The sequence below is a fragment of the Leptospira yasudae genome (assembly GCF_003545925.1).
GTDB classification, from domain to species: domain Bacteria; phylum Spirochaetota; class Leptospiria; order Leptospirales; family Leptospiraceae; genus Leptospira; species Leptospira yasudae.
Genome location: NZ_QHCU01000005.1, coordinates 160001 through 390686, shown reverse-complemented (window position 1 = coordinate 390686; position 230686 = coordinate 160001). Strand labels below are relative to the sequence as shown.

The 230686-nt window shown below is 46.3% G+C and carries 201 protein-coding genes, 3 tRNA genes and 3 pseudogenes (2 of these 207 cut by a window edge); 97 read left to right on the top strand and 110 right to left on the bottom strand.

Translation table 11 applies throughout. The features are described 5' to 3' along the window. The 5 genes from lptC to rfaE1 form a co-directional block, all read right to left on the bottom strand. A protein-coding gene (gene lptC, locus DLM76_RS16000) for an LPS export ABC transporter periplasmic protein LptC (RefSeq protein ID WP_118956561.1) crosses the window boundary here: on the bottom strand, positions 1-8 show its beginning. Its footprint begins 577 nt before the window's first position; the window shows 8 of its 585 coding nt (coding positions 1-8); it begins with the start codon at positions 6-8; its stop codon lies off the left edge, out of view. Positions 9-20: 12 nt separating this feature from the next. Next, positions 21-884: a 3-deoxy-8-phosphooctulonate synthase gene (kdsA, locus tag DLM76_RS15995; RefSeq protein WP_118965805.1), complete on the bottom strand. Its 864-nt coding sequence runs from the start codon at positions 882-884 to the stop codon at positions 21-23. Then, positions 881-2503 (bottom strand): CTP synthase, encoded by a 1623-nt coding sequence (gene pyrG, locus DLM76_RS15990; protein ID WP_118956563.1) that lies wholly within the window; start codon positions 2501-2503, stop codon positions 881-883. The genes kdsA and pyrG overlap by 4 nt, the downstream gene beginning before the upstream one ends. A 100-nt stretch (positions 2504-2603) precedes the next feature. Then, a complete protein-coding gene (gene rfaE2, locus DLM76_RS15985; RefSeq protein WP_118956564.1) occupies positions 2604-3080 on the bottom strand; it encodes a D-glycero-beta-D-manno-heptose 1-phosphate adenylyltransferase in 477 nt (158 codons plus the stop codon). 2 nt (positions 3081-3082) lie between these two features. After that, on the bottom strand, positions 3083-4096 hold the full coding sequence (gene rfaE1, locus DLM76_RS15980; RefSeq protein ID WP_118965804.1) for a D-glycero-beta-D-manno-heptose-7-phosphate kinase: 1014 nt from the start codon (positions 4094-4096) through the stop codon (positions 3083-3085). Positions 4097-4150: 54 nt separating this feature from the next. On the opposite strand from rfaE1, the gene DLM76_RS15975 reads away from it, so the two are divergent. Further along, the gene (locus DLM76_RS15975; protein WP_118965855.1) at positions 4151-4774 is read left to right on the top strand and encodes an LON peptidase substrate-binding domain-containing protein; all 624 of its coding nucleotides are present in this window, start codon (positions 4151-4153) and stop codon (positions 4772-4774) included. 57 nt (positions 4775-4831) lie between these two features. Beyond that, positions 4832-5374, top strand: a complete 543-nt coding sequence (locus DLM76_RS15970; protein WP_118965803.1) for a DUF1564 domain-containing protein — start codon at positions 4832-4834, stop codon at positions 5372-5374. A gap of 128 nt (positions 5375-5502) precedes the next feature. Here DLM76_RS15970 and DLM76_RS15965 read toward each other — a convergent pair whose 3' ends face one another. The 4 genes and pseudogenes from DLM76_RS15965 to DLM76_RS21910 form a co-directional block, all read right to left on the bottom strand. Next, positions 5503-6777, bottom strand: a complete 1275-nt coding sequence (locus DLM76_RS15965; protein WP_118965802.1) for a C40 family peptidase — start codon at positions 6775-6777, stop codon at positions 5503-5505. A gap of 50 nt (positions 6778-6827) precedes the next feature. Beyond that, entirely contained in the window at positions 6828-8132 is a 1305-nt protein-coding gene (locus tag DLM76_RS15960) for a peptide MFS transporter (RefSeq protein WP_118965801.1), read from the bottom strand. Next, entirely contained in the window at positions 8108-8659 is a 552-nt protein-coding gene (locus tag DLM76_RS15955; protein ID WP_118965800.1) for a cob(I)yrinic acid a,c-diamide adenosyltransferase, read from the bottom strand. The genes DLM76_RS15960 and DLM76_RS15955 overlap by 25 nt, the downstream gene beginning before the upstream one ends. Continuing rightward, positions 8643-8964, bottom strand: a pseudogene (locus DLM76_RS21910) (hypothetical protein). The gene DLM76_RS15955 and the pseudogene DLM76_RS21910 overlap by 17 nt, the downstream one beginning before the upstream one ends. A 30-nt stretch (positions 8965-8994) precedes the next feature. Between DLM76_RS21910 and DLM76_RS15950 the strand changes: the two are divergent. Further along, complete coding sequence (locus DLM76_RS15950; RefSeq protein ID WP_000586161.1) at positions 8995-9846, top strand: flagellin N-terminal helical domain-containing protein; 852 nt, start codon at positions 8995-8997, stop codon at positions 9844-9846. Between the two features lie 120 nt (positions 9847-9966). Here the strand turns inward: DLM76_RS15950 and DLM76_RS15945 are convergent, their stop codons facing one another. The 5 genes from DLM76_RS15945 to DLM76_RS15925 form a co-directional block, all read right to left on the bottom strand. After that, the gene (locus DLM76_RS15945; protein WP_118965799.1) at positions 9967-13290 is read right to left on the bottom strand and encodes an efflux RND transporter permease subunit; all 3324 of its coding nucleotides are present in this window, start codon (positions 13288-13290) and stop codon (positions 9967-9969) included. 7 nt (positions 13291-13297) lie between these two features. Then, positions 13298-14464 (bottom strand): heavy metal-binding domain-containing protein, encoded by a 1167-nt coding sequence (locus DLM76_RS15940; RefSeq protein ID WP_118965798.1) that lies wholly within the window; start codon positions 14462-14464, stop codon positions 13298-13300. Further along, entirely contained in the window at positions 14461-15843 is a 1383-nt protein-coding gene (locus tag DLM76_RS15935; RefSeq protein WP_118965797.1) for a TolC family protein, read from the bottom strand. Before DLM76_RS15935 ends, DLM76_RS15940 begins: the two co-directional genes overlap by 4 nt. Before the next feature lie 40 nt (positions 15844-15883). Next, positions 15884-16261, bottom strand: coding sequence for a hypothetical protein (locus DLM76_RS15930; RefSeq protein ID WP_241548264.1), 378 nt, complete (start codon positions 16259-16261; stop codon positions 15884-15886). A 226-nt stretch (positions 16262-16487) separates the two neighbouring features. Then, complete coding sequence (locus DLM76_RS15925; protein WP_118956865.1) at positions 16488-17336, bottom strand: flagellin N-terminal helical domain-containing protein; 849 nt, start codon at positions 17334-17336, stop codon at positions 16488-16490. Between the two features lie 355 nt (positions 17337-17691). Between DLM76_RS15925 and ispH the strand changes: the two genes are divergently transcribed. The 11 genes and pseudogenes from ispH (at position 17692) to DLM76_RS15870 (ending at position 29906) form a co-directional block, all read left to right on the top strand. After that, on the top strand, positions 17692-18630 hold the full coding sequence (gene ispH, locus DLM76_RS15915) for a 4-hydroxy-3-methylbut-2-enyl diphosphate reductase (RefSeq protein ID WP_118956573.1): 939 nt from the start codon (positions 17692-17694) through the stop codon (positions 18628-18630). A 249-nt stretch (positions 18631-18879) separates the two neighbouring features. Next, a pseudogene (locus DLM76_RS15910) lies at positions 18880-20569 on the top strand (PAS domain-containing sensor histidine kinase); the annotation flags it as partial. 80 nt (positions 20570-20649) lie between these two features. Further along, positions 20650-21096, top strand: a pseudogene (locus DLM76_RS22175) (PAS domain-containing sensor histidine kinase); the annotation flags it as partial. Beyond that, positions 21059-22318, top strand: coding sequence for a hybrid sensor histidine kinase/response regulator (locus tag DLM76_RS15905; protein WP_118965794.1), 1260 nt, complete (start codon positions 21059-21061; stop codon positions 22316-22318). The pseudogene DLM76_RS22175 and the gene DLM76_RS15905, both read left to right, overlap by 38 nt. A gap of 14 nt (positions 22319-22332) precedes the next feature. Beyond that, complete coding sequence (locus tag DLM76_RS15900; protein ID WP_118956576.1) at positions 22333-22695, top strand: response regulator; 363 nt, start codon at positions 22333-22335, stop codon at positions 22693-22695. 6 nt (positions 22696-22701) lie between these two features. After that, on the top strand, positions 22702-23094 hold the full coding sequence (locus tag DLM76_RS15895; protein ID WP_118965793.1) for an STAS domain-containing protein: 393 nt from the start codon (positions 22702-22704) through the stop codon (positions 23092-23094). A gap of 2 nt (positions 23095-23096) precedes the next feature. Continuing rightward, the gene (locus DLM76_RS15890; RefSeq protein ID WP_118965792.1) at positions 23097-25259 is read left to right on the top strand and encodes a chemotaxis protein CheA; all 2163 of its coding nucleotides are present in this window, start codon (positions 23097-23099) and stop codon (positions 25257-25259) included. Positions 25260-25303: 44 nt separating this feature from the next. After that, positions 25304-27832, top strand: a complete 2529-nt coding sequence (locus DLM76_RS15885; protein ID WP_118965791.1) for a methyl-accepting chemotaxis protein — start codon at positions 25304-25306, stop codon at positions 27830-27832. A gap of 12 nt (positions 27833-27844) precedes the next feature. After that, positions 27845-28360: a chemotaxis protein CheW gene (locus tag DLM76_RS15880; protein ID WP_118965790.1), complete on the top strand. Its 516-nt coding sequence runs from the start codon at positions 27845-27847 to the stop codon at positions 28358-28360. Continuing rightward, a complete protein-coding gene (locus tag DLM76_RS15875) occupies positions 28357-28860 on the top strand; it encodes a chemotaxis protein CheD (protein WP_118956581.1) in 504 nt (167 codons plus the stop codon). The genes DLM76_RS15880 and DLM76_RS15875 overlap by 4 nt, the downstream gene beginning before the upstream one ends. Continuing rightward, on the top strand, positions 28857-29906 hold the full coding sequence (locus DLM76_RS15870) for a protein-glutamate methylesterase/protein-glutamine glutaminase (protein ID WP_118956582.1): 1050 nt from the start codon (positions 28857-28859) through the stop codon (positions 29904-29906). Before DLM76_RS15875 ends, DLM76_RS15870 begins: the two co-directional genes overlap by 4 nt. 158 nt (positions 29907-30064) lie before the next feature. Here the strand turns inward: DLM76_RS15870 and DLM76_RS15865 are convergent, their stop codons facing one another. The 5 genes from DLM76_RS15865 to DLM76_RS15845 form a co-directional block, all read right to left on the bottom strand. Continuing rightward, entirely contained in the window at positions 30065-32812 is a 2748-nt protein-coding gene (locus DLM76_RS15865; RefSeq protein WP_118965789.1) for an ATP-binding protein, read from the bottom strand. A gap of 5 nt (positions 32813-32817) precedes the next feature. Beyond that, positions 32818-34470: an acyl-CoA carboxylase subunit beta gene (locus DLM76_RS15860; RefSeq protein WP_118956584.1), complete on the bottom strand. Its 1653-nt coding sequence runs from the start codon at positions 34468-34470 to the stop codon at positions 32818-32820. 91 nt (positions 34471-34561) lie between these two features. Continuing rightward, positions 34562-34891 (bottom strand): STAS domain-containing protein, encoded by a 330-nt coding sequence (locus DLM76_RS15855; protein ID WP_118956585.1) that lies wholly within the window; start codon positions 34889-34891, stop codon positions 34562-34564. Continuing rightward, positions 34875-37691, bottom strand: coding sequence for a SpoIIE family protein phosphatase (locus DLM76_RS15850; RefSeq protein WP_118965788.1), 2817 nt, complete (start codon positions 37689-37691; stop codon positions 34875-34877). The genes DLM76_RS15855 and DLM76_RS15850 overlap by 17 nt, the downstream gene beginning before the upstream one ends. A gap of 9 nt (positions 37692-37700) precedes the next feature. Further along, on the bottom strand, positions 37701-38009 hold the full coding sequence (locus tag DLM76_RS15845) for a hypothetical protein (RefSeq protein ID WP_010574813.1): 309 nt from the start codon (positions 38007-38009) through the stop codon (positions 37701-37703). Between the two features lie 60 nt (positions 38010-38069). Between DLM76_RS15845 and DLM76_RS15840 the strand changes: the two genes are divergently transcribed. From DLM76_RS15840 to DLM76_RS15820, 5 genes are all read left to right on the top strand, one after another. Beyond that, a tRNA-Ala gene (locus DLM76_RS15840) sits at positions 38070-38142 on the top strand. 241 nt (positions 38143-38383) lie between these two features. After that, positions 38384-39091, top strand: coding sequence for a hypothetical protein (locus DLM76_RS15835; RefSeq protein WP_118965787.1), 708 nt, complete (start codon positions 38384-38386; stop codon positions 39089-39091). Between the two features lie 2 nt (positions 39092-39093). Then, positions 39094-39630, top strand: a complete 537-nt coding sequence (def, locus tag DLM76_RS15830) for a peptide deformylase (RefSeq protein ID WP_118956588.1) — start codon at positions 39094-39096, stop codon at positions 39628-39630. Between the two features lie 13 nt (positions 39631-39643). Then, the gene (locus DLM76_RS15825; protein ID WP_118956589.1) at positions 39644-42886 is read left to right on the top strand and encodes an efflux RND transporter permease subunit; all 3243 of its coding nucleotides are present in this window, start codon (positions 39644-39646) and stop codon (positions 42884-42886) included. A 219-nt stretch (positions 42887-43105) separates the two neighbouring features. Further along, positions 43106-43591: a hypothetical protein gene (locus DLM76_RS15820; RefSeq protein WP_118956590.1), complete on the top strand. Its 486-nt coding sequence runs from the start codon at positions 43106-43108 to the stop codon at positions 43589-43591. Between the two features lie 238 nt (positions 43592-43829). Here the strand turns inward: DLM76_RS15820 and DLM76_RS15815 are convergent, their stop codons facing one another. Further along, positions 43830-45026 (bottom strand): polysaccharide deacetylase family protein, encoded by a 1197-nt coding sequence (locus DLM76_RS15815; protein WP_118965786.1) that lies wholly within the window; start codon positions 45024-45026, stop codon positions 43830-43832. Positions 45027-45071: 45 nt separating this feature from the next. Beyond that, positions 45072-46289 carry a tyrosine--tRNA ligase gene (tyrS, locus tag DLM76_RS15810; protein WP_118956592.1) on the bottom strand — a complete coding sequence of 406 codons (1218 nt, stop codon included), beginning with the start codon at positions 46287-46289 and terminating at the stop codon, positions 45072-45074. 33 nt (positions 46290-46322) lie between these two features. Between tyrS and DLM76_RS15805 the strand changes: the two genes are divergently transcribed. Beyond that, on the top strand, positions 46323-47975 hold the full coding sequence (locus DLM76_RS15805) for a glycerol-3-phosphate dehydrogenase/oxidase (protein WP_118965785.1): 1653 nt from the start codon (positions 46323-46325) through the stop codon (positions 47973-47975). A gap of 270 nt (positions 47976-48245) precedes the next feature. Here the strand turns inward: DLM76_RS15805 and rpoD are convergent, their stop codons facing one another. The 6 genes from rpoD to DLM76_RS15775 all read right to left on the bottom strand — a co-directional run bounded on the left by rpoD (position 48246) and on the right by DLM76_RS15775 (position 53547). After that, positions 48246-50003 carry an RNA polymerase sigma factor RpoD gene (gene rpoD / locus DLM76_RS15800; RefSeq protein WP_100763847.1) on the bottom strand — a complete coding sequence of 586 codons (1758 nt, stop codon included), beginning with the start codon at positions 50001-50003 and terminating at the stop codon, positions 48246-48248. 18 nt (positions 50004-50021) lie between these two features. After that, positions 50022-51818, bottom strand: coding sequence for a DNA primase (dnaG, locus tag DLM76_RS15795; RefSeq protein WP_118965784.1), 1797 nt, complete (start codon positions 51816-51818; stop codon positions 50022-50024). 19 nt (positions 51819-51837) lie between these two features. Next, the gene (locus tag DLM76_RS15790; protein WP_118956595.1) at positions 51838-52284 is read right to left on the bottom strand and encodes a GatB/YqeY domain-containing protein; all 447 of its coding nucleotides are present in this window, start codon (positions 52282-52284) and stop codon (positions 51838-51840) included. A 59-nt stretch (positions 52285-52343) separates the two neighbouring features. After that, entirely contained in the window at positions 52344-52553 is a 210-nt protein-coding gene (gene rpsU / locus DLM76_RS15785; RefSeq protein ID WP_000232823.1) for a 30S ribosomal protein S21, read from the bottom strand. A gap of 219 nt (positions 52554-52772) precedes the next feature. Next, positions 52773-52985, bottom strand: coding sequence for a hypothetical protein (locus DLM76_RS15780; protein ID WP_118965783.1), 213 nt, complete (start codon positions 52983-52985; stop codon positions 52773-52775). 118 nt (positions 52986-53103) lie between these two features. Further along, positions 53104-53547, bottom strand: a complete 444-nt coding sequence (locus DLM76_RS15775) for a hypothetical protein (protein WP_118956596.1) — start codon at positions 53545-53547, stop codon at positions 53104-53106. 177 nt (positions 53548-53724) lie between these two features. Here DLM76_RS15775 and fbp point away from each other — a divergent pair, with 177 nt between their 5' ends. Then, complete coding sequence (fbp, locus tag DLM76_RS15770) at positions 53725-54753, top strand: class 1 fructose-bisphosphatase (protein WP_118956597.1); 1029 nt, start codon at positions 53725-53727, stop codon at positions 54751-54753. A 69-nt stretch (positions 54754-54822) separates the two neighbouring features. On the opposite strand, the gene lvrB is transcribed toward fbp, so the two are convergent. The 5 genes from lvrB to mgtE all read right to left on the bottom strand — a co-directional run bounded on the left by lvrB (position 54823) and on the right by mgtE (position 62101). Continuing rightward, on the bottom strand, positions 54823-55974 hold the full coding sequence (gene lvrB, locus DLM76_RS15765; RefSeq protein WP_118965782.1) for a hybrid histidine kinase/response regulator LvrB: 1152 nt from the start codon (positions 55972-55974) through the stop codon (positions 54823-54825). Positions 55975-56012: 38 nt separating this feature from the next. Next, a complete protein-coding gene (gene lvrA / locus DLM76_RS15760; protein ID WP_118965781.1) occupies positions 56013-58508 on the bottom strand; it encodes a hybrid histidine kinase/response regulator LvrA in 2496 nt (831 codons plus the stop codon). Positions 58509-59404: 896 nt separating this feature from the next. Beyond that, on the bottom strand, positions 59405-59809 hold the full coding sequence (locus DLM76_RS15755; protein ID WP_118965780.1) for a DoxX family protein: 405 nt from the start codon (positions 59807-59809) through the stop codon (positions 59405-59407). A 158-nt stretch (positions 59810-59967) separates the two neighbouring features. Then, the gene (locus DLM76_RS15750; RefSeq protein WP_118956601.1) at positions 59968-60624 is read right to left on the bottom strand and encodes an LA_2219 family laminin/E-cadherin/plasminogen-binding protein; all 657 of its coding nucleotides are present in this window, start codon (positions 60622-60624) and stop codon (positions 59968-59970) included. 85 nt (positions 60625-60709) lie between these two features. Beyond that, positions 60710-62101: a magnesium transporter gene (gene mgtE, locus DLM76_RS15745; protein WP_118956602.1), complete on the bottom strand. Its 1392-nt coding sequence runs from the start codon at positions 62099-62101 to the stop codon at positions 60710-60712. Between the two features lie 146 nt (positions 62102-62247). Between mgtE and DLM76_RS15735 the strand changes: the two genes are divergently transcribed. Next, positions 62248-63270: an OmpA family protein gene (locus DLM76_RS15735; protein WP_118956866.1), complete on the top strand. Its 1023-nt coding sequence runs from the start codon at positions 62248-62250 to the stop codon at positions 63268-63270. After that, on the top strand, positions 63270-64238 hold the full coding sequence (locus DLM76_RS15730; protein WP_118965779.1) for a cation diffusion facilitator family transporter: 969 nt from the start codon (positions 63270-63272) through the stop codon (positions 64236-64238). The genes DLM76_RS15735 and DLM76_RS15730 overlap by 1 nt, the downstream gene beginning before the upstream one ends. Positions 64239-64286: 48 nt before the next feature. Here DLM76_RS15730 and DLM76_RS15725 read toward each other — a convergent pair whose 3' ends face one another. Together DLM76_RS15725 and uvrA are read right to left on the bottom strand one after the other, a co-directional pair. After that, positions 64287-65339, bottom strand: a complete 1053-nt coding sequence (locus DLM76_RS15725) for an acyl-CoA dehydrogenase family protein (protein ID WP_118965778.1) — start codon at positions 65337-65339, stop codon at positions 64287-64289. 15 nt (positions 65340-65354) lie between these two features. Beyond that, the gene (uvrA, locus tag DLM76_RS15720) at positions 65355-68270 is read right to left on the bottom strand and encodes an excinuclease ABC subunit UvrA (protein ID WP_118965777.1); all 2916 of its coding nucleotides are present in this window, start codon (positions 68268-68270) and stop codon (positions 65355-65357) included. Between the two features lie 109 nt (positions 68271-68379). On the opposite strand from uvrA, the gene sppA (DLM76_RS15715) reads away from it, so the two are divergent. Next, entirely contained in the window at positions 68380-70137 is a 1758-nt protein-coding gene (sppA, locus tag DLM76_RS15715) for a signal peptide peptidase SppA (protein ID WP_118965776.1), read from the top strand. Positions 70138-70174: 37 nt separating this feature from the next. Here the strand turns inward: sppA (DLM76_RS15715) and DLM76_RS15710 are convergent, their stop codons facing one another. Together DLM76_RS15710 and DLM76_RS15705 are read right to left on the bottom strand one after the other, a co-directional pair. Continuing rightward, positions 70175-71125 (bottom strand): L-threonylcarbamoyladenylate synthase, encoded by a 951-nt coding sequence (locus tag DLM76_RS15710; protein ID WP_118965775.1) that lies wholly within the window; start codon positions 71123-71125, stop codon positions 70175-70177. Beyond that, positions 71106-72743 carry a glycosyl hydrolase family 18 protein gene (locus tag DLM76_RS15705; protein WP_118965774.1) on the bottom strand — a complete coding sequence of 546 codons (1638 nt, stop codon included), beginning with the start codon at positions 72741-72743 and terminating at the stop codon, positions 71106-71108. The genes DLM76_RS15710 and DLM76_RS15705 overlap by 20 nt, the downstream gene beginning before the upstream one ends. A gap of 163 nt (positions 72744-72906) precedes the next feature. Here DLM76_RS15705 and DLM76_RS15700 point away from each other — a divergent pair, with 163 nt between their 5' ends. The 3 genes from DLM76_RS15700 to DLM76_RS15690 all read left to right on the top strand — a co-directional run bounded on the left by DLM76_RS15700 (position 72907) and on the right by DLM76_RS15690 (position 76448). Continuing rightward, positions 72907-73614: a queuosine precursor transporter gene (locus DLM76_RS15700; RefSeq protein WP_118956609.1), complete on the top strand. Its 708-nt coding sequence runs from the start codon at positions 72907-72909 to the stop codon at positions 73612-73614. A gap of 216 nt (positions 73615-73830) precedes the next feature. After that, positions 73831-74322, top strand: coding sequence for a hypothetical protein (locus DLM76_RS15695; RefSeq protein WP_225913602.1), 492 nt, complete (start codon positions 73831-73833; stop codon positions 74320-74322). A gap of 326 nt (positions 74323-74648) precedes the next feature. Then, the gene (locus DLM76_RS15690; RefSeq protein ID WP_158586393.1) at positions 74649-76448 is read left to right on the top strand and encodes a VanW family protein; all 1800 of its coding nucleotides are present in this window, start codon (positions 74649-74651) and stop codon (positions 76446-76448) included. Here the strand turns inward: DLM76_RS15690 and DLM76_RS15685 are convergent. Then, on the bottom strand, positions 76436-76765 hold the full coding sequence (locus DLM76_RS15685) for a hypothetical protein (protein ID WP_118956611.1): 330 nt from the start codon (positions 76763-76765) through the stop codon (positions 76436-76438). The two genes, DLM76_RS15690 and DLM76_RS15685, sit on opposite strands and share 13 nt — an antisense overlap. Positions 76766-76805: 40 nt before the next feature. Between DLM76_RS15685 and DLM76_RS15680 the strand changes: the two genes are divergently transcribed. The 9 genes from DLM76_RS15680 (at position 76806) to DLM76_RS15640 (ending at position 88547) form a co-directional block, all read left to right on the top strand. Then, positions 76806-78392, top strand: coding sequence for a 2-isopropylmalate synthase (locus DLM76_RS15680; protein ID WP_118965853.1), 1587 nt, complete (start codon positions 76806-76808; stop codon positions 78390-78392). A gap of 438 nt (positions 78393-78830) precedes the next feature. Beyond that, positions 78831-80846, top strand: a complete 2016-nt coding sequence (locus DLM76_RS15675; RefSeq protein WP_118965772.1) for an oxidoreductase — start codon at positions 78831-78833, stop codon at positions 80844-80846. 86 nt (positions 80847-80932) lie between these two features. Further along, positions 80933-83335, top strand: a complete 2403-nt coding sequence (locus DLM76_RS15670; RefSeq protein WP_118965771.1) for a SpoIIE family protein phosphatase — start codon at positions 80933-80935, stop codon at positions 83333-83335. A gap of 251 nt (positions 83336-83586) precedes the next feature. Then, positions 83587-83934, top strand: a complete 348-nt coding sequence (locus DLM76_RS15665) for an LIC14007 family protein (RefSeq protein WP_118956614.1) — start codon at positions 83587-83589, stop codon at positions 83932-83934. Positions 83935-84053: 119 nt separating this feature from the next. Further along, on the top strand, positions 84054-84524 hold the full coding sequence (locus tag DLM76_RS15660) for an FKBP-type peptidyl-prolyl cis-trans isomerase (RefSeq protein WP_118956615.1): 471 nt from the start codon (positions 84054-84056) through the stop codon (positions 84522-84524). A 20-nt stretch (positions 84525-84544) separates the two neighbouring features. Beyond that, the gene (locus tag DLM76_RS15655; protein WP_118965770.1) at positions 84545-86542 is read left to right on the top strand and encodes an ATP-dependent helicase; all 1998 of its coding nucleotides are present in this window, start codon (positions 84545-84547) and stop codon (positions 86540-86542) included. 2 nt (positions 86543-86544) lie between these two features. Continuing rightward, entirely contained in the window at positions 86545-87297 is a 753-nt protein-coding gene (locus DLM76_RS15650) for a SprT-like domain-containing protein (protein WP_118965769.1), read from the top strand. Between the two features lie 51 nt (positions 87298-87348). Further along, a complete protein-coding gene (locus DLM76_RS15645) occupies positions 87349-87546 on the top strand; it encodes a hypothetical protein (protein WP_010574850.1) in 198 nt (65 codons plus the stop codon). Between the two features lie 83 nt (positions 87547-87629). After that, positions 87630-88547, top strand: a complete 918-nt coding sequence (locus DLM76_RS15640; protein ID WP_118956618.1) for a ketopantoate reductase family protein — start codon at positions 87630-87632, stop codon at positions 88545-88547. 3 nt (positions 88548-88550) lie between these two features. On the opposite strand, the gene DLM76_RS15635 is transcribed toward DLM76_RS15640, so the two are convergent. The 8 genes from DLM76_RS15635 to DLM76_RS15600 all read right to left on the bottom strand — a co-directional run bounded on the left by DLM76_RS15635 (position 88551) and on the right by DLM76_RS15600 (position 102599). Beyond that, the gene (locus DLM76_RS15635) at positions 88551-89744 is read right to left on the bottom strand and encodes a VWA containing CoxE family protein (RefSeq protein WP_118956619.1); all 1194 of its coding nucleotides are present in this window, start codon (positions 89742-89744) and stop codon (positions 88551-88553) included. Position 89745: 1 nt separating this feature from the next. Further along, on the bottom strand, positions 89746-90543 hold the full coding sequence (locus DLM76_RS15630; RefSeq protein ID WP_118965768.1) for an AAA family ATPase: 798 nt from the start codon (positions 90541-90543) through the stop codon (positions 89746-89748). Positions 90544-90603: 60 nt separating this feature from the next. Continuing rightward, complete coding sequence (pbpC, locus tag DLM76_RS15625; RefSeq protein WP_429946429.1) at positions 90604-92667, bottom strand: penicillin-binding protein 1C; 2064 nt, start codon at positions 92665-92667, stop codon at positions 90604-90606. A gap of 495 nt (positions 92668-93162) precedes the next feature. After that, positions 93163-98820 (bottom strand): alpha-2-macroglobulin family protein, encoded by a 5658-nt coding sequence (locus tag DLM76_RS15620; protein ID WP_429946428.1) that lies wholly within the window; start codon positions 98818-98820, stop codon positions 93163-93165. Between the two features lie 211 nt (positions 98821-99031). Continuing rightward, positions 99032-100366, bottom strand: coding sequence for a TldD/PmbA family protein (locus DLM76_RS15615; RefSeq protein ID WP_118965766.1), 1335 nt, complete (start codon positions 100364-100366; stop codon positions 99032-99034). Continuing rightward, positions 100363-101748: a TldD/PmbA family protein gene (locus DLM76_RS15610; protein WP_118965765.1), complete on the bottom strand. Its 1386-nt coding sequence runs from the start codon at positions 101746-101748 to the stop codon at positions 100363-100365. Before DLM76_RS15610 ends, DLM76_RS15615 begins: the two co-directional genes overlap by 4 nt. Before the next feature lie 46 nt (positions 101749-101794). Further along, positions 101795-102172: an LIC11742 family lipoprotein gene (locus tag DLM76_RS15605; RefSeq protein WP_118965764.1), complete on the bottom strand. Its 378-nt coding sequence runs from the start codon at positions 102170-102172 to the stop codon at positions 101795-101797. Positions 102173-102209: 37 nt separating this feature from the next. Further along, positions 102210-102599, bottom strand: a complete 390-nt coding sequence (locus DLM76_RS15600; RefSeq protein WP_118965763.1) for an HIT family protein — start codon at positions 102597-102599, stop codon at positions 102210-102212. Positions 102600-102790: 191 nt separating this feature from the next. Between DLM76_RS15600 and DLM76_RS15595 the strand changes: the two genes are divergently transcribed. From DLM76_RS15595 to DLM76_RS15575, 5 genes are all read left to right on the top strand, one after another. Further along, entirely contained in the window at positions 102791-103615 is an 825-nt protein-coding gene (locus DLM76_RS15595) for a hypothetical protein (protein WP_118965762.1), read from the top strand. Positions 103616-103834: 219 nt separating this feature from the next. Beyond that, positions 103835-104935 carry a recombinase RecA gene (gene recA / locus DLM76_RS15590; protein ID WP_118956871.1) on the top strand — a complete coding sequence of 367 codons (1101 nt, stop codon included), beginning with the start codon at positions 103835-103837 and terminating at the stop codon, positions 104933-104935. 114 nt (positions 104936-105049) lie between these two features. After that, positions 105050-106066 carry an N-acetyl-gamma-glutamyl-phosphate reductase gene (gene argC, locus DLM76_RS15585; protein WP_118956626.1) on the top strand — a complete coding sequence of 339 codons (1017 nt, stop codon included), beginning with the start codon at positions 105050-105052 and terminating at the stop codon, positions 106064-106066. Positions 106067-106070: 4 nt separating this feature from the next. Continuing rightward, positions 106071-108008, top strand: a complete 1938-nt coding sequence (locus DLM76_RS15580) for a long-chain fatty acid--CoA ligase (RefSeq protein ID WP_118965761.1) — start codon at positions 106071-106073, stop codon at positions 108006-108008. Next, the gene (locus tag DLM76_RS15575) at positions 107998-108636 is read left to right on the top strand and encodes a nucleoside phosphorylase-I family protein (protein WP_118965760.1); all 639 of its coding nucleotides are present in this window, start codon (positions 107998-108000) and stop codon (positions 108634-108636) included. The genes DLM76_RS15580 and DLM76_RS15575 overlap by 11 nt, the downstream gene beginning before the upstream one ends. On the opposite strand, the gene DLM76_RS15570 is transcribed toward DLM76_RS15575, so the two are convergent. Beyond that, complete coding sequence (locus DLM76_RS15570; protein ID WP_118956629.1) at positions 108619-110391, bottom strand: patatin-like phospholipase family protein; 1773 nt, start codon at positions 110389-110391, stop codon at positions 108619-108621. The two genes, DLM76_RS15575 and DLM76_RS15570, sit on opposite strands and share 18 nt — an antisense overlap. Positions 110392-110519: 128 nt before the next feature. On the opposite strand from DLM76_RS15570, the gene DLM76_RS15565 reads away from it, so the two are divergent. After that, positions 110520-111122, top strand: coding sequence for a DUF4254 domain-containing protein (locus tag DLM76_RS15565; protein ID WP_118965759.1), 603 nt, complete (start codon positions 110520-110522; stop codon positions 111120-111122). Further along, a complete protein-coding gene (locus DLM76_RS15560) occupies positions 111119-112180 on the top strand; it encodes a glycosyltransferase family 9 protein (protein WP_118965758.1) in 1062 nt (353 codons plus the stop codon). Before DLM76_RS15565 ends, DLM76_RS15560 begins: the two co-directional genes overlap by 4 nt. 141 nt (positions 112181-112321) lie before the next feature. Here the strand turns inward: DLM76_RS15560 and DLM76_RS15555 are convergent, their stop codons facing one another. After that, a complete protein-coding gene (locus tag DLM76_RS15555) occupies positions 112322-113632 on the bottom strand; it encodes a glycosyltransferase (protein WP_118965757.1) in 1311 nt (436 codons plus the stop codon). Positions 113633-113749: 117 nt separating this feature from the next. On the opposite strand from DLM76_RS15555, the gene DLM76_RS15550 reads away from it, so the two are divergent. Then, a complete protein-coding gene (locus DLM76_RS15550; RefSeq protein ID WP_118965756.1) occupies positions 113750-115072 on the top strand; it encodes an O-antigen ligase family protein in 1323 nt (440 codons plus the stop codon). Here the strand turns inward: DLM76_RS15550 and DLM76_RS15545 are convergent. From DLM76_RS15545 to rpmB, 8 genes are read right to left on the bottom strand one after another with little or no spacing between them, the layout of a single operon-like run. Continuing rightward, positions 115069-116889 carry a phospholipase D-like domain-containing protein gene (locus DLM76_RS15545; RefSeq protein WP_241548262.1) on the bottom strand — a complete coding sequence of 607 codons (1821 nt, stop codon included), beginning with the start codon at positions 116887-116889 and terminating at the stop codon, positions 115069-115071. The genes DLM76_RS15550 and DLM76_RS15545 overlap by 4 nt on opposite strands. Then, positions 116886-118385, bottom strand: a complete 1500-nt coding sequence (locus tag DLM76_RS15540; RefSeq protein ID WP_118965755.1) for an LA_2168 family protein — start codon at positions 118383-118385, stop codon at positions 116886-116888. Before DLM76_RS15540 ends, DLM76_RS15545 begins: the two co-directional genes overlap by 4 nt. Beyond that, positions 118382-121414, bottom strand: coding sequence for an LIC11755 family lipoprotein (locus tag DLM76_RS15535; protein WP_118965754.1), 3033 nt, complete (start codon positions 121412-121414; stop codon positions 118382-118384). Before DLM76_RS15535 ends, DLM76_RS15540 begins: the two co-directional genes overlap by 4 nt. Before the next feature lie 60 nt (positions 121415-121474). Beyond that, on the bottom strand, positions 121475-123304 hold the full coding sequence (uvrC, locus tag DLM76_RS15530; protein WP_118965753.1) for an excinuclease ABC subunit UvrC: 1830 nt from the start codon (positions 123302-123304) through the stop codon (positions 121475-121477). 41 nt (positions 123305-123345) lie between these two features. Continuing rightward, positions 123346-123807 (bottom strand): peptide chain release factor family protein, encoded by a 462-nt coding sequence (locus DLM76_RS15525; RefSeq protein WP_118956637.1) that lies wholly within the window; start codon positions 123805-123807, stop codon positions 123346-123348. Positions 123808-123814: 7 nt separating this feature from the next. Then, a complete protein-coding gene (locus DLM76_RS15520; protein WP_118956638.1) occupies positions 123815-124237 on the bottom strand; it encodes an acyl-CoA thioesterase in 423 nt (140 codons plus the stop codon). Positions 124238-124243: 6 nt separating this feature from the next. Next, positions 124244-124942: an endonuclease III gene (gene nth / locus DLM76_RS15515; protein WP_118965752.1), complete on the bottom strand. Its 699-nt coding sequence runs from the start codon at positions 124940-124942 to the stop codon at positions 124244-124246. Continuing rightward, positions 124890-125174: a 50S ribosomal protein L28 gene (rpmB, locus tag DLM76_RS15510; protein ID WP_118956640.1), complete on the bottom strand. Its 285-nt coding sequence runs from the start codon at positions 125172-125174 to the stop codon at positions 124890-124892. Before rpmB ends, nth begins: the two co-directional genes overlap by 53 nt. Before the next feature lie 143 nt (positions 125175-125317). Between rpmB and DLM76_RS15505 the strand changes: the two genes are divergently transcribed. After that, positions 125318-126361: a hypothetical protein gene (locus DLM76_RS15505; protein WP_118965850.1), complete on the top strand. Its 1044-nt coding sequence runs from the start codon at positions 125318-125320 to the stop codon at positions 126359-126361. A gap of 183 nt (positions 126362-126544) precedes the next feature. On the opposite strand, the gene DLM76_RS15500 is transcribed toward DLM76_RS15505, so the two are convergent. Together DLM76_RS15500 and DLM76_RS15495 are read right to left on the bottom strand one after the other, a co-directional pair. Then, entirely contained in the window at positions 126545-127660 is a 1116-nt protein-coding gene (locus tag DLM76_RS15500) for a pyridoxal phosphate-dependent aminotransferase (RefSeq protein ID WP_118965751.1), read from the bottom strand. After that, positions 127660-128025, bottom strand: coding sequence for a hypothetical protein (locus DLM76_RS15495; RefSeq protein WP_118965750.1), 366 nt, complete (start codon positions 128023-128025; stop codon positions 127660-127662). The genes DLM76_RS15500 and DLM76_RS15495 overlap by 1 nt, the downstream gene beginning before the upstream one ends. Positions 128026-128122: 97 nt before the next feature. Here DLM76_RS15495 and DLM76_RS15490 point away from each other — a divergent pair, with 97 nt between their 5' ends. From DLM76_RS15490 to DLM76_RS15475, 4 genes are read left to right on the top strand one after another with little or no spacing between them, the layout of a single operon-like run. Further along, positions 128123-129886, top strand: a complete 1764-nt coding sequence (locus tag DLM76_RS15490; RefSeq protein WP_118965749.1) for a phospho-sugar mutase — start codon at positions 128123-128125, stop codon at positions 129884-129886. Next, positions 129883-131103, top strand: a complete 1221-nt coding sequence (locus DLM76_RS15485; RefSeq protein WP_118956643.1) for an aspartate aminotransferase family protein — start codon at positions 129883-129885, stop codon at positions 131101-131103. The genes DLM76_RS15490 and DLM76_RS15485 overlap by 4 nt, the downstream gene beginning before the upstream one ends. Positions 131104-131121: 18 nt before the next feature. After that, positions 131122-132198, top strand: coding sequence for a 3-isopropylmalate dehydrogenase (gene leuB / locus DLM76_RS15480; protein WP_118956644.1), 1077 nt, complete (start codon positions 131122-131124; stop codon positions 132196-132198). A gap of 13 nt (positions 132199-132211) precedes the next feature. Further along, a complete protein-coding gene (locus tag DLM76_RS15475) occupies positions 132212-132619 on the top strand; it encodes a response regulator (protein ID WP_118956645.1) in 408 nt (135 codons plus the stop codon). Here the strand turns inward: DLM76_RS15475 and DLM76_RS15470 are convergent. Next, positions 132616-133317 (bottom strand): purine nucleoside phosphorylase YfiH/LACC1 family protein, encoded by a 702-nt coding sequence (locus DLM76_RS15470; protein ID WP_118965748.1) that lies wholly within the window; start codon positions 133315-133317, stop codon positions 132616-132618. The genes DLM76_RS15475 and DLM76_RS15470 overlap by 4 nt on opposite strands. Positions 133318-133410: 93 nt before the next feature. Here DLM76_RS15470 and DLM76_RS15465 point away from each other — a divergent pair, with 93 nt between their 5' ends. Together DLM76_RS15465 and mutS are read left to right on the top strand one after the other, a co-directional pair. Continuing rightward, on the top strand, positions 133411-134064 hold the full coding sequence (locus tag DLM76_RS15465) for a phosphoribosylanthranilate isomerase (protein WP_118956875.1): 654 nt from the start codon (positions 133411-133413) through the stop codon (positions 134062-134064). Further along, positions 134061-136607, top strand: coding sequence for a DNA mismatch repair protein MutS (gene mutS, locus DLM76_RS15460; RefSeq protein ID WP_118965747.1), 2547 nt, complete (start codon positions 134061-134063; stop codon positions 136605-136607). Before DLM76_RS15465 ends, mutS begins: the two co-directional genes overlap by 4 nt. Here mutS and serB read toward each other — a convergent pair. From serB to DLM76_RS15420, 9 genes are all read right to left on the bottom strand, one after another. Then, complete coding sequence (gene serB, locus DLM76_RS15455) at positions 136590-137471, bottom strand: phosphoserine phosphatase SerB (RefSeq protein WP_118965746.1); 882 nt, start codon at positions 137469-137471, stop codon at positions 136590-136592. The genes mutS and serB overlap by 18 nt on opposite strands. 34 nt (positions 137472-137505) lie before the next feature. Further along, the gene (locus DLM76_RS15450; protein ID WP_118956649.1) at positions 137506-138249 is read right to left on the bottom strand and encodes a GDSL-type esterase/lipase family protein; all 744 of its coding nucleotides are present in this window, start codon (positions 138247-138249) and stop codon (positions 137506-137508) included. 7 nt (positions 138250-138256) lie between these two features. Beyond that, positions 138257-138433: a hypothetical protein gene (locus DLM76_RS21735; protein ID WP_000875511.1), complete on the bottom strand. Its 177-nt coding sequence runs from the start codon at positions 138431-138433 to the stop codon at positions 138257-138259. Between the two features lie 380 nt (positions 138434-138813). Next, positions 138814-139878 carry a biotin synthase BioB gene (bioB, locus tag DLM76_RS15445; protein ID WP_118956650.1) on the bottom strand — a complete coding sequence of 355 codons (1065 nt, stop codon included), beginning with the start codon at positions 139876-139878 and terminating at the stop codon, positions 138814-138816. Positions 139879-139918: 40 nt separating this feature from the next. Further along, positions 139919-141220, bottom strand: coding sequence for an adenosylmethionine--8-amino-7-oxononanoate transaminase (gene bioA / locus DLM76_RS15440; RefSeq protein ID WP_118965745.1), 1302 nt, complete (start codon positions 141218-141220; stop codon positions 139919-139921). Beyond that, a complete protein-coding gene (gene bioD / locus DLM76_RS15435) occupies positions 141217-141882 on the bottom strand; it encodes a dethiobiotin synthase (protein WP_118956652.1) in 666 nt (221 codons plus the stop codon). The genes bioA and bioD overlap by 4 nt, the downstream gene beginning before the upstream one ends. Next, on the bottom strand, positions 141882-143012 hold the full coding sequence (locus tag DLM76_RS15430; protein ID WP_118965744.1) for an aminotransferase class I/II-fold pyridoxal phosphate-dependent enzyme: 1131 nt from the start codon (positions 143010-143012) through the stop codon (positions 141882-141884). The genes bioD and DLM76_RS15430 overlap by 1 nt, the downstream gene beginning before the upstream one ends. 18 nt (positions 143013-143030) lie before the next feature. Further along, positions 143031-144011 (bottom strand): malate dehydrogenase, encoded by a 981-nt coding sequence (locus tag DLM76_RS15425; protein ID WP_118956654.1) that lies wholly within the window; start codon positions 144009-144011, stop codon positions 143031-143033. Positions 144012-144037: 26 nt separating this feature from the next. Then, on the bottom strand, positions 144038-145081 hold the full coding sequence (locus DLM76_RS15420; RefSeq protein ID WP_118956655.1) for a DsbA family protein: 1044 nt from the start codon (positions 145079-145081) through the stop codon (positions 144038-144040). A 284-nt stretch (positions 145082-145365) separates the two neighbouring features. Between DLM76_RS15420 and DLM76_RS15410 the strand changes: the two genes are divergently transcribed. Further along, positions 145366-145713 carry a hypothetical protein gene (locus DLM76_RS15410; protein ID WP_118956656.1) on the top strand — a complete coding sequence of 116 codons (348 nt, stop codon included), beginning with the start codon at positions 145366-145368 and terminating at the stop codon, positions 145711-145713. 18 nt (positions 145714-145731) lie between these two features. Continuing rightward, on the top strand, positions 145732-146379 hold the full coding sequence (locus tag DLM76_RS15405) for a hypothetical protein (RefSeq protein WP_118956876.1): 648 nt from the start codon (positions 145732-145734) through the stop codon (positions 146377-146379). A gap of 87 nt (positions 146380-146466) precedes the next feature. On the opposite strand, the gene thrB is transcribed toward DLM76_RS15405, so the two are convergent. Next, on the bottom strand, positions 146467-147432 hold the full coding sequence (thrB, locus tag DLM76_RS15400; protein ID WP_118965743.1) for a homoserine kinase: 966 nt from the start codon (positions 147430-147432) through the stop codon (positions 146467-146469). Positions 147433-147638: 206 nt separating this feature from the next. On the opposite strand from thrB, the gene DLM76_RS15395 reads away from it, so the two are divergent. Continuing rightward, positions 147639-149114 carry a sodium:solute symporter family transporter gene (locus tag DLM76_RS15395; protein WP_118965742.1) on the top strand — a complete coding sequence of 492 codons (1476 nt, stop codon included), beginning with the start codon at positions 147639-147641 and terminating at the stop codon, positions 149112-149114. Here DLM76_RS15395 and DLM76_RS15390 read toward each other — a convergent pair. The 5 genes from DLM76_RS15390 to DLM76_RS15370 all read right to left on the bottom strand — a co-directional run bounded on the left by DLM76_RS15390 (position 149071) and on the right by DLM76_RS15370 (position 154898). Beyond that, a complete protein-coding gene (locus DLM76_RS15390) occupies positions 149071-149901 on the bottom strand; it encodes an alpha/beta fold hydrolase (RefSeq protein WP_118965741.1) in 831 nt (276 codons plus the stop codon). The two genes, DLM76_RS15395 and DLM76_RS15390, sit on opposite strands and share 44 nt — an antisense overlap. Beyond that, positions 149889-150842: a hypothetical protein gene (locus DLM76_RS15385; protein WP_118965740.1), complete on the bottom strand. Its 954-nt coding sequence runs from the start codon at positions 150840-150842 to the stop codon at positions 149889-149891. The genes DLM76_RS15390 and DLM76_RS15385 overlap by 13 nt, the downstream gene beginning before the upstream one ends. Before the next feature lie 3 nt (positions 150843-150845). Continuing rightward, positions 150846-152063: a pyridoxal phosphate-dependent aminotransferase gene (locus DLM76_RS15380; RefSeq protein ID WP_118965739.1), complete on the bottom strand. Its 1218-nt coding sequence runs from the start codon at positions 152061-152063 to the stop codon at positions 150846-150848. Between the two features lie 68 nt (positions 152064-152131). Beyond that, the gene (locus tag DLM76_RS15375; RefSeq protein ID WP_118956662.1) at positions 152132-153841 is read right to left on the bottom strand and encodes a DNA repair helicase XPB; all 1710 of its coding nucleotides are present in this window, start codon (positions 153839-153841) and stop codon (positions 152132-152134) included. A gap of 151 nt (positions 153842-153992) precedes the next feature. After that, entirely contained in the window at positions 153993-154898 is a 906-nt protein-coding gene (locus DLM76_RS15370; protein WP_118965738.1) for an aldose 1-epimerase, read from the bottom strand. A gap of 132 nt (positions 154899-155030) precedes the next feature. On the opposite strand from DLM76_RS15370, the gene sppA (DLM76_RS15365) reads away from it, so the two are divergent. From sppA (DLM76_RS15365) to DLM76_RS15340, 6 genes are read left to right on the top strand one after another with little or no spacing between them, the layout of a single operon-like run. Continuing rightward, positions 155031-156020, top strand: coding sequence for a signal peptide peptidase SppA (gene sppA, locus DLM76_RS15365; RefSeq protein ID WP_118965737.1), 990 nt, complete (start codon positions 155031-155033; stop codon positions 156018-156020). Positions 156021-156059: 39 nt separating this feature from the next. Beyond that, the gene (locus DLM76_RS15360) at positions 156060-157484 is read left to right on the top strand and encodes an MBOAT family O-acyltransferase (RefSeq protein ID WP_118965736.1); all 1425 of its coding nucleotides are present in this window, start codon (positions 156060-156062) and stop codon (positions 157482-157484) included. A 48-nt stretch (positions 157485-157532) separates the two neighbouring features. Then, positions 157533-158165, top strand: coding sequence for a hypothetical protein (locus DLM76_RS15355; protein ID WP_118956666.1), 633 nt, complete (start codon positions 157533-157535; stop codon positions 158163-158165). Continuing rightward, entirely contained in the window at positions 158162-159142 is a 981-nt protein-coding gene (locus tag DLM76_RS15350) for a PP2C family protein-serine/threonine phosphatase (RefSeq protein ID WP_118965735.1), read from the top strand. The genes DLM76_RS15355 and DLM76_RS15350 overlap by 4 nt, the downstream gene beginning before the upstream one ends. Before the next feature lies 1 nt (position 159143). After that, positions 159144-159437: a hypothetical protein gene (locus DLM76_RS15345; protein WP_118956668.1), complete on the top strand. Its 294-nt coding sequence runs from the start codon at positions 159144-159146 to the stop codon at positions 159435-159437. A gap of 4 nt (positions 159438-159441) precedes the next feature. Beyond that, positions 159442-160737, top strand: a complete 1296-nt coding sequence (locus DLM76_RS15340) for a hypothetical protein (RefSeq protein ID WP_118965734.1) — start codon at positions 159442-159444, stop codon at positions 160735-160737. On the opposite strand, the gene glpK is transcribed toward DLM76_RS15340, so the two are convergent. Beyond that, positions 160731-162221: a glycerol kinase GlpK gene (gene glpK, locus DLM76_RS15335; protein WP_118965733.1), complete on the bottom strand. Its 1491-nt coding sequence runs from the start codon at positions 162219-162221 to the stop codon at positions 160731-160733. The genes DLM76_RS15340 and glpK overlap by 7 nt on opposite strands. 67 nt (positions 162222-162288) lie before the next feature. Beyond that, entirely contained in the window at positions 162289-163245 is a 957-nt protein-coding gene (locus tag DLM76_RS15330) for an MBL fold metallo-hydrolase (RefSeq protein WP_118956671.1), read from the bottom strand. A 199-nt stretch (positions 163246-163444) separates the two neighbouring features. Between DLM76_RS15330 and DLM76_RS15325 the strand changes: the two genes are divergently transcribed. From DLM76_RS15325 to DLM76_RS15285, 9 genes are all read left to right on the top strand, one after another. Further along, positions 163445-163759, top strand: a complete 315-nt coding sequence (locus DLM76_RS15325) for an STAS domain-containing protein (protein ID WP_010574904.1) — start codon at positions 163445-163447, stop codon at positions 163757-163759. 161 nt (positions 163760-163920) lie between these two features. Beyond that, entirely contained in the window at positions 163921-164574 is a 654-nt protein-coding gene (locus DLM76_RS15320) for a hydroxyacylglutathione hydrolase C-terminal domain-containing protein (protein ID WP_241548271.1), read from the top strand. Positions 164575-164640: 66 nt separating this feature from the next. Further along, positions 164641-166017, top strand: a complete 1377-nt coding sequence (locus DLM76_RS15315; protein WP_118965731.1) for a dihydrolipoyl dehydrogenase — start codon at positions 164641-164643, stop codon at positions 166015-166017. 24 nt (positions 166018-166041) lie between these two features. Then, positions 166042-166959 (top strand): ABC transporter ATP-binding protein, encoded by a 918-nt coding sequence (locus DLM76_RS15310; protein ID WP_118956674.1) that lies wholly within the window; start codon positions 166042-166044, stop codon positions 166957-166959. Continuing rightward, positions 166956-167729, top strand: coding sequence for an ABC transporter permease (locus DLM76_RS15305; RefSeq protein WP_118956675.1), 774 nt, complete (start codon positions 166956-166958; stop codon positions 167727-167729). Before DLM76_RS15310 ends, DLM76_RS15305 begins: the two co-directional genes overlap by 4 nt. A gap of 13 nt (positions 167730-167742) precedes the next feature. Further along, positions 167743-168012 (top strand): BolA family protein, encoded by a 270-nt coding sequence (locus tag DLM76_RS15300; RefSeq protein ID WP_118965849.1) that lies wholly within the window; start codon positions 167743-167745, stop codon positions 168010-168012. A 93-nt stretch (positions 168013-168105) separates the two neighbouring features. Then, the gene (locus DLM76_RS15295; RefSeq protein WP_118965730.1) at positions 168106-168333 is read left to right on the top strand and encodes a BolA/IbaG family iron-sulfur metabolism protein; all 228 of its coding nucleotides are present in this window, start codon (positions 168106-168108) and stop codon (positions 168331-168333) included. Further along, the gene (gene grxD / locus DLM76_RS15290; RefSeq protein ID WP_118956676.1) at positions 168330-168650 is read left to right on the top strand and encodes a Grx4 family monothiol glutaredoxin; all 321 of its coding nucleotides are present in this window, start codon (positions 168330-168332) and stop codon (positions 168648-168650) included. Before DLM76_RS15295 ends, grxD begins: the two co-directional genes overlap by 4 nt. Next, on the top strand, positions 168650-168892 hold the full coding sequence (locus tag DLM76_RS15285) for a glutathione S-transferase N-terminal domain-containing protein (protein ID WP_118965729.1): 243 nt from the start codon (positions 168650-168652) through the stop codon (positions 168890-168892). The genes grxD and DLM76_RS15285 overlap by 1 nt, the downstream gene beginning before the upstream one ends. Here the strand turns inward: DLM76_RS15285 and gshAB are convergent. Genes gshAB through DLM76_RS15250 form a run of 7 tightly spaced genes read right to left on the bottom strand, consistent with a single transcriptional unit; the run spans position 168889 to position 177599 of the window. Next, positions 168889-169920, bottom strand: a complete 1032-nt coding sequence (gene gshAB / locus DLM76_RS15280) for a bifunctional glutamate--cysteine ligase GshA/glutathione synthetase GshB (RefSeq protein ID WP_118965728.1) — start codon at positions 169918-169920, stop codon at positions 168889-168891. The genes DLM76_RS15285 and gshAB overlap by 4 nt on opposite strands. Next, a complete protein-coding gene (gshA, locus tag DLM76_RS15275) occupies positions 169908-171470 on the bottom strand; it encodes a glutamate--cysteine ligase (protein WP_118965727.1) in 1563 nt (520 codons plus the stop codon). Before gshA ends, gshAB begins: the two co-directional genes overlap by 13 nt. Further along, a complete protein-coding gene (ggt, locus tag DLM76_RS15270) occupies positions 171467-173200 on the bottom strand; it encodes a gamma-glutamyltransferase (protein WP_118956680.1) in 1734 nt (577 codons plus the stop codon). The genes gshA and ggt overlap by 4 nt, the downstream gene beginning before the upstream one ends. 26 nt (positions 173201-173226) lie before the next feature. Then, positions 173227-175464, bottom strand: a complete 2238-nt coding sequence (gene clpA / locus DLM76_RS15265; protein WP_118965726.1) for an ATP-dependent Clp protease ATP-binding subunit ClpA — start codon at positions 175462-175464, stop codon at positions 173227-173229. Next, a complete protein-coding gene (gene clpS, locus DLM76_RS15260; RefSeq protein WP_118956682.1) occupies positions 175461-175796 on the bottom strand; it encodes an ATP-dependent Clp protease adapter ClpS in 336 nt (111 codons plus the stop codon). Before clpS ends, clpA begins: the two co-directional genes overlap by 4 nt. After that, entirely contained in the window at positions 175793-177007 is a 1215-nt protein-coding gene (locus tag DLM76_RS15255; protein ID WP_118965725.1) for a GNAT family N-acetyltransferase, read from the bottom strand. The genes clpS and DLM76_RS15255 overlap by 4 nt, the downstream gene beginning before the upstream one ends. A gap of 34 nt (positions 177008-177041) precedes the next feature. Then, entirely contained in the window at positions 177042-177599 is a 558-nt protein-coding gene (locus tag DLM76_RS15250; RefSeq protein ID WP_118956684.1) for an RNA polymerase sigma factor, read from the bottom strand. 163 nt (positions 177600-177762) lie between these two features. Here DLM76_RS15250 and DLM76_RS15245 point away from each other — a divergent pair, with 163 nt between their 5' ends. Then, on the top strand, positions 177763-178395 hold the full coding sequence (locus DLM76_RS15245; RefSeq protein WP_118956685.1) for an NrsF family protein: 633 nt from the start codon (positions 177763-177765) through the stop codon (positions 178393-178395). 295 nt (positions 178396-178690) lie between these two features. On the opposite strand, the gene DLM76_RS15240 is transcribed toward DLM76_RS15245, so the two are convergent. The 9 genes from DLM76_RS15240 to DLM76_RS15195 all read right to left on the bottom strand — a co-directional run bounded on the left by DLM76_RS15240 (position 178691) and on the right by DLM76_RS15195 (position 188301). Then, entirely contained in the window at positions 178691-180604 is a 1914-nt protein-coding gene (locus DLM76_RS15240; protein WP_118965724.1) for an AAA domain-containing protein, read from the bottom strand. Next, positions 180601-181602, bottom strand: a complete 1002-nt coding sequence (locus DLM76_RS15235; protein WP_118965723.1) for a PLP-dependent cysteine synthase family protein — start codon at positions 181600-181602, stop codon at positions 180601-180603. Before DLM76_RS15235 ends, DLM76_RS15240 begins: the two co-directional genes overlap by 4 nt. Positions 181603-181617: 15 nt before the next feature. After that, complete coding sequence (gene leuD, locus DLM76_RS15230) at positions 181618-182238, bottom strand: 3-isopropylmalate dehydratase small subunit (RefSeq protein WP_118956688.1); 621 nt, start codon at positions 182236-182238, stop codon at positions 181618-181620. Positions 182239-182260: 22 nt separating this feature from the next. Further along, complete coding sequence (leuC, locus tag DLM76_RS15225; RefSeq protein ID WP_118956689.1) at positions 182261-183658, bottom strand: 3-isopropylmalate dehydratase large subunit; 1398 nt, start codon at positions 183656-183658, stop codon at positions 182261-182263. 169 nt (positions 183659-183827) lie between these two features. Then, complete coding sequence (locus DLM76_RS15215) at positions 183828-185276, bottom strand: FHA domain-containing protein (protein ID WP_118956691.1); 1449 nt, start codon at positions 185274-185276, stop codon at positions 183828-183830. Between the two features lie 24 nt (positions 185277-185300). Continuing rightward, on the bottom strand, positions 185301-186068 hold the full coding sequence (locus DLM76_RS15210; protein WP_118965722.1) for an ATP-binding cassette domain-containing protein: 768 nt from the start codon (positions 186066-186068) through the stop codon (positions 185301-185303). Between the two features lie 9 nt (positions 186069-186077). Next, complete coding sequence (gene gmhA, locus DLM76_RS15205) at positions 186078-186665, bottom strand: D-sedoheptulose 7-phosphate isomerase (RefSeq protein WP_118956693.1); 588 nt, start codon at positions 186663-186665, stop codon at positions 186078-186080. Further along, complete coding sequence (locus DLM76_RS15200) at positions 186666-187442, bottom strand: LBBP_01157 family protein (protein WP_118965721.1); 777 nt, start codon at positions 187440-187442, stop codon at positions 186666-186668. Next, positions 187432-188301 (bottom strand): glycosyltransferase family 2 protein, encoded by an 870-nt coding sequence (locus DLM76_RS15195; protein ID WP_118965848.1) that lies wholly within the window; start codon positions 188299-188301, stop codon positions 187432-187434. The genes DLM76_RS15200 and DLM76_RS15195 overlap by 11 nt, the downstream gene beginning before the upstream one ends. Before the next feature lie 109 nt (positions 188302-188410). Between DLM76_RS15195 and DLM76_RS15190 the strand changes: the two genes are divergently transcribed. Further along, positions 188411-190591: an O-antigen ligase family protein gene (locus DLM76_RS15190; protein ID WP_118965847.1), complete on the top strand. Its 2181-nt coding sequence runs from the start codon at positions 188411-188413 to the stop codon at positions 190589-190591. Positions 190592-190607: 16 nt separating this feature from the next. Here DLM76_RS15190 and DLM76_RS15185 read toward each other — a convergent pair. Then, a tRNA-Leu gene (locus tag DLM76_RS15185) sits at positions 190608-190693 on the bottom strand. 15 nt (positions 190694-190708) lie between these two features. Further along, positions 190709-190779 (bottom strand) — tRNA-Cys (locus tag DLM76_RS15180). Between the two features lie 51 nt (positions 190780-190830). Here DLM76_RS15180 and DLM76_RS15175 point away from each other — a divergent pair. The 4 genes from DLM76_RS15175 to DLM76_RS15160 all read left to right on the top strand — a co-directional run bounded on the left by DLM76_RS15175 (position 190831) and on the right by DLM76_RS15160 (position 194159). Further along, positions 190831-191277, top strand: coding sequence for a DUF4505 family protein (locus DLM76_RS15175; protein WP_118956695.1), 447 nt, complete (start codon positions 190831-190833; stop codon positions 191275-191277). A gap of 743 nt (positions 191278-192020) precedes the next feature. Beyond that, positions 192021-192485 (top strand): hypothetical protein, encoded by a 465-nt coding sequence (locus DLM76_RS15170; protein ID WP_118956696.1) that lies wholly within the window; start codon positions 192021-192023, stop codon positions 192483-192485. Then, complete coding sequence (locus DLM76_RS15165; RefSeq protein WP_118956697.1) at positions 192482-192886, top strand: pyridoxamine 5'-phosphate oxidase family protein; 405 nt, start codon at positions 192482-192484, stop codon at positions 192884-192886. The genes DLM76_RS15170 and DLM76_RS15165 overlap by 4 nt, the downstream gene beginning before the upstream one ends. A 1-nt stretch (position 192887) precedes the next feature. Beyond that, positions 192888-194159 (top strand): adenylate/guanylate cyclase domain-containing protein, encoded by a 1272-nt coding sequence (locus DLM76_RS15160; protein WP_118965720.1) that lies wholly within the window; start codon positions 192888-192890, stop codon positions 194157-194159. Between the two features lie 5 nt (positions 194160-194164). On the opposite strand, the gene guaA is transcribed toward DLM76_RS15160, so the two are convergent. Further along, positions 194165-195982 (bottom strand): glutamine-hydrolyzing GMP synthase, encoded by a 1818-nt coding sequence (guaA, locus tag DLM76_RS15155; protein ID WP_118956699.1) that lies wholly within the window; start codon positions 195980-195982, stop codon positions 194165-194167. Here guaA and queF point away from each other — a divergent pair. Together queF and DLM76_RS15145 are read left to right on the top strand one after the other, a co-directional pair. Beyond that, the gene (gene queF, locus DLM76_RS15150) at positions 195971-196480 is read left to right on the top strand and encodes a preQ(1) synthase (protein WP_241548270.1); all 510 of its coding nucleotides are present in this window, start codon (positions 195971-195973) and stop codon (positions 196478-196480) included. The genes guaA and queF overlap by 12 nt on opposite strands. An 18-nt stretch (positions 196481-196498) precedes the next feature. Beyond that, positions 196499-196765 (top strand): SemiSWEET transporter, encoded by a 267-nt coding sequence (locus tag DLM76_RS15145; protein ID WP_118956700.1) that lies wholly within the window; start codon positions 196499-196501, stop codon positions 196763-196765. A gap of 259 nt (positions 196766-197024) precedes the next feature. On the opposite strand, the gene lsa33 is transcribed toward DLM76_RS15145, so the two are convergent. Next, entirely contained in the window at positions 197025-197954 is a 930-nt protein-coding gene (gene lsa33, locus DLM76_RS15140; protein WP_118965846.1) for a surface adhesin Lsa33, read from the bottom strand. A gap of 244 nt (positions 197955-198198) precedes the next feature. Between lsa33 and DLM76_RS15130 the strand changes: the two genes are divergently transcribed. Continuing rightward, positions 198199-198420: a ferredoxin gene (locus tag DLM76_RS15130; protein WP_004460119.1), complete on the top strand. Its 222-nt coding sequence runs from the start codon at positions 198199-198201 to the stop codon at positions 198418-198420. A 93-nt stretch (positions 198421-198513) separates the two neighbouring features. Here the strand turns inward: DLM76_RS15130 and fliM are convergent, their stop codons facing one another. The 6 genes from fliM to DLM76_RS15100 are packed head-to-tail and all read right to left on the bottom strand — an operon-like array spanning position 198514 to position 203942. Then, positions 198514-199539: a flagellar motor switch protein FliM gene (fliM, locus tag DLM76_RS15125; RefSeq protein WP_118956701.1), complete on the bottom strand. Its 1026-nt coding sequence runs from the start codon at positions 199537-199539 to the stop codon at positions 198514-198516. Further along, a complete protein-coding gene (locus DLM76_RS15120) occupies positions 199536-200516 on the bottom strand; it encodes a hypothetical protein (protein ID WP_118965718.1) in 981 nt (326 codons plus the stop codon). Before DLM76_RS15120 ends, fliM begins: the two co-directional genes overlap by 4 nt. Positions 200517-200568: 52 nt before the next feature. Next, the gene (locus tag DLM76_RS15115) at positions 200569-201198 is read right to left on the bottom strand and encodes a hypothetical protein (protein ID WP_118956703.1); all 630 of its coding nucleotides are present in this window, start codon (positions 201196-201198) and stop codon (positions 200569-200571) included. Then, entirely contained in the window at positions 201195-202070 is an 876-nt protein-coding gene (locus DLM76_RS15110) for a peptidylprolyl isomerase (protein ID WP_118956704.1), read from the bottom strand. Before DLM76_RS15110 ends, DLM76_RS15115 begins: the two co-directional genes overlap by 4 nt. Continuing rightward, positions 202067-203479, bottom strand: a complete 1413-nt coding sequence (gene argH, locus DLM76_RS15105) for an argininosuccinate lyase (RefSeq protein WP_118965717.1) — start codon at positions 203477-203479, stop codon at positions 202067-202069. The genes DLM76_RS15110 and argH overlap by 4 nt, the downstream gene beginning before the upstream one ends. A gap of 22 nt (positions 203480-203501) precedes the next feature. Next, complete coding sequence (locus DLM76_RS15100) at positions 203502-203942, bottom strand: heme-binding domain-containing protein (RefSeq protein ID WP_118965716.1); 441 nt, start codon at positions 203940-203942, stop codon at positions 203502-203504. A 110-nt stretch (positions 203943-204052) separates the two neighbouring features. Between DLM76_RS15100 and DLM76_RS15095 the strand changes: the two genes are divergently transcribed. Genes DLM76_RS15095 through DLM76_RS15085 form a run of 3 tightly spaced genes read left to right on the top strand, consistent with a single transcriptional unit; the run spans position 204053 to position 206433 of the window. Further along, a complete protein-coding gene (locus tag DLM76_RS15095) occupies positions 204053-204517 on the top strand; it encodes an NfeD family protein (RefSeq protein WP_118965715.1) in 465 nt (154 codons plus the stop codon). Positions 204518-204551: 34 nt separating this feature from the next. Next, positions 204552-205499 carry an SPFH domain-containing protein gene (locus DLM76_RS15090; RefSeq protein WP_118956708.1) on the top strand — a complete coding sequence of 316 codons (948 nt, stop codon included), beginning with the start codon at positions 204552-204554 and terminating at the stop codon, positions 205497-205499. A 1-nt stretch (position 205500) separates the two neighbouring features. Continuing rightward, on the top strand, positions 205501-206433 hold the full coding sequence (locus DLM76_RS15085) for an SPFH domain-containing protein (protein ID WP_118956709.1): 933 nt from the start codon (positions 205501-205503) through the stop codon (positions 206431-206433). A gap of 301 nt (positions 206434-206734) precedes the next feature. Here DLM76_RS15085 and fliN read toward each other — a convergent pair whose 3' ends face one another. Beyond that, positions 206735-207253: a flagellar motor switch protein FliN gene (gene fliN, locus DLM76_RS15080; RefSeq protein WP_118956711.1), complete on the bottom strand. Its 519-nt coding sequence runs from the start codon at positions 207251-207253 to the stop codon at positions 206735-206737. 96 nt (positions 207254-207349) lie between these two features. Between fliN and DLM76_RS15075 the strand changes: the two genes are divergently transcribed. The 4 genes from DLM76_RS15075 to DLM76_RS15060 all read left to right on the top strand — a co-directional run bounded on the left by DLM76_RS15075 (position 207350) and on the right by DLM76_RS15060 (position 210897). Beyond that, positions 207350-208645 carry an AAA family ATPase gene (locus DLM76_RS15075; RefSeq protein WP_118956712.1) on the top strand — a complete coding sequence of 432 codons (1296 nt, stop codon included), beginning with the start codon at positions 207350-207352 and terminating at the stop codon, positions 208643-208645. Positions 208646-208782: 137 nt separating this feature from the next. Beyond that, the gene (fcpB, locus tag DLM76_RS15070) at positions 208783-209610 is read left to right on the top strand and encodes a flagellar-coiling protein FcpB (RefSeq protein ID WP_118956713.1); all 828 of its coding nucleotides are present in this window, start codon (positions 208783-208785) and stop codon (positions 209608-209610) included. Between the two features lie 60 nt (positions 209611-209670). Further along, positions 209671-210102, top strand: a complete 432-nt coding sequence (locus DLM76_RS15065) for a hypothetical protein (protein ID WP_118965714.1) — start codon at positions 209671-209673, stop codon at positions 210100-210102. Positions 210103-210117: 15 nt separating this feature from the next. Next, positions 210118-210897: an RsmE family RNA methyltransferase gene (locus tag DLM76_RS15060; protein ID WP_118965713.1), complete on the top strand. Its 780-nt coding sequence runs from the start codon at positions 210118-210120 to the stop codon at positions 210895-210897. On the opposite strand, the gene impL63 is transcribed toward DLM76_RS15060, so the two are convergent. Continuing rightward, the gene (gene impL63 / locus DLM76_RS15055; RefSeq protein ID WP_118965712.1) at positions 210886-212529 is read right to left on the bottom strand and encodes a cytoplasmic membrane protein ImpL63; all 1644 of its coding nucleotides are present in this window, start codon (positions 212527-212529) and stop codon (positions 210886-210888) included. The genes DLM76_RS15060 and impL63 overlap by 12 nt on opposite strands. 291 nt (positions 212530-212820) lie before the next feature. Here impL63 and DLM76_RS15050 point away from each other — a divergent pair, with 291 nt between their 5' ends. From DLM76_RS15050 to metW, 3 genes are all read left to right on the top strand, one after another. Further along, positions 212821-214125, top strand: a complete 1305-nt coding sequence (locus DLM76_RS15050) for an O-acetylhomoserine aminocarboxypropyltransferase/cysteine synthase family protein (RefSeq protein ID WP_118965711.1) — start codon at positions 212821-212823, stop codon at positions 214123-214125. Positions 214126-214238: 113 nt separating this feature from the next. Next, entirely contained in the window at positions 214239-215339 is a 1101-nt protein-coding gene (metX, locus tag DLM76_RS15045) for a homoserine O-acetyltransferase MetX (RefSeq protein WP_118956718.1), read from the top strand. 18 nt (positions 215340-215357) lie between these two features. Next, complete coding sequence (gene metW / locus DLM76_RS15040) at positions 215358-215975, top strand: methionine biosynthesis protein MetW (protein WP_118965710.1); 618 nt, start codon at positions 215358-215360, stop codon at positions 215973-215975. A gap of 321 nt (positions 215976-216296) precedes the next feature. Here metW and DLM76_RS15035 read toward each other — a convergent pair whose 3' ends face one another. Next, a complete protein-coding gene (locus tag DLM76_RS15035) occupies positions 216297-217352 on the bottom strand; it encodes a D-alanine--D-alanine ligase (protein WP_118956721.1) in 1056 nt (351 codons plus the stop codon). Here DLM76_RS15035 and DLM76_RS15030 point away from each other — a divergent pair. The 5 genes from DLM76_RS15030 to DLM76_RS15010 all read left to right on the top strand — a co-directional run bounded on the left by DLM76_RS15030 (position 217308) and on the right by DLM76_RS15010 (position 222108). After that, the gene (locus tag DLM76_RS15030) at positions 217308-218792 is read left to right on the top strand and encodes a hypothetical protein (protein WP_167450778.1); all 1485 of its coding nucleotides are present in this window, start codon (positions 217308-217310) and stop codon (positions 218790-218792) included. The genes DLM76_RS15035 and DLM76_RS15030 overlap by 45 nt on opposite strands. Continuing rightward, positions 218789-219568, top strand: coding sequence for an MlaE family ABC transporter permease (locus DLM76_RS15025; protein ID WP_118956722.1), 780 nt, complete (start codon positions 218789-218791; stop codon positions 219566-219568). The genes DLM76_RS15030 and DLM76_RS15025 overlap by 4 nt, the downstream gene beginning before the upstream one ends. Positions 219569-219573: 5 nt before the next feature. Then, on the top strand, positions 219574-220338 hold the full coding sequence (locus DLM76_RS15020; protein WP_118956883.1) for an ABC transporter ATP-binding protein: 765 nt from the start codon (positions 219574-219576) through the stop codon (positions 220336-220338). A 31-nt stretch (positions 220339-220369) separates the two neighbouring features. Beyond that, entirely contained in the window at positions 220370-221119 is a 750-nt protein-coding gene (gene mce, locus DLM76_RS15015) for a mammalian cell entry protein Mce (RefSeq protein ID WP_118956723.1), read from the top strand. 101 nt (positions 221120-221220) lie between these two features. Then, a complete protein-coding gene (locus DLM76_RS15010) occupies positions 221221-222108 on the top strand; it encodes an NAD(P)-dependent oxidoreductase (RefSeq protein ID WP_118965709.1) in 888 nt (295 codons plus the stop codon). Here DLM76_RS15010 and DLM76_RS15005 read toward each other — a convergent pair. From DLM76_RS15005 to DLM76_RS14980, 6 genes are all read right to left on the bottom strand, one after another. Next, positions 222068-222622 carry a GDYXXLXY domain-containing protein gene (locus DLM76_RS15005; RefSeq protein WP_118956725.1) on the bottom strand — a complete coding sequence of 185 codons (555 nt, stop codon included), beginning with the start codon at positions 222620-222622 and terminating at the stop codon, positions 222068-222070. The genes DLM76_RS15010 and DLM76_RS15005 overlap by 41 nt on opposite strands. Next, the gene (locus DLM76_RS15000; RefSeq protein ID WP_118956726.1) at positions 222619-223803 is read right to left on the bottom strand and encodes a DUF2157 domain-containing protein; all 1185 of its coding nucleotides are present in this window, start codon (positions 223801-223803) and stop codon (positions 222619-222621) included. Before DLM76_RS15000 ends, DLM76_RS15005 begins: the two co-directional genes overlap by 4 nt. Before the next feature lie 121 nt (positions 223804-223924). After that, on the bottom strand, positions 223925-224773 hold the full coding sequence (locus DLM76_RS14995; protein ID WP_118956727.1) for a M48 family metalloprotease: 849 nt from the start codon (positions 224771-224773) through the stop codon (positions 223925-223927). Between the two features lie 251 nt (positions 224774-225024). Beyond that, entirely contained in the window at positions 225025-225876 is an 852-nt protein-coding gene (locus tag DLM76_RS14990; RefSeq protein WP_118965708.1) for a DUF2797 domain-containing protein, read from the bottom strand. Next, positions 225873-226544 carry an LIC_11883 family protein gene (locus tag DLM76_RS14985; protein WP_118965707.1) on the bottom strand — a complete coding sequence of 224 codons (672 nt, stop codon included), beginning with the start codon at positions 226542-226544 and terminating at the stop codon, positions 225873-225875. Before DLM76_RS14985 ends, DLM76_RS14990 begins: the two co-directional genes overlap by 4 nt. After that, the gene (locus DLM76_RS14980) at positions 226513-227775 is read right to left on the bottom strand and encodes an exo-beta-N-acetylmuramidase NamZ family protein (protein WP_118965706.1); all 1263 of its coding nucleotides are present in this window, start codon (positions 227773-227775) and stop codon (positions 226513-226515) included. Before DLM76_RS14980 ends, DLM76_RS14985 begins: the two co-directional genes overlap by 32 nt. 65 nt (positions 227776-227840) lie before the next feature. Between DLM76_RS14980 and DLM76_RS14975 the strand changes: the two genes are divergently transcribed. The 4 genes from DLM76_RS14975 to DLM76_RS14960 all read left to right on the top strand — a co-directional run. Continuing rightward, positions 227841-229079: a lipoprotein LipL46 gene (locus tag DLM76_RS14975; RefSeq protein WP_118956884.1), complete on the top strand. Its 1239-nt coding sequence runs from the start codon at positions 227841-227843 to the stop codon at positions 229077-229079. Positions 229080-229220: 141 nt separating this feature from the next. Beyond that, a complete protein-coding gene (locus tag DLM76_RS14970) occupies positions 229221-229565 on the top strand; it encodes a hypothetical protein (protein WP_118956731.1) in 345 nt (114 codons plus the stop codon). Between the two features lie 304 nt (positions 229566-229869). Continuing rightward, positions 229870-230421, top strand: coding sequence for a c-type cytochrome (locus DLM76_RS14965; RefSeq protein ID WP_118956732.1), 552 nt, complete (start codon positions 229870-229872; stop codon positions 230419-230421). Between the two features lie 159 nt (positions 230422-230580). Beyond that, positions 230581-230686 carry the beginning of an HPP family protein gene (locus DLM76_RS14960; protein WP_118965705.1) on the top strand. It continues 404 nt past the right edge of the window, so 106 of the gene's 510 nt are visible here — the first part of the coding sequence; the start codon lies at positions 230581-230583; the stop codon falls past the right edge of the window.

Below are 230686 nucleotides of genomic sequence, written 5' to 3'. Positions count from 1 at the left end.
CGTTTCATAGAAAGAACCGATTACGATTGAGGTCTGGAAACGAGGATCTCTTTTTTGATATAACGATCCAATCCGATCATTTCTTTGAGAAGAGATTTGATCTGTGAAAGCGGATATTGAGTCGTCGCATCCGAAAGCGCTTTTTCAGGATCGGGATGGACTTCCATAAAGATTCCTTCGATTCCGAGAGAAACCGCGGAACGAAGGACGCTCGGAATGAATTCTCTTTGCCCGCCGGTACTGTTACCCGCCGCTCCCGGAAGCTGAGCCGAATGAGTCGCGTCGAATACGACCGGAATGTCGAATCCGTGAATGATCGGAACCGCTCTTCCGTCAAAGATGAGATTTCCGTAACCGAAGCTCGTTCCCCGTTCGGTCACGAGACATTTGTCGTTTCCGGATTCTTTCATCTTCACAGCGATGTGACGCGTGTCTGCAGGCGCTAAGAACTGACCCTTCTTCACATTCACCCATTTTCCCGTTTTTGCGGATTCGGCGATGAGATCGGTTTGTCTGCAAAGAAACGCGGGGATCTGATACACGTCGATTACGTCCTTGAGAGGTCCGATCTGATGGGTTTCGTGAATGTCGGTGAGAACCGGAACGTTGTATTTGTTTTTGATATATTCTAAATTTTTAATACCTTCCGCAAGCCCGGGGCCTCTGTATGAATTCACGGAGGAACGATTCGCTTTATCGAAACTGCTTTTGAAGATATAAGGAATTTTGAGTTCGGCGCAGATTTCGATCATCTCGGCGCAGACACGATCCAGCAGATCGCGATTCTCCATAACGCAGGGACCGGAGATCAAAAAGAAAGGTTCGTCTCCCCCGATCTTACTTCCGTTTAGAAAATCTCTCTTGGTGCAGGTATTGTCTCTCATGATATTCCTTTCTTTGAGTATTTCACGGCCGCGCGGATAAATCCAGCGAATAAAGGATGCGGAGCCGTCGGTTTGGATTGAAATTCCGGATGGAACTGAACCCCTATAAACCAATTGTGTTTCGGGATTTCCACGATTTCAACGAGGTTGTCGTCCGGAGAAGTTCCCGCGATGACCATTCCGTTTTCCTCATATTGTTGTTTGTAACGGTTGGTGAACTCGAATCTATGTCTGTGTCGTTCGTGGATCAGTTCCGATTTGTATTCGTTGTATGTAAGCGTGTCTTTTTTGATCTTGCAAGGATACGAACCGAGTCTCATCGTTCCGCCCATCTGTTCGATGTCGTTTTGTTCTTCGAGAAGGGAGATCACTGGATGTTCGGTGTCCGGTCTGATTTCGGTGGAGTTTGCGTCTTTCAAACCGAGAACGTTTCTTCCGTATTCCACAACCGCGCATTGCATTCCGAGACAGATTCCGAAAAAAGGAATTCCTTTGGTTCTTGCGTATTGGATCGCGAGAATCTTTCCTTCGATACCTCGATCTCCGAAACCTCCGGGAACCAAAATCCCCTGAACGTTTTTCAGAGAAGCTTCCACGTTGTCCTTGTCCAGATTTTCGGGATCGATCTTGACGAATTCGACTTTCGTATCGTGCGCGATTCCTCCGTGCGATAGACTTTCATAGATGGAACGATACGCGTCTTGCAGTGAAATATATTTTCCGACAACGGCGACTTGAACGGTTTGTTTCGTGGTAAGAAGACCTTTGACCATCGAATCCCATTCGTTGAAGTTGGAAGTTCTGAGTTCCATTCCCATCGTTTTGAGAACGACCTCGTCGAGTTTTTCTTCCTTATACATTTTTGGAATTTCGTAGATGGACGTGGAGATGTCGCTCGCGGAAATCACGTTCTCCTCTTTCACGTTGCAAAAGAGGGAAAGTTTATTCTTCATTTCCTTGGTCATCGGTTGGGAAACGCGGCAAACGAGTATGTCCGGTTGGATTCCGAGTCCGAGAAGTTCTTTGACGGAGTGTTGCGTCGGTTTGGTTTTGGCTTCTCCCGCGGCGGTGATCGTCGGAACCAGTGTTAGGTGAACGAACAAAACGTTGGAACTTCCGTGTTCGTAACGCATCTGACGGATCGCTTCTAAGAAGGGAATGGATTCGATGTCTCCGACGGTTCCTCCGATTTCCACGATGATGAAGTCCGGGTTTTCTTCCCGAGCGACGATGTACATCCGGTTTCGGATTTCGTTCGTGATATGAGGAACGACCTGCACCGTGCGACCGAGGTAATCTCCCTTTCTTTCTCTTTGAATGACGGTATTATAAATCTGGCCGGTAGATACGGAATTCTTCCGCGTCAATTTGGAATGAGTAAAACGTTCGTAGTAACCGAGATCCAAGTCGGTTTCGGCTCCGTCGGCGGTTACGTAAACCTCTCCGTGTTGATAAGGACTCATCGTTCCTGGATCGATATTGATATAAGGGTCCATTTTTTGAAGGGAAACCGTATATCCTCTGCTTTCCAACAAACAACCCAGAGCCGCGACCGTGACCCCTTTTCCCAGTGAGGAACTCACCCCTCCCGTTACGAAGATAAACTTAGTTCTCGACAACTTGCATTCCCGCCTTTCAGAACAGAGTTTTGAGTGTTTCCAGAAATTCAAACAGGAATTTCTGAGAATTCTGTCTCCAAAAAAAGTTCGGGACTTCGTTTTAGAGTTTCAGGATTTTCTCGATGAGGAGCGAGGTGGATTTTCCGGGCACGAACGGCAAGATTTTGACTTCTCCCCCGAATTGACGAACGACCGGAGTTTCGGGGAGATCTTCCACCTTATAATCCCCGCCTTTGACGTGAACCGCGGGTTTGACGAGTCGGATCAGATCCAGCGGAGTGTCTTGCGGAAAAATCGTGACCGCGTCCACAAATCTCAGGTTGGAAAGAAGAAGCGCTCGATCGTCCTCTCCGACAACCGGTCTTTGTTCCCCTTTCAATCGCTTTACGGAAGAATCCGCATTGACTCCAACCCAGAGAAAATCTCCGAGTTCCCGAGCCTGGGAAAGATATGTGATATGACCTTTGTGAACCAAGTCGAAACAGCCGTTGGTAAAAACGATTTTTCGATCTTTGCGGATTTGATCCGCAAAACTTGCAGCTTGATCCCAGGGAATGATATGAGTCTTTAAGTCCATTCTTACTTTTGAAAACTTCCCATAGATTGAAGGGACGCTTCGAGTTCGGCGGGCGTAACAGTTTCCGCTCCGAGTTTTCCGACTACGACTCCTGCCGCCGCGTTCGAAACGACGCTCGCATCCAGTTCACTGAGTCCCGCCGCGTGATAAGCGGTGTAAGCGCTGATGACCGTGTCCCCCGCTCCGGTTACGTCGAATACTTCCCGCGCCACCGTGGGAATATGAAAGATTTCCTTTTTTGCGGCCAAATACAAACTCATTCCTTTTTCCCCTCTCGTAATCATAAGAGAAGGACAGGAAAGTTTTTCGGAAATTTCTTCGGCGGCTTTTAAAACCTCGGAATCGTTCTCCAATTTTCTTCCGATCGCCTTACCCGCTTCGTGATGATTCGGCGTCAGAATGCTCACACCCTGGTAAAGAAAAAAATGACTGACCTGTGGATCGACCGTTACGATCTTTTTTTTCTCCACGCAGATTCTCGAAACTTCTTGGATGATTCTCGGAGTTAAGGTTCCTTTATCGTAGTCGGAAAGAACGACCGCGTTTGCCGAATCGATTCTTTCCAAGAACGCTTGCAGAAGTTCGTCCTCTTCTTTTTTCGTGATCGGTTTTAATTCTTCCTTATCGATTCTGCAAACCTGTTGATGACCGGCGATCACTCTCGTTTTGAGAATGGTCGGAACGTCTTCGGATCGGATGAAGAAGTTTCGACCGATGTCCGTGTTTTCTTTTTCAAGAAGTCCGATTAAACTTTTGGCTTTTTCGTCTTTTCCCGCTCTTCCTAAAACGATGGATTGAACGCCGAGACTCGATAGATTCTTCACGACGTTTCCGGCTCCTCCTAAGGTAATCTTTTCCTTACGAACCCAGACGACGGGCACGGGAGCTTCGGGAGAAATTCGATTCACTTCTCCGATGAGATATTCATCCAAGATAAAATCTCCGATGACGATGATTTTCAGATTCTTAAGGTTTGCCGTGGAAGATTGAAAACGATTTCGATCCAGATAATACAAATTCTACCGATCCTTGGGATTTTGATTTACGGTTTCTCTCTAAGCAGTTATAGTATCCTTCCCGTGTCAACCACTACTGTCCCCATCTTTCCGTTGCCGGAAATCATTCTATTCCCAGGGACGTATTTACCTCTTCACATCTTCGAACCGAGATACAGATTGATGCTCGATTATTGTATGGAATCGGGAGAAGAATTGGCCGTCGCTCCGATTCTTCCCGCAAAGTCGAGGGCGCCTTCCAAACATCCGGAGATTGAAACCGTTTTCGGTTGGGGAAAAATCATTCGAAGAGATCCCCTGCCCGACGGAAGATCCAATATTCTTCTGGAAGGAAGGGGAATCGCCAAACTCATCGACTACGAAACCGTGGAACCGTTTCGAGTGGCCCGCATCGAAAAGATCGAACCGAACTTCGAATACTTAAAGGATGAGGATTTTCAAAAAGTCTTCGAACGGCTTTTGTTCTTAACGAAACGAATCCTTCTTTCCGAAGGTGCGGGAGAAGATCTGATCCTTCGAATGAACGAACTCATGACGCATCCGTTTCCCATAGACTTTATCGCATCCATTCTCAATTTCGAATTCTCCAAAAAACAGGAAATCTTGGTCGATCCGAATCCGATGGAAAAGACCAAAATCCTGATGCAGATCGTGGAAGAACTCAATCTGAAAGAATAATCCTTAATTTCACGCAGAGCTGTGCCGGATTGATGAGTTGGGGAACCGTTCTCTTGTATGGGTGTATTGCTTTTAAATTCGAACCGTGAACTTCGGTCCAAACTTCAAGAGAGAAGATCGGAGGTCGTTACCCTTCTGATTCCGAAACCGACTTGGATGTGTTATCCCGAAAGGAAACGAAGAAGCCTTACGAAGAGGATCCCGATCCTTTTGGAACGATACGGCAAGTATCTAACTACCGTGAACCGTTTGGGGAAGAATGCAAGAAAGACTTTGTATCAGCCCTCGTCTGGGAAAGATACTATGTTACGAATGAATGTTCGGGTGAGCACGGGAAGCTGGGCTTTTCTCGGTGCATTGGCGCAGATACACGGAGTTTCGCGTTGTTATCTTTTTAATTATTTGTTATGGCTAGATGAGGCTGGAGTCGGGGATTCTATCGTGAACATGATGAATGAAGGAGGTCCCACATTCCATCGGTCTTACAGCTATATCCTCCACCTCGATCTACTTCAAAATACGATTGCGCGTCGATTGGAAACGGAACCGATCGATTTATTTTACATGCTAGACTACCGCGATTGGTTCGATTTTGGATAGAAAGCTCAAAAACGGTTATAAATCCTGTTGATTCCCGGCCAACGCGACAGCACAAAGCCGGAAAATCAGTCCGAATAAGTCGATCGTTCAACGAAGGAAATTACATGGGAGTGGAAACCGTCCGTCCGTCAAGATTCCACTTTTTTAAACACTCTTCGCGACGTTACATAACGGTCGATCCACCACTTCATCGAAATCTTATCGATGACCACTCCTCTCGTGGAAGAAGCGTGTGCGAATTCCTTGTCGCTGATGACAAGACCCACGTGCGTGATCTTGCTTTGATTCGGAGAAGCGGAAAAGAAGATCAGATCCCCCGCTCTTAAATTGTTATGCGAAACGCTACTTCCCGATTTGGCCTGATCTCTTCCGAGACGAGGAACGATTTTTGCGGGGACTCCCACTCGTTTGTCGGTTAGAGAACTGAACGTAAATCCGGAACAGTCCACTCCTTTTTTGGAAGTTCCTCCCCAGTAATAAGGAGTTCCTACCCATTCCTTAACGACGGAAAGTAGATAAGAAGAACGTAATGTTTCCCAGTCGGATTTCCCCGGTGAAACGGGAGCGTCCGGTTCGACTTCGGGGACCAAGGGAGGTTCCGGGATATTCTCCTCGAATCCGAACTTCGGTCTGTCTCCGATGACCAATTCTCCGGCGGAATCGAGGCCGCTGTCCAAGGTTCTTGCCGTTGCGATCGTCGCCGTCCAAGAATCCAAGGATCTGCTTTTGGTTCCTTCGTGTAAGGATTTCAATTGGGATAAAAGATCGGAGGCGAGCGTATAACGGTCGTTTGTCGGATTGAAAAAGATCGCTTGGCGAAAAGCCGAGTCCGTTTTTTCAAAGGGAGAACTCGCTCCCTTGCTCGGAAGCAGACTCAACACACGGGAAGCCAGTCTGTTCTCGGGAATGCCCGCGTATTTTCCCGCAATGAGTGCGCGTCCTCCGGCCAAAATCGAAAAGCCGTCCCAACGGGATTTGAGAGCGGTCGATAAGAAAACGTTTCGGATTTCTTCCCGAATTCCGGCCTTGTCCGTTTCCTTTACGAACAAGGAAACCAAAACGAAATCCTTATCGGAAAGTTTTTGTTTGGAAAGAATCGGGATCGCGTCTTCCGCTTCGGTAAAACGCATTCCGGAAAGGGAAACATAGTATTGGTTTACGATCAGATCCGCGATCGTATCTGGTGCGAGTCCTTCCATGATCGCCCAGGGAATCGTGTTTTTCGTGATTTCGATCACTTTCGGATCTTTGGATTTACCGCCTAATTTTTGAAAGACGGAGTTGCGGATGAGCAAGGTCTGACCCGCTTCGAAGTCCTCTTTGAGCAGATCGGAAAACGGATCGGCGAACAAGGAAACGGGAATCCAGAAAAGAATCAAAAGAATCTTGGAAATTCGAAACATCAGCATCTCCTAATATACAAATCTTAGAATATAAAAACTTCCTGTTTGCGTCAGCGGTCTCCGCCGTGCATCCATACCTGGAATTTTTTTCGAGCAAGAAACAGAACGATTCCTCCCGAAAAAGCCAGGCAAGCGAACATACCGAAGAATTTCGGGAAACTGTCCGTTCTCATCAAACCCGCGAGTTCTCCCGCGAGAATGTTTCCGAAAAAGCTGGAAAGAAACCAAACCCCCATCATAAAACCGCCGAGGTGATTCGGTGCGAGTTTCGTCACAAGGGACAACCCTCCTGGAGAAGTGAACAATTCCCCCGCGGTGATACAAACAACCATCAAAAAGAGCCAAATCGCGGAAATCTTATGACCCAAACGGAAGTCCAAGGTGACTAACGTTAAAATCAGAAACCCGAGTCCGAGTATAAAAAATCCGTATGCGAATCGGGTGGAAGTGTCCGGTTTCCAATTTCGTTTTCCCAGAGCGGTCCAGAACGAGGCGATGATCGGGGCTAAAACCAAAATCAACAAAGGATTTAAGGATTGAAAGAACGGCGTGGGGATGTCGTATCCGAACCAGTTGCGGTCCACATGGCGATCGATAAAAAGATTCATCGAAGAACCGATCTGTTCGAACACTGCCCAGAAGATAATGGCGAACGCGGTAAAGATGAGAATGACCGCGATTCTTTGTTTCTCTTCCACGGTAAGAGGAGCGCGTCTATGGCTTTCGTTAAGATGATTTTTTTTACCGGCTTCGAAAACCTTTTCGTCGAATCTCTTTCTGCCGAATAAGAAAATCAGAATTCCGAAGAATACTCCGAAAGCGGCGACTCCGAATCCGTATCCCCAGCCGAAGGATTCGCTGAAATAACCGCAGAACAAAGGTCCTAAAAATCCTCCGAGATTGATTCCCATATAAAAGATGGTGAATCCGGAATCCTTCATGTGATTCTTGTTTTCGGCTTCGTAGATTCTACCCACCACCGTAGAAATAGTCGGTTTAAAAAAACCGACTCCGATGATCAGAAGCGCCAATCCCAAAAAGAAAAACGGTTTCGTTTCGAACGCAAGACTGAGATGTCCGAACATCATCAACGTGGTTCCGAGAAAGATGGATTTTTTAAAACCGAGATAACGATCCGCAAGATAACCGCCGATCAACGGCGTAAGATACACGAGTCCCGTATAAATTCCGTAGATTCGATTCGCGTTCGGATCGGAAAAATGGAATACTTTCGTGAGAAACAACACGAGTAAGGCGCGCATTCCGTAAAAGCTGAATCGTTCCCAAGTTTCCGTGGAAAACAAAACCCAGAGACCTTTCGGATGTCGGTTTATCCCTTTGCTCTCGACGTCCATATCGGTTCCTGAATTTTTTCTTCCAAGTTCGCAAAACGCGCGGCCACAAAAAAATAATCCGAAAGCCGGTTCATAAAAATCAAGGGCGGGGAAAGAATTTCAAGACCTTCTTCCTTAAAGCGGACCATTTCCCGTTCCAATCTTCTTGCAACCGTTCTCGAGATATGTAAAAAAGAAGAAGCCTTGGTTCCACCGGGAAGAATGAATTTTTTCAGAGGTTCCAGTTTTTCCTGCATCCGATCGATTGCAGTTTCCAAAAACGTAATATCGGTTTCTAAGATGCAGGATTCTTCCTTGGGTCGAAACCCAGCTAGTTCCGAGCCGAGTTCAAAAAGTAGGTTCTGGATCGTTTCCAGCGGAGAATGGAGTTCGGAACCGGAAGGCAAAAAGGATTTTACGACCCCGATCGTTGAATTGAGTTCATCTGCGGTTCCGTAGAGTTCGACTCTTCGATCGGATTTGGGAACCTTGGCTCCGGTGGCAAGGGAGGTTTGACCGAAATCTCCCTTTTTAGTATAGATTTTCATAATTCTTAAGCTCGCAATGTTCTTCCCTCTGATAGGAAGAGACAAAATACGATCAAAACAATGGGAACGTGCGGCGGAAAGAAAAGGACTTTTTTTATAACGTGAAGGAAAAGAGTTGCTTTCAAAAACCGATTTAGGTAATATTTTGACAAAAGTTTCCTAAACTGAATGTCGGCTCCCTCCGTACAAGACTTTAGGAAAAAAATATAAAAACTTTCACCTCCGTTCCCGGAACCAGAGTGGAAGTTCGCAGTGGAAAAAACGAAGGCGGATTCTTTCGCCCCAAAACATCGGCCCGGACGGATCCGGGCAACATTGACAGGGAGGTTGTGACAATGATTATCAATCACAACATTAGCGCGCTCAGGACGAACAACGTACTGAAGAGTGTGAACAAGGAATTGGACAAGACCATGGAAAAACTTTCCACGGGTCTGCGGATCAATCGCGCCGGGGACGACGCGCTCGGGTTCGCGATGTCCGAAAAGATGCGGACCCAGATCCGCGGTCTTGCTCAAGCGGAGCGTAACGTGATGGATGGAGTTTCCTTCATCCAGGTTACGGAAGGAACGCTCGAGCAGGTGAACAATATCCTCCAAAGGCTCAGAGAACTTTCGATTCAGACTTCGAACGGAATCTATTCGAACGAAGATCGCAAGTTGGTTCAGCTCGAAGTGGATCAGCTCATTGAGGAAGTGGATCGAATCGGTAAATCCGCCGAGTTCAACCATATCAAGCCTCTTTCCGGCGATCATTCTAAACAATCCAACAAACCGATTCAACTCCAAGTGGGTCCGAATCAGAACGAGAAGCTCGATATCTTCATCGATTCCATGAACGCGACCGGTCTTCAGTTGGTTGCCAACGGAAAAAAACAAGCCCTCTCCTCCCCCGCAAGCGCGAACGCGATGATCGGGATTTTGGATACGGCGATTTCCAAGGTGAATCAGCAAAGAGCCGATCTCGGAGCGTATTACAATCGTCTGGAAATCACTTCTCAGGGATTGCAATCCAGCTACGTGAATATGGTCGCCGCCGAAAGCCGTGTGAGGGACGCGGATATGGCGGAACAGATCGTGGATTACACCAGAAATCAGATTCTCACAAAGAGCGGTTCCGCGATGCTCGCACAGGCGAACATGAGACCCGATCAAGTGGTGAAATTGTTAAGCGACCGATTCGGCTGATCCTTTTTTAAGCGTAGAATCCGATTCGATTTCGAAAACGAAGCCGCCTCGAAGAAATTCGAAGCGGCTTTTTTCGTTTTGCAATACGCTCGTTTTCAGTTTACCGATCGTTTGGGTTTATCATTTTTTTCCCCGTTTATGCTGCGGTGGCGGAGCGGTAAAAATTGATTCTTCTTTTTGAATATTCCGGAAGGCGAATAAATTCCTCAGATTCAAGTTCCCCTGTTTCCAAAGCAGGTATACGGGCGGATACACGAGAAGTTCCAAAATAAAACTCGTGGCAAGCCCTCCCACCATCGGAGCGGCGATCCGTTTCATCACGTCGGAACCGGTGCTGTTCGACCAAAGAATCGGCAGCAATCCCATCATGGCCGCAAGTACGGTCATGATTTTCGGACGGACACGATGAACCGCTCCGTGAAAAACCGCTTCGATCCATTCTTCCTGATTGCGGAGACGGCCTTTCTTTTCGGCGTCGGCATAGGATAAGTCGAGATACAAAAGCATAAAGACCCCGGTTTCCGCGTCGAGTCCCATGAGCGCGATCATTCCCACCCAAACCGCAACGGAAACGTGATAGTCCAAAATGGAGAGAAGTCCCACCGCTCCCACGAGAGAAAATGGAACCGCGAGCAATACGATCCAAGTCTTCGCGTAGGACTTGGTGTTTGCATATAACAGTAAGAAGATGATTAGGATCGTGATCGGCAGAACATACTTCATTCTTTCCCGAACCCGGATCATGTTCTCGTATTGGCCGCTCCATTCGATGGAATACCCGCTCGGGATTTTAATCTTTTCCTGTAAAAGTTTTTTGGCGTGATCGACGTACCCTCCGATGTCGCTCGTCGCCGGGTCGACGTAAACATAACCCGCTAAAAATCCGTTTTCATCCCGGATCATGGAAGGTCCCGTTTTGAGTCGAACGTCCGCTATTTCCGCAAGAGGAATATGTCCGAAAGTGGCGGTCGGAACGAGAATGGAACGGATCGTGTCCGCGGAATCGCGAAGTTCCCGCGGATAACGAAGGTTCACCGAAAAACGTTCCCGTCCTTCGATCGTCTGCGTGATCGATTCTCCTCCGATGGCGGAGACTACGATTTGCTGCGCGGAATCCACGGAAATATTATATCTCGCTAAATTAGGTCTTTTTAATTCTATGTCGAGATAGTATCCCCCCGCGGTTCTTTCCGCAAAGGCGCTCCTTGTGTCTGGAAGCGTTTTTAAAAGACTTTCGATTTCCACTCCGATCCGTTCGATTTCCTCCAAGGACGAACCGAGAATCTTGATTCCCACCGGCGTTCTCATTCCCGTGCTGAGCATGTCGATTCGAGCTTTGATCGGCATGGTCCAGGCGTTCGTCACGCCGGGATATTGCATTTCCCGGTTGAGAATTTGGATCAATTCTTCCTTGGTGATTCTTTCTTGACTGAACGGTAAAAACGGAAGTTGAAAGATTCTCGGCCAACGGGAATAGAATCGATCCGCCTTTCTCCATTCTTCTTTGGGTTTTAAAAGAATGACCGTTTCCATCATAGAGAACGGCGCAGAATCCGTTGCCGTTTCCGATCTGCCGGATTTTCCGAATACGCGTTTGACCTCGGGAATCGATTTCAATTTCTGATCCATGGAAACCATCAATTTTTCCGCTTCGGCCACTCCGATTCCGGGTAACGTGGTAGGCATATACAAAAGGCTTTCTTCGTCGAGCGGGGGCATAAACTCGCTGCCCAAACTCCAATACACGGGGATCGTTAAGATCACGAGAACAATCGCGGAGGATATCGTTTGTTTGGGATGATGCAAGACCCAGCGACACGCAGGTCCGTAGAGTCGAAACAAAATCTTACTGACCGGATGTTTTTCTTCGGGGTAATACTTTCCTACGAAAAGGTTTGTCGCAATCTTAGAAAGAAATGCGCTTTTGAAAGTGAACGGATCCATTCTCGTGAACAACATCCGAAACGCCGGGTCGAGCGTGATCGCAAGAAGCGCGGCCACGGCCATGGCGATGTTTTTGGAATAGGCCAAAGGTTTGAACAATCTTCCTTCCTGATCGACTAAGGCGAATACGGGAAAGAATGCGACCGCGATGACGAGCAGCGAAAAGAATACGGAAGGTCCGACTTCCAGAAGGGCGTCCAATCGAACTTGATGGTAATCCCCTTTTCTTCCTCCCGCTTCCCACTCCTCCAGTTTTTTATACGCGTTCTCCACCTCAACGATGGCTCCATCTACGAGAACTCCGATCGAGATCGCCATTCCCGACAAGGACATGAGGTTCGCGTTGATATCCAAAAGAAACATCGGGATAAAAGTAAGGAGAACGCTGATGGGGATCGTCAAAATCGGAATGATCGCCGACGGGAAATGCCATAAAAACAAAAGGATCACGGCGGAGACGATGAGCATCTCTTCGATCAATTTCCATTTGAGCGTCGATATTGCGTTCTGGATCAACTCCGATCGATCGTACGTCGGGATGAGTTCGGCTCCATCGGGTAGATTCTTTCGGATCGTTTCAAGTTTCGTCTTGAGACGATCGATCACGTTGAGCGCGTTTTCCCCATGTCGCATAACAATCGTTCCGGCGACCACGTCCCCTTCCCCGTTTAGATCGGCGATTCCCCTCCGTATGTCCGGGCCGAATTGGACGGTCGCGACGTTCTTCAAAAGGATCGGTGTTCCGTTTAAGTCGGTTCCGAGAGAGATATTTTCGAGGTCTTCCAAAGAAGAAAGATATCCTCTTCCCCGAACCATGTATTCCGCCCCCGATATTTCGAGAAGCCTTCCACCGGTCTCCTGATTGCTCGCGCGAATCCTCTGGACCAACGTATCGAAATCTATATTATAGGATCTTAATGCGTTCGGTTGGATGGTGATCTGATACTGCTTTCTAAAACCGCCTAACGAAGCCACTTCGGAAACGCCGGGGACGGCGTTCAAAAGATATTTGAGTTTAAAATCCTGATACGTTCTCAGATCGGCAAGGGAAGAATTTCCGCTCGTATCGGTCAAAGCGTATTGGTAAACCCAGCCCACCGAACTCGCGTCCGGACCCAGCTCGGTTTTTACTCCTGCGGGAAGATTGGATTGAATTCGGGAAAGATATTCGAGAACTCTCGAACGAGCCCAGTATATATCGGTCCCGTCCTGAAAGATGACGTACACGTACGAGAATCCGAAATCCGAAAAGCCGCGAACCGCTTTGATCTTAGGCGCGCCCAACAAAGAAGTAATGATCGGATACGTAACCTGATCCTCCAGGATGTCGGGGCTTCGATCCCATCTGGAATACACGATCACTTGCGTATCCGAAAGATCGGGTATCGCGTCCAAAGGAATGTTCCGCAGGGACACGATCGACGCGGCGATCGCTCCTAAGGTCAAAAGAATGATTAAAAATTTATTATATACGGAAAAGCGAATGATATTCTGGATCATAAAAACCTCAGTGTTTGTGGGAGGAGGACCCGAAACGGATCCTTGCTTCGGAATCGATCAAAAAGGCGGATTCCACGACCACCCTCTGTCCTTCCTCTAAGCCTTCTTTGATCTCCACCCAAGGCCCCGCGCTGATTCCTGTCTTGACGAGAACTCCCATGAATCGATCCGGACCGGTTTGGACATAAACCATCTTGTGGATTCCCGCATCCAAAATCGCGGAGGAAGGAATGCTCAGAATCTTTTTGAGAGGAAGAACGATTTCCAGATCTCCGAACATCTGCGGTTTCAGAATTTGTTCGCGGTCGTTCACTTCGCTTCGTAAACGAAGGGTTCGATTGTTCTTATCGAGAATCGTATCGATGCTTGCAATTTTTCCCGGAAAGGTTTTGTTCGGAAAAACCTTCGTTTGGAAGGTAATTTTTAAACCGACATGGACCGCCGATAAATCGGATTCGTAGATCTGAGAATAGATATGCGCCCTTCCCGCTTTTCCGCCCAGAATCAATTCGGAAGGATCGCGTTTTCCCGAGGTCCAAAGCCGAATTTGCTCGGGGGATAAACCGAGTTGTCTCAAACGGATCTGCGGGTTTTGGTCGCCAAAGGAAGAATCGGGTAGCAACTCACGGGAACGAAGCAGTTCTTTATATTCGGTCAAGGCCGTATATAAATCGGGATCGTACGCGACGGTGGAATACGCTTGAATCGATTTCGTTAAATCCCTTCTCTGTACCGATTCTGTTTTGATTCCGATCGATTGTTGTTTTTCCAAGGAAAGTTTTAGTTCTTGCGGACTCGAACTTGGGTTCGCTCCCGACGAGATATTCTTATCCGTAGAACCCATGTGAGAAGAGTGGTCTTCGTTCGTTGCGTTTTGATTTTGAGCAGACGAAGAATCCATAGATTCCCCGTTCGCTGCGGAATCATCGTTAGCCGTCATCGGATTTTTGTCCGACGTTAAATCGCCGTTCGGGGTAGAACTGCCGGAATGGTTTTCGTGATCATCGTGCCCTTTTTTAACCAAATCCATATTACAAATCGGGCATGTTCCGGGACGATCCGACGTGTAAGTCGGATGCATCGGACAATAATAGACTTCCTTTTTGGAAGCACAGGCCGTTAAAACGACCGAAAGAACGATCCAAACGATCGCTTTGGTGTAAAATGATTTCATAATGTTTCTCCCGAATGATTCGAATGCGGACCGATTTCTTTTTCAGGTTGGAGCCTACTCAACAAACGGAGAATGTTGAGGATCGATTCGTTTTTTCTTTCCAATAGATCTTCCCGGCGGATCTTTGCGTTGACCACTTCCACCTGCGCGGTCAAGACATCCTGCAATTTCGTTTTTCCCGGAATGTAGAGATGCGTATTGGCCCGCACCGTTTTCTCCAATTCGGGGATGAGCTGGTTTTGGAGGACATCGATTTGTTTTTGCAAACCGTAGATGAGTTCCAAATTTCTCTTGAGTTCGGAAGCGATCTGCTTTCTCGCTTTTACGGCGGATTCTTTTCCCGCTTCCGCTTGTTTTTCATACTGGCCCGTGATGCTTTCCCATTTGAACGCGGACCAAAAAGGAATCTTCATCGTAACCCCGAAACTGAAAAGGTCCCCTCGGTATTCCGTCGAATCCTGTAGTTTGTAATCGAGCGGTCCGCGGTCTAAAACGAAAGTTTTCGATCTTCGATTCATGTAAGAAAAGAAAACTTCTGTTTGAGGAAGACGTGTTAGCTTTTCTAATTTTGCGGTTTCCTTAAAACGTTTCTCTTCGGTGACAAACGCCTTGTAATCGGGATTTTCCCCGCTCAAAGATTCGATGGAGGAATGGATGGCTAAGATTCTGGATTCGTTTTCTCTAAAGTAGGAATCCACATCCAAGGATGAGAGATCGTTTTTGGAAAGTTTATCCTCGATCAGGAAGTATTCCAGTTGAGAGTTTAAGTCTTTTATATTTGTGGAATATTCCGTTTCCCTTTCCAACGCCTCCGTTTTTGCGATCGTAGGCTTGAACGCGTCCGCCAAGGAAACGCTTCCGGAGGAATAATACCCTTGAACCACGTTTTTTTGAGCCGAAAGCAATTCGAGAACTCTGCGGTTCAACTCCATCTTATTCTTGGATCGTTGATATCGATTGAGTTTGGAAAGAAGATCGCTTAAAAGACGGTTGATTCCGGAAAGATACGTATAACCCGCCTCCTTCTCCATAAACTTGGAAATTCTTTGCTCGCTTCCTAGTTTACCCGGAAACGGAAGCTCCTGTGAAACGGAAAACTCCACCCCGGTCATCGTAGGCGTATCCAAGGGGCGGTCGTTTAACGCGTATCCGTTGCGGGTAGGATAGTTACGATAGGCAATCCCGATTTTCGGATCGGGTAAAATTCCGGAAGCATCGGTATGAGATTTGTGCGAATGCGTAAGATGTCCGAGCGATTTCGCTTCGGGATGTTCTTCCGCGATCAAAGTCAGAATTTCTTCCACGCTCTTTTCTTCCGCAAAGACGGCTGAAACGGTAAATAAGTATATGAAAATTGTATAAAGTAATCGAGAACCCATGGTTCCTCCTTAAAATCGAAAGAAGAAAGTCGGGTTCGGTTTAGATGAGAAAAACTTGAAGTAGAGAAAGAGGATTTTGAAAGTCGGAATACGGGCTGCTCGAACCGCGATCGAGTTTTTCAAATACGGTCGTTTTTGGAGCTGCTAATACGAAATCAAGAGGAAGGATAAAAAGAACCGAAAGAATCTGGAACTTCCACAAATTCTGAAGTTCAAATCGAAACTCGGGTTGCGCGCTCGAACTGGTAACTTCGGAGGAACAACAATCGGAAGAGGATTTCTCTTCCGAATCGCCATTCTCACCATGACAAGGAGCGGCGGAGGAATCTTGCGCGGAAGACGAGGAAACCATCGGACAAGTTCCGGTAACGCCCATAAAAGACGCACAGATTAAATTCAGCGCGATCGCGCCGATCAAAATCAGTCCACTCCCCTTTTTCCAACGAAACATCTTGTCCATTGGACGAAAGTCAAAGCGGAATTGGAAGAAAAAAAAGCCCGAAGATTCTTTCAAAGAATACTCGGGCTTCAGAGTCGTACGGCGATTTATAACGGGAATTATAAATCCATTTTAGATATCGTCGTTTCCGGCTTTTGCTTAACTCTTCCGGCTGAAATTAAAGTCTTTCAGCCGGAAGAAACGGTTACTTCAGTAACTGGAGAACCGTTTGCGGTTTCATATTGGCCTGAGCCAGCATCGCGGTCGCAGCCTGAGTCAGGATCTGGTAACGCGTAAAGCTGGTCATTTGCTCGGCCATATCGGTATCGCGGATTCTGGATTCAGCCGCTTGGATGTTCTCATAAGCGTTCATGAGACCTTTCGCAGCGTGTTCCAGACGGTTATAATACGCACCCAAATCCGCTCTCTGTTTAGAGATGGAACGGAGCGCATCGTCAGCCAATCCGATTACCGAGTTCGCCTTGCCGGCAGTAGAAAGAGAGATAAACGTTAAAACGGTCGGGTTTCTGAGACCCAATGCCGCCGTATTCATCGTTTCAATGTAAACTCTTTCTCTTTGGTGCATGTTTGCACCCATGTGAAACCACATACTCGCAGTTGGATTCAATCTCGCGAAAGCTCCGGTAAGGAGTTTCATTTTGTTGAATTCAGCTTGAGAAGCGATTCGGTCGATCTCATCGACCAACTGGGAAACTTCCACTTGGATCTGTTGTCTGTCTTCCTCGGTATAGATACCGTTGGCAGCCTGAACAGCGAGAACCCGGATTCTCTGAACAATTTCATGAGTTTCCTGGAGATATCCTTCAGTAGTCTGTATCAGAGACATACCATCTTCAGTGTTCATTTCCGCTCTTCTGAGACCCAGAATCTGAGTTCTCATTTTTTCGGACACTGCAAGACCGGAAGCATCATCGCCTGCGCGGTTGATTCTCATTCCGGAGGACAACTTCTCGATGTCCTTTCCCATGTTTTCGCTATTGAACTTCAATGTTCTGTGCGCGAAAATGGCACTGACGTTATGGTTGATAATCATTCGGTTCCTCCTTGAATCCGATTCCCTTAAAAAGGGGGTAATGATTTTTCAAAGGTCTTCCTTGACCTTTTCAAAGAATCCATCGACGCGTCCGTAAAATCCGATAATGCACTTTTTTTCGCGATTCCATGATAAAAAATCTCTTCCTTTCGGATTCCGCTATGTCCCCTGAAACGCGATCCATAGGGAGCGTTTCGCTGAGTTAACGCGATCCATAGGGAGCGTTTCGCTGAGTTCAGAAAGCGGAGACTGCGTCGGTGATTTTTTTTTGCGGCATAAAAACGAACCCTCAAAGGAGTTTTTTTGATTCTTTACCGGAATCCGTTTCGAAAAATGGTACTCGGACGGAGTTTTCATGTTAGAAAAGATCTATTTAGCCAATCCGAGAGGATTTTGCGCCGGTGTGAAGTATGCTATTACGTATGTGGAACAGGTTCAGGCGAATTCCGCGGAACAGATTTACGTCCGTAAAGAAATCGTCCACAACCGCCGAGTTGTGGAAGACATGAAAAAAAGAGGAATCCGTTTTATCAACGACCTAGACGAAGCCCCTGACGGAGCGACGGTCGTTTTTTCGGCCCACGGAGTGGCTCCTTCCGTCGTTGATGCCGCTAAAAAAAGAGGAATGAAAATCGGAGACGCTACCTGTCCTCTGGTTACACGCGTTCATAGAAAAGCCCGTAAGATCAAAGATACGCACCAAATCATCTACATCGGACACGAGGGACACGACGAAGCGATCGGAACGATGGGAGAAGCGGAGATGTTTCTCGTAGAATCCGCCGAAGACGTAATCGCTCTTAAGGAAAAAATCGATCCAGATAAACCCCTCACTTATCTGATGCAGACCACACTTTCCGTCGCGGACACGAAGAATGTCGTGGATCAAATCGCAAACACGTTTCCTTTCGTCGAGCATCCCGCGAAAGACGATATTTGTTATGCGACTACGGAAAGACAGGAAGCCGTTTCTTTGATGATGGATGCGATCGACGCGATGCTCGTAATCGGTGCGGACAACAGTTCCAATTCCCTTCGTCTTTTGCAGCTCGCTCAAAAATCGAAACCGCATTCCTTCAAAGTGACGGGAGCGGACGATCTTTCCAAAGAGTATATTCAAAATAATAAAATTAGAATTTTAGGATTAACCGCCGGCGCTTCCACTCCTCAGGTTCTCGTGGATGAAATCATTTCCAAATTGAAGGCGTTTTATCCGAACGCGGAAGTGGAATTGTTTCCCGGTTCGAGAGAGGATTCGATGAATTTTAAACTTCCCGGAAACCTTCTCAGCTGATCCGAAATCGTGTCGAAAGCGACATAGAAATGCGCGTATACTTAAATTCATTCCTTAAGGAATGAAGAAATTAGGAAATTTCTTTTTTCTAAAATTTCATCGATTTTCTTTCAAAATCGCAGGAAATCGAATCTCACCTTTATTCCACTTTTTGCATTTTAGAATTTTGTATTATTTGAATATGCAATTCGACCTTTCGTAGAATAAAATCATTGATCTTTTTATAAAATTTGAGGATTTTGTCGGGCCGTGGAACGAGACCTGACAAGCTTCAAGCATTCGCAGGAACTTTATGAAATTCTGGTGAATCAGATTTCGGATTCCCTATTGGTTACGGACGCCGAGCTGGAACCTCCCGGTCCGAAGATCATATTCGCAAACCCCGCTTTTTACCGAATGACCGGCTATCAGCCTGAGGATCTAATCGGGCAAACGCCCCGGATTCTCCAGGGGCCGCTTACGAACCGCAAAATGATGATCGATCTAAAACGATCTCTTTCCCAAGGAAGGGATTTTTCCGGAGAAGCGGTCAATTATAAAAAAGACGGGAGTCCATACAACGTGGAATGGCGCATCTCCGCGATTCGCGATTCGTCAGGAAAAATTTTATACTTCATATCGATTCAAAGGGACATTACGGAAAAAGTACGAAAGGGAGAATCCGCCACAAGACGTCTTCGTTTGGAAATGGGGATCACTTCGGCCACGCAGATTCTTTTGTCCACTTCGGTGGAATTGAAAATTCTAAAATACGCGATGGAACAATTCTTGGTCTTTGTCGATTCGGAGAGATTGTATCTGTTTAAGAATTCGGAGAATGCGGATTCCGCAGAACTGTATCTCGAGGTAGTCGATCCTTCTCTCGACGCATCCAAATTTCCGATGATCAAAATCATATCCTATAACAACGATTATATGCGTTGGAAAAAAGTGTTTTCCTCGGGCGGATATTTACAAGGGAATGTTGCCGAGTTTCCGCAGAATGAAAAACTTTTTTTCGACGAAAGGGAAACACGTTCCGTAACTTTGATACCGCTGTTCGTTTCCAACGAATGGTTCGGTTTTGCCGGTTTCGAGAATTTTAAAACGACAAAGACGCTGAAGGAGGAGATATTCACGATTAGAACCTTTGTGGATCTGATCAGCGTCTTTTTGGAGCGGAAAAACGTATTAGAGGAATTGAAAGTTCATCGGGAGTCCTTGGAGGTTCTTGTGGAACAAAGGACCGAAGAGTTGAACCGGCAAAAAGAAATGGCCGAAAAGGCGAACAAGGCGAAATCCGAATTTCTCGCGAACATGAGCCACGAACTGAGAACGCCTCTGAATTCCATCATCGGCTTTTCCAGGTTGATGCAGCTCCCGGAGGAGATGGAACGGGAGAATAAATACAAGGACCTGATCTTTCATTCCGGAGTTCACCTTCTCAATATCATCAACGATATTCTGGACGTTTCTCGAATCGAGGCCGGAAAGTTTGTGTTGAACGAATCCGATTTCGATCTCAAAGAACTGACCTCCACATCCGTCGAAATGATTCTCGGCCAGGCGATCACCAAAAAGATCGGAATGAGATTCCAGTGGTTACCCGAGGATGCGGATTTTGAAATCAAGGCCGATCCGAAACGGGTTCGACAAGTAGTGTTGAATCTTCTCGGAAACGCGATCAAGTTTACCGATGCGGGTGGAGAAGTCTTAGTTCGTTTAATCAAAACGGAAAAAGGATACGAGATTTCCGTTCAGGATTCCGGCATCGGAATTCCCCCGGACGATATTTCGAGAATTTTTGAAACATTCTATCAGGTTCAAAGCGAGAATCACACTGCGGAAGGAAGCGGACTCGGTCTGCCGATCGTAAAACGGATCGTGGACGCACATCACGGTTCGATCGAAGTCGAAAGCGAACTTGGAAGCGGAAGTAAGTTTACCGTATGTCTGCCTTTCTCCCCCGGATTGCGCTCCGCGTTTTCGAGCGGGATCGAACAAAACGGATTGTATTCCGAAGAAGTTACCTCCTCCGCCGAAGCTGCGTATCCGGATGAACTCAAGGGTCTGAGCGTGATTCTCTCCATACAGGACAGAATCTATGCTCGCGCAATCGAAAGATATTTCATACATAACGATCAAGAATTTATTTCGCTCAGAACGGTGAAAGATTTTTCCAAAATTACACAAAAAAGCCTCGATTCCCATAGAATCTTGATATATGATACACGTCTTCTACTGGAGGAAACGGAAGTAGTTCGATCATTGAGAAATCTTTTACTCGGAGAATCCAAGTTCAAACATCTCGTTCTTCTTGAAACCGCGGATATCCCTCTTCCGTTTCAGGAAGATCTTCTTCCTTTTTTTCCGGACTATACGATTCAGAACCCGTTTTCCCTAGACAAGTTGAAATCGATTTTGATTGAAATTCAGAAGGAGATATATCTTGGAGATCGAACTGAAAAAGAAGAATATTCTTCATAGGATTCCGAACGATCCGATTTTGATCGTAGAAGATAAAAAAGAAAATAGCATTCTTTTGGAAAGTCTCTGCGACGAACTCGGCGTTAAACACCATGTCGCGTCCAATGGAGCGGATGCCTTACAGATGATTCAAGATCGAAAATATTCGCTTTTTATTTTGGACTTGATGATGCCTGTCATGGATGGAGGTTCTTTTCTCTTAAAACTTAAGGAAGTAAATCCCAACGCAGTCGTATTGGTGCAAACCGCGAACGACAGCAACGAGAAGATCATAGAGATCATGAAGTTGGGAGTATTCGATTATATTATCAAGCCTATCTATCCTGAAATCTTTCTCAAAGTCCTTCAAAAAGCGTTGAACTACTGTTACTTAAAGAACATGGAAGAGAACCTCGCGGAAATTGAAGGACAAAAACTTCGGAGTCAACTCGAATGGCTCACTTATAAAGAAACAATTCGAAAATCGGACGGCGAATCGTTTGAAAAAAACTCAATTTATAGTCTTAAAACTTCACTTTCTCAAGGAAGCGGAATTGGAGCGATGACCAGCCTATTGGATATGATTGATTCGGTAAAGATCGCCGAAGGCGGATATTACAAGGTAGACAAAGAGATTTTGGATTTGCTTTTCGCCAACAACCAGATAACGAAAAATATGCTTTCCGGTTTGGAAAAACTTCTAAACTTGATCGATGATAATTTCGTGTCGCAGACGATTTCAACGAAGGACGTCATCGATAAGATTGCGGAAATTCCGGAACCACTCAGCGCCTTCCTTCTCGCGAAAAGAAATTCCGTCAATCTACCGGTATTTAAAAGAGAATATAAGGTAAATGTAAATCTTCCTTTGCTCCACTTGGCGATGGAGGAATTGTTTCTCAACGCGTATAAATATTCCTCGGCGAACTCCCCTATCGAAATCTTTACGAACATCAATCAAAGCTATTTTTGTATTACTTTCAAGAATCGCGTGGATGCAAAACCTTACGGAGGAATTCCGGAAAAATTCGAGCAGCTAGTTATTCAGCCGTTTTTTCGAATTTATCCACCCGTAGAAAGCGTGGGTCACCTCGAAAAATTCGGACTCGGTCTCGGACTTACCGCCGTGGATCATATAGTCCGCAAACATCACGGCTTATTTTTTATTCACAATGCGAACGACCATACTTCGGAAGAAGTGAGTTTATGCGTTCTTGCCGAAATCTTTTTACCGTTGGTTTAATTAAGGAGAAACAAATGAAACGCATTCTTATCGTGGACGACTCGGCGGTTTTCAGGAAGATACTCAATCTTCATCTGAGCGGCTCCGATTTCGATATCCTGGAAGCGGTGGACGGACAGGACGGTTTGAATAAATTACAAAACGATAAAGTCGATTTGATCGTAAGCGATATGAACATGCCGAACATGGACGGAATCACTTTCGTAAAAGAAATCAAGAAAGATCCGAAGAATAAATTTACCCCCATTATAATGCTGACTACGGAATCGCAGGAAGACGTCAAAAGCCAAGGGCTTGCTGCGGGTGCACGCGCCTGGCTTACGAAACCGTTTTCACCGGAAGAATTGGTGCAAACCATTCATAAGCTTCTCCCTTAAAAATATATGCCGTTTTCATTATTTACAAACCGGGCTGAAGAGGAATTCGAGGGGTCGATCGCGGTAGGATTCAGGTTGAATCTGGAAGGAGAACTTACTATCTATGAAGCCTCCGAGTTGAAGGACAAACTCGACGTTATTCGAAAGGGTTTGTACTCTTTTTTGGAAATCGATCTGAGTAAGGTAACGAAGATGGATACGGCCTGCCTACAGGTCCTTTTGGTTTTGAAAAAGGAAGCCAAAAGGAATGAAACTAACGTGCGTTTGGTGAATCACAGTCATAGCGTTTTGCGTCTGATCGATCTCTACGGTCTTACCGGTTTTTTGAGAGATAAGATCAGACTTTCCAAAGATGAACTCAAGGAGTTTTCGTTCCGTTACGGTACGAGTAAAGACTGAGTATGGATCTTTCCGAAGTAAGGGATACGTTCATATCGGAATCGGAGGAACTGCTTTCTTCGATGGAATCGAGTCTTCTAATATTAGAAAAGGATTCGAAAAACAGCGAAGAGATTCATTCCGTATTCCGAGCAATTCACACGATTAAGGGAACTTCCGGAATGTTCGGATACGAACCGATCGAAAAATTCACCCACGAGGTGGAAACGATTTTGGACCGGATTCGTTCCGGAAAACAAATTCTTACCAAGGAAAGAATCGAATTCTTATTTTTGGCGTGTGATCACATCAGAAGTCTTGTCGAGTCCGTGGGAGACACTTTGGTTTTAGATTCGAAGATGTCCCGAAGACAAGTCGAACTTATGCTACTCGCAAAAAAGTTTCTTTCGGATACTGTTGAAAGCGGAATCCAATCCACTCATTCAAGCACAGCAACTTCTTCCGATCCCGCCGTTGAAAAACAAACGATCGGATCGAGTTCCCAATATTGGCAAATTACGCTAATACCGAATCTTCATCTATTCGAATCCGGGATGGATCCTTATACTTTCATAAAATATCTATCTCAATCCGGTAAGATCAAACACGTCTTCGTTTATCCGGAGTCGATTCCCGACTGGAAGGATTTTAATCCGGAACATTTATATCTAGGTTTCGAAATCTCATACGAAACCTCTTCCCAAGGCGAAGAGATCGAATCGACACTTCAATTTTTAAGGGAAGGCGGTTATATAAAAATCCTACCTCCCGGATGTGGGCTGGATCGATTCGAGGAAAATTGCAATGATTTTCCTTTCGGAAAGAACGTGTATCTGAACGCGCTTGAGATTCAGAAGGTTTTAAGCGCGGAAGAGATCGAAACCTTGATTCAATCCGCAGGAAATACGAAAAAGCCCTCTTCTCCCGATCATAAGTCCGTATCGAACGAAACAGCAACTTCCACTTCAGAGAATGGAAAAGAATCGGAAGCCTTAAAGATGCAAACGAAGACTCTGCGGGTCGATTCTGCTAAGATAGACACCCTGATAAGTCTTGTCGGTGAATTGATCACTCAAGAGGCGAATCTCAGTAGAAAGGTCGTCGATACGGGAGATGTACAGTTAATCGAAGGCTCCGAATCCTTATATCGACTCGTAAGTGAAATCCGCGAGTTCGCATTGAGTCTGCGTATGGTTCCGATCGCGGATTTATTCGAGAAATACAAACGTGTCGTGCGCGATCTTTCGAAAGAATTGAATAAGCGAGTCGAACTGGAGATTTTCGGAGGTGAGACCGAACTGGATCGATCCGTTATAGAGAAGATCGCAGATCCGATCGTTCATATTCTTAGAAACGCGCTTGATCACGGACTTGAAACTTCCGAAGAGCGGATTCGAAAAGGCAAGCCCGAAATCGGTAAGCTTAGAATTCAGGCCAGCCACGGGACCGGAAGCATCTTGATTGAGATCAGCGATGACGGAAAAGGACTTGATAGCGAACGGATTTTGGAAAAGGCGATTTCCAAAGGATTGATCGCAAAGGATCAAATCCTATCCGAGTCGGAAATATATTCTTTAATCTTTCAACCCGGTTTTTCGACGGCAGAACAAGTAACCAATCTCTCCGGAAGAGGCGTAGGTATGGACGTGGTTCTTAGGAACATCGAATCTTTGCGCGGAACCGTTCAGATTCAAAGCGTAAAAGACGGCGGAAGCTCTTTTTTAATCCGACTTCCTCTGACTCTCGCGATCATAGACGGATTTTTAATCAAGGCTTCGGGAACCTACTTCATCGTTCCGATGCAAATGGTTCGTGAAACGGTCGAGTCCAAAGTCGTTTTAAACGGCTCATCCTCGGGAACAATGAATCTTAGGGGAGAACTTCTTCCGGTTTTGAATCTTTCCGGATTTCTTTCTTTGGAAAGAGAGGAATCAGAAAAAGAGAATATATTGGTTTTAGAATATGAAGATAAATCTTTCGGTATCGTAGTCAACGGACTTCACGGAGAAGTTCAATCGGTGATACGACCTATGGCCGAAATATTCAAGAATATTAAAGTATTTAGCGGCACTTCCATTTTGGGAAGCGGAGAAATCGCGTTTATATTGGACGTTCCGGGCTTATACAACACGATTCGGGATCAGGAACAGAATAAAAACCGGGAGCTTGCGACGCGGGCGGTTTGATTTATTTGGATTCATTTTAAGTATTTTGAATATGGAGAAATTTTATGTTTCGAAAAAATTTGGGAATTTGGATCGGATTGGCTATCACACTGAACGGATTCGTTTTTTTATCCGTACAGAATTTTCGAAATGCGATTCCTGAAAGCGGTTTCCACTCCGAGTCTGCAAAAAACTTAGAATCGGCGAAGCGTTCCGCGGAGGTTTTACTGAAAGCGGAGGAATCGTTCGGTAAATTCTCCCTAGATATCTCGATAGGAAAGGAAAAGGAACGTCTTCTTTCCGATTTGGATGAAATCCGAAAGAATTTGGACGCATTGCATTCTCTTCTTTCCGAAACGTATTCCAAAGGAGACGTTTCGCTTCAACGTCTGGAAAAAAAGATCCATTCCCTCTCCAATGCAACGGAACAAGTAAAGAATAAAATTTCAGCTTCGAAGGATTTAAAAAAAGATCTTCCTTCGTTTTTGAGCGCAGATTTTTCAGAGGATCTTTCCTCGTTTCGGGAAGTGAAATCGGAAATTTTGAGTCACTTTCTAAAATACAGCGAAACCACATCGGCGATTCCAGCTGCAACGGAGAATTCTTTCTGGATTACGATTGTTGAATATACCGTAATTTCAATCCTTCTGGTCGCCCTGCTTTGGTGGTTCAACCGCAGCAGTCAACGAATGATCCTAAATTTGGAACGCGAGTTTTTAAGGATGCGGACCGCCCTAGATAACGTAACTACGAATATCATGATGGCCGATAAAAGTTTGAACATCGTTTATATGAACAAGTCGATCCGCGCCATGTTTCAGACGGCGGAAGCGGATATCAAAAAGCAATTCGGCAACTTCGATCCTTCCAAGTTGATAGGAATGAATATCGACGGTTTTCATAAGAATCCGGCTCATCAAAGGGGAATTCTCGAAAAATTTACGGATACGTTCCGTTCTTCGATCAATATCGGAGGAAGAGCTTTTGACCTGATCGCAAATCCCATCATCGACGAAAAAGGGAACCGCTTAGGATCCGTAGTCGAATGGAGCGACGTTACCGAACAAAACAAAATCGCCGAACAAAGGAGCATCGAAAACGAAGAGTTGGTTCGGGTCAAAGTCGCCTTGGACAACACTTCCACGAACGTGATGATCGCCGACAACGAATTCAATATCCGTTATATGAACAAGGCGGTCATACAGATGTTTCAGTTCGGGGAAGCGGATATCAAAAAACAATTCGCCCACTTCGATCTCAAAGCGTTGATCGGATCGAGCATCGATCAATTCCATAAAAATCCGACGCATCAAAGAGGTTTGCTGAATAGTTTCACCACGGTTCATAAGGCCACCATCAAGATCGGCGTAAGAACTTTTGATTTGATCGCGAATCCGATTTTGGACGCGAGCGGTAAACGACTCGGCTCCGTAGTGGAATGGGCGGATGTTACGAACCAACTCGCAGTACAAGAGGAAGTGGAAGAGATCGTAAATGCCGCGGCTAAGGGGAATTTCAGCACCCGAATTTCCTTGGAAACGAAAAGCGGATTCTTTTTGAATTTGAGTCAATCGCTCAATCAGCTTTTGGAAGTAAGCAATCGAGGTTTGAACGAGGTTGTGGACGCATTGGAACGAATTTCCGCCGGAAATTTAACCGAAAAAATCACGAACGAATATCACGGAACTTTCGGAAAGTTGAAGGAATACTCCAACACAACGATGGATAAACTGAACGAAATCATCGGCGACATCATCGTTCGTTCTTCGAGTCTCGTGACTTCCGCGAGCGAAGTTTCTTCCACCGCCAATTCTTTGAGTCAGGGCGCTTCGGAACAGGCCGCGAGTGTAGAAGAAACGACTTCTTCCTTGGAGGAGATGACCGCGTCCATCGATCAAAACGCGCAGAATTCTCGTCAAACGGAACAGATCTCTTCCAAGTCTTCGAAAGACGCGGAAGAAGGCGGGGCATCGGTGATTGAAACCGTAAAAGCGATGAAACAGATCGCGGAAAAGATCAGTATCATCGAGGATATCGCCTATCAAACCAACTTACTCGCGTTAAACGCAGCGATCGAAGCCGCTAGAGCCGGAGATCACGGAAAAGGATTCGCGGTTGTAGCTTCCGAAGTTCGTAAATTGGCGGAAAGAAGTCAAAAATCCGCGAACGAAATCAGCAGTTTAGCAGGAAGTAGCGTTGCGATTGCGGAACGGGCCGGAGAACTCATATCTCAAATTGTTCCGTCGATTCGTAAAACGGCGGATCTCGTCCAAGAGATTACCGCCGCTAGCGACGAACAAGCCTCGGGCGTTTCCGAAATCAACAAGGCGATGGGACAATTGGATCAAGTATCGCAGCAGAATGCATCCGCTTCGGAAGAATTGGCCGCCATTTCAGAGGAGATGAACGCACAAGCGGAACAGCTGAGAGAGTCCGTCTTGTTCTTTAAGATATTGGAAACGGACGGAAAACGAATGACCAACGGAGGAGGAATCTTAAAGAGTTCTTCGGCAAGTTTAAAACGGGAAACTGCGAAACCGAAAGCGGACGCTACGCGAGTATCCACTCTTGCGGATAAGTTCGAAAAATATTGAAGAGGAAGACGAATGAACTCCATGGAAGAAAATCAGTTTCTGACGTTTTGTCTTGGCGATGAATATTATGGAATCGGAATATTGCATATCAAGGAAATTATCGAATATTCCGGTTTGACTACGGTTCCGCTGATGCCCGAGTTCATACCGGGCGTGATCAATCTGCGAGGCAATGTGGTTCCTGTCGTCGATTTAAAGCATAAATTCTTTAAGAGTAAGATCGAACCTGATCGGAAAACCTGCGTGATTATAGTCGAACTTCATTCGGGACTAGACGGAGATAGAAAGGAGAAAACGGATTTAGGAATCCTTGTCGAATCCGTAAACGAAGTCGTTTCGATTTCGGGAAACGATATAGAGCCCGCCCCTACGTTCGGTTCCAAGATCAAAGTGGATTTCATATTGGGGATGGCCCGTCAGGAGAACGGATTTATCATCATCCTCAACACGGATAAAATTCTAAATCTGGAAGAATTGACTTCTCTGGAAGAAAACCAATCTGCGGAGGCGTTGGCAGAGAAAGCATGACGGAACCGGATATAGTTCGGGATTTGTTTTTACAACCCGGAGGCTTTTTTTGGGGGAGAAGAAATATTCGGATTCGAACCCTGCTCGGGTCTTGCGTTTCAATTTGTTTTTGGAATCCGTCGCTTTTGTACGGGGGAATGGCGCACGTTATGCTCCCTTCTCGTCCCGTATCGGATACGGATAATACTTTAAACGCGAAATATGCGGACGACGCGATCCGGTTGTTTTTCGAAAAGATCGAACAAACCGGAGGACGAAACGGGCAATACCAAATCAAACTTTTCGGAGGCGCTTCGATGTTTTCCAGCGACGAGGAGAAACTTCTGGAGATCAAATCGGTCCGAGATATAGGAATGAAGAACATACACTCCATTAAGGATTTATTAAATGCGAATCACCTCCCGATCACCTCCGAAGATCTGGGGGGATTTTCCCATCGGCGAATTTATTTTACTCTTTGGGACGGTGAGATTTATGTGGAAAGGCCGGAGTCGCCGTGATTCAGGTTTTTATCATAGACGATTCCGCGGTTGTTCGTCAGGTTCTCGCTCAAATTTTGAGTAAAGATTCCGAAATCGAAATTATAGGCTCGGCCTCCGATCCGATTTTTGCGGCTGAAAAACTCTCCGCAGTTTGGCCGGACGTTTTTATCCTCGACGTTGAAATGCCTCGCATGGACGGGATTTCCTTTTTGAAAAAGGTTATGTCCGAAAAGCCGACCCCCGTGATTATCTGTTCTTCCTTGGCGGAAAAAGAATCAGAAACCGCCGTTCTGGCAATGAAACTCGGAGCCATCGACATCATCGAAAAACCGAAGGTCGGATTAAAAAATTTTCTGGAAGAATCCGAAATTCTTTTCACCGATTCCGTGAAAGCCGCACACGCTTCCGGCTCGCGAATCAAACTTCATGCTTCTCAAAACGGGGATTCCAAATTTTTTGAAACTCACAAACAGACCAAAGCGGATTTTTCCAAGATCAGTACGACGGATAAGTTGATTGCGATCGGGACTTCAACCGGAGGAACGCAGGCGCTTGAATACATTCTTACGCGATTGGACGTTCATTGTCCCGGAATCGTGATCGTTCAACACATGCCTGAAAAATTCACCGAAGCCTTTGCGAATCGTCTGAATCAAATCAGCAAGATTCAAGTCAAGGAAGCGAAGGACGGAGATCGAATACAGCTCGGTTCCGCATACATCGCCCCCGGAAACAAACACATGGAGGTTTATCTAAGCGGCGCGCAGTTTCATATCCGTATTTTGGACGGACCTCTCGTCAATCGTCATCGGCCTTCGGTGGATATCCTATTCAACTCCGTGGCAAAGGTCGCGGGTAAGAATGCGAAAGGAATCATTATGACCGGAATGGGAAACGACGGTGCGAACGGACTTTTAAAGATCAAACAAACCGGCGCCGCTACGATTGCACAGGACGAAGCAAGCTGTGTCGTTTTCGGAATGCCGAAGGAAGCGATCTTGAAAGGTGCAGTAGATACGATTCTTCCTTTATCGAAGATAGTAAAGGAAGTTCAGAATTTTTGACTGCTCGCATGAAAAGGCAACACAAAATCGATCGGCGCACCTAACGTGCAAGTGCGCTCATCGTGTTATACCGTTTCGATCCCTTCGCTCTCCAACATAAAAAAGGCGAACCCGATTCGAGTTCGCCTTCGTTTTCTGCGATCCGCGAGAAAGAATTTTTAAACCAAACTGAGCGTAGTTTTCTTTTTTCGATCCGCGATTTCCGCTTCGGTCTCGATATGAATGACTTCATCCGGAACGATTTTGAAAATCGTCTGACCTTTGGAAATGATCTTTCCGTCGCTGTCGTTTAACAAAATCTCTTTCACGGTTCCGCTGAAAGGAGCCGAGATCTTGTTGAACATCTTCATGACTTCGACGATGAACAGAGGTTGTCCCGCTTTGAAATGATCCCCCACTTTGACCATCGGAGGAAGATCCGGAGCTTCTTTGGAATAGAACATTCCTCCCATCGGAGCCACGATTTCATCGGAACTCGCTTTCGGTGCCGGAGCAAGAAACTTGATGAATGCGTCTCTCGTTTCCGCCTTTTTGAATTCATCCGGAATGATCGCTTCCAATTTTTCATCCACTTCCAGATTGTAAAAACCTGAATTCAGTCCTATGTTTGGAAGAAGTTTTAGAAGTTCGAGTCCCGCTTGAAAGCCGTTATGCGAATGCAGAACGGAAGGAAGAGTTCCCGCATCCACGCCGGAAATGGATTTGCCTGTATTCAAAGTTGCAACCAATTCGATGGAGTCCGCGGCGATTCCGCTTCTCTTGGAAAGCTCCTGATAGAAAGAAAGAGCCTTTTGGAGAATTTCGTTATCGTGATCCCAAATCTGCTCCGAAGGAGGAAGGTTTGGATCCGCTTCCATATTCAAATAGTGATAAAGGTCCGCAAGAATGTGAATCGGGTTACGGAGCCATTCCACTTTTGAACCTGAAATTTTCCAGGATCGGTTTAAATGATAACCTAGGAATCCGGCTACGAGATGCGCGTCTTTGAGGATTTCTCCGATCGGCCTTGTAATCAAAGTAAGCTTTCTACTGAGAACCTTTTTGACTTCGGGAGAAGACGCTTCTGAAATCATCTTTTTCCAAGCGATTTCAAGATCCACGTCCTTCACGATTTTTTCCACCGCTCCCACTCCCGCAAGGTAGGAAATCATAAACGCTGTGGAAGGTTTGAACATCGCGTCTTTTCCGAGAATCCAGTTGATTAAACCGTAATGGACCAAAAGATTCGTGGACAGATCGAAACCTCTGAGTTCCGTTTTTCTCAGGATGTTTCCCAGTCGGATTAAATTGTCCTTACGGTTTTCTCCGTGAGTGATCAAAAGCGCAATGTTGGAATCGTAAGCTCCGGCAACTTTATAATGTACGAATAAATTCGTATCCGGGTTGCGGATGCTGATTCCTTGGTCGTCGCGAATTTCATCGGATAAAGGTTTGGACCAGTTCATAATGACCCCGCCAGCATGAGGTTGGATCGCTTTGTTGGTCGCGTTGATACGAACTTCGGAGCCCGAAGGATAACGGAGAATTCTTTCCGGTTTCTGAAGACGTTTTCCGTGAAGGGAAAGCAGCGCCATCGCTTCGATCAAACTGTCCACAACGAAAAACTCGTTGGCGTTTTCCGGATTTTTGAACTTCAAAGAATACACCATCTCGGTGACTCTGTGTTCCACCTGAATCCGAGTGTTCACTTCCATAAAGAAGTGATTGGTTCCTTCCACGATGGATTCGAAAGTCGAAACGCTGTTGAGTTTTACGGCGGCTCCGAACCGTTCGGATTGTTCTTCCATTTCGCGAAGAACTTTCAAATCTCCTTTGAGAACTTCCGCTTTTTTCGGTTGAGTTGCCGAACAAGCCGAGATTTCTCTTTCTAACAATTCCTGCGTAAGAGAGATTTCGAGAAGCTTTTGTTCGTGCATCTGCACCGAACAATCCCGCCCACCGAGTGCGAGACACCATTCTCCGTTTCCGATAAGCTGGATCTCGTTGTGTCTTGTGTTTTCGATGTTTAATTCGATGAGGAAGTTTTTGTTCGTTCCCGGAGCGGTCACTTTCGACTCGGAAAGAATTTCTTGAACCGCGCCTTTCACTTCTTCGATTTTGGAAACGACCCGTTGTCCTTTACCGCCGCCCCCGCCGATGTATTTAAAACGAATTCGATTCTTAGGATATTTCTCCCAGATTTTTTTCGTTTCCTTTTCCGCTTCCGCCTGAAGATCGGCGATCGTTACGAGTTCTACAATTTTAGAATATCCTAATTCTAGCAAGTTCTCCGCGTTCACTTCCAAGGGAAGAGAAGAATCGAACGTAAAATCGATTCCCTTCTCTTTTGCGAATTTTTCGAGAGCCTTTGCATCGGGTGCTTTCGCAAGTAACGCGAGGGAAGAAATGTTGTCCACACCCGGAGTGACGGAGACGTTGAGTTGTCTCGCGATTCTCTTTGCCGCGTCTTTAGAACCGGCCTGGTCCGCGACGTAGGAAGCCGGTCCCATAAAAACGATTCCGCTTTTTTCGATGGCGGAAATGAACTCGGAATCCTCCGCCATAAAACCGTAACCGGCGAAGATATGAGTATATTTATTGTCTTTGGCGATGGAGATGATCTGTTCGATTCTCTGAACTTTTTCTTCCTTACCGGCTCCCATGTAATCGGGAACCCTGTGGATATTGTTCGGAAAACGGAATCCTCTGAGCTCCGGAGCGAGCGCCATCGGATAAACGACCGAATCCTTTTCGGAAAGTAAAATTCCGTATTCCCGAATTCCGATCGAGTCGAAAATTTCCATTGCTTCTTTTCGGACCGGTCCCCGGCATACGATCAGACATTTGATCGATTCCAAGGAGAAGGAACGGATCCAAGCGGAATTGGATTGGTGAAATTGAATGCGATTGTTGTGAAAGTCGATCATGTCGATTACTCAAACTCCCTTTGAGGTCCGGACAACGGAGCCGGTTTGTAATGTCGGATTAAATAATCCAGGTTCTGGAAGAGAATGCTTCTGGTCGTTCCGGGAAGAACGATTCTGGAAACGGAACCGAGAGAAAGGGCTTCCTTCGGATTCATCAGTTCGCGTTCGTATTGTGTGGAAAGAAGCTGAAGTTTTTTGTCGCGGACTACGATCGCTTCTTTTTCGGACATTCCCTTCTTTACGTTTTCCTGATATTCTCTGTGGATCGCGGAAACCTCGTCCTTGTAGACGTAGTCTTTTCCGGCCGGTCCCATCACGGCGATTCTCGCCGTAGGAAGCGCAAACACCATGTCAGCTCCCACGTGATAGGAGTTGAAACATGCGTAAGCGCCGCCGAACGCATTTCGAATAATCAATGTTAAACGAGGTGTGCGGATGTCGATGATCGAATCGAGGAGTTTTCTTCCCTCGAGAACGATCCCGTTTTGTTCCTGTTCTTTTCCGGGTAAGAATCCGGTCGTGTCTTCGAGGAACACGATCGGGATGTTGTAGAGATTACAGAAACGGATAAAGCGCGTTCCCTTTCTCGCGGCGTTGATGTCGATCTGACCGGAGGAAACCGCCGAGTTGTTCGCGACGAACGCGACCACGTGTCCTCCGATTCTTCCGAAAGCGGTTACGAGGTTTCTGGATCTCTGAGGCTGGATTTCGAAATACTGACCGTGATCGCAGATGTTCTGCAGATACAACGTGATATCGAACGGAGTATTCATCCCCGTCGGAGAGTTGAACGTCTTTTTAAAAAGAATCTCTTCTTCGTAGATGAATCGATCCGTAGGGTCCGAGGTCGGATGGAACGGAGCGAAGGAATGATTGTTATCGGGAAGATACGAAAGAAGTCGAAGCGCGGTTCTAAGAGATCCCAATTCGTCTCCGGTTATGAGATCGACAACCCCGCTTTGTCCGTGAACCTTAGGTCCGCCTAAGTCGTCTGCGGAGATATCTTCTCCTAAGACGGACTTAACGACGCCCGGTCCTGTTAAACCGAAGAATGTGTTCTCGCATTGAATCATGAACGATCCCTGACGAGGGAGATACGCACCGCCCCCCGCGTTGAATCCGAACATGAGCATCAAACTCGGAACGACGCCGCTGATTTTTCTCAGAGCGGTAAACGCCTCGCTGTATCCGTCGAGTCCGCCCACTCCCGCCGGAACGTAAGCTCCCGCGGAGTCGTTCATTCCGATCAGAGGAATTCCGTGTTCTCCCGCCATGTAGATGAGTCTCGCGAGTTTGCTTCCGTTGGTCGCATCCATGGAACCCGCGCGGAGCGTGAAGTCGTGACCGTAGATCGCAACGTCTCTTCCGTTGATGTTTAAAATTCCGGTAACGAGAGAAGCTCCGTCGAGACTTTTGCCCCAGTTTTGATAGAGAATATTCGGTTCTTGTTCCGTAAGAACTTTGATTCGTTCCCAAACGGTCATTCGATCTTTCGAATGTTGAACGAGGATCCGGTCGACCCCTCCTCCCGCGAGCGGTTTGCTCAGGAGCTCTTTACCTAACTCGTTGGCCTCTTCGTAAAGACCGCGGGGTTTCGGAGCGTCAGGTTCGGACGTGGATTGGAATGGATTTTCCAGTGAGTATTTTGCTTCGGACATGCGAGAACCTTTAAATGGAATGAAATATATCCAGTTTTTAAAGAAAGGATTCTCGGGAAAGTTAAATTCGCATATGTTCCGAAGCGGAAAACTATTTTATGGCGGATTCTAGAGTTTCAAAGATGCTGAACATGGAATTCATATCGATGATTTCGAATACTTTTTTTACGGCGGGTTTGATTCCCGCGAGACGAAGTTCCACGTCTCGTTCCTTGCAGATTCGAAGAGCAGCTACGATGATTCTAAGTCCAGCGGAAGAAATGAATTCGACGGAAGAAAGATCCAAAACCAGTACGGGAGAATTTCCGGTCTTGATCTGATCCATAAAAACGGATTCGATTCTATGTGTGTTGTGAACGTCGAGGTTTCCGATCAAGTGGATGATTTTGGAGCGATTCTTAATTTCAGATGTGATTTCCATTCGAAGCCTTGTGTTGAAAATTCTTCTTGAGAACTAAAACGTTCTTCCCGCCTTCGCTGGAATAATCGACTGAATCCATCAGCTTTTCGATCAGATAGACTCCGAATCCACCCTTTCGTTTGCCGCTTAGATTGTCCTCGATGGAAGGTTCTTGAACTTCCTTTCTCTGAAAGACTTTCCCGGAATCAATTAATACAATGGTGATCCAGTCCCCTGTAAAGCGTATTTTACATTCGAACTTTGGATTTTTCAGTTCCGTATTTTCGTAACCGTGCATTACGATATTCGTACCCGCTTCGTCGCACGCCAAAAGAATATCGTCTCTCAGAGATTCTTCCAAGTTTCTTACTTTGATCGTTTCGTAGACGAATTCCCGGAACAACGGAATCGAAGAAGTGTTCGCTTCGAAAACTCGGGAGAACTGATAGTCGTCGTTGAACTTCAGGATCATCACGGTAAAGTCGTCGAAGAGTTCGGGCGTTCCCGAAAATTCTCTGACCAAGCCGAAAAGTTCGTCGATGATCTGATTCGAGGGAAGATGTTTTCTCGCGATGATTTCGCGGATCATCCGTTCCAAACCGAATTCTTCGTCGTTCGCGTTTTTCTCTTCGATCGCTCCGTCCGTATAAAGAATGACCATGTCTCCCGGTTCCACGATCAGACTTCCCCCCTTGTAACTCGCGGAAGGAATCACTCCCAAAGGCGGACCGGAACCTTTGATGAGTTCCCAGGTTCCGTCTTTGCGGATCAACACCTGATCGTTGTGACCGGCGGACGCATAATCCAAAGTGAATATAGCGGGATTGTAATGGATGAAGAAGGTCGTTACGAACATTCCGTTGTGTGAATCTTCGTAGATGAGAGCGTTCCCTTGTCCCAGAATATCCTCCGGATCCAAATCGTGGTTTCTCGCGAGCGTTCGGATGATGGAGGAACTCATCGCCATAAAGATCGCCGCAGGCAAACTCTTACCCGAAACGTCCGAAACCAAAAAGGAATACTGTCCGTCCTGATATTGGTAGTAATCGTAAAAGTCTCCGGAGACTTCCTTTGCAGGAACGGACCTCACCCCTAAGTCGAAGTTGGAACGAAACGCTTTCGATTCGGGAAGAATGTTCTTTTGGATTTCCCGAGTGATCTCGATCTCCCGTTCGAGGGAGCGCTGCATCGCCTTTCTAGAGATCATTTCGTTTTGCAGTTTGAGGGTTTCATGTCCTCTCGCGATCAAAGACGCAAAGGTCTGTAACAATCTCAGATGGGAATAGTTGTACGAAAGTTTGTCGATCCGATCCGAAACCGTGATCGCTCCGAACGCGCTTCTTCCCTGATGGGTTAAGGGGAGAATGATATAGGATCCCTTGAGGTATTCCAGATCGAGTTCGTGAGTAAATGCAAAATTTTGAATGTCTTCTTTGACGGTCGTTTTTTCCTCTTCGATGGAACGATGGATGAAACTTCCCTGATAGTCCGTCGTTCTGAAAATCTCCACGGTCTTTTCCGACGTGTAAGAAATCGAAGTGAGAATTCCCATCTTGCGGTTGATGAGAAAAATTCCCGTTTTACTCGCGTCCATCTCGCTGTGAATCACGGGGATGGATTGTTTCATAAGATCTGCTTGATTCTTAGCCGAAGAAACCACTTGCGAAAGTTCGAATAAACTTTCCAGCTCGGAAACTTTCTTTCTCAGATCCTTGTTGGCCGCTTCCAAGTTCTGGAGAAGTCCGGTCTTTTGGATCGCAAGCGCCGACGTTCCCGAAAAGCTCAGGAAGAGTTCTAGGTCATTCTCCGTAAAAAACGTTCGATCGATCGTGTTGATCGCTTCGATGACTCCGATCACCTGACCTTCCACGAGAAGCGGAGCCGCCATGATGTTTCTCGTCACGAAGTGAGAGGCCTTGTCCACTTCCCGATACACACGAGGATCGTTCATCGCATCGTTGATGATCATCGGTTGTTTGTCTTGAACGACCATTCCCGCGACGCCCTTGCCGACGGGGACGCGCACCTTTGTGACCTCGTCCTTCTTTTCTCCCAAGACAGTATGAAAGTAGAGATATTCTTTCGTATCGTCTAGAAGAAGAACGCTGCACGCTTCGGTTCGAAACACGGACTTGGAAGAAAGCATGATCGCTTCCAAAAGCTGAGAAAGATCCAGGGACTTATTGATTAATCCCGATACGCGGATGATTTCGGTTAACAAAAAGTCGAAACGATCGGTTTGTTTTCGGATCTGCACCGATTCAAGAGCGACCCGAGACGTAGTCATCAAAGAAAGAACTACGAGAGAGGATTCTCCCGAAACGAAGGATTCCTCCAAAAGATCGGAGATGATTCTGGTCGTGGCGCGCAGATGTTCGAAGTCGGATTCTCTGAATTCTCCTCCTCCGTCGTTTAGTCTTCCGAGAAAGATCGTGCCGAAGATCTTCTTTTGATTTTCGAAGGAAGAGGGTCCGAGTTCGCCAACGTGTAACACGCAGCAGACGGTGTTCTGTTGCAAGGGAGGGATCAGCTTGCTCGGAGTTTCCCCTTTTTTCAGATTGATGTCTTGACCGGTCTTAAAACAGAATTCGGAGACGAGACTCGCCTCGTCGATCGCTTTCGGCGGGGGATTTCCTAAAATGGATTTCAGGCTTCCGTCTTCCTGACGAAAACTGAAAATACCGAATTGAGCGGAAGTAAGTTGTATGATTTCCGTGAGGAGGGATTCGAAAACGATCGTCAAACCCGGATTGTCTTCCAGGTAAAGGTTTCCATCAGAACTCTGTCTGAGGAGAGAATCCTGTTTTTTGCTCGAGATCAAAGCAGAGGTTCAGCCGGCCTGAAACTTTAAGGATTCTTCCCGAAGTTTCTTATTCGCATTTTCTAATTCTCTAATGCGAGTCAACGCTCCCATCAGTTCTTCCCGGGAAAGATTGGTGACTACGTTGGTCGCGTCGAACGCTTCTTTTGCGTCCTTCAACTCTCTTCCGGAATATTGAATGATGCCTTCATACATACGGATGATTTCGTCCGCGTTCTCCAATTCCTGCTCGTTGAGTCTTAAAACCTTCTCATATCCTTTGATAATATCGTTTTGGATTTTTAATTTTTTTTGTAAATCCTCGATCGACTCACTCATCCTTACCACTCCTGTATTTGTATTGACTTCAAAGAATTCGGTAAAAACCTGATTCCCAGCGGGGACGTAGCTCAGTTGGGAGAGCGTTTGAATGGCATTCAAAAGGTCGGGGGTTCGATTCCCCTCGTCTCCAGACCCTGCACTTTCCGCCACTTGAGTTTTTAAACTTTCAGCCCTCTGTCAAACTCTTTTACGCTCGCTTCCTTCTCCGTTTCTCCGCTTCTATAACTCCAAAGAAATCCGTTCGGAACCTGTATTGTATGATTTCTCAGGCCATTCTCAATCCGGAAAGAAGCTGCCCGTTTCTTTTTTTATCGCTATTTCCCGTAGAATGACAAAGCTCGGTAAGAAATTCAAACCCGTTGCGTGTCCGTATGCAAAGCCCGATCCAAATCCGTCGCAGGAACGAGGAGAATCTCGATCCTCTCCTTTTAATCCCTGATTTTTCCTTTCCGGGCAGAACGTTATACGCGGAGCCCTTCGAGTCTTCGTATTCCGTGCGAATCGTAGAATTGCCGACCGACAAGGTCCAAGTCGATTTTCCCGACTATCAAACGTGGATTGAAACGATTTCCCGCGAAATTGTCGCTTCCAAACGAAAGGTGAAACTCATCGGAGAAGGCCTGTTTTCCGGAATGGTTTTCGACCTTTTGCAGAGACATTCTTCCAAAATCGAAGCAGCCTCCGTTCTAAACCCTCCGTTTTTTAAACCGGATGATGGTTTTCCTTGGCTTCCGAAAAACGTGGATTGGATTCTGGAACGTTTTCCCTGGAACCCGTGGTTTTTGTTGTCGCGCGAGCTGCATTCCTTTTACGATTCGATGGAAAGAAGTTTCCATGTCGGTTTAACCGATTCCGGATTTTTACCATCGATCGTTTTTACGAAAAAATCCGAACCGATTACGAAACAGATTCGAAACTTCGGAGAAACTCTCGGTAAGTTTTCGGTCTTTCGGATCGAAGCGTCGGATTCCAAATCGGTTCAACCGATCTTGAAGGATTTGTTTATGAAAATTCTTGCGGATGTGCCGATTTCTTCTGTCCAAAAAAAGTCAAAATTTAAGATAGAACCTGGTTTTTAAGTATGTCAGTAAGAAAAATTTTAAGAATGGGAGATCCGATTCTCCGCCAAGTTTCGGAACCCGTTACAGAAGACGAGATCCAAACCAAAGAATTCAAAAAGCTTCTCCGCGATATGTTCGATACGATGCGTCACGCGGAAGGAGTCGGTCTTGCCGCGCCTCAGATCGGAATTCTCAAGCAGATCGTAGTCGTTGGCTCGGAGGATAACGAGCGTTATCCGGGAACGCCGGACGTTCCCGAACGAGTCATCTTAAATCCGACGATCACGCCTCTTACCAAGGATAGTTCCGGTTTTTGGGAAGGATGTCTTTCCGTTCCGGGAATGAGGGGTTACGTGGAAAGACCCAATAAGATCCGCATGCAGTGGATGGACGAAAAAGGAAACCGTTTCGACGAGGTCATCGACGGTTACAAAGCGGTCGTCTATCAACACGAATGCGATCATTTATTAGGAGTTCTCTACGTGGATCGATTGAAGGATACGAAACTGTTCGGCTTCAACGACACTCTCGACTCGAACGCAAACATTCTAGATTAAAAAAACAAAAACTATGAAATCACTGGTCGAATACTTTCTTTCTAAGAGTATCTTCGTAAATCTTCTCACCTTTTTGATCATTCTCATCGGAGGTTTTACCGCGGTGAAAATGAATCGGGAAGCCTTCCCGAACATCAACTTCGATATCGTAAGCGTGGTAACGGTGTTTCCCGGGGCTTCTCCCTCCGAGATCGAAAAGCTGGTTACAAAACCTCTGGAAGAAGCGATCAAGGAAGTGGATGGAATCAAAGAATTCCGTTCCGCATCGATTGAGAATCGTTCCGGGATCGTAATCACATTGGACCCGGATTCCAAGGATACGCAGAAAGTCGTCGACGACATTAAGTCCGCGATCGATCGAGTGGAAGATCTCCCGGAAGAAGCGGAAGATCCTCTCGTTACGGAAATCACAACGTCGAGACAACCCGTCATCGAAATCGACATCAGCCTCGCTTCCAACGATATGAGTTTGGAAGCCGAAAAACGTCTCAAGGCCCAGGCGAAGATCGTGGAACAGGCTCTGGAGGATATTCCAGGAGTCGCTCGAATTTCCAAACGGGGCTGGAGAGAAACCGAGATGCAGGTGGATATCAATCCAGCTGCGATGTTTTCGCATTATCTCACGAGTCAGGACGTCATCTTTGCATTAAAAAATCGTAATATTAACTTTCCCGGCGGAAACATCGCGGGAAATCAAAAAGAAGTCATATTAAGAACCATCGGAGAATTCGATTCTCCCCGGGAAATCGGAGGGGTTCATATTCGTTCGAACGAGATCGGAAATTCGATCCGAATCGACAACGTGGCGACCGTGACCGAAGGTTTAAAGGAAGCGGAATATCTCGATAAGGTCAACGGAAGAAAAACGATCGCGTTGACCGTCATCAAACGGGAAAAAGCGGACGCGATTCTCGTCGTGGACGAAGCCAAAAAGGTAATCGACGAATTTAAAAAGAATTCTCAGGGAGAATTCGAATATGCGTTCGTAAACGACCTTTCCAAATACATTCGAAGAAGGCTCGGCGTTCTTTTGTCCAACGCGGTGGGCGGTTTGATTTTAGTGACTGCTTCCCTGTTTTTATTCTTAGGTTGGAGAGTCGCATTGATGACTGCGCTGGGAATTCCGGTTTCCTTCGGTGCGACCTTCGTCATCATGAATTATCTCGGATTGACCTTGAACCTGATCTCGATGTTCGGTTTGATCATCGTCGTGGGGATCTTGGTCGACGACGCGATCATTATCTGTGAGAACGTATATCGTTACATGGAAGAAGGAATGCCCGCCTACGAGGCCGCCTTGAAAGGAACCTCGGAAGTCATCGATCCCGTAACGGCTACCGTGACGACGACCGTTGCCGCTTTCGCGCCGATGCTATTTATGACCGGGATCTTCGGAAAGTTCATCTACAGCATTCCGTTGGTCGTCATCATCGCGTTACTCGCCTCTTTATCGGAAGCGTTCTTCATTCTCCCTTCCCACTTATACGATATCAACAAACATAAGTTTCATTCGGGGGAAATCAAAGAGGAAAGCGGATGGTTCTACAAACTCAAGGTGAACTATTATCTTCCTTTGTTGAAGTTCGCGCTGCGGCACAGACTTCAGATTTTTATCTATCTCTTCGCAATGTTGATCGGAAGTTTTGCTTTGTTTGCGGTCGCGGGAAGATTCAAACTCTTTCCGGGTTCCGTGGATGTCTTTCAGATCAAATTGACCGGACAAACCGGAATGTCTCTGCAGGAAACGGAACGATTTACGCACGTTCTCGAAAACGAACTCGCAAAAGTTTCGAAAGAAGAAGTGGAGAATTACGTGACTCGGGTCGGAATCATTCAAAAAGATCCGAACGATCCGTTTACCAAACGCGGAAAACATTACGCTCAGGTTCTCGTTTATTTAACGCCGGAAGAAAATAGAAAGAGGGCCACCGACGAAATCATATCCGAAGTTCGAGAAAAGACGATCTGGCTTTTGAACGAAAAGTCCGTAAAGATTCTCGAAGAAACCCGCAAAAAGGAAGCGGAAAAGAAAAAGGAAGAATACAAACCCTTCAATTTGTCCGCTTTCCCAGCGGAATTCTCGCGGTTTAAAGGACAACTGCTCGCTCTGGATTTTGAAAAGATTTCCGGCGGACCTCCCGTTGGAAAACCGGTCGCGATCGAGATTCGCGGAGACGAGTATGATACTTTGATCCGGATCGGTGAAGAATATAAGTCCGTGATGGCAAAGGTTCCCGGTGTTACCGATATCGGAGACGACTTTAACGAAGGAAAGGACGAGATTCGAATTAAGGTCAGTGAATCCCTTGCGTCGACCGCAGGAGTTTCCGTTTTCAAAGTCGCACAGGCGATCAACACAGCGTTTCAAGGAACCGTCGCAACCAAGATCAAACGTTCGGACGAGGAAGTAGAAGTAAAGGTTCGTTTTCCAGAAGACGTAAGAAAGTCCATCGGATCGTTGAACAATATCTTTGTAGCCAACCAACTCGGGAAACTGATTCCCGTGTCGAGATTGATAACCTACGTTCGCGAACCCGGATTTGCGAACATCAATCACTTGGATGGAAAACGACTTCTTACCGTGACCGCGAACTTGGATGAAACCAAAACAGACACGAGAAGAGCCAACGCGGAAATTGCGAAACTTTCCAAGGGAATTATGGATAAATATCCGGGTTATCGGATGCGTTTCGGCGGAGAAAATAAAGACACGGAAGAATCCCTTGCGAGTTTGGGAAGGGCCTTTCTCGTGGCGTTCATCATCATCTTTATGATTCTCGCTTCCCTCTTCCGCTCTTTGATCCAGCCCGTCATTGTGGTAAGTTCGATTCCATTCTCATTGATCGGTGTGATTCTCGCTTTCGTTTTACATGGAGAATACTTCGGTTTTCTTGCATTCTTAGGAATCGTAGGTCTTGCGGGAGTCGTGGTGAACGATTCCATCGTTCTCGTGGACTTTGCGAACCAACTCAAACTCGAAAAACCGAACGAAGACATCGATTCGATTTTGATCGAAACAGGACTATTACGACTCAGACCGGTCGTACTGACGACGGTTACGACGGTGTTGGGTCTTTTGCCGACCGCGTATGGAATCGGCGGACGAGATCCTTTCTTGGTTCCTATGGCGCTTGCGTTCGGTTGGGGACTTGCGTTTTCATCGTTTCTCACGTTAGTCGCCGTTCCCGTTTTATACAAGACGGTGCATAACGTTCAGGCGAGATTCCAACGTTTGTTGTGGAGTAGAACTAAGTAAGAATCCTCTTGCAATTTAGAAAAGAGATTTGGGGACCAAATGGTTGCTGATTCTCTTTTCTAAATTTGTCGAAATTTTCATTCTTCATTCATTTGATTTTATTTCTTCTTTTCATTTCTTTGTTCTCCGTGTTCCAAAATGTCTCTTTCTAATTCTTTTTCTTGACTCTTATCACTTTGTTTTCTCCTTAGTAATTGATTTTTATTTTAGGAGTTTCACTTGAAAAGAATTGTATTCTTATTCACTTCGTTGGTGTTGTTTGCAAACTGTGTAACGGCAACTAAGATCGACGAAAATCTTTATAACCAAAACTTAACGAAGTCTTTCCCTTATTCAAAAGAGAAAACTTTCAAAGCAACCCTTGCCGCTTTGAATGAGTTGAAGATTCCTGTTGAAAAGGTGGAAAAGGATAAGGGAATCATCGTTACCGAAAAAGTTCCTTTCTTCAATATGACCTTAATCAGTGGAACTCAGTATGGAAACCAGTATAGCAGCAATTTATCCGCCACTGGCCATGACATTCAAGCCTCGCATAAATATTACTTTCAGATTACGGGTGATAAGACGAATACGACCGTAAAAACAATAAAATACAGACTCTGGCAGAATCAGGTAGAGCAAACGGAACTGAACGCTCAGTGGTGTAAGGAAAACGTTTGGGATCCTTTCTTTAAAGAGATTCAAGTGAAGTTGGACGGATTCTGATTGATCCGAGGTTATTGTAAGAGTTCCCACAAAGACATACCAGTTGGTCAAAAGCTAAAGTGGAGTCTTTGACTTCGTCGTAAGTCCCCACAATATATTCGAAAAGGCCCCCGCCCTCATTGGGTGGTGGAGGTGGGCTTTGCGGGAAGAATTTGAGATTTTTTCTTTAACAGAAAACCTAGATCTTGTCAGCTTATCTTTTCGATCCTTGTCGGAACTCTAACAAAATTTTGATCGATTAATCCTGCTGCGTGTTGATGATCTCCGGGATGGTCACAAAGCTGTAGCCTTTAGAAAGCATTTCCTGAATAAAATCAGGAAGAATGTAGATCAGCTTTTCCGATTGTCTCGGAGATCCCAAATGCATCAAAATAATCGCCCCGTTCATCCCGTTTTTGTCCGCCTCTTCCCAACGATACAAAAAGTCCAAAGCTTCCGCTCTGGTTTTGTAGTTCGGATTCGGCATAATTCTCGTTTTTCCGGTCTGGGGATCTTTCTTATAAATGAATTTCTTATACACGAAATCCGGAATATCCAGGGAGCCCACCGAGTTGTTGCTCCAAAAGATATGGTGGGAATATCCCAATTTTCCGAAGGTCCGAATCACCAGAGGATCGAAACCGCCATACGGCAATCTATAATATTTCGTAAGTTGTTTTCCGGTTACGGATTCGAACTTCTCCTCTACCATTCTCATTTCCTGCTGCAGAAAATTCGTGTCCGGGATTTCGTCCGAAACGTAACTCAAGAGCGCTCGTTTTCGTAAAGAAGGTTCATATAAACTTCTGGGAATATTATAATGACTCCAGGTATGATTTCCGAACACGACCCGATTTCCGAGTTCCGAAAGTTTCTTGAGATAATAGAGATTCGTATTGCTGAAAAAAGAACCGTTTTTTAACGCCGGGTTCTCGTTGGAAACGAAGAGAGTGATCTTGATCGGAAAACGGGAAAGATATTCGTAGATGAGTTTGAGATCTTCTCCGGTTCCTAAATCGAATGTAAGTGCGATTTCCTTAAACCGAGTGTCTCCCCGGTTGATATTTTTACCGATATCCGAACCGGGAAGCGCTTCGAGCGAAGCCTTGTTCTCGGAAACTTGATCAGATAAATCTCCGTCCGGAACCGCGTCGTAGAGATCGGATTTGAATTTGAGCAATTCTTCCTCTTGCTGTTGTTCTTCGAGCCGGAGAGAAGTCAGGGTTTCTTCGAGATTCGTGATATGAACCGTTTGTTTTTCAACGGTCGCTTCCAATCGGAAGATTCGATGCGTTAGGGTAAGAATCGAGACTGCACCGAGGAACGTAAAAAATCCCAAGGAGAAAAGAATCCGCAACGTACGAAATTTTCGTTCGATGACTTCGGATTCGATTCCGCTTTTTTTGATCTCGGAAATCGTCCGTGAAAGTTCTGAAGATTCTTCCTCGCTTAACATAAAGGTTCGATTGAAATCGGGAAATTCGAATCCTTCAAATCATTTTTACGAAAGAATTTTTAAAAATTTGCCCTTTTTCCCCTGTCTAACCAGGTATTCCTTTCCTTTCTGGATGGAAATTTTTTCGTCCGTGATTTTATCTTCCGCGAGATACAATCCGCCGGCCTTGATGAGTCTTCTTCCTTCCGAAACGGATGGAACGAAGGCAAGTTTGCTCAACACCCAAACGAGCAAGGGCTCGGGGGTTTCCGCAAAGAATTCTTCGCCTAACGTTACTTCTTTGATGTCATCCGGGACCGCTCTGGATTTAGGATTGTGAATCTTCTTCCATTCTTCGATTGCCGCTTCGTTTTCCGAAGGAGAAGAGAACTGATCCATGATGAGTTTTGCAAGTTCGGTCTTCACTTCTTTCGGATGAAGTTCCTTCTTTGCCATTCCGTTTTTGCGGGATGAAATTTCGGACATCGGGAGATCGGTCAAAAGTTCGAAGTAGTTCCACATAAGATCGTCGCTGATCGACATGAGTTTTCCGAACATATCGATCGGAGCTTCCGTAATTCCCACGTAGTTTCCGAGCGACTTGGACATCTTTTTATTTCCGTCCAATCCCACAAGTAACGGAAGTGTCAGAACGCACTGCGCTTCTTTTCCGTATTCTCTTTGTAAATCGCGTCCGACAAGAAGATTGAACTTTTGATCGGTTCCGCCGAGTTCCACATCGCATTCCATAGCGACGGAATCGTATCCTTGCACCAAAGGATACAAAAACTCGATCATCGAGATCGGTTGGCCTGCCTTATAACGTTTGCTGAAGTCGTCCCGTTCCAACATTCTTGCGACGTTGTATTTGGAACTCAGGACCAACACGTCCTCGAAATTCATCCCGGAACACCAACTGGAATTATATACGATCTTCGTTTTAACGGGATCCAGGACCTTGAAAACCTGACTTTGATACGTTTTGGAGTTCTCCAAAACCTCTTCCCGGGAAAGCCTTTTTCGGGTTTCTGACTTTCCGGTCGGATCTCCGATCATCGCGGTGAAATCTCCGAGAAGAAATGAAACCTCGTGACCCAAATCTTGGAAATGTTTTAATTTTTTGAGCTGAACAAAGTGACCGAGGTGAAGATCGGGCGCAGTCGGATCAAAGCCTGCCTTGATTTTCAGCGTTTTCTTTTTTTGAAGTTTGGATTTTAATTCTTCTTCGCTGATCAGATCAACGCAGCCGCGACGGATGATTTCGATTTGTTTTTGAATGTCCATGAAAGAAAAATCCGGATTGGATTGTGAAACTTAATGCAAATTTGTAGGGGGAAAGAAACCTGTAAAGCAGGAAGAATTCTCAAAATGGAAAAACAGAACCGAACTCAACAAATTTCGAAACTGCAAAAGGAATCCTTTGACATACTCGTAATCGGAGGCGGATCGACCGGAACCGGTGCGGCCCTCGACGCGGCCAAACGAGGTTATAAAACCGCATTGATCGAAAAGAAGGATTTTTCTTCCGGAACCTCTTCCCGTTCCACCAAACTCATTCACGGCGGGGTTCGTTATCTCGCTCAGTTTCATTTTAAACTCATTCATGAAGCGTTGACGGAAAGACAAAGACTTCTGGAGAATGCTCCGCATCTAGTAAAACCGCTGAAGTTCGTTCTTCCCGCATATCGCTTTTACGAGCGTCCGTATTACGGAATCGGTCTGACCTTATACGATATTCTTGCGTCCCGAGGCAAACTTCCTTCTCACAAAACTGTATCCAAATCGGAAGCGATCTCCGAATTCGGTGCGATCAAACGAGACGGACTTTTCGGCGGAATTACCTATTACGACGCTCAGTTCAACGACGCTCGTTTGAACGTGCTTCTTGCCAGATCCGCTGAAAAAGAAGGAGCCGTGGTCGCAAACCGTGTCGAGCTCGTTTCTTTCATTAAGGAGAATGGTAAACTTACCGGGGCGAATCTCAAGGATTTGGAAACCGGGAAAACCTTTCCTGTTCATGCGAAGGTGATCGCGAACACGACCGGAGTCTGGGTGGATCACGTCCGTAAACTAGACGATCCGAGAACGTTCAATGTTCTTTCTCCGAGCCAAGGAATTCACCTCGTCTTCTCCAAAGAAAAGATCCCTTGCGAATCCGCGATGATCATTCCGAAAACCAAAGACGGAAGAGTCGTATTTATCATCCCTTGGGAAGATCACGTTATATTAGGAACGACCGATACTCCGGTTGAAAATCCGGGAGACGAACCTCTTCCGATCGGCAACGAGGTCTCCTTTTTACTCGAAACCGGGAACGAATATCTGGAGAATCCCGTTTCTGAGAAAGACATCTTATCCGTCTTCGTGGGAATTCGTCCTTTGATTTCTCCCGAAGGAAACCAAGATACGAAAAATATATCCAGGGAAGAAGTGATCCTCGTTTCGAATTCGGGACTTGTTACGATGGGCGGCGGGAAATGGTCCACCTATAGAAAGATGGCGGAAGATCTCGTGGATAAGTTGATCCAAGTCGGAAATCTCGAAGAAGGTGAAGAATGTTCTACGAAGTTTTATTCCTATCCGGGAGCCGCCGGTTATTCGGAAACTCTCTACCAAGAGATTGAAACTACCTATAAAGTTGATACCACATTCGCCAAACGTCTCCAGAATTACTACGGAACCGAAGTTTTCGAGATTTTGGGTAAAAAGCCGAAACTTTTAGGAAAAGGAATTCCGTATTTCGAAGAAGAGGTTTTGTTCGCCGTGAAAGAAGAGTTCGCGTTAGGCGTCACGGACGTTCTTGCAAGAAGACTTAGAATTCTTTTCGTAGATCTGGAAATGGCGCGTAAAATGGTGGTTCCGGTTTCCGCGATTTTGTCAAAGCTGCTTAAGTGGAAGGACAAAACGAAAAAGGCGGAGGAAACCGCTGCGATCGAGCTGATTGAAAGTTTAAGAAAGTCGTATCGTTGAACTTAGGAAGGTTTGTCGGAAGAACAGCGCTCTTCCGACAAACTCAAATGGCCCCACCCTGTGTCGCGATCCATAGAGAGTGACACACTGGGTTATACGATGGATGTGAGCATTCACTATTTGCGATGTTCTACCGAGAAAACAACGGTAAAGCATTACCTTTCGAATGTATCCGATATCTTTGCTTTGCAAAGAGCCAACGCTTTCCCCGCTCTGCGGGCTTTTGGCTATATAGCTCTCTATGGATCGCTCTATATGTCGGAACTTTAATCAACCGTCGATATAATCTTTCAGTTTTTTCGAACGAGACGGGTGTCTGAGTCTTCGGAGCGCCTTGGCTTCGATCTGACGAATCCTTTCTCTCGTTACCTTGAACTGATACCCGACCTCTTCCAAAGTCTGCGGATAACCATCGTCCAAACCGAAACGCATACGGATTACCTTTTGTTCCCGTGCAGGCAGAGTATGCAGCACTTGACGAATCTGTTCGGCAAGAATGCTCGAAGCCGCCGCGTTCACGGGCGTTTCCACTTCGGTGTCCGGGATAAAATCTCCGAGTTCGGAATCTTCTTCCGAGCCGACCGGGATTTCCAAAGAGATCGGTTCTCTCGCTACGTTCTTGACCATCTTGACCTTTTGTACAGGCCAGCCGAGTCGTTCCGCAATTTCCTCGTTGCTCGGGTCGCGACCGAATTCCTGTACGAACAATCTGGTTTCGCGGATTACCTTGTTGACCTGTTCGATCATGTGAACCGGAACGCGGATCGTTCTCGCTTGATCGGAGATCGCGCGTGTGATCGCCTGACGAATCCACCAAGTCGCGTATGTGGAGAATTTATAACCTTTCTTATATTCGAACTTATCGACCGCTTTGATGAGACCGATGTTTCCTTCTTGGATCAAATCGAAAAAGTGCATTCCCCGATTCGCATAACGTTTCGCGATCGAAACCACGAGACGAAGGTTTGCCTTAACCAGTTCTTTCTTGGCTTGAGAGATTTCTCTCTCCCCTTTGATGATCTTTTCGCCCCAATCCTTGATCTCTTGAACGGTTGAACCGGCTTCCTGTTCCATGCGACGGAGTTTTCTTTCGTTGTTGCGGATGTCCTTGATGACTTCGCGCACTTCGTCGATGTTCACGCCCATCTTGACTTCGATGTCGTCTAACTTCTCGTTCTTTTCGATAAAGCGGTTGAACGCCTTGATATCGCGGACGTCTTGACCGTATTGCGCCTTGATCTTTAGGAAGTGACGATCGATTTCCTTGATCCGAAAGACCATGGACTTGATCTTTTGGGAAATTTTTTGAATCTCTTTTTGAGAAACCCCGAGTTCGCGGATCGCATTGTGAATGATTTCTGTGGAAGCGTCGATCTTCTCTTTGAATTCCTTAAACTTTTTGGAAGTTTCGGAATACTTTCTGATTTTGGAAACCGCTTCCTGAAGAACCTTTTCCTGTTCCTGGATCACGAGAATATTCTTAAAGAATAATTCTTCGAGTTTATGCGCCTCTTCCGCGTTGAGGGCATACATCTTATCCACGCGGATGAGATCGTAGACTTTGATCTTTTTGCTTCTGATCTTCGGTAAAAGTTTAATGTAGTTCGCTCTGAGAATGGAAGAACTCAGGATCGTCTCTTCGATGATCTTTTCCCCCTTCTCGATTCTTTTCGCGAGGAAGACTTCCGTTTCTCCGGAAATCAAACTTACCTTTCCGATTTCTCTTAAATAAAGTTTGATCGGGTCTTCCGAACCGCTTGCGGAAGAAGAGGATTCTTTTTTCTTACGAGCCGGTTTGGAATCGTCTTTAGGAACGAGAGTGGAAGCCGGTTCCAGAGTGTTTCTGGTATATTCTTCCACGATCTCGATTCCCATCTCGTGCAGGAGGGTGAAAAAATCGTCTATCTTTTCCGAGTTCAGAATCTTGTCGGGAAGGATCTCGTTGATATCATCGTAGGATACTTCTCCGTTTGCCTTGCCCAGAGATATGATCTTCTGAACCTCAGGCATGCTTTGTAGATTTTCCATCATTCCATTCCCTCTAAATTATGTGGTAGCCGATTGACTCCGGATATGTTCCAGAATCTTTTCTTTTTCCTTACGGTAAAAACTGAGTTCCGTAAAGATCTCGGGCGTAAAAAAACGTTCTCTTCTTTGATCGAGTTCCCGAATTCTTTCCTCGATTCGAAACTTCTTCTGCTGCAGAAGAAGAATTCTAAAAACCTTATGAAGTTCCCCCGGCTCGACTTTTTCGGAATCTTCTTCCATCAAGTAAGGAGCCAGAGCGCGCTTCAAATCCTCGGGAAGCTCCGAGGATAAAATCTGCACGGGAGAAATTTCCCCTTCTCCCGTATAAATCGTGTATAAATAATCCCAAAGAAAGGAACTCGCCGTATCCATGAATTCCATCGAAGAAATCTCTTCCGAATAGGAAAAAAGCCCCGTATGTTTGACCAGCATCGAGATGATTTTTCTCTCACAGTCGAGCGCGGGACCTGCGATCTCTTGAACTTCCTTTAAGTTAGATCTAGTATCGGCATTTGCAGGTCCATTCTTTGGCGTTCCGCCTTTAAAATCCCGAAGAACGGCGTCCATGCTGATCCCGAGCTTGTTTGCGCCCAGTCCCAAAAAGAACTGCTTGTCGGTTTCCCGATTCAAATTCTGAATAAAAGAATACAAGTTTTGCAGAGCCTTTCGTTTCTTTTCGGGAAGCGCGCGAGAGTCCGCGTTTTCCAAAAGCTCTTCCACTACGAACTCTGAACCCTGAATTTGTTCCGACAAAAGTTCGCCCAGTTCCGGTCTGCTCATGGATTTTGCAAGATCAAAAGGATCTTTTCCCTCCGGAAGAAGGACGATCGAACATTCCATTCCTTCTTTTAGACAGATTTCGGCCGCACGCAAAGCGCCCTTCTTTCCTGCGATATCCCCGTCCAAAACGAAGGTCACCTTTTCGGCGAATTTCTTCATCGTTCGAATGTGATTCTCCGTGATCGCGGTTCCCATGGATGCGACCACGTTTTCATAACCTCTTCTCACGAGACCGATCACGTCCAAATATCCTTCGACGAGCATCGCTTCTCCTGTCTTGCGTACGCCCTCTCTGGCTCTGAAAAAGTTGTAAAAGGTTCGGCTCTTATCGAAAATAACGGATGCGGGACTGTTGATGTATTTCGCTTCTTTACCCGGGCCTAAAATTCTTCCCGAGAATGCGATCGTTCTTCCGGATAAATCCAAGACTGGAAACATGATCCGATCCCGAAAGAAATCGTAAGGGCGGTTGTTTCCGGCTTCTTTTTCCCGTAAAAGTCCGAGCTGAATCGCACCCGCAATTTCGTCCTTGGTCTTTAATACTTCTTTGGCGAGAGTTTCAAATCCTTCGGGAGCATATCCCAATCCGAAAAGACGGATTTCAGAATCCTCGATTTCTCTCGATTTGAGATAATCGAGCGCATTCTTCCCGACCGGCGTATGGAGCAAATGCTGATAATATTCGGAAACTCTTTGATTGATCTTATACAAAAAGTCGGAGATTTCCGCGACCTTTGCGTTTTTCTCTTCCAGAGGAATTCCGGAATACTCGGAAAGAATTTCGAGGGAACGGGAAAAATCCACTCTCTCGTAATCCATTACAAAACGGATCAAATCTCCCGACGCCTTACATCCGAAGCAGTAGTAAAATTGTTTCTCCGCGGAAACGTTAAACGAAGGAGATTTTTCCTGATGAAACGGACAAAGTCCTAAGAAATTTTTACCGCGCTTTTTAAGCGGTACGAAGCGAGAGATGTAAGATTCGATGGGGACTTCCCGGTGAACTCGATCGATGAAATCCTTTTTGTTAGACAAAGGGGGCTCACTTTAAGACTCAGGAAAGTCTGGATTTGACAATTGCCGAAACTTTAGTACCGTCGATGCTTTTTCCTTTGAAAGCGGCCATGACTCGACCCATGACCTTTCCCATATCCTTTGCGGTCGGTTGCATTTCCGCAAAGATTTTGTCGATTGTTGCAATGATTTCCGATTCGGGAAGTTCAGGCGGAAGATATTCTTTCAGAACGGAAGCTTCGCCTTCTTCTTGCGCTAAGAGATCGTTTCTCCCTGCTTTTTGATACATCTCGATCGCATCCAAACGTTTCGCATACGCCTTCTTGATGACGGATATGACTTGATCATCCCCGAGTTCTTTCGCTCCGGTTTTGGTCAGTTCGTATTGGATGTCGGACTTTAAAAGACGAAGCGTGGAAAGATGAGGCTCTTTCTTCGCTTTCATCGCCTCTTTCAGATCTTCATTGATTTTTATCTGCAGGGACATAGTTGTTATAGATTCAAATGCGTGGAATCAAACGATTCCGGGTTGGACAAAGCCCTGACTCAAGCTTTGTCTTTTTTAGAGAAAAGGCGTTTTTTCTTTTCTGCTTTTCTTTTTGCGGATTCGATCGCTTTTTTCTTTTTGATACTCGGTTTTTCGAAGTATTCTCTGCGTTTGATTTCGCTCATAATACCTGCGTTAGCGCAGTCGCGTTTGAAACGTTTCAGAGCAGATTCGATCGACTCTCCGTCTTTTACAATGATTCCTACCATTCGATTTTTAAATCCTTCGTTTTAATAGCCGCTCCGAACAACGAAACTTCGGAGACAAAATTGCATGCAAAATGACCACAGATTTCCGTGAAGAAATAGGTAGACAAGATTTACGATACCAGAAAAAGGGGGTATTATGTCAAGGGTTTTCCGACAAAATCTCAAAAAGACGCCGTTTTTCCAAGAATTCTTTTCGCTTTGAGAAAGGTTTTCGGTCTTTTAAGCGGCAAAGAATTCCGCTTTTTGGATCTCGGAAATTTCGATTTCAGCCACGATTCCAAATTTCCCGTTTTTGATCACCACGTCGCCGTTTAATTTTCTATTTTTATCCAATTCGATCACGGTTCCGTTTTTTAAATGGAGAATGATGTCGATCCCTCTGTAGTCGATGTATCGTTCCAGGGTCTTCTTGAACTTTTCTGCTTGATCCATTCTTTCCTCCGAGGTTTGGCCTCGTGAAAATTTACGGTACAACCGTTCATTCCCTGAAGAACTTTTTCAAAAAGTTGAAGTTTGTACATCGGTTCGAAAGTTTTTCACTTAACGGACGTCATGTACTTTTTGAAGAAACGAGAAGATGTTTCCAGATCGGTTCGATCGTATCGATCGGTGCGTTCAATTCCATGAATTGAATTTCGTAATCCACGATGAGGTGATTTACCTGAAAGACGACTTCGTCGAATCGCGCCTGCACCACTTCGGTCTTACAATCCGGAGAAAGCGTAAGAATCGACCGTGGACTGAGAACATACAATTTATCGTACGGTCGGAGATGCGCTTGAATGATCGATTTGAGTTCCTTCATGATTTCGCCCGATCTTTGTTCCCCCAAAAGTTTAAAATACGAATACAGATCCTGAAATCGGAAATGTGTGATCACGATTTCGTTGCTTAAGGAATTGCGGATATCCCGCACGATCTGATCCGAAAATTCTTCGAACAAGTCGTCGGTGAGTTTGTATTTCTGCGTGATCGGTTTGATTGCGGATTCCATAAGGCTCCCTTCTCCTTACAATATCGGAACCGATTCTCCCTAAAATCGCAAGATTCTTTTGGAGCTTTAAATTTCAGACGGGATTTCGGTAAGAATCGGACTTTTGAGGAAAGCTTTTCGGCTTGAATTCGGAGGCTGTCGAAAAACTCTGTTGGAATCATTTTCCCAGAGGAATTTATGTCTGTCCATCCTACACAAACATTGAGTCTTTCCCAATATCTAATCGAGGAACAACTCAAGTTACCCCAGGCCACGGGGGATTTTACGGCTTTGATGAGCCACTTGGTTTACGCCGCAAAGATCGTTTCCCGCGAGGTTCGGAAAGCGGGTCTTTTGGAGAATATTCTCGGTTCAACCGACGTTGTAAACGTTCAAGGGGAAACCCAGATGAAACTGGACGAATACGCGGATAAGGTTTTCAATCATACCCTGACCCGTTGCGGCCACCTTTGTATTTTAGGAAGCGAAGAACACGAAGAAACCGTTCCCGTTCCGAACGGATATAAAATCGGTAAATATACGATCGCAATCGATCCTCTTGACGGTTCCTCGAATATCGACGCAAACGTTTCGATCGGAACGATCTTTTCCGTTCACTTGCGAAAAAGCCCCGGAGGAACTCCGGGAACGTTAGGCGATCTTTTACAAGCCGGCTCCGGTCAAAGAGCCGCCGGTTATGTGTTGTACGGTTCTTCTACGATGCTCGTTCTTTGCACCGGCAAAGGAGTTTCGGGTTTTACTCTCGATCCTTCCTGCGGAGAATTTATCCTTTCTCATCCGGAGATGCAGATGCCCGAAACCGGTGGAATCTATTCCATCAACGAAGGAAATTACAACTACTGGTCCGACGAAGTGAAGAATTATATCCGCGACATCAAGTCCATCGAAGGCGGTAGAAAACCCCAATCCGGACGTTATATCGGATCTCTGGTCGCGGACTTTCACAGAAACCTTTTGAAAGGAGGAATCTTCCTCTATCCGAACGATACAAAATCGACCAAGTATCCGAACGGGAAACTGAGACTTTTATACGAAGCGGCTCCGATGGCTTTCATCGCTGAACAAGCCGGAGGAATGGCAGTCACGGTTTATGGAGAAAGAATTCTGGATCTGACTCCGAAAGAATTGCACGAGCGTACGACTCTCGTGGTCGGAAGCAAAAAAGAAGTGGAACACTTCTTGAAGTTCGCGCCGAAAAAGCCTTAAACAAGCGAAACGTATATTCACGATTTCTGTTTTAGAAGTCGTGAATATGCTTGTTTAGAAACGGAAATATTACTGAGCACTCGGATGAAACAAAGGAATTCTTAGTTGAAACCGAGTGAATTTTTCGACTTCGCTTTCAAAACTCAAACTCCCTCCGTGATCCTTTGCGATTCCCAAACTTACGGATAATCCCAAACCCGTTCCTTTGTCGGCCGCCTTCGTCGTAAAGAATGTCTTAAAAACCGATCGTTGAATTTCTTTCGGAATTCCCATTCCGAAATCCTCCACCTCGAACTGCGCGTATTTCTTTTTTTCCTCTTCGACGAAAGAAGCGCGGACTCGGATCTTTTTCTCGTCGTGGTATTCGGGATATTTTTGATTCAGGCTGTCCACCGAGTTGTTGATAAGATTTACGAGAATCTGCAGGATTTGTCCTTCTCTACATTGAATCGTATTTCCGGTTTCGACGTTTTTCCAACCGATATCGATCCGATTCATCTTAAAGATCTGCTGCGTAATCGATTCCAACTTGATAAGAATCTCGCTTACATCGACCGGATGCAAAGTCCCCTTGTTGTCGTCTCTTGAAAAACGAAGTAAGTTTTTCATGATCGTAGAAATGCGAGCGCTCTCATCCCGTATTTTTGATGCGAGTTGTTTCGCTTTTTCCGGATCGATGTCCCCTCTGGCGATCATCCCCGCATATTCAGTGATCGCCAACAAAGGATTGTTGATTTCATGTGCGAGAGTTCCCGCCATCACACCCATCGCTTCCAATTTTTGACTTTGCCGAAGTTGTTCTTCGAGTTCGTATCGTTCCTTTTCGGCTTGAATTCGCAACTCGTGGTCCTCGATTTCATGCAGGGCTCTTTGAACCGCGGGAAGAAGTTTTTCGATTCTATCCTTAAGAACGTAATCGGTCGCTCCCATCGTCAAGGTTTGAATGGCGGCGTCTTCTCCGTAAGTTCCCGATACGAAAATGAACGGAGTTCCTGGACAGATTTTTTTAGCCGTCTTCAAAGCGGAGAATCCGTCGTATTTCGGCAGACTGAAATCGGATAAGATCAGATGCGGTTTTTGATCCACGATGGCCTGCGAAAAACTTTCGGAATCGCTCACATGAATCGGATAATAATCGATTTTAGCCCGGTTGAGCTGTCTCTGGATCAGCTCCAAATCGACCAATGAATCTTCTAAAAAAAGAAATTTCCATTTATTCATAAGTGTGAGTCCCGTTCGTTATTCTTTTATGGATACTCTTAATATTTTTCGTTTCCTGATAATTTCGGGAGAGTAAAGGAAAACGTGGATCCTTGATTCAAAATCCCTTCGGCGTAGACCTGCCCCCCGTGGCGCTGTATGATTCTTGCCACGATCGCCAAGCCAACTCCCGTTCCTTCGAATTCTTCCTGCGTGTGGAGCCTTTGAAATACCTTAAACAACTTATTCGCATAATTACTATTGAATCCGACTCCGTTGTCTTCGACAAAGTATGCGTTAAAGCCGTCCAATTGCTTCGCACCGATCTTGATCGTAGGCTCCTCCTTTTTGGAAGAATACTTTACCGCATTCGAAATCAGATTCATCCATACCTGTTTAAGACTGGCTCCGTCGGCCAGAGCGTTCGGAAGCTTTTCAATCTGGAGCGTATAATGTTTTTCGGGATAATTTTCCTTAACTACCTGGATGACTTCCTCGACTAAATTGTTCATATCGACGACCCGAGTTTTCAGATCGATTTTCGAGATTCTGTGGAAGTTGAGAAGATCCTGGATTAAATCGTTCATGTATAAGACATTCTTATGAATGATCTTGAGGAAACGAACCGCTTCCGGATCCAGGCTTTCACCGAAATCTTCGAAAATGATATTTAGAAATCCTTCGATTCCTCGTATCGGAGCGCGCAGATCGTGCGAAACGGAATAACTAAAGGCTTCCATATCCTTGTTGGCCGTTTCGAGTGTTTCGATCGATTTTTTTAAAAGAGTGAAATTCCGCACTCTTACGGTAAGCTCTTCCGGTGTAAACGGTTTGATCAGATAATCTTGAGCGCCTTCCTGTAAAAGTTTGACTCGAAAATTCTGGTCCGACTTCGCGCTTAAAAAGACGATGTATGTATTTGCGAGTTCGGGTAATTTCCGAATCTCCTTCACCATCTGATCCCCGCTCATCACGGGCATCATAACGTCCGTAACGATGATATCCGGTTTTTCGCGGATCGCTTTCTCCAAGCCTTGTTTTCCATCCACCGCAAGCGATAGATTGAATTCGTTCGCAAGCGTGTCGAAGATGTATTTGCGCATCTCTGGATTGTCTTCCACAATCAAGACCTTGGGCCGATTGTAAAATATATGAGATTCTTCTAATGTTTCTTCCCGGTTTCGCTTGAGTTCGTAAACGTTACTCAGAATCGCCGGTCCGATTTCCTCAGTTCCGGCCATTGTTGAATCGTCAACCGTCACCGGAGCGGCAAGTGGAATTTGAACCCTAAAAAGAGCCCCTCCCAACGGAGAATCGAAAACTCCAAGGGAACCTAAATGCAATTCCACGAATTCCTTTGCGATTGCCAATCCGAGTCCGGTTCCGCCGAAGGAGCGGGCGTTGCCTTCCTCTCCTTGTCGGAATTTTTCGAAAATTCTTTCCCGAAGATGCGCCGGCACTCCCGGACCGTTGTCCGAAACTTCGATCCAAGCGGAGGTTCCCTCCGTTTTTAATTCACATTGAATCTTACCATGATCGGGGACGAATTTAAAAGCGTTCGAAATTAAGTTCAGAACCACACGTTCCAATTTCGACACGTCGATCTGAGCGGAAATAGATTCGGGAAGATTCAATACGAATTCAATACCCCTTTCCTTAGCGACCGAATCGAAATGGGCGGCGACGTATTGAATCACTTGTGAAAGATTCGCATTCGAATATTGTAATGTCATTCTACCGGCTTCCAATTTGGAAAGATCGAGTAGATCGTTGACGTGTTTGAGAAGCGTATATGAGTTTCTTTCGATCGTTTCAAGGAAGGCTCTTTGTGTGGTAGAGATTCTCTGATCCTTGAGCAAGGTTTGGGTCGGACCGATGATCAATGTAAGCGGTGTTCTCAATTCGTGACTCACATTCGTAAAGAATTGGGACTTGAGCTGATCGATATCGTAGAGCCTTTGATAGACTTCCTGGATTTCCTGTTCTCTCTGAGTGAGTTCCTCGTTTGCTCTGAGAAGTTTTTTATTCGTGTTTTGGATTTCCTGAGCCCTTTGATAGATTTCCGTTTCCATCGAAGCGGTGAGAGTTCTTAATTCTTCCGCTTCCTTAATTTGCTCCGTTCCGCGTTTTTTCAATTTTACGAACTCGGTAACTTCTTCCACTCTATGAATGATATAAACGACTTCTCCGTTCTCATCGCAAATAGGAGAATTCATCGGGCTCCAATACTTCTCCTCGAACCCTCCTCCTTCCGAATCCGGTAACCTGACGTCGTATTTCTGGACGGCCATCGTATTCGGCGCTTTGTCTTTTAAAACTAATTCTAGAGAATGTCGTAAGTTGCTGACCCCGTCCGCGTTAGGATCGGAAGGATTATCCGGAAAAACGTCGAATATACCTCTCCCGAGAATTTCCTCCCGGATCGTTTTCGTCGCTTTAAGATACGCGTCGCTGACCGCGACGATTTTCAGGTTCGGAAGAAGAATCAGATATAAACCGGGTACGGATTCAAAAATACGCCTATAATCGATGTTCTTTAGATCCAATGAATTCATATAAGATTATAAAAGTATACGAAAGACGTCTTTTCGAGGTATTTTTATTGGAGAAACGCCGAAACTATTAAGTTATCAAACTGGAATTCGGATTTCAATTATTTTTTGACAATTTCTCATAAAGCTATCTGCATTTATGGATTATAACTTTTTGATGCAACTTTTTGTAAAAATTCGCGGAATACAAAAAGAATTACGCCAAAATTTCCAATAAAAACACCGAAGTATCCTCGATCTCAACTCCGGTAAAACATCAGTTTTTCCTAAAGTTTTCCGTGGATTCGGTTTTTCGAGAGAAAATCGTCATTTTCTCGAGATGGATTCCTTAAGGCTTAGAAAATCGGAAAGAATAAAGAGGATCGTAAGGAAAGAAAGCATCGCTTCCGCGATGACTTTTGACTTCAGAAATCATATCTTTCCGATATTCTTTTGACGATTCCTATGCTCGTAAAAATCAAAAGACGAAAGTATACGCACTTGAATGCGAGTAAGATGGTCTCTCCTCGTTGCAATTCACGAGAACGATCCGAATTGATTGGATGCGGACAGAAATCGAGAGTCGAAAGAGACAATAATCACACTCATATTCAAGGCGAGAAATATTAGAAATTCATAGTATTCCCTGAAGGGAATCACAGCGTATTCGCAGGGTTTATACGACGCTATTTAAAATGAATTCATCAAAGAATATGAATTTTATAAAATTCTAAATTTGAAACCTTTTGTAAAAGATTCGTTTTATGATCTCTCGCTTTGTCGCTACCCTTCCTCGGGATTCCGATCGGAATATTCGCAATCCAGTTCGACATTCTTCCTGAGTCAGTCGGACTCCAACACGGATCGTTTCCGGCTGTTTTTTTCCTGTCGGAATCGAACCGCTCGGATATAAATCTACATTACTTCCTCCAAGGAATTAACGCGCGTAATTCGAGGTTTCTAAGATATAAACCGCCCCAAATAAAAAAGCCGAGATATACGGGAAATAGAATATGGCTCAACCACGGATTCAGAATTCGAACGTGAGCAGAGACCGCACCGCCCAAATAGCCAGTCAATAAGATCGCGCCGAAGTAGGAAGTTTTGGGAAATGCATATAACAAAGTGCAGATGATGAGCGTGGTGCCGATCCAAGGCATGATGCTGCTGGGATACGCGAGTTTTGCCGCGTCTTCCATCGCTTCCTTAGGCATAAGATCGAGGAAGAATTTCCCAACTCCGTCCATGAGCAGGAATGCGATTGCGATTCCGCTTAAAACTCTTCCGGTCCAGAGCTGACCTTTTGAAACGGTTTGTGATTCCATAAAAATCTCCTTTTGCTCGTTTTGTCGCGCTCAAAGGTTAAGAGAACTTGAATCCGATTCAACCATTAAACTTGCAAAGCGGTCGAAATCGTCCCGGCGATTTCCGTGGAGGAAAAACCGCCGGGAAAAGGAAACGCGACAATGACGATCGGAGAGAATTATTTTCTGCGGATGACTTCTTTTTTTAATTCTTCTTTCACGGCGTCGCGGGTACTGCCCACTTTGTTTTTCAGTTCGAGGGAATAATGAATCTGAAATTTAGTCACGACAGGTTTTTCTTCGGAGTGTTCCATGGACCAGCGCGTGACGTCGTTCTGAACGATCTTTGCAAGGTCGTTGATTCTCGGAACTCTCGTATTAAAACGAATCGTTTCAAAAGCCCCCGTGTTTCCGTTTAACACTACGATGATGATCCCGTCGTCCACGAAATTGATTTTGTTGTAGCGAACGAGTTCTTCGCTGATGAGCGCGTCCCCGCCCTTATCCACTTTTCGTTTTATGAATTTGGAACCTCGCAACTGACGAAGTTGATATCCGTCGCTGGTAATATGAACGCGGAAATATTCCAACGGATCTTTGGACGGTTTTAAGAAGGAAGCAGGATCTCCCGTGTTCAACGATACTTCTTTGCCTTCTTCGTCCAGAACGACTTCGTTTTCACCGGCGGGATTCGGAACAGGTTCGTGTTTTACGGATTCTCCCGTTTCCCCGGTTTTGGATCCGGTCGCACAGGAAAGAATCCAGAACAAGCTGAGGCTCATTCCGGTCAAGAGGACCGCGTTTTTAAGAACTGTTTTTGCTTTCATACCCGACATCGTTTTTGATTCTCCGAAACTAAATTCTAACAAAAAATTCCAATTGGGAAGGATTTGGATCGCATAACCTTTTCACATAAGAATATCATAACATTTGAATGAAGATCGTAGCCAATCCCAAAAAGCAGAAAAACCCGAACACGTCCGTAAACGTCGTTACGAAAATCGAGGACGCGATCGCCGGATCGATTCCTAAAACCCGCAAGAGCAAAGGAATCGAAGTTCCGATGACGGCGGCGATGACGAGGTTCGCCTGCAAAGCCATAAACATAACCATCGAAAGCGTGAAGTTGCCGGTAAAAAGATATACGATCAATCCGGCGGTGATTCCCACCATAAACCCGTTGAGAAGTCCGACCAAACCTTCCTTTCGAATCGCGGATTTCCAGTTTCCGGTGGAAAGATCCCCCGTCGCTAAGTTTCGAACGATCAAGGTGATCGATTGTGTTCCGGCGTTTCCTCCCATCCCCGCGACGATGGGCATAAGGGACGCGAGCAATACGTATTTCTCGATCGTGCTACCGAAAAACGAAACGACCGACGCGGCAAGAGAAGCCGTTCCCAAGTTGATGAGAAGCCAGACCATTCTTCTTCTCGCGGAAGTCAAAACGGAGGAAGAAAGTTTTTCCTCTTCCGAAACGCCTCCCAAACGGAGAATGTCCTCGGATGCCTCTTCGTGAACGATGTCCAAAATGTCGTCCACCGTGATTCTTCCCAAAATCCTTCCGAGGTCGTCCACGACCGCCGCGGAAACGAGATCGTATTTCCGGAAAATTTTCGCGACTTCTTCCTGATCCGTATCGTAGTGAATCGAAGTAAAACCGGTTTTCATCAAACGGATCACTTTCGTATTGAGAGGTGCTAGAAATAAATTCTTAAGCTTAACGTAACCTTTGAGAACGTTGTCTTCGTCGGTGATGTACAAATGATAAATGTCGTCCGTTTCCTTCGCGAGTTTTCTGAGTTTGATGATCGCTTTGCGGACCGTATCCGTTTCCACCGCGGAAGCGAAAACGGTGTTCATCAAACGACCGGCGGTGTATTCGCGGAACGTAAGTTGTTTTCGGACTTGGGAAGAATCCTCTTCGTCGATCGAGTTGAGGATTTCCTCGGCCTTGTCCCGGGGAAATTCGGAGATGAGGTTGGAAAGTTCGTCCGTCTCCAGGTTTTCGAGGATCGGAGAAATCTCCTTCATCTGAAAACGGGAAATCAGATCGGCCTGAAATTCCTCGTCGAACTCTACGAGGATGGAACTTTGAAGTTCTGAGTCGCATCGTTTGAAAACGGAAAACGCTTCGTCTTCTTCGAGCTTCTCCAGAACCTCCGCTATGTCCGCCGGGTGATTTTGTTTGAGAAAACGATCTAAAAATTCGTTCTCGCCCGCCTTGATTTTCTCGGAAAAGAATTCGATCCATTCCAAGGAAGAAGGATTCGCTTTTTCCGAAAATAGGCCGTGGCTAACTCCTCTTTCTTCCATAAAATTCTCCCCAAGAAACGGTTCCAGAGAACAGAATTGAAAACTTGACAGTCCGATCAATGAATTTCCCGACGAGGACCAAAAAAGGAGTTTTTCATTTGACCCGGTCGTACACTACTCAATCGTAGAAAGAAGGTGCAACCATGATGAAATCGTTTCTGAAATCCTCACTGCCACTTTTTATTTGTCTTCTTCTTTCCGTGAACTCAGTTTCCGCGGATGCGTTCTATTATCCTTGGGAATACAACAAGGTGTATAACGAAAAGATCGCCTTGGAAATCGAATTGGATTCCTTGAGAACCAGGTATCGAAACGAAACCGACAATTCCAGAAAGGAACGTTTGGAATACGATTCTAAAATCCGTTCTTTGGAGGAATTGCTCGCGAGAGAAAAAGAATTCCGCGCGAAAGACAACGATCTCGCCGACGAAAAACTCAAAGCTCTGGAGAATCAGATCGCCGTTCTCAAAGCGAAAAGTTCCAACAAGGAAAAAGAACTGATCGACGAAAACGAAAGACAAGCCCGAAAGTTCCGGGAACTTTTGGAAAATCTAAAGGAAGAATTGGAACGCGAAAGAGCCGCTTGTCAGAAAAAGGCGGAAGCCCTTCAAAAAGAATACGAGAAAAAGATCGCGGACTTGGAAGCGAGAATCCTTTCGTTGAACGACGAGATTTCCAAACTCAAAAATCTTTCGGACAATCAAAAGAAGGAACTCGATCGTCTTTCCGATCAGGCCAACGAACTCGAGGCCAAACTCACGGACGAAATCAAAAAAGGACAGATTCGTTTGAAGCGGTTTCACAACCGTCTCGTCATCAATATCGACGATAAGATTTCCTTCGACTCGGGTTCTGCGGAATTGAAAAAACAGATTCTTCCCGCATTGGATAAGATCAAAGAAATCCTCGGCAATTATCCAGGAAACCTCATCATCATCGAAGGTCATACGGACAACGTTCCGATCCGCACGAAAAAGTTCGCGGACAACTGGCAGCTTTCCGGCGAGCGGGCTTTGTCCGTTCTTCATTACGTGTTGGAAAACAAGAACGTCGATCCTAGAAACTTCTCCCTTGCCGGTTACGGAGAATTTCAACCCATCGTTTCCAACGATACTCCCGAGAATAGAGCGCTCAACCGCAGAGTGGATATCGTAGTCGTTCCGCGTTGATGGATGATTTTTTTCAACTTCATCACGTAGAGCGAAGCCAGGAGAAAGGTCTCAAACGATCGATTCTTCTCGCGATTCTCGTTTCGCTTTGTATCTTCTGCGTAGAATTGTTCGGCGGGCTTCAAAGCGGAAGCATCGCTTTGGTCGCGGACGCGGGTCATATCATCACCGATGCGATCGCGTTGTCCCTTTCCTTTATCGCGGTGATTTTAGCCGCCAGAAAACCGAACTCCACGTTTTCATTCGGTTATTACAGAATCGAAATTCTCACCTCCCTTTTGAATTCGATTCTGATTTTCGGAATTTCGTTTTATATCTTTTACGAAGCGCTCGAACGTTTTCAGAACCAGAAAGAGATTCTCAGCTTTCACATGGTCTTTTACAGTTCTGCCGGAATCGTTCTGAATCTAATCAGCGCTTGGATTCTGTTTCGATTCAGCAGCGAGAACATCAACATCAAATCTGCATACGTTCACGTATTGAGCGATCTTCTTTCCACGGCGGGAGTTCTTTTAGGTTCGATTCTGATCTACTTTACGAATTGGAACTGGATCGATCCTTTGATTTCGATTTTGATTTCGATTTTGATATTGCGTTCTGCTTGGGGAATCTTTCGGGAAAGCGTCGGCGTTCTTCTGGAATCGTCTCCGGCAACATTCGAAATTCCTCATATTCTAGAACACGTCGCCAAGATTCCAGGAGTTGCCCGAATTGCGGATTATCATTTTTGGGCGATTACGAGAGGGGTTTATGCCTGCACGCTGCGTCTCGGTGTCGTCGATTTCAAGAACGCAAACGAAATCGTGTTGGAAGCCAATCGCATCTTAAAGTCCGAGTTCGGAATCGATTACGTTACGGTTCAGTGCGAGACGGGAGATACGACGAAACGAATTGCAAATCTTTCCGTCGTAGATTCTCATGGAATGCAAAACCATTCACACCATCACGGTCATCATCACCATCACTGAAAGAACGGCACAAACTCCTTCCTACGAAAAGGCACCGTAACTCTTGAGTTATCGCAAGGCTCTGATTTTTTTTAGAATGTTTTTTTGATAGATTGGTGTTTTTCCGGGGTGAATCGAATAGAACAATCCGATGTCCGGAAACATTTTGGAAAGTTCCACCCCGCTCACAAGGTCCGTAAGCCAAGTGTAGATCAAATCCAAGGCGGTCTCGTAACCGTATGGATGGATCTGTTCCATTCTAAAATTCGGATCGGTGTCCTTTTTATGGGAGATTTCCAGTATTTTAGAATATAATAATTGCTGAATGTCCATGATTCTTCCGGCGGTTCTCGGGTCCACGGCGTCCTTTTTTTCCCGGATCAGCACCTTTAGAATCAGGTCCACATAACCGCAGAACAAAGCGGACGCGGACAACATTTCCGAAAGATGAATTTCGGGAGCCCAACCCTGATAGTTCAGAAAAATCAGATGATTCAAAGGAACCGAAATCGAATTTCCTTTCAATCGACAATGCGTCGCTTCCTTTGCGTATTCCAGATCGAAGAGTTCGATTTCCAACCCGGGAGTGTCCTGAGTCAAATAGATCACGTCGAACGTGTCCGCGGGAGATTTTGCGACGACCAAGAATCCGTTGCAGTTGGCCCCGTTCGTCAAAAAGGATTTGGACAAATCGAGAACGATTTGATCGTCTTCGATCTTATAACTGGTGAGAATGTTGGAAATTCTTCCCTTCCAACCCGATTCGCTGACCCCCATCGAGATAATTCCCTTGCCGGTGCTTACGTCCTTCAAAAGATTCTTTCCGATCTCGATCACTTCTTTCTTATGAAGAATCTGATTGTTCCCGCTTTCGTTGAGAAAACCGTCCGCAACGAATTTTAGAATTCTTCCGGCGACGTTGGTCTGCGCCATCATCGCGATTCCCAAACCGATCCCTCTCGGATAGGAACCTAACTGATAGATCTTTTCGTGAAACCCTTCGAAAGAACCTCCGGCGATCGCTTGAAAGTAGCCCTCTTCGACCAGATACGGAAGGGCGTCTCGAAAAACGCTTCGATATTCGCCGGATGGAACGGAAGATAAGAATTCTTTCAGATTCATAATGCCTCGTCGATTTTAACGATTCACCTTTTGTTTGGTTTCGCGAGTCGGCTTCTTTTCCAGCGTTCCGTTTTTTTTGGAAGAATTTTCCGAAGCGGCCGCCAACGCGTTCTCGGAAGCAAATACTTTCTTAAGATACTGACCCGTATAGGAATTTTTTATCTTCGCGACTTCTTTCGGAGTTCCTTCCGCGATCACAAGACCGCCTCCGTCCCCTCCTTCGGGTCCCATATCCACGATCCAATCCGCTTGTTTGATCACGTCGAGATTGTGTTCGATCACGATCATCGAGTTGCCTCGATCCACGAGGGTATGAAGAACTTCGGAGAGATGTCTAACGTCTTCGAAGTGAAGACCGGTCGTAGGTTCGTCCAGGATATACAGCGTTTTTCCGGTGGGCCGTTTGGAAAGTTCGGTCGCCAGTTTGATACGCTGCGCTTCTCCTCCGGAGAACGTGGTCGCGGGTTGTCCGAGGCGGATATAACCGAGTCCCACTTCGAGAAGCGTTTCCAGTTTCCGTTTAACGATGGGGATGTTTTCGAAAAACTCGTTCGCGTCTTCCACGGTCATTTCTAGAACGTCGAAGATATTCTTCCCTTTATAACGAACTTCTAATGTTTCCTGATTGTATCGTTTCCCTTTGCAGACTTCGCAGGTAACGTACACGTCCGGTAAAAAGTGCATTTCGATCTTGAGAATCCCGTCGCCTTCGCAGGTTTCGCAGCGTCCTCCGCTGACGTTGAAGCTGAATCTTCCCGGTCCGTACCCTCTGAGTTTCGCTTCTTCGAGTCCCGAGAACATTTCCCGGATCGGAGTGAAAAGTCCCGTGTACGTCGCCGGATTGGAACGGGGCGTTCTTCCGATCGGAGATTGATCGATATTGATGATCTTGTCGATGTTATCGAAACCTTTGATCGTTTTGTGTTTTCCCGCCAAGGTTTTCATCTTCATCACCTTATGAGCGGCGGCGTTGTAAAGAATGTCGTTGATGAGAGTGGATTTGCCCGAACCGGAAACTCCGGTAATGACGACTAACTTTCCAAGTGGGATATTTACGTCTATGTTCTTGAGATTGTTTTCTTTGGCTCCGATGATCTGCAGTTGATTTCCGTTTCCGTCCCGCAGTTTTTCGGGAATCGGAACGTTTCTTCTTCCGGAAAGATATTTACCGGTCAACGAATCCTTGTGTTTGGCGACATCCGCCGGAGTTCCCGCGCAAACGATGGAACCTCCGTGAACGCCCGCACCCGGTCCCATGTCGATCAGCCAATCGGATTCTTCCATGGTTTCGTGATCGTGTTCGACTACGAGAACCGTGTTTCCCAAATCTCTTAAATTTTTAAGTGTGGAAATCAGCTTCGTGTTGTCCCTTTGATGTAAACCGATGGAAGGTTCGTCGAGAATGTACAAAACGCCCATCAATCTGGAACCGATCTGGGTCGCTAAGCGGATCCGTTGCGCTTCTCCACCGGATAAGGAACCCGCGCTTCTTTCCATCGTAAGATAACCTACGCCTACGTCGTTCAAGAAGGAGAGTCTTTGGTGGATTTCCTTTAAGATCGGTTTGGCGATGACTTCTTCCGCGCCGGTGACTTTGAGACCTTCCACAAATCGCAACGCTTTCTCGATGGAATACGAGGTAAACTCGTCCACGGGAACGTTATGCACCTTTACGGAAAGACTTTCGCGTTTCAGACGTTTTCCTTTGCAGGAAGGACAAGGGTGGTTCGTCATATACGACTCGAACCATTGACGCATCGAATCGGATTTGGTTTCCTTGTATCTTCTTTGCAGATTCGGAATTACGCCCTCGTATTCTTTCGTGAATTCGTAATGGGAGTTCGCTCCGCGGAAATCGTATTCGATTTTGATTCGTTTATCCCCGTGAAGAATCGTCTGTCTCGTTTTTTCGGGCAGATCCTTCCAAGGAGTGTTCATCTTAAATTTCAAAGAATCGGATAAGGACTTGAGAGTCGCCATAAACCAAAAGCCGTTGCTCTTGGAACCGGCCCAGGCTTCGATACAACCGTCCACTAAGGAAAGTTCGGGATCGTTGACCAAAAGATCTTCGTCGAATTCGAGCAAACTTCCGAGACCGTCGCAGGTTTCGCAGGCGCCATACGGAGAATTGAAGGAAAACATTCTCGGTGAAAGTTCGGTAAAACCGATATCGTGTCCGTTCGGACAAGCCATCTTCTGCGAAAGGATATGATCCTTGGAACCGTCGTCCAAAATCACAAGTCCTTCCGATTGTTTGAGGGCGGTTTCGACGGAATCGGCCAAACGACTTCGGATTCCGTCCTTCATTACGATCCGATCGACCACGATTTCGATCGAGGTTTTAAAATTCTTTTTTAATACGATGTCTTCGTCGAGGGTTCGGATTTCTCCGTTGATTCGTACCCGATTGAAACCGTCCTTGCGGATTTTTTCGAGAACGTCCTTGTGCTCCCCTTTTTTTCCCGCGACTACGGGTGCGAGAATTTGGAGTTTGGTCCCCTCCGGAAATGCGAGAACACGAGCGGTAATCTGGTCGATGGACATGGATTGAATCGGAGTTCCGCATTCGGGACAATGCGGTTTTCCGACACGAGCATACAAAAGACGGAGATAATCGTAAATTTCGGTAACTGTTCCGACAGTGGATCTCGGATTTCGGTGGGTTGTTTTTTGTTCTATGGAAATGGCGGGCGAAAGACCTTCGATCAGATCCAGATCGGGTTTTTCCATTTGACCCAAAAATTGACGGGCGTATGCGGACAAGCTCTCCACATACCGTCTTTGCCCTTCCGCATAGATCGTATCAAATGCAAGAGACGATTTGCCCGAACCGGACAAACCTGTAATGACAACGAGCTTATCTCTCGGAATATCCACGTTGATATTCTTAAGATTGTGTTCTCTCGCTCCTCGAATCCGAATTTCCTGCAATGAAATACCCTCTCACTTTTTAAAATTTACGGCTTGCGAAAATCTGAAAACTCCTTTCCGAAAGGAAATTCTTCTTTTTCAGAAGGAATCCGATCCTTAGACTGGCGTCATGTTTCGAACATTTCTCCAAATCGTTTTACTTCCGTTCCGTTTATTCTTCCAACTCGTTCGTTGGATTCGATTCCGATTCTTTCGGGGCGATCACTACTTTTTAGAGATTCCTTCCGAATTCGCAAACTACCGCAAATCGTTCCTGATGCGGCTTCTTTCCTCCAAGGATGAGGATGTTTTTTTTACGGATTTTCTTCTCGAACTCAAACTTCTCTCTCAAGTTCCCCAACTCAAAAAAGTTTCTGTGCTTATCCAACAACCGGAATACGGTTTTGGAGAAACCCTGAGCATCGCCGAACGACTTCAGATTCTAAAAGAATCAGGAGTTTCTTTGGAAGGTTTCGCGTTAACGGGAGGACTCAAATCCCTGTTTCTACTCGGAGTTTGTAACGAACGATTCAGCTCGGAAGCTTCGGAATTTTTTCCAGTGCTTCCTTCCGCGGAATCTTTTTTCTTCGGAAACGCGGGGAAAAAATGGGGAGTCAAAGTCGAAACGTTTCAAAGCGGACCTTATAAGTCCTTTGGTGAATCCTTTCAAAGGGATAAGTTTTCTCCGAAAGCGAGGGAGAATTTAAACGCGCTTCTCAAACAGATGACCGAAGATTTGGAATCTCTTTTCAAACGTTATACCGGTTTCGGTCTCAAAAATTTTGCGGAACCGTTTTTATCCGCAAAGACGTTGAAGGAACGGAAATTTATCACCGGGTTTTTAAACGAAGAGGACTTTCGGGAGAATTTTCTCTACCCTCATTATGAAAACGATTCCGAGGAAAAACAAAAACCTTCGACCAAAGAACTCACATTCCCTTCTTTATACCGTTTTTCTAAATTAAGAAACTTTAAACTTGTTTCGCGCAGAGATCCGATCGTCGCCGTCCTTCCCCTCAAAGGAAACATTCATCACGATACGATCGGAAAAGGAGAAGGGAAAACCGAAGGAATTTCGTATCACGCGGTAAAATCCGCTCTCAAAGAACTGCGCGACGAACCTTCCGTCAAGGCGATCGTTTTGGAAGTGGATTCTCCCGGAGGTTCCGCTTTCGTTTCCGAACTTCTGTATCAGGAAATTCACAAACTCCAAAAGAAAAAACCGGTGTATGCGTACGTTCAAAACGTTTCCGCAAGCGGAGGATATTATCTTTCCTGCGGAGCTTCCAAGATTTACGCCTCTCCGTACGGAATCGTAGGCAGCATCGGTAGCATCTCCCTTCGTTTGGACATGAAGAATTTTTATTCCAAACTCGGGGTTACAAAAGACAGAGTCGGATTCTACAAATACAGAGATTTGTTATCCGAATACGGACCGATTCATCCAGAATCCAAAAAACTGATGGAACAGGAAATTCAAGATTCGGAAGGACTCTTTTACAAACGGGTTTCCGACGCAAGAAAGATCGAGGTTTCTATTTTGGACAAACGATTCGGACAAGGAAAGGTGTTCACTTCCAGCCAATTCTTAAAGGACAAAATGATCGATTCGATCACGGATTTCTTGGGACTTTTGGAAGACATCAAACAAGAACTCAAGGTCGAGCGAGTGCAACTCCGATACTTGCCCACTCTGTTTACGTTTCAGAGTTTTCTGCGGTCTCTAACTCCCGGTTTTATCGCGAAAGGTTTTTCGGGAGAATGGAACTCGGTCGTTTCGCAAAGTTTGGAATATTCTAAAACCCTATTGTCCGATCCTCTTCGAAAGAAGTTTCACTTTGCGGAAGCGGACTCGCTTCTTTCTTCTCGGTTTTGGAATCAGGGTTGATCGGCGATTTACTTTTTCTAATCGCGACCCGTTCGAATTACTTGGAAGCCGCCTTTTGAATCCGATTCAAAAGCGCTTCCTTACCGCTTTCTTCCTTGGGGATTTGACACCAAGCTTCTGCGATGTTTCGGCGATCGCATTCCACAAAGAAAGAATACAGCAATCGCATATACTCTTCGTTAGACGAAACCGAAATCGCAAATACGGAGCCAAACTCCGTTTCAAAACCGATTTGAGCCGCCTCCTTCGGCGCATTCTTCAGAGAATCTTTTAATACGACTTTGCACGCGGGAGCGTAATGTCTGTATTTAAGTCCGGGGCTTCTCGGAGCCGCGGTCGCTGCCGATTCCGAAAGCGATTCCAAACCCCGCAAGTCGGGAAGAATCGAAAGCAGATCCTTTCGATCCACAAAACCCGGACGCAACAAGATCGGAGGTTCTGCGGTAAAATCGATCACCGTGGATTCGATTCCGATCCTTGGTTCATCTCCTTGGAGAATGCAATCGACCTTGCCGGAAAATTCTTCGAGAATATATTCCAATTTCGTTAAGGACGGTTTGCCCGAAACGTTCGCCGAAGGTGCGGCGACGGGAACTCCGCAGGCTTCTAAAAATTCACGAGCGGTCGAGTTGGAAGGAATCCGAACGGCAACCGTATTCAATCCTGCGGTAAAAAGATGCTGATTTCTCTTTTTAAAAATCCCCGTGATCGGTCCTGGAGAAAATTTTCGAAAGACAAGCGCCGCACGTTCGTCCACTTCTCCGCAAGCGTTCAACGAAGCGATATTCTCTACATGAAGAATCAGAGGATTGTCCGAAGGTCTGTTTTTTACTTCGTAGATTTTTCGGCAGGCTTTTTCGTCGAAGGCGGAAGCTCCGATTCCATAGACGGTTTCGGTCGGAAAAATAACCAACCCTCCTCTCAGCAGAATCTGAGCCGCTTCGAGAGGAGAGTTTGTGATAAGAGTATTAACCTTGTTTTCTCGCAAATTTCTCCGTATGTTTACGGTCCACATTCGCTTCTTCCGGAGAGGTTTGTTGTGTTTCCGTTGCGGGAGCGTTCGGATCTTTTACCGGCTCTTTGACTTTTTCCACGGGGGGAAGTTTGTTCGTAACGAGTAACGCGAGATAATCGTTGATTCCAGGATCGTTGTCGCTGATCAGCTGCCAGAAGGAAAATCCCCCGAGATCGTATTGCCTCAGAAGATTCATCTTATCTTCGAACGCTTTGCGGTTCATGTAAAACGCGACGCGATCGCAGCCTTCCGATTTATACCAGATGCTCGGATCTTCGTATGTCTTTCCGGTATGAACCCAGGAAAACTTGGAAAGATTCGTCCAAGAACCGGAGTTCTTCGTGTTCGCAAGAATCTGATCGATGTTAGTCGGTTGTCTGTGGATTCCGAGATCCTTTTTGCGAACCGCATCCTGATAATAAACCGACTTGATCTTCGCGTTGCAATTCAGAGCCCAATCGTATCCGTAGGTAGGAATCGCCATATACAACTGACGGCTTGGAACTCTCGCTTTCGCGTATTCAATAATGCTTTTGATCCAGATGTTCGGAGCCTGCGGTCCCGGACCGGGGTTTCTGTATTTACGAGGATGCAATTCATATGCCATAATCTTAATACGATCCGCGTATTTTGCGAGGAAGGCGTAATCGTGAGTCATCGGCCCTCTCCAGTTTTCCGCGTAATCCATCTTGATCTTATCCTTTAAACCTTTGCAGGCTTTCAGGGATTCTTTTTTAGCCGGAGTTTTCGGATGAACCGCGACGGAAAGAACCTTTCCTCGTTTGTGGATCTCTTTGGAAAGAATGACGATGAATTCTTCGAACTTCTCTTTTTTCTCGCAGCTCATTCCTTCATAATCGATGTCGATTCCGTCGTAGCCGTACGTGTCCACTTCGTGAAGAATGTTTGCGAGGTGTCGATCACGGATATCGTTGCGTCCGTTCATTCCGATGTTTTCGGAAATTTTTTCGTATTTGTTTTCCCAGCGGAAAATCGTAGGAATGATTTTAACGTTCGGATTGAGTTTGCGAAGTTCCGCGACTCGTTCGTGTTTTTGAGTGCTTCCCCAGCTGGAATACAAATCACCGTTGTTGGTTTCACGGCCTTTCATTCCGTAGATAAACGGATGGATTTCGTTGTAAAGATGGACGGTTTTTTTCATCGCTTCGTAATCGGAAAACCAAGTCGAAGCGCGGAATGTGGTGTTGTCGTCCGCTTTCGGAAGAAGCGTAGCTTCCGGCATATCTCCGTCGTCCTTACCGAACGAAAAGAAGGATTTGGATTCCGTTGCGGAAGAATCGGAAGAAGGTTCCGTCGTTTGGGAAGAATTGTTTACCGGTTGATTGATAAAGAACAAATCCCGAAGCCCGTCTACGATACTTACGGAACTTGTGCGAACGGTTTCACCCGCGACGGATGCTTCTCCTTTTTTCAGAAGATTGATTCCTAAAGAAAAAGAAAGGGCAGATAATAAAAACCAGGTAAAAGAATAGAACAGGATCTTCTTTTTCGGTTCTGAATCTTTCTGAAAAGGAACGGGTTTACTCAAACCTTCGGGGATGTTGTGTTTGTCTTCTTGTTTCTGTGCCATCGGTGTTACTATCTGATTATCGAATCGAAACCTAAGAAAATAAAGAAGTTTCCGAACTCGATGATTTTACGGACTCACTTCCAGAGATTTACAGGGGAAGAGACTGTCAAATGGTTCTTTTTACCGGTTGACGAATTCGCCGCCCAAGAGGAAAAAACCGCTTATGCCTCTTTCCAAATCCGTGAAATTATTTATCTCCTTAAACGCGTTCTTTCTCTGCTTTCTGATCTTAGCCGAAGTAACCGGTTCTAAACTTTTTGTCTCCTTCGGCTTTACGCTTACGATGGGAGTGATTCCTTTTCCGGTCACGTTTATCGTAACGGATTTATTAAACGAATACTATGGCAGAAAGGGAGTTCGGTTTACGACCCTCGTGGGAATGGTTATGATCTTTCTGGCCTACTTTCTATTGATGCTGGATATGTCGATCCCCGCGGCCTCCAATTCTCCCGTGGACGATCACTCGTTCAACGTGGTCTTCGGAAATTCCGGAAAAGTCATCGTAGGTTCGATTGTTGCGTATTTGATCGGACAGTTGATCGATATCCAGATCTTTCACTTTATCCGCGTTCGGACCCAAAACAAATACATCTGGCTGCGGGCCACCGGTTCCACCATCGTTTCTCAGCTTGTGGATTCTTTCGTAGTGATCTACATCGCTTTGGGAGGAGGAAAACTTACCTTCCAAGAATTGAATCAAATCTCTACAAACAACTTCCTCTACAAATGCGGCGTTGCGATCGCGATCACTCCTCTGATTTATGGAGCGCACCGTTTGATTGACTGGTATTTAGGGGAAGAAGCGGAGAAGATGATCCAATTAGCGACCAAGGAAGGACGCTCCGATACGGAACCCCTTTCTCCGGGTTGAAACGCGCCCTTTCGAGTGACCCTATAAGCGAGAAATTGAGTTTGGAAGCGTTTCAGCCAAAAGATGACAACCGTTGGCTTTGAACGAAGTTCAAAAATCAAAATCGCCTTTATAGAGAGCAAAAATATGAAAATCCAGATTTCTTTCCTGCGGAACTTTTTAAGAACAGGATTCCTAGGGATTTTACTACTCCATTCTTGCAGTATGAAACCGGACATGACCTTTGAAACCGTACAAAAGGGAAACGATCTGAATCGAATTCCCGAAGTTTCTCTGGATGTATTTTTCCAATCCTGGATCAAAAACCGAAGACACGTAAAGATCGACGTGAACGTACGAAAACTTTTCGAAGATGAGCGATTCGTCTATTTTGGAAAAAATGAGTTCGGTATTTTCACTTCCAGATCTCATTTCTTTAAATTGGAAAAAGAGATTTTACAAAAAGAATTTCCGGGTTACGAAGACGTATTCGTATCGGAACTGCGGAATCATTTTTGGAGTCAGGTCCTGCCGCAAGAAGATCGAGACGTTTGGGTCAACGTGCAGAAAAAAGACGATCGTTGCGGACTTACCTACCAATTCATCCTGAAAGACAAAAAGATAATTCTTACTGCTTCGTGGGACGTTAAGGATTGTCCGGATCTTGCGATTCTCCGGTCGAAAACATATCGTTTGATCTACGATCCGCTTGCCAAAAGATACGAGTGAAAGCGAATTCGCTCATTTGAAAGAAAACCAAATTCGATTCTTCCAAGAATTCAAAACGAAACCATACTTCGAATCTTGAGCTTCCACCGAAAAACTTTGGGAAAACAAAATAGGTTTGGGTTCTAAGAAACTTCCGCGCGAATGGGAAATCGGAACTACATCGATGGAATGCCGCCTGTTTCTTGAGGAATAAGGCGTTCAGATCCATTGTTGAATTTTCGAAGAGAACAGGAAACAATTTTTTTACTGAAATGGGATCGCAGTCTAAGAGGCGAAAGGATTTTGAATCAAAGGATAAACTTCCGTTTGTTGAGGTAGACGCATCGATGCAGCGGACTGAAACACAACCTCCCATTAAAACGCGTGCGGACGAACTTCGATTCTCCTTTAAGGTATTGCTACTTCAAGGATATAGAGGATTCAAAAATATTCTCTTTCCGGTTCCTCTCTGGAAAAAAGACGAAGATAGACGATGGTCCATCGCTTCGATCCTCGCGATTTCGGAAACTCCTCTCTGGAATCCGGACGATACCGTGGAAAATAAGATATTGACCGCCGGAAAAATCGAGAATCTGCGAATCGCGGCAAGAAAGCTGAATGGCATCAAAGTTTCGGCCGGTCAAGTATTCAGTTTTTGGAAACAAATCGGAAACCCGAATTTCGGCAAAGGGTATGTTTTAGGAAGAGAGATTCGGGAAGGTTGTATCGTTCCAAGCGTCGCCGGCGGTATATGCCAGATTTCGAATGCACTGTACGACGTTGCGGTTCGATCCGGTTTCGAAATTTTGGAAAGACATCGACATTCTTCCGTAATTCCCGGATCGCTCGCCGAACAAAACCGGGATGCGACCGTAAAATGGAATTACGTCGATCTTCGATTTCGTTCTCCCGTGGATTTCCGGATCGAAATCGAATTCAACTCCGAAAGTATGATTGTCCGTTTTCGGACTCTTTCTCCGGTTCAAACGGAAACCGAAGAGCCTGCCGATTTCGTTCCGGAAACGTCAGAGAGTGTTTCAACCCGGAACTTCCAATCCTTAAACGACTGTTATTCGTGCGGAAGAATTTCTTGCAGCCAACACAGTTGGAACAATCGACCTACCGCCGACTTTACCGCTTGGATTCTCGATGAAGTCTGGCCCGAATTGGATGAATATGTACGAACCCAATGGAAACCGAAAGATTCGGTAATCGTCCCGATGAAAAACGGAACGCGATGGGGAACGAATCGGTTTAACTGGACGGTTCGAACCGCAAAAAACGTTCAGAGCTTATTTCTGCCGGCGCTCTGGAGAAGTTTCAAACTTCGTTACGGGAGCGGAAAACAAACGAATCGATTTCGCCTCAATTTGGAATTGGATCGACTTCTCGCGCAAGCCGCCGCAAAACGCATTCCCTACGAAGCTTCCCATATCGTTGTATCTCAAACTCTGTTACCCTTTCTCTGGGAAGCGGGAGTTTTTGCGGGAAGAACGTTTGACGTATTGATGACTCGACTTCCTTTCTTCCTATTGCACGAACGTTTGAATCAAGCGCATACGCGGTATCCGCAGAGTGAAACGTTAAACGATTTTCGCGCCCCCGCTTCCTGGATCGAATCCGAATACAGAGCTCTCAATTCCGCGCAGAGAATCCTGTCTCCTCATTCCGAAATTCTGGAATCCTTTCCCAATCAGGCTTTTGCTTTGAGCTGGGTTTTTCCGAAAACGCAAGAGAAACCTCGTACCGAAAAGAAAGGAATTCTTTTTCCCGGGTCCGCGTTAGGCAGAAAAGGCGCCTATGAAATGAAACGATTGGCGGAAGAACTCCATCTTTCCTTGTATGTTTTGGGAAACGCGATCGAACGGGACGGATTCTGGGAGAATGTATCGATTCGACCCTTTCAAAATTCATGGGAAGAAATCGGACTCGTCGTTTATCCGGCATACATTGAACACCAGCCGAGACAATTGTTGAAAGCGGCTTCGATGGGAATACCCGTCATCACAACGACCGCGTCCGGTTTGGCGGGTTATGAGGAAAAAGGAATCATCCTCGTTCCGATCGGCAATTACGATCGTTTAAAGCACGAAGTGCGGCTTACATTGAAAGCCGATTCGATGGAAGCGCTGCCTCAGTCGAAATAAAACCAAATTCGATTCTTCCAAGGATCCAAAACGGAAACATATTTCGGATCTTGAGCTTCGACCGAAAACCCTCGGGAAAGCAAAACGGGTTTGAGATCTTCCCATTCGTTCTTTTTAGAAACGACCGTTAAGGTTCCGGGACTCACCGGACAATTTTTGGATTCTTTGCTGAAGATCAAAATTCCCTTGGGGTCCCAGGAAACTTCCGCGTGGGAACGCGAATTCGAAAGAATCTTCCAGCCGAAGAGTTCGTTGTAAAGATTTGCGGAAACGGAACAGTCCGTGGATTGAAAATTGGATGCGTAAAATCGGATCATGGTTTTTTCAAATGAGCCGGGTCCTCAGAGAAGAATGCGGATTCTTCTTCGTTTAATTGGTTGTCTAAAGAGTAAAACCCAAAAAACTGGAAGAAGAATTTTTTGCGAGAATCACATGGCAACAGATCAGGAAGACTACGTTCGCATATTTGATACCACTCTGAGAGACGGGGAACAATGTCCCGGCGCGGCGATGACGGAAAACGAAAAGTTGGAGATCGCGGCTCAACTCGGAACGATGAAAGTCGATATCATTGAAGCCGGTTTTCCGGTTTCTTCTCCCGTTCAATTCCAGGCCGTGGAACGAATCGCAAGAGAAACCGAAGGACCGATCATCGCCGCACTCGCAAGGGCGATGAAAGCCGACATCGAAGCCGCTTCCAAAGCGCTTCAACCCGCAAAAAAAAGAAGAATTCATACCTTCATCGCTTCTTCACCGATCCACATGAAATACAAACTCGGAAAGGAACCCAAAGAGGTTCTGAAGATGGCCGTGGAAGCCGTGACCCTTTGCCGTCAATTCGTGGACGACGTGGAATTCTCCCCCGAAGACGCAACCCGAAGCGAACCGGAATTTTTGCGCGAACTCTGCGAGGCGGTGATCGCGGCGGGCGCCACAACGATCAATATTCCGGACACGGTCGGTTATACGACTCCCGCCGAATACGGAAGCCTTTTTAAATTCTTAATCACGAATGTGAGAGGATCGGAAAAAGCGATCTTCTCCGCGCATTGCCACAACGACTTAGGACTTGCGACCGCCAACTCATTGGCCGCCGTTCAAAACGGAGCGCGCCAGATCGAATGCACGATCAACGGAATCGGGGAAAGAGCCGGAAACACCGCGATGGAAGAAGTCGTTATGGCGATGAGAACTCGCAAAGACGCGCTCGGAATTCAAACGAGAATCAAAACCGAAGAGATTGCGCGCGCTTCGTATCTCGTTAAGACGATTACCGGAATGCTCGTTCAGCCGAACAAGGCGATCGTCGGCGCCAATGCGTTCGCGCACGAATCCGGAATTCACCAAGACGGCGTGATCAAACACCGAGAAACCTACGAAATCATGAAACCGGAAACGGTCGGTCTTTCTTCCAATCGAATGGTTCTGGGAAGACACAGCGGACGCGCCGGTTTTAAAGATCGAATCGTCAAACTCGGTTTTTCTCCGCAAGCCGAAGAACTCGAAGCCGCGTATCAAAGATTTTTGGAAATCGCGGACCGCAAAAAAGAAATCTATGACGAGGACATCCGTGCCCTCTTTTCCGACGAAACGAGAAAGTCAACGGGGGATCGTTTTCAACTCGAGGGATTTACCGTTTCCACCGGAACCAAAAGCACTCCGACGGCGGGCGTACGAATTCTTATCGACGGTCATGTACGAGAAGAATCCGCAACCGGTGACGGTCCGGTGGATGCGATTTACAAAGCGATTCAGAAAACAACCGGGATGGATCCGGAAGTTTCACGGCTCGTGATTTCTCCGGTGACGGAAGGACAAGACGCAATGGCGGAAGCTTCGGTTACGTTGGAATACAAAGGCGATCGCGTTGTGGGCAAAGGAAGTTCCACCGACATCATCGAGGCTTGTTCGAGGGCGTATATCTCGGCGCTGAATCGATTTTAGTTTTTTAGAATATTCCAAATTTTTTTAATCTTGGAGTCGGTTTAAGGCAACCCCTTTCGACTTGTTTTTAGGAAAAGTTTGCCGAGGAAGAATCCGAACATTCTGAAATTGTGGGAACTACCACAGGATTTCGTTACTCCATTTTATCCCCTATAAAAGGATGAGTTGTTCAGACGACGTAATCTGTGGGAACTGCTACTTTTTTCCAAAAACTCACCGAGGATTCGGAACCAGTTTGTCCAGTCTGATTCTCCCTACCGAACAAAGTTCAGCAAATAGTTTGATCCCAAAGTAGAATTCCTCTCAAAATTCGAGAACGATCTCCGTTGAACTTCTCCGTGCCGTCGATTGTAGCGATCCCTAAATAATTCTCTTGCCCGATTATCGAGCGGTTTTCAAGGTAGAATCGAGAGAATTCTCCAGAGAAAAAGGTACGTTATGAAATATTCTGAAATTTTTGAACCGATCCAACTCGGTTCCGTTACTCTTCCCAACCGAGTCATCATGGGTTCCATGCACTTGGGTTTGGAAGGAATGCCGATGACCGCGGAAAGAATGATCGCATTCTACGGAAGACGTTTCGACGGCGGCGCTTGTTTTATTACGACGGGAGGAATCTCCGTCAATCACGAAGGAAAAGGATCGAACATCTTCTTTAACTTTCAAAAGGAAGAAGACTGCAAAGAATTATCGATCGTCGCAAACGCGCTCAAACCCAAAGGAATTTTCTGCGCGCAGCTCTTTCACGCGGGACGTTATGCGTATCACAGAGAACTCGTAGCTCCTTCCGCACTGCGCGCTCCGATCAACCGTTTTATCCCCAAGGCTTTGTCGGAAGAAGAAGCTTGGAGAACGATCGAAGAGTTCGGAGACTCCGCCCTCAAAGCCAGAGAAGTCGGTTTCGGCGCCGTTGAAATTATGGGAAGCGAGGGTTATCTCGTGAACCAATTCTTTTCCGGAGTCACCAATCAAAGAGAAGACTTTTTCGGAGGAACTCCCGAAAAACGAATGAACTTCGCGATCGAAGTCATGAAGAACGTTCGAAAAAAAGTCGGGAAGGATTTTCCGGTCGTATATCGTATGTCCGGGATCGATTTGATTCCAGGCAATCCTACTTTTGAAGAAGTCGTCACCCTCGCCGAACGTTTGAAAGAAGAAGGAGCCGACGCGCTCAACATCGGAATCGGCTGGCACGAATCCAGAATTCCTACGATCTCCATGCTCGTTCCGCGCGGCGCTTGGGCGAAAATTTCCGGCAAAATCAAAGCCCGCGTCAAAGACATTCCGATCATCGCTTCCAATCGCGTGAATATGCCCGAAACCATGTCTCGCATTTTGAAAGAACACGAAGCGGATATTTTGAGTATGGCGAGGCCGTTTTTAGCCGACCCGGACATTCTGAACAAGATCAAAGCCGATCAGGAAGAAAGAATCAACACTTGCATCGCGTGCAATCAAGCTTGTTTGGATCATACGTTCAAAGAACAGATGGTTTCCTGTTTGGTAAACCCTTCCGCCAACCGAGAACTGGAACTAAGCAAACTTAAAAACGCGGATAAGAAGCACGTCGTCGTTGTCGGCTCCGGTCCGGGAGGACTCGAATCCGCAAGAATCAGCGCGATCCGAGGTCATAAGGTCACCGTTCTCGAAGCGACTGACAAGATCGGAGGACAACTCAATCTTGCGGCGCAAATCCCGGGAAAATCGGAATTCTTTGAAACGATCCGCTATTTCAAAAACGAACTGAAAAACCTCGGCGTTGATATCCAATTCGGTCATCAAGCCACGTTAGACAGCATTCTTTCCTTAAAACCCGACGCGGTGATCTTTGCGACCGGAGTCAAGCCGAGAGAATTCACGTTACCCGGAATCGAAAAAAAGAAAACCGCTTCCTATGCGGATTATCTTTCCGGCAAGTTTCAACCGGGCAAAAACGAAAAAATCGCCATCATCGGCGGCGGAGGAATCGGCTGCGACGTAGCGCACAAACTCACGGAAGAAGAAGCTCCTACGATCGATTCTTACTTTCACCGATACAACGTTCCTTCTTATACGAAAGCGCAGATCCAACCGGAAAAACCGGAACGCAAAGTTTCCATCTTCCGCAGATCCGGCAAGATCGGATCGGGACTCGGAGCGACCACGGCTTGGGCCTTGTTGCAGGAACTGGAATCCAAAGAAGTCGGATTTTACACTTCCTTAAACTACAAAGAAGTCACCGACAAAGGGCTCGTCGTCGAAACGAAAAAAGACGGTCCGTTAACGATCGAATGCGATTCCATCATTCTTTGTGCGGGACAACTCAGCGAGGTTTCCCTCTATGAAGAATTCAAAGCGAAATCTCCCGGAATTCCTTCGTATTTGATCGGAGGAGCCAAAGACGCTTCCGGAATCGACGCGAAACGCGCGATGCTCGAAGGCTTTGAAGCCGCGATCGCAATCGGAGTGAACTAAAAAACATTCCGGTTTTTTAAACTTTTTTCACAAACAAGATTCTCTTTCGAACGGTGCGGGAACCGTAGCGAACGAAGGAGAATCCCTTGTTCGCAAAATTTCTTGGTTCCGTTTTATTTTTCCTCGTAACAACCTGTCTCCCCGATTTGCAGCCCGCGTCTCGAGAGGAGAATTTTCAAGACCTTTCCGATGATTGGGAAATTCAGACCGGTCAAAACGTTTGGAAACCGGTCCGTGTCCCCTCCAACCTCAAAGAATTTGTCGATGCGGATTTCCGGAAGTTTACGGATGCGGATTTTCACGATACAAATTCCCGCGATCCTCAAGGTCGGATCGGCGCAACACCGATCCTTCTTCGAAAACGGTTCTCTCTGGAGAAATCTTTCGACGGTTCCTTAAGTCTTTCTTTGGGAAAAATATCGGACCGCGCGACGGTTCGTTGGAACGGGGAGGAACTTAGGGAGGAATTATTTTCCGAATACCAAACCTCCGTACCGCAAGGATACGATCGAACTCGGATCTACGCCATTCCCGAGACGAACAGATTCAAAAACAATGAAATACTCGTTACGATCCGACCTTACTTCGATTACGAATTCGGAATTCTTTCGGGACCGATCGGAATCGGAACGCCCTCTGCGATTTGGAAACGTTTCTTTTTAGGAGAATTCACCGGACTCATCGTATTCGGTTCGTTTTCCTTGATCGGAAGTTTCTTTTTATTTCTTTCCCTCCGCGAAAAAAAGGGAGAAGAGAATTTTTACTTCGGTTTGTTTTTGATCTTCTTTGCACTTTTCCAAATCTCCCTTTCCGAGCTAAAGTATCTGACCGGATTCAAGATTTTGAATTTAAAGAAACTGGAATATTCTTGTCTTGCGTTTTTGTTTCCTCTTTTTTGCCGATTTCTCAATTCTCTCCTGCGGAAAGCGAAAACAAAACTTCATTTTTACCTCGAGGTCTTGACGATCCCGATCCTGATTGCGATGGGAGCCGCGGAAACCGTTCTTCTCTTGGATCAAATCAATCGGTACGCGCTTCAGGTTTCCTGGATCGGTTTTGTATTCGTTGCGCTGCGCATTTTGATTCCGAATTTAAAACGAAGTTTCGAATCGAAGATCATCCTTTCCGGAATCCTATTTCTGCTTTTTTGCGTGGGAATCGACATTCTTGCCCAAAGAGGTTTATTCAAAATGTTTCGTCTTTCCGGAATCGGTGTCTGCGGTTTCTTGGGGTTTCTGACGCTGATTCTCGCCAATAAATTCGTGCGAATGAAGGAAAAGTTGAAATCCTGGAATCGAGTTTTAGAAACTGCGATTCGAAATCGCACCCAAAAACTTTCTTCGAGTTTGGAGGAGATTCGTTCTCTCAAGGAACAACAGGACGGGGATTATTTTCTAATCACTCTCCTGTTCCAACCCTTCCTTTCCAAAAATCTCAAAACATCGCAAGCACAGATCGACATTCATCGAAAGCAATTCAAGAGTTTTCAATTTAAGAATCGGACCTACGAACTCGGCGGTGACGTGGTTCTCAGCGAAACGGTTTCTATTTCGGGAATTTCCTATCAAGCTCTGATCAACGCAGACGCGATGGGTAAATCCCTGCAAGGAGCGAGCGGCGCTCTGGTCTTCTGTTCCATCGTAAAAAGTTTTCTGCAAACCCAGGACTATGAGTTTCGCAGTCCGGAGAATTGGCTCTTTCTCTTGTATCGAAATCTTCAGGCCGTATTCGAATCCTTCGACGGAAGCATGCTCGTTTCGGGAATTCTTTCCTTGTATCGAATGGAAACGGGAGATCTATTTTTTCTCAACTGCGAACATCCGCCGATCATTCTGGTTCGAAACGGAAAACCGAGTTATCTGCACGAAGACGCGGTGTTACGAAAAATCGGATTTCCCGATCCGGATTCCAAAGTCACGGTGGAACATTTCCGTCTGCAAACGGGGGATGTTGTTTTGTACGGTTCGGATGGAAGAGAAGATCTGTATTTTCCGAATTCGTTCGATTCCTCACGCAAACAAAAAGTCTCCTCTCCCGATGTTTTCTTTGATTTGGTTCAAACTGGAATTCCGGATCTCGCTGAATTGGAATCGAAGATCGTTCAAAAGGCGGAACTTTCCGATGACCTCAGCTTCCTGAAGATTCAAACCGGAGCCGAAACGTTTCTGGGAAAGAACCGCTCACAGAGCCGGTCTTTTTTACAAGAGGGATACCGATTTTATAAAAAGGGAGAATTCCAAAAAGCCTGCCTTCACGTCGCACGGGCTTCGATTCTCGATCCATCGGATTTGAAATTGGCCCGTCTGGTTTTGGTTTTAGCAAAGAAATCGCAAAGTTTCAAACTCTTCCGTTTCTTTTCAGAGAAGGTTTTGCTTCGAACAACAGGACAAGGCCTCGCAAAAGATTCCAGACTCTTGGCCTCTTCGTTTCGATCCGAGTCCTCTTCTTTTCCTCAAACCGGCTCAAAAACGGTAAAAAACGTCAGCTAAGCGGAACATAAAAAGAATTTATTGTTGAATTTGTTTCAGAAAAAAGGTATTAGTCATAAAATATTCATTCTTTAGCGAAGATTCGGGCACTTTGCGTCAAAGAATGGGACCGGAATGTCAGTCTCCTAAATCTTTCTTCCGGGTCACTTTCAATGCCAGCTCGGTTTGCTGGGATAGAATCCGAATCCATTTCGAACCGTTCGACAGGGTTTGGATTCATCCCGGAATTTTAGCCTTTGGGATATAGGAAGATGAAGATCTATTCGGGTGTTATCAGTTCCACTAAATTGGATCAACCACCGATGTTCGTTACGAAAAACGGACTGAAAAAAAGAATGCCGATCCAAGAACCACAAAAAGTTTTAGAAACGTCTCTCGCGTATAGTTTGGAGAAAAGCGTATTACTCATTTCTTATAATTTGCTCTTAGATCATACCGGAGATATCAAACTTGCGGAGAGCAGTTATCTTCAATTCTCCGCGCGGTTTCATGAAACGTTCACGCAGGAATCTTGGTTCTTTTTATCCAATCGAATCGAAACTTTCCTCAGAGAATACGAACAAGCAAAGCTCGATTTTCACTACGATTCCAAATTCTAAATTAAAATTCTGATTGAGTTAAACCGCGCTGAAAATACGCTGAAATGTACCTAGATTCCGGTATTTTTCCCTAACCGATTCCTGCCAGAATTTTGAATTTATCCTATTTGGAGTTATCCATGAAAACTAGAGTGATTACTTTCCATTACACCCTTCATGATACGGAAGGGAATTTAATCGATTCTTCCGAAGGCAAATCGCCTCTTTCCTATCTGGAAGGTGTCGGACATATCATTTCCGGTCTGGAAGAAGAGATGAAAAAGATGTCTACCGGAGAAAAGAAAAAGATCAACGTCTCCGCCGAGAAAGCATACGGTCTCAAAGACCCCGACCTTATTTTTGACGTTCCAAGAACCCAGTTCCCTCCCAACGAGGATCTGCAAGTGGGAATGATGTTTCAAACCGACGAACCCGATAAAGTTTTTACGATCACCGAACTTCAGGAAGAATCCGTCATCGTGGACGGAAATCATCCTCTCGCGGGAATCAACTTGGTTTTCGACGTGGAACTCACCGGAATCCGCGAAGCGACCGACGAAGAGATCTCCCACGGACACGTTCATGGAGAAGGTGGGCATCACCATCACTGAGAGTCGATTCCGATTCATTCATGTCCTGGAAGGAAGAATTAAACCCAGCTCAATTGGAAGCGGTCCTCACCCAGGATGGACCGGTGCTTGTGTTGGCGGGCGCCGGTACCGGTAAAACAAAAACCATCATCAGCCGACTCGCTCAGTTGGTATCTTCGGGAATCCCCGCCTCTTCCATTCTTCTTTTAACCTTTACCCGCAAAGCCGCCCGAGAGATGATCCTGCGCGCTTCTTCGTTGGGAGACGCACGCTGTGCGGACGTGCAAGGCGGAACCTTTCATTCGTTTTGCAGCGGTGTTTTGAGAAGATTCGCTCCCGTTCTGGATCTATCCTCTGGATTTACCATTCTGGACGACGCGGATTCTTTGGATGTGTTTCAGTTCTTAAGAAACGAGAAGGATTTCGGAAAAACGAAAACCCGCTTTCCCTCGAATGAAACGTTAGTTGCCATTCACAGCGAAATCCAAAATACGGGCCGATCTCTGCAAGCTATATTGGAAAAAGATTATCCGATTTTTAATCAGAGAATCCGGGACGTCGCGCAGATTTTCGAAGATTATAAAGCTTACAAAAAAGAACGCTCGCTCTTGGATTACGACGACCTGCTCTACTTTACGAGAGATCTTCTCGCCAATCATCCCGGTGTTCGCACCGCTCTTTCCGAAAAATACAGATTCGTCATGGTGGACGAGTTTCAAGACACGAACAAAATCCAAGCGCATATCGCCTGCTTGCTTGCATCCGAACATTCCAATTTGATGGTGGTCGGAGACGACGCGCAGTGCATCTATACGTTTCGCGGCGCATCCGTTCGGGGGATTTTAGATTTTCCTAAAATATTTCCGAACACAAAAACGATTTTTCTCGAAAAGAATTATAGAAGCACTCCCGCAATTCTCAATCTTGCCAATTGCGTTTTGGAAAATTTCGCCGAAAAATACGATAAATATCTTTTTACGGAAAACGAAAACGGACCGAAACCGTCCGTTCTACAATTTACGGACGAGCTGGAAGAAGCGGAAGGAATCGCCGACATTCTCCTGCAAAAAAAAGAGGAAGGAATTCCTTTTAAACGAATGTGCGTTCTTTTTCGAGCGAGTTGGAATTCAAGCCAACTCGAACTTGTATTAGCAAAACGAAATATTCCGTTCGTAAAATTCGGCGGAAGAAAATTCATCGAAACGGCTCATATCAAGGATCTTCTTTCCTTTTTGAAACTTTTGATCAATCCCTTGGACTCCGTTTCCTGGATTCGGGTTTTAAAACTGATTCCGGGAATCGGTACGGCAAGATCCAATGAGATTCTGGAAAAAATCCGAAAGACATCCGGTTCTTTCGAGGTCCTTTCGGAAGAAACGGGTTCCGCGATCGCGAAATATCTTTCCCCCTTGTATCATCTCTATCAAAAACACAAGGAAACGAATTCGGAAGTCAAGAACGTGGCAGCCGATTTTATCGACTTCTACCGTGTCCTTTTGGAAAAGAATTACGACGATTCCAAACGAAGATCAGAGGATCTGGACGCAGTTCTTGGCTTTTCTCTTAAGTATGTTTCATTGAGCGATTTTTTGTCTGACTTAACGATGGATCACGCTTCTTTGAGTTTGGATAAAATCAAACCGGACAATGCGGAATCGGATCTGCTCAATCTTTCCACCGTTCATTCCGCGAAAGGACTAGAATTTGATCTTGTTTTCGTTTTGAATTCTACCGAAGGAGTCTTTCCATCGAGTAAAAACAACGATACGGAAGAAGAACGGAGACTTTTTTATGTGGCGATCACCCGCGCGAGAAAAGAACTCTATTTGACCAGACCTTCCCTGGCTCAATCCAGATCGGGTCCGTATTACACGAAACTTTCCCGCTTCTTAAGCGAAATTCCTTCTCCCGAAAAAGTATATGATCTGAAACTGATGCAGGGAAAATCCGCAGCGAAGAATTCTCCCGCGATTCCCTCTTCTTCCGTTGCAAAAGAGAACGATTCCTTTTCGAGAATTCAGGATTACTTCGGAAGTTAAACATGGTTTTCGCATTCGAAACGCGCGGACGAACCACCGAAGAATCTTCGGTTTTAGAACTTCTTCGTAAAAGGACGTTCCATTTTTTGAAAGTTCCCGGAGGAAAAATCTTAGAAGGAAAACGAATCGCCGTAAAATTCTATCCCTACGCAAATCTAGGAAGTTCGATCCGAATTTCCGCGGGAAAATTAGAATTCAAAATTCATTCTTCCTATTTGAGCGCGGACTCGGGGGATCTGGAAGCGGTAGTCGATTTATTACTTTATAAATTACTCAAGCAATCGATTCCCCAGGAATTGGACGAACGCATTCGGCGGTTCTATGAAACACAATCCGAAACGAAACGGCAAAAAAATAAAAACCGAAAACGAATCGAACGGTCGTCGATCGCAAACGAAGGTTTGCGGGAAATTATGGATCGCCTCAATGATACCTATTTGCGAATCGATTTGAACGATCTGGAAATCTTTTGGAGCAAATCCGTTTCCAAAACAAGACTCGGACATTTCGATCCGGCGCATCGGATGATCGTCATCAATCCGATTCTCTCTCGAGAAATCGTTCCTGCATTCGTATTGGAATACATCGTCTTTCACGAACTTCTTCACGTGGTTTTTCCGGTCACCCGCAAAAACGGAAAAAACGTGATTCACGGAAGGGATTTTAAGACGTTTGAAAGAAAATTTCCGGATTACAAACGAGCGAACTCTTGGCTAAAATCCAAATTCTATCAAAACATGATTTTACGTACTTGAATTCTTTCCGTTTTTCTGCTTTCTTAAATTCGAAAAAAAAAGAGGTGAACGATGCATCCGAAAGTGTTTGAAACCCTTTACATCCGTAAGAACTATGTGGACGACGAACTGCGAAATCACTTAAAAGAAATGCAAAGTCTGAATTACCGTTCTCTCGGTGAATACGATCGCGGAGTGTATGACGGATATGTCCAGGCGATCACGGAAATTTTAAAAAAGATCGAGCGGAAATTTTCTCAGGCGGGATAAGAATCTGTCCCAAAAAAATAGGAGAGATTCTTGCAGCTAAACCTTTTTAATGAAATGAAATTATGTTTTGGGACGGGCCGTAAGTGGATCGGATTTTAGTCTTAGGCGCCGGAGCCATCGCCGGTTTGTATGCGGGAAAACTCGCACAAGCGGGTTGTAAGATCGATTTTTGGGTAAGAAGCAATGCTTCCCATCTGCAAGAGAAGGGTTTTACGGTTCAGAGTATTCCCTGGGGAAATTTCACGTATAAGCCGAACCGGGTTTTAGAAAGAATTTCGCCCTATGATCTTGAACAATACGATCTGGTCATCAATTGTTTGAAGTGTTTACCCGAGATTCGACTGGAAACGATTTTAGGAAAAACGATTCCGGAACGTCTTCCGATTCTGCTTTTGCAAAATGGGATCGGCATCGAAGATCCGGTCGAAATTCTTTATCCAAACAATGAAATTCTCAGCGGCTTAGCCTTTGTCTGCGCGAATCGTTTGGAGGAGGGAAACGTTCTTCATCTCGATTACGGGGAATTGGTGATCGGTTCCTGGAATCGAAGCAATTCTTCTACTTCGCATGCGATTGTCGAACTTTTCTCCAAGGTAGGCGTTCCGGCTAACGCGACGGAAACGATCCGTCAGGCCCGTTGGAAAAAGTTGATGTGGAACGCGCCTTTCAATCCGATCAGCGTTCTTTCCGGAGGAAAAAATACTTCCGAAATTCTCGCACAACCTTTCGGTCGAAAACTCGTGATTGAGATCATGAAGGAAGTGCAGAAGCTTTCCGAAGCCGACGGAGCAACGGTTCCGATGGAACAGATTTCGACCTTTATTCAAATGACCGAAGCGATGAAACCTTATAAAACGAGCATGCTTTTGGATTTCGAAGCGGGAAGACCGATGGAGCTGGACGCCATCCTCGGAAACGCGATCCGAATCGGCGAGAAATACGGATTAGAAATTCCTCATATTCATACGCTGTATTCGCTTTTGAAACTGAAGAGCGTTTAGAGTTTACAACGCATTCAACAACTTCTTGATTCCCTTTTCCAAACCGTCCAGGGAAAGAAAATACATCGGTATCTGTTTTCCGATTTCGTGAATGGTGGGAGCGTCCCAATATTTCATCGGTTCCGGGTTGAGCCAGATCGAATCCCGGAAATGTCTTCGGATTCTTTTTAAGGAATCCAAACCGGATTCCGGATTTTCGGGAAGCCGAAAGTCCATTCGAAAACGGCTGTGATAGTATCCGTACGTGGAATCCAACAGTTCATACGGGGCCATATACGCGTCTCCGATCAGAATCAGCTTCGTATCGTCGCTGTGTTTTTTAAAGATTCTTTGAAGAGAAATCGGGGTTCTCATATTCGCTTTCGGATACACCGCGTCGTAGATGATGTTGTGAAAGTAATAGTAGTGGAATTCCTTGAAGTGATTGATCTGATGACTCGCAGAAAAGAGTTTGTTGACCCGTTCCGCGTGAGAAGTCATACTTCCTCCCGTATCCATCAGAAGCAGAACCTTAAGTCCGTTTTTGCGAGAACGCTCGAATTCTATCTGAATATCTCCCGCGTTTCTGCAGGTGGAGTCGATCGTTTTCGGAAGATGGAATTCGGAAACCCCTTCCTTTCTTAAATTGCGAAGTTTTTTAAGCGCTGTTTTGATCTGACGCACATCCAACTGCTCGTCGGTTCTATATTCTTTATAACGTCTTTCTAATGCTTGAAACACTGCGGAACGGTTCCCGGCTTCTCCTCCGACTCGAACTCCTTCCGGATTTTTCCCTCCGTGACCGAACGGAGACGATCCTCCTGTTCCGACCCATTTGCTTCCTCCGTGATGCTCCCCTTTTTGTTCATCGAGCCTTTTTTTGAGTTCGTCCAAAAGCTGATCGGGAGGAATCAAGGAAGGTGGAAGTTTATTCGGATTATCGAAAATCCGATTGAGCCATTCCAGAAGCTCCTCTTTGAATTCGGGCTTGAGAGCGCCCTTTTCCCCGAAGATTTCCGAGAACACGAGATCGAACGCGTCGAAGTATTTGATGTCCTTTACCATACAGGCTCTGGAAAAACGGTATAACTCGTTCAGGTCGATCCACGCTTTTTGATGCGTGGTGTAATGATCCACGACTTTCAAAAAATCCAGAAATTCTCCCGTGGTTACCGGAACTCCTTCGCTTTTCAGTCTGTAAAAGAAAGGGATAAACATCTCAGTTTCTGAATAATCTCAGATCCTCCTCGTTTTTGATCAATGCGCCTAGGAAAGGAATTCGTACTTCTTCCTTGAGGACCGCGCCTTGATGCACCAAAATCTGAATCCAATCGAGTAGTTCGCTGGTTCCCGGTTTTTTCTTGAGATCGTCCATTCTCCGTATCAGATAGAACATCTCCAAGGCCTTGATGAGAAGCGTATGACCCACACCCGGATAATGTGAAAGAATGATCTTTTTCATGAACTCCGGATCGGGAAATTCTATATAATGAAAAATGCATCTTCTTAAAAAGGCCGCCGGCAATTCCTTTTCGTTGTTGGACGTGATGATGGTAAGAGGTCTGTGTTTTGCTTGGATTCGTTTTGAAATTTCGGGAATAAAAAATTCCATACGATCGAGTTCCAAAAGAAGGTCGTTCGGAAATTCGATGTCCGCTTTGTCGATTTCGTCGATGAGAACGATCGATTTTTGATCGAGCGCAAAGGCCTCTCCGAGAGCGCCGAGTCGAATGTAGTTCTCGATATTCTTCACCTTTGCGGAATCTTCCGAAAACCGGGAATCGTTCAGACGCGAAACCGCATCGTAAAAATACAATCCTTCCTTTGCTTGTGTGATGGATTTGATATGCCAGGTGTATAACGGAAGTTTTCTCTGATCCGCAAGGTATTCCGCTAAGAGGGATTTTCCGGTTCCGGGTTCGCCTTTTAAAAGCAAAGGACGGGAAGTGACTTCGGCGAGAAGAATCGCTTCTTCCAAGGCCGGAGATAAAAGATACGTTTCTGTCGATGGTTTCATGAAAAGTCTCTGATTGATTCTAACGCGGAGGTCGTCCGCGGCAAGAGAAAAACCTATACTCTATCTGACTTCAAAAACCACGCTATCGATGATTTTTCCGTTCCGATCTTGGAGGGAAAGAATATGAAACCCTCGTTCCGGTTTCCAAAAAACGTCCTTGTTCTGCGCTTCCGGAATTTTCTTACCGTCCAAGATCCAAGCCGATCCGGTTAGAAACGCCGATGCCGAGAAATGAAGCTTTTGTCTTCCCTCCGGAATATCGGGATCGATCGCGTAGATCGTTCGGTTTCCCGGAACGAGAATTTTAGAGATCGAAGAAGACTCCGTTATCGGACGAACGGGAGAATTCTCCATCGCCTCGTAGGCCGGGCGGATTCCTTGTGAATCCCTTTCCTGCAAAAGATTCATCACAGCGTTCCAAATCGGAGCCGCACCGGTAACGCCGCTCACGTCCCACATAGGACTTCCGTCCATGTTTCCGACCCAAACTCCCACCGTGTATTTTTTGGAATAACCCACGCACCAGTTATCTCTCATGTCCTGAGAGGTACCGGTTTTGACCGCAGTGAAAAATCGCGTGCTGAGATGGTTGTTTAAACCGAAGGACAAGGAACGGTATTCCCGATTGGAAAGAATTTCGGATAACGTGTCCGCCGCGCTTTGAGAATAGATTCGCGTCCATACGTTTCCTTCTTGTCCGCTTTCTTGTAATGCCTGTCTGGCTTGCGAAGGGAAAAATGCGGGCGCGGAACTCAAACCCCCATTGGCAAGAGTTCGATACGCGTTCGTCAATTCGAATAGGGTTACATCCGCGCTTCCCAGAGCAAGAGAAGAACCGTAAAAGTCGGCGCGTTTGAGTCCGCTAAATCCGAGGTCCTGCAATCGTTGAACGAAATCTCCAACGCTCACAAGATCCAAAACGTGAATCGCAGGAATATTCAACGAAGAAGCCAAGGCATACTTTGCCGGAACGTTTCCGTGATAAACATCGCTATAATTGGAAGGTCTGTAAATTCCCGTAACCGCGTTCCATTCCGTCGGACTGTCTTCCAAGATCGAATTCGATTTCAATACTTCCTTTTCGAATGCGAGCGCGTATAAAAAAGGTTTTAGCGTCGAACCCGCTTGCCGTTTCGATGCGAGCGCGTCCACATAAAAGGAAGAACTTTCCGGTAAATTTCCTACATAGGCCAACACGGCGCCGGACGCATTGTCTAAAACCAGAATTCCCGTTTCTGCCACATTCTGTTTTTTTAATCCGTCCAGAATGTTTTTTGCAAGTTCCGTGATCTTCCATTGGAGATCAAAATCCAACGTAGTTTTGACCTTTCCGTTCCCGGAAGAAACATCCGATTCTTCTCGAAAGATTCTTTGCGCGGCATGATACGCGATCCCACCCGTGGAAGGAAGTCCGGTGATTTTTCCGGTGGCTGTTTTAGCTACGCTTTCCAAGGAAAGACAGAGTTCTTCTTTGCCGATTTTTTTGGCGAGAATGCAACTCCGTTTTGTCAAGAGTGAAGAATTCGCTCCGGGGAACGGAAGCATTGAAACCAAGAGGATCGATTCCGTGTCGCTTAACGCGGATGGTTCTTTCTGGAAAAGTCCTCGGCTGGCCGCGCGTAATCCTCTAAGTTCTCCTCGAAATTGAGAAAGGTTTAAATAAGCGGTGAGAATTTCCGTCTTGGTCCAGGTCGTTTCGATTTCCCGAGCGAGATTCATCTGTTCCCATTTGTCATAGACGCTTCTGCGGCCGGGTTTGGTGCCGAGAAAAATTCCTGCGAGCTGCATCGTAAGAGTACTGGCGCCTCGTTTTGAATTTCCGAGAAAACGATCCTTGAGCGCGCCCAAGACAGCGAGCGAATCCACGCCGGAATGTTCAAAGAAACGTTTATCTTCCTGCAAGAACAACGCCATCAAAAGCGTTTCGGGGATTTCCCCTTCTTCCGTCCATGCGAGCTTTCGTTCTTGTGTGTTCCATCGAATCGTTTGCAAAAATCGTCCGTGAATGTCTACGATCGTTCCGTCCGAGGTGTGATACCGATTTCGAACCTCGCGATACGAAGGGACTTCTTTCGCGGACAATCCATTCAAAAAGAAGAATATACCGAAGGATAAAACGAGGATTGTCCGTTTCTCGAAGATTTTCCGAAGAAGGACAGAGAAATTTTTCTGCAAGCGAGTACGATGTTGTGTCGTAATTCCGACAATCTTCCGTAAAAGACCGAGCGCCCCACCCGCGTTCGGGTGGAGGGGTGAGGTGGCGGGAAGACTTTGCAAATTTTCATCTATCATAAAATCATAATTCTTGCAAGTGAAATCTTCACTCTCTGTCGGAACTCTTACGAAATCTGCATCCCATCCAACTCTATCCAAAAATTCCAGTCCGGAGAGAACACGCATGAACTTCCCGTAAACCGCGTAGCGAAAGACGTGTAACGCGGCTTTCGAAAACAACGCTGCATGATGCTCTTTAACTCTATAAAAAAACTCCATACAAGTTGCAGTTTCAAAAGCTCGAAACGGGAACCATGACGCTCTCTATGGATCGCGTCAGGGGACATGTCCCCCACCGACCAATCTTCTATTTTCGAATCTTTCTGCGGTCTAGTAACTTTCGATCTACTCCTTCGTCACCGTTTGATCCGGATTCGGAACTTCCGCAAACTGATCGGGCAGATACATCGCTTCCACTCGACTCGGAGGAAGAATGAACTTACCCGAATGATTGATTCGATAGACATACTCAAGAGTCACCGAACCTCCCGGTAAGTATTCGAAGTATGCGGTATATCCCTCCCATTTGCGCTCCACAAACGTCGGAGAAGACCACCAATTGTCGTCCTTTGCAAGAGCCGCACCCGTTACGGAATCGTTTCCAAGACCGGAACCTAAGATGCTCGCACCCGCGGGAATCGGATCTTTTATAGCGACCCATGAAAGGGCCGCTTCGTTCTGAATCTTTAAACGGACGCGAACCAAATCCCCTTCTTTGAATGAAGACTTTCTGCTGCCGGACTCATCCAAGATTTCCTTTTCCAGTCTCATGCCGCTTTCGAGTTTTTCCTTGAGAGGAAGCGCAGCCTTAGTATGAATCACAGCATACGGTTTTCCGGAGCCGTTTTGAACGAACTCGAGATTTTGTGTGCTTCTCGGCATAGGAATCGAAAGAGTCGGAGGATCTTTTTTATTCTTCCATTCCAGGGTGTTCGTGTTGTTCTCCAACGTGATCGTCGTAGTCCCTTCTACGCTGTCTTTTTCAAACTGTTTGGAATAAGCTTGAAACGCGAGAATCCCGAGCGTGTTTGCGGGAGTTATATCCCAATGACCTTTCGATTGTCTTGCGATCGCACCGCGGATCAATCGCGGAAGATCCTCTTTCCAAGCCGCGTCCTTCACTACGGAAAGAATCGTTCTCATTACGGTGGAATCGTTCGAGGACAAAAGCCACCAGAGACCGGACTCGTCCACGAAGTTATACGAAGTTCCCTGGATTCTAAAACGAGACTTCAAAAGAACGTCTAACGCGGAAATTTGAGATTTATATCCGGTCGATCTCGAATAGATATTTCTCAAGCTGACCAAAATATCGGAAGGAAGAATTTTCGGATCTGTCTGGACCGAACGGATCACGTCGTCTCCCACCGCTTGATACCGTGAAATCGCATCGAGCACGATGATCTTTCTCAAGAGAAAGTCCGTATTCGAGATATAACCGTTTCGATAAATCAATCCCTTGGTGTATCGGTTCAAGGCTTCCAAAAGAGTGTCTCGGATTTGATCCGGAATTTTATAACCCGATTCCGAAGCGAGAATCAATACGTAACTCGTCAGGATCTCGCTTCCATACCAGGACATCGGAAAGAATTTCAACAATCCGTCCCCGTCCAAGTATGCGGAGAGTTGATCCATTATCTGATCCCATTCTTTTTGAGAACCTGCGGAAACCGCTTTGGAAAGTTTTTGTTCCAAGCAGGAATACGGATAACGGCTCATGTATTCTCTCGAAGTCAAGATCGCCCCTCCCGTGAGAGAGGATTTTAAACTGATCTCCAGTTCTCCGCTTCCCGCGATCGCTTCCTGGTTTTCCTGAATCGGAACGCTTAGGTTGCCGTCTTCCAAACGGCGGAATGTGGATTGTAAAACACGGACCGGAACCGATTCTCCCACTTTCTGACGGAATCGAACCGAATCCGTAAACGATCCTCCGACTTCTTTCGTTTGGAACTCGTATACGATCTCTTCTTTTTTACTCGGAATCGAAAGATTCCAAAGAACGTTCGAAGACTCGCCCGCCTTCAATTGAATATTCTTCGTTTCTAATTTAAGATCCGGTGATGTTTTGGAACTGATTTCCAATTGAATCGTTCTTTCGGTCGTGTTTTTCAGAGAAAGGCCGCTTTGAACGGTGTCCTTCTCCCTTGCAAACGGAGCGATGGAAGGATATACAAGAACGTCCCGAGTCGTTTGGATCTGCGTCGAACCGGAACCGAATTTATCCTTACCGGAATGTACGATCGCAACGATTTTGAAGGAAGTCAAAGAATCGTTCAGAGGAACTTCCACTTCTAGAAGTCCGTTATCGTTCGGTTTTAAATCCGACTTCCAATACAGAAGAGTATCGAATAATTCCCGGGTGGTCGCTCCGCCTCCGCCTCCGCCCGGCGGTAAACTTTTTAATCCGAAGTGCCTCCGTCCCACGACTTGCAGTTGCGCCGTCGACGTTTCCACCGAGTTTCCCCGTTCGCGCATCATAGCACGCAGCAGATCCCATGTGTCGTTCGGTTTTAATTCGAGAAGTCCCTGATCGACTGCGGCTAACGTGATTCTTGCGTCCTTCTTCACTTGTGCGGAAGGATGATCGATCTGAATTTTCACCTTCGCCTTTTGCCGAGTTCCATACGTGGTCTTATCCGTTTCCACTCGAACCGGAACCTCGTACGGTTTCCAGCCGACTCGAATCTGAGCAAGTCCCAATCGGAAGGAAGGTTTTGCCAAATCGACAAGAGCGGTTTCTTTGGGACTGTCCACTCTTCCTCGGACCGCCAAAACGGAAACGAATACGTTCGGAGCAAACGAACTCTCGACCGGAATTTCGATGACCGGATCTTTTCCGCTCAGAGTTTTGATAAACGAATTGAGAATTCCTTCCCGTTCCACGGTGACAAGCGCCGTCGCTTCCCGGAACGGCATTCTCACTTGAAACTTCGCTCGTTCACCGGTTTGATATTCTTTCTTTTCGGGAAGAAGATCCATACGATCGTGATCGCTCGCGGCAAACCATACGTCGTCCTTGCCCGTGATCCAAACGGAAGAATTCGCCTTTACGTCTTCCCCGCTCAGCGAAGCTTCGAAATACACTTCTCCCGTCGCTTTGACCGGGCCGTTGCAGAATAGAATTCCTTTTGCGTTCGTTTTACCCGAACAGAATTCTCCGAGTTCCTTAACTTCGTATTTGTGTTCGTAGCTGTAAAATCCGCCCACGAGACGCTTCCGATTCGAATAATACTTTTTCGTGTAAGCGATTACGGTCGCCTTCTTGCCTTCGACGGGCATTCCTTTGAGATCCAAAACCGCGACCTTAAACTTGACCGCGTCTTGGACCGCAGCCCAACCTTCCGGTGCGATTCCGATATGATATTCCGACGGATAAATCGGAAAGGAACGGAAAGCGCTTTGGATTTCCCCGTTCGGGTCCCTGTATTCGAGTTCGGCTTCGAGTCTTTGCGTCGTATCCGATTCGGGAATCGACTTTACGGTCGTTTCAAAAAATCCTTTCGAGTCGAGAGTCAGTTCCGTTTTGTTAAAACCGACGGAAGAATTCTCCGTAGTTTCCTCCGAATCCGATTTTTGGTCCACCTTACCGTTGCTAAACGAAAAGTCGGAATAATCCGGAAAGTAAACCCCGCCTCCGGGCATCACTCTGGTTCGTAATAGCACGGGAATTTTTCCGGCCCCTCCGCCGGAAAGGTAACGAACGCTTCCCGCGAGTCCGATCTTGGAAGGACCGATGTTCGAACCGGAAGTTTGAAAGTCGGCCTTCATCAAAGGAACCCGGAATTCTTCGACTCGGAATTCCCCCACGTCGACTTGTCCCCGATCCTTACCCGCAAATTCGCTTAACAAAATGCGGTAAACGCCCAGGTTGGCTTCTTTCGGAATTTTAAACTGAAGCGAACTCGTTCCTTCCGGAGTCCACTTTAGCGAAATGGAATATTCCTTTTCGCTGCCGGAATGAATGATCTTCGCAAAGCCCGGATATTCGATTTGTCCGGGAATATCGAAACCGAAGGATCTTTTTCCGCGGGAAACGAGTTTCATCGAAACGGTTTCTCCTGCGCGGAACAGAGTTCTATCCAAAATGGGATGAAACACGACGTCCCCGTTTCCGTAATCTCCTGGAAGATTGAATCTCCAGTTTTCGATTCCGTTTTGCCAACGAGTATGAGTAAACGTGAAATCGTCTTCGTACACCGCGGTTAAGAAAAGTCCGTTCTCATACGCTCTCCAGGAACAATACGGAACGTTCTTGCGGTTCGGAATTCCTTTGATGAGCAAGGTCCCCGACGGTCCCGTCTTTCCTACGAAGATCTTTTCGTTTCTGCAATTGAAGATCTGAATGTCCGCGTTCGGAACCGGTTTTGCGTCGTTGAGTCTTGTCACCCACGCAAGGGAGGATTCTTTTCCCCATTTAAAATGAAGAGAAAGATTGGTGACCAAAGCCGCCGTGCGGACGTAAAACGGTTGATTGGTTGCTAATAAAGCGTTTCCTAATATATCGGACTTCATTTCGATCACGTGAAATCCGGTTTTTTTCAGAGGAATTCCCACGACTTCGAAACGGCGGGTTCCGTTTTTGGACTGAAGTTTGATTTCATTCGTAGGCGCGGAATTTTTGGAAGGATCAAAGATCGAATACCGATGTTCCAAATGTTCGATCGTTTTCAGATACTGAACGATCTCCGCGATCTGCGTGGAATCCAGAATCATTTCTCTTCCGGTGAATTGTTTGGAAGAATTCGGATCTTGTTTTTCATCCTTACCGGTCGCCCAATTCAGAAGATCCTTTCCCTTATCCTTCAATTTATCGAATTGTTCTTTGATCTTATCCTGCGTATCGGGACTCGTCTTTACCTGATACAAGCGAACAGGATTCTCCGCTTCGAGATTGCGGATCGTAACGGGAAGAATCGCTTCGGGAAACCGTTCCAAGATTCCGAACGTGGAAGCGAACTTCAATAAAGGAGGATAATCGTCCGTGGAAACGGTCAGGGGAAACGAGGATTGATTGGCGAGAGAACGGCCTGCGTCGTCCTTTACTCCGGAGGGAAGAAGGATCTGGAACTTCGCCTTGGGTGCGAGAGGAGCCGGAAAACTCACACCGTAATCGTAATTCCCGTTTTCGGAGGAAACCTTGGCGGGAATCGTTTTACCGTCGCTCGTTTGCAGTTGAATCTTTTTTAAAACCTCCACGGAAACGGGAGAATTGAAGTTTAACGTCAAAGGTAGAGTCGGAATACAAGCGGCTTTCGCGTTGACCCGGTCGCAATTAAACTCCGCACGGAAAGGCTGTCTAACGTTGAATTCCACCTTTCTCGTGGAACTTCTCGGAACCCCGGATTTGGATTTCAATCCTTGTTCCAAAACGAGATATACTTTTTTTCCGCTCGGAAATTTCTGATCGGGTTTGATGAGAATGGTCTTTTCCGTTTTCCCTTCCCGATAATTCGCTTTTAAGATTTCCTTTTCTTGGGAAGAGCTTACTTTGCTGAATCCGATCTTATCCTTAAGTCCTTCGGTAACAAAATAGAGATGATCGCTCGCGGAAGAAAGATCCGCTTCGGAATCTAGATCCAAAATAAAGATCTGATCCTCGTCTATGACTCCCCCTTCGTAAGGAGAGGAAGAATCCAATTCGGGTCCGCCGGTATGAAAGGAAAAACGTTCTCCTTCGTTCAGAGAATTCCCCGCAACGGATTTCACCTTTTTGGTTTCAAAAACGCATTCCACGCCGCCGGGAAGCAGTTCGGGAAATTCGAGAACCCAGTTTTTATCGTCCACCCAACGTTCGGTTCCCTTGATCGGACAACGAATGTCGAACGGAACCAAAGAGAATTTAGGATTTCCTAAAGGAATCATCGATTCGGAAAAACGAGCGCGAATCTGAGATGGTTTTTTGACTTCTCCCGTGGGACCGAATTCGATCCGCACTTGCGCGTCGAGATTTGCCGCGGCGAAGACGAGAAGCACAACGCCGAAAATAAATTGTTTACTTAGAATTTTTTTAAAGGATCGCAAAGGATTTCTCCCGAATCGCACTATGATTCGGAAAGAAAACCTTATGTTAGAAACTTACGCAAGCAAAAATGAATCTTGCTTCGAGTGTGAGAAAAACGAACTTAAGCTAAGATGTAACTTAGACACTCATCTATAAAAAGCGACATCGAACCCTTTCTCACACAACGGAAATGGAATCGAAACCGACTTCGTCTTATCCCGCAATACTCGCTTCCCGAATCAAAACGTCCGGAACCTTGATGGAAGAATAGGAATCGTTGTACTCGTTTGAAATTCCTTCGATGGCGAAAAGAAGATCAAAGAAGTTTAGATTCATTGTGATACTATCCACCGGATGAACCGGCTGACCGTTTTTATAATAGATCCCCTGCACTCCGATCGAAATCTCTCCCGAAACCGCGCTGCAACCGGAACCGCCTTCGAGCTTTAACACATAGATACATTCCGGATAAGCGGAGAGCAATTCTTCCAGGGTTTTATCCCCTTTCGGTACAACGTAATTGTTAAACGAAGTCCCGACTCTACCGCCGTACGAACGCACCGCGTTCCCAGTCGGAGCGACTCCCGCCTTCTTTGCGGATTCCAGGTTGTAGAGATACGTCTGAAGAATTCCGTTTTCGATCACCGCTTTTTTACGGGTCAAAACGCCTTCCGCATCGAGAAGTCTCGAACCGGGATAATCGGAAATATGAGGGTCGCAAAACACATTCCAATTTTTTGATGCGATTTGGGTTCCCACTTTTCCATCCAAACGAGACAGACCTTTCTGCACGCTGTCCGCGGAAAACGGAGAGGAAAACATTCCGAAAATCTGGGGACTGATTCGATTGGAAAGAACGATCGGATACGATCCGCTTTGGACCGGTTTTGCGCCGAGCAATGCCATGGAACGTTCCGCCGCGGTGGTTACGATCAATTCCGGTTGAATCCGATCCAAATCCAAACCCGAACGGGTATAACCGCCCATCTTTTTGGTCTTTCCGTCGGTTGCGACTAACGCAACTCCCGCGGAAACCAGATTGGATTTTTCGCTGTGAAAGAGTCCGTTCGAATTCGCTAATATAAATCGGCTCCAGGTTTTTCCCGCATACGAATACGGAACGTTTTCGATCTTATCCCCGACCGACCAAGCCAGATCGTCCAGTTTTTCTCCGGTGGATTTCAACCATTCAAACCCGAGAGATTCCAAGGATTCTTCGTAAGAACGGATCTTGATGTCGGGTAACGTCGATTGCCCGGGAAGATCGATGTCCAAGGGATCGGAGATCCTCGCCTGCGCAACCGCGTCTTCCACCATCTGCGTCAGAGCTTCTTCCGATAATTTTTCGCTGTAGGAATAGCCGGGTCTTCCGTTTTGAATCAAACGGATTCCCATTCCTCTGGAATTGGAAAGTTCGGTGTTGCTGACTCGTTTGCGGAAGAGTTCGATTCCCACGTCCTTGGATTCGGAACCGACGAGATCGTATTGATCGAGCCCCTTCTTTTTACAAACGTCTAACACGAATTCGACGGATCGGTCCAGATTCATGAACGGCCTCCCACGAGAATCTCGTCCACTTTCAAGGAAGGTTGTCCGACCGTTACGGGGACCGAACCCGAAGCCGCGCCGCACATTCCCGCAGCGAGTTCCAGATCGCTTCCCACCATACTGATCTTAGGAAGAATTTCATCTCCCTTCCCGATGAGAGTCGCACCGCGAACCGGCTCGGCGATTTTTCCGTTTCGGATCACGTATCCTTCTTCGACGGAGAAATTGAATTCTCCCGTGGATGGATTTACGGAACCGCCTCCCATCTTTTTGGCGAACAGTCCGTATGGAACTCCGGCCAGCATGGAATCGAAGGAATCCTTTCCCGCGGCGATGTATGTGTTTCTCATCCGAGAAACGGGCGCATACATATAACTTTCTCTTCGAGCACTTCCGGTTCTGGGAACGCCGACTTCCTGCGCGCCGACTCGATCGGATAAATAATTTTTTAGAATTCCGTTTTCGATAAGAACGGTTTTTTGAGGCGCGGCGCCTTCGTCGTCCACGGTGATACTTCCCCAAGAATCGGGAATCGTTCCGTCGTCGATCGCTGTCAGACAGGATTGTCCGATTCTCTCCCCGAGTTTATCCACGAACGGTGAAGACTTCTTCCGAATCGCTTCGGTTTCCAACGGATGTCCGCAGGCTTCGTGAAAGATCACTCCTCCGAAACCGTTGCCCATAACGACCGGCATCTTTTTTCCTTGGATATAACCGGCCGATAACATCAGCAAGGCGCGATCGGCCGCCGTGGTTGAAAGTTGTTCCACGGGTAAGTTGTTGAAAAATTCGAATCCTTTTCTCGCTCCCGGATTTTCGGAAGCTACAAAACGTTCTCCCTCTTTTTCTGCGGCCACGTTGATGCTGAATCGGCTTCGAACGCGAAGATCTTCGAGCGCCAATCCTTCGGAGTTGTAGATTCCGATTCGAGAAACGGAATCGCTCGCGGACGCGCTGACCTGAACGATATTCGAGGAAAGTCCTCTCGCGGTTCGATCCGCTTTATAAAGAATTTCTAATTTTTCATCGGGTGCGATTTTACGCGGATCTTTGATCGTTGCGGGAAACGAAAGTGGTTTTAGATCCCCGCGCAACACGAGCGCTCGCCCCGCGCCTTTCGCCGCTCCTCTCGAATCCGCGAGAAGGTCTATCAGAGAAATCAAATGTTCCTCTTCTTCGTTATTGGTATGTGCGTAGAGAACGTCGGTTCCGTAGATGAGTCGGATTCCGATTCCGTAATCGATTCCGGCAAAACTCTGTTCAATTTTTTGATCTCTTAAACTTACGGAAGAAGATCTCGTTTCTTCCTCGAAAATTTCCACGAAATCCGCTTTTCTGGAAAGTCCCGCTTCCAAAATCAGTTGGGCTTTGTTTGTCTGCATTCTATCCTTTTAGACTCCGAAGGTCCTTCGGAGTCCGTGATTACCGTTACGGCTTTTTGATTTTTTCTCTATATTTGATCGCGTGCGCGGTCGCTTTCCACTTAACGCGGTTCCAAAGAATAAACAAAATACTTGTCTGTTCCACTTCGAAACGATAGTTGATGATCTCGTCTCCACCGAGCGCTTTGGACTTATCCAGAAGTTCTTTGTAGCCGGTTTCTCCCGTCAGCCAAAATATAAACCACGCTGTATAAACTCCTTCGGTTTCCACGGTTCCTAAAATCTGAAAATCCTCCGAGTTCAGCACATACTGCGTGAAGTTCGTGCTCATACCGGGAACCCGCACGTCCCTATAGATGCAACCGCTCAAAAACAAGGAAACGAGCGCCAGAAGCAGAACGTTTCTCCAATGTAAAACTTTCATAGACATTCTCCCTTTTTACAAATTTGAAAACGAAACATTATAAATCTCGAATATAATTTTGTTCGGGCAATTTTCCCTGAAGGGCAAGACGGATATAATCCACGCCTCTCAGTTCGTCGCTGTAACGAGGGATTAAATGAAAGTGCATGTGAGGCACCATCTCCGAAACCGTTACCGTATACACTTTAACGGGAGAATGGTGTTCGTAGATCCAGCCCGTAGCGAACTCAAGGGCCTTTCCGAGATCGGAATATGCGGTCGAAGTCCAATCCTGATACGAGGTCCAATGAGAAACCGGTTCGATGTAAAGATATCCTTGGAGCCGTTTTTCTTCTTCGGAATGACGTACGCGAAATTCACCGAATCGACCGAGAATTTCGGAATCGTTCGCGGTTTGATGGAATTTGCAGAGAGGACATTCTTGCATCTTCTGACCCTGTATTCGTTTTTATGCTGCCTTGTCCCAAAACTGAGACAAATTTTTGAGCCTCGATTCTTGAAATTCGATCCGATCGAGGTTTTGAGACATCCTGTAATTATTTCAAAGATTCCCGTCTTGTATAGGAGAAAATCTTCTTTTCAGACCGGAAGCCCTGTTTAAGATTGAGCCGCCGCAGTATGAAACGAACGTTTTTGATCCTTCTTCTATTACTTTGGAATCCCATTCTCATACATGCGGAAACCTCCGAACTCGGACATAGATTGGTCGTGTTAAAACGTTTCTTAGGTGATCCGGCTTCGGTGGAAAAATCCTGGCTGATCGAATCCCTTCCGGCTTGGAAAAAAGAGGAAGAATCCAGACTGGAAACGTATTTGAAAAAAATTCTTTCCTCTTCTCTGGAGAATTCTTCCCAAGCGCCCAAGGAAGCTCTGAAAGCGGAACTCAGAAAGGTTCCGAACCTCGGAGGAATCCGGGTTCGAAATCAAAAATCGACCCTGTTTCATTTGGTGCGCTTCGGTACCGAATTTCCGAATCTTTCCCAGATCCGCAGTTTTCAAATCAAGGACTTCTACGTGGATTTTTATATCGGAAGACAAGGCGGAACCTCTTCCGTGGAATTTCCGAAAACCGGATTGGCGTGTGCGTTCTATTATTTTTCCGAAGACGAAACCCTTCTCTATTCTCAAGAATCCTCCGAATGGAAGATTCCGTCCGAAAAGTCATTAGGAGAATTGAATTCTTTTTTCAAAGCGCAGGACCAAAAATGCCAAGGCTGCGAGAAGATCCGCTTGGTGGACGGCACGTTATTCTTCTTTCCTTCCCAAAACTCGATTCCCTTTTGGCTTCGGTGGACTTTGGGTGTTCTTCTTGTGATCGGTGCCTTTGCGGTCACGATTTTCTTCTTCAGAAGCTTCGTGCTTCGGAACAAAGAAACTCTTCGCAGAGCCGTTCAGGCGCAGAAGACCCTCGACCAAGAAAAAAAATCGATTCTTTCTCAATAATACTCAAAAATTTGCTATACAAATACTTACATATAAATTAGATTTGCTTCCAGAAAACCGGGTGACATAAACCTAAGTTTTCAAAAAAATTCGAAACAGATTCGTTTTTTAAGTCCGCAGATCTTATTTTTGTCCGGATTGGGATCTATACTGAAAAAAGTTAGCCGTTGATGCGACACGGCGCCACTGCCAAGAACCGAAAGGATGGAGGCAGAAAAAATGGGAGAAGGCATTATGAAAAAAAGCAAAGAAGAAGCACAGAACGTAGACGATTCCAAGAAGTTGGCGATCGAACAAGCGATGAGCCAAATTGAAAAACAATTTGGAAAAGGCGCGATCATGAAATTAGGATCGGACGCTGCAAAACAAACCGTTCAAGTGATTCCATCCGGTTCCTTGGATTTGGACATCGCTCTGGGCATCGGCGGGTATCCGATCGGCAGAATCGTGGAAATCTACGGACCTGAATCTTCCGGAAAAACCACCCTTACTCTCTCGGCGATTGCGGAAGCGCAAAAACGAGGCGGGGTCGCTGCATTTATCGACGCAGAACACGCGTTAGATCCTTCCTACGCGAAAAAACTCGGAGTGAACATCGACGAACTCTTAGTTTCCCAACCCGACAACGGAGAAGAAGCTCTTGAAATCTGCGAATCCCTCGTTCGAAGCAACGCGATCGATTTGATCGTAATCGACTCGGTGGCTGCTCTCGTTCCGAAAGCGGAAATCGAAGGCGATATGGGAGATTCTCACATGGGTTTACAAGCAAGACTCATGTCCCAGGCGCTTCGGAAATTGACCGGAACCATCGCAAAATCCAAAACCGTGGTGATCTTCATCAACCAGATCCGGATGAAAATCGGTGTGATGTTCGGTTCACCGGAAACGACCACAGGCGGAAACGCCCTCAAATTCTACTGCTCAGTTCGTCTGGACATCCGCAAAATCGAGACGATCAAAGAAAAAGAGGAATCGGTCGGAAACCGAGTTCGTGTCAAAGTTGTCAAAAACAAGTGCGCCCCGCCGTTTAAACAGGCGGAATTTGACATAATCTTCAATGCGGGGATCAGCCGCGAAGGTTCTCTGGTTGACCTCGGGGTAAAACATGATATTATCAGTAAAGCAGGGGCATGGTATTCTTATAATACGGAAAAGATCGGGCAAGGAAAAGAGGCTGCGAAAGAATACCTCAAGAATAACCCTGATATCGCTTTTACCATCGAAAACATGGTAAGAGACCTGAACAGTCTGCCTTTGTTGGCGCAGGACAAAAAACCCCGTGCAAACAAAGAGGAAAAATTAGAGCAGGCTGCAGGCTAACACAACTGGCTTTCTTTTTAGGAACCCTTGACCGCCGGATGAGAAATCGTCCGGCGTTTTTTTTAGTTACAGCATTCTCCCCGAATTAAAATCTTTCTTAAGACAGAGAGGTTTATGGCAGAGATCAGCATTTTAGGAGCGGGCGGTTTAACCGGTAAGGAACTACTTTCTCTACTTTCCCATCAATCGACACACGAGGTCGTGCATATCACGAGCGATAAACTCGCAGGCAAAACTCTTGCCGAAGTGTTTCCCGAAATTCCGTTTCCCAAAAATCTCACATTCCGCAAACACGAGGACGCGGTCCCTTCCAAGTCCCTGGTCGTCCTCGCCGTTCCCAATGAGGTTTCCGTCGAATCCGCTCCTAAGTTTTTGGACGCAGGTCATAAGGTCATCGATCTTTCCGGCGTTTATAGACTTCACGATCAGGAAATATTAGAAAAATCTTATAAATTAAAACATACCAAATTCTCGTATGTGGATAAGGCCGTTTTCGGAATTCCGGAAATCTTCCGGGACAAATTGAAAAACGCGGACTTCGTGTCCAATCCAGGATGTTTTTCGACATCGGTGATTCTTCCCGTATTTTTGTTAAACGAACTTAGAAAAAATCTCAAGCCAAGGATCGTAGCCGATTCCAAATCCGGCGTTTCCGGCGCGGGCGGAAGAACGGAAGACGCGGGTTTTTCATACACGGGCGTCTACGAAAACTTTCGCGCGTATAAGATTCTTTCCCACCAACACGAACCGGAAATCCAGGAATACATCTACGCAAATTCTGGACTTGCCGCGCCCGAAGTCATCTTCACGCCGCATTTACTTCCCGTTTACAGAGGAATTCTTTCCACGATCGTTTTGGAATTGGATTCAGAACCGAGCGTGGACCCGATGACGGCGATCCAAAATTCTTCCGCAAACGAACCGTTCATTCGGATTCTGAAAACACCGGAAGAAGTCGAACTCAAAAAAATCCAGCACACGAACTTCCTGGATATTTCCATTCGAAGAAGAGGAAGCACGTTAGTCGTCGTTTCCGCTCTGGACAATCTCGTAAAGGGCGCTGCGGGACAAGCGCTGCAAAACATCAATCTCATGACCGGAACCAAGGAAACTCTGGGACTTCTCCCCTAACCTTATGGAAAAAACGAGCCTCTATCATCTTTTGAGAGACGTCGCTTCCGTGTATGCGGATCGGCCGATGTATTGGATTCGGGAAGAATCCGGTGATTTCCGCGGGATTTCCTACAAGGATTGGTATGAGAATCTCAAAAACCTTTCCTCCTTTTTGATAGAACTCGGAATGCAACGGGGAAACACCGCAGGATTGATCTGCGACAACCGTTACGAATGGTCTCTTTGTTCCCTTTCCTTGGTTACGATCGGTTGCGTGGACGTCCCGCGGGGATGCGACGCTACCATCGACGATCTGAAATACATTCTCGAACATTCGGAAGCGAAGATTCTCTTTTTAGAAAACGAAAAGGTTCTCAAGAAACTTCTCGAAGACAAATCCAGCCTCGCCAACGTAAAAACGCTTCTTCTCATCGATCCCCCCGCAAAGTGGAAGGATTTGGAATCCGCACGCGCGCAACTCTCCGGGGTGAAATTCATCTTCTTGGAAGACGCTCTTTTGGAAGGTGAAAAACTCCGTTCTAAAAAAGGAGATAAGGCGTACGATCAAAGAGGAGAAGTTTTAAACGGAAAAGATCTCGCTACGATCATTTATACTTCCGGAACAACGGGCGCACCGAAAGGTGTGATGCTCAATCATAGAAGTTTTACCTGGGGAATTCATCAGCTTCAGGAATTCGTGCCCGGTTCTTACAACGACAGAACGATTGTCTTTCTCCCGCCTTGGCATATCGCGGAGCGACTTCTTGAAACAACATTGATCGCGTGGGGAGCTTCGATGGCTTGCTCTTCGGTTCCGACGATTCCCGCCGACATGCAAAAAGTAAAACCGACCGTTCTTGTTTCGGTTCCGAGACTTTGGGAAGGTCTTTACAAACGAATTCACGACACGGTTCGCAAAGCTCCTCCTCTCCGACAGCAACTCTTTCACTTTGCCGTGCGGATGGCGGCGATTACTACGAGCCTGCAGGATACGATCCGGGATTCTTACGCGACCACCGAAGCGGAAAATCCGAATCAGAAAGTGATGGATCGATTCGTTGCCAGCGTTCTTCTTTTTTCCATGTATCCATTGAAACTTCTTTCTTATAAAATTCTTCAGAGAGTTAGAGATCTCTTCGGGGGAAGAATGCGTTTCGCGTTATGCGGCGCGGGCGCTATGCCACCGCACATTCAATTCTTCTTTCGAAGCGCCGGAATTCCGATCATCGAAACCTACGGAATGACCGAGACGACCGGAATCGGAGCCATCGGAGAATTTCCTCTTCCGAAAAACGGAGCGATCGGCGCACCCTTACCCGGAACCTCGATCAAACTCGTCGGCGAAGACGGTAAGATCGTAACGACACCCGGTGAAAAAGGAGTCGCTTGGCACAAGGGTCCGCACGTCACCGTCGGCTATTACAAAGAAGCGGAAAAAACCGCCAAGGCTCTGCAAGACGGCTGGCTCGACTCGGGAGACATTCTCACATGGACGCATACGGGAGAATTAAAATTTGCGGGAAGAGCCAAGGATACGATCGTTCTTTCCGGAGGTGAAAACCTGGAACCCGCTCCGATCGAAGCCAAACTCACCGAATCCGAATTCATCAATCAAGTCATCGTTGTCGGCCAGGATCGAAAGAATCTCGGAGTTTTGATCGTTCCCTTTTACGATCTCGTTCAGGAACAATTCAAATCGCAGGGAAAGAACATTCCGAAAGATCCGGCCGAATGGAATTCCTCGAAAGAAGTCAGCGCATTCTTTAAGAATATCGTAAAGGATAAGATTTCCACACGAGCCGGTTTCAAATCCTTCGAGAAAATCGCGCACGTCCACATTCTTCCCAAAGAATTTGAAAAGGGAAAAGAAATGACCGAAACGATGAAACTCAAACGAAACGTAGTCTTTTCTTTATATCATAACGTCATTCAAGCCATGTACGAAAACGATGAAGATTGATCCTTCCAAAACGCTGATCTGTTCTGCAATTTCCGAAGAACTCGATCAGCTCGCGAAATCCGGAAAGTTTCAGACTCTTCTTTGCGGTATCGGAAATTTGGAAGCGGCTTTGCGTCTTCAAAGATTTCTACTCGAACATCAGAATAAGGGCTTGGCCTTACCTTCTCAGGTTTTGTTTGTGGGTTCCGCGGGAGTTTATCCTTGGCTGCATCCGAGTTTTTGGAAGAACCGTTTCGGTTTTTCCTTTCAGATCGCACATCAAGAACTCGGCAAAATCGAAAGAAGAATTCGGATTCCTGAAATTGTTCCTGATTCGTATGAGTTCCCTCATTCGTTCGAATTTCCGCCGACCAACGAGGTTTTGATTTCCAAAACGAATGCGACTGGTTCCATCGCGATCGAAACCGTTTCCGGAAAGGCTTTGGAATATCTGCGCGAAAACGACCTCGGATTCGAGAACATGGAATGTTTCGGTCTTGCAAAAGTCTGCAAGGACTTTCAAATTCCGTTGTATTCTTTCTTTGCGCTCACGAACACGGTGGGGCCGGACGGAAGTTTAGAATGGAAATCGAATTTCAAACGGGAATCCGCAAGACTTCAGGAATTTCTTTTATCGTTTCTTCTTTGAGAATTTTTTACCGGGATAAAAAAGTTCGTAGATCTCTTCCAAATGCGCCTCCGTTTCCTCTTCCCCTTTGCGGATGATCTCTCTGAACTTGTTGAAATCAAAAAACGAAAACTCTTCGATATGAAGATTGATGAACAGATCCATCTTGTCCTTTCGGAGCTTCGTAATTTCTCTTCCTTCCAGAGTGATCGCCCTTCCCATGATCTTGAGGATCGGCGGATACTTTAAGTCTTCCCAGAGATTTTTAAAGAAGGATTTTCCCGTGATCTTTCTGTCTTCGAGAAGTCTCACGATCGCCTCGTCCCGCAACGGGGAAACGTTCGCGGATAGGATGATATCTGCTCCTCTTTGTCGGATTAAATTTTCGGGAACGTTATTGATCACCCCTCCGTCTACGAGCAGGTGATCTCCGTGAAAGACCGGTGGAAACATTCCCGGCAAACTCATCGCTGCGGCGAGCGCTTCCCAAACCGGGCCTCGATCCATTACGTATTCCTCTCCGCTGTGAAGATCCACAGCGGAAGTTACGAACGGAATTTTCAAGTCTTCGATCAATGCGGAACCGAACGCATCTTTGAGCATACGGTTCATCTTCTTTCCTTTGAAGAACGAAACCAGAGGGACCGTCGGATCGAACGGTTTATCGATTCCGCCGAAAAATTTATAGATCATCTTGTGGATCGTATCCGTGTTTTCTCCTCTCGCATACAAGGCGGCTATGACCGCACCGAACGAAGCGCCGGAAACCACGTCCACTTTTATATTCTCTCTTTCTAATACTCGCAAAAGGCCCACGTGCGCGAGCGCTCTTGCACCGCCTCCGCCTAACGCAAGTCCTCTCGTTCTCGACACGAGATAACGGGAGAAGGTTTCTTCCTTATGAAAGATCTTTTGGTGTTTTACGCTGTCTTCGGGTCGGATCGTATTGACCGAATCCACGTAACGGATCGTTCTTCCCGCGAAGTTGCGGATTCTGGATCGAAAGTATGTGATGATTTCCGTTTTCTTCTTTTGGTTTCGTTCCGGGTTGTCCTCCCAGAATACGATCTGATCGGCTTGAAGCAGAAGTTTATCGAGTTCGGGTTTTAATCCCGGATGTTGAAAGTATAAATGAATGACCGGAAATTGGGTTCGCAACTGGGAGAGTTTGCGGATCGAATCCTGAATACTGCTCTTCTCGAAGGATTCCATCGGAACCAAGGTCATCTTTCCTTCGTGAGAATAACCTCCGATCTTTACGATGGCGTCTAACTTCTCCTTATATCCCTGCACTTCTTCGAGAGGAACGTGACAGATCATCCTTCTTGGAAGAGAACTCAGTTTATCCGCAGGTTCGAGATGTTCCCGGAATCGATTGCTCATCAACCGAATGAGGTTTCCGGAAAGCACCGGTTCCTTTTCCGCGAGTTTTAAAAAGAAATGACCGTCCAGAACGTATAACAACGTGTCCATGACCGCGATCGCCGAACCGCCGTGTTGGGTGCGGGTCATCAAACTGTTTTCGGCAAAGAATTCTCCTTCTCCCAGATACTTTACGGCCTTCCCCGATTCTCCGAACGTAAGCATCACCTCGCCGTGTCGAACTATAAAAAGCTTATCCGATATATCGCCGCGATAGTAGATTACGTCGTGATTGTAAACGTTCCTTTCCTCGATGTTTTGGTAGATCCGAGTCAAAACGGCCGGTGATAATTTTTGAAACAAGGATATCCCGGAAAGAAATTTCAGAATTTCAGGATGAATTTTTCGTGCCATAAAACGCAGGTGACTCTATTTTAATTGGACGAGAAAGTAAAGGATTTAACAAATCGCTCTTCCTTGAATCGGGTTTCTTCGAATGCTTTTCTCTTGATTTTCTGGCTTACCGCACAAAGTTATACACAATGACATTGAAAGCGAACTCCGTCGTATCCGTTTTTCGCCAATCCGTAGTCGACTGGCACAAAAAAGAAGCCGCTTCGCCCAACCCGTTTCCGGCGGACAGCATCGAATCGATCCTTTACAGCAAAAATCAAATCGATACGATCCAATGGCACGTGGAAGACGAAATTCGCAGACCGGACCTTCCGGACAAGGAACTGGTCGGTTTCAAAAGGCAAATCGACAAACTCAATCAGGAACGTACGGACCTCGTGGAAATCCTGGACGATCGTATTTCTTCCCAATACGTCAATGTGTCCAAAAAACCGGGCGCTCGGATGAATTCCGAAACCCCCGCCTGGTTGATCGATCGGATGAGCATCCTCGAACTCAAAATCTATCACATGGAAGAACAAACCCAGAGAAAGGATGTGGATGAGAATCATATCCAAACCTGCAAACGGAAGCTGGACGTCCTTCTCGAACAAAGAATCGATCTTTCCAAATGTTTGGACGAACTATTGGAAGATCTGCAAAACGGGGACAAGTTCTACAAAGTCTACCGCCAAATGAAAATGTACAACGATCAGAACCTGAACCCTTCCCTGTATTCTAAAAAATCATGAATCTTTTAGTCATGCGGTTTTCGGCCATGGGGGACGTCGCACTCATGGCGCCCGCGATCATTGCGATCGCCGCGAAATATACGAATATCCAGCTAACGATCGTTACGAGAGGAAACTACGCTCCGTTCTTTTATAATATTCCGAACGTAAACGTCGTGGGTTTCAACCTCAAGCGGTACCGTGGACTTCTCGGACTTTACCGTCTTTTTAAGGAAATCAACAAACTCGGTCCGTACGAAAAAGTCATCGACCTTCATTCTTCCGTTCGATCCCGATTGATCAGCTTTCTTTTTTTGATCCGAGGCATCGGCGTGTTTCGAATCGTAAAGGGAAGAAAGGAAAAACTCAGACAGATCCGTCAAAAACGGAAAGTCTTAAATCCACTGCCTCATACCGTAGACCGTTATCTCAAAGTTTTCGAAAACGCGGGGTATCCTGCAAACGTGCGAAAGGGACCTTGGATCAACGTGGACCCCGAGTCGAAAATGTTCGCAAAGGAATTTTTCGAATCCCAGAATATTCAAAAAAAGGAAAGTCTTTGGATCGGCTTCGCTCCGTTTGCGGGACACGCACTCAAAGAATGGCCCCGCGAAAAAAGCAGATCCTTGCTCAGACTTCTCCTGGATGAATTTCCGGGAGTGAAAATCTTTCTCTTCGGCTCTAAGGAAGAATCCAAAATCTTAGAAGAATGGAGTCGGGGTCTGGAGGAATCCATCAAGATCGTTTCGGGCGGTAAGCTCGGAATCCGAGGAGAACTCGGGATCATGGAAAGGATGGATATTATGATCGGAATGGATTCATCCAACGTTCATATCGCGGCGCTTTTAAAAAGACCCGTGATCGGAATCTACGGGACCACCCACCCTTATTCCGGTTTTGCACCGTTCGGTCAGGAAGATTCGGGAGTATTACAAATCGATAATTTACCGTGCAGACCTTGCAGTATCTACGGAAATACGACCTGTTATCGGAAAGACTTCGCTTGTATGGAATGGATTCAACCCGAAGACGTAATCAAACGCATTCGGGTCGTTTACAATATCAACACTCTCTTTTGATTCGATGCGACAGCCGGCGAGGGTTTATTCAAGACCGGCGAAAAAACAAGACGCACGCTAACGCCAACTTGCATACGGACCGGTGATCAAACAGCGCCGATTCGCTGATCGATCGAGTATTCAAACGCTCCTTAAAGAGCGTTATTCGAAATACCGTAAGAATTGATCCAAAGGATCGGGAAGAGAAAAAAGCATATTGATCAACGTGTTTCTTTTCTTTTTGTTCTTCACGCTCGCTACGGTTTTATAAACCTCTTCCATCTTATCCACACAGGCGTTCATCTCGTGTCCTTTGGAAATCTTGATGGATTCTTTGGAAAAACGTTCGTACAATTCAGGATCTTTCAAAATCGCGACTGCCTTTTCGGCGATTCCCTTTACGTCGAACGGTTTTGCGATGTATCCGTTCTTTCCGTCGTGAATCAATTCGGGAATCGCGAACGAATCCACTCCGACCGCGGGAAGTCCGCAGGCGACCGATTCCAAGATGACAAGCCCTTGCGTTTCCATCGTAGATGCGGTCAAAAACAGATCGTATTTCGGATATTCTTCCGGAAGCTGTTCCCGTTTGATAAAGCCCGTAAAAGTGACCGCGTTTTCCACTCCCAAATTCTGAGCCTGCACCTTTAAGGACGGAAGAGCCGGTCCGTCGCCGATGATGGTGAGTGTCGCATCGGGAATTTCGTCGTGAATCAATTTGAACGCGTTAAGAATCACGTCGCAATTCTTCTCGTAGGAAATTCTTCCCACATGCAGAAGTCTCGGAGCTGCGTTCAATTGTTTGATCGTTCCTTTAAAACTCGTAAGATCCAAACCGTTCGAGATCACCGCGATCTTCGTTTTTAAACCGAACTCGCGGAGTTGTTTTTCGATCAGATGAGAAGGAGAAATGATGAGATCGCAGCGTTCATAGATGTTGTTTGAAATCTTGAGAATGATTTTTTTACGGATGTTGAACTTATCGAATTTTTCGATTTTGCTCAGATCCTTCATCTTGAGTTTTTTTTCGGATTTGCTCGCTCTTAAAAAAAGCTTATCCAGTTTTAGCAATCTGTAAAACGAAAGATACATATCCTGTTCGGACATCAACGTGTGATACGTTCCGATGGTAGGAATTCCGTATTTCTCGGTAGCGTTGATTCCGTAAAGCCCCAGCAAGCCCGGAGTGTGAATGTGAACGAGATCGGGTTCGAACTCTTTGATAACTCGTTTGATTTTGCTCGGGGACGGAAGAACCACTTTGATATCGGGATAACTCGGTAGATATCCGCTTCTGAATCGTTCGATACGAATCGAATCGCCGATCTGGTCAAAGTCGCCTTCTCCATAACGAGGGCAACAGATCATAAACGTATGTCCCCGCTTTGCCAGAAGTTCCGCAAAGTTTTTCATGGAAATCGCGACTCCGTCCACCTTAGGAAGAAAGGTATCGGAAAAATAAAGAATTCTCATCAAAGATCTCCTAATTCAAGGACGAATCGGAATCACCCGTTTCGATCGGATTGAAGTAAATATCGAATTTACAATTCCCAGGTTTCGCAGAATCTGGGTTTCAATCGATTAGAGAAGATGCCCGAACGTCTTAGAAAAATCACTCTTTTTTTATTCTGCGCAAGCATTGTAACAATCGGTCTGTCCGTGTCCCTCAGTCAGGGATTTTTGGTGCTCGCATTTATCACTTCGTTGTTTTCTACGAAAACCGCCGGCTTCTGGAAGGAACCCGTCATACTCGTCTGTCTTTTCTTTTTCGGTTGGTATCTTACCGACTTTGCAATCCACGCTTTTTCGGAGCAATCGTTCCGGGCTTACGCCAAAACCGCGTTTAACTCCGAACTCAAAGATATTTTTCTTTTCATCGGTTTGATTCTCGCCTGGAATTTAAAGAAAGAAGAATTCCCCCGCATTCTCAAAACACTCAACATCGTCTTTTGGGTTTTGCTCGTAACCGGATTCGTTTCCAGCTTTTCACCGATTCGACTTTCCCGATTGATCAGCGATCTTTATAGAGAATCCGCAAATTGGAAGTTCACACACCCCATGGGACATCTCGGAGGAATCTCTTTGTTTCTTCCGATCGGTTTGATGAATACCCACCTTACGTTCGGCGGTTTGCTCCAGTTCTTTTTTCCCGTTCCGGTCTTTCTCTTTTTAAAGACCTTTTTCGAAAAGAATTACAAAAAGGCCGCGTTGCAAGGATTGATTCTATTCGTCTTTTTGTATGTCGTCTTTTTAAACAACGCCCGTTCCTCTCTGTTAGGTGCGATTTTTTCCTCGCTTACCGCCTTTCTTGTTTTGGGAATCATCCGCAAAGAATTACCGACGTCCAAGATTCTGATCTTTACTACGGGAACTCTTTCGTTTCTTCTTCTTTTAGGAATCGGACTTTCGTTTACGCAAGCGGGTCAGAAGATCACGGATCCTTTGTTCGGAAAAGAGAAACATACCGATTCGGGAAGAACCTTTATATGGGACTCAACCTTTCCTTTGATTGAAAAAAATCCTCTTATCGGAGTCGGCCCGGGCAATTACAACCGGGAAATCGGAAAATCGAGAGTGGAACATTCCGAACGATATAGAGAACTCTATTATTTTTACGAAACGACTCAGAGAGGACATGCGCACAACGATTACTTCCACCTCTTTGCCGTGTTCGGTCTTCCCGCAATCTTTCTATTCATTCTCTTAGGGACTTCTTTGTATCACAAGTTGATCTTCAGCCGACTTCCTTACGAGCAAATCCTGTATTTTTTCGGGTTATCCGGATTTTTCTTTTCCGGACTCTTTCAGTGCTACTTTCAAGACGACGAAGTAGTAATCTTATTCTGGATTTTATGCGGACTTTTTCTTCGGTTTTCCAAAGAAGAATCCGACAAGACGACGGCTGTCGCTTAATAACGATAGCAATACGTTCCCCAATTCCTGCGATTTTCCATCGCATCCTCTTCGAATGAAAAACGGAGATTCGGTTGAAAAACGCTTTCTCGATACGAAAGTATTTCCGGAATCAATTCGGAATATTCCATTCCTTTTTTTGAATATTCATGAAAGCAAAAACCGAGATAGGCGTCGTCGTATTCCAAAAACAACATTCCTTCGGTTTGATGCGGAATCGCTGAAATGATATTTCCAGCCGCCGTCCAAGAAATTTCCGAGGGACCGTTTCCTCTTTGAAACAATAAAACCGATCGGAGATTCGGAAACCTTCCGCTCCGCAACAGCTCATCCGGAAAAAACAAATTTCCCGTTACCGTAGAGAAATACTTCGGAACAAACAAGAACATCGGTTTCGATTCGAAACGCGAGAGAGAATCATCCTTTTCCGTCGTTAAGAGCGGGTTTCCCTTTTTACTACGCAAGGTGGAATTCTTCCGAAAGTTTCTTGTTTTAACAGGATGATTCGTTCTCTTTCCGGTGAATCCGCTGGAAGTTGCGGAAAAATCCGAAACAACTTTGCATGTTTCTCCGGGATCATAAGAATATTCTAAAATCGTTTTTAAGAATCCCATTCCCGATTCGAAAAAGACAGATTCCTTGGCGGAGACATTCGATCGACAAAGGGTCTGTTCGACTCCGACCGGAATCGCGTTCTCCGAAAATCCGAACGAAAACAAATTCGATGCGACATCGGACGTCGATGCCAATGAACTCGGCGCATTCAAAAAATCGAATGTACCCGCGGATTGAAATTGAATTGCGCCGACCGCAACTCGATCCCATTCCCGAGAATACGCCTCCACCAAGGACGGATCCTTCGTTCGGAAAAGTATCTCCCGATTGCTATCTCGGGCGCTGACCGAAAAATTATAGGAACCGGAAAGGAGAATTCTACCGTCGATCAACATCGTCTTGTGATGCAATAGCCCGCCCTTACCGAACGAATCGCTGGAAATCGTTTCCTCGTTTCCGTCTCCGAAAATTTTAGAATCCGGGCGATCAAACGCGTTTGCCAGAAATTTTCCTTCCTCGTCCACGGGAGAATCGTAAACACCTTGGATGGCGACCCCTCTTCGATTTGCATATGCGAGACGGGATGTCAAAACGGAATCGAAATGATCAAAGATCAAATATCGAACCGATTCTTTCGAAGCGTCGATGTCTCGTAAGATCAGATTTTGAATCAATCTTCCTTTTTCGGGCGAAATATAAAATTGAAACGGAGGAATTTCAAGAACGTGGATTCCCGGATCTTCTTCCAGAAAGGAGTAAAAAGATTCCCTCTCCGTTTCAAAAAGATCAAAACTCACGTATCCGTTCAGATCGTTTTCCAATCCATACCAGGTAAAATTTCCCGAACCCAAAAAAACCGTCCTCCGATCAATTATGAGTATTTTAGAATGTTGTAAACCGGAACGTTCCCATCTTCGGAACAACCCAGATCGAACCAGCTCCGGCGGATAATCCTTATCCGGGTCCGCTACGATGGAAATGGTGATTCCTCTTTTTGCGGCTCTTTGAAGCGCCGTCAGAATTTCGGGATCATCGAACGAGTAAATCCAGAAATCGATCGAAGATTCTGCGCTTTCAATCCGCTTTAAAATCGCGTCTCGAACGTTTCTTTTTTGAGGCAAAGGAATATATCTTCCCGGAAAGGAAAAGAAACTTTGAATTCTGCGCGGACGGCTCCAATCCATCCAAAACCATTTCGAATCCGCGTCATTGGCACAGGAAAAAAACAGAAGCAAGGACCACGAAACAAACAACCGTCTCACAGAATTACTCCCGAGCTGACCTGAAAGAAGATTTCCTTTTTTGCGGAATCGGGATCGCTCCAGGAACCGCCCAAGGATAGATTCAAAAAACTGAATGCAAATCGCGAACTTTCCGAAGGAAAATAAAACATCGATTGAAGCAAAGCCTCGCGTAAATACTTCTTCTGAAAAGAATCTCGAGAGATCGTAAGAGCCCCCGAATTTCCTCTGTCTTCAGTCAGGAAAAAAAAGGATGCCGCATAGAATCGAAATCGAATGCAAGATTCCTGATATTCCAATCGGACACCCGCCCATGCCGACTGACGTTTCCCGCCTTGAATCGTGAATTGTTTTTCCAAGCCCCGGTCCGTAATCCATGCGGACGGATAAAAATCCAGACTTTGAACGGTGGTAAACACGGCGGAAGGTGAAGAACCCATTCCGATAAAACCGAGTTCCAAAATTTCTCCGTTTTCACGTCGTTTATCACGATCGGGAAGAAATCCGAAAACTTCGAACTTCCAAGGTTTCCATTCTCCTCCAAAGGACGCAAAGAAAGCCTCTCCCGTAATCGGAATCGCAGCCGCATTTCGAATCCGATTCCAACCGGTTTTATCCTGACCCCGCGCCAAAACACCGGAAAGAAACCATCGAAACCAAGCATATTGGCCTTTCCATTCAAGCGTAGTATGAGTTAAATAATCACGATCGCCCGAAGAAACGTTTCGAGTCTCGTCATTCAAATCATTCGCATACCTTCCCCAGTTTTGAAGATTGAGATATTGATACGCCAAACCGACTTCCCCAAACGGAACATCGATTTGATACCCGACTCCACCTCTATAACGATTTCTGAATCCACCGAAATCCGGATTCGTGTTTGAAGAAGAACCGCTTGTCGTGCTTTCTCCTGGAAGAACACCGGAGGAATTCTCTCTTGTCTGTGTTTCTTCTTTCCGATCGACGCCGAACTTCGATCCTTTCGTATCGAGAATCGAATCCTTCCATCCGTGCTTTTCCAATAATCGATACCCGGAATAAAAATCGAATCCGTCGAATCGAAGCCTACCTCGCTCTTGAAAATCGGCTCGAACCGTAACCCCATCCGTTCCGTCCGCCCAATCGCCGAACGCGGATGATTGTTTCTTATCCTCTTGAACCCTTCCCAGCGACAGAGAAACGTTTTGACGTTTTAAAGAAACGTAAAGATCCTTCCCCGCGAAGAAGTTCAGTTTTGATTCGTTCGAAGCCGTTAAATCCGCCTGAATTTTCCAGTCGATGCGTTCCGATTCCATCCGACGATCCATACCCGCATGAAACAAAGAAGAATTCATTCGGATTTCTTGATATTCCTTGTTTGTTCCCGACTTGTCGTCGTTCCCGAATCCGTTTTCCGTTTTTTGACTCGCTCCCAATCCCCAGCCCATCCAACCTAAAGAAGTCCATCCGGAAGCCGGATCGTTCGCGTATAAAGGAAAACACATTAGAAGGAAAGAATATACGAAACTACGTCTCATAAGGATTCCTTCTTTTTGATCTCATAATCGGATGCGGAATCCCCGGCGCGTCCAGGCTTCAAAAGAATCAAATCGTTCGTATCCGCTTCGATGGAAAACGGAACCGGAGAAAATTGATTTCCATAACTGTGGATGTGAACCGATTTTCCGGAAACGTCTTGAAAAAGATCCAATCCTTCGTTTTTGCCGATCCCGTTTCCGATCGTCGTCGTTCTCTCGATCGTAAAAATCTTTCGGAAGTTTTCGGAGTGAAACGGAACCGATTCGTTTTTAAAATTCGGAGAAAGAACGTATCCGCATTCTCCCGAATGCAAAAACCGATCACCGAAACTCCAACTCGCGGTGTTCGGGTGAAATTCGTTCCAACCGTCGGGAAGAGTCGATCCGAATCGAAACGAATATTCGACAAGACGATCGGAAGCGGAACTGTCTCGAATTTCCAAACTACGAATGTCGACCGATTCCGCTCCCTGATTGCAAATCGAAAACCACTCGTTGGAGGAAACGGTTGGATTCGGATAGATCGCGGAAATCAGAACCCCGGAAGAACCTGGAATCAAAATCAAACTCTCCGCACCCGCTGAAACCAAGTAATTTAGAATTTCATAATTTACAGGCAAGGACCCCAATCTATTTTCCAGAAGATCTTTCCAAGACTGCAGGAACTCCGAAGCTGCAACACGACCTCCCTTGCTCGGCTGAATCGTTATCCAATCGAATTCTCCCGAAATAAGCCCGGTGACTCCCGGATTCCAGCTGATCCAAGGATTTAAAATGGAATTTCCGGTAGCGAAATCTTCTCTTTGGAAAAAAGGAAAGGTTCGATTCTCCAAACCCGGACTTGCCTCCGTACCGGAACAACTGGCTTTTCTCGAACTCAGAACGGTAAGAGCGCTGTTCTTCCAAACTTCTTTCCCGGAGATTGTCCGAAAAAGAGATGCGGATCGCCTCAGTTTCTGCGAAGAAGAATGAATCCCCATTTTTCCCAGCGAGTCCCATTCGATCCAATCACTGAAAGCGTTGGCGTCCAAGGAAAGAATTCGCACGCGACCCGAGCTTGCTAAATTCAACTCGGGCACGATCCAAGCGGTGACCTCTGGAAAACAAACGAGTTTACCGATGGAAAAAACATTCTTCCCCGGAACCAACTCTACTAAGAAGCGATACCTCTCGGTTCCGGATTCAACTTCCAAGATTCGTGAAACGTTCGTATCGGAATCGACCTCGATAAAACGATCCGCGCTTACGGAAGTCGTACCGTCATACGAACCCATCCAAGAAATTTCGGACACGACCGCCCGATTCGGTCGAGTCATATCGAGCGGATCGGTTTTGATTCCAGGATTCATGAAATGAGAATTTTGAATTTTCGAAACCAGAGTTTGTGAATTCGTCTTCGGATGAGGAATCCATACTCCGTTTCGGTACAAAAGAGAAACGATGACCCCGTCCGTCCGTTTCAAGATCGGAGTTTGGAAAGAGACCTCGGAAAGAATCCTGCTCGTTCGATTCTTTCGGTCCTTCAGCAGCAGTTCAAATCCGAATTCAAATTCTTTCAAAACCGAAGAGGAAAGAAGAAGTTCTCCTTTCATAAAATCCCGATTTCCTATCGTAAGAATTTCTCCGGGTTGGACGGATTGAGCATCGATCCAAACCGGAATCTCTTTTCCGTCCGATTCAACCGAAAGACCGTTCGGATTGCAAATTCGATTTCCTGAATATTCTAAATCCAGAAACTTATGGTTGTGATCGACCTTTCCCTCCGTAAAAACTCCGGTCCAATTCGCTTCTTCGATTTGAAACGAAGCCGCATTGCAGAACGGAATTTCGTGTTTCCCAAGTGTCTGCTCATTGAATGATCTCGAGTCTTCAAAACCCGGACTCATGCAATATCGTTCCAATCGTTTTGATTGGAAAAAAGTTTCACAAAGGGAATAGAAGTTTCGTTTAGAAGAGTAATACCTACCGCCTTCTAAAAACGTTCGTTCCGGATTATCGAAGGAATCGGATACATTACCGCTTTGAAAACTCCAATTTCCTTTCTTCTTGAGATCGCTCCAAGGAAAAGAAACAAGTTCTAATCCGGGAAGATCGCTTCCTGTTTCCGTAAACAACAACGTTTCCTGCGGAAGTAAAAAGGAAGGACCGGAAAGAATCGGATTTTTCTTAGAACTCGTTTCGATCGAGAAGTCTCGAAAACAAATCGGTTCGTTTTCGAAATTCGCAAACTCCAAAAATCTTCCCAGAGAGGATTCGGTTCCTCCGAAGACCTCGCTCAAAACCGGAAGTTTCTCTTTGCATCGAAGAACCATCTCCCGGTTGGAGCTTGCAATTTCGGAAAAGAATTCCGAAAGAATCGACGTGTTTCCGGGAATTTCTACCACCAAGGTATTTGCGGAATCCGTAAAGTTCTCTGCGGCAAATAGAATTCGGAGCGTTTCAGGACCGGCCCAAACGCTGAAGCCGGAAACGAGGTTCGGAGTATGCGGTCTTGAAATCGAATCTTCCGAAAAGACGCTCACCCAGTTCGATCTCGGAAAGTTTCGTTTTTGTAATTCCCGATCGATCCATTTGGAACCGGAAAGAATCATCCAGTCTTCCTTGATTTCCTCCAAAAGATCCCGATTGAGACGAACACTGACCGCCGCCTGCCCCTTCTCGGAGAAATCGAAAACCGTCGGTTCCGTCCTGGAATCGAAATGGGTATTCCAGAATTTTAGAATATTTTGGAATTCTAATTCTACGTTCCCTTGCGGATCGGGAAAACAGACGCTGACTTCGTACACGGAGACGGTTCCGCTGAACAAGCAGACGATCCCCGGAACCTTTTGGATTCGAACGGATGAACGTCTCCATTGTTTGGAAATTTCCTCCGGAATCTCCCGGGAAATCGTAGTTTCCGGTTCGTAGAAAAGTTTCCATTCTCCTGGACGAAGAATCGGAACGAGCCAGGCTTCCTTTCCCTTTCCGTGACAAAACTCGAATGCGGCAAAACAAAGAATCGATGCGAATACGGATTTGAATTTCATGTTCCCTCCGCTCGGTACGGTTTCCGGGAACGTTTCTTCCGTGCTTCGTCGGGAGGATTTTTATTCTTTTTTTTGGAGTTGTTTTAGAATTTTTTCGGCGAGATTATCACCGATTCCGGGCACCGCGAGAAGTTCTTCCTTGGTCGCGTCCTCGATTTTTTTCTCACCCGAAAAATGCTGAAGAAGCAGTTTGCTTCTCTTGAATCCGATATCCGGAACGTCCTGAATGAGGGCGCGCATCGTTTCCTTGTTTCTGCGAGATCGGTGATGCGTGACTCCGAACCGGTGCGCTTCGTCCCGAAGGTGGCGCAAGAGTTTCATACCGGGAGAATTCATATCGAAGATAAAGGGTTCGTTATCGCCGGGGAAATAAATTTCCTCCCGCTTTTTGGCGAGACCGACCATCGGAATTCCTTCCGCACCGGCTTCGACCGCGGCTTCACAGGCCTTGGTCAACTGGGTAGGACCTCCGTCGATCACCATCAAATCCGGAAATACTCCTTCTTCGTTGATGATTCTTTGCAAGCGTCTGGAAATCACCTCGTGGATCATCCCGGGATCGTTGATCCCCTCGTAGCCTCGCATATTGTACTTTCTGTATCCTTGTTTGAAGGGTTTTCCTTCCACAAACATAACCCCGCTTGCAACCGGCTGAGAACCTTGAAAGTGACTGATGTCATAACATTCGATGATATGCGGCGGACGTTCGAGGGAAAACATCTCTTGGATTTCCTTTAAGGCAGCGCTTTGGTCCCTGTAATGGGTCGCGAGCATTCTTTCCGTGAGACTGAGTTCGGCGTTTTTCTCGGCGATCTTTAAGAGAGAACGTTTGTCTCCGCTGCGGGGAGATTTGAGCTTGGGTCTAAATCCCGTTTTTTCCTGAAGAACGTCGATGACCGCGGAAACTTCTTCTTTGATATCCGTGGGAATAAAAATCGAAGGCGGAACCAAGGCCGCGTTCAAATAATAATCGCGAAAGAACGCGCCGATGATTTCGGAATCTTCCGCATCCTGCACACCCTGGATCGGAAAGGACTTTTTGGTTTCGAGTCTTCCTCCCCTCACTTCCAAAAGAATCACCTGACCCTCGTCCTGCTTTCTCGCAAAACCGATCACGTCCTCGTCCCCGCCTTCCGTACTGACGACGGTTTGTTTTTCCCGGAAGTTATTGATCCGCTGCAGCATGTCGCGATAACGAGCGGCCTTTTCGAAATCCATCCGATCGGAAGCGGATGACATCTTGACGCTCAAATCTCCCGCAAGGGATTCCTTTTTTCCTTCCAGGAATTGAATCACTTGGTCTATTACGACTTTATAATCTTCTACTGGAATGGTTCCTTGACAAGGTCCGAGACAACGGCCCATATCGAAGTTCAAACAAGGTCTTCTGGGTTTGGGCAAAGGAAGAACCTGTCTCGTTTTGCGGACCGGAAAAATTCTTAAGATAATGTCTAACGTTTCCCGAGTGGATCGTACGTCCGAATACGGACCGAAGTAACGATCTCCGTTGTCCTTGAGTTTTCTAGTGATATACACCATCGGATAGGGTTCTGAGAGGGAAACGCAGATATACGGGTACTTTTTGTCGTCTTTGAGACGGACGTTGAAACGCGGATTGTGTTTTTTGATGAGAGTCGCTTCTAAGATCAGCGCTTCCTTTTCGGTTCCGGTCGCAATCCAGTCCAGGTCGAAAATTTCTCTCTGCAACGCGCGGGTTTTGATATCGGGATGTTTTTCTTTGAGATAATTGCGGATCCGTTTGTCTAGATTCTTCGCTTTGCCTACGTATAAAACCTCTCCCTTTTTGGACTTCCACAGATAACAACCCGGAGAAGCGCCGAGGTTTTTGATCTTTTCCAGAATGAGGGTATGATTGAGAATTTCAGGCATAAACACTAGTTAGACGAAATCTCCGATTCAAAACGTTTGTTTCAGCTTTCGACTTCTCTTTCATCCGAAATATCCGAATCGTCCCGTTCTTCTTCAAAACTTTCTTCCGGTTCGGAAAGAATGGAAGAAGAATTTTGACTCTTTCTGGAATACTTTTCCTTCTTTCGTTTTGCGTCCTTCTGTTTGTTTCGAATCGTTTTTTTTCGTTCGTCGCTTAAGACGCCTTCTTTCTTTCGATTCTCTTCCTGGACTTTTTCGCAAAGAATGGCGCGGGCCTTATACCGGTTGAGTCCCTGTGTTCGATACAAGGAACATTTGACTTCGATCCCCGAAGGTTTATGTTTGAGATGAACGGCCGTCGAAACCTTATTTACGTTTTGACCGCCCTTGCCTCCGCTTCTTGTAAAACTTTCCTCCAGATCGGTTTCCTTAATCTGAAGAACTTCCATCAGTTCCAGAAGTTTGGATTCTTTTTCCACCGAAACGGGAAAACGAGAGGCCATGACGGTCTTACTTCAGATCCTGAAGTTCGAAATGATCGCGGAAATACGGAAACGGTTTTCCGTTTTCATCCAGACAAACGTACGTGATCTTACAATCGATGATTTCTTTGAGTTCTTTGCGGCTTTGACTTTTTCCGATGGACGTGTTTCGGATCGTGATCGAACTGTTTCCGATCTTGTCGATCTTGGAAAAAATCTGGATGATATCCCCGAGAAGCCCCGGACTTTTAAATACTACATCCGCCATACTCACCGTGACGATATTGGAATAGCGGATCTTTTCCATCACATACATCGCGCATCCTTCGTCGATCCACGCAAGCATCTGACCTCCGAAAAGAAATCCGTGCTGATTGAGATCCCTCGACATCACGATATGCTGCGTCGCGAGTTCCATTCCTTCCAATTTTTGATCGATAAATACTTCCATATTCTATTAAGCTCCGTATACGACTGAGGACGAGGGACAATCTTTTTTTAAGATACAATCTTCGCAGAATCTTCGATGAGCCTTGCAGCTTTTTCTACCCAAAAAGATGAGATATAAGGAAATATCCCTCCAATACTTTTCGGGAAGAAGAGCCATCAGATCCTTCTCCACTTGAACCGGATCGGTCTTGGTGGTAAGACCCAGCACTTTCGAAATCCGATTTACGTGCGTATCGACTACGATTCCTTCCACACGACCGTGCACTTCCGACAAAACTACGTTCGCCGTTTTCCTTCCGAAACCGGGAAGCGTAATCAGCTCCGCGATCGTTTTCGGAATTTTACCGCCGAAGTCGTTTAACAATTTCTTGGCAAAACCTTGAATCGACTTCGCCTTATTGCGGTAAAAGCCCGTGGAAAAGATCAGCGTTTCGATCTCTTTCAGATCGGCGTTTGCAAAGGATTCTAAACTGGGAAAGGCTTTAAAAAGAGCCGGGGTGACTTGATTGACTCGTTCGTCCGTGCATTGCGCACTAAGGATCACGGCAATCGCGAGTTCGTAGTCTTTTTGAAAATGAAGGGGGGTTGCGACCTCCCCGAATTCTTTTCTAAGAAGAGAAAAGATTCGGGAAAACCACTTTAGAAACGCAGGATCAGGCTTTTTTAGGGGCCTGTTTTTGGATTCCCGCGTATTTTTTTGGAGCAAGAACGCCCAAGGATCCGCCGTTATCTTTGATGGCGGCCTTAATTCCTTTTTTTCTCAGAGTACGAAGAGCTCTGGTAGAAAGACGAACTGTAACCCAACGGTTCTCATCTTCCAAAAAGATTCTTTTTTTGATAAGATTCACCTTCCAGGTTCTTCTTGTCTTAATGTGGGAATGGGAAACGTTGTTTCCGGCTACAGTGCCCTTCCCGGTTACTTCACATCTTCTGGCCATAGTAAGGACAGGATCAATCGACGCCTCTCCCTGTCAACCTTTCCGCCGAATTTCTGGCGTTTAGGAAGGATTTTGGAAGACTTTTTTCTTTTTTCAGTGGAGAATCTTCCCGGAGACAAAAAACTAACCCTCAAACCCCGCCGATGTTCAGAACCTTTTTTACAAACCTTCAGCTTCGCTTGGATCGAATTTGGAAGGTCAATCTTCTTCCCTTCTTTCAAAGCAAACGAGTCCGAATCGAAAGACGACTGCAACCGATTCTTCACGAAGAATTCACCAAGGAGCAGATCGTGGATCCAAGACAGGTCCAACATCTTCTCTACGAAACCAATCTTCCTTTGGAAAACGGAGTTCCTCCCCGGTTCGCGGGCGCGGTGGAAGTGGAGACGAGCGCGTTCGCGGGCGGAAAACAAAAGGTTCGGATCAAACAAAAGCTTCATTCGAGTTTTCCCGAACAGACCAAGTATAGAATTTGGAAGCTCTTACACAAGTCCCTGCTTTCCCTTCACGAAAAACCTTGGAAGAAATTTTTTGCCAAAGCGGAATCCGAACCTTCCGAAGCTCAAAATTCTCCCGATCTCATGAGCACGGCTTCGCCGAAACCGTATCATTTATTTTTGCATTCGCTCGTTCTCTGGGAAGAATTCTATCCCTGGGAAGAATGGAAATCTTCCTTACCCGTTTCGTGGATTCCGTTCGGAAGTTCGAAGAAGATCAAACTGCGCTTTGTCGCAGCGCGCGTTTCCTCGTTTTCCAAACAGGAATTCTACGACGAATCCTATTCTCCCGAACTTGCGTTTTGCGATCTCTACGCGCTCGGTTATTTGCGGGAATCCTCGGACAAGAGCGTGGATTTGGCAAATCCGGAATCGTATTACCTGGGTACATTCTTTCCTTCTAAATTAGAAAGAAAGAATCTTCCTCTTTGGTTGAAGGAACGCAATTTGTTTCCTCAGGAATTTCACTGGAAGAGTTCCGCCAAAGAACAAATATTCAAAATCTTGAACAAAGAAATCCGTTTTAAGATCGAAAGCGAAACGCAAGAATCCTACGATTCCGAGTTCCTGCAAGTCGGCGGAAGAAAGTTTCATTTGAAGAGCGACTTTTTACAGGCCCGTTTTTTCCAACGCGCGATTTTAACCGTCCATCCGATGGTGTTTGCAAATCGATGGTTGAAAGGATTTTGAAAAAGGTTTAGGTCGTTTTCGCTTTTGTTTTTTTGAACATTCCGATTTTTTATTGGATCCCGGTTTAAACGATCTCGGTTTTCGTTTTTGCAAGTCATCTTTGAGAATCTTGTCGGAACTTTGAAAAATCCGCTCGGACGACTGAATTCTTTTTTTTATCGGTGTTCCGACAAGACCGCTGAATTAGAGTTTCAATTCTTTCCAGCGATCTATTCCCGCTTGAAACCGTTCGTTCGTTTCTCCAAAACCGATCCGAATCCAACCTTCGCATTCAAAATCGCGGCCCGGCAAAACAAAAACTCCGCACTGGGAAATCAATGCGTCCGCATACTTCGACGAATCGATTCCTTTTTTTAGCTTCACGAAGGAGACCACTCCGCCTCCGGGGGGAACAAAGGATTCCAAACCGGGGAGACCGCGCCAAACGCTTTCGAAATTTTGAATATTCTGTAAAATGGATGTTTTGATCGGAGAGATCAATCGTTCCCGATTCTTCAGAATCTGAAGCGTTAAAAACTCGGAAATCGGAGAAACAGTGTGCGTTAGATAGTCTTTAAACGAACGCGCTCGTTCGATCAATTCGACCGGCCCGGTCATCCAGCCAATCCGAAGTCCCATCACACCAAAACACTTGGTGATCGAACCTGTACTGACCGTCCTTTCGTTCAAACCGGCGCCCGTCCAAGAAAGATCGTTTTGAAAATCTAAAAACCGATAGTGTTCGTCGAACAAAATCCAGCCTTTGTGTTCGGACGCGAATTCCCGTAGTCGTTCGATTTCAGCCGCGCGTAAAGAAAGACCGGAAGGATTGTGAGGATGATTGAAGATTACTAGATTCTTCCCTCTCGCAAACAATTCCCAAACGCAGAATTCAGGCAGAGAAGAATCGGGATTTTGATCCATCGTTTCCAAAAGAGAAACCGGCTCCAAAACGGCTCCGATCATCTTCGGGATTTCGTATAACGCTTGAAAGGCAGGATCGAGATACGAAACCACCGAACCTTTTTTGCATAGAAGATGAAAGAGAATGTACAGAGCTTCTCCGGTTCCGGTCGTGACCAAAATCCGATCCGCGTGCAAACCGGCATATAACTTCGCGATTTCTTCCCGAAGAGTAAGATCGCCTCGGTTGGGAGCGTCTTCCAAAGAAATCGAATTCAAAACATCGGGAGAAAGTTCCAGAGCGGAAAGAAGTTCTCCGAAGGTTCGATTGCGAACCCCGCTTTCTCCCAGATTGCAGGGCGCGGTTTTTCTATATTTCTCGAGTCGTTCCTCGATCCAGAATTCTCCGGGTTGCATCAAGAGACAAGGGTAAGAATGGCTCCGCTCAAAAGAAACAGAATTGCAAGAAATCCGAAAGAAATCTGAATCCAAAAATGAATTCGTAAACTACGAAGACCGATCCGTAAGAAATCCAAATCTTCTCCCTTCGTATCCGTAATCCGTTTGAAAGAAATCGCCGCACTGTAACTCCAAAGACCGGCCAATAAAAAAAGAATTCCAGGCACGAGAAACAAAACGAGTTTCCCCGTTTCGTTCGAAACAAACGTGGAAAAGAAAGACACACCCGAAAGACAGAAAAAAGAGAAGGAGGCAAGTTTTAAAACGCGGCTCAAACCGATGAATTCTCTGTTTTCGTCCTGATTGAATTCGTAAGATTCCATACTTTTAGAATCGGCTAAAATTAGGGTTGAACCTCAGGGAAAGGCGATTTTTATGAATTTAATCCTCTTAAAAAAATATCGGAAATCCGCAAGTACTATGAATCATCCCGAATCCCTCATTCACTCCTGGACACAAGATCCCTTCCCGAGCGGAGTTCGAACGGAAGCGACCCGCGCTCTGGAAAAATTCTCCAATGGAGAATCCGGTCCCGACGTAGAAGCCTTTTCCGTTCCTCTCGAATTCGGAACGGGAGGCATGCGCGGAAGACTCGGAAACGGAATCGGAAGAATGAACGAGTTCACCGTGGGCCGGGCGGCTCTCGGTTTCGTAGGTTATCTTTCTAAAAAAACGAAGAAGGCTTCCATCGTAATCGCGTACGATTCGAGAAGAAGATCCAAAGAATTTGCGGAAGTCACCGCGGGCATCGCCGCTTCTCTCGGAGTGAAGGTGATTCTTTTTAACGAGGTGACTCCGACCCCGCTTCTTTCGTATGCGATCCGTTATTACAAGGCCACGGGCGGAGTCGTAATCACCGCTTCCCACAATCCGCCCGATTACAACGGGTTCAAAGCCTATCTCGCGGACGGAGGACAACTCGTACCTCCGGATGATAAAAAGATCATTTCTAAAATCGAGTCGATCCACGATTGGAATTCGATTTCGATTCTTTCTCCGAAAGATCCTTTGTATAAGAAGATGGTAAAACCCGCGGGCAAGGACTGTTTCGCTTCCTACAAAAAGGAACTTTCCAAAGCGGGAATCCTTTCCTCTTCCCTAAAACCGAAAGAACGAGCCGCACTGAAGGTCGTTTATTCCCCGTTACACGGAACAGGCGGAAAAGCGATGAAGGAACTCTTAAACGGATTCGGATACAAAAACGTATTCTTAGTTCCCGAACAAAAAGATCCGAACGGAGAATTCCCCACCGTAAAATATCCGAACCCCGAAGAACCGGAGGCCATGGAACTTTCCAAGAAGTTCGCGATCGCAAAGGGCGCGCACGCGTTCATCGCAACCGACCCGGATGCGGACCGACTCGGAATCGGAGTGAAAAACTCCAAGGGAGAATACGTCTTATTAAACGGAAATCAAATCGGCTCGATCATGGCCGCGTATCTTTGTGAAGCGTACGCCTCCGGCAAAAAAAAGAAAAAGGCAGTATTGATCAAGACCATCGTAACTACGGATCTTCAAGAAAACATCGCTAAGAAAAACAAGGTAAAATACAAAAACGTATTAACCGGATTCAAGTTCATCGCGCAGGTGATGGCAAAGATCGACAAAAGCAAAACCGATTTCTTTTTGTTCGGCGGGGAAGAATCCTTCGGATATCTCCCTGTTTCTTTCGTGAGAGATAAGGATTCGTTATCGTCCGCCCTTCTCCTATTGGAAATTCTTACCGAAAAAAAAGACCTTCTGCAATACATGGACGAGATCTATCTGAAATACGGCCTCTTTCAGGAAAGTCTTAAATCTCTCACACTCGAAGGAAGCGCCGGTAAAGAAAAGATCCGCAAATCCTTGGAATCTCTGCGAACCGTGGATCTTTTGGGAAAACAAATCCATCAGAGAAAGATCGTGGGCGTTCTGGATTACAAAACCCAGACCGCAAAAGGAAACGCTTCCAAATCGGCATTCGCGGGTTGTCCTTCTTCCGACGTGATCCAAGTCGTTTTGGAAGGAAACGCAAAGCTCACGATTCGTCCTTCCGGAACCGAACCGAAGATCAAGATCTATTCCTCCTTTCAAAGTCTGAATGCTCCGAAAAACCAAGGAGAGATTCGGACTCTCACGGCTGATCTGCTCGGCGAGATCAAAGCCTCCGAAGAAATATTTTTAAAATTGGCGGGACTCTCATGAACGAAACGGACATTCACAAGGAACTCTTTGAACACACCAAAGAATTAGCGGATCATTATCTGCTCAACACATACTCTCGTTACAACGTCGCGTTCCGTTACGGGGTCAACGAACTTCTATTCGACTTTGACAATAAACAATACATCGACTTTCACTGCGGGGTCGCGGTCACCAATCTCGGCCACGCCGATCCGGATATCATCGAAGTCGTTCGTTCCCAAGCGGACAAACTCTTTCACACTTCGAATCTATTCTACTCCGAAGAAGCGGCCAAACTCGCGGAGCTTTTGATTCTCAATTCGTTTCCCGGAAAAGTGTTTTTGACCAACTCCGGAACCGAAGCGATCGAAGGCGCGTTCAAACTCGCTAGAAAATACGCGACTTCCAAAAGCATCGTGGACCCGATCATTCTTTCTCTGGAAAAAAGTTTCCACGGAAGATCCGTTTCCGGGATGAGCTTAACCGGTCAGGACAAAATCAGAAAGGGTTACGGAGAACTTCTCAAAGGAATCGAGTTCATTGAACCGAACAACGACGAAGCACTCGTCGCCGCCTTCGAAAGATATCAGGGAAGAATCGTAGCCTTGATCGAAGAACCGATCTTAGGAGAAAGCGGAATCATTCCCCTTTCCAACAGCTTCTTAACCCTTTCCCGCGAATTGACCGCGGAAAACGACGCCCTTTTGATCTTCGACGAAATTCAAACCGGAATCGGAAGAACCGGAACGTTATTCGCCTTTGAAACGATGGGATTTTCACCGGACGCGATGACTCTTGCCAAAGGACTCGGATCGGGTTTTCCGATCGGAGCTTTGATCGTAGGAGAAAAATACCAAGACCTGTTCACACAAGGTTCTCACGGTTCTACCTTCGGAGGAAATCACCTCGCGGCGGCGATCGCGTACGAAACCATCCGCATCATCCAGACCAGAGAAATCCTGAACAACGTGAATCTTTGTTCGGACATCGCGTTTACAAGATTGAACGACATGAAGGAACGTTATCCGGTCATTTCCGAAGTTAGAGGAAAGGGTCTTCATATCGGAGTCGTGCTGAAAGTTCCTTCCAGACCGATCGCGGAAGCTTGTCTCGCGGCAGGACTCGTGGTGAACGCGACGGCGGACAATGTGATTCGGATCATGCCTCCTCTCACGATCTCCTCCGATTTCTTAAATCAGGGATTGGACATCTTCGAATCCGTACTCAAACAAAACTAAAAAGGATCCAATAAAAGAATGAAGAACGTAGCTGTACTTTCCGGTGACGGAATCGGACCGGAAGTAATGGAGGTAGCCCTCTCCGTTTTGAAAAAGGCTCTCGGTGCGAAGGCTTCCGAGTTTAATTTTAAGGAAGGATACGTGGGCGGAATCGCGATCGATAAAACCGGCCATCCGCTTCCTCCCGAAACGCTCAAACTCTGCGAAGAATCCTCGGCGATTTTATTCGGAAGCGTGGGCGGACCGAAATGGGAAAGTCTTCCTCCGGAAAAACAACCGGAACGAGGAGCGCTTCTCCCTCTCCGAAAACACTTCGACTTATTTGCAAACATCAGACCGGCGATCATCTATCCCGAATTGAAAAAGGCTTCCCCCGTTCGCGCCGACATCATCGGGGACGGATTGGACATTTTGATCCTGCGAGAATTGACCGGCGGAATCTACTTCGGACAGCCGAAAGGAAGAGAAGGATCGGGTCAGGAAGAATTCGCGTACGACACGATGAAGTATTCCAGAAGGGAGATCGAACGAATCACACGAGTCGCCTTCCAAGCCGCCCGCAAAAGAAATAATAAAGTGACAAGCATCGACAAAGCAAACGTCTTGACGACCTCCGTTTTTTGGAAAGAAGTTGTAATCGATTTGCATAAGAAAGAATTTTCCGACGTCCAATTGAATCATCTTTACGTGGACAACGCGGCGATGCAGCTGATCGTAAACCCGAAACAATTCGACGTGGTTCTTTGCGAAAACATGTTCGGAGACATTCTTTCCGACGAGGCTTCCATCATCACGGGTTCGATCGGTATGTTGCCTTCGGCTTCCCTTTCGGAATCCGGTTTCGGTTTATACGAACCTTCCGGAGGTTCCGCACCGGACATCGCAGGCAAAGGAGTGGCGAATCCGATCGCACAGGTGCTCAGCGCCGCATTGATGTTGCGCTATTCTTTTTCTATGGAAGAAGAAGCGGCCAAGATCGAAAGCGCGGTTCGCAAAACGATCGCCTCCGGCAAAAGAACCAGAGACATCGCCGAAGCGGGATCGACCGTAGTCGGAACCAAGGAAATCGGTCAAGTCATCGAATCCTTTCTCTAAAAAGAGGTAAACAATGAAAGCAGGTGTAGCTCCCAACGGAAGACCGTATCAAGTTTTGATCGCCGAGAACTCCAGATTTCAGGCCAAACAATTGGCGCAAATCTTGGAATCGGAAGGTTATCAAGTGATCGGATTTGCGGAAAACGGAAAGGAACTCGTACAGCTCTACGATCAACACAGACTCGTGGATCTGATCACTCTCGACTTGAACCTTCCCGTGATGGACGGTTATGCGACCTTCTTTGAAATCAAGGACAAGGGAGTTCTTCCGAGAATCATCATCGTATCCGAGGAAAACACTCCCGCAGTATTGAAAAACCTGATCGACGAAGGCGCGATGGATTACATTCCGAAACCGGTCAAACGCGAGAAGGTTTTGGAAAAGGTCAACGCCGCGATCAAGAAGGTTCCGAAAGTCTAACCTTCTTTCCAAATCAGATTCAGATTTCTTCCCACATCCTTTCGACGGTGACTGAAGAAGTCTGAATCCTTCTCCATCGTACAGATCCGTTCGGATTGCAACACGACGGAAATGCCGTTCTTCTCCAGACGAAATTTCAAAAACGATTCCAGATCCAGCAGAAACTTACCCGGCTTTGTTTCCTGCAAACAGTTCGGAAATTCCTCCCGAAACAACAAAGCTACGTCTTCTCCCACTTCGTAACGAAGACCGCTCGCACAGGGTCCGAGATATCCGAGCAGAGTACCGTTCGAAAGAATCGATCGGTCGAACGCAAGCCGCAAAGTTTTTTCCGTAATTCCGGCTAACGTTCCCTTCCAACCGGAGTGAATCGCGACAAACTTAGGACTTTGTTCGGACCAAAAAAATAAGGGCAAACAATCCGCGGTTTTGATGCAGAGAATTTTCCCGGAAGCATCGCCGATCCACGCGTCTCCTTTCTCAAAGGAAGAAGCATCCGACCGGTCCGCGTCGAACACCGTATCACCGTGAACCTGATCCAGAATAAAAACGTTCGATTCGGAAACTCCGGTGAGCTTTGCGATTTCACGCTTTTGGGTTTGGAGGTCTAACGATTCGTTCGGAAGATCCTTTTTGCCCGCGATCAGAATCTTGATTTTTTTCCCTTCCGCGATCGGGAAAGAATGAAAGATGGCCATCGAATCCGATTCTGCGTCGCCCGCGGAAACTGACCAGTGTTAAAGTACGTGATCTCACAAAACCCCTCGGGAAGACTGGAAAAACTTCCGTCCATGAATCGCCATTCAAACGAAACAGCAAAAGTCAAAATCTGCGGAATTCGCGATCTGGAAATCGCACGCATCTGCAGGGAAGAAGGAGCCGATTACGTCGGACTCAATTTCGTGCCTTCCAGTCCCAGAAAAATCGAACTCGCCGAAGCGCGCAAGATCGTGGAATTCTATCGTTCGCAGGAGAATTCTCCGGAGATCGTACTCTTATTCTATAAGAATTCCCTCGAAGAAATGAAAACCGTGATCTCTTCTCTCGATCACGATTTTATCCAATGGGTTTGGGACGATACAAGCGTAACGCCGAGCATTCGGGAAACACTCTTCCGGAAAAGACAGATTTGTTCGTATCGGGTTTCCGCACCGATCACGAACGAAGATCTCCAGTCCGTCGTTCCGGGCGAACTTCTGATCTTGGATAGTTATTCCAAGGGCGCGGGCGGAGGAACCGGAGAAACATTCAATTGGGAATACGTTCAAGGAATCGAACGAAACTTTCTCTTGGCCGGGGGCCTTACTCCGTCTAACGTCGCTCAGGCGATTCGATCGGTTCGTCCGTTCGGAGTGGACGTCGCCAGCGGAGTGGAATCTTCTCCCGGAATCAAGGACGCACAAAAAGTAATTCAATTTATCAGGAACGCAAAATCGGCCTTATGAGTTTGGAAACCACAGGAACCTCTGCAGAATACTGGAGCGATCTCGCGGATGCGCTGAACACTCCGATGATGAAACAATTCCTCGCGATCAAAAAGGATTTTCCCGATACGATCCTTTTCTTTCGTATGGGAGATTTTTACGAGATGTTTCTGGAGGATGCGAAAGTTGCCTCTTCCATTTTGGACATCGCTCTTACCAAACGGCAAAACGCGGTTCCTATGTGCGGGATTCCGTATCATTCCAAGGACAATTACATCTCCCGTCTTTTAAACGCGGGAAAAAAGATCGCGATCTGCGAACAATCCAAACCGGACGAACCCGGCTCCAAACTCATGACACGGGATGTAGTGCGGATCATCACTCCGGGAACTGTCATCGAAGAGAATCTTCTTTCCGGATTTCAGAACAACTATCTCGCCGTTTTACATCTCAAAAAAAGTCTGATCTATTTCGCGATGGCCGATTTCTCCACGGGAGAAGTTTTTTATTCCTCCGCTTCGATCACCGGAATCGAACGACTCGTAGCGGAACTCGAAAAGTTCAGACCCTCGGAAATCTGTGTTCCGAAATCGGAACATTCCTTCTTTCAAGAATTGGAATATTTCAAAAATCGAGAATTCACGTTTCTCAAAGATCAGGAAATCGCTTCGGAAAAAGATCCGTTCCAAATTCTTTCCGTATATCTAAACGAATATATCCGCGAAACCTACCGGGACAACAAACTCGTTCTTCGAGAGCCTCGCATTTTGAGTTCGGGAAAGTTTCTCGAAATGGATCGGGAAACGATTCTTAATCTCGAACTTGTGGAAAACGAAAAGGAAAAGAATCACACCCTTTATTCCATATTCAATTTTTGCAATACTCCAAAAGGAAAACGTCTCCTCAAACAGAGAATTCTGTTTCCCGAATGCGACGCGGCCGTTCTGTATTCCCGTTGGGAAAAACAGGATATTTTATTAAAAACGATTCTCGCGCCGTTCGTAAGCGCCTTGCGGGACGTAGGTGATTTGGAAAGAATTCTCACGCGTTTTCGGGGAAACCACGCGTATCCTCGGGATTTTCGTTCGATTCTAAACTCGATCGCGACGGGAATGAAATTGAAAGCGGAATTGGAAACCCTTTCCTATCCATTCCTCATTCCTTCGAAAGAACTCCAAACCCTTTCCGATTTCATTGCCGAACGGCTTCATCCGGGCGACGACCTGCCCGTGATTCTCGGAAACGGTCCTTTCTTGAAAACCGGATTCTCCGCAAAACTGGACAAGGCAAGAGAAGCCGGGGTCAAGGGAAAGGACTGGATTCTCGATTTGGAAGCCGAAGAGAAAAAAAGAACCGGCTTAAACACATTAAAGATTCGTTATAATAAGATCGTCGGGTATTTTATAGAAATCTCCCGCGTGCAAGCGGAACAAGCTCCGAAAGATTATCTCAAAAAACAAACTCTCGTGGGCAGCGAACGTTTTACCACGCCAAAGCTCGAAGAAATCGAACGGACGATCCTCGAAGCGGACGAAATCATCCAAGAAATCGAACGAACCGAATTCAACCGAATGGTGGAAGAGGTTTTGCAGTATTCTTCCGCTCTTCTTTCCTTTTCGGAAGAGATCGGAGATCTGGATTTTCAGATATCGGCTTTGACGGCAAAAGACAAGTTCGGATGGATTCGTCCTCAGCTTTCCGACGACCGTTCCCTCGATCTCGGAGATTCCAGACATCCCGTTGTGGAAGCGACTCTTCCTCCCGGACAGGAATTCATACCGAACTCTGTGTATCTCGACACGCAAGACAAGGCGATCGCGGTTCTCACGGGGCCGAACATGGCCGGTAAATCCACGTTTATGCGTCAGATCGCCTTAAATCAAATTCTGTTTCAGATGGGAGCCTTTGTTCCGGCTAAGTCCGCGAGACTTCCGATCGTGGATAAGCTGTTCACTCGAATCGGAGCGGGAGACAACCTCACCGCGGGAGAATCCACATTCTTCGTCGAGATGAAGGAGACCGCGAACATCCTCAATCACTACACGGAAGATTCTTTGATTCTGTTCGACGAGGTAGGACGCGGAACATCGACCTACGACGGAATGAGCATCGCCTGGTCCATCTTGGAATATCTTTCCTCTTTGCCCGTGCGGCCGAAGACCATCTTTGCCACGCACTATCACGAACTCACGGAACTCTCTCGTCTGGGCGGAATTTTCAATCTGTATCTCGAAACCCTTGAGAAGGATGACAAGGTTCTTTTTCTAAGAAAGGTGAAGATCGGTAAGGCGAAAAAATCCTTCGGGATCTACGTCGCAAAAATCGCGGGAGTTCCCGAACCGATCGTAAAACGCGCCGCCGAACTTTTGACGGATTTGGAATCCAAAAAGAAAGAGATCAAAATTCAAGAAGCGCAACCTTCTCTCTTTGCGGAACCGGAGCCAAAGAGCGCTCCCTCGGAAACCGAAACGTCGATTCTAAAATTGAAATTGGAAGAGATGACCCCGATCGAAGCCTTAAAGACTTTGGAAGACTTTCAAAAGAAGTTACGAAAACAAAAGTAACAGAACGTCCATCGGCGCAAAATCCACCCAATTGACGATGAGCTTTTTCAAACCGTCCTTCGCGTGAAAGCCGATTCCGATCCCCGCCTCGTTCAACATCAGCGCGTCGTTGGCTCCGTCTCCGACGGCGACGACTTGTTTGTGTGCAATCCCTTCCCGGTCGCGAATCGTTTTTAGATATTCGAGCTTTTTGTTTTTATCCACGATGTCGCCCGTCACCGTTCCGGTCAGATGTCCGTCTTCCCGTGCGAGAACGTTCGCGTAAATCTCGTCGATTCCGAAGTCCTTTTGAAAGAGTTCGAGAATGTCGGTAAACCCTCCGGAGAAAACCGCGGTTCTGCTCTTTTTCTCTTTGAGACCTCGGAGAAGAGTTTCAACGCCTACGTTCGGCTCGAGTCGGTTATAAAGATCGCTAAAAATCGAAGAGGACAAACCTTTCAGATGCGCGCATCTTTTTTGAAGCGCTTCGTGAAAGTCCAGGTTTCCTTCCATCGCTTCCCTGGTTACCGAAGCCACTTCCTCGTAAACACCCGCAAGTCTTGCGAGTTCGTCGATCACTTCCTGACGGATCAAAGTGGAATCCATATCGAACGCAAAAAAACTTTTCTCTTTCGGATTCAAGAGAGAATCGATCTGAAGAAGATCGGAATTCTTCTTTGAGAATAGCGCCCGTAAGGCGATCAACTCGGACGCTTCCAGCTTTCTTCCGACGTTCCATTCGATGCAGCTCCACTCGCCTTGCGCACGGATGGGAGCCGAAGAAAGCGAAAAGGTTTCCTCCGGTTTGAGGGACGCGAATCCCCCGATTCCCAACAGGAGTTCTTTTCGGATTTCGTACGGATTTTGAGTCAGAATCAGAAGCACTGGAGAACCTGTTTTTGAGTGATTTTAGAAACGATTAAAGATACGGCTGAAGGATCGGCTTTAATTTTTGAACCCAGATTTTATACGCGTTTTCGTTCAAATGAATCTTGTCTTGTTCCAGCCAAAATTCCTGACGCAGCGCCGGTCGGTCCTTTTCCCGAAGCCATTGCCAAGTGTCCAAAAAAACTACGTTTTTATAAGACTGAATGATGGACACCCAGGACAAATTGATTACGGGAGAAACGCTATTTAAACTTTGTGTGCGAACGGGTGGAATTCCCAAAACGACGATTTTCGTATTCGGAAGAGCCTTTGTAAGATGATCTAGAATTCTTACCAAATTGGATTCGATCCCATCCAAACATTTTCCCTGAATGAGATCGTTTCCTCCGATCTCGAGTACGATCGCCTTCGGATTTAAAACGATCACGTCTTCATCCAATCTTTCCAGAAGAAGTTCGGTCATGTCTCCGCCGATTCCGCGGTTGACTGCGCCTGGAAATTCTCGGGTTAAAATTTCATTGGGAAAAAGTTGAATCAGAGAGTTGCCCACAAAGACTACGTTTGCGGTTTTGATTCTTTGGTTATCCTCGCGGTAAATGTTCCGCATCGTGGACCAAAGAGATCTGTATTGAGCGAATTTTTCGGAGGATCGATAACCGACTCCAGCCCAACATTCAAAGTTAGAGCTGGAATAATCTGTGTATGATTTTTTGATCAGAATGGAACAGGAAGAAAAGAAAAGAAGCAAGGAAAGAGCGGAGAAGTACCTTACCAAGGATCTATTACTGCTCCTGCGGTTCTTTCATGTGAAAACGTTTGTGCCAATCGGCGATCTGCGCTTGCAGATAATCCTCCGAATCGCAGATCCGGAACTCGATCGGGTTGTTGGAGGCGGTATCAATGAGCTTCGCTTCGATATAACCGTTCTTCAGCTTATTGATTTCTATTTTATATTTCATCCATTAAACTCCAGTAATGTCAGATTTTTAGATTAACCCAGGCTTTCAACCGATTCTAAAAAAAACGAACTACTCTTTTTCACTTTAAAAAAGAATACTTCTTAGCTCCGACATTTCCATATAATTTTTCAAATTTTTTCTTCGGAGCTTTCAACTTCGATGCACATAACGTGTGTCTTGTTTTCAAAACCGAATTTTCCTTTTTCGCCTAAGCAGTGTTCTAAACGCCGTTTGCCTCTTTAAAATTCCTCGAAAAACCGAGTGAATCGGGAAACGCCGTGTAACAATCTACATTGTCTTCAGACTCAATTTACTGAAAAAAAGTTGCTGGGAAAGCTTAAAAAATACCAAAATCCCGTTTTTTTGACGGTTAAAAACCCTCAATCTTTTTTGAATTTGTACAGATCCGGGAAATTTTTCTCAGCATAGAGAGATTCGGTTTCCGAGTCCTCCGGCAAAATTCCTCCGTCTGCAAGTTCCGGTACAAAACCCGCGTCTCGAATCATGGAGATCGTTTCCGTCATTTCGGAGCCCTTCACGTTCAGATAACCCGCGGAGAACAAAGAGTTTGCGGCAAAAAGAGCGGTCGCAGAAAGACTTCTCAAGTGGCCTTCTCTCCCCGCAGCGATTCGGATCTCGGAGTCCGGATTCACCAATCGGAATACCGAAAGAATTCTCACGCAGAGTTCCGGAGTCAAAACGCTCGGATTTTTGATCGCGTGTCCTTTGACGGGAATGAAGAAATTCACGGGAATCGAAATCACTCGGAAGGACTTGAGTTCAAACGCAACGTCCACGATGTCACGGAGAGTTTCTCCCATTCCTACGATGACCCCGCTGCACATTCCGATTCCGGCTTTGGAAACGGAACCTAAGGTTTCCGCTCTCTGCGCGTATGTATGCGTATCGCAAATTTCGGGATAATGATTTTCGGAAGTGTTCAGATTGTGATTGTAGCGATCGAGTCCCGCCGCTTTCAGAAGCTGGGCTTTGTCCTCGTCCAGAAGTCCCGCGGAAAGGCAAACCTTCATCCCGAGTTCGTCGGTGATTTTGCGGATCGTATTCGCAAGTCTTTCGGTGGTCGGGCGATTCGGTCCGGTTCCGGAAGTCACCATACAGAAACGATACGCTCCGTTTTCTTTGGCTTTGACCGCGTCCTCGTAGATTTCTTCCTCGGACTTCATCGGATATTCCTGAACTCCTGAGTTTGCATTCTTTCTTTGCGCGCAGTAGCCGCAGTCTTCGGGGCAATAACCGTTTTTAATATTATCTAAGATATGAATTCTAACTTTGTTTCCGAAATAGCGGTTTCTTTCCTGAAACGCTCTGTCTAAAACGGACGTCAAGGGAACGGAACCGTTTAGAATTTCGAAACCTTCTTCCTTTGTAATGACGCTCGGAACTTCGGAGAATATTTTTTCTGCTGTTTTGAGTGTTGCGGACATTCTTCAGACAGGTTCGAGGGAAGGAGCTTTCTTGAAAAGTCTATTTCCCGAGAGAAATTTCGGAGAGTGTTTCCCGAATCGCCGCAAATACTTTTTCCAGGGAAGAATCCGAAATGATATACGGAGGCGTAAGATAGATCACGTTCCCTAAGGGGCGAAGCACGACGCCCTTCTCCAAAAACTTTTTCTTGAGAATTTTGTTTCCCGAATACGTATAACCGCTCTCGTTTCCGACCTCGAGTTCCAGAACTCCGACCGCACCCAACACGCGACAATCCCGAATCGCGTTCGGAAATTCCTCCGCGATTTTTTTCAGTCCCTTCTTCATTTTGGCTTCGAGATTTCGAACCTGATCGAGTCGATTCTCCTCTTGAAAGAGTGTTACCGAGGCCAGGGCCGCAGCGCAAGCGATCGGATTTCCGGTCATCGTATGTCCGTGATAAAATCCCTTTGCAGGATCGGGAGTCACGAATGCGGAATGAATTTTTTCGGTCGTCAGCGTGACGGCGACTGCGGCCGTTCCCGCGCTGAGACCCTTTGCGATCGCCACCAAATCGGGTTGGATCTTCGCTTTTTGGTATGCGAAAAGCGCACCGGTTCTTCCAAAACCGGTAAATACTTCGTCGACCAACATCAAGGCTCCGAATCGTTTCGCGACGCGTTCGAGTTTTTGGAGAACTTCTTCCTTGTAAAAGATCATTCCGCCGGAACCGAAGATCAATGGTTCGAGTACGATTCCTGCGATCGAATTCGGGTTTTCTTCCAAATACGATTCGACCGCGTTCACGCATTCCGCCGCGCAGGAATCGGGTTTTTTACCGACCGGACAAAAGCTACAATTCGGAGTCGGAAACTCTTTTGTGGGAAACAAAAGTCCGGCAAAGACCCGATTGAATACGGAATCACCGCCCACGCTCATCGTTCCGATCGTATCTCCGTGATATGAAGTATCAAACTTTATGAATGTCTTTCTCTGCGTTTCTCCAATGTTCTGAAAATACTGATACGCGAGTTTGATCATGATCTCCACCGCGGTCGAACCGTTGTCCGAATACAACACTCGTTGAAAAAGCCCTTCCGTAATTCGTAAAAGTTCGGCCGCGAGATTCTCCGCCGGATCGTGCGTAAAACCGGCAAGCAGGACGTGATCGAGTTGATCCATCTGATCTTTGAGCGCCTGCAGAATCTTCGGATGATTGTGTCCGTGGATGCTCACCCACCAAGAAGAGATCGCGTCAATGTAAGAATTCCCCTTCTCGTCATACAGAAATTCTTCCTTCGCCCTTACGATCTTTACGGGAGAATCGGGTTCGAACTGAAGCGTAAAAGGATACCAGATCATACGATTACTTTTTTAATCAGTTCATCGGGATCGAACGCGGTCAAACATTCCTTTTGAAACCGTTCTCTGCTGATGCGTTCTTTCGATTTCAAAAAGAAGGTTCCGAGGGACGGAACGCCGCTCCATTCCGTAATCGTTCGGATATTGTCTTCGGTGGTTTTGTCCGGAACTCCGAGAAAGTAAATTCCCTTCAAATCGATCTTTCGACTCTGAATCGCTTCCACGCTAAGAAGCGTATGATTGATCGTTCCCAAAGAAACGGGCGCCGCCAAGATCAACGGGATTTCGGATTGCCGGATGAGTTCTATGGTAAGAATTTTCCGAGTCAGGGGAACTAACAGACCGCCCGCGGCCTCGACCACGATTCTTTGGTCCCGAACGCTGTAGAGATGTCTGGAAAGTTCGTCCGTATCGATTTCGATTCCTTCCAATTCGGATGCGTAATGAGGCGAGCCCGCAAACGCAAAGGAATAATAATTCTTTAAAAAGAAACTTTCATGAAGCCCGCTCAGATTCATTACGGTGACACGGTCGCTGTCGTCTCCGGTTTGAACGGGTTTTAAATACTTGAGTCCCAAGGACTTACCGTATTTCCCGAGAATGAGGGAACTGAGCAAGGTTTTCCCCACATCGGTTCCCGTTGCTCCGATAAAAATCGCCATCAAAACTCCGGCAAAAGAGAAATCAATTTCTCTAATGCAGCATCGGTCGTATCCGAATGAATGCTGATTCGAAGACGAGGCACATCCACCGTAGGCGGTCGAATCGCTTTTACGTGAAGCCCGTTCTTTCTACAACCTTCCGCCGCATTCAAAACGGATTCTTCCGAAGGAAAAAGAACCGGAACGATCTGCGATTGGGAAGAAGTCTTCGGATACTGTTTCCCATTCAGAAGTTCTCTCAATCGTGCGGCCTTTTCCAAAAGGTTCTTTCGTTCCGTTTCCATCGATTGTACGAGAGCAACGGAAGTGGGAACCGCGTGCGCGATCGCGGGCATAGGCGCCGTAGAATAGATGAACGTGCGCATCTTGTTGATCAGGAAATCTTTTCCGATTTGGGAGGTTCCGATCCAGGCGCCTTCGAGTCCTAAGGATTTTCCGGCCGTATACGTGATAAAATCGACTTCTCGAATTTTATCTTTTCCTAATATTTGAGCGGCCCGCCCTTCTCCTTTTTGTCCGAACACGCCGATTCCGTGTGCGTCGTCCAAAACCAAGGTGGCTTCGTATCGATTCTTTAAATATACGAGATCTTCGATCGGAGCCAGATCTCCGTCCATACTGAAAACGGTTTCGCTTACGATGATCTTCTCTTTTCGTTTGGATTTCCGGAGAAGTTCTTCGAGATGATTGAGATTTAGATGTTTATAATACGTTTTTTCCGCACCGGACAAACGGACTCCGTCCAAGATCGAAGCGTGATTGAGACGGTCCGTAAAAATCTCCGCCTTTGCGTTTGCGATACAGGAAAGAAGTCCCAGATTGGCCGCGTATCCATTGGCGACCCAAAGAGAGGTTTCGGTTCCGATCCAATCCGAACAAGCCCGTTCTGCCAATTCGAACGAATCCCTATGTCCGCTGACCAAACGGGAAGCCCCCGATCCGGCTCCGTATAAGTCCAAACCTTCTTTGATGCTTTGAATCAGTTTCGGATGTTTGCTAAGTGCAAGGTAATCGTTGGAAGATAAATCGACCCCGGAAGGAACTTCCAGGGTTCGAAAGAGGAAATCCCTTTTCAGGGATTCCAAAACCGGAGAGACTTTTCGAAGGAACGTGGACAGGTTCAGAATCAAAAAGCCTCTCGAAGAAGTTTAGAGCATTTCCTTCACTTCGTTTCTTTCGGAAATCAACTCGTCGTGAGTGATTTTGAACTTCTCTTTTGCAAAGTCGTTCAAAGGAAGACCTTGGATGATCTCCACTTTCTTTCCGTCGGACTTCAAAGGAAATCCGAAGATCAGTCCTTTTTCAGCGCCGTAAGAACCGTCGGAAACGATCGCTGCAGAGAAAGCGTCTCCTGCCGCAGTTGGAGTGATGATTCCGCGAACCGTGTCTACGACTCCATTCGCAGCGCTCGCCGCAGAGGATGCTCCTCTTGCTTTGATGATCTCCGCTCCTCTTTGCTGAACATTCTTGATAAAATCTCCCTTGAGCCATTCGTGATCGGAGATCACATCGGTCGCCGGTTTCCCGGAAATCTTTGCATTGTAAAAATCAGGATACTGAGTGGAAGAATGGTTTCCCCAAATTCCGAGATGAGTCACTTCTTTTACGGGAACTCCCGCCTTGGAAGCGAGCTGAGACTTTGCTCGGTTCTCATCCAGTTTAGTCATCGCGAACCAGCGATCTTGCGGAACGCCTTTTGCGTTGTTCATCGCGATCAAGCAGTTGGTGTTGCAAGGGTTTCCCACAACAAGAACTCTTACGTCGGAAGCGGCGTTCTTTTCGATCGCCTTTCCTTGGTTGACGAAGATTCCTCCGTTGATTTTGAGAAGATCTCCTCTTTCCATTCCCGCTTTTCTAGGAACCGAGCCGACTAACAACGCCCAGTTGATGTCCTTGAATGCTGTGTCCAAATCGGAAGAGACGGTCACTTTTTGAAGAAGAGGAAACGCACAGTCCTCTAATTCCATAATTACACCCTTTGCCGCAGGAAGCGCAGCTTCCAATTCAAGCATCTGGATTTCCACTGCCGTGTCCGCGCCGAACATTTGTCCGGAAGCGATTCTAAAAAGAAGGGAATATCCGATTTGTCCCGCAGCGCCTGTAACAGCGACCTTCACTGTCTTACTCATATTTGGCTGACTCCTAATTTCTGATTTTAATTTTTAAGTTCCTGATCGATCACTTTGGTAAACGCTTCTATAGGTTGAGCGCCTTCCACCATAATACCGTTGATAAAGAAAGCCGGGGTTCCGCTGACTCCGTATTTTTCCCCTTCCGCCATATCTTCTTCCACTTCTTTGCGGATCTTCGCGTCGTTCACGCACTGGCTGAACGCTTTCATATCCAAACCCGTTCCTCTGGCAAGATCCAGAACGCGTTCCTTCGGAAGGTTGCCGGAGTTGTTAAAAAGAACGTTGAAGAATTCCCAATACTTTCCTTGAGGACTCGCGCAGTTTGCGGCGATATGGGCGAACATAGCGTTCGGGTGAAAGGAAAGAGGATAATCGCGGAACACCCAACGAATCTGATCCTTATACTTCGCTCTCAGCTGAACGTTTACGTCCTGACTTCTTTTGCAGAAAGGACATTCGAAATCCGAAAACTCTACGATCGTAACCTTCGCATTTTCCGGACCGATGGACGGATTGTTTCCGGTAAGAATCTCGTCCCGGAGAGGAGGAAGTTCCTTCACCTTTACGGAAATATTGTATTCATTGCGGAGTTGTCCGAAGAGAGAATTTCTCAGTTCTTCTTTCTTTTGAGAGATAAGATGATTTTCGATTTCGGTCTTTACTTGATCGAAGGACTTTCCCTTCAGAGCGGGAGAATTCTTATACTGATCGTAGATCGCGCGCATTTCCGCGAGGCTCGGAGCAGGAACGGACGGTTCGAGCAATTCTTTTTCGGAAACGTTACGCTCCTTTGCGGCCAGAGAAACCACCTTCTTACTCGCAAACTCGGAAAGAACGCGATACAAACGGTCGTTGGTCTCTGTGTAGAATTTACGGGCGATTCTCGGATTCTCTTTTTCAACATCCTTGATCGTATAATTCTTACCTTTGATTTCGGCGACGCCGTCCGGAGAAAAATAGGAAATCAAGGGGAGAATTGTGAACGCGATATAGATTAAAAATGCGGCGGAAAGGATGAGCAAAGGTCTGGATTCCTTCGCTTTGAGCTTATCGATTATGTCTTGCATGGAAAAGATTCTCCCAGTGGTTCAAAAAAACGGCGATGCGGTTTCCCTACTTGCCAGCTTAGAAACCTCGGGCGGGCTGGCAAACGATAAATTCGGGCCTTTGCTTGGCATTCTTTCCCGAAATGGGATTGGAGCAATCCGGGAGAATTCGATCGAAAACCGAGGCCCTTTTGGAAAAAAATCCGAAAAAAAACTAAAGTGAATCCTCTATTACCGATAGTTTTAATAGAGAAGCTTCGGATTTCCGACACGGGTCCGAGCAAGACACAAGGAGGTTCGGGTTTATGAATGTGACCGGATTAACGATCCAACCCTTTTCGTTTTCCTGGCCCCAGGCAGACAAACGTTCCATAGAGAGCGAGGCGCTGCAATCAGAGCCGGTAGCAGCGATCGAAAAAAGAATTCAGGAAAAAGCTGTCGGAGCTTCGGAGTCGATCCGACAAAAAAGATTCGGAGCCGAAAAGAACGAAGTCCAGCCGGAAGAGCTTGTCATGAAACCTTCTCCGGTTTCCTTTGAAGAAAGAATGAATCAAGTCATCAGTCCTGAACAGATGAAGAACCTTCTTTCCATGATGGTGCGCTCCAGAATGAGTGAAACTGCGGCCGACCACAAAATCGATGTAAGACGATAGAGAAGAAGCAATTTGTTTTTGACTCTCGCACTCATCTATACGGTCGGTTTAGATATTATCCTGATCTTCGCCGGTTTGGGCGCCTTTGCCGGACTGGCCTTCCTATTTTTTCAGGAAGTGATTTATCCCGCCATAAAAAAAGGAAGCGCCGGTGCGGGAACTCCTCCCGAAGAGGGAGATCGTTTCGTTTTAGTCGTTTCCGAAAGTCAGAGAAACGTCCGCTTCAGCGTGGGACAAACCTCGGGAGAAATCCGCACCTATTGCAACGCGATCTCCGACAATCATCTCGTATTCAACATCAAAAAAGCGAAGGATTCGGAAGACTACGAAATCCAGATCCTGAAAAATGCTCCCGTACTCTTCAAACCTCCCGCAATGCCGACCTTTTCCAAAATGGAATCCACCGAAAAACTGGATAGTTACGAAATCATCGGTAAAAGCGCCGACTTTCGAATTTCGGATAAGGTAACGAAAGAAAGGATGACTCAGTATTTCGAGATTCGCCTTTCCTCCGAGTTTTTTATCAACAACTTCGGCAAGGAAAGAATGCGATTTATCTTTACGGTTACGAGAATTCATCCCGGTCTCAACCGAAGAACCCCGATCAAAAAAGGACTCTACGGGTTCGGAAAAGAAGAACGCGGCGGCGGAGACGAGGAAGAATAAAACGAGACCGCGCCGAAATTTTTTTTAAAGAAAACGATTTTTTTGCGCTCCGAGCGAAACTTGCGGGTTTTTAAGCGAATCTGAATATTAGAAAATTTTAATTTCCCTGACCGACTCGGAAATTCCGTCTTCTTCTACCTTTAAGGAAAGAATCTGACAGTTGAAGTGAGTCTTTGCGGTAAACTCCGCCAGTTTTTCCCGTAGAATCTTTTCGACGCGCATCGCCTTGCTTCTTTCCGAAAACAAAAGAACGGAAGGACCGCTGCCCGAAAGGGAATAACCGATGAGATGCTTTTCGACTTCCTTTAAAAACGGATTGAGCGCAAATTCGGAATGCATTCGATACGGAGTATGAACCCGATCCTCCAGCGCAAGTTTCAAAAGATCGACCTTTCCCGAATCCAAAAACTCCATCCAGGTCGCGATCCGGCTCATATTGAAGATCACGTCTTCGGTCGAATACGAACTCGGCAAAGTTTTGCGGGATTGATGCGTGGAAGTTTCGAGATCGGGAACGATCAGAAAACAGCGAACCCTTTTAGGAAATTTCTTTTTAACGTATTCCAGCCGTTCCCCGTTGAAATACGCAAACACGAAACCGCCTAAATACGCGGGAATCGTATTGTCCGGATGTCCTTCGATTTGCCCGAGATGATACAGAAATTCGTTTTCTTTCGGAAGAGAAATCTTCGGAAAGAACTGTTTGTGCGCGAATCTCGCGGCGCAAACACCCGCGACAGCCGCGCTCGCACTCGAACCCAAACCGCCCTTCATCGGAAGATTCAGATCCATGTGTAAAGAATATGGAACGGGTTCTTGTCCCGGAAGAAATTTTCGAAAGTAGGATTGATACGAAGATAGAACCATGTCCTCGTCCGGAGCGAACGGTAAAACATCCATTCCCTTGACGGAGGTTTTGAATTCTTTACCCGCGTGAAATTGAAACTGAAATCGGTTGTAGATTCGAAACGCGAGACCGAATAGATCAAAACCCGGACCCAAATTGGCCGAGGTTCCGGGAACTCGAATGGAATATTGTCGAATCGAAGTCATAACGCGGATCGATGCGTCTTACGGAGACGATCGTAAAAATTACGACCAGAATTTCTCTCCAAATCAAATCGTCATTTGATTTTCGATTTCCGGAATTCGATTTTCAAAATTCGAGATCCGAACACCGATTTCCTTTGTTTTGTGTCGCGAAATTCAGCTTTTGAAAAAGAGTTTTCTCGTTTGTGTTCCGGCCCATTCTGTCGGATATGCACTTTTCCATTTTAGATCTGATCGTTCTTTTATCCTACGTGGTTTTGGTTCTGTTTTCCGGCTGGTTTACATCCAGAAAGAAGGATAAGGATTCTTCTTCTTACTTTCTTGCCGGAAGAGAACTGTCTTGGATTCCGCTTAGTTTTTCGATCGTTGCAACCGAAACTTCCACGCTTACCTTTTTGAATATCCCGGGTTTGAGTTACTCGGGCAACCTCACCTTTCTCGGACTCGGATTGGGTTTCGTTTTGGGGAGAATCCTCGTCGCACAATGGTTCATCCCGATGTATTACCAATCCGGCTTTATCTCGGTGTATGAATGGGTGGGAATGAGATACGGAAAAATTTCCCAGAAGACGGTGACGTTTCTCTTTAAACTCACGCGAATCTTAGGAGACGGAGTGAGAATGTACGCTTCCGCGATTCCGGTCGCGATTCTTTTGGAAGTATTCTTAAAACAATACTCCTCGATAGAAGCGGAAACCCTGCACGTAGAAATTTTAAGTCTTCTATTGATTTCGGCGATTACGATTCTTTATACGGTGCAAGGCGGATTTCGTTCCGTGGTTTGGGTGGATTCGTTGCAGTTTCTGATTTATGTTGCCGGCGGAATCTTCGCGTTCTTTTACCTGGGTTCCCTTTTATTCGAAAAAGGATTCGACGTCGTAAGTCTCGTAAACAAGGCGAACGACGCGAACAAGTTGCGGATTTTTGAATGGAGTGAATTTTCTTCTCCGTATTTTTTACCGACTGCGATTGTGGGCGGAATTCTTTTGACGTTGGGAACGCACGGGGTCGATCAGATGTTCGTACAAAGGGTTCTTGCGTGCCGTTCCGAATCGGATGCAAAGAAAGCGATGATTTCATCCGGGATTTTCGTTTTTTTCCAGTTCGTATTATTTTTGAGCATCGGGATTCTATTATATTTTTATTATGAAGGTTCGAGCCTTCCCAAGGACAAAGTCTTTTCCAAGTTCATTCTCGAAGAGGTGCCTTCCCCGATCACCGGGTTTTTACTCGCGGCGATCTTGGCTTCCGCAATGTCCACGCTTTCCAGCTCGATCAATTCCCTTTCGCTGACGACCAAGGTGGATCTCGGATTTGAAAAATTCGGTTCGGGCACGCTCAGTCTATTCTGGGGAATGATCCTTTTGTTGAGTTCTTTGCTTCCTCTCTTTTTGACGACCGGCAAAACGGGACTTGTGGAATTGGGACTTTCGATCGCATCCTACACGGTCGGACCGATCATCGCGGTTTTTCTCAGCGGAAGAATAACAGCGTTTTCGTATATGCAGAATTTAAAGGATAGCAACGCGTCCTGGGCGATCGGACTGACTCCCGTGATCACGTTAGTCTTCGGGAAATCGACCGGTTCCGGATTCACTCTTTTGGTTCCTTTTGGAATCGGAACCTGTCTTTTGATCGGACTTACGCTATTGCAAATTCAGAATCGTCGGACTTCTCTAAGATAGATTCCACAATTCTGCGGAACTCGGCCGCTTTGGTGAAGTGCATATAATGATCGCCTCCCGGAATTTCGTAAAACTTTGAATTCGGAAAGAAAGAACGCGCCGTAGGCCGATCCTCTTTGAGAAAGTATTCCGAAATTCCTCCGGTGATAAAGTAGGTTTGCCGTTGGTAGGGCCGATTCGCATAACGACCGAAAAAATCCCGTAAAAGACGAGGCGACCCGGCGATTCCTTCCACGTTGAGTTTCCAACGATAGCCGCCCTCTTCTCTGCGTTCCAGGTTCATTTCCAAAAAATTCCGGACGAACGCGTCGGGGAGAATCTTCGTCAAAGCCGCGTCGATTTCCTGTCTGGAATTGAAGCCGGAAACGTCGGTCCGCAAACAAGCCATTTCGCTTTCGTAATGAAACGGATAATCCTTCGGCGCGATGTCCTCGATCAATAAGATGGATGGAATATTCGGATTCTTTAATGCAAATCCCATCGAAACGAGCCCGCCCATGGAATGTCCGAGAATCACCGGATTTTCGATTCCGTTTTTTGCGATCCAGACTTCCATATCTTCCACCATCGATGCGAGAGAATGTTCGGAAGAATGAGGAGAATCCCCGTGATTTCGAAGATCCATCAAATACACGTCGCCATACCGACTCAAAAAATCTCCTACGCTCAGCCAGTTCTTCGAGGAACCGAAGAGCCCGTGTAAAACGAGGATCGGTCCGCAAACGGGAGAAAGAAATCTCTCGTTTTGAAATTCGATCTTGCGCGAATTGAGATCTACTGCAGACATTCTCTTTGGATGATCTTTAGAAAGGAATGATACTTTTTACCGTAACGATACGGAAGGGATTGTAGATCTTTGCGAAAGGATTCGTAGATTTCTTTTCGGGAATCCGGCTTTTCATTTCCGCACTGTATCGTTTCCGGGTCCTTGGTTAAGGATTCGAACCGTTTGGAAATCTGACTCGCAAACACGGTCGCATAGTTTCCGTTCGGATTGAGTTGCAGATAACGGATTCTTCGTTTTCTTTCGTCGTTCATAAAACAGAAAACATCCCGTTTGCAGTTTAATTCCGGCGTATGTTTCACACCCAAAAACGCTGCAAAATCTCCCGGACCCTTGTCCCTGAATTCTTCGCCGATCTTCCAAAAAACTTCCGGGTTGATCTTGGCGGGTTTTCCTCTTTCGCCGGGAATGATTTCACCCGGCACTTTGGACAGATAATCCTGGAGTTTGGATTCTTTGCGTTTACTTTCGCCTTCTTGCAGAATTTCTAAGATTCGTACCAAGACGACCGCTCTTCTGATTTTTAAGTAAAGATATTCGTCTCCGTGATAGATTCCGTTTTCTTCCAGGGAACTTAGATATTGATAAACCGACTCGAGTTCGGTCAGTCCCGTATGAGTCGAATACAACATTCGATCGATGGAACGAAGGATGATTTTGTAAGCTCCTCTTTCTTCCATATCGAAGAGGAATTGAGTTTCGGCCCAACCGCTTAGGCCGGTGGAATCGGAAACAAAACGAAACCCGCGGTCGCGTTTCTCGTTCTGTTTTTCCTTTTCGTTTTTACTTTGTACGATTTCCCCGAAACCGAATCTGCGTAAAATTTCGGACTTCTTATCGGGAAAGAGATAGAGAGGAGAATTCGGTTTTAAAACCAGCCAATCCCCTCCCTGGACATGGGTAAACGCAGTGAATACAAATAGGATCAGAACGATCCGTTTCATCGATTACTTGCTCAAGTCCCCGATCATTTGTGCGATTCGTTCTACTCCGCGTTTTATATCCGCTTCTCCCATCGCATAAGAAAGTCTAAGCGCCTGGTCTTCACCAAATGCGATTCCGGGAACTGCTGCTACTTTATACTTTTCTAATAATACGTTGCAGAAGACTTTACTCAAGGAAGTTTCCGAAGATTCTTTCTTTAGTTTTTCAAAACCCGGCGTTTTGTAGACATCGGTCAAATACGGAAACACGTAGAACGCTCCTTGCGGATTGTTGCACTTCACTCCGGGAATCGCGTTCAATTGAGCGACGATGAGATTTCTTCTTGTTTCAAAAGCCTTTCTCATTTCTTCCACACAAGCCTGATCTCCCCCGATCGCAGCCTGGGCCGCCGCTTGAGAAATCGAAGACGGATTGGAAGTGGACTGACTTTGAATCGTTTCCATGTTTTTAACGATGCTGATATCGCCCGCTCCGTACCCGATTCTCCATCCAGTCATCGCGTAGGTTTTGGAAACTCCGTTGATGACGAAGGTCAGTTTTTTGAGTTCGGGAGAAACCATCGCGAGATTGGAAAAGGAAAATCCGTCGTAAACAATCTTCTCGTAGATATCGTCGCTCATCACTTGGATTCCGGCCGCAAGAACGACATCCGCGAGGGCTTCGAGATCCTTTTTGGAATATCCCGCTCCCGTCGGATTGGACGGAGAATTCAGGATCAGACATTTCGTCTTAGGAGTGATCGCCTTCTTCAATTGCTCGGGAGTGATTTGAAAATTACTTTCGGGAGTGGTCGTAACGATTACGGGCACACCTTCCGCGAGACGAACGATGTCCGCATAACTCACCCAATACGGAGCGGGAATGATGACCTCGTCTCCCGCGTTGAGGGTCGCGAGAAAGTAGTTGTAGATGACCTGCTTTCCGCCGGTTCCGATGATCACCTGATTCTTATCGTAATCGAGTCCGTTGTCCCGTTTGAATTTCGTGACGATCGCCTCTTTGAGTTCCACCGTTCCGGAAACAGCCGTATAACGCGTCATTCCCTTATCGATCGCCTGTTTTGCGGCGTCTCGGATATGGGACGGGGTTTCGAAATCGGGTTCACCGGCTCCGAAACTTACAATGTCTTCTCCTTTTTTTTTCAACTCGTTCGCCTTTGCGGTGATTACGAGTGTGGGAGAAGGTTCGATGACGTTCAGCCTTTTTGCGCTGAGATCCATGCTGTTCCTCTTTGAATGTTTTTAACTTCTAAAATCCGTTTTTCTCTTTCGAACCTTTCCGGAGAACGTTAGACGTTGTTCAGCTGGAGCTGAGCCAATTCTTCCTGCGCTTCGCGGAATTGATCCAAAGTATAAATTTCGTATTCGTATCCCTGTTCCGTAAGAAAGAGCTGACGGTTTTGACCGAAACGCTCCTCGTTCGTATCTCTTGAAATCAGAGAATAGAACACCGCTGTGTTGTCGTGTCCTTTCGGTCTGAGAATTCGGCCCAATCTCTGCGCTTCTTCCTGTCTGGAACCGAACGTTCCCGAAACCTGGATCGCGATGTTCGCGTCGGGAAGGTCGATCGAAAAGTTCGCGACCTTACTCACGACGAGAGATTTGATCTTTCCGGAACGGAACGCATCGTAGAGAGTCTGTCTTTCCGGAAGCGGGGTTTTACCGGTAATCAGAGGAATATTAAATTTCTTTGATATTTCTTCCAGCTGATTGATGTATTGTCCGATCACGAGCAGATGCGACTCGGAATGTTTTTTCATGATGAGGTCGATCGCCTTCATTTTTTCCGGATTTTCGGAGGCGAGTCTGAACTTTTCGCGGTCGTCCGCAATGGAATACTTAAGACGCAGATCGTCTTCCATATTGACTCGGATTTCCTTACACTTCGCTTCCGCGATCCAAGACTTGCTTTCCAGTTCCTTCCAAGGAACGTCGTATTTTTTCGGTCCGATCAGGGAGAACACGTCCTCTTCCAAACCGTCCTCGCGCACGAGCGTTGCGGTTAAACCGAGTCTTCTTTTTGCCTGAAGTTCGGAAGTCATACGGAAAACCGGAGCGGGAAGTAAGTGAACCTCGTCATAAACGATCAGTCCCCAGTTGTTCGCGCTGAAAAGATGGAAGTGGGTAAAATCCCCTCCCTTCTTCTTTCTATGGGTAAGAATGTTATAGGTCGCGATCGTGATCGGACGAATCTCTTTGACTTCACCGGAATATTCGCCGATATCCTCGGGCGGAATGTCGGTTTTATCGAGAATTTCGTTTCTCCATTGGCGGATGGAAAGAGTGTTCGTAACGAGAATCAGCGTTTCCGCGCCTACAATCTGCATCACACCGATCCCAACGATGGTTTTCCCCGCGCCGCAAGGAAGAACGACCACGCCGGAACCGCCTTCGTTACCGCCGCCCGCGTGAAATACTTCCACACAAGCCCTTTGGTAGTCGCGCATTCCGAACTTCTTACCGCTGATGCTCTCGGGTCTGAGATTAAAACCGTATTTGTTTCCCTCGTCGTAACCGGCAAGGTCTTCCACGGGGAAACCGATCTTGATCAACGCTTGTTTGATATGCCCGCGGTATTCTTTTTTGATATAAATCTTATCGGGAAAGGTCGTTTCGATGAAGGGTTGAACGGCCCTGTGATTTCCGATTTCTTGGAGAAATCCTTTTTCATTCGAGATGATTGCGAGTTCTCCGGATTCTTCCTTAACGAGTTTAACTTTTCCGTAACGACTGATCTGTTCGCGGATTTCGTTTACGATGTTCTTGGGAACGGAGTATCTGGAGAATTTTTCCAGACATTCTACGATTTCGTCCGCGGTCATCTTGATCGACGCGGCGTTCCAAAGGGAAAGTGGAGAAATTCTATACGTATGAAGGTATTCCGGACTTTTTTCTAATTCTGCAAATTTGGAAACGATGCTCTGACAGGCTTCAAACTCGGGGTTATCGACCTCCAAAAGCATAGTTTTATCACTCTGAACGATTAAGGGTTTGCTCATTTGTGTCTGGTTTCCTGTTTGTTTAGACTGAAAATCGACCCCTTTCTGTCAAGAAGAATGCAAATGATGGGCTCTTTTCGTTCAACGGGACAAAATCCGAAGAACAAAGCATGCGGAAAGCGATCGATTTCGCGAAAGTTCTAAGAAAGAATCACAACCCGGAAAGCAGAATTTGAAAACTTCCGCTCTTTTCTTCTTCGGGAAGGATTGTCGTCAAAGAAAATCCGTTGAAAACCGCGTTCCCCGGCGCGCTCATCGGTTCGATTGCGATTCGATTTCCGGGGAAGTTCGTGTAGATTTGAAAATACGAAAGCCGTATCTCGTCTTCCTTAAATGCGTTCGCTTGAACGCATACTTGGTAAGAATCTTCCGGAACCTGAAGAGTGACCCATGCGTCTTCTCCGTAAAATAAAGAATCCAACGCGGGAACCTTCTCCAATGAGAATCGATCCGTTTCAAAACCGTAGATGGGATAAACCGGAGTCAGATCTTCTTGTAAAGGAATCTGTTTCACAAGGTTAGACCGAAGAACACAAGGTCGTTGCGAAGAATTCATTCGAAAATACGGATGATACCCGTAGCAGAATCGAAACGGAACCTCGGTTTGATTTTTAAAACTCGTTCGAAGCGTAAGAACTTCTTCTCCGAAAATGGATTCGAGAGAATATTCTTCGCGTATCAAGATCTTTGCTAAATCGAAATCGCGAACGGAATCGTCCGGAATCAACTCGAACCGGATCCTTCGTTCGGATCGTTCCACGATCTTTCGTTTCCAAGCGTACGCGAGTCCGTGAGAGGAATAACCGTTTGCGTCTTTGCTCCCGATTCCGGAAAGAGAAATCCGATCTTCTCCCAATCGAATCGAATCGCCCGTATGACGATTGACCCAAGGAAACATCAGATAGGAACCGGAACGAAAGAAATGTTCCTTCTCCTCATAACCCGAAATGATTTCGAACTCTTTGCCTTGATTCGGGTGTTTCCAAGTCCAGGAAAGAATTTGATTTCCCGAATCGGTGAACTTCAAACGGGAGCGATCGCTGAAAATTTCCGTCACGCACGCAAGCTTTCGAAAAACGATTCAGATTTCCAGCGAATTTAGATCCATTTTTAAAACGGCAAGGTCTTAGGAAAGGAATTGAAAGCCTGCTTTCTTAAAGGAAACTGACGAATCCAGAGGAGAATTTCTTTGAAACACTCGATTCTAACTTGGACAACTTCCGTATTCTTGAGTTTGGTTCTTACAAACTGCTACATTCCCATCAATACCAGTCTGGGCGGACCCGCAAAGTCTCCGGAATTAAGAGAAAAGCTTCTCTCCGGTAGACAAGAAGACAAGATTCTGATCGTGCCGATCGACGGCGTGATCAGCGACAAAGGCGAAAAGACCTTCTTCGGCGGCCAAGAAGATTCGATCTTGGCGGGTGTCAAAAAACAACTCGAACTCGCGGAACTCGATCCCGAAATCAAAGCGGTCATCTTAAAGATCAATTCTCCCGGAGGCTCCGTTACCGCGAGCGACATTCTCTACAGAGAAATTCTTCAGTTCAAAACCAAAAAGAAAATTCCCGTAGTCGCCCTCTTTATGGATACGGCCGCAAGCGGAGCGTATTATATTTCCATGGCCGCCGATCTCGTGATCGCGCACCCTACTTCCGTAACCGGTTCGATCGGAGTCATTCTTTCCGGAATCAACGTAAAAGAAGGTTTGGACAAACTCGGAATCAAGGATCAATCGATCCGTTCCGGCGGAAACAAAACGATCGGTTCTCCTTTGGAAGACCTTTCTCCCGAACAAAGAAAACTACTTCAGTCGATCGTGGACGATCTGTACGAAAAGTTTTTCGAAGTCGTTAAAACCGGAAGACCCGGAAAAAACGCGTCGGAACTCCGTAAGATCGCGGACGGAAGAATTTTCACCGCATCCCAGGCGTTGCATCACGGACTGATCGACAAGATCGGATATTTCGACAACGCGGTTCAAGAGACGATGTCGCTTCCGAATTACAAAAAATCTCCGGGGAACACGAATCCGAGAATCATTTATTATTCTCAAAGCACGGATAAGAGAGCGAACTTCTATCAGGTTCAATCTCCCGAGTTAAGACCGGATTCGCCTATCTCTAAGATTTTAGGAACGGGAAGACAGGTTCGTTTTCTATATCTCTGGTCCTACTAAGGTTTATTAGAAATTTAGAATTCACTTTCCGGTATATAGATGTTATTCAATTCGTTACCCTTTCTCTTTTTATTTCTAGTGACGTATCTGATCTATTGGAACGTAAACGGACCTTCTAAAAAGAAGGTCCTTCTCGTTTCTTCGATCGTATTTTACGGCTATTCTCATATCGCCTTTTTGGTTCACTTTCTTCTCGTAATCGGAGTCAACTACTACTTCTCCCTCAAACTCTGGGAAAAAAAGGAAAAGGGAGAATCCACAAGCTCTCTTCTGAAATGGGTGATCATATTGAACGCCGTCAACCTCGCGTTCTTTAAATATTACTATTTCGTAATGGACTCCTTGAGTTCGATCACGGGTATGGAACTCTGGCAAAAACTCGGAACTTCCGTCGAGATTCTGCTCCCGCTTGCGATCAGTTTTTATACGTTTCAGTTGATCGCTCTTCAAGTGGACATCCATCGTGGATTGATTCCGCAAAGAATCACCGGAAACGACTACTTTCTTTTTATTCTCTTTTTCCCTCAATTGATCGCCGGACCGATCATGAGATCCACGGACTTTTTGCCGAAACTCGATCATCCGGAAATCGATAAAAACAGAATGATCCAAGGGATCTTTTTGCTGATCTTCGGTTTGTTTAAAAAATCCGTTCTCGCGGATTCGATCGCGGGAATCATCACTCCTCTATACGGAGAACCCGGTCAATACCACGCCGCTTCGATTTATATCGCGATGTTCGGGTTCGCTTGTCAGGTTTATTGCGACTTTTCCGGTTATACGGACATCGCCCGCGGTTCCGCATTCTTGCTCGGCTACGATATTCCGGAAAACTTCCGAGGACCGTTCCTATCCTTTTCTTTCCGAGAATTCTGGGGACGGTGGCACGTAACGTTGTCCACTTGGCTTCGAGATTATATCTACATCCCGCTTGGAGGGAGCAGAAAGGGAGAATTCAGATCTCAGTGGAACATGTTTCTTACGATGTGTTTGGGCGGTCTCTGGCACGGAGCGAACATCGCCTTCGTTCTATGGGGAGCCTATCTCGGTCTGATTCTCGCCTTGGAACGTTTTTTAGAACCGAGACCGGCGCCCGGAGCGGCTAACGTTGCCCCGTCGAAAACGGCTCGAATCGTGCGAACCTTTATCACCGTGAATTTATTCGCGTTTTCCGGTTTGTTCTTCCGCGGAGGTTCCGCAGGGAAGAACGCGGTTCCGTTTATGCTCGATCTATTGAGCGGTTACAAGAATATCTTTACCGGAAAAATCCTGCCTCGTTGGGAGGAACTTCTGCTCTTCATTCTCCTGACCCTGGGTTTGAACGTATTTCAATACTTTCCGCAGGCTTTGGAAAAAGTCGAAAAACGTTGGATGGTTCTCATTCCGGTTCTCAGCGTCATTCTGCTCTTGCTTTTGGGAGTATTCGGAGACGGCGGCGGAGAATTTATTTATTTTCAGTTTTAGAACTCTCCGATAGAAAGAGAGAGCGTTACGCGCCAAAGGAGGATTTGCATGAACCGTTTCCGATTCTCCTTGCGTGCGTTCCGATTCCTTTCTTTTGTCTTTCTGTTTACGCTTTCCTGCGGCGCTCCCGAATGGATCCGTCAACTTCCTCCCGATTCATCCGATTCGATTTCCACTACCGATTCCGCGAAAATTCCGGGCGGAATGTATGTTCGCAACCGGCCGGAACGGTCTCACCGCAATACTCTCTTTTACAAAAATACGGTTCAGGAAAGAATTTTCCTAAATCCGGAAGACCGCAGTTTTGAGAAATCCATGCGCCGCGAAGTCAAGGACGTCAACGAATACACGACGTATATCGTAAGCGGAAAAGGAACGTATTCCGTTTCGGGTAACTGGGTTTTATTCGAAACGAAGGAAAAAGGGGAAACCTTCTTTCAAGGAAACGGAGAAGCGTTCGAGATCGAATATCTTCCGTTTAACCATAAATTGTTGTATCACTATGATTCTTCTACGAAAACTCTCGTCCCATTATTGTATGAATCGGGATATACGGAAAAGAAATACGGACTGTTGGACGGGATCAGCAAACCGTATCTAGAAGACCGTTATTTTCAGATCGCAAGAAGGAATTTCCTGAAAAAAGAATATCAGTTTCACGCGTATTTTCACAAACCATGAAGTTATCCGAATATATCAAAAGCTATTTTCAAAGAGTCGGATGGCTTCTCCCGAGCGTAAATCTGATTTCCGTAGGAATCGCCGTCGCTCTGATCCAGAATTCCCCCTTTTCCCCCAAGGAAAAAATCCTGCTCTATTTCGCGACGATCGGCGTTCTCTATTTAGTAAATTATGTTTCTTTCATATTCTTTCTGACAAAGAAGATTCTTCCGGGCGAGGAAGTCCGCGGAAAAATGATGAAACGTTACCGCAAAGGCGACGATCGGATGCAGAGTTATCTGTTTCCCCTTCCGATCCAGGACGAAAACTACGAGATTTACGGCCGAACGCTCACCTACAATCCGATCGGTGGGGATTTCTATAATTTTTTGACCGATCCTCAGGGAAATTATTGGATCGGGATCGGCGATTCCGTCGGCCACGGTTATCTTGCCGGACTTTTCAGCATGATGATCTTTCAAAAAATGTCCCTGTTCGTTCGAAGCGATTCGACTCCGTACGAAACCATAGAAAGAATCAACGAAGACCTTCTCAAACGAACCCAGTTAAATCCCACGATCAATCAGAGTTTATACGCGACCTTTCTTCTCATCAAAGCGGATCAACAAGGAAACGTACAACATTCCGGTTTGCATCCGAGCTTTGTCGTTTACAGCAAATCCTCCGGAACCAATCGAATCGTGGAAACGGACGGAAAGTTTATCTCTACGACCATGAACTCAAGTTTGAAAAGCGGTCCCGAAACGAGCGGTTTTCGATTGGAATCGGGAGACATCGTATTTTGCTTTACAGACGGGCTCTACGAACAAAAGAATAACGGGAACCATTATTTCGGAGAAGGTCTGTTTCGTTTTTTGGAGGATGTTCCCAAAAACGATCTGCGTAAAATCGCGGACAGTCTGTTCGCCGAAATTCTAAAACATACGGGGGGAAGAATTCAGGACGACATGACCATCCTCATGATTCGTAAAAAGTGATATGCTGGAACTTACAGAATTAGAAAAGAAAATCCTGAACCTGATTCCCCTGGACGATCGAGACGCGCGCAAAATGGGAAGAATTCTCCACGACGCGACACTTGTCACCGGAATGACGGAAGACGAAATTATAGAATTCATTCCCTTCGGACTCGAAGAGGAAATCCGTATTCTAAAATCCGAATATAACTTCTCCGCGTTTAAAAAATCTCTCGTATCCAAACTCACCAAACGGGATCATTCTTCGCCCGCGCTTTCTGCTCCGATTCCGGATTCGATCAGCCCTTCGTATTAGGACGATGCCCTTAGAAGAAGGAACGAATTACTTTTTTATCCAAGCCAACCCGGACGCGGTCGTTCGTTTTAAATCGAAAGCGGAACCGTTTTACGATTTTAACAGGAAGGAAATCGAGGAACTTCCCTTCCTATTCGCGTCCCCCGCTCTTGTTCCCCGATTTTTATACTTTTTAGAATGGAACCGTGTTTCTCATTTTGCAAAGTCCATCGATTCCCGCGCTTATTTGAGCTTTGAAAACGGAAAGATTCATTCTCAGAGCGAACGCTTTTCGAACGAGTCATTTGAAATCGTAAACGAACAACTTTTTCCGATTCGGCAGAATCCGTATCTGCCCGTAGGTTCGGCGCCGTTTCGGATTTCGCGCACGGAATCGGAGCTGACTACGATCGGAACGAAACGAACGGGTAACTTTTCCCTGTTCGGTCAGAGAAGAAACAAAATGATTTCGACGCGTTATTTGTCTTTGAAGGATATCGTCAACCCGGAGCTGACGGAAGCCGAAGTCGAAAAAAAGATCGAATCCCTCTATTTCGACGCAAAACAAAAAAACTACTTATTCCGTCTCGTTAAGATTCTTTTTGCGGGAACTCCCGCGGAAGAACAGACCATCGTCTCGAATCTTTTCACGCACGAACCGGAGTTCGCCGTTTTTCTCCGGGATCAGATCTTTCGCATCGAGATTCTTCCTCTCATTCACGGACCGTTCCTGAATCGGATTCTAACTACGATGGACGAACGGATCATTCGATTTTCGATTACGAAACTATCCCCTCCGGTAAAATCGATGATCGAAAGAAACATCTCTAAGAACAAAATGAAATCCATATTGGATTCTCCGCCTAAAAAACCGGAAACGGGAGAATCTCTGGAAGAAACGATCGAAAAAGAGATTTTTCGGAACTTTTCCAGAAAGATCTATTACGAAAGCGGAATATTCACGATTTATCAAGAATCTTTGGAGGATTCCAAGCTCGATCCGAGCGGTCGAACCGAAACGAAATTTCTAAGCGTTCCGCAACCTTTAAAATTCAACTTTCAGATTTCGGGAATTCCCGCGTTGGAACTCTACGCGGTTACGGAGAAATCGATTCTATTTCAGGTGCGTCAATGGCTGGAAATCGTTCGGATGGACACTTTGATTTCGAGAAGGGAAAGGGACGAACAGTTCTTTTTGAAACTTCCTCCCGGAAGAATTCTCGAGATCCCTTTCTTTCCGGAATTCCGAATCCTATGCGGAGCCGGAATCACTTCGGAAAGAAAGACATTCGAATTTTGTTTATTAGGTTTCGATTATTGATTGGTTCGGATTCTGCGGACGGAATCCTTCCAAATTTGGATTTCCTTTTCCCTCTGCGCCGTTTTCATCTGCGGAGAAAATTCCTTGCTCGTCTTGAGTTTTTTCTTGAGATCCGCAACCGAAGGAAAGAAACCGCGTTCCAATCCCGCGAGAAACGCCGCGCCCAAAACGGTCGTATCCACGTTTGCGGGACGAATTACACGTTTTCCCAATATATCCGCTTGGTATTGCATGAGCCAGGAATTTCCGGTCGCTCCCCCGTCCACTTTCAAAACTTTCAATTTGGAGCCGGTATCGTTTTCCATCGCTTCTACGAGTTCATAAGATTGAAGCGCGATCGATTTCAACGCGGCTCTTGTGATCTGTTCCGCGGTAGTATCCCTCGTCAAACCGAGAATCGCACCTCTCGCATTCATATCCCAATACGGAGCGCCTAACCCTGCAAAGGCGGGCACAAAAACGACCTCGTCTTCTTTCTGAACGGAAGCGGCGAGTTTTTCGGAAACCTTGGATTCTTTAAAGAATTTGAGGTTGTCCCGTAAGAACTGAACGACCGCGCCTCCGATAAAGACCGATCCTTCCAGACAATAAACAGTTTTTCCTTCCGGGCCGCATCCGAGAGTCGTAAGCAGGTTGTTTTTGGAGATTTGAAAATTATTCCCCGTGTTGAACAAAAGAAAACATCCGGTTCCGTACGTGTTCTTCGCTTCTCCAGGTTCCGTGCAGAGCTGACCGAACAGGGCCCCTTGTTGATCTCCCACGAGCGAAGAGATCGGAATTCCGTCGGGAAGTCCTTTGACCTTTTCGGTTCTTCCGAACAAGGAACTGGAGTTATGCGCCTCAGGAAGAATGGAATCCGGAATTCCCAGAGTCTGAGTGAGTTCTTTGTCCCATTCTTTCTTTTCGATATTGTAGATCAGAGTACGGCTTGCGTTCGTATGATCGGTCTTATGCGACTTACCGTTGGTCAAACGATAGAGAAGATAGGTGTCGACGGTTCCGAAAAGGACTTTCCCTTTTTCGGCTTTCGCCTTAACGCCTTTTACGTTTTCCAGAATCCAGTTGATTTTGGTTCCGCTGAAATATGCGTCCAAAACAAGACCGGTCTTTTTACGGAACGTCGGTTCGAATCCTTTCGACTTGAGATCCATACAAGTCTCGGAAGTTCTTCTGCACTGCCATACGATCGCGTTGTAAACGGGTTTGCCCGTGTCCTTGTCGAACAACACGGTCGTTTCTCTTTGATTCGTGATTCCGATCGCGACCGCTTTAGAAGGAGCGAGCTTTCCGTTGCGAATCGCCTTCACGATGAGTTTTTCGGTCTTTGCCCAAATTTCCTCCGGATCGTGTTCCACCCAACCCGGCTTCGGATAATATTGTTTGAATTCGGAGTAAGCGCTGGAAATCACGTTCCCGGATTTGTTAAAACAAAAGATTCGAATCCCGGTGGTTCCCGCGTCGATCCCGATGATATACTCACTCATGAAAGATTCTCCCGAAAGTTTTATGATGAACAATAAAACGGTTTTAGTATATTCAAAAAATGGAACGTTATACTTCCAGTTCCAGACCTTCGTAGGCCATGACGATCTCGAGCTGATTGTCCGGATCGAACATCTCTTTGTATTTCAAGGCACGTAAAAACACGGCGTCCAGTTTTTCATCGTCGTAGGAAGGATCGTGATGGAACATGACCAATTTTTTCACGTTCGCGCGGAGCGCAATGTCCGTCGCCATCGAAGCGGAACTGTGACCCCAATCGATCTTCTGAAGAGATTCCTCGAACGTGTACTGCGTATCAAACACCAATACGTCCGCGCCTCGAAAGTAATTCAGATAATCCTGGATGTTTTCCATTTCGTCCAGGTTAAACTCGGCGTCGGAAGCGAAGATGAGGGACTTCCCTTCTTCCTCGAAACGATACGAAAAACTTCCTCCCGGATGCCGGACCGATTTGGAAATCGCGGAGATCGATTCGGTTACGGGAAACGCTTTTCCCTCGGGGATGAATTTGAAATTCTTCGTAGCCCGAAAGCCGTCGTATGGAACCGGAAAGTGCGTAAAGCTGTGCTGATATTTAAGTCTTTCCTCAAGATTGTCCACCGAACTCAAAAATTCGAATACATTTCCCGGAGAATAAAGCGGAACAAAGAAAGGAATCCCTTGGATATGGTCCCAATGCGTGTGCGTAAAGATCCACTTGGCCTTTCCTTTTCCTTCTAAAAATCCTTCATGAAGAATGGAGTTTCCCAGTTCTCGGAGTCCGGTCCCGCCGTCCACGATGACTAGATTGTCCTTCTTGTCCCTGATTTCGATACAAGTGGTATTACCGCCGTACGTGCTCCAGTTAGAAAGAGAAAGTGAATCGAGAAAAGTGTCGATCGCGTCCGGACTTTGAATATCGGCGGGAGTCGCGAGGCTCAGAATTTTTTGCACCTTATTGCGGATGGATTCTCCGCGAACGGAGGAGGAAATCGAACCGCGAACGCCCCAAAATTTTATGCGCATAATTTAAAAAAACAGTTCCGAAAAGCAGAGGATTTTTCAGGAAAATGTTGTCTAAAATTATCAATTCCATCAGGATTTCCAGCTAATTCTTTTTTATTCGTGAAAAATTTCGTATTCACAAAGAAGATTAGGAAAAAAATTTTGTTTACCGAGTACGCCGATCGATTAGGATTCATAACAGGTCCCGAGCAATATAAACGTGGAAAACTTTAACACAGAAATCCTCACAGAGGGAACTACTTGCACCATCCGCATCCAAGGGAGCATCAGCCTCAAAAACGCATTCGCTCTCAAGGAACTCATTATCAAAAAACACGGAGAAGGTTTCACCGATATCGTACTCGATTTTTCGGGAGACGCCTATTTGGATTCCTCCGGAATCGGAGCGATTTTTAACTCCCAGAAATACGTGACCGAACGCAACGGTTCTCTCAAACTCAAAAACATCAGCCGGGACGTGATGACGATTTTGAAAATCGCCAACCTCGACAAACACCTCGACATTATCCGTTAGGCGATTTCTTGGAAATCTTTCGGATTTACACCCGCAGTCCTCTCCGAAACTTCACATACATTCTCCGAAACCCGGAAACCTCCGAGACTCTTTCCATCGATCCGTATGACTCCGATCAGATCGTAGACTTTCTGGAAACGAAGGATTGGAAACTCGATCGAATCCTCAACACGCACGAACACGCGGATCATACCTCGGGGAACGCCGGACTTGTCAAAAAATATGGATGCCCCGTTCATTCTCATACGGGAGGAATCGGAAAAATCCCGCACGCGACTCATCCTTTGAAAAAGGGAGATCGCCTTCTTGTTTCTTCGCGCGAATACTTGGAGATTTTGGATACTCCCGGTCATACGTTTTGTCACGTATGTTTGCTTCTTGTAGAAAATCAGAAACCGAAAGCGATCTTTACGGGAGATACTTTGTTCAATGCGGGCGTAGGAAATTGTTTTCGCGGAGGGGAGCCTGAAGTTCTGGCAAAAACCGTACTTGAACAATTCTATCCGATGGAAGAATCGATTCTCTTATATCCCGGTCACGATTATATGGAGAACAATCTAAAGTTCACTCTTTCCTTGGACCCTTCCAACCGGGACGCGATTTCCACTTTGGAAGAATGTTCCCGCCTCCAAAAGGACGTTGAGTTTTTAACGACCGATCTCGGTAAGGAACGAAGAATCAACGCCTTTCTGCAATGCGATCACCCTTCTCCCTTGCTTGTGGAAAATGTAGCGCGTAAGCTGCCCGGGCAAACCGTTCCCCAAGATCCGGTTTCCCTTTTCGTTTCCTTGCGTTCTCTTCGAGATCATTGGTGACCCGTCAAGAAATTGTTTGCCGGAAATTCCCCAGCTCAGAATCTGTAACCAAGGCGGTTCTTTTTTGTGAAAGAATATGACATCATCGTAATCGGAACGGGCGGAGGAACCAAACTCGTAACCCCGCCTTCCAAGATCGGTTACAAAGTGGCCGTGATCGAAAAGGAAAGTCCGGGCGGAACCTGTTTGAACCGGGGATGTATTCCATCCAAGATGCTCATTTACCCCGCCGAAATTCTTTCGTTGGCTAAGAATTCCGAAAAATTTCAGATCTCGTTTCCGGGCAAGCCGCAGGTGGATTTTAAAACTCTCGTGGAACGGATTTCTAAAACCGTCGACGACGAATCCGCGTCCATTCTTCCCGCGTATGAAAAGAATCCGAACATCACTTACATTCAAGGAACCGCAACGTTTCTTTCCGATAAGGTCGTTACCGTAAACGGAGAACAACTCACAGCGGAGAGAATTTTTATCGCATCCGGAGCTCGACCGATCCTTCCGAATATTCCCGGTTTGGAAGGAACTCCGTATATGACGAGCCGTGAAGCGCTTCGCAGAACCGATCTTCCGAAATCCATGATCGTGATCGGAGGCGGTTTTATCGCGTTGGAGCTCGGATTCGCCTATTCCGCATTCGGAAGCGACGTCACCTTTCTCGTCCGCAATCGAATGCTCAAAAACGAAGACGGGGACGTAGTCGACGAATTCGAACGCGTCTTTTCGAAAGAACAAAAGGTTCTTCTTCATAGCAATGTTCAAAAAGTGGAATATAAGGAGAATCTGTTTTATCTGGAAGTTCTTGTTGACGGAAAAACGATTCAACTCCAGGCGGAAGCGCTTCTTGTCGCGACCGGAATCCGTCCGAATACGGACCTTCTGGATTTGGGGAATACGAACATTCAAACCGACGCAAACGGGTATATTCAAGTAAACGAATATTTGGAAACGACCGCTCCGGGAGTTTATGCGCTCGGAGACATCACAGGAAAATACTTTTACAGACATTCGGTGAACTTCGAGGGAGAATTTCTATTCCGAACCTTGTATCAGGAAAAGAAACGATCCCCGATCGATTATCCTCCCGTTCCCCACGCGGTTTTTACGCATCCTCAGGTCGCAAAAGTCGGTAAAACGGAAGAACAACTCAAAAAAGAAGGAATCGATTATATCGCGGCGAAGAATCCGTACAGCGCCAGTGCGACCGGAATGGCTCGGCTTTCCGACAGCGGTTTCGTCAAAATTCTCGTGGAAAAGAAAACGAGAACGGTTCTCGGTGCGCACGCAATCGGAGACGAGGCTTCGAACGTGATCCATCTGTTTATCCTACTGATGACGATGGGCGGGACCCTCGACGACCTTTTGAAAATGATCTACATACATCCCGCGTTACCCGAAATCGCGCGAAACGCGGCAAGAAAAGCGAACGAACTTTTACAAACATAAGAACGGTGGGAACATTCAAACTTTATGAAATTTGCCCTGCAAATTGAGAACTTAGTCAAAACCTATTCGGGCGGAGTACAAGCCCTCAAAGGAATCAGCCTGAACGTGGAGAACGGGGACTTTTTCGCCCTTCTCGGTCCGAACGGAGCGGGAAAGTCGACGACGATCGGAATTCTCAGCTCGCTCGTGAACAAAACCTCAGGCAGCGTGAAGATCCTGGACGCGGACATCGATACCGATCTTGCTAAAGCGAAATCGTATATCGGTGTCGTTCCTCAGGAATTCAACTTCAACATCTTCGAAAAGGTAGAACAAATCGTAATGAACCAAGGCGGTTATTACGGAATGGACCGCAAACTCGCCGCGGAACGAGCCGGGGAATATCTCCAACAACTCGGACTCTACGAAAAAAGAAACGAAGCGGCGGGTCGTCTTTCCGGCGGAATGAAACGAAGGCTGATGATCGCGAGAGCGCTGATTCACAATCCGAAAATTCTGATCTTGGACGAACCGACCGCGGGCGTGGACATAGAACTCAGAAGATCTCTTTGGGAATTTCTGCAAAAACTGAACGCTTCGGGAATCACCGTCATTCTCACGACGCACTATTTGGAAGAAGCGGAGAGTTTGTGCAGGAACATCGCGATCATCGATCAGGGAAAAATCGTGGAGAACACTTCGATGAAGGATCTTCTGCAAAAACTCGATCATGAAACGTTTATCCTGGATTTTACGGGTCATCTGAATTCTCACAAACCGGTTCCCGGAGTCGAACTCAAACAGATCGACAACGCGACTCTCGAAGCTTCTATCTACGGAGACGCATCGTTAAACGATTTGTTCCAGCTTCTCGAGCAAAACGGAATCAAGATCAGCAGCATGAGAAACAAGTCGAACCGATTGGAAGAACTCTTTCTCAAACTCGTGGAGAAAAAAGGATGAACTTCTTAGAAAAATACAACGCGTTCAAAACGATCGTAAACAAGGAAACCGTCCGAATCCTCCGCATTTGGGTTCAGACGCTTATTCCCCCCGGAATCACGATCACTCTTTACTTTATCATCTTCGGAAAGTTGGTCGGCTCGCAGATCGGTAACATAGGCGATCATACCTACATTCAATTCATCGTTCCCGGGCTTGTGATGATGTCCGTGATCATCAATTCGTATAACAACGTCGTATCCTCGTTTTTCGGTGCGAAGTTTCAGAGAAACATCGAGGAGCTTTTGGTTTCCCCGACTCCGCCTTCTCTCATCGTTTTGGGTTATACAGTGGGCGGAGTGATCCGCGGTATCTTGGTGGGAATTCTCGTAATCGCGATTTCACTTTTCTTTACGGAACTGGAAGTCTTTCACTTTCCGATGCTGATTACGACCGTGGTTTTGAGTTCCCTTCTTTTTTCCTTGGGCGGATTTTTAAACGCGTTGTATGCGAAGAAGTTCGACGACGTTACGATCATTCCTACGTTCGTTCTTACGCCCTTGACGTATCTCGGAGGAGTGTTTTATTCGATTCAAATGCTTCCTCCGTTTTGGCAGAACGTCTCCAAACTCAATCCGATTTTGTATATGGTGAACGCATTCCGGTACGGCTTTTTAGGAATCAGCGATATCGAGCCTTGGTTCGCGCTTTCCATGATAACGGTCGCTACGCTTGCCCTTTATCTTCTTTCCGTATATCTTTTGAAAAAAGGAATCGGGATCAGAAACTGATCCGCAACCGATGATGAAAATTTCCGAAGAAATTAAATCCGCGCTCACCTCCGCCTTTCATCCGATCCGCTTGGAAGTCGAGGATTTCAGCGCGGAACACGCGGGTCACGCCGGAAATCCGGAAAATAAACCGGAAGGAACGCACCTTCGGATCCTTTTGATCACAAGCGAGTTCGCGCAGAAAACCAAAGTGGAACAACATAGAATGGTGTATTCGATTTTAAAGCCCTGGATCGATCGCGGTTTGCACGCAATTACTCTGGAAACAAGCGATCGAGGTTAAATTTCGGATTGTAACAAAAATGGGATTCAAAATTCTAAAACCAGGATTGGATCGGAACGGCAAAGGTTCGGATTCGAGTCTAAAGAAAGAACGATGACAATCGACGAAATCAAAAATAAGATAGAATCCGGTCTTCCCGATTCCAAGGTCACGATCTTGGACCCGCATCGGGACGGAGTACATATCAAGGCAGTTGTGATTTACAAAGGATTCGAAGGTAAATCCATTTTGGAGCAGCATAGAATGGTCTATGAAACTCTCAAAGAAGAACTAAAGCAGGAAGTGCACGCGCTTGCACTGGAAACGAGGATACAAGAATGAACGAAGAAGTAAAACAAAAGATAGAAGGTCTTGTGGGAGCGAACAAAGTCTTTCTGTTTATGAAAGGAACCCCCGAAGCCCCGATGTGCGGATTTTCCGCCGGTGTGTCTAACGTATTAAAAAGTCTGGGGATTCAATTCGGATCGTTCAACGTTCTTTCCGACGAAACCATGCGTCAAGGAATCAAGGACTACGCGAACTGGCCTACCATTCCACAGCTCTACATCAACGGAGAATTCATCGGCGGGCACGACATCGTAGTCGAAATGGCTAAGACCGGCGATCTTCAGAAGAAAGTGGGTATCGTGAGCGCATGATGAGGCTCTACCACTTTCAATCCTGTCCTTACTGCGCTTATGTGAGAGACGAATTCCAGAAGATGGGACTCGTCGCAGGAAAGGACTATGAACTCGTGGAAGCGAGCCGGGGAACCCCCGGCCGCGACGAAGTGGTTCGCCTCGGCGGTTTAAGTCAGGTTCCCTTTCTTGTGGACGGGGATCACAGAATGTATGAATCGAGAGACATCGTGAAATACGTTCAGCTAAGGATAGCCTCTTAAAAACCGAGAAGATCCAAAATCTTATTTCCCACGTCCCTGTTTTTACCTTCATACGGATAGTTATGAATGTATAAAACGGGGTTGAAGTTCAACTCCAGAATCCGATATTCCCCTTTCGTTTCCAAATCCTGCAGGATTATATCCACCCCGCAGATCTTAGCGCCCACAGAAGCGGCGGCTTTCACGGCGAGATCCTTGTAATAAGGATGAGCGAGATCGGTCACGTCAATGGAATCTCCGCCCGTGCTGATGTTCGAATTCTTTCTTAAAAATACTTTTTGATTTTCGGAAGGAACGCTTTCTTTCGTAAAGCCGGATTGTTGCAGAACATCCAGTTCCGTGTCGCCTAACTGGATTTTTTCGAGCGGGGTAACATGGCCCACTCCTCTGCGTTTGTCCTCGTTCTTAATTGAGACGAGTTGTTCGATCGTATGTTTGCCGTCTCCGGTCACGTTAGCCGGAATCCGATTGCAAACCGCAACGGTTTCGTCTCCGATTACGAGAAAACGATATTCGTTCCCTTCCGCAAATTCTTCCACGATGATCGATTCGGAATGATTGAAAGCGATCTTGATCGCCTTCTTCACGTCCTCTTCGGAAGCGTGCGGAATCAGGATCGTAATTCCGATTCCGAAATTGGTCGTAACCGGTTTGACCACCATCTTACGATTCGCATTCTTCTGCCAAAAGACAAGAGCGGCATCCGCATCCGCAAAGCTGTCCCCCGCGGGCACTTCCAAACCGGATTCGAACAACACGATCTTTGAAATCGTTTTGTTCTCCATGACGAGAAAAGACATGTAGGAATCCAAAGCGGTTTTGGAAGCTTCCTTCACGTATTGAACAAGACCGTTCGAATCTTTCAGCCGTAAAAAATGATTTTTACGATCGAGGACTTCCACTTCCAAACCGCGATTCAGAGCGTCCCGAATCATGATCTGTGTGGAAATTTCCAGATCTTCAAATCCTTCCAACGTAAAAATCTCCGGAGAAAGAAATTCTCCGGATTTTAGTTTCAGTGATTGCATAGTTTAACGGTCGGATAATGGGTTTGGGATTCTTCTTTTTCCAATTGTTCCTTTTCTTGGAAAGAACGAACCGCTTCTTTTTCCATCTTAGTCAAGGTTCCCGGAGAATATTCCAGATAGGACAAGGCCCTTCTGTTTTCTCTCGCGAGTTCCATCCCTTTATCTCGGAATTCGATATCGCGCTTTAGAATTTCTGCAAGTAGTTTTCCGGAAGGAGTTTTGTCAGGATTCTTCCATTTTTTGATTTGAAAGTCGATCGCGTCCTGATACGTGCTTTTTCCCGTATGAAGATCCAAAATTTTCGCGTAATGCCGGAGAGATTCCGAATACTCGGCTCCGGCGGTCTGGAAATTTTTTCTTTTTCCGTCGACCTGGACTTGGAGATTCGGATTTCTTCCCTCCCAGATTACGGAATTCAAATTCTCCTTAAGAATCGCGTTTTCCTCGGTGGAAATGGAAGGAGAAGGACTCAAAAGAGAATCCAAAAGAATGAGTTGCGTAAAGGCGAGATTCAAACGGCAAACGCCCACGGGAGAATACGGATCGATGTCCAAAGAACGGATTTCTATGTATTCGATTCCGCGATCGAGAAGAGCGTCTAACGGACGTTCGTCGCCTTTCGGAACCTGTTTCGGGCGGATCGGGGAATAAAATTCGTTTTCGATCTGAAGGTAATTCGGATTGAGTTGCGCGTCCTTATTTTCGGAAAACGGAACGTAACCCGGATACGGAGTATGCACCGCGTAGCACATCCGATTCACGTATTCGCTCAATGAATTATAATGAATTCCTAATGTGTCCTGAATCTTGCTCGTATAGCCGATCTCGCTCATCCGAAGGGAAGTCGCATAGGGGGAATACATCGTAAAATTCTTATGTTTTTCGAACTTCAAGTTTCCCGGATTCGGCAAAAAAGTCGAATCGAAGACGGTGGACGATCCGGTTAAATAGGTTAAGTAGTGAACCCTTCTCATGAAGTTTCGGATCACGTGCAGATACAAAGAAGAGATTTCTTCCTTTGTGAAGTTCGAAACTTCCTTTCCCAAGAACTGTCTTAAAAATACGTTCGAAAAGGAGAAGTTGTAATGAACGCCGGAGATCGTCTGCATTCTTCTTCCGTAGCGCAGACCGAGTCCGTGACGATAAATCGTCTTCCATTTTCCGGAAGGAGAAGTCCCGTATTGACCCAAAGGAATTTCATTTTCATCCTCGGGTAAAATCGGAGGCATACTGAAAGGCCAGATAAGTTCGTTGTCGAGTTTACGGATCGTATATATATGCAAATCTTGTAATTCTCGAATGTTCGCTTCGATCTTTGGACGTGGATGCGTCGCGTATTCGAGCTGCGGTTCCGCAAAATCCGTTTTGATATAATGATTGGTAAGACTGGAACCGAGGTGAGCCGGATGAGGCGTTCTCGCGAGAGTCCCGTCGGGATTGACCCGCATACTTTCTTTTTCCAAACCGTGTTTCGCTTTGACCGCGTGTCTTAAAAGAATTTCGAGCGAAACTTCTTCGATCTGCGACTGTGTCAGTTCTTTTGTTTTCAAAGTCCGCCTGTGGCTCCTTCTCCACGTGGATCGGAAGCTCCGTAGAGCGTTCCATTCTCTCTTTTGACAGAAAATAGCTTCGCAAAGTTCGGAGCGATTCGGATGTCGTGTTTTCTTGCGGAAAGACCGTCGAATACGTTTCTTTCGTTCACGGATTTTTCGATAAAGACCGCATCGGGAAAGAATTGGTGATGCACCCTTCCTCTCGCTACGGATTCGTATAAGGTTAAGTGAAAGTCGAGATTATAAACGAGCGATTGTAAAACCGCGTTCACGATATAAGAACCGCCCGGAGCGCCCGTCGCAAGAAACGGTTCTTTTCCTTGGAACACGATCGTCGGAGACATACTGCTAAGAGGAGTTTTTTTCGGGAGAATGGAATTCGCTTCGGCGCCGATCAGTCCGTAAACGTTCGGTTCTCCCGGAGCGCGGCTAAAGTCGTCCATCGTATCGTTGAGAACGATCCCCGTTCCGGGAATCACGACCGATGCGCCGAAGCGAAAGTTGATCGATTGTGTGGTCGATACGGAATTTCCATCCTTGTCCATCACGGAGATATGCGTTGTTTGCGGAGATTCCACTCCGAAGTTGAGAGTCTTTAAAAAGGAAGAACTGCTCGAAGCAAGCTTGGAATCGAAATCGGCGATCTTATCTTCCGCATATTTTTTGGAAAGAAGCCGATCCAAAGGAATTTTCGTAAACGCAGGATCTCCTCCGAGAACCGCACGATCCGCGTAACCCCTTCGCATCACCTCTGTCATAAAATGATAATATCCTACGGGGTCCTTCTCATACATTTCTTGGAGAGGTTTTGTTTCCACCATCGACAACATCGTCAAAAGATGAACTCCCGAGGAAGGCGGAGGCATCGTATAAATCGTATAACCGCGGTATTTCGTTTGCAGCGTTTTCTTTTCAAGGACTTGGAAACCGGTCAAATCCTGAGAAGTAAGCAAACCTCCGTTCTTTTTCATCGCCGTCGTAAGTGCGTTCGCAATCTTACCGTGATAGAATTCCTTTTCTCCGGATTCGGCGATCAGCTTTAAGGAACCGGCTAAGTCCTTTTGAACGAGAAGTTTTCCGACCTCGGGAGCCTTTCCTCCGGGAAGAAAAATCCCTTTCATCTCTTCGTCCATATCTTTGGAGGATTTTTGAATCGCGGAATTCAGATCGGGATACACGCGAAATCCTTCTTCCGCAAGACGAATCGCCGGAGCGACCACCGTTTTCAAGGAAAGCTTTCCATACCGTTTATGAATTCGAACCAAACCGGCAACGTTACCCGGAACGCCTACCGCTCGAAACCCGAGAAGAGAATCCTCTTTCGGTTTCCTCTTATACATGTTCCTGGAAGCCGCGTTAGGCGCTCTCTCTCGAAAATCGAAGGCGATCGGTTCGTTGAATTCCTTTAAGTAAAGAACCAGAAAGCCTCCGCCTCCGAGTCCGGTCGAGTGCGGTCTCGTAACCGAAATCGCAAAGGAAGTCGCAACGGCCACGTCCACGACGTTTCCGCCTAACTTACCCACTTCGATCCCGGCTTGCGTCGCTTCGGGAGAATCGGTCGCGATCATAAGATTCTTACTTTCGCTGAAATAGTCGGTGTGTTTTTTTTGATGAGAAGGAGTTACGAGTAAATCCGTGGAAATACTCTTTCCTTCGACGGTAAGAGGAACCTCTTTACACGAAAAGAGGACAAGTATCAGAACGATACGGATAGTAATTTGTTTCATCGGACCCTAGTTCGATCGATTGTTGTTTAGGATTTTTTACCGGTGGAGAATTCCATTTCAATTCCATCCTTACCGGCTATCAGTTTCGCCTTTCCACCCGACTTAAGCGCACCGAAAAGAATCTCTTCGGAAATCCGTTTCGAGATATGCGTATCGATCCATCTCTGAACGGGTCTTGCGCCGAACTCCGGAGTATAAGCCTGATCGGCGATGTAAACCAACACATCGTCCTGAAACTCCAATTCGATTTGTTTAGAATTCAGACGTTCCTGCAAAAGGGCAAGCTGTTTTGCAACTACTTTGGTTACATTTTCCTGATTCAAAGCGGAGAATTCTATGACCGCGGTCAGACGGTTTCTGAACTCGGGAGAAAATTGTTTCTCGATCGCCTTCATACTTCTATCTTCCAAAACGTCGTTTCCAAAACCGACCGGATTCGTGGAACGTTCCCGAGCGCCCGTGTTGGTCGTCATCACGAGAATCACCTGACGGAAATCGGATTTTCTTCCGTTGTTATCCGTAAGAGTCGCATGATCCATGATCTGCAGAAGAATGTTGTAGATATCCTCGTGCGCCTTTTCGATCTCGTCGAGAAGAAGCACACAATGCGGATTTCGATAAATCGCATCGGTCAGCTGTCCGCCTTGTTCGAAACCGACGTAACCCGGAGGAGAACCGATCAAACGCGATACGGTATGTTTTTCCATATACTCGCTCATATCAAAACGAACGAGTTCTACGCCGAGAATCTCCGCAAGCTTTCGAGTCAGCTCCGTTTTACCGACGCCCGTAGGTCCCGCGAACAGAAAAGAACCGACAGGTTTTCCCGGTTCCGCAAGTCCGCTTCGGGACAATCGAATCGATTGAACCAATTGATCGATCGCCGCGTCCTGCCCGTAAATTTTTGCCTTTAATTCTTCGTCGAGGTTTTTGAGTTTTTCTCGGTCGTCCGCTTTGACGGTAACAGAAGGAACCTTTGCGATTTTAGAAACGAGGTCCTCGATTTCACGGACGGTTACCGTTTTCTTACCGCCTTCCCGGAGTCGAACGCGCGCACCCGCTTCGTCCAAAAGATCGATGGCTTTATCGGGAAGTTTTCGGTCGAGAATGTAACGAGCCGATAACTCGGCCGCTTGTTCCACCGCCGAAGCCGAATACTTTACCTTATGAAAGCTTTCGTATTTTTCCAAAAGCCCTTTGAGAATTTCCACCGTTTCGGAGATGGAAGGTTCGCCCACTTCCACCTTTTGGAATCTTCTCGAAAGTGCATGATCTTTTTCGAATATAGTTTTGAACTCTTTATAGGTCGTCGTTCCGATACAACGAAGTTCTCCGCTGGAAAGAGCGGGTTTGAGCAAGTTGGACGCGTCCAACGAACCTCCGGAAACCGCGCCCGCTCCGATGATCGTATGAATCTCGTCGATGAAGAGAACGTGATCTTCCTGAGCAGTAATCTGCGTGACGACGTTTTTCAGACGTTCTTCGAATTCTCCCCGAAACTTGGTTCCCGCAAGAAGAAGTCCCATATCCAGAGAATATACTTTCAAGTTCTTCAATGGTTCCGGAACTTTTCCGTCCACGACTCTTTGTGCAAGTCCTTCCACGATGGAAGTCTTTCCGACTCCTGCCTCGCCCACAAAGATCGGATTGTTCTTTCTTCTTCTACATAGAATGTGAATGGTACGATCGAGTTCGTCTTCTCGTCCCACCATAGGATCGAGTTTTCCTTCCCTTGCTTTTGCGGTCAGATCCACGCAGAACGCTTGCAAAGGATCGGAGATCTTTTCACCGTCCTCGCCGATCATTTCCTTTTCCCTGTTTTTGGAATCCTTCCGAATTCCGTGAGAGATATAACGAACGATGTCGAGACGGGTAATATCCTGGGTTCCTAAAAAATATACCGCGTTGGATTGATCTTCGCGGAACAAGGCCGCAAGAACGTCGCCTGCATCCATCTTTTTGTTTCTTGTGGATTGAACGTGAAACTCCGCGAGCTGCAAAACGTGTTGTACGCCGATCGTATAAATCGGGTCCACGTCGCCGGAAGATTCGGGAAAGGCTTCGAGTTCGCTTTCCAGATAACCGATCAAATCCTTTCGAAGACGCTCGATATCGGCTCCGCAGGCTTCGAGAACTTCCTTGCCGACCGAATCATACGTCAATGCGAGAAGAATATGTTCGAGCGTGATGAATTCGTTTCTTCTTTTTTTGGCTTCTTCCCAAGCCTTTTTTAAAGTGCGTTCCATTTCTTCCGTGAGAATCATGATTCCTCCTCTCCTTCCTCCACTTCCATCGTACAGTGGAGCGGATATCCGTGTTGTTCCGCGATTTGTTGAACTTGTATGACCTTGGTTCTCGCCACGTCGTGCGAGTAAACGCCGCATAACGCTTTTCCCGTGATATGAGCTTTCAGCATGATCTGTTGGCTTTCCGCCCGGCTTCTATGAAAGACGACTTGTAAGATCCATACGACGAATTCCATCGGAGTAAAATCGTCGTTGAGTATGATGACTCTGTATTTGGAAGGACGTTTGAGTTTGACCTTCTCTTTAGTGAGGGTTTGTTCCTCTGTGTCGAATCGGAATATTTCGCTCATAGATCCAGGCTCCTAGGATCGTTTTGCGCGCCGTTTGAAAAGAAGGACGTCGTTTGTATTTCCTTCAAGGGAGAATGTTCGTTGGTTTCCTGGATCATTTCCTGCATGTGCAGTCTTTCTTCTTTCAGGAAACGTTCAATCGCATTTCGGGCCTGAGGATGAAAAATCCGATGCGAACTATAGGTCGGAACCGCCGGAAATCCGCGCAGAAATTTATGTTCTCCCTGAGCCCCGGCTTCGAAGACGCGGATTTTTTCCCGGATCGCATAGTCGATCAATCGATAAAAACAACATTCAAAATGAAGGTGAGAATAATATTCCGTGCAGCCCCAATACCGGCCGTAGAGAAAATCTCCTTTACGAAGATTGAATGTTCCCGCTACGGCCTTTCCTTCTTTGTAAGCTAATACCAGAACGATTCGATCCAAAAACGTATCGAATGCGGAGTCGAAAAACTTTCGGTTTAAATAGGCCGATCCCCATTTCCGCGAATGCGTGTCGGAATAAAAACTCCAGATCGCGTCCATATCCGATCTTTGGATTTGGCTTCCTTCGAGGACGCGGATTTCCAGTCCGTAGCCTTTTACGATCTCTCTTTCCCGTTTGATCTGCATCCTCTTTTTGGATTTCATCGCTCCGAGATAGTCCTCAAAGCTCGAGTAATCCCCGTTGATCCAATGATACTGGTGGGAAAGCCTTGTTGCAAACCCGTATTCGGCAAGCGCCTCGGATTCTTCCTTTTCCAGAAATAAAAAATTGATTCCGGAAAGTCCCTCTTCTTCTCCGAATTGCAGCAGCGCGGGTATCAGATGCGAGCAGACTTCCTGTAAGCCGAGGCTTTCTTTATGAAGAATTCTTTTTCCGGTCGCCGGAGTGAACGGAACCGCGACGAGACCTTTCGGATAATATTTGAGCCCGGATTGTGCGAAGAATTGCGCCCACTGAAAGTCGAAGATGTATTCTCCGTAGGAATCGAATTTGAGAAAGAATGGGATCGCCGCGGAAAATCGACCTTCTTTCCAAAGAACGCAGTATTTAGGAACCCAAGCCGTGGTTGATCCGATGCAGCGAGAAACTTCGAGGGATCGTAAAAAATCGTATTCTAAAAAGGGACTTTTGGGATCGGAAATTGCGTTCCATTCTTCCTTGGAAATCGAAACGATCGAATCTAAGAATTCGACTCGGATATCGGTCTGTGACGGGGAAGACATGCTATTTCCTTGGACTCTTGGAAGAACGACTTTGTCAAAGATCGAGTGAAAAATGCTTTCGAATCTTTTGAACCGCTCTGTGCGTGATGACCTTGATGTTCGATTCGGAAAGTCCGGTCCGTTCCGAAACTTCGCGAACGCTCATCCCATCCAGTTTCAGATGAGTGAGAATCTGCTTTTGCCTTTCGTCGAGTATGTTCAGCCATTCCCTCAAAATTTCGCGGGCCTTTTCCGGTTCTTCTTCCTCCACCGGTTCGGGGGAAGCGAAGAATTCTAAGTTGTCCGTGGTGAACGTCCGGTCTCCGACTTTTTTCTTTCTGAGATAATCGATGGTTTTGTAACGTGCGATGGCGAAAACCCAAGGAGCCGGATGACGGTCCTCCCGGTAAGAATCGCGGGCTTTGTGAAGTCCGATTAAAATTTCCTGAACCAGATCTTCCCTGTCTTCGGCGTTGCTGATTCTGGGTATGAGATAGGACCGTAGAATCCCCGTTACGAGCCGTAAGAATTTTTCATAGGAACTCTGATCTCCTTCCCGTGCCTTGCGAATGAGAACGGAACATTCTTCCCAGATTTCTTTTTTAGCTGACATGTAACTAACTGCTTAGAACCTTCGAATAGTAAAACAAACGGTCCTTCGATTTGGAATGCGTTGACTACGAGCTGAAATCGATTCCTTCCAGTTTGCAATGGGAAGAATTTATTGTCCAACCATTCTTGAAAATTGGAAAATTTCCGAAGATAGACGTAAATAAATGACTCGCAAAGAAGAAACAACCGAATCCTTGATTCAAAGAATAGCGGCGGAAACTCCTGCACGGCGAAGCGCATGGAATTGGTTCGCGATTTTAGGTCCGGTCCTTGCAGTTCTACTCGTTTTATTTCTTCTTTCTTTACATCCGGTTACCAGTCGTTTCGTTCATATTCCTTCCTTGTTTCCGGATTTCTTATGGATCGCTCTCATCGCATCGTATTCGTTTTGGATCCTATCCCAACTTCGTTTTCCGGAAGAATCCTTTTCAAAGTCGGCACGGATTCCTCTTCTTCTCGCGTTTTTGTGGATTGTATATTCGGTGGGATTGTTCGCTTGGGACGTATTCGCAAATCATGAAATTCATACGCATGTCGGCCGTTGCTGGTCGATTCTTTTTCTTTCCAGTATTCTTCTGGCGGGGAGCGGAATTTACGTTTTGAAAGACGGCAAACCGGGAAATCCCGTCTTGGCGGCGGCGATTCTTTCCGTGTTTAGCTTGGCGCTTGCGAACTTTAGCTTGAAGTTCGTTTGTTCGGATCAATCCTCGTTTCACATTCTTGTTTCACACGTTGTGACGAGTTTAGGATTGTTCTTTTTCGGCTTTTTCGTATTTAAGAATATCCTAAAGTGGTAGCCGAGTTCCGACAAAGTCTTCCGTGAAAGGGCGCGTCCCTACCCGAATTGGGTGGTGGAGGCGGGTTTGCGGGAAAACCTCGGGAGATTTTCCTCTATCAGAAAATTCTACTTTTGTAAAGTGAAATCCGGCTTTCCTGTCGGAACCTTTGATGTTTTAAAAACCCAGCAGAACGCTCTCTAAGGATCGCGTTCTGGGTTCTGTTAATGATCTTTGCTTCGCAAAGAGCCTTCGATTTTCAGCTACGCTGAAAGCCGCTCGTTGACACTCCGTTACTCGCTGGCAATTTCGCTCTCTATGGATCGCGAAATTCCCATGCCGTTCGGAACACTTCCTTTTCTTCCGCAAATTGAATGAGTTTCGATAAAAACGGATCTTCGGACAAAGTAGAACTATCCCCGATGCACAAAAGCAGATCGCGTGCCCGAGTCATTCCGACGTTAATCCTCCTGGATTCTTTTAAAAAACCGGAGCGGCCTTCCGCATTGGAACGAACAAACCCGAGAAGAATACAACGATTCTCCCGTCCTTGAAACGAATCGATCGTGGATACGCCAATCTTGGTAAAACCGGCCTCTTTCAATTTTTCGGATATCAATCGAACCTGCGCTCGATAAGGGGAAAGAATCGTAATCTCCTCTTCGAGCCAGTCGTTTTCCTTGAGCGACTCACAGAGGCGAACCTGAAGGTCCGCTTCGAACGGATTGGTAAGACTGTCGTCGACCGCGATTTCTTCGCTATCGGTTCCGGCCGTATCGATCCACTGAAACGCATTCAAAAAAGGGAATGTTTCCGGAAACGCGGAGCTTCGCTCCTCTTCCGGACGACCCGATCGCAACTCATTCCCATAAAATTCGCGAGAAGGAAACGCGGCGATCTCGTCCTTCATTCGATATTGCGTATCGAGCAAAAATACGCGACCGGAAGTTTTCAATCGTTCCGCAGCCTTTTCAAAAAGAGTCAGTTCGAGAGAATTCTTTTCCGAAAACAAGGTCGGTGGAAGCTGTTTGTGATCTCCCGCCAAGATCACACGATCCGATTTCAGGATCGGAATCCACGCCGCAGGTTCGAGCGCTTGTGAAGATTCGTCTAACACGCAAAAGTCGAAGTTCCTTCCTTCCAGAACCGTTTTTGCGGACGCGACAGGAGTGGAAACGATCACGGAATGAGAAGAAATCAAACTGTCCACCAATCCTTTTTCCATGGATCGGATCGTTTTCTTGAGTTCTTTGACTTCCGCAAACAGATTCTTTCGTTCTTCCCTTTCCTTTTCACCGAAGTTGCGTTTGAACTTCTTTGCCTGTTTGGAAATTTCGATGACATCCCTTCTGTATTCGCTTAACAATTTTCCGTCGGGATGATGAAAGAGTTTGTAGTCGAGGGTCGTATGAAGAGCGGCTTCGCTGATTCGGGCTGGATGCCCGAGACGCAGAACCGGAATTCCCCGCTCCGAAATCGATTCCACCAACAGATCGCAAGCGGAATGCGTCGGTGCGGAAACGAGAACCTTCTTCTCTTCCGCAACGATTTGACTCACAATTTCGGTTAACGTGGTCGTTTTTCCGGTCCCCGGAGGACCGTGGATGATCGTCACGTCCTCGGAAAGAACCGCGTGGAGCGCGGCGTTTTTTTGGGAATCGTTCAAAGCTCCCGACATTCTTCCCAAAACGCGGGAACGATCCCCGTCTCGAAGCGAGATCGGATCGGGCTTTCCGTAGCCGAGCAGCAACTCTCGATTTACGTACAAACGCGTTCCCTTGGTCGCTACGGATAGGGCGTCTAACGCGGAAAACATTTCCTTATAAGAAGTTTCGTCCGGCAAAAGATCCAGAAAGCACTTTCCTTCTTCCGCCCATTCGGGAACCTCGTCGATCGCGATCCGGATTCTTTCTTTATGCAAAGAAACTAATATAGCTCGAACCCGATCCTCGTTCTTTCCGATTTGTACGGGCGCACCGGATTGAAACTTGGCGGGGTATTCTTCCTGATCTGGAAAACGAAAGGTTAGAATCCAACTCCCTTCCCTTCCGAGAGATTGTTCTTCATAGACAAGAGGATATAAAGTGATTCCGAGTTGAACTCGGTCCTGCAAGGGACGCGAAAGCCAGTCCTTGGAAAAGAGGGAATCCTCTTCCTTTTTTTCACGCTCCAGCTCGGTTCGAACGAACTCCAACTCCGCGAGGGAATCGGAGAATTTTTGTTCCTTCAAAACCGGTCCGGAGAAAGGACTACGATTCGGTAGACCTGTGATTTTTGATCGTCTCTTGTAGGAAGTCCTTCCGCAAACCGGATCGCGCTCGCAAGAGTCGTTCCCGTGGTTTGTCCAGCGAAGATTCCTTCCTTTTGATAGAGATCGGATTGATATAAAAGCGCTTGTTCCCGATCCACTCCGACGTATTCGTCTACGATCTTCGGATCAAAGGACTCGGGTAAATGAATTCCGGATTCGTGCTGCACCATCTTACGGATAAATCTGGATTTTTGGCTGACGCCCATGATCACCCGCACGGAAGACTTCTTCGATTTTAAAAATCTTCCGACACCGGATATCGATCCGCCGGAACCGCCGCCCGCAACGAATGCGTCCACGTTTCCGCTCAGATCTCTCCAGATTTCGGGTCCGGTAAAAAGATAATGGGCGTTGGTATTTGCCATATCCTTGTATTCGTTTAGAATGACTGTGTTCTTTTCTTTCTCTTTGAGTTCTTTCGCTTTTCTTAAAAGTGCGTCGTCCCAGTTTCCTTTCGCTTCCGGAACGATGTCTACGTGCGCGCCGAAGGTCTGCAAATCCTTGATCTTTTGCGGATCGGTATCGCTCGCAACGAGGCAACGAAACTTATACTGACGAATCGTGCAGATCCAAGCGAGACTGATCGCGGTCGTGTTGTATCCCGGCTGGATCACTTGTCCTCCGGGTCTTAATTCTCCCCTTCTTTCCGACGAAAGAAGCATGGACAACGCGGTTCTGTCTTTTACGGAACCGGTAGGATTGCAGAATTCCGCTTTGAGATAGAATTCCACGTTGGGGATATGAGAACCGATTTGATTCAATCGGATGAGCGGAGTGTTTCCGATCATCTGAAGAATCGTTTCTTTTACGGGTTTTGCTACGCTGAGCTCCCGTCCAAAAGATTTCTGAATGTTGTTCAGCGCGCCTAGGAAACTATTTCCGAACTCGTCTATCGAACGGGATATTTCATCAAACATAGGTTTTCGGCAGAATTATATAGCGTACAACCAAGGTTCAACTTCTTTCTGCTTTTTTTCAAACTCCCCGATCTTACTTTCCTGTTTCAAGGTCAGACCGATATCGTCGAGTCCGTTGTAAAGACAGTATTTTCGAAAAGAATCCACCTCGAAAGAGTATACTTTTCCGGTCGGTCCGGTAACGGTTTGTTTGTCCAGATCGATCTGGATTTTTGCACCAACGTTAGACGAAACAGCCTGAAAAAGTTCTTCCACTTCCTCGGACTTGAGAATCACCGGAAGCATTCCGTTTTTAAAGCAGTTGTTGAAAAAGATGTCCGCGTAGGACGGAGCGATGATCGAACGAAACCCGTAGTCTTCCAACGCCCAAGGTGCGTGTTCTCGGGAAGAGCCGCATCCGAAGTTGTCTCTGGTAACGAGAACGGAAGCGCCTTTGTATCGTTCCTGATTGAGGGAGAAGTCGGGATTCGGTTTTGTTCCCGCGTCGTCCAAATATCTCCAGTCATGAAAGAGATGAACTCCGAATCCGGTGCGTTCGATCTTTCTTAAGAATTGTTTCGGAATGATCTGATCCGTGTCGACGTTCGGTCTATCGAGTAATGCCGCGACGCCGTTTAAGATTGTAAATGCTTTCATAGTATTCTTCGTCTGCCCTTTCTTATTTCCAGTTGCGAATGTCCACAAAACGGCCTTCCACTGCTGCGGCTGCGGCCATTTCCGGTCCTACGAGATGGGTTCTTCCTCCCTTCCCTTGACGCCCTTCGAAGTTTCTGTTCGAAGTGGAAGCACAACGGTCGCCCGGTTCCAATACGTCGTCGTTCATCGCGAGACACATGGAACAACCCGGGTTTCTCCATTCAAAACCGGCCGCGGTAAAGATCTTATCCAGACCTTCCTGTTCCGCTTGCCGTTTGACTCTTCCCGAACCAGGAACCACGATCGCTTGCACTTTGGAAGAAACTTGTTTTCCTTTGATCGTCGCGGCTGCGGCTCTCAAGTCTTCGATTCTGGAATTGGTGCAGGAACCGATAAAAACTTTATTGATCGTGATGTCTTCGATCTTCTCACCCGGCTTTAAACCCATATATTTGAGAGCGGATTCGATTCCGATCTTGTCGATCGGATCGGTCGCGTCGCTCGGACTGGGAACCGTTCCTTTGACGGATACGACTTGGCTCGGAGAAGTTCCCCAAGTCACCATCGGTGCGATCTCGTCCGCATGAAGAACAACGGTCGTGTCGAACTTCGCGCCTTCGTCGGTCACGTAGTGTTTCCACTTCTTCACCGCGAGATCCCATTCCGCTCCCTTCGGTGCGAAATCTTTTCCTTTGATATAATTGAATGTGGTTTCATCCGGAGCGATGAGTCCCGCTCTTGCACCGGCTTCGATCGACATGTTGCAGATCGTCATTCTCGCTTCCATGCTGAGGGCTTGGATCGCGGAACCGCGATACTCGATCACATACCCGGTCGCTCCGGCGGTCCCGATCTTACCGATGATCGCGAGGATGATATCCTTTGCGGTCACCTTGTCGGAAAGTTTTCCGTCCACACGGATCTCCATCGTCTTCGCTCTTTTTTGAACGAGGGTCTGAGTCGCGAGAACGTGTTCCACTTCGCTGGTTCCGATTCCGAACGCAAGCGCGCCGAACGCTCCGTGAGTCGACGTATGAGAATCTCCGCATACGATCGTCATCCCCGGATGCGTAAGTCCCATTTCGGGAGCGATTACGTGAATGATCCCTTGATCGGGGTTTTGAAAGTCATAAAGACGAATTCCGTTTTCATCGCAGTTCTTTTTTAGAGTCTGCATCTGAATCGCCGAAATCGGATCGGCGAGGCTGAGATCCCGAGTGCGGGTGGATACGTTATGATCCATGGTGGCGAAAGTCGCCTCGGGACGGCGGACCTTTCTGCCCGCGAGTTTGAGTCCTTCGAATGCCTGGGGGCTTGTAACTTCGTGAATGAGATGACGATCGATATAAATTAAATACGATCCCGCATCCAGTTCTCCAACCAGATGGTCTTCCCAGATTTTTTCGAACATTGTCTTCATTGGATTCTAATTCTCCCCGAAAGAAGTTCTTTCGGAATTTGTGGATTGGATTTGTTTCTCGAAATTGAGAAAAGACATCCGTCGTATTTCCATCGTTGGGAAATCGGGTCTTTTCGTCTACCCGGATCTATTTTAAGCGATGGAGAATGAAATTGGAAGATTGAAAATTCTAACGGGCGCGAAAAACGTACACCGTTTTGCCGAGGCTGATCTCGTCGAAATCATACAATACGCGGGGCCTGAGAATTTTCTTTCCGTTCAGATATGTTCCTCCGTCGGAAATCAGATCGTATAAAACGAAACGGTTTTTGATCTTGCGGATTCTTGCGTGCAGCTTGCTGACACCCGGGTCCGCGACTTGGACGTCCGAAAATTCTCCGTTGCCGAGTGTGGTTTCCGACTTACGGATCGGAACCTGTTTACCGGGAGAACGTCCTTCTTTTTGAATCAGAGTCGCAAGATCGTAGGCTTCGGCCGCGTCGAACTCGGTTTCGCTTACCGGCAGGGAACGGGAAACATACACACCCTCCGGATTCGCGTACGGGGTAGAATGAAACTGATCCCCGTACATTCGTTGATAAACTTCCCGTTCTTCCCCTCTCGCGTGAAAGCGGCGTTCCGCTTCTCCGCCGCTTGGGTCGGAAGGTTCGTCCGAGTCGCGCTCCTTACGGAACAAAAGCAAAAGACCGATCAAAGTAAGAATGAGCAGAAATCCGATCGTGGGTAAAAATACACCGGGGCTCAAAAATACGAACCGAAGTTGTTTGCCGACTCCGGGTTTGTATGTGTAGGTGAATTTTCCGCCCTTGGAAGATTCCCAGTCTCCCCGAATAAAATCCCCTTCTCCTTTCCAAAAATCGTTTTGAAAGGGAGAATCGTACTGAATCTCCGCGGGATGTTTGTGAAAGTATTCGAGATCCGTTAAAAACTTAGAAAGAAAATCCTGAGATTCCACATCGTAGAATTCTCCGCCGTAAATCCGAACGAGTTCGAAGTTGGAAAAATTGCGTCGGCCGATCACCTGCAAGGGAAGACCGGATGTGGACAAACCTTGTCTGAGTCCCGGAGGAAGTTTATAATCTCCATCGGAAACGAGCAGGGAAAGATACGATTCTCTCGTTAAAATCGCATTCACTTTTTGGAATACTAGATCGAGGTTCGTTCCCGTATTGCGGTTGCTGAGAGAACCCGGAACGCGGGCTTTTACGAGAGCGGCTTGGCGATCCAAGTCCTTTTCTACAACGAGCAGATCGTCCGAAAAAAAGATAAAACTGAAATGGTCTTCCTCTCCGGAAGCCTGCACTACCTTCTGCAAAAAACGGGTGTTGAAGTTGTTTTCTTCCAGAGAAGTTCCGGATTGAATTAGAAAAACGGAATGTACGGGGCGGCTTCCTTCTCTGCGGAAAACTTTCGGTCTGAGAACGGTGCGCGTTTCCGATCCTCTGGATTCGCGGATCAGAAAATTCTCCCGTTCCAAAGGAAACTGCTTTTTGTCTCGGATCGAAAGTTGAATCGACGGAAAGGAAGAAGAGTCCGCGTCTTCCATGATAAACGGAGACTTCTGCGCCCAAAGCGGCGTGAAACATAAAATCAGTGTTAGAAGAACCGCATAACCCATCGTTCGCACTCGTATTCTTTCAGATCAGCTTCCCTGTTCAAACAGTTTTTTTCCGTAAGCGGAACGGAGTTTCCATTCTCCGCTTTGCGGTCTTGTCAGAACCTCGGCCCATTCTCCCTGATAGAGGATACTTATAGTATCGGCTATGGCGCGGACGATGGAGATTTCGTGCGTGATAAAAATGAGGGAAAGTCCCTTTTCCTTTCTAAATTTTAGAAGAAGTTTGAGGACTTCTACCTCGCTGATCGAGTCGAGAGCGGCCGTGGGTTCGTCGGCGACTACAATTTGAGCGCCGGAGTAAACCGCCAATAGGATCAGAATTCTTTGTCTTTCTCCTCCGGAAAGATGACCGGGCAGAGATTCAAAGGCTTTTTCAGGATCGTGAATCTGGATCGAGTCGAGGAGAGGTAAAATTTTCTTCTTATGAGCGACGGAAGGATTGGTCAGAGAAAACGCTTCGATCATCTGCGAACCGGTCTTTCGATACGGATGAAATCCCCAGATCGGATTCTGCGGAACCAGAGCGATTTTTTTTCCACGGAGAATCCGCCATTCCCGCTCGGTGAGATACCGCGCGTCCTGACCTAACAACGAAAAACGATCGGACCTTTGAAAGAGTTCCTTTTCCGTCATTCCCAAAAGACAGGATGCGAACGTAGACTTACCGCTTCCGGATTCGCCGACGATGCAATGAACCTCTCCCGATTTTAAAGTGAAATCGATTCCTTTGAGAATATGATGGCCCGGCGTCGAAACCTTCAGATTGGAAATTTCAATTACGGGAGAAGTCACGAATCGGCGTCATTCCATCTTGAACAGATTGTATTCCACGATGCTGCACAGGATATGTCCGATTAAAATATGGGATTCCTGGATTCTCGCGGTCACGTTGCTCGGAACGATCACGTCCAGATCGGAAAGATTCTTCATCTTTCCGCCGTCCCCGCCTAACAACGATATGGTTTTCACTCCCCTCGTTTTCGCCTTTTCCAACGCGAGCAAAACGTTTTTGGAATTTCCGCTCGTGGAAAGTCCGATGAGCAGATCGCCTTTTTTTCCGAAAGCTTCGATCTGTCTCGCGAATACGTCTTCGTATCCGTAGTCGTTCGAACAAGCGGTCAACACCGCTGAATCCGCGGAAAGGGAAAGAGCCGGCAAAGCCTTTCTTTCGTTTCCGGATTTGTATCGAACCACGAGTTCCGCCGCGATATGCGACGCGTCGCAGGAAGAACCTCCGTTTCCGCAGAGAAAGACGGTGTTTCCCGTTTGTAAAACCTTGGAAACGATTTCTCCCGCCTTGGTAATATCGTCCAAAATCGTATCGATTAATTTCTGTTTGGTGGCTACGGAATCCCGGATCTGCCCGAGAGCGATTTCCTTAATATCCATCTAATTGCTTCCTCTTTTTTTACGGATCTGTTCGAGTACTTGAAAAAATTCCTTCTTTGCTTTTTCGAAATCCTGTAAGGAAAGATTTTCCGTATACGGAGAATTCTCCTTTTGATTTCCGCTCACGTTTAAAAAATAAAGTTCGTCCGATACGATGCTCTTGAGCCTTTTTGTAGAGTTAGACTGAAAAAACTGTTCGAACTCCGGCCCCATATACACAAGAAGCACGCTCACGATACTCGGTTTCAGACGAATAAAAATCTGCTGCTTCCAAAACGGTTCCCAGTTGTAAAAGTCCTTCCACGTTTCTTGGGAAGAAGCGGATTCTCCGTATAAAATTTTCAGATCCTCGTCGATTCCTTCGGGTTGAAATCGGGAGAATACGCTTTTTAAGTCGGAATGTTCGTAGGAAAGAATTCGGTTCAACTCCGCTTCTGGAATCACAACGACTCCGGAAATCTTTTCCCCTTGCAGGCTCAGAAAATTTCCGGTCGAAACGACGAGGGAATATTCCCTTCCGGATTTTTCCTTTCCTTCGAGACGGAAAAGTTTCGGACCGTTCTTTAGAAGTTTATAATATTTCGTTTCGTGAACGAGACCGCCGGTTTTCTTTCGGGTTACGAAAAAACGATCCGCCTTTTCCCGCAACTCGGCGAGTTCTCGTTTGTAACCGTAACTTTCTCGAACCGGAGGGGTTTCTTCTTCTCCGGAGCCTTTCTTCCGTTTCTTTCTTCGAAAAAAGGAAAGGAGTTTTGCGAAAAACGACTTACTTGCCATAACTTGATTTTACGTTGGAGGGCCGTTCCGTGATCCCTTTCTGAAGTTCGTACTGTTTCGCGTCCTTTAAGAATGTGGAATACGCCGAGGAAACCGCGATAACCCAACCGGGAAACCCGTCCAAAAATCCGAACTTGAAAAAATACGTTTCCACAAACTTGGAAAAGGGTTTGTAGATCGTTCGGAGAACGGAAAACTTCTTTCCCTTTCTTTGTCTCGTGTAGGCTACGATCGAGGAGAACTGATTGATCGTGTTCACTTGATGGGCGAGATCCATAAAACTGTAATGAATGATGTCGCCGTGAATCTTGCTTCCGTTTCCTTCTATGCTGATATAATCGTGAGGATTTTCGCCGACCCAAACGGCCTGACCTTTGCGGAAGATGCGATATCGATACTGAGGATACCAACCGCCGTAACGGATAAATCTTCCCATATGAAAGGTCAGACGGGAAATCTGAAGCCCGTTCAGATCACCGTCGTCCGGTTTTTGTTTGAAAGTAAGAATCGAATTCTTCAGTTCCGGTGAAACGCGTTCGTCCGCGTCCAAAGAAAGAATCCAGTCGTATTTGCAAAGAGCGATCGCGTCGTTCTTCTGCTCGATATGTCCTTTGAACTTTTGTTTGTAAAACCGGACGGAAGGAAAGGACTTGGAAATCGTTTCGGTGGAGTCCGTGCTGATCGAATCTAAGACGACGATCTCATCGGCTATGTCGAGACAGGAACGGATACAATCTCCGATGTTGCGTTCTTCGTTGTAAGTGATGATGGCTACCGAAAGTTTTTTTCCCGTCGGAGCGGAAGGAGCTTCCGTTTTTTTTTGTGCTTTCTTTTTCTTTGCTGGAATTGATTTTCCCATCTGTTCGATTGATTCCCGGAACCGGTTCTTTTTTCTAATGGTAGAATGAATTCTTTCTCTGTCATTGGTTTTTTTAAGGGAAAATGAAACGATCTTCGGGGGCATTCAATTGAAAGAACGGATCACAAACGGACTCAAAACTCTGTCCTTGGTTTCACTTGGATTGTTTCTTTTGAGCTTTCCTCAATCCGTCAGCGTCTCTCAGATTTTCGGAGGGCTTACGATCGCGTCCGCAACTCCCCTGTTCTTTCTCGACTCTGAATCCGGTAAAACCTGGAAACGAATTCGAATTCCGTTTTTGCTTTTTTTCGGAATTTATCTTTGTCTTTTTTTCTCTTCTCTTTGGCACGCGGATCGGTTTTCCCCCTTCTTTCAAAAGTTTCTAAAACGATCCGAGTTCGGAGATTTTTGGATGCTTCTTTTGTTTCCCGCTTCGTTTCTGGTGGCTTCCCAGGAAAAGAATCAAATCGTTTTAAAACGATTTCTATTCGCATCGGCATCGATCGCGATTCTGTTGGGTTGCATCAGTTTGTTTTCCGAAGTACGAATCGGAAAGTTTGTCGCCAACGGATTTAAATACGTGCCCGGAGATCGACTTCAGCATTTTTCGGGAAACATCGGTCCGATCAAACTCTATCTCCCCATCGGAATGATGAACACGCACCTGACGTTCGGCGGCCTTTTGGGAATCTTCTTACCCGGACTTTTCGTGGATTGGTTTCAGTCCGTAAAAAGGAAACGCGATTTTACGCTGTTTCTCAAAACCCTTTTGGTCTTTGCAGGATTCGGAATCTTATTTTTCAACCAGAGCCGATCGGTTTGGCTCGGAGTTTTTGTGACGTTGCTCCTTCTTCTGCTAAAAGGAACCTTTGCGATCCGAAAGAATCTCCCGCAAATTTCCTTGCGTTCAAGAATTGCTGCCGGACTCGTTTTATTCGGCGTTTTGATCTCGGCGGGAACTTTATTCCGAAACAATTGGCTGATTCAAAGATCGATCTCACAAATATTCGAAGTTCATAATACGGAGAATCAACGGTATTACATCTATAAAAACACGATTCCCTTGCTTCGGGAAAATTGGTTCGCGGGAGTCGGCGGAGGAAACTATAAGGATTCCCATTGGAAAGAATCCGCAAAGATGATTCAAGCGAACGAACAACTTTGGTATGAACTCTATATCACTCCGAGAGGACACGCGCACAACGATCTTCTGCATTTTTTTACGACCGGAGGGATTTTTGCGGCCTTATTGTTTCTTCTGTTTTGGGGAAGAATGTTCTCGAACTTCTTTCGTTCCGATTATTCTTCCATACAAGGAATTCCGATTTTGGCGATCGGAATTTTAAGTCTGTTTCCGGCCGGATTCTTTCAGTGTTATCTTTTGGACGACGAGGTGGTTCTTCCCTTTTTCGCGTTTTGCGGAATTTTTTTGGGAGGAAGGCTCAACACTTTTAAGCCGGAGAATTCTAGTTCCGATTCGAATTCCGGTTCGTCGCCTTCCGATCCGCAGGAAACCGCAAGATCGATTTTCAGCTCGGAAGAAATATCCACACCGATTCCAAGCGCATCTTTATCGTTCGGAAGCGGTGAACTTCTTTCTTGGATCTGCAACAACCGATTTTTCCTCATTCAGATTCTCGCGTCGATCGGCGTTCCGATCCTTCTGTATTGGTTGTTCTGGATTCCTCGATTGAATTTGGAGCCGCTGGAAGTTTACAATCGAAGAGTTCGCTCTTCCGAACTTGCGTTGATCAAGGAAGTGCAGAAGAATATTCTAAAATTCGAATCACCTTCGAGTCGATCCAAGCCCTTCGACCACGCCGATCCGTTCCGGGCAGGACGATTGTCTTTTTTCACTTCTACTCTGAGCGCAGAGCAGGCTTCTCTTCCGTTCCAGGTCGAAGGCTGTCTAACGCACCGTTATCCGAATCCGCCTCTTCCCCGCAAAACGCCGTTTAGCTTTACGATTTTTCTTCCGGAAACTCCGAAGAATTCTCCCAAAACCGCGGAGATCACGATCGTATCTCGGGATTCCTTCGATCAGGATCAGCTCTATTGGGCGCACGGAGAAGCGGATCTGTTTACGATCCACGTCGCATTAAAAAACGGAGCAAATCCGATCCTGGTCGGCGGAGGACTTCTCGAAACGACTCCCCCGGAATTTCCGAACGAAGTCTTTTTCCGCGATTATAAAATCCGTTTTTCCGGTTTTGAAACGGGAAAGCCGATCGAATTTCCGAAACTGTATTTTGGGAAGATTTGCGATACGGTGTTTCCGTTGCCGCAATAGAGGAAGAAAAAACCGTTGGTACCTGGAGCGAGACTCGAACTCGCACGCGATTGCTCGCACAGGATTTTAAGTCCTGGGTGTCTACCATTCCACCATCCAGGCAGATACAAAGCGGTGAGGCGTCGCCCGGATTCGAACCGGGGATCAAGCTTTTGCAGAGCCATGCCTTACCACTTGGCCACGACGCCGTTATAGGGTATGATTTTAAGAGAAAGATCAGTGTCAATAGAAAAGTCTATATGAGGCAAAGAAGAACCTATTTTTATCAGCTCGACGGACGAGGAAGACTCTTCCACGATTTTTCAGAACTCAAGGACCCCGCGTTTCTGGATTTTTTTATCGAGAGAATCCGAAAGAACGACACGGGAGAACATTCCGAGTATCCGTTTCTTTCCGTTTGCAACGGAGAATGGAATTTCATACAACCTGCGACGACGATTTTCGTATTTCGGAAATTGGAAAACGGAAATCTCTACTATTCCCCGAGTCATTCCGTTCCGTTTCAACCGGAGAATCTCAAAGTCTTCCACGAATCGCTCGCGCATCCCGCTCCTCTCGAAGAATGGGGTTCCTTTTCTTCCGAACTTCTTCTCGAATTTTCCAAACGAATTTTACAACGAGAGAATCAACTTTTCCTGGAATACGAAGGAAAGAACTTTTTGATCTCGAAAGAGAATTCTCTCTAAATCGAAACGGTAATTTTATTTTCCTCGATCGGAAAATAAATTCGAACCGACGGTTCCACGACGAATGAGTCTAACCGTCCGCAGAAATATTTGCTCTTAAAGTTTCCAAGTAAAAGTCTACAAGACGATCCTAGAAAGAATTTCATTTTCAGAACACTATCGAAATAATCAAACGAAGCTCAGGCAGTAACGGTAATTTTGCATTGAATAACTCCGTTTAAGCGGGTCTTGTTTAGAATTCCAAAGTCAAAGTAGATTTTCGCCGTTCTTACATTTCGAAATCATAGTAGATCGCGCAATTCTCACATTCTGGGAACACCTTCTACAATCCATTCCATTCGAATTCTTTTAAATTTCGATTTTATTTCCGAATACAAAGGCAGCACCGATCTAACAAAAGAATTCTTCCCTTATGCAAAGAGCAAGAGCAAGGCAACGAACCAACCTCTTCCCTCTTTCAATGCCAAGCAAGGGTCACAGAGTTACGCAGTATGCCATAGAAAACAAAGAGCCCATTTTTCTGAAAACAGTTCAAAACTCCAAGATATAACCCACAGATCAAATTTAAAATTCGAATTTGACCCTAAGCGGATTCCTTAGAACAAAAACTCAATCCAAAATAGTAATTTATAATTATTGAATATAAAATTCCGGATTCAACGGCCTCCACCTTCGATTCTGCTTGCAGTTTTTCATTCGATAGGAATTTTGAATCACCTTTCACCGGAGGAAATTTCAAAAGAATGTTATCTCAAGAAGAGATGGGCGATCTCATAGGCCCCTTATCCATCAGCGTAGCGACGCGAGACGGAGAACGAAGACCGCATTTTGCAAGGGGATTCGGAATTCGTCTCGAAGAAAATCAAAAACAAATGACCGTTCTGATTCCGAACGTAGTCGTATCACAATGTCTGAAAGACATAGAGGACAACGGACAAATCGCGGTTACGGTCGCTCACATGTCTTCCTTTCAAACCAGACAATTCAAAGGAAACGTAATTCGCAAAAACGAATGCGTGGAGTCCGATTACGAACTCATGACTTCCGTTCGTAACGCCGGGTCGGAGACCAGCGCGATGTTCTTCGGACCGAAGGCGGGCGAAGGCTGGGGAAAATACATTCTCAAACCCGCGACGGCGATTACGTTCGAATTATCCGAACTCTTCGACCAATCACCCGGAGCCAAAGCGGGAGAAAAACTGAAATGATACCCGAAACACTACAACCTTGTCTTCAAGGAATCGTCCCTAGCATCATGGTTACTTCTTCCAAAGAAGGGATTCCGAACGCAACGATCGTAAGCCAAGTCTATCAGGTGGATTCTTCCCATGTGGCGATCTCGAATCAATTTTTCGGGAAGACGCATATCAATTCCGTGGAAAACCGTTACGCGATGTTGCAGGTTTTAAATCCCGAAACCCTCGAACCTTGGATTTTAGAAATCTACTACCAGCGAACCGAAACCGAAGGAGATTTGTTCGACGCGATGGAAATGCAGCTCGAAGCGATCGCCTCCATGTCGGGGATGAGCGAAGTATTCAAGCTCAAGGCGGCCGATATTTTCGAGGTCCGCTCCGCGAGAATTCTTTCGGAAGCAAAGGAAGCATAACGTGCCGAACGATCAGGAAATCGAAGACTTCAAAAAGCAGTTCGTCGAGAACCAAAAAGGAATCGAAGAACTCAACCAGAAGCTGAACCGAAAAACCAGAGAAGTGGAGATCATTCAATCGATCTCTTCCGAAATTCTCAACACGCTGGATTTGGATCTGATTTTTGAACGAATCATGAAAGTTATGGACGAGGTCTTCGGATTCAAACACGCAATGATTCTGATGGTCGAAGAGAATTCCGAAATTCTCAAGGTCGTTGCAAGCCGAGGTTACGAAGAAGGCGGAATCGGAGCCACCGTAGAATTCGGTAAAGGAGTGATCGGAGTCGTCGCAAAAAAAAGAAAGATCATGCGAATGGTCGGAATCAGCACGCAGATGCGTTACGCGGGTCAGGTCGGACAATCCTTGGGAATGGAAGAAAAGAAAATCGAACTTCCCGGATTGAAGGACGCAAAGAGTCAGATCGCGATTCCCCTTCTCGTAAAGGAAAAGTTGCTCGGCGTCTTTGCGGTGGAAAGCGAGGAAATCAACGCGTTCAAACTTTTGGACGAAATGATTTTGAGCATCGTCGGAAATCAGATCGCAGTCGCGATCGAAAACGCAGCGGCCTATCATACGCAGCAGCAATTATCCGAGGCTTACAGTCGTTTCGTTCCGAAAGAACTTCTTTCCCTTTTGAGCAAACGATCGATTTTGGAAACGCAGCTCGCCGATCAAACCGAAGGTCTCATGACCGTGATGTTCTCGGACATTCGGGGTTTTACGACTCTTTCCGAAACGATGACTCCGAACGAAAACTTTCGATTTATCAACGATTACTTGGGAATGATCGCGCCCGTCATCAAAGAACACCACGGGTTTATCGATAAGTTTATCGGAGACGCGATTATGGCGATCTTTCCTTCACGCGCGGAGGACGCGGTGGAAGCTTCTCTCGCTATGATGCGCGCCTTACGACGATTCAACGAACTTCGAAAGGAAAAGAATCAGGATCCGATCGACATCGGAATCGGAATTCATACGGGACATTTGATGCTCGGAATCATCGGGCACGAAAACCGCATGGAAGGAACGGTGATCGGTGACAGCGTGAACTTGGCTTCCCGCGTAGAAGGTTTAACGAAAGAATTCAAGTGTTCGATCATTGCGAGCGAAGTCACGATCGCTTCCCTCAAAGACAAGGACCAATTTCAGCATGAATTCCTGGACGAGGTCAAGGTCAAAGGAAAGTCGCAGGCCGTAAAAGTATATAAGATCGAAAATCCCGTTTAACGGTTTTATTCCCACTCGATGGTTCCGGGAGGTTTGTTCGTGAGATCAAAGAACACGTAACGAATCCCCGGAATTTTTTGGACTTCCGTTTTGATTTCCTGCAATAAAGAACGCTCCATCCGAAAGAAATTCGCCGTCATCGCTTCCTGCGATTCCACCGGACGCAGAACGATACTCTTTTCGTTTTCCGTTTCACCGATCGGCAATAGAACGACGGGCATCTGCCAGATTTTATCGTAAAGACCCGCTTTACGAATCACCGATTCTACCGCGTGATCCGCTTCGCGTAGAAGGTCCGAACATTTCTTATCGAGATGCATTCCCGTAAACTGAAAGTTCAGCTTCTTTACTTCCGGTTCAAAGGGAAGAAGAACGACTCGATTGATAAAGGAAAATTGATTCGAAAGATGAGTTGCGACTCGGTCGAGAGTTTTCCAATCGGTTCCGATATCGTTTAACACCGCGCAGTTGGCATACGATCTTCGATCACCTTTGACTCCCACGCTTGCAACCGGAAGAATCTTTCCTTCGAGTCCGTTCTGGGTCGCAAGATACGAATCGATCGCCTTTTGATCTTCGGGGGTTCCCTGCTTTTCGACGGCGAGCATGCGAACTACAAGACCCGGTCCCGGAAACGGATGACGTCCCACCCATTCCGGTTCCAAACCGAGAATCACTCCGAGATCGCGGACTTCGTCCTTGTAAAGATCGCGGATCGGTTCGATCACCTTTCCTTCTTCGATCAATTTTTGAATCGCTTCGACTCGATTATGATGCGTCTTAATGGTATGAGAATGTTTGGTTCCGCCGGATTCGATCGTATCGGGATAAATCGTTCCTTGTCCTAAGAGCCAATCTCCGTGTTCCAAATCGAGATCTTTCACGGCGCGATCCCGCGCTTCCAGAAATAAATTTCCGACGATCTTTCTTTTTTCTTCCGGATCGGATTTACCTTTCAGACTTTCGTAAAAGAGATTCGATTCGTCTCTCACCGTTAGGTGGATGTTCTGCGCGGTGAGTTTCTCCTGAAGAGGAAGAACTTCTCCCTTTCTCATAAAGCCCGTATCGATTAAGAATCCGAGAACGCGTTCGGCGCCGAGCGCCTTGCATAAAAGAAGATAGGAAACGGTCGAATCGACTCCGCCCGAAACGAGCATGAAGATTTTCTGTTCCGGTTTTACGGTCGTTTGAATCTCTTTGATTTTTTCCTTTAAGAACTGATCGAGCCCCCAAGTGCGGGAAGCTCCGCAGATCTGAACGAAATTGTCCAAAAGGATCGAACCCTTTTCACTATGACTGACTTCCGCGTGAAACTGAATTCCGAAAATTCGTTTGGAAGAATTCTCCACAACCGCGTAACCGCAATCTTTCGAAGAAGCGATTCTCGTAAAGCCGGAAGGAAGTTTCACCACCTCGTCCGCGTGATTCATCCAAACCTGTTCTCCTCCGACAAAATTCTTCAAAAGAGAAAGGGAATTTCCGTTGGAAACGTGGAGTTCGAGAGAAGCCGGTCCGTATTCTCCCGTGCCGGAGCGTTCGACCACTCCGCCTAATAGTTTCATGATGAGTTGATGCCCGTAGCAAATTCCGAGAACGGGAATTCCGAGTTCGAAAATTTCCGTAGAGATGGTGGGAGAGTCCGGTTCGTAAACGCTTTCCGGTCCGCCCGATAAAATGATGCCTGCGTATTTTTTATAATTGGAAAGCGGTTCTTCGTTGGAGAGAATTTCCGTATAGGCTCCGAGTCTTCGGATTCTGGACGCAATCAGGTGAGCATACTGCCCGCCGAAATCTACTACGGCAATTTTCTTCTGGATTTCCATTCCACCCCTCTTTGGGACTTTGATACGGACTCGGATTTGGGAAAAAGAATTTTCGCTGTGGAGAGATCGAAAAGTCTGGTCATCAAGGAACTATTCATGGAAACGACTCATCCAGAAACCTACGACGGTAGACAGGATCATATCCCAGGGCTGAAAACTCCCGAAATCGAATCTTTCACCAATGTTTACGAGGGAAAGGATTATACAATCGATTTTACGGTTCCAGAGTTTACGGCGGTTTGTCCGAAGACGGGGCTTCCCGATTTCGGAGTGATTTACGTTTCCTATATCCCGACCAAACGTTGTATCGAACTCAAGTCCTTCAAAGAATACATTCTCAGTTATCGTAACGTGGGAATCTTTCACGAATTTCTCGTGAACAAGATTATGGAAGATCTGATTCAAGCGGTCGAGCCGAAATACTTGAAAGTGATCGGAGATTACAACGCGCGAGGCGGGATTAAAACCATCGTCACGCGGGAATATTCAAAGGACTGAACGGATTTTTAAACCGACATGGACTCCATTACGTTTTTAGGTTATATCGCTTCCCTCTTGACTACGGTTTCTTTTTTACCGCAGCTCATTCGAATCGTGATGGGCGGAAGCACGAAGGATATTTCCAGAAACATGTACATCGTCTTCGTGACCGGCGTAGTTCTCTGGTTTATTTACGGCTGCCTCAAACAGGATTTTCCGATCATCTTAGCGAACGTGTTTACGTTCATCTTCACTTCGATCATTCTTTATTTTAAGTTAAGAAACGACGCAAAGGGACAGTGAGATTTTTGTCGGAGTTCCGGCAATCGTTGAGAAGGAAGTTTGTACTTTACAAAAGTAGAATTTTCTGATATAGAGGATTTGCGCCGGAGTTTTCCCACCACCTCGCCCCTCCACCCGAAGCCGGGCGGGGCTCGCTTTTATCACGGAAAAATCGTAGGACCTACAATAGAATTCTGATTGCAATTTCCGAATAAAAAACCCCGACTTCGTTGAACAACGAGGCCGGGGCTTTCTGAATCAAACAGTTTAAACGTTAAACTTATTGAGGCTTTACTTGGTCTTTGAGAGATTTTCTGGAATTTTCCAAGGCTTCTTTATCTTTGTCGATACCGGCCTTGATGTTCTTTTTCTCTTCCTCGGCAGCGTTTTTAATCGCTTCTTTTTCGGCTTTACCGGATTCCTTCACCTCATCGATCATTCTGCGATTTTCTTCTTTCGTAGCGTTGATGAGTTCTTGGTTTCTCTGCTTTTGTTCCTCCAAACCTTGGAGAATTCTTTCTTTATTCTCCTTAAAGTCCTTCAGTATCTCTTCGATTCTTTGTCTTTGTTCTTCGGTTACGGATTGAACGGTTGCAGCGTCTTCCTGAAGTTCCTTCAACTCGTCTTCGGAAAGTTTTTCCTCTTTCTGAGTTTTACCGTCGGATACGATCTTTTCTCCCGCGTCGGCGGTGTTGGTTTGATCCGGATTGTCGTTATCGACGACTTCTACCGCTCCATCGGATACGAGCGTCTCGGTTTTGTTTCCTTCCACTTCCACTTGGAAATCGGTTCCGCGAACGGCCGCTGTGGATGTCGGAGTGGTAACCTTAAATCCGGAAGACTTGGTCAGCTTCGTTCCGACCTTGGAAAAGATCTTTCCTTTGTTTAAGGTGATATCGGAATAGATCTCCGCGTTTTTCGAATCCACATAAATCTTGTTCAACGTCAGACTCGTATTTTCTTTGATACGGATGATAACGCCGTCCATCAATTGAACGTCCGCGTAGGAATCCTTTCCCGTTTCAATCTTATCTTCCGGAAGAATAAACTCCGAAAGTCCTACTTTCTTTTCCTTTCCGGCTTTGTCCGAAAGTTTAACGGTTCCTTTGATAAAGGTAAAAACTCCGCCCTGCAAATCATCCTTTTTGGATTTTCCACAGTCGATAGCGAATAAGACGATCAATGCAAGGCATAAACCTTTTTGAATCATTTCGGGTTCTCCCATTTACAAATTCTATTCCGGGCAAAGTAGCATGAAATTTATTTCAAGTCCACAGTTTTCCCTGTTTTACACAGTCTAGTATCCCGAATTCTACGGAAACGGACTCGGACGCCGGGTTTCTTCCAAGGAGAACCAAAGAAAAGGACTTGCCGTCTAAGGAGTGATTAGAAAATTGATCTTGGAACCTGTTTTTTAAGCGACCGGGAGAACCAACCCAGGAGAATCGAGGCCTATGGCGACTAAAATTGCGTATGTAGACAAGGACAACTGCACTTCCTGCAATCAATGTGCGGACAATCTTCCGAAATACTTTCAAATGGATGACAATGATACTTCGGAAACTCATATCGGAGGAGAAATGGTAAACCAAGCTCCGATCCCGGAAGAAGACTGGAAAATCGTTCAGAAAGAAATGGACGAATGCCCGGGCGAATGTATCCAGTGGAAAAAATAATTTCCAGATCCTAACCTGGTCGGAACGGCTTCTTCCCAGAAGCCTTCTTCGAATTTTAGAAAGCGGCGGAAGCCGCTTTTTTTATGCGTTCTCTTAGTATTCCTGTTCGGAACGGGTGGAACCCAACAATTCGTCCGGAATATCCTCGACTCGCTCTCCGATCTGGATCGCAAGTCTGCTTCCCACTCTTCCCGGAAGACATTTGAACTTCTTTCTTTCCCCGACCTTTACGATCATCTCGGATCTCGTGGACGTGTTTTCGAGTTTCACCACATCGCCGATGGAAAGATTCATAAAATCGTTGATGGAAACGTCCACCGAACCCACTTCCGCAATCAGCGGAATTGCGACCTGATCGAGTCGCTCTTGGATCACGGCGCGGTTTTCGTCGAGTTCCCCTTTCCGAATGGAAGAATACCAATACTGCGCGGATAATTTATTGATGATCGGTTCGATCGTGATGTAAGGAATACAAAGGTTCGTCATCCCTTCCACTTCCCCGATCTTGGTTTCAAGTGTGATCAAAACCACCATGTCGTTGGGAGGAACTACCTGCGCGAACTGAGGATTCGTTTCGATGTTCCCGAGTCGGGGCCGTAAGTCGATTACCGTGGACCAGGATTCCCGCATGTTCCCGAGAATTCTCACGATAATCCCTTCCATTACGCTCATCTCGATCTCCGATAATTCCCGGGAAATCTTGGCTTGTTCGCCTTTACCGCCGAACAGACGATCGATGATCGTAAACGAAATCGAAGGGTCGATTTCTAAGATCGCGGAACCGCGGAGCGGGTCCATGTTGATTACTGCAAGAGTCGTAGGATTCGGAATCGAACGGATGAATTCTTCGTAAGTCAACTGATCCACCGACGCAACGTGAACGGATACGAGGGCTCGAAGCTGCGCCGATAAACCCGTCGTAGCCAAACGCGCAAAGGTTTCGTGCATCATCTGCAGCGTACGAATCTGGTCTTTTGAAAATTTATCCGGACGTTTGAAGTCGTAGATCTTTACTTTCTTCTGCTCGGAAACGGAAGCGTAATCCGATTCGTTGACTTCTCCGGAACTGATGGCGCTGAGTAGCGCGTCAATTTCATCCTGGGATAAAATCTCTGTCATTTCTTCACCTTCGCTACTAAGTTAGACACTTTCCAAAAGCCTCCCTGTTCGTCGGGAACCCTTCGGAGAGTGTACGTATATTCGTATTTAGAACGTAGACGATTCAGTCTTCTTTCCACAAAAACGGTTACCTTCGCCAAACTCGGCGTCACGGTCTCGGTATTCAAGATTCGATACGAATGGAGAAGTCCCGCTCTGGACTCGGTCAAATACCGTTTGAAATTCTCCAGTAAAAAATCGCGTTCCGATTCTTCCGCACGATTGTATTCTTCCGAATACTGATCGTACGCCTGCACGTATTCCGGAAAATAGATCCACTTAAAGTGATGCGTCCAATTCTTTTTCTTTTCCGAACCGAGAAACAAATGAATCACTTCTTCCGGTTCGAGCCCGTCCACAGTCGGGTCTTTTTCCGGAATCGAGGAAAGAACGGGTTCGCTGTGTTTTTCTTCGTAAAAGAAATAAGGCTGATTGCGGGAACGGATAAAAAGAGCGGGCATTTCCTGAACGTTCGGATGAAAGTATGCGGTTACGAAATACTTCTTGCCCGGGTTCAGATCAAAGCGGGAATTCAGATCGATTTCTTTCGAGAAGACTTCGTCCTTATGGAGAATGATTTCTTTGACTTCTTTTCCTTCCAGAGTCTCGATCGTGTTTCTTCGTTTTAAAACCGGATCGATCCGCCGTTCTTCGTCTCTTTCGGGAATTTGATTTCCGTCCTCGTCGCGAACTACGATTCGATACGATTCAAGATCGCGGCCGGATGGAAAAATTCGGACGACTTCGTTTCCCGTGTTCGTGATGGACATCTTTACGGGAATTCGATCGTTTTCCCGATAATGGATCTTCTTCAGATCCAAGGTGATGATTCCTTGCTGCTTGAGATAATTTTCGGATACGGAACCGCGGGCGTCCCGTTTGGGAAACGCAACGAGAACCATAGGCGCGAGTACGATTGCGAGGAGAATCCGGATCATTCTGGTTTATTTTCGGCAATTTCTCCCAAAAGCAGCGAAAAAATACGTTTTTTTACCCCGGAGACTTGGCGTCTTCGATGAGCATTTCCGCGATTCGGATCAATCGTTTGAGGATTGGCTCCACTTTTTCGTAGTCGTCGTAACAGGAGATGAGCTTTTCCATCGGAGGTTGAATCAAGGAGATCGCCTTCGAGGAAAGAATCAACGAGGAAAGGTTGTCTTCGTTTAACAAATTCAAGGATTCGAGCTCCGTCAGAAACCGGTTGATCTCCTTGATGAGCGCCTCGTCCCCGATATCGTTCTTTTCGAAAAAAGATTCAATTTTTAGAATATAATCGGTGAGGATTTGTTTGATCTTGGCTTCGTCGTCGGTCGGTCTTCGTTTTGCCGTGAGGGAATTGATCGTTCCGTATTTCGACATCGCCGTTTCGTAAAAGGAATGCACTTCCTGCCGTTTGGAATGGATGATCCGAAACAGTTTCAGAATTCCCACCAGACGATCCGGAAGATTCTTCCCTCCGCTCGTTTCCAAGACCGCGGTTCGTGAATCCTGATCGTGCGCAGGAAGCAAGGACAAACGGTCGAGGATGCGGCTCGTGCTGGAACCGGAAGAATAACCCGCCAGTTCCTGAACCACAGCGAGATACAATCCCGCCTGAGCTTTGTTCGGCGTAGAATTCATTGTGCCGTGGTCGCCGCCGCTCTTTTGTCCACAATGAGAACTTTTTTGATCGTCGTTTTGGAATTTCCGGCCTTTACGATCCGATCCACTACGTCGGCTCCGGAAACCAATTGTCCGAATACGGTATGAAGTCCGTCCAAGTGAGGAGTATCGACTTGGTTGATGAAGAATTGCGATCCGTTCGTGTTCGGTCCCGCGTTCGCCATCGCGAGAGAACCTTTGATCGCTCTGTGAGACTTTAAGGTTTCGTTATATTTGTATCCGGTTCTAAAAAGAATTTCGAGAACGGATAACTTCTTCGCGTCTTCGAACGCTTTTTCGATCAGTTCCCGTTTTGCCTCCGCCTCTTCCCTGTTTTTAATTTGAAGTTCGTTGGCAACTGCTCTTTGCAGTTGATACTGATAATACGGAGCTTGTCCGGCTTGAATCTTGTCGAGACCGAGAGACTTTCCGTTGATCTCGTCGTCGAAACGATATCCCGGTCCACCGGTTCCGTCGCCGTTCGGACAACCGCCTTGGATCATAAAGTTCTCGATGACTCGGTGAAACGTAAGTCCGTCGTAAAAAGGTTTCTTCACCTTTTGTCCGTTTCTGGCTAAGAATTCTTTTTCTCCTTGTGCCAGATCGATAAAGTTCTGAACCGTTTTCGGCGCGTCTTGATCGAAAAGTTCCACGGCCATGTTTCCCTGAGTCGTTAAGAAGATCGCATAGACGGCGGGTTTTTCCGGCAGCGGAATCACCGCAGCATCCGGCTTGGGAACTACGACCGAAGAAGGAGTATAAACTTCCGGTTGATAACGGGTTTGTGCAAACGGATTTCGGTTACACGCAAAAAAGGAAAGAAGGATAACGATTCCGGTAATGATTCTCATACAAACAATGTTTCAGCTTCCCGTAAAGATTCCAGCGCAATTTTTAACTGCTCTTCTTGTCTTTGTTTGGAAGTTCCTCCATAGGATATTTTTTTATCGGCGGAAAGAGAAAGAGAAACAGCGTCTTCGTATTCCTTTCCCGCAAAATGTTCCGAAATCGAAATTCGATCCGATTCCGGTAAATCAAACAAGGTCTTTTTTCGTTCCACGCATAAACCGACGAGCGTCCCCACGAGTTCGTGAGCGGTTCGAAACGGAATGTTCTTTTGGCCCACGAGAAAATCCGCGAGATCGGTCGCGGTAGCAAATCCGTTTTTTAAGGAAGATTCGGCTCTTTCCGGAACCCAAACCCAACCCTCGATCATTTCCCGAATTCCTTCCAAGCTGATTTGTACGGTTTCAATCGAATCAAAGAGAGCTAACTTGTCTTCCTGCAGATCGCGGTTGTATGTGGAAGGCAATCCCTTAAGCATCACGAGAAGATGATTCAGATTTCCGATGACCCTTCCCGCTTTTCCGCGGATGAGTTCGGCGATATCGGGATTCTTCTTTTGGGGCATAATCGAAGAACCGGTCGTCAACGAATCCGGCAAACGCAAAATTCCGAACTCCTGCGATGAATACAGAATGATATCCTCGCAGATCCGGGACGCGTGGATCATCAACTGCGAACTCGCAAATAAGAATTCCAGAATATGATCCCGGCTGGAAACCCCGTCCATAGAGTTGTGAGAAATTTTCGAAAGACCCAATTCTTTGCGTAAGAATTCCCGATCGGTCGGGTAATTCACTCCCGCCATCGCTCCGCTTCCCAATGCCAATTCTTCCGAAGCCTGGAGCGCAAACCGAAAGAATTCCTGATCTCTTTCCAAGGCCCAAAACCAGGAAAGAAGATATTGAGAAGCGCGGATCGGTTGCGCGACCTGCAAATGCGTATAACCGGGTATGATTACGTCCACGCTTTGTTTGGCTTTTTCATACAAAGAACGCCGGAGAGATACGATGGATTTTAGAATTTCTTTTCCTTGATGAAGGATATAAAGACGAACGTCTTGCGTTACCTGATCGTTTCTCGATCTTGCCGTATGCAATTTTTTTCCGGTCTCGCCGATGAGTTCGGTCAAACGGGATTCGATGTGCATGTGAATGTCTTCCAGCTCGCTTTTGAATTCGAGCTTTCCTTCTTCCAATTCGGTTCTGATTCGGTCGAGGGAGGTTTCGATCTTGGACAATTCTTCGGAGGTGAGAATTCCGATCCGTTTCAACATTCTCGCGTGCGCGACGCTGCCTTGAATGTCTTCCTTATAAAGTTTATGATCGAAGGATACGGATTCCCCGATCCGCTCCATGATCGAAGATGCCTTTTCCTGAAATCTTCCGCCCCAGAGTTTTTTTTCTTTCCCAGTCATAACGTCTTTGCCAAATTATTTTTCATTCTTCTTTCCGATACTCTTCTTCCAGGTCTTGAATCCAGTTTTTCAAAACATCCAATTCTTCTTTGGTGATTTTTGCGGATGGATGAAGAAGCACGTAATCCGCCGGAGGCATCTCCCCTTCTTCGAGGGTTTCCAAAATCGAATCGCCTTTGGTGGATTTTTCCTTTTTCGTCAAAGCCTTCCATTCCGAAAAATCAAGTTCGGCTTTTCCTTCTTCCACGTGATGGTAGAGATACGCATTGACCGGAAAAATTTTGGAATACCAAGGCCATACCGTCAGATCGGAATGACAGTCGTAACAGGATTTCCTCAATATTTTTTTGACTTCGTCCGAGGTTTCGATCTCGTTTCGATTGTCGCCTGCGGGAGGTTTTAAAGGTAGGAATTGCAGAAGGAAGAGCGTTAAAACGAATCCGAGAAGAAGTTTCTTTTTCATGCCTTTCTCTGGATAGTTCCGTCCGTTTCCCTTTTTTTTAAAATAGAAAAAACGGATTGAACTCTGAAAAAAATTTACGAATCTGTTCCACTCGGGAGAATGCGTCTTTCATGCCTGATTTTCTTTCCAACCTTCCCGTAACGATCTGGATCGGCGGCGGCGTCCTTTTGATTCTCGCCGAGTTTTTTATACCCGGAACCTTCGTCGCTTTTTTGGGAACCGCCGGAATTCTCACGGGAATCGTCGTCTATTTTTTCGATATTTCCCTCGGATGGCAACTCGGTATGTGGGCTTCTCTTTCCACTCTTCTCATCTATGTGGGAAGCGAGACAATCCGAAAAATCTTTCCGGCTCAGACCGAACACTCGGTTCCGGAAAACGATCAGATCGGAAGATTGGTTCCGGTCGTCAAAGACGTTCTTGTGGAACGAAAGGGAGGAAGGGTTCTCTTTCAAGGCGTTGAATGGGACGCGGTTTCCAAAAAGAGCCGGATTCCCAAAGGAAGCAAGGCGAGAATTTTAAGCCGAGACAATCTCACCTTTCTCGTGGAACCCTTGGAACTTCCGGAAGATTGAATTCATTCTGAAATAAAAAATAAAAGGAGATACTATGTCCGCAGGGTTTATATTCACGCTATTCTTTATAGCGCTGATCTATCTGATTCGAAAAACGTTCATCATCGTTCCTCAACAATTTTGTTACGTCGTGGAACGCGTGGGAGTTTTTAAGGGAGCCTTGGAGGCCGGTTTTCATTTTCTCTGGCCCGTGATCGAAGTCGTCAAATACAGACAAAGCCTCAAAGAAAGCGCGATCGACATTCCTCCGCAGATGTGTATCACAAAGGACAACGTCTCCATCGCGGTGGACGGAATTCTTTATCTGAAAGTAGTCGATCCGTATAAGGCTTCGTATGCGATCGAAAATTATATGCTCGCAACGCAGCAGCTTGCACAGACGACTCTTCGTTCCGAAATCGGAAAACTCATTCTCGATCAGACGTTCGCGGAACGGGACGATATCAATTCCCACGTTGTGCGCGCTTTGGACGAAGCGACCGATCCTTGGGGAATCAAGGTGACGAGATACGAAATCAAAAACATCTCCCCTCCGAAAGAAATTCTTCATGAAATGGAAGAACAGGTAAAAGCGGAACGCGTCAAACGCGCGGAGATCACGATCTCGGAAGGAGAAAAACTTTCGCGGATCAACCGATCCGTCGGTGAGAAGGAAGAAGCCATCAACGTTTCCGAAGGGGAAAAAATGAAGAAGATCAACGAAGCCGAAGGAAAGGCTTTGGAGATCACGCTGATCGCAGAGGCGAAAGCCAAAGGAATCCGCATGATCGCGGAATCGATTTCTCGCGAAGGGGGAGGAGAAGCGGTCAATTTGCAAATCACGGAAGATTATCTCACGGGACTTGGTGAAATTCTCAGCGTTTCCAAAACGACGATCCTTCCGGCCGAACTCGCAAACATCGCGGGAGTGTTCGAAGGTCTTTCCAAAGTAACCGGAAAACTTCCGGAAATCAAAGCTCCGAAAGAGAAGGAAGGTCAATAAGATGGAAACGTTTCAAACCACGTTCGTAATGATATTCTGGACCTTGTTCGGAATCTACTTCGCTTACAAACTCTACCGTTCGATTCGAATCGTTTCAGCGCAGGATTGTATCGTCGTCGAAAAGTTCGGTAAATACAGCAGAACCCTGCACGCGGGTCTTCATCTTCTTTGGCCCTTTATCGAAAAGGACGCCTACTATCACACACTCAAGGAACAAGCGACCGACGTTCCTCCGCAGACTTGTATCACCAAGGACAACGTGAAAGTGGACATGGACGGAATTCTTTACCTGAAAGTATTGGATCCGCACAAAGCGAGTTACGGAATCAACGATTATCAATTCGCCGCTTCGCAGCTCGCGCAAACCACGATGCGCGCCATCATCGGAACGATGGATTTGGACGTTACGTTCGAAACACGGGACGCGATCAACAGCAAGATCTTAGAGGTTCTGGATCTAGCCACCGAACCTTGGGGAATCAAGGTGAATCGGTACGAGATCGTAAACATCACTCCACCGAAATCGATCTTAGAAGCGATGGAAAAAGAGAAAAAAGCGCAGATCACGAAGAAGGCGCAAATCTCCTTATCCGAAGGGGATCGCGACGCGAGAATCAACCGTTCCTTAGGTTTTAAGGAGGAAGCGATCAACAAGTCCGAAGGGGAAAAACAAAAACGGATCAACGAGGCCGAAGGGGTTGCGAAAGAAGTGGAAGCGATCGCAACAGCGACCGCAAAGGGAATCGAACTTTTGGCACAGTCCATCAACGCCAAAGGCGGAAAGGACGCGGTCAAACTCAGAATCGGCCAGAAGTTCATTAAGGAATTCGAAAAGATTTCCGGCAAGAAAACGGAAATCGTTCTGCCGTTGAACCTGACGAACTTCCGTTCCATCCTGAAGTCCGTTTTAGGAAACGTGGATCAGAAAAATTAAGTTTTTTTGTCGAGGAGGTTTTGTTGGAAAGACTGAAATTTTCCGAGGTGTGGGAACTCATACAGATGACGAATGGAGAGAAAACTTTCAATTTCGAACATTTGTGGGAACTCATACAAAATTCTACATTCAAAACTGAGAATATTATAAAAAAACCCGGTCGACAACCGGGTTTTCTTTTTTAAGAATCAAACTATGAATTGTTTCAAAGACTGAAACTTTTCGCGGTGTGGGAACTCATACAAAATTCTACTTCCAGAAGATCTATCGATTTCAAGAATTTGTAGGAACTCATACGAGTTCAGAGCCTTCTGCTTTGTTCTACGATCTCCGTAATTTGAATTCCGTAAAAATCGTCCATCGCGACGAGCTTGCCTCTTCCGACCAAACGTCCGTTCGCAAGAATGTCTAAATCCTCTCCTACGTTTTTATCCAGCTCGACCACGGTTCCTTCGTTCAAACCGTTTACGTCCTTGATAAACATATTCGTTCTTCCCAACTCCACCGTAAGAGCCAGGTTTACGTCCATCAGTAAGTTTAAGTTCGTGGATTGGGATGGAGAGGATTGACGAGAAGTCGGTCTGGGTGCTGAAGGTGCTGGAGTTGAAGAAGGTCCGAGCGCCGCAGAAATATCGGCAAACGAAGGCGCATCCGATCCGCCCCCTCCGCCTCCAGGAGCATCGCCCCCTCCGCCCAACAGAGAATCCAATTCTCCGCTGAGATTAAAATCGGATCCGCTTCCGGCTCCAGGTGCGGCATCCCCGCCTCCGCCCGTCAAAAGGGCGTCTATGTCTTCCTGTGAGAGTGACCCTTCTCCCATTTTTCCTTCTCCTTTACGAATCCGATAGTAAAGAAATCGACAGAATCCTAGATTCCTACAACAGTATTTTCAGTTTCAAACGAGGTATTATACACTTTGAGTTCCCCCTCATCCGAATCCGCTTCCGGCAATGCGATTCCTTCCGAAGTCGATTTTACAAAAACCAAGAGTTTTTTACACGGAGAACTAAGCGCGCTCGGATTCTCGAGCGCCGATCTTCCGGTTGTAACCTCCGAAAAAAAAGATCTCAAGATAGAATTCGGTGTTTCCTCCGTTTCCAAAACGGCCCTCTTTGATTGTCTTCAAATTCTGAAGAATCACATCGAGAACCTGAGAATTCATACGTTCGAACCGGGATACTATTGCATCCAAGCCCTCAATGAGAATCTCTTCGAAACCAAAAATCTTTTGGATACGATCCGATTTCGATTCTATTCCGGAAGAACCAAAAATCGAGTCGAAATCACCAAAAAGGGAGATTTCACAAGGGAAGAATTGTTTGCGACCCTCGAACTCTTTAAGTTCTTAAAGTCGGAAAAAGGGGCCGAAACCGCAAAACCGGAAGAGCTCTTGGCGTCTCTGGGCGTGGAAGTCTTCAATCCCTTTGACGCGGAGAAGAGCGGGAAATCCGTTACCTTCGATCAAGTGGCCGGATATGACGGGGTCAAACAGCAGATTCTGGAATCCATCATTCTCCCGTTAAAAAACCCGGACCTGCTTGCCGAGCTTTCCAAACTCACACGCAAGTTTCCGAGCGATACTCGCCCCCGAGCCGTTCTCTTCGAAGGGGATCCGGGTGTCGGAAAAACGACGATGGCGCGCGTGGTTTCCTGTATGACGGGACTTCCTCTGATCTATGTTCCGGTAGAATCCATCATGAGTAAATACTACGGAGAAAGCGCGCAGAACATGGCGTATGTCTTTGATGCAGCCGCGCTCTTTCCGGCCTGTTTGATCTTTTTGGACGAGATCGATTCTCTCGCGGGAAGCAGAGAAGAAGGAATGTTCGAAGCCACTCGGAAGATTCTTTCCGTTCTGTTGCGAAAGATCGACGGTTTCAGCAGCCAGAGAAATTCCGTCACGATCGGGGCTACGAACCGAAAGCAGGATTTGGATCACGCCCTTCTCTCCCGATTCGATCGAACCATCTACTTCCCGTTACCCGATCTTTCCGAACGGGCCAAGGTTCTGGAGACATATGCCGTACATCTTTCCGAAGCGGAACGAACCAAAATCTCGGAAGGTTTAAACGGACATTCGGGAAGAACGATTCGGGATTTCTGCGATTTGGTGGAGCGTAAATGGGCTTCCTATCTCATTGAAAAAGGATTGAAACCGGTCCCACCACCGTATGAACTGTATCTGGAAAATAGCTCCAACCGATCGAAATAATATCGGATTTTTGAATAAAAAGTGGTGCATTCATTCAATCTGGAGTCTATTATTCCGATAATACACATAGGGTTCTATGATCAGATAATGTCTGATTTATGGGATTCAAATATCCGCTTCACTAAGGACAAGGGGAAATGAAACTTCAAAAGCTATTTTTAGTAGTTCTCGTCGCAATTTCTACTGCGGTATTTTCTCAGCAAAATTCCAACGCAGACCAGAAATCACAATCAGACGCTCAGTTAGGCCAGTCCATTCTGGAAACAGAGAGAAAACTCGATGAAAAGATCTTCGAATTGAACCAAAGACTGACACGTCATACGGTTCTTTTGAAGATGAAAGTGAGAGTTCTCCCGTTCAGAACCGTTCTGTTTAAAGGAAAGGCGAACAACGACGAATGCACTCCTGCTCTCAATCAGGAAGATCCGGCAAACAACTGCATCCGTGTGGAAGTTTACGACTTTATCCGCGATGAAGAAAGAGGATTGAACAAAACCGTTCAAGGTTCTCTCGCGAAATACATGGAGATCTACTTCGAAGGTCAGAACAGCAATGATCCTGAGCCTAGATCCGAACCTCCAAGAAACATCAACAAACTGAAATCCAAAATCTATAAGAACAATATGGTTCTGGAAGACAAGATCATCTCCGAAGTGATGGACAGAGGACCGAACACTCAACCGTCTCACAACGATAAGGTGGAAGTTTTCTTTCAAAAAGACAACTATCCAGAGTATGGTCGTCCGGAAACCCCCGCTGAAAAAGGCGTTGGAAAATACATCCTCGCGGGCGTTGAGAATACGAAAACTCACCCGATCCGCAACGCATTCAAAAAAGAATTCTATATCAAACATCTGGACCAGTTTGATAGGCTCTTTACCAAAATTTTCGATTACAACGATCAGTTAGGAAACGAAAATTACAAAGAGAACGTAGACGCTCTGAAGGAATCTCTCCGCTACTAAAAAGTGCGCTACATTCTCCCTTGTCCCCGATGCCAGACGGAACTCAGGATTCCCATAGATTTGGGAAAACTGACCGTCCGGTGTCCGCGGTGCTATGAATCTTTTTTATTCGACCCGGACACCGCCGGAAAACACGGCGGCGGTTACTTTGAAAAGGGTTCCAAAGAAGACAATCCTTATCGCAAAAGTTCTCTCGAAACCTTCTGGAATCGTTTCCGACAAAACGCATCCGACTTCGGACGCCGTTTTCGCAGCACGAGCGCGCAGACCTTCGGACAAACTCCTGGAAAACGGTTTGCAAGAAATCTTTTACTCGTTCTCTTAGCGATCGGAATCGTTCGAACCTGTTTTTTTTCTCCGTTCTCCGATTTGCAAAATCAGAATCCTTTTCCGAATCAGACTACTCCTCAGGAATCGCAGCCTCAAGAAATTATCCCAGACGAACCTTCCACTCCTCCGCAGCAAGAAACCAAACCGAAATTTGAAATTTAAACGCGTCCTCTTCCCTTGAATCTTTTAATCTGCAAAGAAGAATGGAGAATCGGAAACTCGAACCGTTTTTCCGTCAACGAGCCGAAACGCATCGAACATATATTCAAAATTCTGAATAAACAACCGGGAGATCGTCTGAAAGCGGGACTCTTGGACAAAAGCCTGGGTTTGTTGAAGATCGAAGAAATCGGACCCAAGGCCTTGATCGGAACTTACAAACCGATTCTGATTCCGAAACCTCGTTTTCCGGAAGTGCACCTCTTAATCGCGGTCAACAGACCTCCGACGGTGCGAAAGATTCTCCAGTTGGCCGGAACCTGGGGCGTGACCACAATCCGCTTCTTTTTGAGTAAAAACGCACGAAAGGAATACCTGACCTCCCCGATCTGGACCCGGAACGAAATCGAATCGGAACTTGTGGAAGGAATGGAACAGGGAAAGAATATCTTTCTTCCGAAGGTTCGTTGGGATTTCGAAAAACGAACCGGCGCCGTTTTAGAGGAAACTCTTTCCGCCGGAGAATTTGGATTCCGTTGGATTTTAGATCGAAAAGGCGATTCTCCGTCGAGGATCCTCCGCGAAAGAAAATCACATGCAGAATTACGAATGGATTCTCCCTTGAAAATTTTGGCGGCGATCGGCCCGGAAAGCGGTTTTATCAAAAGTGAAATCGATTTTTGGAAAGAGAAAGAATTTCAAACCGTTCATCTTTCCAGCCGGGTTTTGCGGACCGAAACAGCGGTCGCGTTTCTCTTGGCCCGACTGGAAGAATCCGAACTTTTTTTAGAACGTTAAGTTGCTCGAGAAAAGAACCTTCTGTTCGTCCTGGGCTTCGTATTGACTCGACGTCGTATTGTAAACCCACTTGCGGACGTTCTGCAAGCGAACCGCGGCAAATCCTAGATTGATCGCGAGTTCCAATGCCCCTTGAGAACGATCGTCGAGTTTAAAAGCTTCCTTGTTTTCGTCAAAGCCCTTCTTCATATAATATCCGTTTAACAGAACCAAGGTTCCCAAAGGAATGTAAACCCCGACGAACACCCTAGAGTTGTTCGGTCCGGAATAATTTTCGTAATTGGATTCGACCGCGATTCTATAAAAGCTGAACAACACTGTCGTAAAATATCCTTTGACCTTGGCCGCGTCCGGATCGGCCAACTTTGCCGCTTCGAGTTTCGTCTGCGGGATATTGCTCTGCAAATTGCTTTGATAACGTTCCAATTCGTAAAAACTGTCAAAATACATCGGAATATAATTGGCGGTCATATTTCTGTATTCCGGTTTTACCTGAAGATAAATGTCCTTACCGCCCAAACGAAGAATCGCTCCGTAATGCGTTCCTTTCGCTCCGTCGATCTGTTTGATCTTATTCACGTCGTAATACGGAGTAAGTTCGATGTATTTGGCGCTTAACAATTTGTACTCGAAGTCGAAACCGGTGATCGTCAACTTTTCCGTGGACTTTACGAGAGGGTTGTTGTTGTCGTCGACTCTCAATTTTCCGGTCGTATCGAACTTGAGTTCCAAAGGAGCCTTGTTGTCGAATGCGGTCGTATAACCGATCGCAAATCGATTGGCAAAGTTATCCTGATTAAAAAGTTCTTTGAGGTTTTGCGGCTTTTCCGGCTTTTTATCCGCAGGAATCATTTCCTCTTTTTTCTCTTTCGTCTTTTGATCTTCGATCAAGGCGCGATAGGATTCTTTCTCTTCGGCTCCGACTTCTTCGTAGACCTTTTTTCTTCCCGCCTCGTCCGCTACGTTTCCTTGTCCCACGGTCAACATGGTTAAGAATTTCGCGCGGCCCGTGATGATATCGAAGAGTTTGAATCCTACGGCAAACGGTCGGATATAAACGCGGGCGGAACTGACTTCTCTCGTGTAGATTGAGTTCGCGAATACCTGCACCCCTCCGTAGTCGCTGTTGATGTCTGCCTGAAGACCCACGTTATACACATCGAGTCGTTGGTTGTTGATGTATCGGTTTACGATCGTTCCGTGTCCGATATAACCGTCGAACATCTTTCCCAAATACGCGGAATACGTGACTTCTCCGGGAGTATATTTTCCGTATTGTCCGAACCAGATATTGTTGATCAAACGAAGATAATCGCTCTTTTCGTTGTAATCGAAGGAACGCAACTTTCCGATTTTGGAATTCTCCTGTTTGGGATCGACGTCATACATCAAAAAGTTCAAGGGAACGGTCAAAGAAGCCCCGAAATCCCCCCCGAAGTTGAAGTTCAACGTCGGAGCGACATAGAGATAATAGTCGTTCTGGTATTTATTGATCCCGAGATCATAGGTAAACGGATCGGCGGGATGCATGTATTGTCTGCCGGGAGGCATCCAGAGTTGAGCCTGAATTCCTGTCTGAATGGCAAAGAAAAGAAATAGGAAAGAAAATAGATATTTCGAGCGTTTGGTCATGTCGGATGGATCACCGAAGATTCTTAAAAATCCCGTTCATTCTCCTTCATCTTTAGCATACTCAATTATCGGTAGAAACGAGCCTTGAATTGCTCTTCCTACAGTCTCAAATTCGGAAAATATGCGATTTACGGGCATTAGGGGGAGAATAAGATCAGAAAACTCTAGAATTGCAATGGAAATTTTTTTATGAACCAATCCACGGAAACAGAACTTAAATCCGTTATAACGGAATTTTGTTTGACATTCTAAACCAATTTCTAAGAATTCGAAAAAAGGAGAACTAGCCGAATGCCAAGAAATTATAAACCCGAAACGATCGCGCTCCACGGAGGACAATCCCCCGACCCGACCACGACTTCCAGAGCCGTGCCGATTTACCAAACCACATCCTACGTTTTTAAAGATACGGATCATGCGGCTCGTCTTTTCGGCCTCCAGGAATTCGGAAATATCTATACGAGACTGATGAACCCGACCACCGACGTTCTCGAACAAAGAGTCGCCGCTTTGGAAGGCGGAGTTGCGGCTCTTGCGACCGCGTCCGGTCAAGCGGCGGAAACGCTCGCCCTTTTGAACATCGTGGAAACGGGACAAGAAATCGTCGCTTCCGCTTCTTTGTATGGCGGAACCTATAACCTTCTTCATTACACATTTCCGAAACTGGGAATTAAGGTTCACTTCGTTGATCCTTCCAATCCTGAAAATTTCCGTAAGGCCGTGAACGATAAGACCAGAGCCTTCTACGCGGAAACCTTAGGGAATCCTAAATTAGATACGTTGGATCTCGCCGCGATCGCCAAGGTTGCACACGAATCCGGCGTTCCTTTTGTCGTGGATAACACCCTTCCTTCTCCGTATTTGGTCAATCCGATCGAACACGGTGCGGATATCGTCGTTCACTCCCTGACGAAATTCTTAGGCGGTCACGGAACTTCCATCGGCGGGATCATCATCGATTCCGGTAAATTCAACTGGGGCAACGGCAAGTTTAAGAATTTCACCGAACCCGATCCGAGCTACCACGGACTCAAGTTCTGGGATGTGTTCGGTAAGTTCGAACCCTTCGGCGGAGTGAACATCGCATACATCATCAAAGCGAGAGTGCAAGGCCTGCGCGATACCGGAGCGGCGCTTTCTCCGTTTAACGCGTGGCAAATTCTGCAAGGAGTGGAAACTCTTCCTCTTCGAATCCGCAAACATTCCGAAAACGCTCTCGCGGTCGCCGAATACTTGAGTAAACATCCGAAAGTATCTTGGGTCAACTACCCCGGTTTGAAAACGGACAAGAACTACGCATTAGCAAAGAAGTATCATAAAAACGATCTTTACGGTGCGATTCTCGGGTTCGGGATCAAAGGAGGAGTTGCGGAAGCGAAGAAGTTCATCGACGGTCTCGAGTTATTCTCCCTTCTCGCAAACGTGGGCGACGCGAAGTCCTTGGCGATTCACCCCGCTTCGACTACGCACCAACAGTTGACTCCGGAAGAACAACTTTCGGCGGGAGTTACTCCGGACTTCGTCCGTCTTTCGGTCGGCTTGGAGAACATCGAAGATATCCTCTTCGATCTCGAAGAAGCTCTGAAGAAAGTTTGATCCCTGAGGCGATCTGACTTTTTTGGAAATCGGAAGCCACTTTTCTTTTCCGTTCTCGTCCAAGAAAGTAACTGAAAAGTTACCCGGTGGAAAGGAAAGTGGCAAGCAACTCTATGAATGAATCCGGATCGATCGGAATTGTTGAAACCAAATACGCCGAGTTCAAAGAACTTCCTTTGGACAACGGTTCCGTTTTATCTCCGGTCGTAATCGCTTACGAAACCTACGGAACTCTTTCCCCTTCCAAAGACAACGCGATCCTCATCTGCCACGCCCTTTCGGGAGACGCACACGCCGCCGGGTTTCATACCGAAGCGGAGAAGAAACCGGGTTGGTGGGACGACTACATCGGTCCCGGTAAATCCTTCGACACCAATCAATACTTTATCATCTGTTCCAACGTGATCGGAGGCTGCAAAGGTTCCTCCGGTCCTCTTTCGATTCATCCGGAAACGGGAACTCCCTACGGCTCCCGGTTTCCGTTCGTTTCCATCCAAGACATGGTGCGTGCGCAGAAACGTCTGGTTGAATCTCTCGGAATCGAAAAACTTCTTTGTGTGGCCGGTGGTTCGATGGGTGGAATGCAGGCTCTTGAATGGAGCATCGCCTATCCCGACGCACTTTCGAACTGCATCGTGATGGCTTCCACCGCGGAACATTCCGCGATGCAGATCGCATTCAACGAAGTCGGAAGACAGGCGATTCTTTCCGATCCGAATTGGAACAACGGCCTCTACGACGAGAATTCCCCTCGGAAAGGTTTGGCCCTCGCGAGAATGGTCGGTCATATCACGTATCTTTCCGACGACAAGATGAGAGAGAAATTCGGCAGGAACCCTCCGCGCGGAAACATCTTAACGACCGACTTTGCGGTGGGAAGTTATCTCATCTATCAAGGTGAAAGTTTCGTGGATCGATTCGACGCGAATTCTTATATCTACGTAACCAAGGCGCTCGATCATTACAGTTTAGGCAAAGGCAAAGAATTGACCGCGGCCCTTTCACCCGCGACGTGTAGATTTTTGATCGTATCTTATAGTTCGGATTGGTTGTATCCGCCCGCACAATCGAGAGAGATCGTAAAGTCCTTGGAAGCGGCCGACAAACGAGTGTTTTATCTGGAACTTCAATCCGGAGAAGGTCACGATTCCTTTTTACTCAAGAATCCGAAACAAATGGAAATCCTCAAAGGATTTTTGGAAAACCCGAACTAGAGAAACACGATCCACGTTATGACCCCTTTGGAAAAAAAGACATCCATCGATCTGGCATTAAAAGAAAGACCGGACTTCGCTTATATTCTCAATCTGATCCCTTCGGGATCGAGGGTTTTGGACTTGGGCTGCGGGAACGGAACGTTGTTGTATCTTTTAAAGGAAAAAGGAATCCGAGGCCAAGGAATCGAAAAGGACGAAGATTGCATCGTAGAATGTATCCAACGCGGAGTTTACGTTCATCACGGCGACATCGACGAGGGACTCGAACACCATCAGGACAAACGGTTTGATTACGTCATTCTCAACCAAACGATCCAGGAAACGAGAAACCCGGGGGAAATTTTAAAAGAATCCCTCCGCATCGGAAAAAAAGTCATCGTTGCGTTTCCGAACTTCGGTCATTGGAACGTTCGTTGGACGATTTTGACCACGGGCAAAACACCCGTAACCGACCTCCTCCCGTATCGCTGGTTCAATACGCCGAACCTGCACTTTCTTTCGGTCCTGGACTTTATCGAGTTCTGCGAAATTCAAAAATTCAAAATCGAAGACAAAGCGTATTTCCGAGACCTCTCCCGCGTCCGGTTTCGCCCGAACTTCTTTTCAAAACTCGCCCTTTTTGTAATATCATAATATTCCACTATTCTTTATTTTAATATAATAATATTATAAATTTATAACAATACCCAATTTGCGCAAACTAACTCGTCCCGAAGCTCGTCAAAACGAAGCCGTATTCGACAGTCGACAATTCACCCAGAAGGCCGTAAAAAATCGCACACTACAATCAACGATTTCATTCAAAAAGCCGTTCCAAAAAAGATCTCTTTCTAAGATCACCGATTCATCTGGAAAAAAACCCGTCCGCAAAAAACAAATTCAAGCCAAGCCGAAACCAAACGTATTTAGATTCAGACCGAACTCAGAAACGGCGCCCGGCTGGTCAGCCGATCCTCAATGAAGCGAACTTTTGAGTCCGATCTCGATCAGATCGGCAAAAACTTCTTCCATCGAAATCCCTGCGGCCTTTGCCTGCTGAGGAATCAAACTCGTTTCGGTCATCCCAGGCAAGGTGTTCGTTTCGAGAATATGAGGTTCTCCGTTTACGATGATAAAGTCGGTTCGGGAATAACCGCGACAACCGAGCGATTCGTGCGCGGCGATCGCAAGTTCTTGAACCTTCTTCATTTGTTCGTCCGGAATTCTCGCGGGCGTAATCTCATGAGAACCGCCCTGTTTGTATTTGGATTCGAAATCGAAAAATTCTCCGCCGGGAACGATTTCGGTTGCGGGTAACGCAATGCGTGAAAACGATCCGTTTCTATATCGTTCCAAAACACCGCAGGAAACTTCCACTCCCGCGAGAAAGGATTGGCTCATCACCTTGGAATCGGTTTGAAACATCTGCCCGAGCTCTTGAGCGAGTTGTTCCTTGTTCGTAATTTTATGCGTGGAAACGCTGGAACCGCCTTCCACTGGTTTTAAGAATTGCGGAAAACCCAACGTTTCCAATTTGGAAACCGCAGCCGACGGAGAAGTCGTATATTCTAATTTGCCGATCTCAAAAAACGGAGCGACCTTCTGACCGGTTTGCAGGAAAATCCGATTGGCACGGGTCTTATCCATCGCAATCGCGGAAGCGGTCACGCCCGAACCGGTATAAGGAATTCCGAGAATTCCCAGAAATCCTTGGATCGTTCCGTCTTCTCCCTTTCCTCCGTGAAGACCGAGAAAAACGATGTCCGCGTCGAGATGAGAAAGGGAATCGGTTTTGGAAACACCGTTCTTTTTTTGAAATTCTTCCAAAAAAGAATCGGGAGAATTCACTGACTCGAACGGGAGATTCATCCGATATTCTAAAGGAACCACCCAGCCTCCGTCCTTGGTCAGGAGAATGGGTTTGACCGAATGCCCCATCGCATGCAAAGTCTTACAAATAAAACAACCGGTTCGAATCGAGATACTGTGTTCCGTAGAACTGCCACCAAAAAAGACTGCGATCTTAGCCAAAAGAAATTCTCCCCAAAGAATGGATTCCGCCGAAACTTCCTAAAGAAGTTGAGAATCTTTTGCATCGTAATTCTGCTCATCTCCTCTGAAAACATCTTTTCGGAATACCCTTCCAAACCCGTGGGAGAATTCAAATCGCAGTATGATCAATTCTGGTTTCTCTATCAAAAAGAAATCAGAGCGGGAGAATCCGAGATCATCTTCCGTCCCTTTTACTCGAGTTACAGGGAGGAAAAATCCGCGTATCGATTTCAAACCGTTCTTTATCCGATCTATTACAGCGAAGAAACGAACTACTGGAAGGTATGGACCTTTCTCTTTTTCTTTACGGGAACTTCCACCTTGCACGAAGACGTGGGAGAGGATTCGGACGTATTGACTCCTCTTTTTTTCTGGGGTTGGGGGGATACGGCCCGGGAGAAGTATTTCGGCTTTTTTCCGTTTGCCGGAAGACTGAGAAACAAGATCGGCTATTCGGAAGTAAGTTTCGCTCTATTTCCGCTTTACTCGAATTGGAAATACAAGGACTACGAAGCGACCTCCGTTTTATGGCCGATCTTTTTAACGGCCTCTTCCGAAACCAGGGAAGAATTCCGATTCTTTCCGTTTTATTCTCGAAAAGTGCATCGTGGAAAATACGAACGTTATTCGGTCTTGTGGCCTTTCTTTCAATGGGGAAGCACGTTTCTCGACAAACGGGAACCCGTTCATTACAAGATCTTCTTTCCTTTGTTCGGGTTCAAGGATTCCGAAGCCGGAAACATGAAGTCGAGAGGATTTTTGATCATTCCTCTGCTTGGATCGTTTATCGGTTACGGGTACGATCGCCGAACGGGGGAAAAGGATTTCAACGCCCTCTTCTTCTTATTCCAATACGGAACCAATCAGGATGAAGACTACCGCAAACTGATCTTCTTTCCGTTTTACGGACATTACAGATTCGCCTCCAAACAAACCACGTTCGTAACTCCGTTCTACTTTCACCTGCAGACGGACACGTATCATATCAAATCCGACGATACGTTTTTCATTCCGTTTTACTTTCATTCCAAACGGAAATACGTTCAGTGGGATCGGGATGAAAGTTATTTAAAACTCTGGCCCTTGTTCAAGTATCAAAAGGATCGGGACGGAAACACGGTTTGGAACGTGCTTTCTTTGTTTCCGATCAAGTCCGAAATCGTGGACCGAATCTGGGATCCTCTCTGGTCGATCTTGGAATACCAGAAACTTTCCAACGGAGAAAAAAGGGTCTCGGTGCTGATGCGCGTGTACACGCAACGATGGACGGAAACCGAATTCCACGCGAGCATTCCTTTCGTTCTGGAACTTTCACTGACTCCCGAAAAAACTTCCTGGAAATTCCTTTACGGTCTCATCGGTTATGAAAGAATCGAAACGAACCGGAATCTTCAGCTCCTCTGGTTTATCAAAATATGAGCGAACCCATCAAAGAAAAACTCACCGAATTTTTTTACGCGAGCGGTTTTACGATCCTTCTTGTATATGAAAGTATTCTAAACCTTCCTTACAGCTTTTTTAAACGGAAAGAAATCCTGGATCAGATGTATATCACCGGGGTCGGAAGCATCTCGGTGGTTTCCATCGTCGCGGTTTTTACGGGAATGATCATGTCGTTGAACACCGGACTCGGCCTCAAGGATTTCGGCGCCGAAGGACAGATCGGACTTTTGATGACGATCACCCTTACCCGAGAAATGTCTCCGTTTATGACCGCTTTGATTCTCGCGGCGTCGATCGGTTCGGCGATGGCCGCCGAAATCGGAACGATGAAGGTTTCGGAAGAAGTCGACGCGCTCGAAGTCATGTCCATCGATCCGGTGCGTTATCTGATCTTTCCGAGGATTTTCGGTTTTTCGATCATGGTACCCGTGTTATGCGTCTATTCCACTATCCTCGGGATTTTAGGAGGGGCGATCGTAGGGTATTTTCAGTTGGGAATCGATTACTTTACCTATTTTCGAGACGTGTTCGATCGAATCGCATCCATCCCCGGTCTGAAGGATTTATATGTGGGGATCTTTAAAGGGTTCGTGTTCGGGGTGATCGTTTCCGCGATTTCCTGTTCGCACGGTCTTAGAACCTCGGGCGGAGCGATCGGAGTCGGTCGCGCCACGAGAGAATCCGTGGTCACCTCCTTCTTAATGGTGATCTTTACCGGATATATGATTACTGCCTTATTTTATAGAGAATGACGATCATGGAAACGTATGCAATCGAACTCAAAAACGTCCATAAGGCTTTCGGCAAAAGAAAAATTCTCACCGGAGTCGACCTTCATGTAAAGAAGGGAGAAACTCTCGTCATTCTCGGTCCTTCCGGAACCGGAAAATCGGTTACGCTCAAACATATCACCGGTCTTCTCGAACCGGACGCCGGAGATTGTTTTATCTTCGGGGAAAGCATTTCCCGAGTCGGATCCAAAACCAAAGAAAAACTCCGCGCAAGAATGGGAGTTCTCTTTCAATCGGGAGCCCTCATCAACTGGCTGACCGTATTCGATAACGTTGCCCTTCCCTTGCGCGAACACAAACTCGCATCCGAAGAGAAGATTCAAGAAATCGTAATGCAGAAATTAAAGTTGGTGGATATGGTCGTCGCCAAGGATAACTTCCCGAACGACATTTCCGGCGGTATGAAAAAAAGAGCGGGAATCGCAAGAGCGATCACGACCAATCCCGAAATCATTCTCTATGACGAACCTACTTCCGGTTTGGACCCGGTGATGTCCAACGTAATCAACGAACTCGTTCTGAAGATTCAAAAGGAAACGGGTGCGGCTCAAGTCGTGGTCACGCATGATATGTCGAGCGCGTATAAGATCGCGGATCGAATCAGTTTTATCTATAAGGGAAAGATCGTATTTACCGGAACGCCGGAAGAAATCCAGAATTCGGACAACGAATTGATCCAGCAATTCATTCACGGCAGAACGACCGGTCCGATGATCCTGGAAACCAAATAGGATCGAACCGATCACATAAGGAGAATTGAATATGAGTTCGTTGCGTTATCTTCTCGTGGGAGTTATTTTTACCGCAGCCATCGCCGTGGTCGGATATTTTACGATCGTAACCGAAGGAGGTCCCGTAAAAAAACGCGGGGAATTCATGAAGGTCACGTTTCGAAACGCGGAAGGAATCAAGGTCGGAAACAAGGTCACCGTTCAGGGTGTTCCGTTCGGATACGTTTCTTCGATTCGACTGATTCAGATCGACGAAAACGGAGCCGAGGTCCAAGAAGGAGAAACCGGAATCGGAACGAGAGTCGAAATTACGATGCTTCTCCGGGAAAAGATCCGTCTTTACGACAACTACGACATCATCATTAAAAACGAAAGCCTTTTGACCGGACGCGTGATTTCCATCGATCCGGGAACGACCGATCCGGAATCGGAGCGTTTGAAAAAGAGATCCACGCCCGTAACGATGATCGATTACAAGTCCGCCGGCGCGCTGAAAGGTAGAGTTTTACAGGATCCTCTCGTGAGTTTATCGGAGTTGATCTCCGAAAACAGGGGCGATATCCGTAAGACATTCTCGAACATCGCGGACATCACGACCAAAATCAACACGGGAGACGGAAGTTTAGGAAGGCTCATCAACAACGACGACGTTCACAAAAACGTTAATACGGTTTTGACGGACGCGCAGATCGTTCTCCGGGAACTTCGGGAAGGTCTCGAGGATACAAGAGAACAAACTCCGGTTACGAGCTTTATCCGCGCGGCGCTCAGCGCATTCTAATCGCAACGGGACGTTTCAAAACCGTACGGTTTGATTTTTTCGATCTGCAAATAGATTCAATTCGAGTTTAAAAACGACGCAAACTAATTTAGTATATTACAATGAAAGAATACACAATCTCCATCATCGGAACGGGAATCATGGGGCGAGGTATGGCAACCAATCTTGCCAAGGAAAATCAAAAACTTCGTCTTTATTCCAGAAATCTTTCCAAACTCTCCGATCTAAAATCGGAAAACGTTCTCCTTTTTGATTCTCCTGCGGAGGCCGCAAAAGGCGCCGATCTCGTGATCCTCTGTTTGACGGAAGACGAGGTGGTAATCCGGGAAACGTTCTCATCCGGACTTCTCGACGTTAAACCTAAGGTCCTCCTCGATTGCGGAACGACATCTCTTCCCCTCACCCTCAAACTCTCGGAAGAATGTTCCCGACGCGGAATTCGATTTTACGATTCTCCGATGACCGGTTCCAAAAACGCGGCGAGAGACGGGCAGATTCTTTTTATGGTAGGAGCGAACCGGGAAGAAGTCGCCGACATTCAATTCTTCTTCGATATTTGCGGAAAGAATACGGTGTTTTGTGGTCAGGTAGGAAGCGGACAAAAGGCGAAACTCGCACTCAACATGATCCAAGCGGGAATCTTTCAGGTATATATGGAAGGATTCGAACTCGCAAAAAAATCGGGAGTGGAACCGGATATTTTAAAGGAGATTCTTCTGCAATCCGCCGCAAGATCGGGGATCGCAGAATTTAAATTTCCCTTCGTGTTTTCCGGAAACTACGAAACTCATTTCTCCTTAAAGAATATGAGAAAGGACGTCTATCACGCGATGGAACTCGCCGAACAAAACGACACGAACCTTTCTCTTTGCAGGAATCTTCCGGAGATCTACGACTCCGGAATGAAAGCCGGTTTCGGAGAAAGCGACTTCTGCAGTCTCAACGAAGTTACAGCGAAGATCCGTCCGCCCAAATCAGAGAATCGGTGATCGCCTTTCCGTTTCCATCGACCTTCAAACGAATGTGAACGTTTTCTTCCCGAAGCCGTTTTTCGTAGCCGAGTGCCTTGGTTTCATTCACGAAAAAACGTTCGTTTCCGATCGTAAATCTTCCGTATCTGCATTCACCGCGGAGATACAGCTTACAGATCTTTTTATCCCGAAGAGTTTCCGGGTTGCAACTTTCCACAAAGGTTCCGTCCCCAGCTTCGATTTTTCCGGGATGAGAATAACAAACGCAATGCGTTCCATCATCCTTGCTGGACTTGGTCTTGGAACGAAGTGGTTCCTCACCGTCGGCAGTCTGGCAAAGAGAATACGATTGGTATTCGATGTCGTAACGCAGATAATGACCGGATAACAGATCGCGCGGATCGTATCCGCTTACGGGAAGAATCAGTTCCTTTCCCGACTTCTTTATAAATTCCAAATATACGATTTCGGATGCGAAGAACGCGACCGGAGCCGCCAACGCAAGGATCAAAAGAATTTTGAACGTTCTCATTCCTGTTCTCCCAAGAAAGTTCTCACTCTTCCTTTCAATTTTAAATATCCGATCGTAAATCCGATGATCAGGAGTCCGGAAAGAATCAATCCGAATCCGGTGTACGTCAAACTTCCGAACAAATCGAAGTAGAAATACAAGAATCGAATTCCGATGATCGCAACGGCGAGATCGAAAATTCGTTTGTGCGAGCGAAACGCGGAAGCGATTCCGAGCCAAAAAGCGATAAAAAGAAAAGCCGGAATCATGGAAACGATCCGATTCCAAACGTTTGCCGAAACGGATTCTCCATGTGAAAAGAGCAGATAAATCGGCAAATATAAAAGAAAGAAAATAATCAGACTGAAACTGAAAGACTTCTTCTGCGACGTTGTAAACGCATCCGTATTCCAAATTAAGAATATACCCGGAACGACCGTGAACAAACAAAGCAGAACTTGAGTCCAGGGGTATTGTCGGACCGCATCCAACCAATGCGCGTGGTTTTCTTCGGGAGTTCCATAGAACGTATAATCATGCGTTCCTAGAAAACCGAAGTAAGAACTTCCAACCACCAAAAACAAAACGGCCCATAAAAAGAAAGAAGCCTTTCTGGATTCCAAAGAGAATCGTTCCGAAACGACCCAGATCGTAAAGAAGCCGACCGTTGAAAAATAAAAATACTGATTCCAGAAATTCCTCCCCCAAGCGGGTTGATCCAAAATCCATCCCGTAATGAAGAGCTGAAATCCGACGGTCCACAGATGAATCAACGTCTTCGAATCCGTCGCGATCAAAAAGAGAACGTTCAATACGCACCAAAGAGCCGCGGCTTCGTAGTATTCTCCGCCTCGATGATAAACCTGCGAAACGAGGCCGATCATTGCGAGGATCAAGATCGAATTCAAAACGAGAAAGACCGTAAGAAGATTTCCGTTCTCCCGTTTCCAAAATGCGAGTCCCGCCACGAGGGATAAAACGCCGAGACCGGCGCCTAACTTCAGAACGTCCGGAATTTCTTCCCAGTTCGCGGCGATGATGGCGATCACACCGATTCCGATGACCACCACTCCTAAAATGATAAACGAATAGTAAAGATACGGCGTTTTACGGGTTTCTTCGAAGCGTAAGATCGCGTCCGATTGTTCGGAGCGAATCAATCCCGCTTCCACCCACCGTTTGAGTTTGTGTTCCAATCGCATGATGCGGAGAATTTAGAGACGATCGACTGAAATACAAGAAAATTTTCTCATTCTCAAAACACCTTTCGAATCTTTCAAAAACGGTTTACGTTTTTTTGAAATGGATTCGCTGAGTTGAGTTTCACTCGATTTCCCCGAAAGCGCGCTTCATCGCGGCCTGATAACGTTCCTTATAAAGATTTTCGGGCGTCGCTTGGGGATTTCCGATACTTTCCAAACGCTTTTTGTTTTCGGCGATTCGTTCGTCGTTCAGGGGGTGTGTGGATAAGAATTTAATCATTCGTTTTTCCGCGCCGCTTCCCCCTTCTTCCTTTTCCTTTTTTTCGATAAGAATGAAAAACGATTCGAGAGCGCCCGGATAGTATTTCGTGGATTTCAAATATTCAAAACTCATTGCGTCGGCTTCGGCTTCCGCAGAACGGCTGTTCGCCAAGGTAAGAATTTCTCCTCCTACTCTAGAGCCTAGGTTGATGAGGTTGGCCGCGTCCGATCCGAGAAAGATCGTTAAACCGATATAAATGGTGAAATAAATTCCTAGGGAATTGATGATCTGTTTTACGGAGTGCCGTTTTTCCGCGTGTGCGATTTCGTGCGCGAGAATGGCGGCTAACGTGGCTTCGTCCTGAATCAGTTTCAAAAGCCCCGTATAAACGAAGATATAACCGCCCGGAGTACAAACCGCGTTGATCGTATCGTCGTCGTCCAAAATGGAAATCTTATACGGAAATTCTTTTTTGTACTGGATCTTGTCCGATTTGAGAATTCTGTCCGCGATCGATTTTACGTATTTTTCCAGAGCCGCATTCTTGAGAATGTGCATTCCTTCCTTTCCGTCTTTTGCGTTTTCCAAAAAGGATTTTCCGATCTGAAGATCCAATTCGATCGGAACGACGGAATCGATGATCGCACCGCATCCCCAAAAATAAACGATGGTAAAAAGCAGAACCAGCTTTGGAAAAATCTTATTCATAGGAAGACATTCTTTTCGGATCTTCGATCAAAATCAAAGCAGAATTTTCCCGACGGAAATCGGGGATTCTTGTATGAGCTCCTACACTTTGTAGAGAATTTCAGTCGCACTTTACGATCCTTTGCAGGAGTTCCCACACTTTACGATCCTTTGCAGGAGTTCCCACACTTTACGATCCTTTGCAGGAGTTCCCACACTTTACGTTCAAAGTGCTTGTTCCGTTCTACGGAAAATCGTAGCAGTTCCTACGTTCAGTCGACGCTCAAAACGGTTTCGTAACCGCCATAGGCGCGGATATTGATCACGCCGGATTGAAAGAGAAGATACTGTCCTTTGATTCCGGTAAGAACGTCTTCGAGAATCGGATTTTTTTCCGGAGCCAAGGACTGGATCTTTTTCGGATAGGCCTGCACCGGATATCGAATCGTAGTCGGGGTTTCCTGGGGAGAAACCTTATAGTCCAGATCCAAATCGAGTTCCTCGATCTTTTGCAGAAATTCCTTTTTACGTTCCGCGAGATCGATCGGTTCCGGATCGCCAGCGACCATCTTTTGCCAGGTCGTTCTGTCCGATAAAACCTTGGAAAGTTCTTTCTCGATAATTCCCGCGTCCCTTCTCGAAGTCACTTCCACCAGAGGAATTCCCTGAACCGCGCCTTGATCCACCCATCGATTGGACACGGGATTTTCTTTCGTGATTCCCACCTTGATCGCAGAACTGTTGGCGAGATAGACGGTATGAGAAATAAAACAATGAGATTCTCCCCAATCGGGTTCCCTGCAGGTTCCGAGATGGAAGTGGCACGTGTCCGGTCTTAAAATACAGAGATCGTTTTCGGCCAACGTTTGAAAACATGTGAAACAGTTTCCCTGGTTGAAACTTTTTTTGGTGATTCTCCCGCAGGAAACGCAGCGGATCTTTCCGGTGAACTCGAGTTTCACCTTTTGTCCGAGATAGTTTAGAATATTAGAATTTTCTTGAATATGTGCTTCTTGTTTTTCGGAGGAATCGGAATCGTAAGTCGCGGTGACCCAGATATAAGAGACCGGATCGATTCCTTGATGATCCATCATCCTCAAAAAACCGGAAGCGATCGGTTTCATGGGAATAGGATTTCTCTTCCGCCGAGCGGTCTTAAGATCGAATCCACTTTCACTTCCAAGATGGCGTTCAACTTGGAACCGGACCAATCGAAAATCAGGATTCGATCCTGAAATTCATAATGACTCAGCCGTCCATCGTGAAGATAAAACGCACGCAGAGATTCGCCCGGATTTTCCTCGGAACTCAATTGAACCACATTCTTCCCCGAGATGGTGGTTCCGGAATAAAGCTGAACATTCTTGAATTCTTTGAAGTTCGTATTCGGTCCGGCGAGCGCGGACGCAGGGGAAACCGTTTCCGGAGCCGGCGCAGGAGACGGAACGGAAAGTTTTTCCGAAGATCCTGCGGACGGATATTGTTGTTTCAAAAGTCCGCAGAAAAACGGTCCCGGCAATTCCGGCAAACTCAGAGCGCAGGAAGAATTCTCCCAAACCTGTTCCTGAGCGGCGGGATATTCCCTCCGCAAACTCTGCGCCACTTTCGCGTACGTGTAATATTTCAATCTTCCGATCAATTCCCGGAGAGAATATTCCTTCCACTTCGCTTCTTCCGCGGACAAAAAGGAAACATTCAAAAATAAGAATAGAATTCCTCCGAGCGCAATTCGAGTCGAAGTCTCGAACACGGACGATTTTTTAGTAGAGGTAATACTTTTTAATCTTCTCATTGTATTCTTTCTCGGCAGAATTTAAGAATTCAGAATACTGATCGTAACTTTTTCCGCTGTCGATCGCTTTTCGAAAGGATTCCGTTCCCCACAGAAAATCGATGTTATGCGTTCCGTCCGGATACGATCTCCATTTGAACTCTTTGTATTGATTTTTCAGACCCGCGATCAACTTAAAAGCCATTTTCAACGGATCGTATTTTCGATTTACGACGGTTAGTCGAAGTCCTCGGCAGATTTCGTTTTTATACGGCCCGAAAACGGGTTTGAAAAATACGGTTTGGTAGTAATAATCTCCGCCGGAATTCTGATTCAATTCTTCCGCCAACTTTTCGGGCTCGATCATCCAAGGCGCTCCGAAGTAAACGAAAGGCGCGGTCGTTCCGCGTCCTACGGAAACGTTGACTCCTTCCAATAAAACCAAACCGAGGTAATTGATCGCAGAGTCGACGGTGGGAAGATTCGGAGACGGAGTCGTCCAAGGAATTCCTTCCTTGTCCCAATCGAAAGAACGTTTTGCGTTTTTGGGTGCGATGACTTCCAAACGAATTTTTTTATCCAGATATTCGGTGTTGTAAAAGAGAGCGGATTCCCCCAAAGTCAAACCTCCGAAAAACAGGGAAGGAAATTCTCCAGCGAAGTTGAGAAACCGTTTGTCGATCATCTCTCCTCTTCCCTTGAGATACAGAGCCGGGTTTACGTGATCGAGTACGATCAATCTCGTTCCGGCAGGATCGGGAATCCCGTCCATGATTCTTTTTAAAACCGTGAGATAGGTATAACATCTCATTCCCATATCCTGCACGTCGAATAGGATCGCATCCGCTCCTTTCAAAATCGCAGGCAGTTCCGCATTCTTCACGCGGTAGATATGATAGATGGGAAGATTGAAAAATTCGTCCACGGTTACGGGAGATTTACTGAAGTCCTCTTCCAGTCCGAGAAATCCGTGTTCGAGTCCGATCAGATGTTTGATCTTTACGTCGTGTTTTTTAAATTCGCGGATAATCCGTTCGGGGCTTCTTCCTATACCGGAAGGATTGGTGATGAGAATTACGTTTTTACCCGAAAGTCCCGGAAGAACGTTGTTATAAAATTCGTTTTCCGAAGGAACGAGTTTCGCGTCGGCGATATGTTTACGAAAGCTTTTTTCCGCGCAGGCAACCGAAGGGAGGAAGAGAAAAAAAATGACTAAAAGGAAGAATTTTTTCTTTATTTTTGTGTAGAGCATCCGAGAATTCCTATTTTGTTTACAAAAATCCCTCAAACCTATTCTTCAAGGAGAAAAACGACAAAATGAATCGTTTCCCTACCACCAGGCTTATCGCGGCCTTAGCAGTTATTTCTTTCGCAGTCAGCTGCGGTTCTTCCGGATCCACTCGTGGTAAGAAGAAAGAGTTCTATGAAAAAGAAGGTAACAAGGTTACCGTAATCGGCGAGGCTCCCATCTATAACGGAGACAAGCAGATCGCAAAACAAAGAGCTCTGAAAGACGCAAAGATCAACGCGGTTCGTAAAGTAATCGGCGAAGAAATCAGCAACAAGAGCAAGGCTTCCGATGGAGAAAGTTTAGGTTCCAGCCTTCTTTCCAAAACGGACGCGTTCGTTAAGAGCTACGATATCATCGACGAGGCTGAAGGCAAGATCGATACTCAGCCGATGTTAAAACTCACGGTTCGCTGCGAAGTGGAAGAATCCAAAATCTCCACCGCGGTTGACAATCTTCTCGCGGACGTAGGAAATCCTAGAGTCGCTGTTTTGGTTCTTGGAAAAGTGGGAGGAGCTCCCGTAATTCCTGCAGGTCCGAACAACTTCGGAGAAGCTGAGATCATCAAAGCTCTGAAGAAAAACGGAAACAAGATCATCGATCCCGCTCTTACCGCAAAGAAAGTCGGTAAGAATCAAGTGGACGCTGAAAAAGTGGAAGGTTCTCCTCTGATCAAGATTCTCGCGGAAGCTCTGCAAGCGGAAGTATTGGTTCTTGCAACCGTGGAAACCGAAGATCAACAACCTCTGGAATCCGTAAACGGAAAGGCTCTGGAAAGAACCATCTACAACACTGCTGCAACGGGAACTTACAAAGTGGTTCTTCTTTGGGGCGACGGTAAGATCGTAGACAGCGGAACCGCTGACGGACGCGGCGCGGACATCACTCAAAAAGTTTCCAGAGAAAAAGCGATCGCAGAATGGGCGACTTCCGTTTCTAAAAAAGTAAACAACCAGTTAAAAGAAGAATGGTTCAATCTCACCGAGAACAACCCGATCGTTCTGAAGTTTACCGGTTTGAACGCGGACGAAGCGACTAAGTTCAAAGACGATCTTACCGAGTTTACAGCCGCGAAAGAAGTGAACGTAAGAACTTCCGATACGAACGGTTCCGAGTGGGAAGTAATCTATCCGGGTAAAGACGCTCTTTTCCAAGAAGAATTGGTTTACAAAAAAGACAGAGGATTCTCTTTCTTAGCGACTAAGTCTTTGGAAGTAAAATCGGCTACGCGCGGAGTGGTTACCTTAGAATTCAAACCTTTGAAATAAGTTTTACGCTTTCTTTCAAAGTAAACGAAATCCCCGAGATTCAACTCGGGGATTTTTTTTGTCTTTCTTTTAACCGGTTTCACCGATCCCAAAACGGTTTCGAAAATCCTAGATCCCAATTGGAACAAAGATCCATTTCCCTTGCAAAAGAATCTTAAAATCGAATTTCTTTTACCCGCCGTATTCATCGGTGCGATTTGTTATACCGTTCTCAGCTTCGCCTTTTACATTCTTCTCAATTATTGGATGATGCACGGACAAGCCGGAAGCCCGTATCGAAACGGAGGGTGGATTGATCCGAACGAAGCGTTTCGATTGTTCCAAGAACTTATCTTATTCTACTATACGCCGCTCGGCGCTCTATTCGGTCTGATCACAACGTTTTTCTTTCGAATTCGCTCCCTCAGAGCCATGTTTTTCATTTCCATTTTCTCTTGGATTGCACTGATTTTCGTTGTTTGCATGGTAGGAATCTTTTTACGTTAGCAAACAAATACTTTCGCCCAAAGGCCCAAGGCGGCGGAAAAGTAAGCTCGAAAAAAGGCCGGAAAAACTTACCAAAAAGAATTCTCCAATTCTCGGAATTGTTTTGGCATACGATTTATAATTCGAACCAAAAAATCCGATCATCAATCTATAACAAAGAACATTCAAGAACCGGAATATTCTTTTTTTAGATCGCTTCTTCGTTTCAAATCAAAACTCTGTCTTACGGTCTAGGAATTCCATTCGCATAACGTTTATGCAATGGGCTGCCCTCGATCCATCTATATTCACTTTGGAGATTGTTATGAAAAAAATTTCATCCATCGTTCTAAGCCTCTTCGCGATTTTCGCTTTGTTCGCGAATTGTTCCAAGAACGACAACTCGGCTTCGGCTCGCATCGAGCGCGGAAAAAAATTGGTTCTTGTAGGCGGATGCGGCGATTGCCATACGCCGAAAACGATGACGGCCCAAGGTCCCGTTCCCGATGATTCGAAATTCTTAGCCGGGTATTTGGAAACGAACCGATTGCCTGATTACAAAAGTTTTCAAAACTCTCCTTGGCTTCTTTTTACGGGAGATCTTACGGCGGTCGTCGGTCCTTGGGGAGTCAGCTTTGCGAAAAATATCACACCCGATAAAGAAACCGGGATTGGAGGCTGGACCGAAGAAATGTTCGTTCAAACGGTTCGCACACAAAAAAGAATGGGAGTCGGCAGACCGCTCCTTCCTCCGATGGGACCGATCTTTGCGGCCAACTTAAGCGCGTTAAACGATGAAGAATTGAAGGATATCTTCGCGTATCTCAAATCCATCAAACCGGTTCGCAATCAGGTTCCGGAACCGATCCTTCATTAAAAAGAAATCAAACGGGCTGTCAAACGCAGTCCGTTTATTTTTTCCTCTCTTCCAAAAATCGCGTTTTTCAAAGCTTCGGAAAGTATTCGACGTAAGTCGCCGCTCCGAATCACTATTCTAAGAAAACGTAAAAAAAGATTTAGAACTCAGAGATATACAATGAAACGAATTCTCAAAAAAATGAAGGCGGAGGCCATATCACCACCCCGGCCCGCATATGAACAAATTCTGTGGTCTTGGATCGGAGGAACTCTCGGAATCTCCT

What these genes read in the sequence shown, in the direction of transcription:
- DLM76_RS15705 (WP_118965774.1), bottom strand. Translation starts at nt 72,743, where the DNA reads ATGGCACAGAAACAAGAAGACAAACACAACATCCCCGAAGGTTTGAGT.
- sppA (WP_118965776.1), top strand. Translation starts at nt 68,380, where the DNA reads ATGTTTCGAACATTTCTCCAAATCGTTTTACTTCCGTTCCGTTTATTC.
- DLM76_RS14975 (WP_118956884.1), top strand. Translation starts at nt 227,841, where the DNA reads ATGAATCGTTTCCCTACCACCAGGCTTATCGCGGCCTTAGCAGTTATT.
- clpA (WP_118965726.1), bottom strand. Translation starts at nt 175,464, where the DNA reads ATGATTCTCACGGAAGAAATGGAACGCACTTTAAAAAAGGCTTGGGAA.
- gmhA (WP_118956693.1), bottom strand. Translation starts at nt 186,665, where the DNA reads ATGGATATTAAGGAAATCGCTCTCGGGCAGATCCGGGATTCCGTAGCC.
- gshAB (WP_118965728.1), bottom strand. Translation starts at nt 169,920, where the DNA reads ATGCAATCACTGAAACTAAAATCCGGAGAATTTCTTTCTCCGGAGATT.
- DLM76_RS15475 (WP_118956645.1), top strand. Translation starts at nt 132,212, where the DNA reads ATGAAAGCAGGTGTAGCTCCCAACGGAAGACCGTATCAAGTTTTGATC.
- DLM76_RS14965 (WP_118956732.1), top strand. Translation starts at nt 229,870, where the DNA reads ATGAAAAAAATTTCATCCATCGTTCTAAGCCTCTTCGCGATTTTCGCT.
- DLM76_RS15500 (WP_118965751.1), bottom strand. Translation starts at nt 127,660, where the DNA reads ATGCAACCCGGAGAATTCTGGATCGAGGAACGACTCGAGAAATATAGA.
- def (WP_118956588.1), top strand. Translation starts at nt 39,094, where the DNA reads ATGTCAGTAAGAAAAATTTTAAGAATGGGAGATCCGATTCTCCGCCAA.
- lsa33 (WP_118965846.1), bottom strand. Translation starts at nt 197,954, where the DNA reads ATGATTCAAAAAGGTTTATGCCTTGCATTGATCGTCTTATTCGCTATC.
- DLM76_RS15690 (WP_158586393.1), top strand. Translation starts at nt 74,649, where the DNA reads ATGCAGCGGACTGAAACACAACCTCCCATTAAAACGCGTGCGGACGAA.
- DLM76_RS14980 (WP_118965706.1), bottom strand. Translation starts at nt 227,775, where the DNA reads ATGCTCTACACAAAAATAAAGAAAAAATTCTTCCTTTTAGTCATTTTT.
- argC (WP_118956626.1), top strand. Translation starts at nt 105,050, where the DNA reads ATGGCAGAGATCAGCATTTTAGGAGCGGGCGGTTTAACCGGTAAGGAA.
- DLM76_RS15215 (WP_118956691.1), bottom strand. Translation starts at nt 185,276, where the DNA reads ATGGGTTATGCGGTTCTTCTAACACTGATTTTATGTTTCACGCCGCTT.
- DLM76_RS15385 (WP_118965740.1), bottom strand. Translation starts at nt 150,842, where the DNA reads ATGAAACGGATCGTTCTGATCCTATTTGTATTCACTGCGTTTACCCAT.
- DLM76_RS15860 (WP_118956584.1), bottom strand. Translation starts at nt 34,470, where the DNA reads ATGTCCGAAGCAAAATACTCACTGGAAAATCCATTCCAATCCACGTCC.
- DLM76_RS15090 (WP_118956708.1), top strand. Translation starts at nt 204,552, where the DNA reads ATGTCCGCAGGGTTTATATTCACGCTATTCTTTATAGCGCTGATCTAT.
- DLM76_RS15255 (WP_118965725.1), bottom strand. Translation starts at nt 177,007, where the DNA reads ATGTCTTCCCCGTCACAGACCGATATCCGAGTCGAATTCTTAGATTCG.
- DLM76_RS15575 (WP_118965760.1), top strand. Translation starts at nt 107,998, where the DNA reads ATGAAGATTGATCCTTCCAAAACGCTGATCTGTTCTGCAATTTCCGAA.
- DLM76_RS15615 (WP_118965766.1), bottom strand. Translation starts at nt 100,366, where the DNA reads ATGAATCTGGACCGATCCGTCGAATTCGTGTTAGACGTTTGTAAAAAG.
- DLM76_RS15345 (WP_118956668.1), top strand. Translation starts at nt 159,144, where the DNA reads ATGCTGGAACTTACAGAATTAGAAAAGAAAATCCTGAACCTGATTCCC.
- thrB (WP_118965743.1), bottom strand. Translation starts at nt 147,432, where the DNA reads ATGACTTCGATTCGACAATATTCCATTCGAGTTCCCGGAACCTCGGCC.
- DLM76_RS15490 (WP_118965749.1), top strand. Translation starts at nt 128,123, where the DNA reads ATGAATCATCCCGAATCCCTCATTCACTCCTGGACACAAGATCCCTTC.
- DLM76_RS15000 (WP_118956726.1), bottom strand. Translation starts at nt 223,803, where the DNA reads ATGCGATTGGAACACAAACTCAAACGGTGGGTGGAAGCGGGATTGATT.
- DLM76_RS15250 (WP_118956684.1), bottom strand. Translation starts at nt 177,599, where the DNA reads ATGTCAGCTAAAAAAGAAATCTGGGAAGAATGTTCCGTTCTCATTCGC.
- DLM76_RS15380 (WP_118965739.1), bottom strand. Translation starts at nt 152,063, where the DNA reads ATGGATCTCAGCGCAAAAAGGCTGAACGTCATCGAACCTTCTCCCACA.
- DLM76_RS15805 (WP_118965785.1), top strand. Translation starts at nt 46,323, where the DNA reads ATGCAAATTTGTAGGGGGAAAGAAACCTGTAAAGCAGGAAGAATTCTC.
- bioB (WP_118956650.1), bottom strand. Translation starts at nt 139,878, where the DNA reads ATGTCCGCAACACTCAAAACAGCAGAAAAAATATTCTCCGAAGTTCCG.
- DLM76_RS15485 (WP_118956643.1), top strand. Translation starts at nt 129,883, where the DNA reads ATGAACGAAACGGACATTCACAAGGAACTCTTTGAACACACCAAAGAA.
- ispH (WP_118956573.1), top strand. Translation starts at nt 17,692, where the DNA reads ATGTTAGAAAAGATCTATTTAGCCAATCCGAGAGGATTTTGCGCCGGT.
- DLM76_RS15635 (WP_118956619.1), bottom strand. Translation starts at nt 89,744, where the DNA reads ATGTTTATCCCTTTCTTTTACAGACTGAAAAGCGAAGGAGTTCCGGTA.
- lvrA (WP_118965781.1), bottom strand. Translation starts at nt 58,508, where the DNA reads ATGAATTCATTGGATCTAAAGAACATCGATTATAGGCGTATTTTTGAA.
- DLM76_RS15095 (WP_118965715.1), top strand. Translation starts at nt 204,053, where the DNA reads ATGCCTGATTTTCTTTCCAACCTTCCCGTAACGATCTGGATCGGCGGC.
- DLM76_RS15815 (WP_118965786.1), bottom strand. Translation starts at nt 45,026, where the DNA reads ATGTTAAGCGAGGAAGAATCTTCAGAACTTTCACGGACGATTTCCGAG.
- DLM76_RS15610 (WP_118965765.1), bottom strand. Translation starts at nt 101,748, where the DNA reads ATGCAGACAAACAAAGCCCAACTGATTTTGGAAGCGGGACTTTCCAGA.
- DLM76_RS15645 (WP_010574850.1), top strand. Translation starts at nt 87,349, where the DNA reads ATGCATCCGAAAGTGTTTGAAACCCTTTACATCCGTAAGAACTATGTG.
- DLM76_RS15600 (WP_118965763.1), bottom strand. Translation starts at nt 102,599, where the DNA reads ATGCAAGAATGTCCTCTCTGCAAATTCCATCAAACCGCGAACGATTCC.
- DLM76_RS15825 (WP_118956589.1), top strand. Translation starts at nt 39,644, where the DNA reads ATGAAATCACTGGTCGAATACTTTCTTTCTAAGAGTATCTTCGTAAAT.
- DLM76_RS15110 (WP_118956704.1), bottom strand. Translation starts at nt 202,070, where the DNA reads ATGAGAATCATTACCGGAATCGTTATCCTTCTTTCCTTTTTTGCGTGT.
- tyrS (WP_118956592.1), bottom strand. Translation starts at nt 46,289, where the DNA reads ATGGACATTCAAAAACAAATCGAAATCATCCGTCGCGGCTGCGTTGAT.
- DLM76_RS15305 (WP_118956675.1), top strand. Translation starts at nt 166,956, where the DNA reads ATGAACTTCTTAGAAAAATACAACGCGTTCAAAACGATCGTAAACAAG.
- DLM76_RS15525 (WP_118956637.1), bottom strand. Translation starts at nt 123,807, where the DNA reads ATGGCCTCTCGTTTTCCCGTTTCGGTGGAAAAAGAATCCAAACTTCTG.
- DLM76_RS14990 (WP_118965708.1), bottom strand. Translation starts at nt 225,876, where the DNA reads ATGAAACCGATCGCTTCCGGTTTTTTGAGGATGATGGATCATCAAGGA.
- DLM76_RS15175 (WP_118956695.1), top strand. Translation starts at nt 190,831, where the DNA reads ATGAGGCAAAGAAGAACCTATTTTTATCAGCTCGACGGACGAGGAAGA.
- DLM76_RS14995 (WP_118956727.1), bottom strand. Translation starts at nt 224,773, where the DNA reads ATGAATAAGATTTTTCCAAAGCTGGTTCTGCTTTTTACCATCGTTTAT.
- DLM76_RS15660 (WP_118956615.1), top strand. Translation starts at nt 84,054, where the DNA reads ATGAAAACTAGAGTGATTACTTTCCATTACACCCTTCATGATACGGAA.
- DLM76_RS15950 (WP_000586161.1), top strand. Translation starts at nt 8,995, where the DNA reads ATGATTATCAATCACAACATTAGCGCGCTCAGGACGAACAACGTACTG.
- DLM76_RS15375 (WP_118956662.1), bottom strand. Translation starts at nt 153,841, where the DNA reads ATGAGCAAACCCTTAATCGTTCAGAGTGATAAAACTATGCTTTTGGAG.
- DLM76_RS15495 (WP_118965750.1), bottom strand. Translation starts at nt 128,025, where the DNA reads ATGGAATCTTACGAATTCAATCAGGACGAAAACAGAGAATTCATCGGT.
- rpsU (WP_000232823.1), bottom strand. Translation starts at nt 52,553, where the DNA reads ATGGTAGGAATCATTGTAAAAGACGGAGAGTCGATCGAATCTGCTCTG.
- DLM76_RS15470 (WP_118965748.1), bottom strand. Translation starts at nt 133,317, where the DNA reads ATGGCCATCTTTCATTCTTTCCCGATCGCGGAAGGGAAAAAAATCAAG.
- DLM76_RS15650 (WP_118965769.1), top strand. Translation starts at nt 86,545, where the DNA reads ATGGTTTTCGCATTCGAAACGCGCGGACGAACCACCGAAGAATCTTCG.
- DLM76_RS15665 (WP_118956614.1), top strand. Translation starts at nt 83,587, where the DNA reads ATGAAGATCTATTCGGGTGTTATCAGTTCCACTAAATTGGATCAACCA.
- fcpB (WP_118956713.1), top strand. Translation starts at nt 208,783, where the DNA reads ATGAAACTTCAAAAGCTATTTTTAGTAGTTCTCGTCGCAATTTCTACT.
- mce (WP_118956723.1), top strand. Translation starts at nt 220,370, where the DNA reads ATGAGTTCGTTGCGTTATCTTCTCGTGGGAGTTATTTTTACCGCAGCC.
- leuB (WP_118956644.1), top strand. Translation starts at nt 131,122, where the DNA reads ATGAAGAACGTAGCTGTACTTTCCGGTGACGGAATCGGACCGGAAGTA.
- DLM76_RS15465 (WP_118956875.1), top strand. Translation starts at nt 133,411, where the DNA reads ATGAATCGCCATTCAAACGAAACAGCAAAAGTCAAAATCTGCGGAATT.
- DLM76_RS15340 (WP_118965734.1), top strand. Translation starts at nt 159,442, where the DNA reads ATGCCCTTAGAAGAAGGAACGAATTACTTTTTTATCCAAGCCAACCCG.
- DLM76_RS15595 (WP_118965762.1), top strand. Translation starts at nt 102,791, where the DNA reads ATGAAACGAACGTTTTTGATCCTTCTTCTATTACTTTGGAATCCCATT.
- DLM76_RS15390 (WP_118965741.1), bottom strand. Translation starts at nt 149,901, where the DNA reads ATGTCTGCAGTAGATCTCAATTCGCGCAAGATCGAATTTCAAAACGAG.
- DLM76_RS15935 (WP_118965797.1), bottom strand. Translation starts at nt 15,843, where the DNA reads ATGGGTTCTCGATTACTTTATACAATTTTCATATACTTATTTACCGTT.
- DLM76_RS15945 (WP_118965799.1), bottom strand. Translation starts at nt 13,290, where the DNA reads ATGATCCAGAATATCATTCGCTTTTCCGTATATAATAAATTTTTAATC.
- DLM76_RS15725 (WP_118965778.1), bottom strand. Translation starts at nt 65,339, where the DNA reads ATGAATCTGAAAGAATTCTTATCTTCCGTTCCATCCGGCGAATATCGA.
- DLM76_RS15005 (WP_118956725.1), bottom strand. Translation starts at nt 222,622, where the DNA reads ATGAGAACGTTCAAAATTCTTTTGATCCTTGCGTTGGCGGCTCCGGTC.
- DLM76_RS15100 (WP_118965716.1), bottom strand. Translation starts at nt 203,942, where the DNA reads ATGAAAAAGAAACTTCTTCTCGGATTCGTTTTAACGCTCTTCCTTCTG.
- argH (WP_118965717.1), bottom strand. Translation starts at nt 203,479, where the DNA reads ATGACTGGGAAAGAAAAAAAACTCTGGGGCGGAAGATTTCAGGAAAAG.
- DLM76_RS15410 (WP_118956656.1), top strand. Translation starts at nt 145,366, where the DNA reads ATGAATGTGACCGGATTAACGATCCAACCCTTTTCGTTTTCCTGGCCC.
- rpmB (WP_118956640.1), bottom strand. Translation starts at nt 125,174, where the DNA reads ATGGCCAGAAGATGTGAAGTAACCGGGAAGGGCACTGTAGCCGGAAAC.
- DLM76_RS15655 (WP_118965770.1), top strand. Translation starts at nt 84,545, where the DNA reads ATGTCCTGGAAGGAAGAATTAAACCCAGCTCAATTGGAAGCGGTCCTC.
- DLM76_RS15360 (WP_118965736.1), top strand. Translation starts at nt 156,060, where the DNA reads ATGTTATTCAATTCGTTACCCTTTCTCTTTTTATTTCTAGTGACGTAT.
- DLM76_RS15285 (WP_118965729.1), top strand. Translation starts at nt 168,650, where the DNA reads ATGAGGCTCTACCACTTTCAATCCTGTCCTTACTGCGCTTATGTGAGA.
- fbp (WP_118956597.1), top strand. Translation starts at nt 53,725, where the DNA reads ATGTCTGTCCATCCTACACAAACATTGAGTCTTTCCCAATATCTAATC.
- metW (WP_118965710.1), top strand. Translation starts at nt 215,358, where the DNA reads ATGACCCCTTTGGAAAAAAAGACATCCATCGATCTGGCATTAAAAGAA.
- DLM76_RS15050 (WP_118965711.1), top strand. Translation starts at nt 212,821, where the DNA reads ATGCCAAGAAATTATAAACCCGAAACGATCGCGCTCCACGGAGGACAA.
- DLM76_RS15355 (WP_118956666.1), top strand. Translation starts at nt 157,533, where the DNA reads ATGAACCGTTTCCGATTCTCCTTGCGTGCGTTCCGATTCCTTTCTTTT.
- impL63 (WP_118965712.1), bottom strand. Translation starts at nt 212,529, where the DNA reads ATGACCAAACGCTCGAAATATCTATTTTCTTTCCTATTTCTTTTCTTT.
- DLM76_RS15120 (WP_118965718.1), bottom strand. Translation starts at nt 200,516, where the DNA reads ATGATCCGGATTCTCCTCGCAATCGTACTCGCGCCTATGGTTCTCGTT.
- DLM76_RS15570 (WP_118956629.1), bottom strand. Translation starts at nt 110,391, where the DNA reads ATGGCACGAAAAATTCATCCTGAAATTCTGAAATTTCTTTCCGGGATA.
- DLM76_RS15630 (WP_118965768.1), bottom strand. Translation starts at nt 90,543, where the DNA reads ATGAAACCATCGACAGAAACGTATCTTTTATCTCCGGCCTTGGAAGAA.
- metX (WP_118956718.1), top strand. Translation starts at nt 214,239, where the DNA reads ATGAATGAATCCGGATCGATCGGAATTGTTGAAACCAAATACGCCGAG.
- DLM76_RS15300 (WP_118965849.1), top strand. Translation starts at nt 167,743, where the DNA reads ATGAAAATTTCCGAAGAAATTAAATCCGCGCTCACCTCCGCCTTTCAT.
- bioA (WP_118965745.1), bottom strand. Translation starts at nt 141,220, where the DNA reads ATGATCTGGTATCCTTTTACGCTTCAGTTCGAACCCGATTCTCCCGTA.
- clpS (WP_118956682.1), bottom strand. Translation starts at nt 175,796, where the DNA reads ATGAGCGAAATATTCCGATTCGACACAGAGGAACAAACCCTCACTAAA.
- DLM76_RS15755 (WP_118965780.1), bottom strand. Translation starts at nt 59,809, where the DNA reads ATGGAATCACAAACCGTTTCAAAAGGTCAGCTCTGGACCGGAAGAGTT.
- rpoD (WP_100763847.1), bottom strand. Translation starts at nt 50,003, where the DNA reads ATGGAAAATCTACAAAGCATGCCTGAGGTTCAGAAGATCATATCTCTG.
- DLM76_RS15880 (WP_118965790.1), top strand. Translation starts at nt 27,845, where the DNA reads ATGAACTCCATGGAAGAAAATCAGTTTCTGACGTTTTGTCTTGGCGAT.
- guaA (WP_118956699.1), bottom strand. Translation starts at nt 195,982, where the DNA reads ATGGAAATCCAGAAGAAAATTGCCGTAGTAGATTTCGGCGGGCAGTAT.
- DLM76_RS15395 (WP_118965742.1), top strand. Translation starts at nt 147,639, where the DNA reads ATGCACTTTTCCATTTTAGATCTGATCGTTCTTTTATCCTACGTGGTT.
- DLM76_RS15550 (WP_118965756.1), top strand. Translation starts at nt 113,750, where the DNA reads ATGCCCGAACGTCTTAGAAAAATCACTCTTTTTTTATTCTGCGCAAGC.
- DLM76_RS15505 (WP_118965850.1), top strand. Translation starts at nt 125,318, where the DNA reads ATGTTCAGAACCTTTTTTACAAACCTTCAGCTTCGCTTGGATCGAATT.
- DLM76_RS15845 (WP_010574813.1), bottom strand. Translation starts at nt 38,009, where the DNA reads ATGAGTGAGTCGATCGAGGATTTACAAAAAAAATTAAAAATCCAAAAC.
- fliM (WP_118956701.1), bottom strand. Translation starts at nt 199,539, where the DNA reads ATGACAGAGATTTTATCCCAGGATGAAATTGACGCGCTACTCAGCGCC.
- fliN (WP_118956711.1), bottom strand. Translation starts at nt 207,253, where the DNA reads ATGGGAGAAGGGTCACTCTCACAGGAAGACATAGACGCCCTTTTGACG.
- DLM76_RS15885 (WP_118965791.1), top strand. Translation starts at nt 25,304, where the DNA reads ATGTTTCGAAAAAATTTGGGAATTTGGATCGGATTGGCTATCACACTG.
- DLM76_RS15875 (WP_118956581.1), top strand. Translation starts at nt 28,357, where the DNA reads ATGACGGAACCGGATATAGTTCGGGATTTGTTTTTACAACCCGGAGGC.
- DLM76_RS15195 (WP_118965848.1), bottom strand. Translation starts at nt 188,301, where the DNA reads ATGGGAAAATCAATTCCAGCAAAGAAAAAGAAAGCACAAAAAAAAACG.
- DLM76_RS15425 (WP_118956654.1), bottom strand. Translation starts at nt 144,011, where the DNA reads ATGAGTAAGACAGTGAAGGTCGCTGTTACAGGCGCTGCGGGACAAATC.
- DLM76_RS15965 (WP_118965802.1), bottom strand. Translation starts at nt 6,777, where the DNA reads ATGTTTCGAATTTCCAAGATTCTTTTGATTCTTTTCTGGATTCCCGTT.
- DLM76_RS15730 (WP_118965779.1), top strand. Translation starts at nt 63,270, where the DNA reads ATGGATGATTTTTTTCAACTTCATCACGTAGAGCGAAGCCAGGAGAAA.
- DLM76_RS15940 (WP_118965798.1), bottom strand. Translation starts at nt 14,464, where the DNA reads ATGAAATCATTTTACACCAAAGCGATCGTTTGGATCGTTCTTTCGGTC.
- DLM76_RS15535 (WP_118965754.1), bottom strand. Translation starts at nt 121,414, where the DNA reads ATGAAATTCAAATCCGTATTCGCATCGATTCTTTGTTTTGCCGCATTC.
- DLM76_RS21735 (WP_000875511.1), bottom strand. Translation starts at nt 138,433, where the DNA reads ATGAAATATAAAATAGAAATCAATAAGCTGAAGAACGGTTATATCGAA.
- DLM76_RS15775 (WP_118956596.1), bottom strand. Translation starts at nt 53,547, where the DNA reads ATGGAATCCGCAATCAAACCGATCACGCAGAAATACAAACTCACCGAC.
- DLM76_RS15200 (WP_118965721.1), bottom strand. Translation starts at nt 187,442, where the DNA reads ATGGCAAGTAAGTCGTTTTTCGCAAAACTCCTTTCCTTTTTTCGAAGA.
- DLM76_RS15780 (WP_118965783.1), bottom strand. Translation starts at nt 52,985, where the DNA reads ATGGATCAAGCAGAAAAGTTCAAGAAGACCCTGGAACGATACATCGAC.
- DLM76_RS15420 (WP_118956655.1), bottom strand. Translation starts at nt 145,081, where the DNA reads ATGCAAGACATAATCGATAAGCTCAAAGCGAAGGAATCCAGACCTTTG.
- DLM76_RS15895 (WP_118965793.1), top strand. Translation starts at nt 22,702, where the DNA reads ATGCCGTTTTCATTATTTACAAACCGGGCTGAAGAGGAATTCGAGGGG.
- DLM76_RS15085 (WP_118956709.1), top strand. Translation starts at nt 205,501, where the DNA reads ATGGAAACGTTTCAAACCACGTTCGTAATGATATTCTGGACCTTGTTC.
- DLM76_RS15855 (WP_118956585.1), bottom strand. Translation starts at nt 34,891, where the DNA reads ATGGAAATCACATCTGAAATTAAGAATCGCTCCAAAATCATCCACTTG.
- DLM76_RS15685 (WP_118956611.1), bottom strand. Translation starts at nt 76,765, where the DNA reads ATGATCCGATTTTACGCATCCAATTTTCAATCCACGGACTGTTCCGTT.
- DLM76_RS15010 (WP_118965709.1), top strand. Translation starts at nt 221,221, where the DNA reads ATGAAAGAATACACAATCTCCATCATCGGAACGGGAATCATGGGGCGA.
- DLM76_RS15925 (WP_118956865.1), bottom strand. Translation starts at nt 17,336, where the DNA reads ATGATTATCAACCATAACGTCAGTGCCATTTTCGCGCACAGAACATTG.
- DLM76_RS15555 (WP_118965757.1), bottom strand. Translation starts at nt 113,632, where the DNA reads ATGAGAATTCTTTATTTTTCCGATACCTTTCTTCCTAAGGTGGACGGA.
- ggt (WP_118956680.1), bottom strand. Translation starts at nt 173,200, where the DNA reads ATGAAACAAATTACTATCCGTATCGTTCTGATACTTGTCCTCTTTTCG.
- mgtE (WP_118956602.1), bottom strand. Translation starts at nt 62,101, where the DNA reads ATGGAAGAAAGAGGAGTTAGCCACGGCCTATTTTCGGAAAAAGCGAAT.
- DLM76_RS15835 (WP_118965787.1), top strand. Translation starts at nt 38,384, where the DNA reads ATGCAAAGCCCGATCCAAATCCGTCGCAGGAACGAGGAGAATCTCGAT.
- DLM76_RS15865 (WP_118965789.1), bottom strand. Translation starts at nt 32,812, where the DNA reads ATGATCGACTTTCACAACAATCGCATTCAATTTCACCAATCCAATTCC.
- DLM76_RS15170 (WP_118956696.1), top strand. Translation starts at nt 192,021, where the DNA reads ATGTTATCTCAAGAAGAGATGGGCGATCTCATAGGCCCCTTATCCATC.
- DLM76_RS15020 (WP_118956883.1), top strand. Translation starts at nt 219,574, where the DNA reads ATGGAAACGTATGCAATCGAACTCAAAAACGTCCATAAGGCTTTCGGC.
- rfaE2 (WP_118956564.1), bottom strand. Translation starts at nt 3,080, where the DNA reads ATGGACTTAAAGACTCATATCATTCCCTGGGATCAAGCTGCAAGTTTT.
- DLM76_RS15675 (WP_118965772.1), top strand. Translation starts at nt 78,831, where the DNA reads ATGAAATATTCTGAAATTTTTGAACCGATCCAACTCGGTTCCGTTACT.
- DLM76_RS15025 (WP_118956722.1), top strand. Translation starts at nt 218,789, where the DNA reads ATGAGCGAACCCATCAAAGAAAAACTCACCGAATTTTTTTACGCGAGC.
- DLM76_RS15310 (WP_118956674.1), top strand. Translation starts at nt 166,042, where the DNA reads ATGAAATTTGCCCTGCAAATTGAGAACTTAGTCAAAACCTATTCGGGC.
- uvrC (WP_118965753.1), bottom strand. Translation starts at nt 123,304, where the DNA reads ATGCCTGAAATTCTCAATCATACCCTCATTCTGGAAAAGATCAAAAAC.
- DLM76_RS15580 (WP_118965761.1), top strand. Translation starts at nt 106,071, where the DNA reads ATGGAAAAAACGAGCCTCTATCATCTTTTGAGAGACGTCGCTTCCGTG.
- DLM76_RS15890 (WP_118965792.1), top strand. Translation starts at nt 23,097, where the DNA reads ATGGATCTTTCCGAAGTAAGGGATACGTTCATATCGGAATCGGAGGAA.
- DLM76_RS15540 (WP_118965755.1), bottom strand. Translation starts at nt 118,385, where the DNA reads ATGAGACGTAGTTTCGTATATTCTTTCCTTCTAATGTGTTTTCCTTTA.
- recA (WP_118956871.1), top strand. Translation starts at nt 103,835, where the DNA reads ATGGGAGAAGGCATTATGAAAAAAAGCAAAGAAGAAGCACAGAACGTA.
- DLM76_RS15245 (WP_118956685.1), top strand. Translation starts at nt 177,763, where the DNA reads ATGACTCGCAAAGAAGAAACAACCGAATCCTTGATTCAAAGAATAGCG.
- DLM76_RS15750 (WP_118956601.1), bottom strand. Translation starts at nt 60,624, where the DNA reads ATGTCGGGTATGAAAGCAAAAACAGTTCTTAAAAACGCGGTCCTCTTG.
- lvrB (WP_118965782.1), bottom strand. Translation starts at nt 55,974, where the DNA reads ATGAATAAATGGAAATTTCTTTTTTTAGAAGATTCATTGGTCGATTTG.
- DLM76_RS15695 (WP_225913602.1), top strand. Translation starts at nt 73,831, where the DNA reads ATGACCTTTGAAACCGTACAAAAGGGAAACGATCTGAATCGAATTCCC.
- DLM76_RS15700 (WP_118956609.1), top strand. Translation starts at nt 72,907, where the DNA reads ATGCCTCTTTCCAAATCCGTGAAATTATTTATCTCCTTAAACGCGTTC.
- DLM76_RS15145 (WP_118956700.1), top strand. Translation starts at nt 196,499, where the DNA reads ATGGACTCCATTACGTTTTTAGGTTATATCGCTTCCCTCTTGACTACG.
- DLM76_RS15970 (WP_118965803.1), top strand. Translation starts at nt 4,832, where the DNA reads ATGGGTGTATTGCTTTTAAATTCGAACCGTGAACTTCGGTCCAAACTT.
- DLM76_RS15565 (WP_118965759.1), top strand. Translation starts at nt 110,520, where the DNA reads ATGACATTGAAAGCGAACTCCGTCGTATCCGTTTTTCGCCAATCCGTA.
- DLM76_RS15605 (WP_118965764.1), bottom strand. Translation starts at nt 102,172, where the DNA reads ATGAAAGTTTTACATTGGAGAAACGTTCTGCTTCTGGCGCTCGTTTCC.
- glpK (WP_118965733.1), bottom strand. Translation starts at nt 162,221, where the DNA reads ATGAGTGAGTATATCATCGGGATCGACGCGGGAACCACCGGGATTCGA.
- grxD (WP_118956676.1), top strand. Translation starts at nt 168,330, where the DNA reads ATGAACGAAGAAGTAAAACAAAAGATAGAAGGTCTTGTGGGAGCGAAC.
- DLM76_RS14985 (WP_118965707.1), bottom strand. Translation starts at nt 226,544, where the DNA reads ATGAGAAGATTAAAAAGTATTACCTCTACTAAAAAATCGTCCGTGTTC.
- DLM76_RS15790 (WP_118956595.1), bottom strand. Translation starts at nt 52,284, where the DNA reads ATGTCCCTGCAGATAAAAATCAATGAAGATCTGAAAGAGGCGATGAAA.
- leuC (WP_118956689.1), bottom strand. Translation starts at nt 183,658, where the DNA reads ATGAAGACAATGTTCGAAAAAATCTGGGAAGACCATCTGGTTGGAGAA.
- DLM76_RS15960 (WP_118965801.1), bottom strand. Translation starts at nt 8,132, where the DNA reads ATGGACGTCGAGAGCAAAGGGATAAACCGACATCCGAAAGGTCTCTGG.
- mutS (WP_118965747.1), top strand. Translation starts at nt 134,061, where the DNA reads ATGAGTTTGGAAACCACAGGAACCTCTGCAGAATACTGGAGCGATCTC.
- kdsA (WP_118965805.1), bottom strand. Translation starts at nt 884, where the DNA reads ATGAGAGACAATACCTGCACCAAGAGAGATTTTCTAAACGGAAGTAAG.
- DLM76_RS15235 (WP_118965723.1), bottom strand. Translation starts at nt 181,602, where the DNA reads ATGTTTGATGAAATATCCCGTTCGATAGACGAGTTCGGAAATAGTTTC.
- bioD (WP_118956652.1), bottom strand. Translation starts at nt 141,882, where the DNA reads ATGGCGATTTTTATCGGAGCAACGGGAACCGATGTGGGGAAAACCTTG.
- DLM76_RS15560 (WP_118965758.1), top strand. Translation starts at nt 111,119, where the DNA reads ATGAATCTTTTAGTCATGCGGTTTTCGGCCATGGGGGACGTCGCACTC.
- DLM76_RS15165 (WP_118956697.1), top strand. Translation starts at nt 192,482, where the DNA reads ATGATACCCGAAACACTACAACCTTGTCTTCAAGGAATCGTCCCTAGC.
- DLM76_RS15520 (WP_118956638.1), bottom strand. Translation starts at nt 124,237, where the DNA reads ATGGAAGTATTTATCGATCAAAAATTGGAAGGAATGGAACTCGCGACG.
- leuD (WP_118956688.1), bottom strand. Translation starts at nt 182,238, where the DNA reads ATGAAAGCATTTACAATCTTAAACGGCGTCGCGGCATTACTCGATAGA.
- DLM76_RS15735 (WP_118956866.1), top strand. Translation starts at nt 62,248, where the DNA reads ATGAAATCGTTTCTGAAATCCTCACTGCCACTTTTTATTTGTCTTCTT.
- DLM76_RS15955 (WP_118965800.1), bottom strand. Translation starts at nt 8,659, where the DNA reads ATGAAAATCTATACTAAAAAGGGAGATTTCGGTCAAACCTCCCTTGCC.
- DLM76_RS15295 (WP_118965730.1), top strand. Translation starts at nt 168,106, where the DNA reads ATGACAATCGACGAAATCAAAAATAAGATAGAATCCGGTCTTCCCGAT.
- DLM76_RS15350 (WP_118965735.1), top strand. Translation starts at nt 158,162, where the DNA reads ATGAAGTTATCCGAATATATCAAAAGCTATTTTCAAAGAGTCGGATGG.
- DLM76_RS15900 (WP_118956576.1), top strand. Translation starts at nt 22,333, where the DNA reads ATGAAACGCATTCTTATCGTGGACGACTCGGCGGTTTTCAGGAAGATA.
- DLM76_RS15115 (WP_118956703.1), bottom strand. Translation starts at nt 201,198, where the DNA reads ATGAATTCTACGCCGAACAAAGCTCAGGCGGGATTGTATCTCGCTGTG.
- DLM76_RS15130 (WP_004460119.1), top strand. Translation starts at nt 198,199, where the DNA reads ATGGCGACTAAAATTGCGTATGTAGACAAGGACAACTGCACTTCCTGC.
- DLM76_RS15330 (WP_118956671.1), bottom strand. Translation starts at nt 163,245, where the DNA reads ATGCGCATAAAATTTTGGGGCGTTCGCGGTTCGATTTCCTCCTCCGTT.